This is a genomic window from Photobacterium minamisatsumaniensis (assembly GCF_050336695.1).
Classification (GTDB): domain Bacteria; phylum Pseudomonadota; class Gammaproteobacteria; order Enterobacterales; family Vibrionaceae; genus Photobacterium; species Photobacterium minamisatsumaniensis.
In genome coordinates, this window is the sequence record NZ_JAKJSI010000015.1 from 1 (window position 1) to 201,276 (window position 201,276).

A 201,276-nucleotide genomic window follows, 5' to 3' on the forward strand; every position below is an offset into this window, starting at 1 on the left:
TCTCTCGACCGGCTCAACGAATACTGATTGAACATCAATAACTAGAAGCTAGTCATGACATTCGAATTGACTGTGCCAAAATAACTTGCGCTATTTTGTATTGGTCACTCAGTTCATTGATAAATCTTTTGACTTAACTTTTTCACGAGTGCCCACACAGATTGCATGGTCAAATTGTTAAAGAACAAACTGATTGGTTAGCGGCTTAAGTTGCCGTGCTCCGTGTCAGTGAGGTCGCATTATAGGGAGGAATTAGAAAGGCACAACTCTTTTTTAATAAAAAAAAGTCAACTGCACATTTTTCACACAAAAGTCAATTGAGTGGCTATATTACAATCACATAGTAATAACTCAATCAAACTCACTGTACTTTGAGATAACCGTTTCCAGTGAAACTACCTGCGCCTGTTGCCAGCGGTCGACCCAGTTAACATCAACAGTCACCGATTTAGCGCCTGGTACTGGGTGATCAGCAATAACCGTCACATTCCTTACTCCACTAACTAAGCCAAGTGAAACAGGTTCAGTTGAGCTTGTTATATCATCGAACGATATTGCACCTATGACAGATGCTGGGCCTCGGGTTCGAAAGTACTCGATCTTTTCTTCAGCAAGGTAAAGAGCTTCTATCGAATTAAGGGCATTGGATGACTTCACTTCCAAATAAGCCTGAGTTTTAATTATACTCATCACCCCTATTGCAAGCATCATCAGCGATATCAGTACTTCTATTAAACCAAAACCAACATTGTGCTTAGAAGTCATGCCAAGACCCCTTTACCCACCTAACATCATTATTGTTGTTACTAAACTTTGTAAAGTAAGTTTCATTGTAAGTCATAGCAAATGAATCATTTAGTAGAGCATTTTGTGAAATATATTTTTTGCTAGTACTGTCATAGTGTTTTGCATCAAGTATCAAACCACCATCCAGATTCAATGCACCATGAAGATAAAAACTAGCAAGATGGACATTTTCACCAAAAACCGATGGTATATGAGTTAGCTGCTTCTGAGCCTCGCTTCCAGCCCAATCATTAAAATTATAGTTATACTCGTAGTTGTAATGAAATATCATCCCTTGATAATTCAAGTCACCATCATTACCCGCCACTTTCTCTGGATAAAGTGAAAACATCCCATCATGGATAAGTATCATTATGCCGTCGCTCTCATTAGATGCTTTTACAATATCAACATAATCATTACCTGACAGCTCACAATGCCCTTCGACCCACACGCTCTCATGCCCACTTGAAAGCGCATCCTTAATCGCCTTACCGCAATTGCTCATCCCTGAATACTCTAAAGATCCTGAAGGTGATGTCTTCTCAGTGATAACCACATCGAACTTTTTATTTTTCACATCGTCATGGTCAGCATCCGCGATATCAAAGAAATTCTCAAAAGGACTTAAGTTAGGGTCATGTACAAAATCATTTTTTAAAGCAGCTAAACCTGTGCCATTAGTCATATAGTCGGGTAAACAGTTTTTCCCTTTAGGCAAATCTGCTAAACCACTATTTACCACCGAAGCATTAGGAAAGTATTCATTTCGATACCTCAAGGCTACACATTGCCAGCCGTCTTCTGTCCACACACCTGGATCAGGGTAATAAAACCTGAGAGAAGAATGAGCGTACATATTTGAACCCGTTTGAATAGCACCACTCTTGCCACTTAAAGCCAACTCGGCCGACTTAGTAACGTTCGCCTTCGCGATAGAATCAGGCGAGGCACTAGCTTCAATAGAAAATTTATTGCTCGACATAAATGCAAAGTTGATCGATGTATCCGCAATTTCAGCGGCGCAATCGTTAGGATAAATTGGATCATTAGGCATTAATCCTGAAGCTTTCACCTCTGCAAACGCACATTCAACACCTCCTTCAGCCAACCAATGCGCCTTCCGTGCCATCACCTCATTTTGAGCACGTTTGATTTGGTAAAAAACACTCTTATAAGAGGCGAGTGAAAACAGTAAAGCGGCAATAAGCAGCATTGCTGTTACTAATAAGGTTGTGAATCCTTTCTGCTTATTCATCAGTTCCAGTTCCTTATTTTAACTTGCGTTGACTTTGCTGCAGACAAAGCACCATCTAACGTTTCAACCTGTAAATTGATCATGAGATATTGGCTCACTGCGGATGACCCGACTAACTCTATTTCACTTACTGAGAAATTCGTCACTTTCAGTTGACGTTCATCAAGTGAGGCATGCCCTCGAGTGCAAGCATGAGAAGTATCCATAATCGAAGATTTAGTCGAAAAAACTTTTAACATGTCGTCAGACAGGTAATACGTGCGAAAATGCTTGTCGCTACCATCATCATAACCGTAACTAATACAAGTCGCATTCACACCCGATATCTGGCTTAGATGGATAGTATTAGTTGCCCCACTAATCACGAAGCTAGCACCGCCCCCTTCTTTAAATCCTGCACGTTGAATATCACGCTTAAGCATTCGTAAGACATCGTTCATATCCTGCGCCAACATCAACTGCTGACCACGCACAGAAGCAAATTGCTGACCTTTTATAAAAACACTACCTATGACAACTAACGCAATTAAGCCAATGGCAGAAGCAACGGCTAGTTCAACTAAACTGAAACCCTTCTGGTAATTAGCATGCTGCATAACCATAAGCTCCACTTTCACCACAAATAAATACTCTTCCTGTCATTAGCCTGATACTGACTTTCACTTCTTGTTGACCATCAATAGAAAAAGCATAACTACCATCTTTATTTGGTCGCCCCGTAAGTGGATCAAAAAAAATATTTTCCGAGTTGAAGGTTCGGTAAATATCCACTCCCCTATACGGTTCTCCAGAAATTTGCGATAAAATGGTATTAGTTACTGTATCTGTAGCTGTGATAGTCCAAGTTAACGTTGATGTACTTCCGATCTCAGGCACACTGTTGCTGCTCATCACAACGGAGCTTCCACGCATTACCGCTTCTGATTTCGCTTGCACCATTAGCCATTCAAGCTCAGTCGCAAGCCGTCTTACTTTTTCTGATTCAATCAAAGAAGAAAATGATGGCGCAGCCGCTCCAATCAACACCATGACGACAGAAACTACAATAAGCAGCTCTAACAGTGTAAAGCCGTAGCTATCCCGGTAATAAGGAGGCTTGCAATGTAACCTCGGTTGATTTTCGCGACCCATTCCCCAATTCCTTTTACAAAGCGATTTCGAGTACAACATTGGCTTGATCCACATGTTATCACCCATACAGAATGTCATTGATTTAAGAAAGAAAGTTATCGAGGCAAAACGAATTTTTCAGAGAAGAACTGTAATGATTAAACAGAAAGGCGTGACGTTGATCGAGCTAATGATTGCTGTTGCCATTATCGGAGTGCTAGCTGCTATTGCATACCCTAGCTACCAAGATCATCTATTAAAAAGCCATCGCTCTCAAGCCATGGGGGATATGATAAAAATTCAGCTTACTTTGGAGAGTGAATATACTAAAAATAATGCTTACGACACCACTGTTGTTAGCGGTGGTAGCTGCTCGTTTTGCGAAGTAGATACAAGTCGCTACCAACTCACAATAAAGGCAACTAATCCTCCCTATACTATTGAAGCGAAGGCACTCCGTAATCTTGGGCAGGATCAAGACAGTTGCGGTGATCTGTCCTTAACCGCTGCAGGTATTGGTAGCCCTGCTGAGTGTTGGTAGCAACAAGTCTTAATCCGTACCGCTAAAAACAAAAAAGCCGACTTTCGTCGGCTTTTTTCGTCAAACGGCTTAATCAATGATTAACCCGTCAAATCATCAAAAAACTTCTTCACACCATTGAAGAAGCCTTCAGATTTAGGCTTGTGCTTACTTGCACTTTTACCGCCTAGGCTTTCTTCAAGTTCTTGAAGTAGCTCTTTCTGGCGAGCGCTTAGGCTCACAGGCGTTTCAACAACAAGCTTACAGATCAAGTCGCCAACTGCACCACCGCGTACTGATTTCACACCCTTGCTACGCATGCGGAACATACGGCCAGTTTGTGTTTCAGCAGGTACCTTTAGATTAACGCGACCATCAAGGGTTGGTACTTCAACTTCACCACCCAATGCTGCCATCGTAAAGCTAACTGGTACTTCACAGTACAAGTTGTTGCCATCACGCTCGAAAATATGGTGCTGAGCAACATGTACCTGAACATACAGATCGCCAGTCGGTGCACCAAATTCGCCCGCTTCACCTTCACCTGACAAACGAATACGGTCGCCAGTATCAACCCCTGCTGGGATCTTCACAGAAAGTGTTTTGGTCTCTTCTTTGCGTCCTTGACCATGGCAAGTGCCACAAGGCTCTTTAATGATCTTACCGCGACCGTGACAGTGTGGACACGTTTGCTGTACTGCAAAGAAACCTTGGCGCATTTGTACTTGGCCTTGGCCATGACACGTGCCACAGGTTGTCGCTGAAGTGCCTTTCTTCGCACCAGAGCCGTCACAAGTATCACAACCAACAAGTGTCGGTACGCGAATTTCTTTACTACAACCTCGAACAGCTTCTTCTAAAGTCAGTTCCATGTTGTAGCGAAGATCGGCACCACGTTGAGCACGTTGTTGACCGCCACGACGACCACCGCCACCACCGAAGATATCGCCGAATACGTCACCGAAGATATCACCGAAGTCAGCACCACCACCGTAGCCACCGCCGCCGCCCATACCGCCTTGCTCAAAGGCTGCATGGCCGTATTGATCATACGCAGCTTTCTTTTGAGGATCGGTTAGGATTTCATAAGCAGTTTTAACTTCTTTGAATTTTTCAGAAGCTTGTTCATCACCCTGATTACGATCGGGGTGGAACTTCATTGCTAGGCGCTTATAAGCCTTTTTAATATCACGTTCTGATGCATCACGACCGACACCTAGAACTTCATAAAAATCACGTTTTGACATAGTTATTTGTCACCTGCCTGAATACAGCTGCGGGCGTAAGAGTAGTCCTCCAACGCCCGCGCTAAAATAAGATTAAGTGTTAACTATCTTATTTTTTTTCTTCTTTAACTTCTTCGAACTCAGCGTCAACAACGTTATCGTCTTGTTGTGCTTGCTGCTCACCTTCACCACCAGCTTGCGCCTGTTGTGCTTGAGCTTGCTGCTGAGCGATTTCCATTAGCTTTTGAGAAGCTGCGATTAGTGCTTGAACTTTCGCATCAATCGTTTCTTTATCTTCGCCTTTGCTTGCTTCTTCTAGTTCAGAAACAGCGGCTTCGATTTTCTCTTTCTCATCAGCAGGTAGTGCTTCGCCCGCTTCTTCAACTTGCTTACGTGTACCGTGAACTAGCTGATCAGCTTGGTTACGTGCAGTTACTAATTCTTCGAACTTTTTGTCCGCTTCTTTGTTAGCTTCTGCTTCTTGTACCATCTTCTCGATGTCTTCGTCGCTTAGGCCGCCAGAAGCTTGGATAGTGATCTTCTGCTCTTTACCTGTGCTCTTATCTTTCGCAGATACGTGTAGGATACCATCCGCATCAAGGTCGAAAGTAACTTCGATTTGTGGCATACCACGAGCAGCAGCTTGAATACCTTCTAGGTTGAACTGGCCAAGAGACTTGTTGTAGTTCGCTTGCTTACGCTCACCCTGAAGTACGTGGATAGTTACCGCATTCTGGTTGTCTTCAGCTGTTGAGAATACCTGATTCGCCTTAGTAGGGATCGTGGTGTTTTTCTCGATTAGCTTAGTCATTACGCCACCCATGGTTTCAATACCAAGAGATAGTGGAGTAACGTCTAGTAGTAGAACGTCTTTAACGTCACCAGCAAGAACACCACCTTGAACAGCAGCGCCTACAGCAACAGCTTCATCAGGGTTAACGTCTTTACGTGGTTCTTTACCAAAGAATTCAGTTACTTTAGCCTGGACCATTGGCATACGTGTTTGACCACCAACTAGGATAACGTCAGTGATATCGCCAACAGATAGGTCAGCATCCGCTAGAGCAACTTTTAGTGGCTCAAGAGAACGTTGTACTAGGTCTTCAACTAGTGATTCTAGTTTCGCACGTGTCACTTTGATGTTCATGTGCTTAGGACCAGTTGCATCAGCAGTAACGTAAGGTAGGTTCACGTCAGTTTGCTGTGCAGAAGACAGTTCAATCTTCGCTTTTTCAGCAGCTTCTTTAACACGCTGCATCGCAAGAGGATCGTTCTTAAGGTTGATGCCTTGCTCTTTTTTGAACTCTTCAACTAAGTAGTTGATCATGCGGTTATCGAAATCTTCACCACCAAGGTGTGTGTCACCGTTAGTTGCTAGAACTTCGAATGTTTTCTCGCCTTCAACTTCATCGATTTCGATGATTGAAATATCGAAAGTACCACCACCAAGGTCATAAACTGCGATAGTGCGATCGCCACCTTGCTTATCAAGACCGTAAGCTAGCGCTGCTGCTGTTGGTTCGTTGATGATACGCTTAACTTCAAGACCTGCGATACGGCCAGCATCTTTTGTTGCTTGACGCTGTGCATCGTTAAAGTAAGCAGGAACAGTAACAACTGCGCCAGTTACTTCTTCACCTAGGTAATCTTCAGCTGTTTTCTTCATTTTCTTAAGAACTTCAGCAGAAACTTGAGGAGCAGCCATTTTTTGGCCTTTCGCTTCAACCCAAGCATCACCGTTGTCAGCCTTAACAATTTTGAAAGGCATGATTTCGATATCGCGCTGTACTTCTTCGTCTTCAAAGCGACGACCAATTAGTCGTTTGATAGCGTATAGCGTATTTTCAGGGTTAGTTACCGCCTGACGCTTAGCTGGTTGACCAACTAATATTTCACCATCTTGAGTGTAAGCGATAACAGATGCCGTTGTACGCTCACCTTCTGCATTTTCAACTACACGTGGTTTGTCACCATCAAGTACTGCAACACAAGAGTTAGTTGTACCCAAGTCAATACCAATGATTCTACCCATCAGGCTTTCTCCGAAATTCATTAAGCTTTACTTACCAACCCGCCAATATGCGGTGCTGGTAGCGCGGTATACCCGCAGAAATTAATTTACGATGTTGTATGACTACTAGATAAGGGCAGCCAATTTGTTTTCAAGGGTGACATCGAAAAAAAATCAAAAAAATTTTAAAGCCCACCTAAGATAAGCAGGCTTATGTTATTTAAAAGTGCTTACGCTTGGGTATCAATGTTACCAGCAGCTGCTTTTGACACCATCACCATTGCAGGGCGAACGACACGGCCATTTAGCTCATAGCCTTTTTGCATCACTAGCATAACGGTGTTTGGTGCGTACTCAGTACTTTCCTGAATTGACATTGCCTGATGGAATTCAGGATTAAAAGTTTCACCTAGCGGATTAAGCTGCTTTAGGCCAAACTTCTCAACCGTGCCCATCATTGTTTGTAATGTCAGGTCAACACCTTCAAGCATTGGTTTGATGGCTTCATCGGTTTTATCTGCCATTTCAATGGCACGTTCCATGTTGTCGATAACAGGCAATAGTTCTTCTGCAAATTTATTTAAGGCAAACTTACGTGCCTTATCAATTTCTTGCTCAGAACGACGACGAACGTTCTCGCCTTCAGCGCGAGCGCGAAGTGCCGCGTCAACCGCTTCTTTTGCTTTCGCGTCACTTGTCAGTAATGCGGCTTCTAATTCTGAGATACGAGCTGCTTGCTGTTCTTCTAAAGTCATTTCAATCACTTCTTCCTCAGCAGATTCAGTTTCAACCGCTTCAACAGTTTGTTCTTGTTGCAGCTGTTCGTCCTGTACTTTTTTATCTTCGTTGCTCATGCTTTCGCTTCTCCGCCAAGATGATGACATTCAATGGAGGGTAGAAATCTGCCTACCCTAAAATTTGCTTATGGGCATATTATGGGGATGAACTTCAATGATTCAAGCCAATATCACTCACAAAGCGCGACAAGTGTCTAATCCTAACGCTATACTGGCTCACTCATCATTTGTCGGATCAAGGACATGACGCGCGTTTTTCAGACCATAGCGATTATTGGTAAACCTCGAAACCCTGAAGCTCTACAAACCCATATCAGCTTATATGGCTGGTTAATAGAGAAAGGGTATGAGGTTCTGGTTGACCATCGATTGGCAAATGACCTTGATGTTCCCCACTCTGCTTTCTGTGATTTGCTCACAATTGGCGATAAAGCAAACCTTGCGATTGTCGTCGGTGGGGATGGCAATATGCTAGGCGCTGCACGGGTACTGTCTCGTTTCGATATTGCCGTTATCGGGGTAAACCGAGGCAGCCTTGGCTTTTTGACTGATCTTGACCCTGATCCTGAAGCATTCGATAACGAACTTGAGCAAGTGTTGAGTGGCGAATTCGTGGTTGAAAACCGTTTCCTTCTCGAGGCTGAAGTTCACCGCCATGGCCTGATAAAGAGCCGTAATGCGGCACTCAACGAAGCCGTTCTCCACCCCGATAAAATTGCCCACATGATTGAGTTTGAAGTGTATATCGACGATACCTTTGCTTTTTCTCAACGTTCAGATGGCTTAATTATTTCGACGCCTACAGGTTCTACCGCTTATTCATTGTCAGGTGGAGGGCCCATATTATCGTCAGAACTCAATGCCATTTCTCTGGTTCCAATGTTCCCTCACACGCTGTCTTGCCGTCCACTAGTGGTCGACGGTAATAGCCGCATTAAGCTCATGGTTTCACCAACCAACGGTAGCACCCTAGAGGTGAGTTGTGACGGGCAAGTATCCTTACCCGTTAGTCCTGGTGATGAAATACACATTTACCAAAGCCCTAAAACCCTAAAACTTATCCACCCTAAAAATTACAGCTACTACGGTGTACTCCGTAGCAAGCTTGGGTGGTCGAGCAAATTGTTTTAGTCGCACTAAAAATGCACAGCCTAAGCCAACCATCCGGTTGGCTTTTTTATTGCCACTTTTCATCACCTTAGTAATTAATGCCTTTTTCTATAAAATTTTTCGCCTAGCTATTTACTGTGTATAGATACAGTATATACTGTATGAAAAAACAGGTGTTGATTTAAACAGGTGAACACATGCTGGCTCATATGACGATCTCAAACTTTGCTATTGTCAAAAACCTTGAATTTGAACTAAAACCGGGAATGACCACCATTACAGGTGAAACCGGTGCTGGTAAGTCTATTGCTATTGATGCGCTAGGCTTGTGTCTTGGCGATCGTGCCGAAGCCAGTATGGTTCGACCTAATGAAGATAAAGCTGAAATTTCAGCGGCATTTTCATTACAAAATAATCAAGCAGCACGCCGTTGGCTGGAAGATAATGAACTAATTGATGGTGATGAGTGTATTTTACGCCGAGTGATCACCAAAGAAGGCCGCTCCCGTGGTTTTATTAATGGCAGCCCAGTACCTGCATCCCAACAAAAATCGCTAGGGCAGTTACTGATTAACATTCACGGCCAACATGCCCATCAACAATTAATGCGTGCCGATCACCAACAGCAAATGCTGGATCATTACGCAGGTCACCACCTGTTAATGGATAAAACCCGTGATAGTTACCAACGTTGGCGTCAAGCCAACAACGAGCTAAAACGTATTACCCAAAGCCGCGAAGAAAACGAAGCGCAAAAGCAGCTGATCCAATATCAAGTCAAAGAACTTGATGAGCTGGCTTTGGGCGAAGAAGAATACGCAGAGATAGAAGAAGAGCACAAACGCCTATCGAACAGCGGTGAACTTGCAGTTTCAAGCCAAACCGCACTTTCTATGCTTTACGATGGTGAAGACAATAATGCGCTGCATATGTTGCAAATGGCTAGCCAACAAGTCGGTCACCTTGGTGAAATTGACACGAACCTCAGTACGATCCCTCAAATGCTTGAGGAAGCCATCATTCAAGTACAGGAAGCCAGCCAAGAGCTACGTAGCTATCTTGATAACCTCGATATGGATCCTCAGCGTTTAGTGTACTTAGAAGAGCGCTTGGCCAAAATCATGTCGTTATCACGTAAGCATTACGTGATGCCTAACGAGCTATATGGCAAGCACCAAGGTTTACTCAAAGAACTTGAACAGCTTGACTGTAGTGACGAGCGCCTAGAAGAAATTGCAGCGAATGTTGAATGCTTACGCCAAGCATTCCTTGCTCGCGCAGAAAAGCTAAGCAAGAGCCGACAACGCTACGCTAAAGAGCTTGATAAGAAAATTTCAGACAGTATGCACCAGCTCAGCATGGAAAACGGGATTTTCAAAATTGATGTTCAAAGCGATCCGGAAGGTATGCTAAGCCCGCTAGGGTTCGATACCATCACTTTCTTGGTGTCAACTAACCCTGGGCAACCGCTACAGCCACTTGGTAAAGTGGCTTCAGGTGGTGAGCTTTCACGAATTTCACTAGCAGTACAAGTAATCACGGCTCAAAAGGTCGAAACCCCTAGTTTAATTTTCGATGAAGTCGATGTCGGGATCAGTGGCCCAACCGCCGCTATTGTCGGTAAAATGCTACGTACGCTGGGTGAATCGACTCAGGTTATGTGTGTTACGCACCTACCTCAAGTCGCAGGCTGTGGCCACCAGCAAATGTTTGTTGCGAAAAAATCGAGCAAAGGACAAACCGAAACCAATATGTTCCCACTTACTGAAGAAGCACGTGTTAATGAATTAGCCCGTTTACTTGGCGGTAGTGAAATAACAGATCGCACCCTTGCCAACGCCAAAGAGCTGCTGTTTGCTGCATAATTAGATTAAACTTAACAAGCGGTGCAACTATTTAGGTGTGCCGCAGTCTCATTTAGAGTTTTTTTCTTTACTGCTTTTTTACTTCTGCTTAGTGGTTGTTTATTATCGCTGCAGAACAAAGCAAATTTGCCGGGATGCTATGAGTTGGAAAAACCTTGCAGCCATTACACTTGCAGCTAGTCTGCTAGGTGGCTGTTCAGTCGTAGAGCGACTGGTATATCGAATTGATATCAACCAAGGAAACTACTTGGAGCAAAAAGATATCGATAACCTTCGATATGAAATGAATAAAGAACAGGTACAGTTTGTATTGGGATCACCCATGCTGGTTGAGCCGGAATACCCAAACACTTGGTATTACGTCTATTACCACAAGCCAGGTCATGATGAGCCACAGCAAAAAAACCTGATCCTAAAATTTAATGATCAACAACAGCTGATCAGCCTTGAAGGTGACTACCCACAAGGTGCTAAATTTATGGAAGCGCTTAACTAACACCAATAAAAAAGCTCGCCATGGCGAGCTTTTTTATTCTTCTCTATATGCCCTATTCGCGCTATTTTTTCTCTGCAAGTGCTTCTTGCTTGGCTTGTTCGGCACGCTTACGACGGATTTCTTTCGGATCTGCCAATAGTGGACGATAAATCTCAATACGATCGCCATCATGCACTGTCGCATCGAGCTTAACATTGCGACTGTAGACACCCACCTTGTTTTTCTTTAAATCGATTTCTGGGTACAGTTCAAGCACACCTGATTGCTCAATGATTTGTTTTACCTGAGTATCTGATGTGATCCCCAGCTTTATCACTCGCTGTGCATTAGGCAATGCATACACAACTTCAACATGAATCAAGGTTTCATCAGAAGTCATAAATTTCTCTTGCTCGCTGAGTAAATGCACTCACCATGTTATTGGTTAAGTCACGAAACACTTTACCAAAAGCGGCTTCTACCAAGCCATTTGTAAACTCAAAGTCTAATTTTAGCTCAATTTTACATGCCTCAGCATCCAACTCGATGAAGTGCCAACCACCCACCAAGCGTTGAAAAGGGCCATCAACTAACTGCATGTCTATCTTTGAAGCATCTGTTAATGCGTTTCGAGTGACAAACGTTTTTTTGATCCCAGCTTTTGATACATCGACAGATGCCATCATATGCTGATCTGAGCTTTCCAAAATCTTCGTACCTGAGCACCCCGGCAAAAAAGCAGGGTATGATTCAACATCATTAACAAGTTCAAACATTTGCTTCGCACTGAATGGCACCAATGCAGAGCGGCTAATCTGAGGCATAGTTTCTCCTTTACCCATAGAACTCCGATCCACAGCCTTTGCTGTACAGAACCAGCAAAACCTAGAAGAAGCGGTTTCCCAATGATACCATTAGTCGGCTAACTGCCAAAATAAGCGTGTGATAGAGCAGTCTACTGTTTTCTAAACACACATATCGACCGAACCCACTAAATGGATTCGGGAATGAAATAAAAAAGAGTATGTATGGCTAAAAAACCAAGCAAGCCGGGTAGCAATACCATTGCTAAAAACCGTTCAGCGCGACATGAATTCGCGATTAAAGACGAATACGAAGCTGGCCTATCCCTTCAAGGGTGGGAAGTAAAAGCTATTCGTGACGGTAAAATCAACATTTCAGAAAGTTATGTATTCCTACGTAACGGTGAAGCTTTCATTTCAGGTGTCACCATTACGCCATTGAATGCCGCCTCTACCCACGTGGTTGCCGACCCAACACGCGTTCGAAAATTGCTACTAAACCGTCGAGAAATCGAGAAGTTAGAGCACGCAGTACATCGTGACGGTGAAACCATCGTGGCATTAACTATGTACTGGAAGGCATCTTGGGTTAAAATTAAGATAGGCACCGCGCGTGGTAAGAAATTACACGATAAGCGTAGTGACAGTAAAGATCGTGATTGGCAGCGTGATAAAGCGCGCATCATGAAACACAGCATGAGATAGTAACAACCGGATAAGTGTTCGCTTTTTGTCCATAAGCACTTGACCATACGTTAATTTCGTTGACGCATACGGTTTTTATGCTACTATCGAACGCGTAACACCTCTGGGGCTGATTTAGGATTCGACAGGATCACGAAGGCTTTGGGAGCATGCCGTGGGGCGGTTGGCCACGTTAAAAGCCGCAAAAAAATAGTCGCAAACGACGAAAACTTCGCACTAGCAGCTTAATACCCTGCTAAGAGCGCTCCTGCCCTAGCTTCCGCTTGTAAGACGGGGATTAACAGGGGTTCAAACCCAAACGAGATAGCGAGGGAACCTTTGACTAGAGAGGTGAACCGCGAAATAGAATTCTGGTATGTATTCGCATAGCGTGTCTGTTCGCAGTGTCGGGTACGAGAATAAAGACAGACTAAGCATGTAGCGCCTCTGGTTAGACTGGTTTTGGACGCGGGTTCAAATCCCGCCAGCTCCACCAAACGTTTGGAAAGGGCGGTAATCGAAAGATTACCGCCCTTTTTGTATCTAAAATCGCAATAATTTAGCTGTTTGTACTAAAACTTGGTACTAAACATGCGCTGCCTAAAAATATCTTCCAATGGAAATTGGCACTTCAGATATCAGATTCCTCCGAAGTATCGACACTTGTTTTCTGATATTTCTGAGGTTAAGAAATCTTTCGGGGCCTGCGCTCGGCAACAAGCTGTGATTGAATCACTGAAATTGGAGCTAGGTATTCGTATCTCAATTAAAACCAGCCAACCCCTCTCAAGTTCAGAAAGCACCTTTTCAGAGTCCGCGAAGCCTGCCACACCGTCAAAAGCAGGGCAAACTAAAACACCTCCTCTTCAAACCCAATTACTTGCTTAGATAAGTACCGAGATTCAAAAACAGACTTGGTAAACGAAAAGACTCTAAAGATAGCTTACGCCAAATGCCGTATTGTTCTATCTCTACTGGAGATCTAAACTCTCCTGCTCAGAGTAAACATTAGCCCACTGCATGGGGGGATGGGCTAGGCAGCACAACGGGGATTATGAATAATACCCATCGCGTACTGGTACGAACTGAACCAAACTAAATAACGCTACTATGACGAATAAACTACTCAAAATCTTCGTCATTTCATGACAGTAGTTTAACTAAATTATTCTGGCAGCAAAGCCGCAACAGCCCGTCCTAGCTTCAGGCCTAAGATTGGCGGGACAGCATTACCTACCTGAGTATACTGAGGTACCTCGAACTTACGCATCTGGCCACCGGTAGTAATCTTAGATCTGAATACAAAATTATCCGGGAATGACTGGATCCTTGCCATCTCACGTACAGTCAATACTCGCAGTTCATGTTCATCATAATGGCAGGCATCATCAGGAATGGAGAGCGCAGCAGGCGCTGGAGAATTAGCAATCAAGGCTTTCTGGGTTTGCTTCTTCGTCGGGTGGGCAAGAAGATACAACTCAAACTCTTGCTTAGAGGTAAAGGTATAGAGCTCACCATTTTCATGTAGGTATTCGAAGCCACTTAGCGTATCCCAGATGTCGACAGGAAGCGTATCAGCTTCGCCTTTCAGGATCGAAAATACAGCACTTTTTACCTTACGGTCATCTACCTGCTGTAGCACCTGATAAAGCCTAAAACGACGTTGAACCAATGAGCTGTTGTTGCGAAGATCATGGTTTAGCCCTGCTGGGTGTTCATTAAGACGGCCAAATGTTTGATTAAGCTGCTGAATAAACGCAGAAGGCCGTGCTGGATTATGAATTTTCAGATCATCAAGCGCTTCCTGTACTGAAACCTCCTCATTGGCCTCAACAAGCGGATGCAGGAAAGTCCCTAAAAACTGCTGGAGCCCAGCTGGTTTTGTGGCATCGACATAATCAAGTAACCCAAATGGTAAATCACCACTCTGGCTGACAACCACGCGCTGAACTTGGTTATAAAAATCAATCGGCTGTTCGAACAAGGATAATGAAGCCTCGTCCAAGACACCATGAAGGCTGGTCAGGTGACCGTGTTGTACTGCAATCATTATGAAGCGCGGGCGGTTCTGCGCGACACCGGTCTGGCGGGCATTCACATGTAGGCAAAGTGGTACATAGCCAATTGAAGCAAAGACTTTGGCCACCTCATACCATGCATGGAACTGGTTACCGTCATCGTCCTTGAAAGGGCGAAGGATACCTGTCACGTTTTCCAGCAGCGCGATCTTTGGCTGGGTATGCTCGACAAATTTAGCGAACTCCCATGGCAATGTGTTTTTATCGCTATTCTTTTCCCGCTTACCGGCCAAACTGAAACTCTGACACGGGGGACCACCGGAAACAAGATCAAGACCACCATCACGGCCAAAGGCATTACGCAGTTGCCCAACAAGCAATGGGTTTGCATCCAACAAGCGATTTAGCTCAATGATACTACCGACAACCAAGTTGCCATTAAGCTCTCCCCAGTCACCAGGTAAGTCGCTATTACCTTCTGCACCATATGCAGGAAACAAAAATGGGTTCTCACGAAGGCGAGGCTTCAAGCTTCCATGTAAACTATTCAGCCAAAAAGTATGAGCAGGCATTTGCTTCTGATTAGCCAATTCTTCCAGATCTTCCCCAAAAAAATTATAGGCAAACGTTTCTGCAGCCATTGGGGATAGCTCATTAGCAAGTACCAGTTCAAAGCCAGCTTCATCCAAACCAAGCGATAACCCACCACAGCCAGCAAAAAGCTCAATATGATTCACAGAAATAACCTACTCACAAAACGAAATTGCGTGGAATTGTATGGAAAAAAAAAGCAAAAGTCCAGGGGGGGGGTTAATAAAAGGCTATTAGTCAATTTATTGACAAGTTTTATAGGCTCTAATATATTATTAATCAGGCACTGAGATATGCCATCGTCCATTCGAAAAGACCCCTTCTGGTCCCTCTCTGTAGATAACATGATGCTTGTTATATGCAGTCGTAGAGACTGAAAACAACTACCTATCAAGTCAGTGTTGTCTACCAAAAGCTAGTCATTTTGGTGGTTTGTTATATCTGCGTTAAACACTCCTCCCAAACACCTAGCTCGGGCTTAAGGGGAGCCTCAGCAGTAAACGCCACTTGCGTACCCAATATACATCAACTTTCAACGCAGATATTGGGTATAAAAATGAGTACAAATAAGACAGATCTATCTAAACAACTACCAACTCGTTCACGAGTCACACAGCGCGCCAAAAAACTAAAAAAAGAACTCAATATCACTCATAAAGAAGCTCTTAAGTCCATAAGTGCTGAATATGGTTTTGCTAATTGGCATGACTTCCAGCAAGCAATAGAAAAGAAAAATTTAGCCGACACCCCAACCCCACAACTCTCTCTGGGTTTTGTCTCTGATGATGACGTCGAAATGAGTAATGATGACTACGATGATCTTGATAAAGAGCGTGAAGATGACTTTTCTATTGAACAAAAAGAAATTGTCGCTGGCAATAAAAAACACCTTGCCAAGATAGGTGCCGAATTCTCCATTTTTGAGCCCACGATCACTGGACTTAAGAAGTCAATTCTCGATGCGACACAACCCGTCAGAACACATTTCGAACTGGAAGATTTCCATGACTATGCGAAACAAGAACAAGGTCCGAATAATAAAGTAAAAAAAGACGGTTACTTCCTAACTGATGATGAGTCAGTCAAAACAACAGCAAGCTTATACCGCCCCAAGACCAAAAAAGGCGATCCTCGGATGTGGTTCAGGAAACTTCCTTCATTTTGTGAACCAGGGGACCAAGTTGCCATCATCATCCAAGATGACAGGCCTTACCTGATTAACTTGAGTAAAACCCGCCTAGATTTATCACTGACCAAAGAAAAGTCAGCAATTAAAGACTTCTTGGCAATGTTCGCGCAGAAACACAACAGCGTAGCAGCAGAACTTTTAGCCAAATTAAAAGAGCTGGCCAAAGCACCACTACCGGCCTTACGCGAAGGTGATACCGGAATTGGCTTTACCCTAGAGACCATGCTGGGTATTGAAGCAAATTCCAGCAAAGAACCTGATTATAAAGGCATTGAGCTAAAAGCGGGTAGAGGGATAAAAACACGGACAACACTCTTTGCACAAGTCGCAGACTGGAAGAACAGCCCGTGTAAGAAAAGTGCTGAAATACTAAATAAGTATGGTTATGAACGTGAAGATGACTTCAAACTTTACTGTACTATTAGCACCCAAAGGGAAAACTCTCAAGGCTTGAGCTTCATCTATGATCAAGCAAAAGATCAACTTGAAGAGTGGCACAATAAAACAGATCTTGTTGCTATATGGCCCGGAAAGCTACTCCGTGATCGCCTGAAGGAAAAGCATGCTGAAACATTCTGGGTAGAAGCCAAAAGCGAAATTATAGATGGAAAAGAACATTTCCATTTACTAAAGGTTATGCATACCAAGTCACCGATCATCAGCCAGCTATTGCCCCTTATCCAATCAGGTGTCATCACGATGGACCACCTCATTAAGAAAAGTGGAAAAACAGGCCGAGTTTCAGAAAAAGGGCCACTGTTCAAAATGAACAAGCGGGACTTGGGCCAGTTATTCCCAGAGCCAATTACATACGCGCTTGTTTAAAGGATTGAACGATGAGAAAGCGGAATTTTACTTACACGAAAGTCACAAGAATCTCAGAAGCCGTTTATCAAGAGGCCGAGTACCGTTCTGCAAACCAGAAGATTTTTAAAAGGTCGCATCGTGAAGACGAAGCAAATGGTGTTGGTTGCTTGGGCGAGGTAATCGCTGAATATTGGATGAGGGAGAACAGTATCTCATTCAATCCCGAGCTAGAAGAAACAACGCATGACTATGTCATAGGTGACAATATTAAGGTTGATGTAAAGACCAAAGACAGAACCGTTAGACCTAAAATTGATTATGACAATAGCGCCCCATTCTATAACCATGCACACCAACAACCCGATTACTTTTTTTTCATTAGCTTAGAAAGAAAAAAAGGGGATGAGAGGAAAGATATACGCCGGTTTCATACTGCTTATATCGTTGGTGCAATTAACTATCACGAGCTAGATGAAGTAGGGATACTGTTTCTCGAAAATGATGTAGATTGGCGCAATAAAACTAAGTTCTGGACGGATTGTTTAAACGTAGAGATGTGGCAGCTCATTCCCCTGAAAGAGGCTATCGAGATATTCAAAGGAGAAAGACATAAGCCAAGCTATGAAGCTGAGCTCAATGTTCCCATTATCTTAGAACTAAAAAACAAGATTGCAGCTGGCGACTTTAAACCTCGCAATTTACCTGACTGTTAACCCCACGAAGCCGCACTGTAGCATGCATTTTGTGCTGCAGTGTACCAACCTCTATCACCATTCACTATGTACCTTCTGTACTTTGCCCACATTAATATCAACCTCAAGCATAGGCAAGGGACTCCACCCGCTTACTTCACAAGATCTCGCCTCCCCATTTAGCCAGCAGCAAACAAATTCAATCAGGTCATCTACAGAAAAGCTAGCAGACTTCTTCAAAGCACACTCCCAGATAATCAATACCCTCCACCCATCCTCTTCAAGCCATTCCTTAGCCTTACTATCACGCTCACGGTTACGCTGGAATTTCTCAATCCAAAATGCTTGGTTTGATTTTGGGGTATGGGCAACATTACATCCATCATGTGCATGCCAGAAACAACCATGGATAAAGATCACAGCTTTGTATTTTGGGAATACCAGATCAGGAGAACCTTTAAGTTTTCGGGCATGTAATCGATAACGGAACCCCTTCGAGAAAATCAACTTCCGTAAGCCAACCTCTAACTTGGTATTTTTCGATGGGAATAACGACATGTCAGGCATAGGAAATAATACTCTTTTCCATTACACAATAAGTATAATCAAAGTAATCGCTACAAATGGGCTGCTTCCCACTCAGGCCACTCAAAAGTTGGTGACTAAATCCAGCTAATTTGTCGCTGTCGTCCTAAATCGTTCATCGATTTATGCTTCTTATACAGCTGAAAGCCTTCCCTGTATTGGGTTGTGAGCTTTCCGACCTCCCCAAAGCACCATTTTCCCCGGCGTAGGTGTGTTTTCTGAACTCTCATCAAGCGATCGATGACGCTGAATACATTCTTGGAAGGGAGGTAGCGGAACGCTTACAGGAAAAGCTTGCGCCAGCTCCACCAAACGTTTGGAAAGGGCGGTAATCGAAAGATTACCGCCCTTTTTGTATTTAGCTGTTCAGGACTGTGACTTGAACATCAATCGCAGCGAAAAGAAGTAGGCCTAGCGATCTATCTTTGGAGAATAAAGCGAATAAGCGGTGATCTGCCCTGCCACAATCGCTGAAAACATGAAGATAGCTGATAAGCCGATATTAGGAATAGGTAAGATGGATTGCTCGAATACTGATTGGCTCGCGCTGATCAAAACTCGACTACCGGGAACCAGAATGATGATCCCCTGCACAATATAAATAGATCCTGTTAGGTTAAGCAGCTTGGCAATTTTAGTGCCATACAAGGTGATCAACACCGTTGTAACCCAAGTGCCCACAACCCAATCACCACCAAAGCCCAAGTACATCGGCCCCCACATCCCTAATACTGCAACCGGTAGACCAAGCAAAATATCTTGTGGGCGGGCATTGAAGATCACCCCAATCGATGTAGAAATCAACATCAAACCAAAGACATGCAGCCATAGGGGTATTTCATTGGTATACGGTATACTATCCACTACCCCCCACCAAGCTTCGCCGATGTTCAAACCAATCATCACTCCGATAAACAGTTTGAGTAGGGTCAGCATACTTTGTCCGAGTAAAGCGGTACCAGAGACCAAATCGTTGAATGCCAAACACTCCAAGGAGTTAGCAATCGATAATCCGGGTACAAACAAGACTATCGAAGCAATACACAGCGCCCAAACAGGCACATGAATACCAAGGCTAACGATAAAGGCAACAAACAAACCTGTTATCAATGCCGCGATAAATTCAGCAGCAATTGCACGGCGGCCATGGCAAACCAACTGTACTAACCAAACCATCAACCCTAGCAAGGTGGCATATCCTACCGCTTCCAATGTACTACCAACCAACATCAGATAGGCAGGGGGGATCCCCATATTGGCCAATGCCACGACCCAAGTCGGGTAGTGAAAGTCTTTTGCTGGCTTTTCTTTGCGAGGTTGATTAATGCGATCAATGGTATTAGCCAGTAAGGCCAGATCAATAGAGGCGGGTTTGTGACGCTTAAGAACTACGGTATCTCTCTTACCAAGAAACTGATAGTTAATTGAGGTTGGCATGGCCTGCACCATGACTTCCGCATCATATTTTTTAGCATAGTGCTGAGTATACTTTTCCACCTTGTAGGGTGGGCATCCACAGCGATGCAATGTATCCCCAATTTCTACAACTTTATTGATTATGTATTGTGAAGTCATAGTCAGATCAGAGTGAGTAAAAAACGCCCGTAAGGTAACAAATAAGTGCCACAGATACGAGTGAGCGTAGTCTCAGAAATAGCATTATATCTATGCTATTTCACCAGCAATAGATTTTAGCAATTTAATGCTGTTAAGCTGTTGAAACTTATATGCAATTTATTTCTCAACAATCTTATAAGCTCTTTCTTTTACTGCCTATAGTCACCGTTTAATAATCAAAAACTTAGCGCAAATATCAGTTATCACTACAAACATTGATGGATAGTTATCTTTATTCCAGAAGGGCATGATGATATTACAAGGCCTAAAGGCTTCTACACACATACCAGTATCTTCGTGAGTGTAGATTTAAGCTTATGGAATAACTGCCTCTTTGAGAAACATCAAATCCATCAATCAACTAGTGATATATTATTCAGTACACTCATAGAATGAAATTAAGATGGAATTTATAATGAAAGCGTCTCTCCTCGGCAAAATGCGTAAACTGTTAACATGTAGCGTCATCGCTCCTTTAACATTTTCATTCATGAGCTTGAGTTTGCAAGCCAATGACTTCGACGATATGGTTGAGCAGCATAATATTGAAGTTCAGAAAAAAATTGATCTTACCAATAATAAAATGGACGCGCTTTATGCCATAGAAGAGCTCAATGCTAACGAAGAAGAGCAGCTTTTCCAGTTAGAGAACTCACTTGATGAGTTGTATGAAACGCTAATGTAGCGCCTAGCCCTTAGCAGCAGACAGCGAATTATTTGATGGCCTTCGTTCCTATATAGATAAAGTAACGAGGGCCTAGAACCCCACCCAGCATTTAACGACTTCAAAACACACGCCCAACCCACTCAGAACATTCCACCAACAAGATAGAGTTATTGACTTAACATTTTAATTTTTACAGTGATAAACACCACGAAATTGGTCGAAGATCAAAGACGCACCCATTATTTGGCATATAAGATAGCCTTAATAATTGGAGGTGTTTTAATGGCAAATATCAATCAGGATCGTCTGATCCAACACTTTATTGATCTTGTAAAGATCGACAGCGAATCACGTAACGAAAAAGCAATTGCAGAAGCATTAGCAGAGCAGCTAGGCGCTATTGGTTTTGAAGTGCAAAATTTACCGGTTCCCGCTGAGATCTCAAATGGCTTCAACATCTACGCCAAACTAGAAGGCAAGCTTGAAGGTACTATTCTACTAAGCTGCCACATGGATACAGTTACTCCAGGTAACGGTATCGAACCAATTATTGAAGATGGCATCATCCGCTCAAAAGGCGATACCATTCTTGGTGGTGATGATAAATCAGGCATTGCTGCAATCATGGAAGCGGTTCGCTCTATTAAAGCAGATGGCCGTGATCACCAAACTATTGAGCTGGCTTTCACAGTGTATGAAGAAGGCGGCCTACATGGCTCTCAAAACTTCGACATGAGCAAAGTAGAGTCATTAACGGGTATTGTATTTGATTCTGGTGGCGATATTGGCACCATCATCACAACAGCACCGGGTCAGCAGAACCTGAAAGTAAACATTACAGGTAAACCTGCACACGCTGGCCTTGCGCCTGAAGAAGGCATTAATGCCCTAACAGTCGCTGCTGATGCAATCACAAACATGAAGCTATCTCGCATTGATGAAGAAACAACAGCAAACATTGGTGTTGTTAAAGGCGGTCAGGCAACGAACATCGTTATGCCAGAGCTATTCATTGAAGCTGAAGCGCGTTCATTAGATGATGACAAGCTACAAGCACAAGTTGATCATATGATCAGCACATTTGAAGCAGCGGCAAAGAAACATGGCGCTGAAATCAACATTGCTTCAACCCGTGCTTACAATGCCTACCGCATTGATAGCAACGACCCACACGTGGAAAAAATCAAAGCAGCATTCGCAGCTAACGATATTGACGCCATGACTAAGCCTACGGGTGGTGGTAGCGACGCTAACATCTTTAACAGTAAAGGCTTGAAGACCGTTAACCTGTCGACGGGTATGGCAAAAGTACATACGACTGAAGAGTTCATCAAGATTGATGACATGGTAGAAATTACAGAGTTCCTGTATACCTACCTAACTCGCTAAGCATATTACGGCGGGTATGTTTATACCTTACTCGCCGTATTTTCTATAATCCCATCAGGGAATACCCCACTTTATCCGTAACACTTCATCGCTTCTAATTTTAATCTAGCGAGGCGAATCTCACTCGGCTCCCCCCCCAAAATATGCCAATCCGTCCTCAATAGCACCAAAAATGCGCTTTTCTCCCACCACAATAACAATCGCACAAGCAACCTGTTTACTTTCAATTACTTAACGAAATAATCACACAATTCACAGTGTCGCACGCTTTTTGTGCAGAAATTAATAACACATGTAAAACGTGATCTTTATTCAAGTGAAGCATAAGCACATGACTTATTTCACTAAGTGAATTTTGTCCCTTTTTTTACCCATATTCTAATTTCAATATATTCCTTTGACGAAACCAATCGCATTTTCCATACCTGATTGCTCCCTTTAACACTGTTATCAGTAAAATCATTTATGACTTTTAAGAATGCATTTTGTGTTCAACAACTTTAAGCAGGAAGCTAGTGACTATGGAATATTTAGAACGAATTAAGCGATTAGCTAAAATACAAGGGATCAGCCAGAAGCAACTCGGTGAGTCTCTTGAATTACAACAAGGCACAATGAGCCGTAAATTATCCGGTAAATACGGTATCGAAGTTCGTGAACTTGAAAAAATTGCTGAGGCACTAAGTACATCTATTAGCTATCTACTTACTGGGCAAGTAGATACTAGCACTCAAGCAACGACAACAATCAATAATGAATCGGTATCAGGCACTACGAGCACCTATATCCCGATTATCCACCGTAAAGATTTCTTGTCTTACAACAGCGGTGCAACTGTTGACGTGGTGAGTAAGCGAGCGATCCCTCACCATTTAGATCGTGATGAATGCCTAGGCCTATTAATCGACAATGAGAATATCGCCCAATGTGCACCGGTTGGTAGCTATGCGTTAGCAACACGCGAAGCGACATACCGACCTAAGCAACCTGTGTTTGCTTCTGTTAGAGGCAGTGAACCCGACTTCTATCACATGACTCAACTGGCTGACGGTGTGGTTTTCTCAACCTCACAACCTGATTTTCCTAACCTATTTGTAAATAACGGTGAATTCCAAATCCACGGCTATATCATTCAATCGGATTGGTCATTCGACCGCTAATCCATCAGAATAAGTCATTCTGAGTAACACAAAAAACTAGCCTCCATGGCGGTGTGACAACGCGCCGCCATACAGTACAATAATCGGCAATCAAACAATGGAAGTCTGCTATGCCTACGATTATTGTCGCCTCAACCAACCCCGCTAAAATCTCTGCGGTTGAAGACGCATTTAACATGGTCTTTCCCGACCAATCCTTCTCTGTTGAAGGTATCAGTGTTGCGAGCGGTGTCCGAGAGCAACCCATGTGTGCCGATGAAACATTACAAGGCGCACGAAACCGTGTTTATAACGCTCGCCAAGTGGTCAATAATTCCGATTTTTACGTGGGACTTGAAGCGGGTATCGACGGCCATTTCACGTTTGCTTGGATGGTGATTGAAAGCGGTGACCAGCGTGGTGAGGCCCGTTCAGCCTCTTTACCTCTCCCCCCTCTCGCGCTAGAAAAATTGCATCAAGGCACTGAATTAGGTGATGTGATGGACGAGATGTTCAACCAAACAAATATCAAGCAAAAAGGCGGAGCCATTGCGATGCTAACTAACCACCGACTAAGCCGCAGCTCTGTGTATCAACAAGCGCTTATCTTGGCCTTGATCCCTTTTATCAACCCTGCTTTGTTTCATTCTGAGAACGCCTAATACTACCAGCAGCTATTGCTCATAATAAAAAACGCCCCAGACAGTGCAATCACTCTCTGGGGCGTTTTTATATCGATATCAAAGCTAATGGCTCTAACTCGTCAGCTTTGCGATATTGTTATGCTTTGACTCGTTGTTGCTCTAGCAAGCTAGCCAACCAAACTTTGGTGTCATCATCATGATGCTTCAGCTCATTAGAGCCTCGTGTAATTGTGGCAACCCCCACACCAAGTAGCTCACTGATTTTCCGCTGACTGCGTTCACCGTTTAGCAATTCATGTAGAATATTAACGCGGGAAAGTAGTACCGAACGCTCATCAGGCGTTAATAGCAACCTTAGTAAGGTATCATCTTTTTCTTCTGCTGCTGCCTGACGTAAAATATCAACAACTTGCTGCCACTCAGAAAATTCCGGCGTTTCTTGGATATTCGACATGTCATCCTCATCATGATGTACTCGTTCTCGAGTACTGATTCTATCTGTTTCCGAGTGCGTAACCTAGTACCGATTGAATAATTTCTAATACTTGGTTTTGATCTCATTCTGTTTTAATAACGGGGTATCAACCTCAGTCAAATCACCATAGTACACTTCAAACATCAAGACGTTTTGAACATAACCTCGGGTTTCGTTAAATGGGATAGCCTCAATAAACGCGTAAACATCCAATTTCTCATCGGTTCCTTTGCGCCAACGCGTCACCCGAGATGGCCCGGCATTGTAGGCGGCAAACGCAAAGATACGGTTATTATCATAACGATCTAGCATCATTTTCAAATAGCCGCTGCCTAAGCGAATGTTCACACCAGGATCAAATAAACTGCTTTGGCCGGCATAGTTACGCCCTAACTTCTTCGCCGTTTCTTTTGCGGTCGCAGGCATCAATTGCATTAAGCCTCTCGCTCCAACAGGTGAAACTGCTTCGACATTTAACGCACTTTCTTGGCGAGCCAACGCCATCATCGTGGTCACAGAAAGATCGCGTTTTTTACTAAAGAAATCAAACCACCATTTGTGCGCAATAGGAAAACGCAGTTCAAGGTGATCCCAAAGTTTGCCAGATATCGTTGCCTGTACCGCTAAATGATGCCATTTATTCGCCACAGCATAAGCAGCAAGCACGGCAATTTGATCACCACTTTTTCCTCGAAGTAAGTAATGCCACTCTCGATTGGCATCCAGTAGCTTATCTAAAACGATCAGCTCTTCAATGCGGGAAAGTGCCGTGTCATATTCTTTGGTCTTAGCCCCGTCAAGAGTGATTGTTTTCGTCGGGTATTCAATTTCTTCCTCTAAGATGGTTGCAGCGGCGACGCTATAGAAATCCCGCTGTCCCAACAGGCTACGGTAGCCTTTTTCAGCTAGCTCATCATCACCGGCGTATTCGGCTAACCTTGCTTGCCAAAATTGCCAGCGAGTCGTTTGTCTTGCACTCTCTGGTAAACGTTGAACCCACTTACTCACTTCACTCCAATCCGCCTCCCGGATCGAGACGCGGATCCGGCGTTCTAATAACCTTACGCTCTGACTTGCCGCTAAATGTTTATCCCGCCATTGAATTAAGCTTTTATCATCGGTTGAAAACAAACGCCCTGCGGCATAATCAGCAAATGCCTGACGCTTTGCTTTCTCAAAATGTTGACCATCCATTGTACGTTGATATTGCTTTACCGCTTCGCGTATATCTTCCCGCGCCAATTTCTTATAGGCAAGTTCCGTCAAACCTTGGTTAAACGGTGTGACCTTGCTGCGCTTGGCATAACTTGCCACCCCCTCGGGTTTGTCATACAGCGACAACACCGCTTTGCCTCTATTTTGCCCACTGCCATTAAGCTGCTTATTCAGGTACTTCAGCCGATTGCGGTCACCTTCTGAATACACCAATAGCATGCGATCTAAAATCAGGGCATTGGTTCTTTTGCCCGCCTTTTCCCATTGAGACAGTAGCGGATCACAGGCATCATTCGTGGATCTTCCTGTCAGCCATAATGACTGCGCGCCTTGCCAAGCGGCATCTTTATTGCCTAGCTGACTCTGTGCGTAATAATAGTGACAGCGGAGTACTTCGCTACGAGGCGGGGTTGGCTGCACATCAACAAAGTTCTGCCAGCGCTTGGTCTCTGCAAGGTGGGTTAAGTAACGGTTGTTGATCGTTGTGCTAAATGGCAGCTCTTTATATTCGTCAACGAACGCGTTGACTTCTGAAGGGGATTTCGTCGAAAGATCGCGCGAGAAACGCCGGTAATCAAGGTAAGGGGCTAATGGGTAATCATCCAGTTTACTGCGCAGTTGCTGATACGCTTTAAGCTCGTCATCTTCCAATGACACTTGTGCTTGCTCATACCATTCCCGCTGTTGTTCAATCGAGCTGGCATGTACTGGCGTTATTAGCCACCCTCCGATAGCAAACAACAGGCCTGATAGTAAATTACGGTTAAAAGTGACAATCACAACACCATCCTATTATTATCTGCATCCATGTCGAATCAGGCTTTATATGTCTATAAACCTCTGAAGTATGTCAGTTATTGCATACAAATTTTTCACTAACAAGCATAGAGCAGCAAGATTGGAAACAGGTCAAACCATCACGCTGATCATCACATATTGCGACTAACCTCCATTGCGGAGTGACCAACGCCTAGATCCTGACGAGTATTTATTCAGCTTATGCACTAATTATGAACATTGCTGTTAAACTTATGTCCAGAACAGGTAAAATACCCCTTTCCATTAAGTTTAGAGATCGCAATCGGATATGGCTGAATACGTCTATACCATGTCGCGCGTGGGCAAAATCGTCCCACCCAAGCGTCAAATCCTAAAAGATATTTCATTAAGCTTCTTCCCTGGTGCCAAAATCGGTGTACTAGGTTTGAACGGTTCTGGTAAATCAACCTTGCTGCGCATCATGGCTGGTATCGACACCGATATTGAAGGTGAAGCTCGCCCGCAAACAGGCTTGAAGGTCGGTTACTTGCCTCAGGAACCAGTACTGGATGAAGAAAAAACAGTACGCGAAATCGTAGAAGAATCCGTTGCGGATGTTAAAGATGCGCTAACTCGCCTAGATGCAGTATACGCAGCCTACGCAGAACCAGACGCTGATTTTGACGTCCTAGCAAAAGAGCAGGGTGAACTTGAAGCGCTGATCGAAACGAAAGACGGCCACAATCTGGAAATGCAGCTAGAACGTGCTGCTGACGCGCTGCGCCTACCAGAGTGGGACGATAAGATTAAGCATCTGTCTGGTGGTGAGCGCCGCCGTGTTGCTATCTGTCGTCTACTGCTAGATAAGCCTGATATGCTGTTACTTGATGAGCCAACGAACCACCTTGATGCAGAATCAGTGGCATGGCTTGAGCATTTCCTTGTCGATTACAGCGGCACTGTTGTGGCGATTACCCACGACCGTTATTTCCTTGATAACGCTGCTGGCTGGATCTTAGAGCTTGACCGTGGTGAAGGTATTCCATGGGAAGGTAACTACACATCTTGGCTAGAGCAGAAAGATGCCCGTCTACAGCAGGAATCATCCCAAGAGCAGGCTCGCCAAAAAACCATCGCGAAAGAGCTAGAATGGGTACGTCAGAACCCGAAAGGCCGTCAAGCGAAATCAAAAGCACGTATGGCGCGTTTTGAAGAGCTAAACACCAGCGATCACCAAAAACGTAATGAAACTAACGAACTGTTCATCCCGCCAGGTGAGCGCTTGGGTGACAAAGTCATCGATGTGACGAACCTAACCAAGTCATATGGTGATCGCGTTCTTATTGATGATCTGTCATTTAGCATGCCGAAAGGTGCAATTGTTGGCATCATCGGTGCCAATGGTGCGGGTAAGTCAACCCTATTCAAGATGCTGAGCGGCGCAGAGCAGCCAGATTCTGGCACCATTGATATGGGTGCGACTGTAAGCCTTGCTTCTGTTGATCAGTTCCGTGACAGCATGAACGATGACAACACCGTGTATCAGGAAATTTCTGAAGGCGCGGAAATCATCCGTATCAACAACTACGAAGTAGCAGCACGTGCCTATGTATCGCGCTTCAACTTCCGTGGTAGTGATCAGCAAAAACGCATTGGCGATTTGTCTGGTGGTGAGCGTAACCGTGTTCACTTGGCGAAGCTTCTGAAAGCAGGCGGTAACGTACTGCTACTCGATGAGCCAACCAATGACCTTGACGTTGAAACGCTGCGAGCGCTTGAAGAAGCCCTACTTGAGTTCCCTGGCTGTGCCATGGTTATCTCGCACGACCGTTGGTTCCTTGACCGTATCGCGACCCACATTCTTGACTACCGTGATGAAGGTCAGGTTAACTTCTTCGAAGGTAACTACACCGAATACACAGACTGGTTGAAGAAAACACTGGGCGCACAAGCGGCTGAGCCACACCGTATCAAATACAAGCGTATTACTAAGTAATCTCTCGGTTACTTGCATACTGATACTCAAAGGGCTGCCACTGGCAGCCCTTTTTCATTGCATCGATAATATCAACCATTTGTCACCGTACGAGTAACCTTTAGGTCGTCGTGACTACAGGGAAACCCGCTCAAACGCGGTTAACGCTTCTTGCAAATCTTCAACAGCTATGATTTCAATGCCATTAATTTTACGGCTTGCATTGGCTTTTGGCACAATCGCGCGGGTAAACCCTTGCTTAGCCGCTTCTCTAATCCGTTCAACGCCATTGGCTGCCGGACGAATATCAGCATTCAAACCAATTTCACCAAATACCAATACATCTTGTGGGATCGGGGCATTTTTAAAGCTAGAAAAAATAGATAGCAATACGGCCAAATCAGCCGAGGTTTCTTCAATCTTAATACCGCCAACACAGTTCACGAAGATATCCATGTCAGACAACATCACCCCACCATGACGCGCCAGTACGGCTATCGACATGGCCAATCGGTTTGAGTCGTAACCCACCGTTAGGCGACGTGGGTTTTCAGTCACTGAGTTATTACATAATGCTTGGATCTCGACAAGCAGCGGCCTTGTGCCTTCCCACAGCGTCGTACAGGCCGAACCTGCATGGTTCTTGTCTGATCGGCTAAGGAATAAGGCTGAAGGGTTTTTAACTTGCTTCATACCCGTTTCGGTCATCGCAAAGAAACACGACTCAGAGTCAGCACCAAAACGGTTTTTGGACGTCCGTAGTACCCTGAACTTTTCATCTGCAGTGGAAGACAATGCAAATAAGCCATCCACAATGTGGATCAGCTGCATTGGGCCTGCTACGTTCGAGTCTTTGTTTATGTGACCAACAATCATGAACGTTACCCCTTCTGTTTTTGCAAAACGGGTTAACGCGGCGGCTGATTCTTTCACTTGGCTTGGACTACCGGCTGCGGAATCATTGTGAGCAACTGTCATGGTTTGGATAGAGTCGATGATCACAAACTCGGTTTTTTGCGCTGAAATGTGGCTGATAACTTGTTCAACCGAGGTTTCGGCCACCACATTAATGTTATCGAGGTTTTGTATACCTAGGCGCTGGGCCCGCTGGGAGATCTGATTAATCGATTCTTCCCCCGAGACATACAAAGACGGCTTGGTCGCAGCCACGGCACCGATACTTTGAAGTAATAACGTCGACTTACCCGCCCCAGGATCGCCGCACAGTAACAGTACCGATCCAGGCACAATACCCCCACCGAACACGCGGTCGAGTTCAGAAATGCCAGAAGCAAAACGCGGTACGTCTTTGTTTTCAACTTCAGATAGCTTCTGAACTTTCGTTGCAGCACCAGCATAGCTGTTCGCGGCTGACGCCCCGGCGACACCAACAGCGGCACGGGTCTTAGGTACCGTAAATTCGGTTATGGTGTTCCACGCCGCACAGGCACTGCACTGCCCCTGCCAGCGAGGAAAATCTGCACCGCAGTCACTGCATACGTATGCCCGCTTAGTTTTAGCCATGTTTCACCTTGAATGTAAGCAAAATAGTTAAATTCCCAGCTGGGATATCATTTAGCGTAAAATTAATGATGCCTTAGGGTTACAGGCTCAAGTTTTTACTGCAAAATACAGATAATAAACTACGTACTCACAAATAAAAAATAACTATGTTGCTTGACGACCATAAAGGCTTAATTGAAAAGCTGATCCCGGTTTACGACAGTGCAGACTTTGATGACGTCTTTCAAATGTTTACTGAAGGTGAAAGCGGGCCCACGAAGCTTAAAATCAAAATGGAGCTTCATCGGATCATGACGCCTTGTCGACAGGTCGTCGATCTCCGAGGGCGAGTAAAAGGTGAGTGCCGCCCTTACGAACTCGACGGGCTGACTCATTGGCTTGATGATGTCGCCATCAACACTTACCACAAACGCATCAAAATCTTTGGGGGGAAATTCCGCCTTGGACTTTATGAAGCGTTAATGAATACTCGTAATAACTTTCGCGTCCTGCACCAGCAACAAAAGCAACACCCGCTAAAAGAAGCACAAGTTGAACAGCGTGATACCCAATTCGACGCCCCTATTATCCGCTTTGGTCATTACCTCACTCGCGACGAGAACCGATTACAGCTAGCCACTCAGGTAAATCTGGAGCTTCCCTTCAATCAGGTCGTCAATGGCATGACGTCGGACTTATCATATTCTGGTGCTAAATTTAAAGTGCCTGCCGCCTTTAAATATAATCTGGGGATGTCCGTTACTGCTCGCTTCCCTAAGATGGCGGATGTACTGGGTGAGCCACGCTTAAATCAAGGGGTACGTTACCGCATTCTCGGTATTGATGAAAACAAAGACAATGACAGCTTTAAGTGGCTTCGGTTAAAAATCATCAGTGAAAATGCTTTAATCAAATCCGCGATAGATCAAAGCTTAAAAGCCGTTAACTATAAACCCAAAAAGAACCATGAAGATAAAGTCATTCAGACCCGAACCAAAGGTTACGAGCATTGCTTTTTAAAACACAGTGCCTCTATGCCACTGTTTTTTTCGGGTTCAACACTGAAATACAGCTTATTAACGCAACACAATCGCCACCTTTGGGATGATTGGCATGATGAACGTAATCAACCGGTTATCAATCATTTACTGTCACAAGACAGAATGGCCAGCTTGGGGAAAGCGGGCATAAAGCAAGGCAGCACGTTGATCTATAGCTTTAGTCACGATCACGACAACAAGGCCTATTTTTACTCTGCAGCCCTGCCAGAAATGACCATTGAACAACGTAACCTATTTTGGCATATCGGCGCCCCCCGCAGCAGCTGGCGTGTCAGCAGGCTAACGATTCAGCCCATCGAACAAGATGACATTGAACGACTAAAAGATATTGCGCCGGAAATGATCGAACAAATGAGCTCGCTGACACATATTGGGCTATTGCAAGATCTGACCAACCCGCTGGCAAATCAAGATTACCGCTTAACTATTAAACCACAGCTCTCAGGCAAAGCCCTGCAGGCCTTCCGCCACCAGCGGAATCCAATCGCTTCAGCGAAAGCCATTTACTTCGATCCCAAACCTCAACGCAGTGAAGCGCGCTTTTTATTAGATACCGAGGTTGAGTGCCACCACCCACAGCATGCACCAGTGAAAGGGAAAACCCTCGATTTCTCCGCGCGAGGGCTTAACATTCGCCTTGAAACCCCTTTACCGGTATGCCGTGACGATGCTGTGTCGATTTCATTCCCACAGCTAGAGAAACTCGATAAAAAAACGGTATTAGGCCAAATTCCCTACAAGGTTATTCGCGTTAACCCAAGCAACGGAACAATCCAACTGACGATGGGGGACGGCCCCCAAGCACTGCACGGTGAACAATTTTTACGCAAACTGATTCAGCACAATGAAAATAAGCTGATAATGACGGAAGAAAAACTCCCTACGGGTGAGTTGCTCATGGCTATGCACCAAATGCTACTGAATCGCTTGAATAGTATTCCGTACTTCGGTGAAAAGGTTGATCATAAAATCAAAATAAAAGCGGTGGGCTGTAACTTCCCACTCCCCCCCATGGCACGGCTGTTTAATCAAATCGGAGGAGAGGGGCAACTGTCACTGGAACCCCTGTTTAAGAACCGCTTAAAACGCTTACTGGCTGAAACCATGCGACCTGTCGATATTCACCAGCCGCATACGCATGAACTTTATCTCTGGGTACAAAGAAAAGGCACTAACATTCGCCATATCGACAGTAAACTTATTGATGAATTCAGCTGCATTGATGACAGGATTAACTTCATCAAAAACGCGAAAAAGCTCGGTGAGTTCATGGCAATCCGGATCACAGCAGTGCCTGTATTAAGCCCTATCACCGCTTTGATCAGCAAAGATCTCGGTGAACTTGCCCGAATGACATTACATCGGGCAAGGGCACTAGAAGAAGAACTCAGCGCGCTTATCGGTTGCGGTGAACTTCACGATATTACCGATGAAGTACTGGTGAGGTTGGAAATAAAATAATCGCTAGGGCCTTGAGATTACCAGTTCAATTTTTGTGGCAACAATGAAGCCGAAAGCAGGCAAATCACCGCACCCAAGTCAGCATACCTGACGGCAACGGGTGCTTCTGCTTCCACTTTTGGTTTCGCGTGGTAGGCAATCCCTAGTCCTGCCGCTTTGATCATCGCTAAATCGTTGGCACCATCGCCTACGGCAATCGTATTGTGGTAGGCAATATCATACTGCTCAGCAAGCGCTTGTAATATGTCGGCCTTCGCATTGGCATCAACCACATCACCCAATACTTTACCCGTTAGCTTGCCATTTATAATTTCAAGGGTATTAGAGCGAGCATCAACCAAGTTGAGTTCTTGTTTCAAATAGTCCGAAAAGTAGGTGAATCCACCCGAAGCGATCGCCGCTTTCCAACCATAGTGATGTAACGTTGCCACTAACTCACGCAATTCAGGCATCATCGGCAAACTAGCCCGTACCGACTCAAGAATCGACTCATCAGCGCCTTCAAGTGTCGCGACACGCTGCCTTAAGCTCTCTTCAAAGTCGAGCTCTCCTTGCATCGCACGTTCAGTAACCTCTGCGACCTGTTCACCCACTCCCGCCAGTTTAGCTATTTCATCAATACATTCGATCTGAATCGCCGTTGAATCCATGTCCATAACGACTAAACCGGGTTCAGACAAATTTGGGATCTCACGAATATCAGCAATATCAAGCTGGTAATGCGTCACACATTGTTCAAGCTGGGATGAAAAAGGGTTCTTTACTAGCAAACAATCGTACTCACCAACCTTCCACGCGGCAGTCAGAAGTAATCGTTCGCCTAAGGCATGTTCAATGTGAGCGACCACATCAACGCTTATCGCTGCACCGTAAATAAGTGTCGCTGACTGGTTTCTCTCATGATTGGTGGCGTTGACAACCTCAGGGTAAGACTGAAGTAGTGAAGTATGTTTTCTGATTTTAAGCACTATATAGACATCCGTGTTAGAGTTATGCATTAAAACTACCCTATTGCAAAATCATAGGGCAAGCCTCAATATGCATTTTGAACCTAAAACTTAGCCTGAAATCATGAAATCATGAAATTAAAAAAAACACGCTTTCAACGACTGTGGCAATTTACGGTACTCGTAAGTTGTTTTGCCGCGATCATTGCCATGCTTGAGTACGGCTCAGATATCACCCAGCGTAACTACCGAAGTCTTAGCGAACAAACTCAACAGCTATCGCGCCTCTTGGTTCGTCAGGCCGCTAATACAGCAGCCAGCGATTTAGTCGATAAAAAACAAGATAGCCTGCAAGAGCTTGTTCAGCAGCTATCTTCAGAACCTTTGATCTTAGATGCGACCATTTACGATGTTGAAGGGGTAACATTTGCTAAAACAACTGATGCCATGCCGCTCGAGCAAGTAACGGGCATGTCGACCCCGCTGTCTGTGGCCAGCTATGGCCGTCAGCAACTGATCGAACCTATAAAATCAGAAGGGCAAGTGGTTGGCTTTCTTCGGATCACCCTTGAGCACAATAAAGTCGTCAGCAAAACGCACAGCGATATTGACTACATGACCAACGTGATACGCGGCTTGATCGTCAGTGCGCTTGGCATTGGTTTTTTACTGGCCTTAACGTTTGGTCGTCGTAAAGATATTTGGCATTTCCCGTTTTTACTGACCGCCAACTCGAAAGACTGATCTTGGGCGGATAGCCCATAAAAAAAGAGCTTGCCGAACGGCAAGCCCTTTCTAATTCTAAGCGTTCGCTTATGCTTCTTCAGCATCACCAAGCAGAACAGATTCTAATGCGATTTCCATCATTTCGTTGAACGTTAGCTGACGCTCTTCAGATGTCGTCGCTTCGCCGCGCAAGATATGGTCTGAAACAGTACAAATAGTCAGTGCTTTAGCACCAAACTCTGCTGCCAGGCCGTAGATACCCGCCGCTTCCATTTCAACACCAACAATGCCGTATTTCTTCATGGTTTTGAAGAATTCGAAATCAGGGCTGTAGAACAGATCCGCAGAGAAGATGTTACCCACTTTAACGTCAACGCCTTTTGCTTTCGCTGCATCAACGGCGTTTTGTACCATGCCGTAATCTGCCAGTGCTGCAAAATCGTGATCGTTAAAACGAATACGGTTTACTTTAGAGTCAGTAGATGCGCCCATACCGATCACAACATCACGTAGGTTTACATCATCACGTACCGCGCCACAGCTACCAACACGGATGATTTTCTTCACGCCGAAATCTTTAATTAGCTCAGTTGCATAGATTGAACATGAAGGAATACCCATACCGTGGCCCATTACAGAGATCTTACGACCTTTATAAGTACCGGTATAACCAAACATACTACGTACATTACACACTTCTTTTGCATCATCTAGGAAGGTTTCTGCAATGTATTTAGCACGTAATGGATCACCAGGCATCAGTACTACGTCTGCAAAGTCACCCATTTCAGCATTAATGTGAGGAGTCGCCATCGTTATTTCCCTTCTATCATTTGTTGGTTGTTTTGCAATACCAACTCAATGTAATCAAGTCTTGTAAATACTGCTTCGATCTAAAACAAATATAGACCGAAACACTATCAATAAAGTCGTTAAAGCAGTTAGCCATTGCCTACTTGCTTCTTGTTGTTATAGGAATGACTTTCCGTATTCCATATCAGACGTACCAAAGTACTCTGCCAAGCTCTGGCCAATATCCGCAAACGTGTCGCGACGGCCTAATGAACCCGCTTTTATTTTAGGGCCCGTGACTAACACAGGGATATGCTCACGAGTGTGATCAGTGCCTTCCCATGTTGGATCACAACCGTGGTCTGCAGCCATGATCAATACATCGTCTTCCTGCAGCAGTTCAAGGATCTCTGGTAAACGCTTATCAAAGTACTCAAGTGCCGCGGCATAGCCTGCCACATCACGACGGTGGCCATAAGCTGAATCAAAATCAACAAAGTTAGTGAACACAATGCTGTTATCACCTGCGGTTTTGATTTTCTCTAATGTCGCATCAAACAGTGCCGGGATCCCAGTTGCTTTTACTTTTTGAGTAATACCGCAGCCCGCGTAGATATCAGAGATTTTACCGATAGAGATCACTTCACCATTTTTTTCTTCAACAAGCTTCTGCAGCACTGTTATTGCTGGTGGCTCAACCGACAAGTCGCGACGGTTACCCGTTCGCTCAAATTGACCTTTACCCGCACCAATAAACGGACGCGCAATAACACGGCCAATGTTGTAGTCTTCCAACTCTTCGCGTGCAATTTGGCAAAGCTCAAGCAGGTTGTCGAGACCGAATGTTTCTTCATGGCAAGCGATCTGGAACACAGAATCGGCAGAGGTATAGAAGATTGGCATGCCCGTCTTCATGTGCTCTTCACCAAGATCATCCAGTACCTGAGTACCCGACGCATGACAGTTGCCTAGGAAACCTGAAAGGTTCGCACGCTTTAGAATGCGATCAGTCAATTCCTGAGGAAAGCTGTTGCTGTGATCGGTAAAGTAACCCCAATCAAATAACACTGGCACACCCGCCATTTCCCAGTGACCTGATGGTGTATCTTTACCTGAAGACAATTCAGCAGCGTGTGCGTATGCACCCGTAATTTCGGCGTTAGGATCAAGACCTTCAGGGAAATAGCCGGAAGACTCTTCACACGCTTTACCTAAACCTAATTTATTCAGGTTAGGTAAATGCAACAAGCCACTACGCTGACCGTTATCCGCTTCACCACGTGCACAAGCCTGTGCTATATGGCCTAGGGTATTTGAGCCTACATCACCGAATTTGACGGCATCTTCCGTAGCACCAATACCAAATGAATCAAGTACTAAGATAATAGAACGTTTCATTTTGACTCCATTAAACATCTTCAGGGCGAACACGACGGTAAACTTCAGGTGTCGGCTCAGGCTTTTCGTTAGACACAGTAATTGCAGCACGTACAGCGTTCGCAGCGTCTTCCCACTGTGATTCATTACGCGCATGGATCACTGCCAGTGGCTTGTCAGCATTGACCTCTTCGCCAAGGCGAATCATGTCGCTCAAACCTACGGCATAGTCGATAGTATCTGCTGCAACACGGCGGCCACCACCCATACCAACAACCGCCATACCTAACGCTCGGGTATCCATCGCAAAGGCATAGCCTGTGGTTTCAGCATAAACAGGCTTAACCAGTTCAGCTTGCTCTAGGTAGTTATCGTAGTTTTCCATGAAATCTGCAGGGCCACCAAGGCCAGCAACCATCTTACCGAAACTCTCGGCGGCTTTACCGTTGTCTAGTACTGCCTGAAGCTTCTCGCGTGCTTGCTCGATATCCGTCGCTAACCCACTGTTTACCAACATTTCGGCACACAATGCCATGGTCACTTCAAATAAGCGAGGGTTGCGGTATTCACCGGTTAGGAATTGCACGGCTTCACGTACTTCGAGTGCATTACCCGCAGTTGATGCCAATACCTGATTCATATCGGTAAGCAATGCGGTTGTTTTTGTGCCCGCACCGTTCGCGACTGCAACAATAGACTTAGCGAGCTCTTCAGATGCTTCGTAAGTTGGCATGAAAGCGCCAGAACCGACTTTTACATCCATAACTAACGAACCAAGGCCCGCTGCAAGTTTCTTCGATAAAATCGATGCAGTGATCAGAGAGATATTATCAACCGTTGCTGTCACATCACGGGTCGCATAGACACGCTTGTCAGCCGGTGCTAAATCGCCCGTTTGACCAATAATGGCAACACCTGCGTCTTTGGTAACTTGGCCGAACACTTCGTTGGTTGGCGTAATGTTGTAACCCGGAATTGATTCTAGCTTATCAAGCGTACCGCCCGTGTGACCGAGACCACGGCCTGAAATCATCGGCACATAACCGCCACATGCAGCCACCATTGGGCCAAGCATTAATGAGGTTACATCACCAACACCACCTGTAGAGTGCTTATCAACAATTGGGCCATCGAAGTTCATGTGGCTCCAGTCAATAACCATGCCTGAATCACGCATGGCGCATGTCAATGCAACACGCTCGTCCATGGTCATATCATTGAAGTAGATAGCCATAGCGAACGCTGCTATCTGACCTTCAGACACAGTGTCTTTGGCAATGCCTTGAATAAAGAAATTAATTTCTTCGGCGCTTAGTTCAATGTTGTCACGTTTTTTGCGGATGATTTCTTGTGGTAAATACATGGTATTCCCCAGTAAATTCTAGTGTAGAGTAATGACCGTTTACTTGATGGCGTTGCTCGATTTAAAACGATAATTCGGCAATAGATATGATTCTCGGGTACAGGGCAGCCGCCCCATATGCTGCATAAAGCAACCTAGGCAAGAACCAAACAGTAAAGAGTCACAGGTAATTAAAAATAAGGCGGCCAGTTGGCCACCTTATAGGAAAGAATTAGTAGCCGCCTTCAGCTGCTTTTTCGCCTTCACCCAATGTGTGAAGTAGGTTAGCAAGTAAGCTTGAAGCACCGAAGCGGTAGTGCATGTTGTCAGCCCATTCAGCGCCTAGAATACGGTTAGCCATGTCTAGGTATTGCTGTGCATCTTCAGCGGTACGTACGCCACCAGCAGGTTTAAAACCAACTGTTTTAGCAACGTCCATCTCTTTGATCACGTTAAGCATGATTTCTGCGAACTCAGGTGTCGCGTTTACTGGCACTTTACCCGTTGAAGTCTTGATGAAGTCTGCACCAGCTTTGATTGATAGCTCAGATGCTTTCTTGATTAGTGCTTCAGTTTTCAGCTCGCCTGTTTCGATAATCACTTTCAAAAGGATATCGCCACACGCTGCTTTACACTGCTTAACTAGCTCAAAACCAACTTCTTCGTTGCCAGCCATTAGTGCGCGGTACGGGAAAACCACGTCAACTTCATCTGCACCGTAAGCAACTGCTGCTTTAGTTTCTGCAACTGCGATTTCAATGTCGTCGTTACCGTGCGGGAAGTTAGTAACGGTTGCAATGCGAACTTCTGGTGTACCTTGCTCACGCAGTTGCTTCTTAGCAACAGGAACAAAACGTGGGTAGATACATACTGCTGCTGTGTTACCTACAGCTGTTTTTGCGTTCTTACATAACTCGATCACTTTTGCGTCAGTGTCGTCATCGTTAAGAGTTGTAAGATCCATTAGTTGAAGTGCACGAAGTGCAGCAGCTTTTAAATCGCTCATGACTATCTCCAGTCCAGTTATTTTCTACCAAGCTTTATAGAACTGTTCCATACGCTTGACGGCAGTCTTGTGCGCCACCGCCAAACGGCCCGCTACGCGAACAGTTATACCCGTGCCTGACACATGCCCGACAGGGTATTACGGACTTGATTCCTTGAAGACTCAGGTAAACAATGCGAGATCGTTAACCTGATTGATTTCCATTTCACCGCTTGGAAAGAGCAGATTGCTCTTCCCAGCCGTTATGCTCTTTCAGCCTGCCTAGCGATAGGTAACACCATGACGGTATTGGCTGAAACAGCGTTAATCAGTTTGTGATGGTGCGGGTCTATAATACCAAGCGAACATACCCACCACCATGAAAGTTACGTTTCCCAGTGTGGACAATGTGTTTACGTAACGAAAAACATCATCGGCCAATTTATGGGCTATAAATCGTTTGAGTCAGCTAAAAAAACGCTCTACGATCCATTGGTAAGCAATACCCCCACCATAAACCCCAACGATCCCCATAACGCCAGACAATACTGGTGGCGCAGGGATAGGTAACTTCAGCGCTGAAAATAACACGCCAACAATAAACCCAGCGAACAGTGCCAATATGACTTCATTCATAATCATTCTCTCAAACGGTTTTCGCACAAGAGAAAGTGTAGTCTGCCTTACGTCGCCTGTTGTTCTTAATGGTATAAACCACATGCTAACAAACCAGAATGGCAGAAATTGGAGCGCAATCGATTTTATGGCATAAATTAAAACAACAAGCGTTAACGTTTACCCTATATGTTGATACAGATAAGGGAGCTAACCGGGGGGAAGAAAGGTGATTTGCGTTATAAAGAATAAATGGAAGTTACAGACAAAAACGCCACAGCAAAGCTGTGGCGTTTTTCATCGACTTACGTCGGCTGATTACATTGCGTTAAGCGTAACGAATAGACCAGCAATTGTTGCAGACATTAGGTTAGAAAGCGTACCTGCGGCAACAGCCTTCATACCAAATTGAGCAATCTCGTGACGACGACTCGGTGCTAGGCCACCTAGACCACCCAGTAGGATAGCTACTGATGATAGGTTAGCGAAACCACATAGAGCGAACGAAATGATAGCTTCAGTCTTCGGTGAAAGTACAACTTCTGCACCTTCAGCTAGGTATGGTGCAAAGTTTAGGTAAGCAACGAATTCGTTAACTACCAGTTTCTGACCAATGAATGAACCAGCAATAGTTGCTTCAGACCAAGGCACACCGATTAGGAATGCAAGTGGTGAGAATACGTAACCAAGGATAAATTCTAGTGTTAGTTCAGGCATACCGAACCAGCCACCAATACCACCAAGGATACCATTAACTAGGGCAATCAAACCGATGAATGCTAGTAGCATTGCACCAACGTTTAGCGCAAGCTGCATACCAGATGAAGCACCTGCAGCCGCAGCATCGATAACGTTCGCTGGTTTGTCGTCAGCATCGTCAGCATCGCCAGCAAACTGTTCAACAGCTTCTTCAGTTTCAGGCTTGATGATCTTAGCAAATAGAAGACCACCCGGTGCTGCCATGAATGATGCGGCAATTAGGTACTCTAGAGGAACACCCATTGATGCGTAACCTGCAAGTACACCACCAGCAACAGACGCTAGACCACCACACATTACTGCAAACAGCTCAGACTGAGTCATTTTTGGTACGAACGGACGAATCACCAATGGTGCTTCCGTTTGACCAACGAAGATGTTAGCTGTTGCAGACATAGATTCCGCGCGAGACGTACCTAGTGCTTTCTGCAGACCACCACCAAGTACATTGATTACAACCTGCATAATGCCTAGGTAGTAAAGTACGCTGATTAGTGCAGAGAAGAAAACAATTACAGGTAGTACACGTAAGGCGAAGACGAAACCGCCACCACCAAACACTTCAAACATAGTGTCTGAAGTCAGACCACCAAATAGGAAGTTAATACCATCGTTACCGTAAGCGATAACGTTGGAAACAGCCGTTGACATACCGTATAGCACGTCACGACCAACTGGTACATAAAGAACAAATGCACCTAAACAGAATTGGATGGCAAATGCACCACCAACAGTACGTAGATTAATAGCTTTACGGTTATCAGATAGTAGTACCGCTAGACCTAGCAATACAACCATCCCAACCAGGCTCATAAACAGGCTCATGGTTTATGGCTTCCCTTTAGTTAAGTTTTTTGGCGTCTCGACAATTTGGCTCATTAAGAGTCCGGCGCATTATACCCATGCTGAGACGGATAAAGTAATGCAGGAATCACAGTTTTTAGAGAGACAGAGTAAAAGTTCAATCTCATTTGTGAGCTACCTCACAAAAAGGAAAACGTTTAACGCAACCGTTTCGCGCAATCGTTTTTATTGTGACTTAGGTTCACAACGAAATACTAAAAAGTTCAGCTGTGGTTAAGGTGATAACCCGCTCAATCTCTTGTTCACTTTCCACTCTAATCTCTGCAAGTTCACGCATAATATTAGCAAGTCGGTCTGGTCGATTAGGCTCCCCTTGAAACCCTGCTATCGGCATATCCGGCGCATCCGTTTCCAGCAAAAGTGTTGCCAAAGGCAATGTCGCTATTGTATTACGTGTTTTATTGGCTCTGCGATATGTAATCGTTCCACCAACGCCAATTTTGATACCTAGATCAATAAGCTGCCTTGCTTGCGGGTAACTACCACTAAAAGCGTGGTATACCCCACCTGCAATCGGTGGATTTTGCCTCAAAACACGCATTAACTCAGGGAAGGCTTTTCTACAATGAAGAATAATGGGTAAGTTATGTTCATTAGCCAGCACCAACTGTTGAGTTAGTAACGAAATCTGTTGATTTCGATTTGCATCCGTAATGGCAAAGTCTAGACCACATTCGCCAACAGCTACGCACCGAGAGGCATTTTTTTCTCTCAATTCTGATTCAACAGCAAGCTCCGAGGCCAACCGAGCAATGGCGTTCTCTGTATGCTCTGCGCTAAAAAAAGGGTGCAACCCCAGAGCATAATAAACATTGTCGAACACAGCACTCAACTGGCGGATCGCCTGCCAATTACGCTCACCGACAGCAGGAACCACAACAATGCCGACTCCAGCCTCTTGCGCCAAGGTTAAATACGCCTTTGGGTCATCGCAGAAAGGTGGAAAATCAAAATGGCAATGACTGTCAATCAGCATCTATTTTGTTACATGTTGAATGCGCTAACGACTTAGCACGGTTCTTCGGGTGGCGGGCATCATCATTATCATAGCGAACAGGTGCACAGCAACGACGGTTCTCTGGCACAAACCCCATTCGTTCACACCAGCGGTCATATGCCGCAACCCACTTTTTTACCGTTACCAACATACCTACTCCTGCATCGATTTAGCTACCATGACGATCATACTGCGTCCTGTCACTAGAATGGTATCATGTGGATAAACAGGCGCATCATTAGAATGATAAATATCATAAGGTGATCGTTTTGCTGTATTCACCAACAAGTGCCATTCACTACATTGTCTGCTGGGCAAGGTGAACTCAAGTGGATCCCAATAAGCATTACATATCACATACAATTCATCCTGAGTGATAGGGTGATTAACGGTCAGTGCTAACGAATGTGATTCATCAGACCAATCAGGTTGCTCGGGGATCAGTCCATGCCAACGAATACTGACCTCTTCGACCACGGAGCTCAGTGAAATATGCATATTCCAATCAATGGTGGGCTCCGAGCGGCGAAGTTGGCTTAATTGCGTCACAAAACGCAACATGTCTGGGTGCTTATCAAGTAAGCTCCAATCAAACCAGCTGATCTCATTGTCTTGGCAATAAGCATTATTGTTACCTTGCTGGGTACGTCGAACTTCATCCCCCATGTTCAACATGGGTGTGCCGAGTGACAAAAACAGTGTTGTCAGCATATTTTTACACTGCCGGTTTCGAAGCTCTTCTATTTCCTTGGTGACTGTCGGCCCCTCTACCCCATAATTGCTGGATATATTATGGTTATCGCCGTCATTATTGCCTTCGCCATTTGCAAGATTATGTTTTTCGCTATAACTCACCAGATCATTTAATGTAAAGCCATCATGAGCGGTAACAAAATTAACCGAGCGGTGCGGGGAGTGATGACGGCCACAATAAATATCAGGCGAACCAAGGATCCGCGATGCAAAGCGGCTGACTGTACCACTATCCCCTCGCCAAAAAGCACGGATATCATCACGATACTTTCCATTCCATTCATTCCAGCGATCGCCAATGAATGAACCGACCTGATACAACCCTGCCGCATCCCACGCCTCAGCAATGATCTTTGTACTACATAAGATAGGATCGGTGTCGATGGTCCACAGCAACGGGGGCTCTTTCATTGGCTGCCCAGCGCTATCTCGGGCTAATACCGAAGCCAGATCAAACCGAAAACCATCAACATGCATTTCTGTCACCCAAAAATGCAATGCATCCATAATCATACGGCGCAACACGCTATGGTTAGCATTACAGGTATTGCCACAGCCGCTGTAATTCGCATAGTGCCCGTTTTCTTTATCTGTAATGTAGTAAGCGCCATTCTGCAGCCCTTTAAAACAGAATGTTGGCCCTTGCTCATCACCTTCCGCCGTATGGTTGAACACCACATCTAAAATGACTTCAATGTCCGCACGATGAAGCTCTCTCACCAAGGTTTTAAATTCATTGATTGCAGCTAGTGGATCTTTTTCAACACTGTAGCCGGCATGAACGGCAAAAAAGTTGATTGGGCTGTATCCCCAATAGTTTTGCCGCCCTTCAGGTGCATCACTGACATCAAATTGCTGCACGGGCATCAATTCAACCGCAGTGATCCCCATCGACTTAAGGTAAGGGATTTTTTCGATGATCCCTGCAAAGGTGCCTTTTTTACTACTCTCGACACCCGATGTTGGATGCTTGGTAAATCCCCCAACGTGCATTTCATAAATCACCGTATCATTGAGCGAGTGACGAGGTGCCAGCACATCTTGCCAATCAAAATCTGAGTGATCGACCACCATGCTTTTCATGCTGGCATCCATGTTACGCCCTTTGCCTATTGCTCTGTCTCGGCTGTAATTGCGTCCAAAACAGATTGCTTGACTATAAGGGTCAATTAACACTTTATCTTTATCGAATCGTAGCCCTTTTTCCGGTATCCATGGTCCATCGACTTGAAAGCCATACACTTGCCCATGACCAATATTCGCCACAAAAATAAACCAATAATGGCCACGTTTATGGATCGATGGGTTCAATTCAAAGGAATGCTGTGGGCTGGCTGCATCAGCACCAGTAAAGAGGTGAAGGGTGACGCGTGTGGCATCTTTTGAGTACAGGCTAAAGTTTACCCCAGCCCCCTTAACGGATGCACCTAACGGAAAGGATTCTCCCGGCCATGTATAAACCTCGTTACCATATGCTAACTCCATCATCCTATCCACTCCTGCTCTTCCTTGCCTAAACCCTATACAACGGTGAATATTGCAATCACCACGCGCAATATCGATATGCATCAAACAGAATAATAGACTTAAAATGAAAGGAGTTACTGGCACCTCACAAAAGAATAAAAAAAGCCGCCACAAATGTGACGGCTTTATCAATGCTCAGGTTCAATGCTCAGAATTTCACTGAAAGTGATTAGTGCTCGCGAGTGGCACGGAAATCAACTTCAGGGAAACGTTCTTTGGCAAGGTTCAGGTTAACCATAGTAGGCGCGATGTAACTTAGGTTATCACCACCATCTAGTGCAAGGTTAGACTGGCTCTTGCGCTTAAACTCTTCCAGCTTCTTCGCATCATCGCACTCAACCCAACGCGCGGTTGCAACGTTAACACCTTCGTAAATAGCTTCAACGTTATATTCCGCTTTCAAGCGAGCAACAACCACGTCAAACTGAAGCACACCCACCGCACCAACGATAAGATCATTGTTTTGTAATGGGCGGAAGACCTGAACAGCACCCTCTTCAGATAGCTGTACTAGACCTTTAAGCAGCTGTTTTTGCTTCAGTGGATCTTTCAGGCGAATACGACGGAATAGCTCTGGCGCAAAGTTAGGGATCCCCGCAAACTTCAGGCTCTCACCTTGGGTAAACGTGTCACCAATCTGAATTTTACCGTGGTTGTGCAAGCCAATGATGTCACCAGCAAATGCTTGCTCTGCACGTGTACGGTCGCCCGCCATGAAGGTTACCGCGTCCGAAATACTGACATTTTTACCAGTACGCACGTGGTTCATTTTCATGCCTTGGGTATAAGTACCCGATACGATACGCATGAATGCGATACGGTCACGGTGCTTAGGATCCATATTTGCTTGGATCTTAAAGACGAAACCAGAGAATTTTTCTTCAGCAGCTTCTACATCACGCTCGTTTGCTTTACGTGTTTGCGGCGCTGGCGCCCATTTTGTTAGGCCATCTAGCATGTGATCAACACCAAAGTTACCCAGTGCAGTACCGAAGTATACAGGCGTTAGCTCACCAGCTAGGAAAAGATCGTGATCAAACTCAGGACAAGCACCAATCACAAGCTCTAGCTCATCACGTACGCTTGCCGCTAGATCTTCACCAACAGCAACATCAAGCTCAGGGTTATCAAGGCCTTTGATAATACGTACTTCTTGAATCTCATGGCCATGGCCAGATTCATACAAGATCGTTTCATCACGATGAATGTGGTAAACACCTTTAAACTCTTTACCACAACCAATTGGCCATGAAATTGGTGCACAAGCCATGCCTAGCTCGCTTTCAACTTCATCTAACACTTCCATTGGATCACGCACATCGCGGTCTAATTTGTTCATGAAAGTGACAATTGGCGTATCACGCAGACGGGTAACTTCCATCAACTTACGGGTACGATCTTCGACACCTTTTGCCGCATCGATAACCATCAAGCATGAATCAACCGCCGTTAGTGTACGGTAGGTATCTTCCGAAAAGTCTTCGTGCCCTGGAGTATCAAGCAGGTTTACCAAACAATCATTGTAAGGGAACTGCATTACCGAGGTTGTTACCGAAATACCACGCTCTTTTTCCATTTCCATCCAGTCAGACTTAGCATGCTGGTTTGAGCCTCGGCCTTTAACCGTACCGGCTTTTTGGATTGCGTTTCCGAATAACAAAACTTTTTCAGTAATGGTTGTTTTACCCGCATCCGGGTGAGAAATGATAGCAAACGTACGACGTTTGTTCACTTCAGATAGAAAAGACATAGCGTTGATAATCCTGTGAGAGATTTCATTGATTGAACCCGCGACAGCCATGCGCATAACACAGCGGCAGGTTCCAATTTATTTTTCAGGGTACTGAGCCCAAAGATGGCGGAATTATACGCAAACGCCAGCCAAAGAGACAGTGCTAACACCCTAGGCAGCGGCGTAAAATAGCTTAAACCGCCTGCCTACATCATCATGTAAGTCATGATCAGGGCATCTTCGCGGCCATTTGGCGCAGGGTAATAGCCTTCACGGCGGTTTATTTCATTGAAACCTAAAGCTTCATACAATTGGTAAGCACGCTGATTGCTGGCTCTCACTTCTAGCCACACGTCTTGTGCGTTTTTCAGCTCAAGCTGCGAAAGAAATCCTTCCAGTAATAACTTTCCGTATCCTTTGCCTTGAAAAGCCGGATCAATGGCGATGTTAAGCAATGTCGCTTCGCCAGCCACCAGCTGAGCAAAACAATACCCGACTAATTGGCCATCGACCTCAAACCCATAATTGGCCGCAATTTTATTGGGCGCTTTGCGGATCATCGATTCTGCCCAAGGGTACAGGTGAGCAGCCTGCTCAATACGCCAAACATCATCCAAATGATGTGGCTCGAGTAAAACAATATTATGCGTCATAAGAACAAATCTGCTGCCATAAGGCTTTTTTACTTGCGGGATGGGTATGCATCTGTTTTAACGATACGGAAGTCAATAACTGACAACCCGCAGGGTGTGGCGATTCACAGCCTGCCACCCAACACCAGGTTAAATGGTGTTCTCGAACTTGCTCAATCGCTGAAGGCGGTAAACATAATGCTTGTTCTGCTGTCAGCTTCATGCTGCTAAGAATTTTACCAAATAACCATTTATCATGGTCATCTAGCTCATCGTCACAGACAAAAAGCAGTTTACACGCCTCAGGTAAGTCAATGCTTGGTATTTCCATGTCCGGATAAAAAGCAGGCTTACGGATCTGCCAGTAAGTCAGCCCCATCTCCTGCATAAGCTGTAAGTTACGCTGTTTCATCCAGTCATATCCTATTGGGTATCGCTTCTTGAGAGGCGATACTACCAGATCTATTATTAAACGGAATTGCCCACCAATAAAAAAACACCACCGAATGGTGGTATTTTTTTCCAGTGCCTATCTGCGACGTTTAAACACCAGCAAACTCTTCACAATAAGCAATTGTTCCGGTTCGATCACCTAATGTATTCGGGATCAGCTCAAGCACCATGAATGCTTCATCGGGTACTGGATAGGTCGACGCTAAACCATGCTCGGAAGCCTTAACAAAGCCCACCTTCGGATAATATTCACTGTGGCCCAACACCACAACGACCGGGTAGCCAAAGTCGGCTAGCATCAGCTTTGCTTCTTCCATTAACGCTTGGCCAATGCCTTGACGCTGGTACTCAGCTTTTATTGCGAGCGGGGCCAGCCCTTGCCAATTATCATCAATCCCATCACGGGTTACGGGGCTAAAAAACAAATGACCAAGGATTTCCCCCTCATCACTGCAAGCCACCAACGATAAGGTCCGTTTGCCGTTTTCTCGAAGTTTCATTACGAGCCGGGCTTCTGCGTCGGTCTCGAAAACAGATTTCAGTAGTGCATCAATCGGCAATATATCCGCCGGCGCTTCGGTTCTAATGAGCATTCATAACCTCTTTTTGCTCAGCTGACGCTTGCATTCCTTTGTGAATGAAGTCTGCCGACTGCTGCAATACAAATTTGACAGGGGATGGCAGTGAATCCAAATCGATACTGTCCATCAGGTTTTTCACTTCCAAGCCAAGCTCGGTATCACCTTCAATACGAAGACGACGTTGGAAGAACAGTGTATCAGGATCTTCTTTGCGCGCTGCAATTAATACCAGATCATTGCATTCACCACTGAAACTCACATCTTCTTGTTCAATATGTTCAGAGACAACCAGCTTCTCATCTTGATAGCTAATAAACCACTTCAGATTCAAATCTCGCACTTCAACCTTTAACCAGCGATCTTCTAAAAACTCAAAGTCACCATCTTCAAGGGCTTCTTTGAATACCATTGCCAACCCTTCCAGCATGATTTTCTTTTGTACTGGAAATGGGGTCAGCTTTGCAGGTACTCGTAAAATTGACGGAGCATGCTGTACCATGTGTTTTCTAAGTTGAGCTATCACTGTGTTTTTTCCTGTATGGGTCGCATATATGAATACCAAACTGAGCAATATTCTGGCCTATCAGCGAGAATTAAAAGGTTCAGGTACAAGGCACTTGATTACTGGTGTATTCACATCCATCAAAATCAAGTAACACTGTAGCTGTACCTTTTAAACTCGCCCTTCGGGAGTATCTCTGCCGCTCGATATCTACCCCAAATTACTTTGATATAGAAAAGCTATATCTTCATCAATTTGGGTTGCTCTCAAACGGCAGAGGTGACTCTGATATGACAGACTATTACTCAGTTTGGTATTTGTAATTGTAATTGTATTGCAAGAGTAGGCAGCTGTTTTATGCCGTGAGTCAAAAAAAATGCGTCTGTCTATGCAAAGTTTGGAAATGCGATTAAAACACGGGTTATAGTAACCAACAACATACACTTGCCGCCTAATTTTCAATTAAGCAGCAAAATACGGATATACGTTACCGCCCATGCCAACAGAGCAACTCAATTATTGGTTCCCCTTACTGACGGACAACAGCCCGTTTCTTTTTGCGGTGCTGGATCCTAACCATGACTATTTGGTGGTGAATAACCGCTATTGCGAAGTCAGCGGGTTAGAGCGTAATGAGCTGGTTGGCCGTAATGATGTTGATGTACTAGGCCAAGCTTTCTACCAATCCATGCGCCCTTATTATCAACGCGCCTTCAATGGAGAGACCGTTGAAAGTGAAGTGGTGCTCAATGACAACCGCCATGACAGTAGCATGCATTTCAGCCTTGCTCCCATTCGCAATTCTGTTGGTGATATCAGCCACATCGTGCTGCACTGTGCCGATACCTCTGAACGGCAAGTACTGGTTAATTCATTGCATGAAATGGAAAACCAATTACAACAATTAAATTTAATGATCACCGACGGCAGTTGCATCGTTGAAGGAAATACTATCATTAATGCCAACCCCAAAGCCGCGGAGTTACTGGGATTTAGCTCAGCAAGCGATCTAAAAGGCGAAGAACTGGGCCGGTTACTCATTGATAGTCAGAACAAACGCCAACTTGGTAGCCAAATTAATAAACTGAGCCAAGGTGAAACGCGAAGCTGCCACACCAATACGGAAAATAATACGGGTCGAGCACTCTTACTTACCGCATCAGACATTACCCAACTAAATTCTCCAGCGAAGTTATTCTTACTGCAAGCACAGAAAGATTCACCGCAACTAAAAATGGAGCAAGAAAAGGTAGATCAACTGGTTCAAACCGATGCACTCACCGGCCTTTATAATCGGCACGGCTTCAGCCGCCACCTAGAGCAACTCATTACTGAGAAGACCTCACTCGTGATGCTTTACTTGGACATTGATAACTTCAAGAACATTAACGATTCACTCGGCCATCATATTGGGGACCGTGTGCTGCAAGAGATCTCTCAACGGCTCAAGCAGCAACTACCTGAGAACGCCATACTCGGCCACCTCAGTGGGGATGAATTTGGCGTACTGCTACCCAACCCCGAACATGCCCGTACCGGCGATCTCACAGCCCAGCAAATTATTTCCCTGATCAACCAACCTTTCGACCTGCACCACTTTAGCAAACACCTTGCCTGCTCCATTGGCATGGTTAGCTACCCTGGCGATGGCAACGATGCACGCATTTTGCTGCAAAATGCCGACACCGCCATGTATGAAGCGAAAAATCGGGGTCGAAACCGGTTAGTTAAGTTCAGTGAGGAAATGAACAAAGAAGCAAGAATGCAGCTTTGGCTTGAAATTGAACTACAAAAAGCACTGCAAAATAATGGGCTGGAAGTCTGGTACCAACCCAAAGTCAATGCACGAGATTTTGCTATCGATGGTGCAGAAGCACTGGTGCGCTGGAATCACCCTGTCGAAGGTTACATCAGCCCTGCACAATTTATCCCGGTCGCAGAGCGCTCAGGACTTATAGAACAGTTAGGCCAAGTGGTAATGCGAGAGGTTTTCACCACGGTCAAAGCTTGGAAGGATCATGGATTATTAAACGGCAAAGTTGCCATTAATTTATCGCCGCAACAATTTGGCAATCCCAACCTTATCGCCTTTGTCGATAAATTACGTAAAGCCACAGGCGTTAACCCGAACGATATTACCTTTGAACTGACTGAAAGCGCCGTAATGAGCGATGGTGAGCATACCATTCAAATGCTTAACGCGATTAAAAAACAGGGGTTCTCCCTTTCCATCGATGACTTTGGCACTGGCTATTCCTCATTATCTTATCTCGCCCGCTTTCCATTAGATGAGCTAAAAATTGACCGCGCCTTTATCAAAGACATTGAAAGTGTGCCCAAACAAGTCACCTTAATTGAAAATATTATCAATTTAGGTAAATCGCTCAACATGAGTGTGGTTGCTGAAGGCGTCGAAACTCGCCAGCAAGCAACTTTACTTTCAAATCTGAACTGCAATTCAATTCAGGGGTTTCACTTCTATAAACCCGCGCCAAAAAATGAAATTGAGGCCATTTTGCACAAGCACGCACGCCACTAAGTTGGCATATAATCCTTTGTGGTAAAAATGCAAAATAAGTTGTCCTAAATCAACAAAACCTGCCTGATATCAAAACACGGGGGCACCTCGCCCCCTACTATTTGTTCCATTACTTTACTTCCACACTGGTAGATAAAAACAATATGGAGCTACTTTGCCCCGCTGGTAACCTGCCCGCGCTGAAAACTGCCATTGATAACGGTGCTGATGCGGTATATATCGGTTTTAAAGATGATACTAACGCGCGCCATTTTGCAGGACTCAATTTTACAGGTCGCAAACTCGAAAAAGCAGTGCAATACGTACGTGATCACGACAGAAAACTGCACGTTGCATTAAATACCTTTGCCCACCCTGACGGCTTTGAACGCTGGCGTAATGCCGTTGATAATGCGGCCGCCATGGGGATTGATGCGCTAATTGTGGCTGATATTGCCGTGCTTGAGTATGCGGCAACGAAGTACCCAGAACTCGAACTACACTTATCCGTTCAAGCCTCTGCCACCAATACGGCAGCCATTGATTTCTATAAACAGAACTTCAATGTAAAGCGGGTGGTGCTACCGCGCGTACTGTCAATTCACCAAGTGAAACAGCTAGCACGTAATACCGATGTCGATCTTGAAGTATTTGCCTTTGGTAGTTTATGTATTATGGCAGAAGGTCGCTGCTACCTTTCGTCGTACATGACAGGGGAATCCCCGAATACGGTCGGTGCTTGCTCGCCAGCTAAATATGTTCGCTGGCAAGAGACCGCAACAGGGTTGGAGTCTCGCCTGAATGAAGTGTTGATCGACCGCTATGCCAACGGCGAAAATGCGGGGTACCCGACCTTATGCAAAGGCCGTTTTGACATCAATATTGATGGCGAAAATCGTCGCTACCATGCACTCGAAGAGCCAACCAGCTTGAATACCCTTGAAATTTTACCTGAGCTTTTTAAAGCTAATATCTCATCGGTAAAAATCGAGGGGCGCCAGCGTAGCCCTGCCTATGTTGAACAGGTAACACGCACATGGCGAGCTGCGATTGATCGCTATAAAGCCGATCCTGAAAACTACAGCGTTGAACCCGCGTGGAACCGTTGCTTAGGCAATGTATCAGAAGGTAAGCAAACGACACTCGGTGCTTACCACCGAAAATGGCAATAAAGGAGCCAACATGAAATATTCCCTTGGCCCTCTCTTGTATTTCTGGCCGAAAACCGACGTTGAAGAGTTTTATCAGCAAGCAAAAAACAGCAATAGCGACATCATCTACTTAGGTGAAACTGTATGCTCTAAGCGCCGCGAAATGAAACCCGCTCATTGGCTGGACATTGCCAAAGACATCTCGGCAACAGGCAAGCAAGTGGTGTTATCGACCATGGCACTGCTAGAAGCACCAAGCGAAGTCAATGTGATGAAAAAATACATTGATAACGGCGACTTCATTGTTGAAGCCAACGATGTTTCCGCGATCCAGCTTGCTCATGAATCAAAGGTTCCTTTTGTAGTGGGGCCAGCGGTAAATTGCTACAACGCACAAACCCTGAACCTCTTTTTAAAAAAGGGGATGACTCGCTGGTGTATGCCGGTCGAACTGTCACGCGAATGGTTACACAATGTTGTCAAAGAGTGTGAAGCAATCGGTATTCGCGATAAGTTTGAAACCGAGGTATTCAGCTATGGCTATTTACCACTCGCCTACTCGGCGCGCTGTTTTACTGCTCGCGCAGAAGACAAAGCGAAAGACGACTGTGAAACCTGCTGTATTAAGTACCCGACAGGGATCACGGTTAACAGCCAGGAAGAGCAAAAGATCTTCACGCTAAATGGCATTCAGACTCAGTCGGGTTACTGTTATAACCTGATCAACGACCAAAAAGGCATGGACGAGCTGGTCGATGTGGTGCGTTTAAGTCCACTTGGGATTGATACGCTGTCTTTGGTTGATGACTTCCGCTCAAACAAAAACAGTGCGATTCAGCACCCGCTTGAAGGCGGCCATCACTGTAATGGCTACTGGCATAATGTGGCGGGATTAAACATAGAGTAAAGTGACTAGCTAAAACCTCTTAGCAAAGTCTACCTATGTCAGTGTGTGTCTAGTCCTAAAAAAGCCGCGATATTTCGCGGCTTTTTTAGCATTTCGCAATCAATAATTACTCGCCTTCAATCTCATTGACTGGCGTGGTAACGAGTTGTTCTTTATTGGCTTCAATCATCAATCGGCTTAGTTCTAATGTAGCAAAACGATGCTCAACAAACTCATATACATTACCAGCTAACGTAAGTTTATATAGCATCAATGCCGCAGGGTAATCTTTGTTGTAATGGTAGATTTTACCCATATAGAAATAAGCTTCGGTTAAGCGCTCAGCCAACATATCATTGCCTTCGCTCTCGACGGCTATCTGGCGCAAAAAGTCACTTTCGGTGATATCGGCTAGATAGTAGCGCACAATTTGCCAGCCCCAATCTTGCTTATCACTGGCTTCATAGCGGAGGCGTAACTTGTCTAATGCGGTCGCTTCGTCTTGCTCTAACTCGGTAAGATAGAGCCAGATAACCCGATAAGGATCATTCACATCCTGCTGATAATGGGCATTAAGATCATCAAAGGCTAATTCATAACGCCCGCCATAATATAATGCAATGCCTCTATTTCGCTGTGCAAAGGGATGGCGAACATTCAACTCAAGGGTTGAATCAAAGGCTTCATATGCCGCATCAAAGTGGGCACTTTGGGTAAAGTAGACACCAAGAATATTAAACACATCAGGCTGATCAGGTTTAAGTGATAATGACTGATTAAAATCCAATCGGGCTAAATCACGCAGCCCTAGGCTGTCATGCAATAAACCACGCTCATAAAAGACTTGAGCCAACGTTTGGTTATCTAAATCATCGCGCTTTAGCAATTGGTCAATTCGTGCGAGCTGAATTTGCTGCTGAATTGTAGGCTGGAATGGGACAGCCATCGGTGGCTGGGTCCATTGGATATCCGGTGATGAGCAGCCTGCCAGCATAAAGACTAATGCCAGACATGCGATTTTTATCCTATTTGCAATCAATGCAGTTCTCCCTAGGGTGAATACAACTGACTCTTCTTAAGTCTATCTCTAGCATATACCATACAGGGCAATACAAGGGCATGCTAAAGCAATAGCAATAAAAAAAGGGGCTGAATAGCCCCTTTATATCATGCTTTTAGAAAAAAGACTTATGCTTCTGGCTTCGCTTCGCCTGCTGGAGCAGGGTTCAGGTCAGCTTGCGCTTCTTTCATGCTTAGACGGATACGGCCTTGGCGGTCGATTTCAAGAACCTTAACCTGTACTTCCTGACCCATTTCTAGGTGATCAGCTACTTTCTCGATACGCTCTTGAGAGATTTGAGAAATGTGTACTAGGCCTTCTTTCGCACCGATAACAGATACGAACGCACCGAAATCAACGATACGCATTACTTTACCTGTGTAGATACGACCGACTTCAACGTCAGCAGTGATCTCTTCGATACGGCGGATAGCTTCTTTCGCTGCAGTACCTTCGGTCGCTGCAATCTTGATAGTACCGTCATCTTCGATTTCAATCGTAGTACCAGTTTCTTCCGTTAGAGCACGGATAACTGCGCCACCTTTACCGATAACATCTTTGATCTTATCAGAGTTGATTTTCATCGTGTGGATGCGAGGAGCAAACTCAGAGATATCATCACGGTGAGTACCAATTGCATCGTCCATCACGCTAAGAATGTGCTTACGAGCACCTTTAGCTTGGTTTAGAGCGATCTGCATGATCTCTTTAGTGATACCTTCGATTTTGATATCCATCTGAAGTGCTGTGATACCGTCGTCAGTACCCGCTACTTTAAAGTCCATGTCACCAAGGTGGTCTTCGTCACCTAGGATGTCAGAAAGAACAACGAAATCGTCGCCTTCTTTAACAAGACCCATTGCGATACCCGCAACAGACGCTTTGATTGGCACACCAGCATCCATAAGTGCTAGAGAAGTACCACATACAGAAGCCATTGAAGATGAACCGTTAGATTCAGTGATTTCCGATACAACACGTACTGTGTATGGGAATTCTTCAACTGTTGGCATTACCGCAGCAATACCACGCTTCGCAAGCTTACCGTGACCGATTTCACGACGCTTAGGAGAACCAACGAAACCTGTTTCACCTACACAGTATGGAGGGAAGTTGTAGTGTAGAAGGAAGTGATCTTTCTTCTCACCCATTAGGCTATCGATGATTTGAGCATCACGTTGTGTACCAAGCGTCGCCGTAACAAGCGCCTGAGTTTCACCACGAGTGAACAAAGAAGAACCGTGTGTACGAGGAAGAACACCTGTACGTACGTCTAGCGCACGAACCATGTCTTTTTCACGGCCGTCGATACGTGGGTTGCCAGCAATGATGCGGCTACGTACAACGTTTTTCTCTAGCGAACTTAGCATGCCGCGAATTTCGCGCTCATCAAGTTCTTCGTTTTCACCAAGAAGCGCTTCAACAACGTCATTCTTGATTGCGCCAACTTGGTCGTAACGTGCCATCTTTTCAGTGATCTGGTACGCGTCAGATAGACGTGTTTCTGCTTTTTCAGCAACAAGAGCTTTAAGCTCAGCATTAACTACTGGCGCAGTCCAATCCCATGCAGGCGTTGCTACTTCAGCCGCAAACTCGTTGATTGCGTTGATAACAACTTGCTGTTGGTCATGACCGTAAACAACAGCTTGTAGCATTTGCTCTTCAGATAGGCGGTCAGCTTCTGACTCAACCATAAGAACAGCGTCTTTAGTACCTGAAATAACTAGGTCTAGACGGCTTTCTTCTAGCTCAGTGTTGCTTGGGTTAAGAACGAATTGATCGTTAACGTAACCAACACGTGCAGCACCGATAGGACCGTTAAACGGTAGGCCTGAAATTGCAAGTGCCGCAGACGTTGCGATCATCGTGATCATGTCTGGGTTTACGTCAGGGTTTACAGAAACCACTGTCGCAATAACCTGAACTTCGTTTTTGAATGCATCTGGGAATAGCGGACGGATTGGACGGTCAATCAGACGTGCAGTCAGTGTTTCGCCTTCAGAAGGGCGACCTTCACGCTTGAAGAAACCACCAGGGATTTTACCAGCAGCGTATGTACGCTCTTGGTAGTTTACTGTAAGTGGGAAGAAGTCTTGGCCTTCAACTGCCGCTTTCTTACCAACAACAGAAACGAATACAGAAGTATCGTCCATGCTAGCCATAACAGCTGCAGTAGCCTGACGAGCCATTACACCAGTTTCAAGGGTAACTGTGTGGTTACCGTACTGGAAAGTCTTTACGATAGGATTCACGTGAATTTCCTTAAATTAATTCCGCTTTCTATTTGCGCCGTTAAGTATATCTGACACAAGGAAAAGCGTCATGTGATGAAAGGCACTTTACGGTAATTTCACGCATCGCGACTAATGAAAACTCTCCAACTTTGGAAGAACTGTCATTAGCCGCGACCTTAAGGTCGACGAAAACGACTCGTGCAATTACTAAATAAAGTACTTAGATAAAAAGAAAGGAGCCATTCGGCTCCTTTCTGAAAGCAATCTTAGCGACGTAGGCCTAGACGCTTGATTAGGTCTTGGTAGCGATCTAGGTTTTTACCTTTAAGGTAATCTAGAAGCTTACGACGACGAGAAACCATACGTAGTAGACCGCGACGGCTGTGGTGGTCGTGTTTGTGGTTAGCAAAGTGACCTTGAAGGTGGTTGATCTGTGCTGTTAGCAAAGCAACTTGTACTTCAGGTGAACCAGTGTCGTTTTCGCACTGCGCGTAATCAGCAACGATTGCTGCTTTAGTTTCTGCATTCAGAGACATAACTCTTCCTAATACTAAATGTTTTAATTTGTGCCGCCAATCTCTGATTCAGCCGGCACCCAAGCCGCGGATTATACTTGGAGGCCAGCATGACTACAAGCGAATATTCGAGTGAAAAGAGCGAGAAACAAAAGAGCAGAATATCTTTAGCGGATATTCTGCTCTCATTAATCTACGAAATAATTAGCTGTCATGCAGTTACAAGGAAAGCGGCCAGTATTACGACTCGCTTTCTTTGTTAGCCATCACGCGTTTTGGCGCGAGTAAGCCGTCAGCATCAATCGTACCAATACCAATAAACTCACGTTTATCTGCAACCGTAATACGTACAAGTGTACCTTCAGCGGGTACACGACCTGCTTGTACTGGGTTACCATTCAGAATAAATACCGCCAATGCTGGCGTAATATTCACTTCTGGTAAGTCTTGTACCGCAGTGTCCGTTGGTAGCATTAACGGGTCAAGCAGCTCGCCAGGCTCAATACCTTGGGCTTTCGCTTGCTCAAATAGTGCTTCTAGTTGCTCAATGGTCATGATGCGATCCATTGGGAAATTAGACACCCCCGTTCGACGTAAATACGTAACGTGTGCGCCGCAACCTAGCATCTCTCCAAGGTCGTCGACGATGGTACGGATATAGGTGCCTTTTGACACATGCAATTCCATCTCAACTTCATTGTCGCTAAAACGCAACAACTCCAGCGAGTAAACCGTAATTTTGCGTGATTCACGCGGTACTTCAATCCCCTCACGGGCATATTCATACAATTTACGGCCTTGGTACTTCAGCGCCGAGTACATTGATGGGATCTGATCGGTTGTACCACGAAACTTAGCAACACAGCGTTCAAGCTGACCGCGGTCAACTTTCACATCACGTGTTTGTACCACTTCACCATCAGAGTCAGAGGTATCTGTTCGCTCACCCAGTTTAGCGACTACACGGTAGCGCTTATCTGAATCCAACAAAAATTGCGAAAACTTGGTTGCTTCACCGAAACAAATCGGCAGCATGCCCGTCGCTAAAGGATCTAACGCACCTGTATGGCCGGCTTTTTGAGCAAAAAAGATACGCTTCACTTTTTGAAGCGTATCATTTGAACTAATGCCCGTTGGCTTATCCACCAGAATTACACCGTCAATTGGACGGCCCTTACGACGACGTGCCATGCTTTATTCCTCGCCTTCAGCTTCTGGTTCGTCACCGCGGCGATCTTCATCGTCACGCACAGCTTTTGACACCAGATTAGAAATACGCATACCTTCAGTTAGCGATTGGTCGTAGATAAACGTCAGTTCTGGCGTTACACGTAGACGAATTTGCTTACCTAGCAGTGAGCGAATGTATGGTGCCATTTCACGTAGTACTTCTAGGCTACCTTCTGGTGTTTGCTCACCAATAGTCAGGAAAGTGACGTAAACTTTTGCGTAACCCATATCACGAGATACATCGACACTTGAGATAGTCGTCATACCGATACGTGGGTCTTTCAGCTCACGCTGCAGGATCACCGCTAACTCTTTTTGCAGTTGCTGAGCAACGCGCTGAGTACGGCTAAATTCTTTAGACATTCAATTCCTCTCTTAGAGAAAACTCTCTTGAAAGAATGGGGAGCCGAAGCTCCCCATAGATCATTTGTTATAAAACAGCTTGTTATCTCTGAGTATTAGTCAAGAGTACGCTGGATTTCAACAATTTCGTATACTTCGATTTGGTCACCAACGCGAACATCATTGTAGTTCTTAACGCCGATACCACATTCGTAGCCATTCTTAACTTCTTGAACATCATCTTTAAAGCGACGTAGTGATTCTAGCTCACCTTCGTAGATAACAATGTTATCACGCAGTACGCGGATAGGATTGTTACGCTTAATGACGCCTTCAGTAACCATACAGCCCGCGATAGCACCAATCTTAGGAGACTTAAATACATCACGAACTTCAGCTAGACCGATGATTTCCTGACGGAATTCAGGAGCAAGCATACCGCCCATTGCCGACTTAACTTCGTCAATCAATTGATAGATGATTGAGTAGTAACGTAGGTCAAGGTTCTCGTTTTCAATCGTACGACGCGCAGATGCATCAGCACGGACGTTGAAACCAAGAAGAATAGCGTTTGATGCTGCAGCAAGTACTGCATCAGTCTCGGTTAGACCACCAACACCAGAACCAACGATGTTAACTTTAACTTCGTCAGTTGACAGTTTAAGTAGTGAATCAGCAATCGCTTCAACAGAACCTTGTACGTCAGCTTTCAGTACAACGTTAAGCTCAGCAACTTCGCCTGCTGTCATATTAGAGAACATGTTCTCTAGTTTCGCTTTCTGCTGGCGTGCTAGTTTCACGTCACGGAATTTACCTTGACGGTAAAGCGCAACTTCACGAGCTTTACGCTCATCACGAACAACTGTCGCTTCATCACCAGATGAAGGAACACCAGATAGGCCTAAGATCTCTACTGGGATAGAAGGACCTGCAGAATCGATATCTTGACCCAGCTCATCACGCATTGCACGAACACGACCGTGTTCTAGACCACAAAGCACGATATCGCCTTTACGTAGCGTACCAGATTGAACCAGTACAGTTGCAACTGGACCACGGCCTTTATCAAGACGTGATTCAACAACAACGCCGCTAGCCATGCCTTCTTCAACTGCTGTCAGCTCAAGAATTTCAGACTGAAGCAAGATAGCTTCTAGCAGGCCGTCAATGTTAGTACCTTGTTTCGCAGAGATGTGAACAAACATGTTCTCACCGCCCCACTCTTCAGGGATAACATCGTACTGAGCTAGCTCATTCTTAACGTTGTCTGGGTTCGCATCTTCTTTATCGATCTTGTTCACTGCAACAATCAGAGGAACGCCTGCCGCTTTCGCGTGCTGGATAGCCTCAACTGTTTGTGGCATAACGCCATCATCAGCAGCAACAACAAGAACAACGATATCTGTCGCTTGAGCACCACGTGCACGCATAGCGGTAAACGCGGCGTGTCCAGGGGTATCAAGGAAAGTGATCATACCGTTGTCAGTTTCAACATGGTATGCACCGATGTGCTGGGTAATACCACCGGCTTCGCCAGAAGCAACGTGTGCTTTACGAATGTAATCCAGTGTAGATGTTTTACCGTGGTCAACGTGACCCATGATAGTAACAACAGGTGCACGAGGAACAACAGCTAGGTCAGCATCACGGTCAGATAGTACCGCTTCTTCTAGTTCGTTCTCTTTACGAAGAACAACTTTGTGACCCATTTCTTCAGCAACAAGTGCTGCAGTTTCCTGGTCAATAACCTGGTTGATGGTTGCCATTGCACCCATCTTCATCATCACTTTGATAACTTCAACGCCTTTTACAGACATCTTGTTAGCAAGTTCAGAAACAACGATAGTCTCGCCAATCACAACATCTTGCTTAGCAACGGTTGCTGATTTATCAAAGCCGTGCTGCATTGAAGTTGGCTTGGTCATCTGTGGCTTACGGCCACGTTGGTTACGACCACCGCGGTTGTCTTGTTTAGGACCCGCTTTTTTCTTCTTACGACGGCGGGTAGTACCACCACCTTCTTCTTTACGATCTTGTTCGTCTTCTGCTGCGCGTGCGTAGCTAGACGTCGTAGTATGGTAGTCTGTTTTATCCATAGTACCTTTTTCCTGATCAGGCTTTGACCAGTTCTTTTCGTTTGCTTCTGCCATCTTGCGTGCCTCTTCTAGCTGACGCTGACTTTCTTCTTCGGCTTTACGCTTGGCTTCCTCTTCCCGGCGACGTTGGAGCGCCTCGGCATCAATCTTAGCCTGTTCATCAGCGGCGGCGCGTTTCGCTTTTTCTTCAGCTAAACGCTTATTTTGAGCTTCACGTAGCTGCTGTTCCTCAGCGCTAAGTTCAGCTTTCTGTTCTGCTTGATGCTTAGCTTTTTCGTCAGCTAAGCGCGTTTCTTCAGCGGCGCGCTGTGCGGCTAGTTCAGCCTCACGCTTCGCTTGCTCTTTTGCTTCACGCTTGGCAGCTTCTTCGGCTGCACGTTGAGCTGCTTCTTCCGCTTCACGAACTGCCACATCATCGGCCTCACGCTTAGCATCTTCTGCGGCACGCTGTTCTTCTTCAAGCGCAGAACGTTTAACGTAGGTGCGCTTTTTGCGCACTTCTACCTGAACACTTTTATTCTTGCCACCTGTACCCGAAACACTCAGCGTGCTTCGAGTTTTACGTTGCAGAGTAAGGCGTGTAGGAGCCTCACCAGCGCTGCTATCACCACCATGCTCTTTCTTCAGGTGGGCTAACAACGTCTGTTTTTCCTGTTGGCTTACGCTTTCTTCAGCTTTCTTGCTGATACCAGCATCGGCAAACTGTTGAAGCACACGGTCAATTGGCGTACCAATTTCCTCGGCTAATGCTTTAACTGTAACCTCTGACATGCTGCTTCTCCCTTGCGTAATGAATTTTATGCTTCGTCACTGAACCAACAAATATTACGAGCAGCCATAATTAGCTCACCCGCTTTAGCTTCATCAAGCCCTTCGATATCAGAGATATCGTCAGTACCTTGGTCAGCCAAGTCTTCCAGTGTTGAAACACCTTTTGCGGCCAATCTAAACGCAATCTCGCGTTCTAGGCCTGCAAGACCAAGAAGATCTTCTGCTGGTTCAACGCCTTCAAAAGATTCTTCCTGAGCAAGAGCTAGCGTTGTCAGTGCTTCTTTAGCACGGCTACGCAGTTCATTTACAGTGTCTTCATCTAAGCCCTCAACGGTCATTAGTTCAGCCACTGGCACATAAGCAATTTCTTCTAGCGTGGTGAAGCCTTCTTCAACAAGAACTGTTGCAAAGTCTGCATCAACATCAAGATGCTTAGCGAATAGCTCGATAGACTCTTGCGCTTCTTCTTGGTGTTTTTTCTGTAAATCGTCTACAGTCATCACATTCAGTTCCCAGCCAGTAAGCTGAGAAGCTAAGCGAATGTTCTGACCACTACGACCGATTGCTTGAGCAAGGTTATCTTGCTCAACAGCGATATCCATCGTGTGGTTGTCTTCATCAACGATGATCGAGCTAACTTCAGCTGGAGCCATTGCATTGATAACATACTGAGCTGGGTTTTCGTCCCAAAGTACGATATCAATACGCTCACCACCAAGTTCGCCAGAAACAGCTTGAACACGTGCGCCACGCATACCAACACACGCACCCACTGGGTCAATACGCTTATCGTTAGTTTTAACAGCAATTTTTGCACGAGAACCAGGATCGCGAGCTGCGCCCATCAGTTCAATCATTTCTTCGCCAATTTCTGGCACTTCAATACGGAATAGCTCTGTCAGCATTTCAGATTTTGAACGCGTCATAAAGAGCTGGAAGCCACGTGCTTCTGGGCGAACTGCATACAGTAGGCCACGCACACGGTCACCCGGACGGAAGTTTTCACGAGGAAGCTGGTCATCACGCTGGATAACGGCTTCGGCATTGTTACCAAGATCAATGATAACAGCATCGCGGTTAACTTTCTTGACTATGCCGGTGATTAGCTCACCTTCGTTGTCAATAAATTGTTCAACGATTTGTGCACGTTCTGCTTCACGTACTTTTTGTACGATAACCTGCTTAGCCGTTTGAGTCGTAATACGGTCAAACGTTACAGATTCAATTTCATCTTCAACGAAACCGTCAAGCTCAATGGTTTCATCATCGTACTGCGCAGCTTCTAACGTCATTTCTAGCGTTGGTTGAGTCACTTCTTCAACCGCTTTCCAACGACGGTAAGTAATGAATTCGCCCGTTTTACGGTCGATTTCAACACGTACATCAATTTCTGCTTCGCTTTTTTTCTTTGTTGCTGTTGCTAGTGCAATCTCGAGTGCTTCGAAGATACGCTCACGAGGAACAGCTTTTTCGTTGGATACCGCTTCAACGACAGCCAAGATTTCTTTGTTCATTTCTAATGCCCCAATTTAGCGGTTAGAATTTTGGAACCAGGTTGGCCTTGGAAATATTGCTTAGTGCAAATGTTTCTTCATTGCCATCAACTTTTAGCGTAACTAGCTCGCCATCAACGGTAACGATGTCACCTTTCCACTTGCGACGGTTATCCATCGCCATTTTCAACACCAAGCTGACCTCATGGCCAATAAACTGTTGATAATGTGCGGCTTTAAATAGCGGCCTTTCAAGACCAGGGGAAGATACCTCCAGGTTATAAGCAACCGTGATTGGATCTTCAACATCCATCACTGCGCTAACCTGACGGCTAACTTCGGCACAAGCATCAACATTAATACCGTCTTCATGATCAATAAAAACGCGTAATGTTGAATGCTCACCGGCACGAATAAATTCCAAACCCACTAACTCAAAGCCAGTTGCCGTTACCGGCGCCTCAAGCAGTTCGGTCAATTGCATCTCTAAAGCTGTCAAAACAACCCCCCGGAAACAAAAAAAGGGCTAAAAGCCCAGTAGATACCTGAATGGTCATGTTTCAGATAATAAAAAACCCCGAATTACGGGGTTTTTTATCACTGGACCCTGATTATCACAACACTGAGCTGTGATAGAAAAAACATACATCCTTAATAGGATAGTCGTTTTTTCGGAAAGTGGTTGCGGGGGCCGGATTTGAACCGACGACCTTCGGGTTATGAGCCCGACGAGCTACCAAGCTGCTCCACCCCGCGTCCGTAATCTGAAAGCGATTATAACGCTCAGATGTTACTCTTTCAAGTAACCAGAATAATGGTGCCGAGAAGGGGACTTGAACCCCTACACCTTGCGGCACTAGCACCTCATGCTAGCGTGTCTACCAATTTCACCATCTCGGCTAAATCTTTAATTACTGAGGAATGTCGCTATTTACAGGTGCATTCTCAGTTTTTTCTACAGTTTGCTCAGTTGCTGGGGCACTTAGGTCTTCCCAACCGCTGGTCTGTGTGGCATTTTTCGTGCTCATGTTACCAAGAACAAGGCTAATAATGAAAAACACAGTTGCAAAAACTGCAGTCATTCGGGTCAGGAAGTTTCCAGAGCCGCTTGCGCCGAACAATGTTCCTGATGCGCCAGCCCCAAATGAAGCTCCCATATCTGCGCCTTTACCTTGTTGAACCAAGACTAGGCCAATAACACCAAGCGCAGCAACCAGGTAAATCACAAGTAGAATTTCGTACATGGGTTCCACCTATGGTTAAATTATTGTGCCGACTTTACTTTAGCACCGCCAGCGCACCCCTTAATTAAGGAGCGGGACAAATACTAGCGAAAGCCACCGCTACTGACAAGTAAAATTTAGACAAAAAGTCATAACAGTGAATCACTTGTCCAATAAGTAAGCAAAGCCGGCGTTAAATGTAAGATTTTATGCTATTTAGCAGTTATCTTTCACGGCTTGGGCTATGGCTAAAGCGGACGATTGTACTAACTCAGCATCTTCACCCTCTACCATAACTCGGATCAAAGGCTCAGTACCTGACTTACGTAATAACACTCGCCCTTTTTCACCTAGTTTAGCTTCAGCTGCCGCCTGTGCAGAAAGTACAGCATCAGATTCCAACGGGTTAGATTCACCAGCAAAGCGAACATTTTCTAACACCTGCGGGTACATGGTCATGCCATCGGCCAACTCTTTCAGTGTCATCTTGCTCCCAACGATCGAGGCCATAATCTGCAAACCTGCAACAATGCCATCACCCGTTGTGATTTTATCAAGCAAAATAACATGGCCTGAATTCTCAGCACCAATTAGCCAACCCTGCTTTTTCAGCTCTTCCATCACATAGCGGTCGCCAACGTTAGCGCGTACAAATGGAATACCGAGGTTTTTCAGGGCATTTTCCATTCCTAGGTTGGTCATTAGTGTGCCAACAACACCGCCTTTCAACTCTCCACGGCGTAAGGCATCACGAGCAACAATATAGGCAATTTGATCGCCATCGATTTTGTTACCTTCCTCGTCGACCATGATCACGCGATCGCCATCGCCATCCAACGCGATACCGAAGTCGGCTTTTTCTTCCAACACTTTGGCTTGCAGTGCCGCAACATCAGTCGCACCCACTTTATCGTTGATATTGGTACCATTTGGCTCACAGCCAATAGTGACGACTTCTGCCCCCAACTCTTTCAATACATTTGGCGCAATGTGGTACGTTGCACCGTGGGCACAGTCAACCACAATTTTATAGCCAGCTAAATCATACTTGCTAGGGAAGGTGCCTTTACAAAACTCTATGTAACGACCAGCTGCATCATTGATACGGTAAGCTTTACCTAGCATGGCCGATTCAACGCACGTTAACGGCTTCTCCATTTCAGCTTCAATCGCTAACTCAACTTCATCTGGTAACTTGGTACCTTCCGATGAAAAGAACTTGATGCCATTGTCATAATATGGGTTATGAGAGGCAGAAATAACGATTCCGGCTTCCGCGCGGAATGTACGAGTTAGATAGGCAACCGCTGGTGTTGGCATGGGGCCAGTGAAAGCCGCTTGTAGACCTGCAGCCGCTAAACCTGCTTCTAGCGCAGATTCCAACATGTAGCCCGAGATACGCGTATCTTTACCGATGATAACTTTTTTGGTGCCTTGCTTCGCCAATACGCGACCAGCCGCCCACCCCAGTTTCAAAACAAAATCAGGTGTAATTGGAGCCTGGCCAACTAAACCACGTATTCCATCGGTACCAAAGAACTTACGTTCAGACATTATTCGCTCCTAGCCAATTTATCATTTATTTGCTCACCTACCGGTAAGTGAATAAGCACTTACCCTTGTGACAGCGTCATCTCGCATACTTTCAGCACATCAACGGTTTCCTGAGCATCATGTACTCGGATAATTTGTGCGCCTTTCATTGCAGCGATTGCCGCACAAGCAAGACTGCCCGCCAGGCAGTCAGCAGGTTGTTTATTGAGTAATTTAAAAATCATCGATTTACGCGACATCCCAACTAGTAAGGGTAATCCAAAACGATGAAACTGATCCAACTGCGCAAGCAATTGGTAATTATGTTCTAATGTTTTGCCAAAGCCGTAGCCAGGATCAAGTAAAAGCTGGTTACGCAAAATGCCTACCTGCTCACAAGCATTAACGCGTTCAGTAAGAAAATCACCCACATCAGCGATAACATCCTGATAGTTTGGCAGGCTTTGCATTGTACGTGGTTGACCTTGCATATGCATCAAACATATAGGTACACCAGCACTGGCTGCTGCTTGCAATGCGCCCTGCTCTTGCAGTGCCCGCACATCATTGATCAAGTCTGCGCCCGCGCTCACCGCCTCAACCATCACTTGGGGCTTACTCGTATCAATTGACACCCAACAGTCAAATCGTCGGCGTATCGCCTCAATAACAGGAACAACACGGTCTAACTCTTGCGCTAGCTCTACATCAGCAGCGCCTGGCCGGGTCGATTCACCACCAATATCAATGATGCTAGTACCGGCGTCTAACATACGCTCTACATGGAACAATGCATTATCAAGGTGGTTAAACTGGCCGCCATCAGAAAAAGAGTCTGGCGTCACATTCAGAATCCCCATCGTATGAGGACGCGACAAATTGAGGGTTTTATCCTTGCTGGTCAGTATCACAACCTTGCTCCTAAACATGCCTTAACGATCACTGGCAAATTATCGCACTGGCGTATCAAATTATGGTTAATCTATTTTAATTACTCAGCGCAAATAAAAAACCCCGACCTAAGCCGGGGTTTGGTATATCAAAGCGATGATTAAGCCTGAGGCTTGGTATCGTCTTCTTTATTTTGTACTGGTTGAGCCTCAGAGGTATCTTCAGAAGCCGTTGGTGCTTCCTCCGCTTTTTCCTCTTTTGCTGACTCGTCAGTAGATTTCATGGTGTCGTCTTCGTTACCCCAGCCTTTTGGTGCTCGAATAACTGTCTTACGCTCCATGAGGTCATCAATTTGACCAGCATCAATCGTTTCGTACTTCATTAACGCATCTTTCATTGCGTGCATGATATCCATATTTTGCTCAAGGATTTCACGTGCTCGCTCATAGTTGCGGTCAATAAGCGTACGAACTTCATTATCGATAAGCTTCGCCGTATCGTCTGACATGTGCTTACTTTGAGTCACTGAACGGCCAAGGAAAACCTCACCTTCATCTTCAGCGTAAAGTAATGGACCTAGCTTGTCAGAGAAACCCCACTGAGTCACCATCTTGCGGGCAATGTCTGTGGCGCGTTCGATATCATTCGACGCACCCGTTGATACTTTATCAACGCCGTAGATAAGCTCTTCAGCCAAACGACCACCGTACAAGCTTGAAATCATCGACTCAAGGAATTCACGCGAATGGCTAACACGATCTTGCTCAGGCAAGTACATGGTTACACCAAGCGCACGACCACGAGGAATGATAGACACTTTGTAAACAGGGTCATGATCAGGTACCAAACGACCAATAATGGCGTGGCCTGCTTCATGGTAGGCTGTTGATTCTTTCTGGTCTTCAGACATAACCATTGATTTACGCTCTGCGCCCATCATGATTTTGTCTTTCGCCAATTCGAACTCAATCATTGAAACTGTACGCTTGTTACCACGAGCAGCAAATAGCGCAGCTTCGTTCACAAGGTTTGCAAGGTCTGCACCAGAGAAGCCTGGTGTACCACGTGCAATCAATTCAGGTTTCACATCACCATCAAGCGGTACTTTACGCATATGCACTTTTAGGATCTGCTCACGACCACGAACATCCGGTAGACCAACTACAACCTGACGGTCGAAACGACCAGGGCGAAGTAGTGCAGGGTCAAGAACATCTGGACGGTTAGTTGCAGCGATAACGATAATACCTTCGTTACCTTCAAAGCCATCCATCTCTACCAGCATTTGGTTCAGCGTTTGCTCACGTTCATCATGACCACCGCCAACACCAGCACCACGCTGACGACCGACTGCATCAATCTCATCGATGAAAATAATACAAGGTGCTGCTTTCTTCGCTTGTTCAAACATGTCGCGGACACGGGATGCACCCACACCAACAAACATTTCAACAAAATCAGAACCCGAAATGGTAAAGAATGGTACTTTTGCTTCACCCGCAATGGCTTTTGCAAGCAGCGTTTTACCCGTACCTGGAGGACCAACCAGCAGCACACCCGTTGGGATCTTACCACCCAACTTCTGGAAGCGGCTAGGATCACGCAGATAGTCAACCAGTTCTTTTACGTCTTCTTTAGCTTCATCACAACCTGCTACATCAGTAAACAGTGTTTTGATTTGGTCTTCACCCATCATTCGAGCTTTAGACTTACCGAACGACATGGCGCCTTTGCCACCGCCGCCCTGCATTTGGCGCATAAAGAAAATCCAAACACCGATGAGAAGTAACATTGGGAACCACGATATGAAGATTGAAGCCAGTAGGCTTGGCTCTTCAGGCGGTGTGCCCATTACTTTTACGTTAGCGTTAATAAGGTCGTCTAACAGCTTTTGATCGTTATAGACAGGTAGATAAGTGACGTATCGCGAGTTATCACGTTTGTATACGGTAATTTCACGATCATTGAATCGTACTTCCCTTATCTGATCCTGACCGATTTCACGGACAAAGGTTGTATAGTCGACTTGACGGCCAGCACTATCACCTGGACCGAAGCTCTGAAAAACAGACATCAGAACCACAGCGATGACCAACCACAAAATCAAGTTTTTTGCCATGTCACTCAAGGTGTTAACCCCGCGATAACTAATAGATGAATTTAGGGTACTACAGTTTATAACCTGTAGCCACAATATATACCTCACGAGAACGATCTCGTGAAGAATCAGGTTTACGAATTTTGACTACTTTAAACATACTGCTCACATCTGCCAGATATTGGTCAAAGCCTTCACCTTGGAAAACTTTTACCGCAAAGCTGCCATTGGGTGCCAGTACTTGCCTACACATATCTAATGCTAGTTCAACAAGATACATTGCTCTAGGCTGATCTGAAGCCACGTTGCCACTCATGTTCGGCGCCATATCCGAAAGCACGAGAGCGATAGCCTCTTTTTTGCGCCTCTAGAACATATTTATCATCAAATGCTCTTTCAGCCAACGGCCAGAACTAGCCGACTGCTTTTTTCTACTCATGATTAAGCTAATGAGTTTGGCTACTAATTAAGCATACTCAGCCACTGAATCGATGGCGTATACTAAACAAATTAGTCTTCTAGACTATATGGCGTTAGAATACCGTGTTTTCAACCCTAATATATAAATAGAGTCGACATGAATCTAAGCACCAAGCAGAAGCAACACCTAAAAGGTATTGCTCACAACCTAAAACCTGTTGTCCTTATGGGTGCAAATGGCCTAACTGAAGCAGTATTGGCTGAAATTGAACTAGCACTTAACCACCATGAACTCATCAAGGTTAAAATCGCAGCTGAAGAGCGTGAGACCAAGGTTTTGATCGTTGACGCAATTGTCCGCGAAACCAAAGCTGAGAAAGTTCAGGTTATCGGTAAGACATTAGTTCTTTACCGCCAGAGCGAAGAACGTAAAATCGAGCTTCCTCGCAAATAAAAAAGGCCGCCGCTGCGGCCTTTTTTATACCTAATCATGGCATGGAAAGCCGTGATTTATTGCTTCCAGTCATATTTACTAACAAAACTGTTAGCAATAAGCCACTTCTGAAATTTCAAATTCACGCTGACCACCCGGCGTTGTGATGACAACTTCTTCATCTTGCATTTTACCAATTAAGCCACGTGCGATCGGTGAATTCACCGAAATACGGCCCGCTTTAATATCAGCCTCGTCGTCACCAACAATTTGGTATGTCACTTCTTCTTCTGTATCAACATCAATCAGCGTCACGGTGACACCGAAAATGACCTTACCGGTATTGTTTATTTTTGTGACATCAATCACCTGAGATACCGATAGCTTATATTCGATATCGCGAATTTGCGCTTCGCAAATGCCCTGCTCTTCACGTGCAGCATGGTATTCTGCATTTTCTTTAAGGTCACCGAGTTCACGAGCTTCGCCAATTGCTTGAGAAATAATTGGGCGACGCTTCATCAATACTTCCAGTTCTTCACGTAGCAGCTTCTCGCCACGAACTGTCATTGGGATTTTATCCATAAATTTACTTACCTCAACGCCTTAATAGCAACAGCCATTAAAGACAAAAAAAAGCCAGCTCGGCACCATCACCGAACTTACAAATTGTTAATAGGGAACCTAACCATTCTAAACAAAGATACGCCGAAGATCACCTGTGATTCAAACAGGTTTCAATTTTTCCAAGTAACTCATGAAAGAAAAATACGTTGAGCATTGGCAAACGCCTTTCAACGATGAGAAAGGGTAGTCGGTGCCTTATAAGAGACGGCTTGTCGGACACCTTCTTTATTTGAGTATCAACCATGGCTGCCATGAATGAAATAAGCCTGTTCATATCGACACTAAATGTATACTCCACAGACTTCCCCCCCCCCYCCTTCTCGTGCCATCTAATCGTTAGTGCATACGCTAACAGTCACTTATCCGCTTCATCCACCCAATACAACAACGTACAAATAACCCACAAAATCAACTTTTTTAACGTGCAGAACATCACAAAAACACATCAAGCAATAAATATTTAAACCACAAAAAACCTAAAAAAAAACCTAAATACCACTAAAAAACCACATGTAAATGGAACTTTTACAATTAACTATAAGGCACTCATTTTAAAAGGAAAAGTAGCACAGCAACCCCCAGTACCACTTGAGCCATTGGAATTTTTAAGAATTTTTTACTAACTCTTGCCGTCTAGACAAAGTAAAAAGAACACCATGCATTTAGCACAGATATGTATGCATACATCAAAATAATTCCAAAAGGATTCGACAATGAACAAGAAACTGATTGCTCTAGCAGTAGCAGCAGCATCTATCTCTTCAGTAGCAACAGCTGCAGAAGTTTACTCTGACGAAACATCTAGCCTAGCTGTTGGCGGTCGTTTTGAAGCTCGTGCAGTAATGGCTGATAACGATCTTGGCGATAGCAAAGTATCTGACGCATCTCGTGTACGTCTAAACATCGCTGGTAAAACAGACATCACTGACACTGTATACGCACTTGGTTTCTACGAAGCTGAGTACACAGACGGTAACGATGTAAACCACCGTCACATCAACGCAGGTATCGGTGGTGACTTCGGTCAAGTTCGTTACGGTAAAACTGACGGTTCTCTAGGCATGATCACTGACATGACTGATATCATGTCTTACCACGGTAACGAAGCTGGTAACAAAATCGCTGCTGCTGACCGTGTTGGCAACAACCTAGCATACGTGGGTTCTTTCGACATCATGGGCGATAACCTAACGGTTAAAGCTAACTACGTATTTGATGATTCTGAGACTAAGTCTTTTGACAACAACGGCTACTCTATCGGTGGTATCTACGCTCTAGACATGGGTCTAGCGTTCGGTGCTGGTTACGGTGAGCAAGAAGGTCAAGACGGTCAAGATAAGACTGGCAAGCAAGCATTTGGTGGCCTTTCTTACACGTTTGGTGACATCTACGTTGCAGGTCTATACCAAGATTCACGCAACACAGTTGTTGGCGGCGAGCTAATTGCTGAATCAACTGGTTACGAATTTGCTGCAGCGTACACATACGGTAAAACTGTATTTGTTGCAACTTACAACTACCTAGAAGACTCAAAGGCTTCTGGTAGCGACTCTGACCTTAAAGACTCTGTTGCTATTGACGCAACTCACTACTTTAACAAGAACTTCCGTACTTACGCTTCGTACAAGTTCAACATGTTAGACAAGAAAGATGTTGGCAACGCTGCTGCATCTGACGAGTTCGTACTAGGTGCACGTTACGATTTCTAATCCCACTTTGGATTAAAAGCGTTACAAGCAAATAGAATGCAGGCCTTCGGGTCTGCATTTTTTTGTTTTATGATGATGGCTATCCCTGTCGCCTAATACCTTTATAGGTTCATCATGCTTCGTATATTTATTATCGCGCTGCTTTCGCTAACCGCTCACCAGAGCTTAGCTGAAGGTAACTCCCTTTCTTTAGATAACACGCTCTCTATACTACCAGCAGGCCATGATACCGCCTTAGTGGTCATTGATGCCGATAGTGGTCGCACGCTTTACCAGCAGCGCGAAGAACGCTACCAGCCCCCTGCCAGTATCCAGAAAACCATTACGGCACTTGCCGCTAAGCATTATCTGCCAGCAGATTTTCGATTCAGCACCCAAATAGAGCAATCTAACGACGATGTGATCATTCGTTTTAGTGGTGATCCAACCCTAATGCGCAGTGACTTATCGGGATTAATCAAACAAATCAAACGGAAAGGCATTACTACCATTCAAGGGGATATACTGCTCAATGGCAGTCAATTTTCAGGTTATGAGCGCGCAGCAGGCTGGCCTTGGGATATTCTAGGGGTTTGCTACAGTGCCCCAGCAAGTAGCCTTAGCCTTGAGCACAATTGCGTACAGGGCGCGCTATATAGCAATAAGCCTATTGGCGAAAATACCCGAGTCAATGTTCCACGCCACCAGCCTATTACGGTCACAACAGCCGCCAAAGTCACAAGTAAAGAGCAGCAAAAACAAAAGCATTGCGATTTAGAGCTTATTGCAGGCCAAAACAATAACTACCAGCTTAATGGCTGCCTGATTCAACGCGACAAGCCCCTGCCACTAAATTTCGCGGTGCAGAATACAACGCGCTATATCAGTGAGGTGGTTGAACGTGAACTAAGTAATCAGGGGATTGGACTTAAAGGCACAGTGAAGCGTGATGACCGAGCACAGGGAAAGCTCATCGCAGCTCACTACTCAAAACCACTTCCTGAGCTGCTTGATACCATGATGAAGGCATCAGATAACCTGATCGCTGACAACCTAACCAAAACACTCGGCGCTCGTTATTATCAACAACCAGGTAGCTTTACGAATGGTACGGCAGCCATCAAGGCAATTATTAAAGAACACACAGGTATTGATCTTACCGATAGCATTTTGGTTGATGGTTCGGGGTTATCACGCAACAACCGAATAACTGCGAGCACAATGGCCGAAGTGATCACTTACTTTTACCGACACGATAAGCAGTTACAGCTGCTTGATACCCTGCCAGTCAGTGGGCAAAGCGGCACGTTACGTTATCGCCAGAGCCTACGACAGGCACCGTTAAAGGGCGTAATTAATGCAAAGAGTGGGTCGCTGTATGGCACGTACAATCTGACAGGTACGTTAAAAGCAAAGTCAGGTAAAACGCTTATCTTTGTCCAGATGGTGACAAACTACCACCCACCTCAACGTGATGAGAATGCACCAAAGGTAGCCCCCCCGATTGAAGCATTTGAAAGGCAGTTGTACCGCGAATTATATGAACGCTATTAAGTTCAGTCTTACTGGTTAAAACCCAAACAAAAAAGCGAGTGGTTTATCAAGCCACTCGCTTTAATCAATGATTCTTTGTTTGGGTTTTGCCTTTGACTTACGTTTAAGCTAACCCCAAAAACAGATTTACCGTCTTGAAGTAGATGATCATACCGGTAATATCAACCACGGAGGCTAAAACCGGGCTTACCAATACTGCAGGATCGAGCTTGCATGCTCGAGCAACCATAGGGAGTACGCCACCCACAGTCGTCGACAGTACCACCTGCATTGAAATAGCGACACCAATCGCCATTGCGATATCGATTAACTGCATACCCGCGGGAAGCGAAGAGCTATCACTGAACATCATCACTCGGCTAAAAATAACCGTCGCCAGAACACCGGCGATCACTAACGCGACGCGAAATTCTTTCCACATTACTTTAACCCAATCGCGACAGCGTATTTCTTCCATCGCGAGGGCCCTAACCACCAATGTAGCCGCTTGAGAGCCTGTATTACCACCAGCAGCTGCGATTACCGGCATATAAATAGCCAGTAAGACTAGCTGACTTAGCGTGTCTTCATAGTGTGAAATGATCAAACCAGAGACAATGCCTAACAATGCTAAGCCAACAATCCAGCCAATGCGTTCACGCACATGACTAAAGACACTGTTTTGTAAGTAGTGTCCTGCAGGCTCGGCTTCAGAACAAATCAAACCAAGACCATTGGCCAAGTGACGCATACAAACTTCTTCATCCATTTCATCAAGTAGATCAAGCAACTTCTGTACATGGCGCAGAGGCACCTCATGCAGCATGGCAATTGCTTCAGACATCGGCATTTTAATGAGCAATTTTGCTTGCTCATTGATGTCATATTTCAAAAATGCATTACGAACAGCTAGAACATCGTTCTGAGCTAAATTTTCATTTACCAGTGCAGCATCAGCTGCATAGTTCATTACCGCCATGGCGAATCTCCCGATTGGCTAACAGTAACGACCACCAGAATACATCCAACATAAAGTACGTGCTACATCAAATCTCAAGGCTTGAGTAAAGCCACGAAAATCACGCACAGTTACGCTATGTTAAAAACATTCATTATTGAGAATACGGCAAGAAAATCGAGGAAAAGTTTGTCTTAAAAAGATTATCAGAAGTGATAAAGAGAACAGACTATTCCGAACCTGAGGGTGGTTCGGAAATTAGAGACCGACGACACCATTAACAGGTTTGATTTTCCACCTTCATACTCGGGGGATGGTCGGTATCGTTCATTAAAGTCTCCAAAGAATAAGTGCCGTTTATACGACGCGGCTAATTCTACGCAATTCAGTAATCAGTTCAAGCAATATTTGCATTATAAACAACACAAAATATTAATGAGTTAACACATTCACAAGACTATGACACTAGTTTGAATTTTATGTTTCCAATGTCGATTTTTTAACCGCACTCCAAACAACCCATAGATAAAAAAATGGCCTGCATAAGCAGGCCATTATCAATTTGAATCAATGCTAATTATGCATCTTTCAGGCGAGCATGAAGCTCTTGAACTGAAGTTACCTTGTTACGGTCATCTGCACTCCATGCCATGCACGTTGCAAACGCAGCATTTAGCGTTGTGGTGTAGTTCACCTTCTCTGCCAGCGCGCCACGACGAAGTACTTTAGAATCTTCAATCGCTTGACGGCCTTCAGCGGTGTTCACGATGTAGGTGTACTCATTGTTCTTGATACGGTCAAGAATATGGGGACGACCTTCGTGTACCTTGTTAACCAAACGAGGGTTAATGCCAGCTTCACCAAGTACAACAGCTGTGCCGTGTGTAGCATCAAGCTCATAACCTTGTTTAACCAGCTTAGAAGCCAGGTCAACAACACGTTGCTTGTCGTTACCACGAACAGACAGCAGTGCACGGCCTTTTGCTTGCTTCTCTTTACTACAACCAAGCTCAGCTTTAGCAAAGGCTTCAGCAAACGTATCACCAACACCCATCACTTCACCGGTAGAGCGCATCTCTGGGCCTAACAGTGGGTCAACACCTGGGAATTTGTTGAATGGCAGCACAACTTCTTTCACTGAGTAGTAAGGTGGAATAATCTCTTTGGTAAAGCCTTGCGACTCAAGAGACTGACCAGCCATTACACGCGCTGCAATTTTCGCCAGAGGTGCACCTGTTGCTTTAGAAACAAACGGGACAGTACGTGCTGCACGCGGGTTAACTTCAATGAGATAAACTTCATTGTCTTTAACCGCGAACTGAGTATTCATCAGGCCGCGAACACCCAGTTCAAAGGCCAGCTTTTCAACCTGCTGACGCATTACATCTTGGATTTCTTTACTTAACGTATAAGCTGGTAATGAACATGCTGAGTCACCAGAGTGAACACCAGCTTGCTCGATGTGCTCCATGATACCGCCGATAACCACGCGCTCACCATCACAGATAGCATCAACATCCACTTCAATCGCATCATCAAGGAAGCGGTCAAGTAGTACTGGTGATTCATTTGAAACGCTAACGGCTTCGTTGAAGTAACGGCGTAAGTCTTGCTCATCGTATACGATTTCCATCGCACGACCACCTAGAACATACGACGGACGAACAACGAGAGGGAAACCAATTTCTTTTGATTTCTCAACAGCTTGTTCCATTGCAGTTACAGTCGCATTTTCTGGCTGTAGCAAGCCTAGACGATCAACTGCCGCTTGGAAGCGCTCACGGTCTTCTGCACGGTCAATCGCATCAGGGCTAGTACCAATAATTGGCACGCCTGCCGCTTCTAGTGCACGAGCCAATTTCAATGGCGTTTGACCACCGTATTGAACGATAACGCCTTTCGGCTTTTCAACACGTGCGATAGCCAATACATCTTCCAGAGTTACTGGCTCGAAGTATAGACGGTCAGACGTATCGTAATCAGTCGATACCGTTTCTGGGTTACAGTTAACCATAATGGTTTCGTAACCATCTTCACGTAATGCTAATGATGCATGTACACAACAGTAGTCAAATTCGATACCTTGGCCGATACGGTTTGGACCGCCACCAAGTACCATGATTTTGTCGTTATCTGTTGGTTGTGCTTCACACTCTTCATCGTATGATGAGTACATGTAAGCGGTGTCAGATGAGAACTCTGCCGCACAGGTATCAACACGCTTGTAAACCGGGTGGATATCAAATTGGTCACGTAACCTACGGATTTCTGACTCTGCTACGCCAAGCAGTGCTGCAAGACGAGCATCAGCAAAGCCTTTACGCTTAAGTTTACGTAATACCGTTGCGTTCAGGCCGGCAAAACCGCCCTCTTTAACTGCTTGCTCTTCTTTAACAAGATCTTCGATTTGTACCAAGAACCAACGGTCAACATTGGTTAGGTTGAATACGCCATCGACTGACATGCCAGCACGGAATGCATCGGCGATGTACCAAATACGCTCAGAGCCCGCATCTTTTAGTTCATGGCGAATGGTTGTTAGCGCATCTGGTGCGTCTAAGTCAACCATCTCATCAAAGCCATTTGCACCAACTTCTAAGCCGCGCAGTGCTTTTTGCATTGATTCTTGTTGGTTACGGCCAATCGCCATTACCTCACCAACTGACTTCATTTGTGTAGTCAGGCGGTCATTAGCACCAACAAACTTTTCGAAGTTAAAACGAGGGATCTTCGTAACAACGTAGTCGATAGTTGGTTCGAATGAAGCCGGTGTTGCGCCACCAGTGATGTCATTCATCAGCTCATCAAGCGTAAAGCCAACCGCTAGTTTCGCTGCGATTTTGGCAATCGGGAAACCTGTTGCTTTTGATGCTAGTGCCGAAGAACGCGATACGCGTGGGTTCATCTCGATGATAACCATACGGCCATCTTTTGGGTTAATACCAAACTGAACGTTTGAACCACCCGTTTCAACACCAATCTCACGTAATACTGCTAGCGATGCATTACGCATTAGCTGGTATTCTTTGTCTGTTAGTGTTTGGGCCGGTGCAACTGTGATCGAGTCACCCGTGTGGATACCCATTGCATCGAAGTTTTCAATCGTACAAACAATGATACAGTTATCATTTTTGTCACGAACAACTTCTGTTTCGTATTCTTTCCAGCCGATCAATGATTCATCGATAAGCAGTTCGTTCGTCGGTGACAAATCAAGGCCACGACGACAAATCTCTTCGAACTCTTCTTTGTTATACGCAATACCGCCACCGGTACCACCCATAGTGAAAGAAGGACGAATGATACAAGGGAAGCCAACCATCTCTTGAACGCGGTATGCTTCTTCCATTGTTTTTGCTGTATCAGCACGAGGACACTCAAGGCCGATTGATTTCATCGCTTTATCAAAGCGAGAACGGTCTTCTGCTTTATCAATTGCGTCAGCCGTTGCGCCAATCATTTCAACGCCGAACTCAGCCAGTACACCGTGCTTTTCAAGGTCAAGCGCACAGTTCAATGCTGTTTGGCCACCCATAGTAGGCAGAACTGCATCTGGACGTTCTTTTTCAATGATTTTACGAACCACTTCCCAGTGGATCGGTTCGATGTAAGTCGCATCAGCCATGTCTGGGTCAGTCATGATTGTTGCTGGGTTCGAGTTGACAAGAATTACACGGTAGCCTTCTTCACGAAGTGCTTTACACGCTTGTGCACCCGAGTAGTCAAATTCACAAGCCTGACCGATAACAATCGGGCCAGCACCTAGAATCAGAATACTTTTAATATCATTACGTTTTGGCATCTTTTACTACTCCGGACTTAGGCGCTGTGCTTTTTTAGCAATTCGATAAAGTGATCAAACAATGGTGCGGCATCGTGTGGACCAGGACTCGCTTCTGGGTGACCTTGGAAGCTAAATGCTGGCTTATCCGTACGGTGAATACCTTGTAATGAGCCATCAAACAATGATTTATGAGTTGCTCGTAAGTGCTCTGGTAGGCTCGCTTCATCGACTGCAAAACCGTGGTTCTGTGCAGTGATCATAACGACATCACGGTCTAGGTCTTTAACAGGGTGGTTCGCACCGTGGTGACCAAATTTCATTTTTACTGTTTGAGCGCCACTTGCCAGAGCAAGAATTTGGTGGCCAAGACAGATACCAAATACTGGTAGGCCTTTCTCAAGGAATGTCTTGGTTGCTTCAATTGCGTAAGAACATGGTTCTGGGTCACCAGGGCCGTTCGATAAGAACACGCCGTCTGGATTCATTGCTAATACGTCTTCTGCAGACGTTTGAGCAGGAACAACCGTTAGGCGACAGCCTCGGTCAACCAGCATGCGTAGGATGTTACGCTTGGCACCAAAATCATACGCGACAACATGGAATGGTAGCTCACTGTCATCTTTAGCTGCAGGTAAACCGCCTTCTAGCGTCCAAGAGCCTTGTTTCCAAGTATATGCTTCAGACGTTGTGACTTCTTTTGCTAAGTCCATGCCCTTCAGACCAGGGAAATCTTTCGCTTTCGCTAATGCTAGCGCTTCGTCAAGATTGTTGCCTGCAACCACACAACCGTTTTGTGCACCTTTCTCACGAAGAATTCGTGTCAGCTTACGGGTATCAATATCTGCAATACCAACGATATTTTGTGATTTTAAGTAATCAGAAAGAGTTTGTTCACAGCGGAAGTTTGAAGCAATAAGAGGGAGATCACGAATTACCAAGCCTTGCGCATGGATTGAAGTTGATTCTTCGTCTTCGGAATTGGTTCCGGTGTTGCCAATATGGGGATAAGTAAGAGTAACAATTTGTTGAGAGTAAGAAGGGTCAGTGAGAATTTCCTGATACCCCGTCATCGAGGTATTAAAAACAACTTCACCAACGGCCGAACCATCTGCCCCAATGGACACGCCGCGGAACACTGTCCCATCTTCTAGGACTAACAGTGCTAATTTGCTCAAGACAACCTCCAAAAAATAATAAAAATGCAATCAAAACAGATAAACTTGCAATTACCCATTCCATACAACGTCAAAAACCGAGTCAAGCGCAATTTTGACAAATTGCGCGCATTCTATGTTTCAGAGTGGACCCTGTCAACTTTTCCGCCAAAATAAATCCACATTACAGAAGTTTCAAGCCGGAATTCGCTCTAAACATAAAAAATGCACAGAATTGTCTCTGTTTAAAGTCGCTTTGTGTGAGGCAAGATCCGTTTTATCGTTTGCTTTTTTTTTGCGCAACAACTCGGCACTCTTCTTGAGATAAAACCCACAAAAACACCAAGTAAACATACTATTTTAAGGCTCTGGGATGAATAAACGCTTGAGCGGCGCAAAACTATAACCTAACAAAAGGGTTAAAATACATGCGGTTTTATGTATCCAATAAAATGAATGACAAGCCCTCTTTTAGGATTTTATGCATAAAAAAGAATAGATGAAAATGAAAGTAATGAATATACCCTTTAGAATCTGGTGTCCAAAGGGTATTAAATGGCCTGCTTAGGTATTAATTTTCGAGATTACAACTCATCAAGCCCAAGTACATCATGCATAGTATAGAAGCCTGATTGCTTGCTGTTTAGCCAAACAGCAGCACGTACGGCACCATTAGCAAATGTCATTCGGTCAGTGGCTTTATGAGTGATCTCTACGCGTTCACCAATATCAGCAAACATTGCGGTGTGTTCACCAACAATATCTCCGGCGCGAATGGTTGCAAAACCAATCTCATCGCGGCTACGCTCACCCGTTATCCCTTCTCGCGCATAAACAGCAACATCACTGAGTTCATTGCCCATAGCGCCTGCAATCGCCTCACCCATACCAATTGCGGTGCCAGAAGGAGCATCGACTTTATGGCGGTGATGAGCTTCGATGACTTCGATATCGCAATAATCACCCATAACCTTGGCCGCTTTCTCGAGCAACTTGAAGACCAAGTTCACCCCAACGCTGTAGTTAGGTGCCATAACGATGGGCGTCGACTTGGCCGCTTGGTCGATGATTGTACGCTCTTCATCGGTAAAGCCCGTCGTGCCAATCACCACCTTTTTACCGTGCTGCTGACAAATTTTAATATTGGCTAACGTCGCAGCCGGCGCAGTGAAATCAATCAAGACATCGAAATCATTAATCGCTTTTGCGAGATCATCAACAATAACGACTGACACTGCGCCAACACCAGCTAATTCACCAGCATCGGCACCAACCAATGTCGACTCTGCTCGCTCAGTGGCAGTACCAATTTCTGCCGACTCCGATAAATATGCCGCCTTCAATAGCTGCCGGCCCATACGCCCTGCCGCACCAGCAATCGCGATTCTAACCATTGCGTTACATCTCCCTAGTTTTCTGTTTCGTGAACACCAATGTAGCTTGTTGAGACTGATAAAAAAAGACAAAAAAAAAGCCTCGGTGGCTACCAAGGCTTTCAATATGACCAGATCATGCTAAGTCCCGGCAGGTTACACGTTTTTAACTTGTAACTCTCGCGGCACTTCAAAGAACATATTTTCTTCGCGGCCACTAAGCTCTTCCACATCAGCACCACTCAATTCTTGAATACGTGCAATGATTTGGTTTACCAGCTCTTCAGGTGCAGATGCCCCAGCTGTTACCCCAACTTTCGCCTTACCCGTAAACCATGCACCATCGACATCTTCAGGACAATCGGTTAAATAACCTGGCGTCCCTAATTTTTCCGCAAGTTCGCGTAATCGGTTCGAGTTTGATGAGTTTTTAGAACCGACGACTATCATGACATCAACGTTTGCTGCCATTTCTCGTACTGCATCTTGGCGATTTTGCGTTGCATAGCAAATATCATCTTTACGTGGCCCTTGGATCTCAGGGAATACTTCACGCAGTTTGGTAATTACATCTGCTGTTTCATCAACTGATAGTGTGGTTTGGCTTACATAGTGGAAGTTACTTGGATCTTTAACTTGCAATAGCTCGACATCTTCTGGTTTCTCAACCAAATACATACCACCCTCATCGCTCGCATACTGCCCCATCGTTCCTTCAACTTCCGGGTGACCAGCATGGCCAATCAAGACGACCTCCATGTTACGGCGGCTTGCACGCGCCACTTCCATATGAACTTTGGTCACCAATGGGCAAGTGGCATCAAAGACGGTGAGTTGTCGGGATTTAGCTTCACTGCGTACTGCTTGTGATACACCATGAGCAGAAAAAATCACAATATTGTCATCAGGCACTTCATGAAGCTCTTCAACAAAGATCGCCCCTCGTTGCTTCAAGCCTTCGACGACAAAACGATTATGAACAACTTCATGGCGAACATAGATCGGTGGTTGGTACATTTCTAATGCACGTTCAACAATACTGATGGCGCGGTCAACACCGGCACAAAAACCACGAGGGTTTGCAAGTAAGATTTTCATTGCTAACAGCTCTTAATGTTCAATGGCAACGACTTCCACATCGAAAGTAACGCGCTGCCCTGCAAGAGGGTGATTGAAGTCAACGGTCACAGAGTCACCGGCAACGTCAGTAATAATACCAGGAATATCGCTACCATCAGGGCCAGTAAAGGCAATAATATTGCCTACTTCAGCAGGAGCATCCGCCCCAAATTTAGTGCGATCAACATGGTGGATATTATCTGGATTTGGCATTCCAAATGCGTCTTCAGGTTCAAGGACAAAGCTACTCTTTTGACCTTGCCCTAAACCCAGCAAGCATTTTTCGAAGTTATCCGTTAGGCTACCATCACCCATCCGAAATTTTGCCGGTTTGCCCATTGCTTGGGTTGAATCTGCGACGGAACCATCATCCAGCTTAATGGCAAAGTGCATGAGTACTTCACTGTTTTCCACAATTACCGACATGTTACATCCTTTGATTACTGCCTTTATTGTGCCCATTTAACAACAAAGCGCCACCCGTATCAACGGACAGCGCTTAGGGTTATCGAGTGTATCCGCTTTTAGTGCTTAACGGGTTGTTTCTTTTTATCGGACAAGAAGCCTTCTAAAATAATCAAACCAGCACCAATACAAATTGCTGTATCAGCTAGGTTGAAGGCCGGCCAGTGATAACTTCCAACATAAAAGTCTAGAAAATCAACCACAAAGCCGTGGTATACCCGATCAAACAAATTACCTAGTGCACCACCGATGATCAGCGCATAAGCCACATTAGCAATTTTATTTGTCGCTGGGGCTTTTCGCATCCAATAGGTCAGCATAGCGCACACACCCAAAGCTATCGCTGTAAATAACCAACGCTGCCAACCACCAGCATCACTCAAAAAGCTAAATGCCGCACCGTAGTTATGAACATAGAGCAAATTGAAAAATGGCAGCAGCTCAATACGGTTTGGCCAACCGTACTCCATCGTATTCATCACGATAAGCTTAGTCGCAACATCGGCAATGAATACCAGAACCGCTAGCCAAAGCCAGCGAACTCCTGATTGTTTAAGCGGTAGTCCTTTCTCAGGCGATAACTTAGTCATTAGGCAAACTTACGCTCTTCACCTTCACCACTAACGTTAGTCACACAACGACCACAGACTTCTTCGTGACCCTCGATAGTGCCAACATCAGCAACATGGTGCCAACAACGGTCACACTTCGCCGCTTCAGATGCATTGACTGTCACAAATAAACCTCCAACATCCGTTTCTTGAGCGCCTTCCGGCTTACTCTCTGCAATCGCAACAGCCGCTTTCGACGTTAATAAGACAAAACGCAGTTCATCTTCAAGCGTATTCAATTTCGTCGCTAATGCTTCATTTGCATGCAATACAACTTCTGCTTGCAAAGAACCACCAATCACTTTGTCTTTACGCGCACCTTCAAGCAGTTTGTTTACCGCACCACGGACTTGTTGGATTTCAGCCCAGAATTCGTCGTTCAATACTTCATCTTCTGCAAGACCAAATAGCCCTTCGAACCATTCGCCGGTAAAGACAAACTTGTCACGCTGGCCTGGCATCTCGTTCCAGATTTCATCAGCAGTGAATGACATAATCGGTGCCATCCAGCGAACTAATGCTTCTACGATGTAGTAAAGCGCAGTCTGGCAGCTACGCTGTGCGTGACCACCTTGCTTGGCTGTGTACTGACGGTCTTTAATGACGTCTAAGTAGAAAGAGCCCATCTCAACAGAACAGAACTGCATCAAACGTTGCGTTACACCGTGTAGGTTATATTCGTCATACGCTTTAATGATTTCTTCTTGTGCTTCCATCGCGCGACCCACAGCCCAGCGGTCTAGTGCAACCATATCTTCTGGTGCAACTAAATCGGTTTCAGGGTTGAAGCCACTCAAATTCGCTAAGAAGAAACGAGATGTGTTACGAATACGGCGGTATGCATCTGCAGAACGCTTTAGGATCTCATCAGAAACTGCAACTTCACCGGTGTAATCAGTTGACGCAACCCATAGGCGCAAGATATCAGCACCCAGCTTATTGGTTACATCCTTTGGTGCAACAACGTTACCCACTGATTTAGACATCTTACGACCTTGGCCATCAACCACGAAACCGTGCGTTAATACTTGGTTGTAAGGTGCTTTGCCTTTCATTGCGACAGATGAAATCAATGAAGACTGGAACCAACCACGGTGTTGATCTGAACCTTCTAGGTATAGATCGGCGGCATGGCCGTTATATTCTTCGCGGCTATCAACAACAGAGAAGTGCGTTACACCAGAATCGAACCATACGTCTAGTGTATCGAGTACTTTCTCGTAGTTAGCAGCATCCGCTTCGCCCATAAGCTCTGCAGGATCAAGATCCCACCATGCTTGGATACCTTGTTGCTCAACAAGCTGTGCCACTTTTTCGATCAGTGCACGCGTATCAGGGTGAAGTTCTTGGGTTTCTTTATGAACGAACAGCGCAATTGGCACACCCCAAGTACGTTGACGAGAGATACACCATTCAGGACGTCCCTCAACCATACCTTCGATACGGCTTTGACCCCATTCAGGTAACCACTGAACGCTCTTGATTTCACCTAATGCTTTTTCGCGAAGGCCTGCTTTGTCCATTGAAATGAACCACTGTGGCGTTGCACGGAAAATAATTGGTGTTTTATGGCGCCAGCAATGCGGGTAGCTGTGCTCGTAAGCATGATGGTGTAATAACGCACCGTGCTCTTTTAGTGTTTCAACAACAACATCGTTCGCTTTAAATACGTGCTGACCTGCAAACAACTCAGTATCAGGTAAGTAAACACCGTTACTACCTACTGGGTTAGCCACTTCAAGGTTGTATTTTTGACCAACCACGAAGTCTTCTTGACCATGGCCTGGTGCGGTATGTACACAACCCGTACCAGATTCAGTCGTCACGTGATCGCCTAGGATCACTGGCACATCAAAGCTGTAGAATGGGTGATTAAAGCGTACCAGCTCTAAATCAGCACCTTTACAGAAACCAAGGTTATGGAAGTGCTCAATACCAGCACGATCCATCACATCTTTTGCTAGCTCTGCTGCAACAATAAGTCGGTGTGCTGGTTGCTCATCGGTTGCGTCAACTTGAACTAATACATATTCAAGATCATCACGTACAGCAACGGCACGGTTAGCGGGAAGCGTCCATGGCGTGGTTGTCCAAATAACAACAGACACATCACCTTGGCCTTCATGGCCTTCCGCACAGTTAAATTTAGCAACGACACCTGCTTCATCAACCGCTTTAAATTTAACGTCGATAGAAGGTGATACTTTATCTTGGTATTCAACTTCAGCTTCAGCCAATGCAGAACCACAATCAGTACACCAGTGAACAGGCTTAAAGCCTTTCAGTAGGTGGTCGTTATCTGCAATTTTGCCCAGAGAGCGAATGATGTTCGCTTCTGTTGCAAAATCCATTGTACGGTAAGGCTTATCCCATTGACCTAGTACACCTAGGCGAATGAAGCTTTCTTTTTGACCTTCAACTTGGCCCGCTGCGTACTCACGACACTTTTGACGGAATTCAGCTGCGGTCAGTTTACGACCAGGCTTACCCCACTTTTTCTCTACCATTAATTCGATAGGTAGACCGTGGCAATCCCAGCCTGGAATGTAGGGAGCATCAAAGCCAGAAAGTGTCTTTGACTTAATAATAATGTCTTTAAGAATTTTATTTAGCGCGTGACCAATGTGAATATCACCGTTGGCGTATGGAGGGCCATCGTGCAATATGAAGGATTTCTTCCCCTTCTTAGCTTTACGGATTTCACCGTAAAGATCTTCATCATTCCAACGTTTTAGCATTACTGGCTCACGTTGTGCCAGGTTGCCTCGCATCGGAAACCCTGTTTCAGGTAAGTTCAGGGTATCTTTATAGTCACTCATTGATTCTCGATTCCGTTACTTGGGCGAAGTTGGACATTATTACGCTCAGACAGCCACACCCGTGCTGTTTGAGCATCACGCTCGATTTGTGCTTTTAGCGCATCGAATGATTCGAATTTTATTTCGTCGCGCAGCTTATGCTGCAATATGACATCGAGCTGAACTCCGTAAAGATCAGCTTTAAAATCAAACAGGTGCACTTCCAATTGGCGGCGAACCCCATTGACTGTTGGTCGACGACCAACATTTGCGACCCCGGATAGCGGGGTGCTAGCAATACCGTGTACTTCAACTGCATAAACGCCAGATACCGGAGAAACTCGACGCTTAAGTGGAATATTGGCGGTTGGAAAACCAATAGTCCGCCCAAGCTTCCGCCCATGCGATACGCGCCCAGAGATACTAAATGGACGCCCTAGCATAGACTCAGCAAGTACAAGTTGATCATTCGCCAAGGCTTGGCGAATAGCCGTACTACTGACACGTTGCTCTGAAACACAGAAACTCTGTGTACTAACGACGGTAAAGCCATGTTCTTTCCCGGCGGCTTCTAATAAAGCAAAATCACCGCTTCGGCCTTGGCCAAAGCGGAAATCATCACCGACAACCAAAAACTTAACACCCAATTGCTCAACCAACAAGCGACGGATAAAATCTTGCGCAGATAAGCTGGCGAAATGGCTGTTAAAATTAACACATAAAAAACGATCTAACCCGACTTGCTTGAGATGCGAGTACTTATCTCGAAAGCGGGTTAAACGGGCCGGAGCATGGTCGCCAGCAAATAGCTCTTGCGGCTGAGGCTCGAAGCTCATCACCGTTGCTGGGCAGCCGAGTGCCTGCGCCTTGGCTATCACCTTACGCAACACAGCTTGGTGGCCAAGATGAACACCGTCAAAATTACCAATCGTTAATACGCATCCACGATGCCTAGATTGGATATTATGTATACCTCGGATTAATTCCATGCGCCGTTATTATTTTCGCAGAGTGAAAAACTGACGGATTATATACTACTCTCAACCCATCATACCAATCTGAATCAGATTCTGACCACTTAGCGAATAATTTATCACCTTTTCTAAATGTTCAAACCATAAATATGCTTAAGTTTCTAGCTTGCTGCTCTCAAATGACGAGGGCGAACCCCTAGCAATAATACCGAGACTAAGTATACAAGTGCACCCACACCGATCAAGCCAACTAACCAGCCTACACGCATTAATAGCGTCCAGCCAAGCCACTGAGTCATTGCAGGTAATACCGATAACAGCATCACCACCATTGCAGTACCGGCAATCACTAATTTAACAACGAATACCAACGTTTCTTTACTGATGCGATAAATGCCACCACGGTGAAGGCCACGGTATAACAGCGCGGCATTGACCAATGCTGACAGCGCCGTTGCCATTGCCAAACCAATGTAACCATAGAAGTAAGCAAAAATGGCATTAAATACCATGTTCGTGATCATGGCTATGATTCCGTAACGCACTGGCGTTTTAGTATCTTGACGAGCGTAATAGCCAGGGGCCAATACCTTGATCATCATGAAATTGAGTAAACCAGACGCATAAGCAAGCAGCGATAGTGATGCTTGCTCAACATCAAATGCTGAAAACTCACCACGCATGAACAATACCATTAACATCGGTTTAGCCAGCACCATCAAGCCTAGCATTGCTGGCACGCCGAGTAACAGTACCATTCGTACCCCCCAGTCCATGGTCTGAGAGAACTGTTCTGGATTTTGGTCTACGTGTTTTCGAGATAATGCAGGAAGTATGACTGTCGCAATAGCAATGCCGAACAAACCTAACGGAAACTCCAAGAGTCGGTCAGCGTAATACAACCAACTGATTGAACCCGTCGTCAAGAAGCTGGCAATGAAGGTATCAAACAATAAATTGATTTGACTGACCGAGACACCAAACAGTGCCGGTATCATCAACGTGCGAATTTTAACAACCCCAGGATCACGCCAGCCCCACTGAGGCTTAACCAGCATGCCTTCTTTATAAAGAAAAGGCAGTTGAAATAGAAACTGAATAAAGCCACCAAGAAAAACACCAATGGCTAACCCAATCTCAGGTTGAGCAAGGTTAGGCGCTAAAAACCATGCGCAGCCAATAATGGCCACATTTAAAAATACTGGGGTAAATGATGAAACCGCAAACTTACCCAAGGTATTCAATATTGCCCCAGACAATGCAACAAAGGTGATAAACCATAAGTAGGGGAACGTGATTTTCAATAATAAGCTTGCCAACTCAAACTTTGGCGCTGCCGGACCACCATTTAACCAATCAATAAACCAACCAGCGCCAAACAATGCGGTGACGACACCGGATCCTAATACACCGAGAAAAGTCACGATGGTAACAATAACCCCCAGCGTACCTGATGCACGGGCAATCAGCTGGCGTGTTTTGTCGATATCACCCGAGGCATGATATTCGGTCAACACAGGGACAAATGCCTGCGAGAAAGCCCCTTCTGCAAATAACCGCCGTAGAAAGTTCGGAATCTTATTGGCAAAAAAGAAAACATCGGCCGCAGCCCCCGCCCCCATTAGGTTTGCTACCACCACATCACGTACTAAACCAAGCACTCGCGAGACCAGTGTCATCGTACTAACAATCAGTCCTGAGCGTAAAAGACGCTTGCTCACAAAAAAAACCTCATAAAAGATGGCCCCAAAAGGTGACTTCTGAGTCCAAATGCTGGTAAAATCTGCCGCCATATTAACTGTGTTAATCCGCAAGTGCCAATTCAATTGGTTCGGCGGTTATTTGCACAAATCATTTGACATTATTCGGTTTAAGAGGCATAGTCCTCGGCCTTAAATTGTCACCGTACCAAGATTTGGAGTTATACCCTTGGCAAATATCAAATCTGCTAAGAAACGTGCGCTTACTTCAGAAAAACGCCGCCAGCATAACGCTAGCCGTCGTTCTATGATGCGTACTTTCTTCAAGAAAGTTGTTGCTGCTATCGAAGCTGGTAACAAAGAAGCTGCTACTCAAGCTTTCAATGAAATGCAACCTGTTTTGGACCGCATGGCTACTAAAGGCCTGATCCACAAAAACAAAGCTGCACGTCAAAAAGCTCGTCTAGTGACTAAAATCAAAGCTCTTTAATTTGAGTTCTGATTTTTGATAAAAAAACCGGCTTGCGCCGGTTTTTTTATATCTTCATTTTACTGTTCGCACTAAGGTCGACAGTACATACTATGAAGTAATTGGATCATAGCCTTCACTTCATCGCTTTTAAGGCGATAAAACACGGTCTGAGCCTCTTTTCTCGTTTCCACTAGACCATCACGCCGAAGCCACGCTAAATGCTGGGACAACGCTGACTGGCTAAGCCCTAGCTTATCACTCATCATCCCCACTGACATTTCTTCTTCAAGCAAATAGCAAAGAATAAACAAACGCCGTTCATTCGCCATGGCTTTAAGCAGCGCTACGGCCTTAGGAGCATTCTGCTCCATTTGCTGCAGTTCCATACTGCTACCACCTTTAAATTCAGTTAATGCTAATGTACTTAATTTATTAGGGGTTTTCTAGCCACCGACAGCAAATATTCCAACTGTTCAGCAAAAAACTGAAACCTTATTTAAACATCTTGCTAAAATCTGCCTCACATATTTTCTTCACCGCAGGGTGCATGATCATTCGCTCGGCAAAAATAACATAGTATTCTTCTTTAATTTCCTTCACTCGCCTTACTTCGCGGATATTACTATCATCTTCCAGCTCGGCGGCATAAATGGAAGGCGCAACAAACATCGACTTCTGATAGCGACCAAACGCTTTCATCAGTGCCGCATCATCAAACTCACCGAGAATATTAGGCGTAATACCCATCTGATCAAACCAATGGTGTAGCTTACGCCCCATAGCGGTACGTTGACCTGGGATCAATAGTTTGAAATCTTCAATACAAGCAGGGAAATTCAGTACAGCATCAGGTTCAGTACAAAAGAAACTCATGGTCGATTCACCCAATTTCTTACTATACAAACCTGGGCTTTGACTCGAGTCAACAGGGCAATCCGATAGGATCATATCCACTTTATGTAGAGAGAGCTGCTCAAGCAACATTTCATGAGTCGACTCATAACACCGCAGATGGATACGTTCATCTTCTGGCAACCCTTCCATCAGCACTTTACTGACGAGCCGCTTAGAGAGAGCATCCGCAACGCCCACTTCCAACAAAAGGTTCTCTCGTTGGGTGTAGTTGACGATATCAAGCATCTGGTAACTCAAGTCAAACATCTTATCGGCGTACTGGAAAACTAGCTGCCCCAGCTCTGTAGGCTCGATATTACGCCCGACTCGCTTGGTCAACTTGCCTTTTAGCCGTTCTTCTAGTGCTCGAATTTGTCCTGTAACTGTCTGTGGCGCAAGAAAAAGCGCATCAGCCGCTTTAGTTACCGACCCCTGCTTACATACCATCCAGAAGTAATATAAGTGGTTATAGTTTAAGTGAGACATCGTAAGAAACCATTATCCAAAATATCAAGTAATATCTTGTACTTAATATTACCCATATAAAAATCCCAGGGCTCAGCTTACGCTCAGGACCTGGGAGCTTCAACACTAATTACCGACTATAATACCGATAATTGGCCGTAATAGTCTATTCTGCTGACGATACTGCCTTTTTATCAACCGATACCATTCTTCGTGAGCGTTCACCAACGCGCTGTTCTAGCGCACGCGAACGGAAAGTACTGACTGGCTCAATGGCTGCCACTTGCATACTTGCTTTCCCTTGATTCAAGCCCGCAAGGTAAGCTTGGCAGACCTTACTGTCGCTTTCATGTAGACAGCTGTCATAGTCAGAAGGCACAGCAGCAACAGATGCTGATGTTAGCGTTGCGATAATAATCAAAAGTCCTTTCATAATTACCCCTCGTTTTTTGGCAACGAACGACTCAGCAAGGCATAACCAAGCAACGCCGAAATCGTCGACCCCAGTAAAATACCCAAGCGAGAATATGTACTGAAGTCTTCAGGTGCGCCGACAAAGGCCAGCGACGAAATGAAGATCGACATCGTAAAGCCGATACCACATAACACTGATACTGCAAAAATCTGTTTAAGCCCAATCCCTTCAGGCATTTTTGCCATCCCCGTTTTAATCGCGAGGTAGCTGAATGTAAAAATACCCAGTGGCTTACCAATTAATAGCCCAAGCGCGATGCCTAAAGGCAGCATGGAGGTTAAACCCGACAGTGAAACGCCTTGTAGCGAGATACCGGCATTTGCAAACGCAAACAACGGTAGGATCAAGAATGCAACATAAGGGTGCAATACATGCTCTAGGTGTTTCAACGGTGAATACGTATCAGAGCGCCCGTCCTCGCCAGATAATGGGATCGCAAACCCAAGTACTACACCTGCAAGTGTTGCATGCACACCGGATTGCAACACGCTGAACCACAACACGGCACCAACAATGACGTACCAAGATAATTTAGTGACGTTCTTTGCGTTCATCACAAACAAAGCGGTTGTTGAAGCAAAAGCGACAGCCAATGCCAGCGTAGACAGGTCACTACTATAAAACAGTGCAATAATCACGATAACGCCAAGGTCATCAATAATGGCCAACGCAAGTAAGAATACTTTCAGGCTCACAGGAACACGCTTACCTAGTAGCGCCATTACGCCGAGTGCAAAAGCGATATCTGTTGCGGCTGGAATTGCCCACCCTTGTAACGCTTGTGGATCTGTATAGTTGAACGCAACGTAAACAAGTGCAGGGGCAAGCATACCGCCGACAGCGGCAATTGCTGGAAATATTGCTTTCTCTTTAGTATTAAGCGCACCTTCAATTAACTCACGCTTAACTTCCAAACCAATCAAAAGGAAAAACACTGCCATTAGGCCGTCGTTAATCCAGTGGGCTACTGATAGCCCTGCAATATAAGTATGTAGAGTCCCGTTATAAATTTCTTGTAACGGGGAGTTTGCTATTATCATCGCAACAATCGCTGCAATGATTAAGATAATCCCGCCAGCAGACTCTAACTTTAGAAATTTACGAATCGCATCGGTCATTGACCGGAACTCCTTTAAATGAAACAAATTTTACAAATAAAATGTAAATTTAGTTTAGCCGTCACAGCACGAAATTGTTAAATCGTTTGTTCAGAAGTTACACCTCGGAAAAGCCGAGTGTTACATATGTATACAAAGCAATATCCGCACTGTCTCTATTTAAAGCCAAACTTATCACTAGTAACTGTCATAAATGCAGTAATAACCAATATAGAATCGAAAAAAAACAAATAAAACAAAAAAAATGCCTTCTTCGTACAATTAGCACACCACAACAAATACACCTTAAAAATTATAGACTTAAAATCCAAGTTCAATATTCTTTACAGTAATTAATTTCTGTTCGGCTCACAAAAGAAGCACAAATTAACTTTATGACAGGCGGTGTCATATTTCTGAAATATTCGATCTCTACCATCGCCCACAGATTTCAAAAAAATGAAACCAAAACGACATATTCCTGTCATGGAGAAATGATTATGACTACCCAAGCCACTACTGCTGAACAGCCATTGAGCAGCTCTATGCGTTGGGTCCGCTGGGCTAACCTTGTATTCATGCTGTATCTACTATTAGTTGCAGTTTCACTGGTCAGCGGCGGCTTTAAATGGTCTGTTGGCGAACAAGCAAAAACATTGTTTGAATTTGCCTCTCACCCAGTTGCAGGATTAATGATCGGCCTTGTCGCCACATCACTAATCCAGTCATCAAGCACAGTAACATCTATCATCGTTGGTTTAGTTGCTGGTGGTTTGCCTGTTGAAACAGCTATCCCTATGGTAATGGGTGCCAATATTGGTACAACGTTAACCAATACGTTAGTTAGTTTAGGCCACGCTCGCTGTAAAGAAGAGTTCCGCCGTGCATTTGCTAGTGCCACCATTCATGACTTTTTCAATCTGCTTGCCGTCATCATATTCTTACCTATCGAGATGATGTTTGGCCTGCTGGATAAAATTTCAACATGGTTAGTCTCGCCAATGATGAGCGCGGGTGACATGAGTATGGACGGCTTAAACTTTATGAAAGTGCTGACTCAGCCAGCCGTTTCTGCGATTAAAGGTCCATTGGCATCATTTGGCCAAACAGGCGGTCTAATCATGATTGCCATTGGTATTGCCATCATCTTCATGGCTATTACCGTGATGGGTAAACTCATGCGTAGCTTAATGGTAGGCCGCGCTCGAGACATCCTAAAAAGCGCTATTGGTCGAGGTCCACTCCACGGTATCGCATCAGGTACAGTGGTTACTATCTTGGTTCAGTCTTCATCAACAACGACTAGCTTGATGGTGCCGTTAGTTGGTACTGGCGTCTTAAAAGTACGTGATGTATACCCATTCACTCTGGGTGCTAATATCGGTACTTGTATCACAGCATTGCTCGCAGCAACGGCAGTAACAGGTGAGTACGCTGTCTTTGCATTGCAAATTGCTTTAGTACACTTGGTATTTAACGTCTTAGCTACCCTGCTTATCTTCGGTATTCCATTCCTACGAGAATTACCATTGAAAGGCGCTTTCTTTATCGGTGAGCTTGGGACAAAAAATAAAGCGGCTGTTGCAGGCTACCTTGGTTTAGTCTTTGTTGCCATTCCAAGCGCGATTCTAGCCCTGACTGCATAACCCATTAATTAAAAACGAAAAAAGCCCCGCATTGCGGGGCTTTTTTTTATTTCAGAATCAACCAAACAAAGGCGCACTCACAAATAAAAACAAAAGTCAAATATGTCAACTTGCACCGATGGTTACCTTTTGAAATAAACTTACACAGAAAAAGGGTATTTTATAGGCTCATGATGATGGTAGCCGACAACCTCAAAATCATCCATTGTGACCCAAGTCTCTAAGTCTTCGAGTGATTTGATCTCTGGGTTAATCTTCAGCTGCGGTAACGCAAGTGGTTCACGCTGTAGTTGTACATCACGCATTAGCTCAAGCTGATCTTCATAGATGTGGGCATTAATGATCTTGTGGTAAGCCTGACCTGGCTTTTTACCCGTGATTTGAGCGATTAACGCCAGTAGGGTATAAACTTGAATTTGATTAAAGTTAAGCCCAAGCGGCACATCACAAGAGCGCTGGTAGCTGGTTAAATACAAAGTATCACCAAGCAGTGAGAAGGTATGTGTATGCATGCAAGGGCGCAAGCAGCCCATATCAAACTCACCTGGGTTATAAAACGTCAGAATTTCACCGCGATCATCAACCCCTTTCGTGAGATTATCAACAATCTTACGGAGCTGATCAATCGTAGTGCCATCAGGCTTCTGCCAGCTGCGGCCTTGCACACCATAAACACGCCCCATGTCATCTTCACCCTTACGGTGAGGGTTGTTTAGCCAAGCTTGGTTGTCGTTGGCATTCATATCCCAGGTTTTGGTACCCAGCTGACGAAAGTCTGCTGCATTATCATACCCACGGATATAACCCAGCAATTCAGCAATCGCCGATTTCCAGAAGCTTTTCCGGGTCGTGATCAGCGGAAACTGATTATTAGCGACATCGTAGTTCAAATCGGCATTTACCACGGTCAGGCAACGCTTGCCTGTACGCTGGTTTTCAATCCATACCCCTTCGTCAACGATGCGCTGACACAGCTCTAAATATTGTTTCATCTTTCCGCTGGCCTTAATTTAACCGATAAAAATTGGTGATGATTCTACACGAAAAAGGGCAGTCCCAATAGAGACTGCCCTTTACAAGAAAACTTAACTTATCGAGCTACACGCCTAAGCCGCTTTTCCTTTCGGCTGATACTTATACGCCCAAATCATCATCAAAATACCACCAAAGACCATTGGTAATGATAAGATCTGCCCCATGCTGATCCAACCAGCAAATAAGCCAAGATGGGCATCCGGCTCCCTGAAGTACTCAGCAATAAAGCGGAAACTACCATAGCCGAATAGGAACAATCCTGATGCTGCCCCCGCTGGACGTGGCTTGCGAATAAAAATATTCAGAATAATCAGCAGTAAAAAGCCTTCAAAGAAAAACTGATAAAGTTGGGACGGATGACGAGGCAGCGGCCCTCCGGTAGGAAATACCATTGCCCAAGGCACATCTGAAACTCGTCCCCAAAGCTCGCCATTAATAAAGTTACCTAAACGCCCAACCGCTAAACCAAAAGGCACAAGAGGCGCGACAAAGTCTGCGACATTAAAGAAGGTACGGTTATGCTTTCGCGCATACCAGAACATCGCGGTAATAACACCTAGTAACCCACCATGGAATGACATTCCTCCCGTCCACACTTGAAATAAGTACAGCGGGTTAGAGACAAACAGATCAAAATTATAGAAGAGGACATAGCCGACTCGCCCACCAAGCACAACCCCTAAAAAGCCAGCAAACAATAAATCGCTTACCTGATCGCGAGTCCAACCACTGCCAGGTTTATCTGCTCGTCGATTTGCCAACCACATAGCAAAAGCAAACCCTAATAGATACATCATGCCATACCAGCGTATAGCCAATGGACCAATTTCAATCAATATCGGATCGATATTTGGAAACGTTAAATAACCTTGACTCATGTAATCATCTCAATCGACAGCAAGCACAACGTGCTTACTTTTTACTTATCCCAAAAACATCTTAATGCTGATAAACAGTAAAAAGACGGCAAATATCTTTTTTAATACTAATGTAGGCAGTTTACTGACCAATGCCGCGCCAAAGCGCGTGGTATACATTGAGGTAAGAGCAATACCTATCAATGCCGGCAAATAAACATAACCAAGACTCAATGTGGGCAATGCTTCATCCCCCACTCCTGCAATAATAAACCCACTCATGCCTGCAACAGCAATTAATGCACCTGAAAATGACGCACACCCGATTGATCTTCGCATTTCAACACCATGCCAACTCAAATAGGGGACAGTAAGTGAACCACCGCCAATACCAGCAAGGCTAGAAACAACCCCGATAACCGCACCTGAACTAAACATGCCCGTACGGCCCGGTAACGGATTTCGACCACTAAATCGCATTGAAGCTAACATTTGGCATGCCAACAACAATACTATTATGGCAAAAATCCTTGGTAATAGTTCCGCAGGCACTAGCTCTGCAACCACACTTCCGCCAAAACCACCAAGGATCACCCCTGGCGCTAAGCTTTTCACAATACCAAAATCAATATTACCCAACTTATAATGATTACGAGCTGATGCACCTGATGTTAAAACAATACTGGCTAACGATGTCGCTAACGCAATATGCATAACCAATGATGGTTCAATACCGGCTTTTGGCAATAACCAAACTAAAGCGGGCACAACAAGCAAACCGCCGCCAATTCCCAGCAAACCCGCTAACGTTCCAACTAAACAACCAAGCACTAAACACAGGCTAAATAACCACAACTCTGACTCAAAGCTTATAAGTACGGGGGGAAGCCACGCTATATTTTCGAACATTACTACTACTTACCTGCGCGGATAAAGCCGCCTAAACCATGCCCATCAACAAAGGCAATCGTATTATCACGAACCTCATCGGCATACGTCGCTGTCAACGCATATTGAGCTAGTTGCTCCATATCTTCTAACGAGATATGCCGGAGAATATACTTAATTTTTGCGACATTACGAGTATTCATACTGAGTGAACGATACCCCATTCCTATCAGTAGTAACGCCCCTATCGGATCACCCGCTAACTCACCACAGACACTGACAGGTAGCTGTAACTGCCGACTGGCATCTATAACGTGCTTCAATGCATGTAATACCGCAGGATGCAATGCATCATAAACACCCGCGACACGTGAGTTGTTCCGATCGACCGCCAATAAATACTGAGTTAAATCATTGCTTCCCACGGAAATAAAGTCGACTTTCCCCTTAAGAACAGGCAATTGGTAAAGGATTGATGGCACTTCTATCATAATACCAATACGCGGCCGCGTGAGCACTTCGCCACGTTGTTGGGCTACTTTCGCAACCTCTATATACGCTCGCTCTATCAAAGCAATCGATTCATCGAGTTCTGCAATGCCCGAAATCATGGGCAACAAAATATCCATATTACTAAGACCAATGCTCGCCCTGAGCATCGCTCTCACTTGGATCATGAATATTTCAGGGTGATCTAACGTAAAACGGATCCCACGCCAACCAAGGAAAGGGTTATCTTCCTCTATCGCCAAATAAGGTAATGGTTTATCACCGCCAATATCCAAGGTTCGCATAACCACAGGCTTATCACGGTAAGTTGATAAAATAGAATGATATTGTTGGGTTTGTTCTTCTTCAGAAGGGAAGCTACGTTGCAGTAAGAAAGGCACTTCAGTTCGGTATAGCCCAACGCCATCGACGCCTTTATTCACCGCAATACTGGTGTCGGCACTCAGACCGGCATTTAAATGGATCTGAATACGATGATTATCACGTGTCGAAGCGGGTTGATCGAGCCCATCTTCGACCACTTTTGCAAGCTCATTTTCTTCTTTCAGCAGCCGCGTATATTCTGCTAATACATGCCGGTTGGGATTGACAAGAAAATCACCTCGATAACCGTCAACAATCACTTGGCAGTTATGGATTTTCTCAGGAACAAAATCAACCCCCATAATTGCCGGGATCCCTAATGCCCGCGATAAAATAGCGGCATGAGAGTTCGCTGCACCTTCTTGTGAGACAACAGCAGCAAGTTTGCCTTTAGGGATACTTGCGAGCATGGCGGCAGTTAATTCTCGTGTGAGCAATACAACGGGCTCTTCCCATTGATGCTCAGCAACATTTTCATTATGAAGGAAATATAATAAGCGTTGACCTAATTCACGAATATCATGCGCGCGCTCTTTTAGGTAATTGTCTTTCATTTGAGCAAAGCGCGTCGAGTAGTTTTCCACCACCTGCCGAATTGCCCATTCTGCTAAATCGCCACCAGACACTTTGGCAAATAAATCTTTTCGCAGCATCGGATCGTTGAGCAAATGACTGAATAAGTCGAAAATAGCCAAGGTTTCTTTGTGTAACTCACTATCAAACCGCTTTCTCAATCGGCGGAATTCAGCGCTGGCTAATTCAATCGCAATACTCAATCGCTCTTGTTCAGACTCGCGGTCAAGGCAAGATGCAGGGTAAACCAACTCCAGCCTTGGCTGGTTATCGTCCCACCAAGCCCGAGCAACAGCAACCCCCGTTGAAGCCGCAGAGCCAACTAAATGCAAGCCGTTGTGCTGATCAAGCCACATACCTTGTGCTTTCGCATGCGCCAACAAAACAGCAAGCTGCGCCGCCAACGTAACCATGAAAGACTCTTCACTTTCATCAAATTCACGTTGCTGGCGCTGCTGAATAACCAATACACCCAAAACTTGGCGTTGGTGAATAATAGGCGTACCGAAGAACGAGCAGAAAGATTCCTCCCCCGTCCCCGGAAGATGCTTGAAGTGGGGGTGGTGGCGGGCATCGGCAACGTTTATGGGTTCAGCACGCTCTCCGACTAATCCAACTAACCCTTCACCAAACGCAAGTCCAACATGGCGATGAGGTTTTTTCAGCCCTTGTGTCGCCATCAAGGTATACTGCTGACGTTTATGATCAGCAATATAAATGGAACAGCACTCTGTTTTCATTGCTCGACAAGTACTAATAACCAACTGATCCAATGCTTCGATCAAATTAGGGGCACTTGCTACTTTTTCGACAATTTCTCTCAGTTGCGTCAGCATATCTCGCCTTGTCCCACTTTATGCTGGGGTATCCCATTTTATGGCTAGGTTACCCTCGCTTACCCCGGCGCTTTTTACGTTCTTTAAACGGCATTGCCATAGCAGCAAACTCTTTTAGTGCGCGACGGTAGACATCACGCTTAAAAGACACAACCTGCCTAACCGGATACCAATAACTGACCCACCGCCAGCCATCAAATTCCGGCGTACTGCCGCGTTGCATATTAACCTTTGACTCATCACATTCTAAACTCAGCAAAAACCACTTTTGTTTTTGTCCGATACAAACAGGCTTAGAGTCCCAGCGAACCAATCGCTTGGGTAATTTATAGCGAAGCCAATGACGACTTGACGCCAAAATTCGTACATCTTTCTTGGTTAGCCCCACTTCCTCGTAGAGCTCCCGGTACATGGCTTGCTCCGGGGTTTCCCCTTCATCAATGCCACCTTGCGGAAACTGCCAGGAATGTTGTCCATATCGTCGAGCCCAGAATACTTCGCCATGGCTATTACAGATCACAATACCCACATTTGGGCGGTATCCATCGCCATCAATCACTGGACGACCTCAAGTATAAATCTTTATTAATAGTGATTTTTTCACAGACCACCCTATGGGTAAACAAACATTCTAATTTATCAGCGCTTTTTCCTACCCAAGCCTCATATTCTGGATAACTCCCCTACACAGTTTGTTTTATAAACAGTCAAATGAGACCTAGGGCACATTTATACACGTTTTCTGTGGATAGATTTGTGAAGAAGCCTTAAACACCCTGAAAAAACAATCATAACGAAATAAAAAAAACATAGGTGCAAAAATCAAAACAGCTTCAATTAAGAATTTAAAACAATCACTTAAAAAAATATCATCACTTAAAATAGCCATGAACATTGTGATTAATAAAAGCCAAAATACCGATCGGTTAAAGATCAACCAATCCTGACTTTACCCACAACAAACAATCAACACCGATGAAAAACACACCACAACAGTGCTCAATAAGCCAGCTAATACCTGTATAAATAGTCAGTAATGATAAAATGAAATAAATTTGCCACTCATCCTGTGGATATCTTTATAAAAGATCATATTTTCATCACTACGTCATACCACTTTCACTCGTTCGCTTGTATGTACCCCAAGCAAAACACACAAACAATAACCATTAAATCAATAACTTACACCTCACCTTTATGCATATAAAACCACGTTTTAACAGCAGATCGAAAATGATCGTCTATTTTTTCATCAATATGTTATTTTCTACTTAATTCCAGATTCGGCTTTTGTTTTGGCTATGGTAGGATCCCTCCCCCGTTATCGATGGTATCGAATATGCGCTCAACCCCCACAACAGAACATGAGTTACTCACAAGGGCTCAGGCACTTGCAGGCTTAACGCTTGGCGAACTCGCCCATGACGCCGGTATCGTTCCTCCCCCCGATCTAAAGCGCGATAAAGGGTGGGTAGGACAGTTGCTGGAATGGCATTTGGGCGCGACAGCAGGCAGCAAACCCGTGCCTGACTTTGTTGAACTCGGTATCGAGCTAAAGACGATTCCAATCGGTTACAATGGTCGCCCCCTTGAGACGACATTTGTCTGTGTCGCGCCACTCATTGGCCTACAGGGGCTTAGTTGGGAAAATAGCCATATTCGCCATAAGTTAGCTAGAGTTTTGTGGGTACCAGTAGAAGGAGAGCGTGATATTCCCCTGGCTGATCGCCATGTCGGCTCGCCGTTACTTTGGAGTCCATCGCTCGAAGAAGAGCTTCAGCTTAAACAGGACTGGGAAGAGTTAATGGATATGATCGTACTTGGCCGAGTTGAACAAATCACGGCACGCCATGGTGAAGTACTGCAACTCAGACCCAAAGCAGCAAATAGCAAAGCGTTAACCGAAGCGTATGGTGCGAATGGGCAACCAATCAAGATCTTACCACGAGGTTTTTACCTCAAAACACACTTTACGGCAGGGTTACTGGAACGCTACTTTATTATCTAACCCTATAGAGAAATGGTCATATCCTCGCGACACTTAGAGACTAGCCCGTCAGGTGAAAATTCATCATAGGGATCGGTTACCCGTAAAATAACGGAACGAAAACCAAGCGGACGTAAAAAGTTTTTGGCTTGCTCAATCGACTGAAATTTGATCATTTCATCGCTATCACCTTTTAACGGAACAAGCTTATTTTTAAACTCAACTTCAACCAAATAATCAGAGCATCCCGCATAACTGGTTAAAATACACATCGGCAATTGGCCATTATCAGCTTTGCTCCAATGCTTAAGTTGTGACAACTTCATACACTCTCCCTGCCGTCAATACCACCGTTTCTGTATTAACTATATACTAAAGTAGCCACTATGATATCAGCGTAGCCAATATGCTGGGCACTCAAACTGCTTTCACCCACAGAAAAGTCACGGTATATTCAAATGAGACTAACTGCCTATCATTGGTATTAGATAATCAGTCCAAGGAGGGCTCATGAAATACCACAAAATTCCTCACTCGACCCTTGAGGTGAGCAAAATCTGCCTTGGCACAATGACTTTTGGTGAGCAAAATGGTGAAAATGATGCACATAACCAGTTAGATTTCGCTTTCGAGCGTGGCGTGAATTTCATTGATACCGCAGAGATGTATCCAGTCCCACCCAAATCAGAAACCCAGGGTGCTACCGAACGCTATATTGGTAGCTGGTTAAAAAAAACCGGAAACCGAGACAAAGTCGTATTAGCGACGAAAGTTGCAGGCCCTCGTAATACTCCTTATATCCGTAACGACATGGCACTTGATCGCCGTAATATTCACGATGCCGTCGAAGATAGTCTAAACCGGCTTGAAACCGAGTATATCGATCTTTACCAATTGCACTGGCCGCAACGCGAAACCAATTGCTTTGGGCAGCTAAATTATCAATATAAAGAAGATCACTCTGGTGTGACGATCACCGATACCCTTGAAGCACTGGCTGAGTTAGTGCGTGCAGGAAAGATACGCTATATCGGTCTATCAAATGAAACACCATGGGGGGTGATGTCTTACTTAAAGCTCGCTGAAAAACATGAACTACCACGTGTGGTAACCATCCAGAACCCGTATAACCTGCTCAATCGTAGCTTTGAAGTCGGTCTTTCTGAGATCAGCCACCATGAAGGGGTCGAATTACTGGCATACTCTCCACTCGCCTTTGGGGCTCTGAGTGGTAAATACCTTCAGGGTAAACGCCCTAAAGGTGCTCGCTGTACACTGTTCGAGCGCTTTTCTCGCTACTTTAATCCGCAAGGTATCGCAGCAACAGAAGCCTATGTTGATATCGCCCACAAACACGGCCTTGATCCAGCCCAGATGGCACTGGCTTTCGTTAATCAACGCCCTTTTGTAGCATCAAACATTATTGGCGCAACCAACTTACAGCAACTAGAAAGCAATATTGAAAGTATCGAGTTAACACTCTCTGATGCCGTACTTGCCGATTTACAAGAGGTTGGGATCCAATATTCTAATCCATGCCCGTAACGAACAGCTTGATGCCGTGTTAACTCGTTCAGTGAAACAGCTACATAACAACTGACTAAAAATACACTAATAAAAAAAAGCCTCCGTATATACGGAGGCGAAAAACATTAGCTCAACCAACGTCGGTTAATACCTTTGTTGATGTCCGATAACTCTACCCCAATTCCTTCTACTTACCCTACTTCACTTTCGTCGCAAAGCGTTGGTAAGTGTTACGAACCATGTCTAGTAACATCAACAATCATTCCCCACGCTGTCTCCCCCCCCTGCTCGCAAGCAGAGGGGACGATTACGTCGCAAATTTCGATTGATACCTCCTCCTAAGATGGCGTACCTTGCGGCTAGCAGGCGTTGAAACCAAATGACTCGCAACGCGTCGATCTTTGCTGATGCCAATATCATTAAGCATATGCTCTGATAGATGAGGCAAATACACTTTCACCCGACGATGCTCACGCCGCCATGCGGCATCTTCTTGATGAAGGTCGAGTTGAACAAAAAATACTGCAAGACGTAAATAGACTGATTGGCGCATAGTGGTACTCTCCATACAATGATTAATATTGAAGGGACGAGAAACACTGCCGTTTCAGGCTGACAACTTAAGTAAAACTTAACTAGCCGCGACAGTGATCCGCGGCCCATTTACACAGCGGATTGCCGTTAATGAATTGGTTGTTTCGAGGTATCACCGGCTGAACAGGTGCATATAAGAGATATCAGTCGCATCGTATGTTCCTCCGGTAATAAGTTATGAAGAAGTGAAATATGGTTTAATTTTAAACAACACTGATTATAAAACAAGCACATAATTGCCAATACAGAAACAAAACAATTATCTTCTGTATCCAGCCTCATGGGTTGGCACGAAACTGAAATATTCATCTAACTGACTATAATATTTAGAGAAAGCTACCATGAACGCAACGGAGGTAATGTCGCTACGTCAACTCACCCCTGACGAAAATGGCGCGGCGGCGGGACTAAGTCATGCTTATTCAATAATCGATACATCGTCGCTCGAGAAACCCCTAGCTCTCTGGCTGCCGCAGAAATTTGCCCCTTATTATTTTCCAATACACTCAGCAATGCACTACGCTCAGAGTCTTCTCTGATTTTTTTAAGGCTCTGCTTATCATCAGCCAGCCGCGGTAAGTCAAAATGATCCGATAATAGCTCTTTCCCTTCCGCTAAAAGAATTGCTCGCTTAATTTGACTAATGAGCTCCCTGACATTTCCAGGCCAAGAATAGCTGGATAACAGCTTTTTACTTTCACTACTAAGCTGTTTCGCCTGACTGTTATATTGTCGAGAAAACTTCAACAATAAATACTCTGCTAATAAGATGATGTCTTCCCCGCGATCCCGCAATGATGGGACGCTTAAGCTCAATACGTTCAACCGGTAATACAGATCTTCACGTAGCGTGCCTTCTTCCAATAGTTCCTCCAACGAGTAACGCGTTGAAACAATCAAACGTACATCTGATTCGACTTGGTGCCCGTCAACAGACATAAAGTGGCCATCTTGTAGGAAACAAAGTAGCTCTTGCTGCCGCTCATCGTCTAACGACGAAATTTCATCGAGAAATAACGTGCCTTTATTCGCCACGTTAAAACAACAGTCTCCACCCAGCACATGGCTATCATCAACTAGCCAGTCAGATCTCAATGTTTCGCAATTAATACCTATAAATGCCGATTTTGCCCTTGTTGAACCTTGGTGGATAGCTTGAGCAACCAACTCTTTGCCTGTGCCGATTTCACCAAGTACAAACACTGGCATATCGGCAACAGCCATCCGCTTGACTTGATGGCGAAGCTTTTTCATGGCGGCTTGATCACCTTGTAATCCGTGCTGACCAAACTGCCCCAATTCAGGCCATACTCGCCGTTCCAGCTGCAGCATACCTAGCTGATGACCAATGGTTTTAAGTAACTGAGATTCAGGTACGGGCGCAGTAAAATAGTCGATACAGAAACTGACAATAAACTGGCAAATCGCATCATTGCTAAGCTGATCTTCTCGTGCAACAGCTAACCAACGTGCCTGTTTATTGCGATTAACTACGCCGGCGATCCCAGCTAAACTAAAGTCATCTCGAGTGAGATCCACAACACCGATACAAGGCCCAACCTCTAGCAGCAAGGCTTCCGCGGTACGCAAGTCATAGCAACGATGACATAGCCAACCAACCTTCTCTAGCGATGCTATCCAAGGAACATCACCGCCTCCAAGGACGACCAACGTCCCTAATACCGAACTATGCTTATTCGATACCCTTTTCATCAACACCTTCCTTTGCGAGCGCCAAGGACAAAGCCTTTATTCAACGATAGCACCTTATTTAAACCAAAAATATTTAGCGAATCATAATTGGCCTACAACACCAAGTGCAACAAGTTTGCTATCGTAAGTATAGCTGGCTATCAACTTTCGTATAAATTGTGGTACCAAAACGCAAAAAAGCGCCCAAAGGCGCTTTATTCCGAACACAATGTTGCGACTTAACTCACTGTCACAGCTTCTGGCTGCTCAGCTTGAGATTCAACACCGATTTCATTCTCACTTTTTGCCACAATTGTATTAACCGCAGTATCACCAACAACATTTGAACTCGTACAGAACATGTCATTAATACGGTCGACAGCGGCAACAATTGCCAAGCCTTCTGGCGGTAAACCTAGTTGGTGAAGCAATACACCGACCATGACAACACCACCACCCGGTACGCCACCAGCACCAATTGAAAGCAATAGAATAGTCAGACCCAATGTAAAGATATCGGCACTATTAATTGGCTGACCAAAGGCATTTGCGACAAAAATCGTTGCTAGTGCGATATAGATAGAAACGCCTGACATGTTCATCGTTGCACCCAATGGCACACCAAAGCCAGCCACTGATTTAGAGACACCAATCTTGTCTGTCAACGTGCGCATGGTAACTGGAATTGTCGCGTTTGAACTTGCTGTCGATAGAGAGAACAAGATCTGCTCGCGGGTATGACGAAGAAATTCCGATGGCTTGATGCCTGTTGTCAGACCAACCATCATTGGGTAGAAGACGAAAATCCAGAACACCAGCATTGCAACAACCAAGGCGACATAACCAGCTACTGACATCAAGGTATTGGCATCAAGTGTCGCACCCAATTGGATCATCAGGGCAAATACACCAAACGGTGCCAGACTCATCACAAGGCCAACTAACTTCATCATGATTTCGTTAGCCATTTTAAACGTTTTAATCGCTGGGCCACCACGGCTATCAAGCGCCTGAATTGCAAGACCTGTCAGGATCGCCATGAAGATAATTTGCAGCATATCTCCGCTGGCAAAAGCTTGTATTGGATTACTCGGTACGATGTTAACGATCAAAGAAAAGATATCAGGTGTTTCTGTAGTGGTCAGCTCAACCGCTTCAGACACCGTGCCTGCAAGGTTCGCATCAGCGCCCGGCTGGAAAATCATGCCCACCGTTAATGCTGCAGTGATCGCGATGATGGTGTTAATAATGTAAAGGGCAAAAGTTTTACCACCGAGGCGACCGAATGCCGTGATGTCTTTAAGATCAACAATACCGCATACAATCGAAACATAAACCAAAGGCACGACCAACAACTTGATCAGTGATACAAACATCCCACCAGCACCTTCAGCTAAGCCAAGGGCATAGGTATCCATTAATGTAACGCCGTTAAACAAGTACTGAATTGCCGTACCAATAATCAGACCGGCAAACAGTCCTACAAATATCTTTCCTGATAGCGATTTCTTCATCGTCCATCTCCAGTTGGTTGTGCTTGTTAATATCTTGTTTACTTCCCATTCCCACTGTAAACCGTAGGATTGGCCGACATTTTACATAGCCAAACAAAAGATGAAAGACGCTTGGTTACATTTTTTAAACAAATGAAACACAAAATCAAAGAGTATTCATTAACTTTAAAAACAGAACAATTCACTAAACACCATGAAAAACCGTCACTTATTCACATGGTAAATAGAATAAAGCATGGCAGAATGTCATTCTGTTTAGATTAGGTTGAAATAGCGAAATTGTGCATCCGATCACAGTGTAAAATCGACAAACAGGACAAAAAGTAAACTATTTCCACTATTGGAAATATAGTGATGGACTTGAAATAAGTGAGGGCTTGGAGAGAAAAGTCATAATGGCGACGAAAAAAAACCACCTCGAAAGGTGGTTTTCAAAAACAAATATCGCTTGAAATTAAGCGTTGTTTTGCGGGCGCATCGCAGGGAACAGGATCACATCACGAATGGTATGCGTGTTGGTAAACAGCATTGCTAAACGGTCAATACCAATACCTTGGCCAGCCGCTGGCGGTAAGCCGTGCTCTAGTGCGGTAATGTAATCAGCATCGTAGAACATTGCTTCGTCATCACCCGCATCTTTCGCATCAACCTGTGCTTTAAAGCGCTCATCTTGGTCTTGAGCATCGTTAAGCTCAGAGAAACCATTTGCAACTTCACGGCCACCGATGAAGAACTCAAAGCGGTCAGTAAAGAATGGGTTGTTATCGCTACGACGTGCAAGCGGTGAGATATCTGCCGGGTAACCCGTGATGAATGTTGGTTGAATTAGCTGTGGTTCAGCTGTTTCACCAAAGATTTCTTCAAGTAGCTGACCGCAAGTCCAGAAGCTTTCCACTTCAACATGAACAGATTTCGCAATCTTAACCATTAGGTCGCGATCTTGAACGCCTTCTTCTGTTAGCGCTTGGATATCTGCATGATCTGGATTGTAGTGTTTGATAGCATCAAGCATTGTCATACGTGCATATGTGCCGCCAAACTCAACCATTTCATCGCCGTAAGGCATCGCAGATGAACCAAGTACTTCTTTCGCAACCGTCGATAGCATCTCTTCCGTCAGATCCATCAGATCTTTGTAATCTGCGTACGCCATGTAGAATTCCATCATGGTGAATTCTGGATTATGACGTGGCGATAAACCTTCATTGCGGAAGTTACGGTTTACTTCGAATACTCGCTCGAAACCACCAACAACCAGGCGCTTCAGGTAAAGCTCTGGTGCAACACGCAGGTACATATCGATGTCTAGCGCGTTATGGTGCGTGATGAATGGACGTGCTGTCGCACCACCCGGGATCACGTGCATCATTGGTGTTTCTACTTCCATGAACTGCTTAGAGACCATGAAGTTACGGATAGCGGTTACCAGCTTAGAGCGGATAATAAACGCAGTACGAGAATCTTCGTTAACGATCAGATCAACATAACGCTGACGGTAACGCATCTCTTGATCCGTAAGACCGTGGAATTTCTCTGGTAAAGGACGAAGTGCTTTGGTTAACAATTCGTACTCATTCATGTTCACGTAAAGATCGCCTTTACCTGACTTATGCAGTGTACCTTTCACACCGATGATGTCACCGATATCTAGACCAGAATACTTTTCTTTTAGTTCTTTCTGTACGTCTTTCGCAGCGTATGCCTGAATACGACCAGAAACATCTTGAATAGCTAGGAATGGACCACGCTTAGCCATAACACGGCCAGCAATAGCAACAACGTTGCCTGCTTCTTCTAGCTCTTCTTTATTCAATTCGCCAAATTTAGCCTGCAGGTCTGCCGCTAGGCTATCGCGACGAAAATCATTCGGGTGGCCATTTGCTTTGCAGTTCCCGCGAATCATATCCAGTTTCGCGCGACGCTCAGCAATCAGCTTATTCTCATCTTGTAATTGATCAGTCATGGGTTAACCTTAAATGTTTTAACCGAAGTTCGGTTACAGACCTGATTTCAGGCTGGCTTCAATAAAACGGTCTAAATCGCCGTCAAGTACTGCTTGGGTATTTCGATTTTCTACCCCAGTACGTAAATCTTTAATGCGGGAATCATCCAATACGTATGAACGAATTTGGCTACCCCAACCAATGTCTGACTTAGAGTCTTCATTGGCTTGCTTCTCAGCATTTTGCTTTTGCATCTCAAACTCGAACAGTTTTGCTTTCAACTGCTTCATCGCTTGTTCTTTGTTCTTGTGCTGAGAACGGTCATTCTGACACTGCACCACAATGTTGGTTGGAACGTGCGTAATACGTACCGCTGATTCCGTGGTGTTTACGTGCTGACCACCCGCTCCTGATGCTCGGTATACATCGATACGTAAATCAGAAGGGTTAATTTCAATGTTAATGTTGTCATCAACTTCTGGGTAAACAAACGCAGAAGCAAATGATGTATGACGACGGCCACCTGAATCAAATGGGGATTTACGCACTAAACGGTGAACACCGGTTTCAGTGCGTAGCCAGCCGTAGGCATACTCACCTACAAGGCGAATAGTTGCTGATTTTAGACCTGCAACATCACCAGCAGAAACTTCGATGATCTCAGTTTTAAAACCTTTCGCATCTGCCCAACGTAAATACATACGTAGCATCATCGATGTCCAGTCCTGAGCTTCTGTACCGCCCGAGCCTGCTTGTAGGTCGATGTAACAATCTGATGCATCGTATTCACCCGAGAACATGCGGCGGAATTCAAGCTTAGCTAGCTTTGCTTCCAACTCGGCCAGTTCAGGCTCAATTTCATCAAATGTTTCTTGATCGCCTTCTTCTACCGCTAATTCAAGTAAACCCGCAACGTCTTCAACGCCTTGGTCTAGTTGATCGATAGTTTCAACCACGGCTTCTAATGCTGCGCGTGATTTACCTAGAGCTTGAGCGCGTTCAGGCTCATTCCATACTGCTGGTTGCTCTAGTTCTGCATTGACCTCTTCTAGTTGCTCTTTCTTAGCATCATAGTCAAAGGTACCCCCTAAGGATATCAGTACGTGCTGACACATCCTCAAGTCGGTTTTTAATTGGATTAATCTCGAACATTGCCACTCTTCATCGCCGAAATGATCATAACCGAAGGATTCTATCGAATTGTAGATAGAATATACAGAGGAGAAGAAAGGTTATCGGTGATTTTATTTTTCTAGCTTGGTCACAGAAACAGATAACTTACGAACTTGAAATATTCTGTTTACTCTGATTTGTCAGCAGGTAGCCGTATCACTACCTGCTAATATGACTCACACCGCCAATTTCTGGTATTTCGAACAAACCAGTACGGTGTTAATTCGCCTACAGGGCCGAGAGGTGCTCAATCATTAATTGGGCGCTGCAATTGCCACGGAACTCGTTCACATCTAAACGGTATACCAATTCAACTTGCTGTACCGACGCATCAGGCCAACGACGTACATCAATATTAAACGCGATACCATCAATAACCCCGCCTCCCTCTAATGGCTCAAGCATCACTTTCAGGTGTTTCCCGCCGACTAACTTTTGATGCAGTAAACGGAAACGGCCATCAAACATGGGTTCAGGGAATTGTTGTCCCCACGGGCCACCAGCACGAATAAGCTCAGCAGTCTGCAAGTTAAGCTCTTGCGAATTCAATGCGCCATCTGTCAGTAAAACACCTTTTAATGCATCACTATCGAGTTCTTTACGTACTGCAGCATCAAAAGCTTGGCTGAAAGCATCCAATTTATCTTCAGACACGGTTAGTCCAGCGGCCATCGCATGACCACCAAACTTGAGGATCATCCCAGGATTTTGGGTATCAATGGAGTCGAGTACATCACGCATGTGCAATCCAGGAATGGAACGGCATGAACCTTTGATTTCTCCCTTACCCGCATCGGCAAAAGCTATGACTGGTCGGTGGTAAAGTTCTTTGATCCGTGAAGCTAGAATCCCTATCACTCCCTGATGCCAATCGCGTTGAAACAGTACTAAACCGTAAGGCATATCCTGTTTATTAAACTTAAGTCGCTCACAAATCGCGAGGGCTTCTTCTTTCATTCCCTGTTCAATTTCTTTACGGGTTTGGTTTAAAGCATCTAACTCTGATGCCATTCGACGCGCTGCTTGAATGTTGTCACACAACAACAACTCAACGCCAAATGACATATCATCCAATCGCCCTGCGGCATTGATCCGCGGGCCAAGTGCAAAGCCTAAATCGCTGGCAACTAAACGCGCCGGATCACGATTGGCAACTTCAATCAGCGCTCTGATCCCCGGTCGGCATTTACCAGCACGAATACGCTGTAACCCCTGATGCACCAAAATACGGTTGTTGCCATCTAACGCCACAACATCTGCCACGGTGCCCAGCGCAACCAAATCTAATAGCTCTGCCAGGTTCGGCTCAGCAATACCTTGAGCGGCAAACCAACCTTCTTTACGCAAGTCAGCCCGTACCGCCAGCATAAGGTAAAATGCAACACCAACCCCACACAGTGCCTTTGATGGAAAGTCACACTCATGCAGGTTGGGGTTAACAATGGCATCAGCCTCGGGCAATGTATCACCGGGTAAGTGATGGTCAGTTACCACCACTTGGATCCCTTTCTCTTTTGCCGCTGCAACACCAGAAATAGACGAGACACCGTTATCAACCGTCATGATCATTTCTGCACCACGAGCCGCTGCCTGCTCAACCACATCAGGGCTTAAGCCATAACCATCTTCAAATCGATTCGGTACTAAGTAATCGACATTTCGGCTCCCGAGCATTCTAAGCGCAAGAACAGATAAGGCTGAGCTGGTTGCCCCATCGGCATCAAAATCACCCACAACAATGATCCGGCGCTGCTCAGCCAAGGCCGCTTTTAGCAAATCAACCGCAGGCTGAATACCATGCAGCTGATTAAAGCCCAGTAAGTGGCGAGCCCCTTTTTCAAGCAGGGTTTCATTGATAATCCCTCGACTCGCATAAATGCGCTGCAACAAGGGATGAGTGGCATCAGTAAACTGGCTGGTATCCGCCTCAGGACGGCGCTTTATCTCAATCATCAGGATAATCTTATTGGCAGGAAATTCAGTGATTAGAATCGGTCAAAATTCTTACTTATGTTAGGCATTATACGCAAATTGCCTCAACATGCTTACTCAGAAAGCAGTCTCGCTTGGAAAAAAACAACCCGAGCCAGCGAACTGACTCGGGTTGTCGAATAAAGCATATTGGGTGATTAGATTAGCTTTTGCTATCTAGCATCTTGCGCAGCATATCGGCTGGCTGATAACCCGGTAGCATCGTACCGTCGGCTAACACCATCGCAGGCGTACCACTCACGCCCATTGCAACACCAAGTTGATAATGCTTACGAACAAGATCCTCACGTTGTTTCACACCGCTAGGGTCAAAGCTGCCGTTTTTCGCATCATTCATCGCCTCTGCTGGGTTCTTTGCTCCCCAAATAGCGCTCATCTCACCAAAGTTACGTGAGCGTTCACCGCCACGGGGGAAGGCAAGGTATCGGATAGTAATGCCTGCATCATTATAGGCTTGCATTTCATTATGCAGTTTGCGGCAATAGCCACAGCTGGTATCGGTAAAGACGGTGACGACATACTTTTCATCTTTTGCTGGGTAGATGATCATTTCATCTTCCATGCCAGCTAGCTTACCTTTATTCTGCTCCGCCATCTTTTGTTCTGTCAGGTTTAGCGGCTGTACACCATCATTCTGATAAAGGTGTCCAGCAAGGAAATAGCCACCATCGTCAGATACATACACAATGCCACGCTCAGTAACCACTTCGTTAATACCCGGAAGTGGCGAGGAGCTGATCGACACTGGCGTAAGCCCAATACCACTCAGCTTACTTGTGATCGCGGCTTCATCAGGCTTGGCTGATGCTGTAAAGGCAGTCATAACCACCGCTGTCGCAAGTAACGTACGGCCAAAAAAGCGCATTCGACGATTTCCTTTCAAAATAAAATAAGATACAGAGTAAGACCTTAAGAGGCTAAAAAACTTTCAAAGTTCAATAAAAACTTACCCTCGAATTTATCATTATAACCAATCCTAATAACAAGCAACCAGTATAAAGACACATAAAACACTTAGGCTCTTGGGTGATGCGTACCATGTAGCTGTTTTAGTCGCTCGGAAGCAACGTGTGTGTAAATTTGTGTTGTCGACAGATCACTGTGGCCAAGTAGCATCTGGACTACACGCAAGTCAGCCCCATAGTTAAGAAGGTGCGTCGCAAAGGCGTGGCGCATCACATGGGGTGAAAGCGTTTCGGAGTCGATACCTGCAATAACCGCATAATGTTTAATTCGATACCAAAAAGTCTGACGTGTCATTTGTCTTGCTCGTCGGCTAGGGAATACAACATCAGAGCTTTTTTCCCCCAATAACTGAGGGCGACCAGAATCGATAAATTGCTCAATCCAGTCTATGGCATTTTCCCCCATAGGCACGAGGCGCTCTTTATCGCCTTTACCCGTCACCCTTACAACCCCTTGCCGCAAACTGACGTTTTCCATCGTCAAGCTCACCAGCTCAGTAACACGCAATCCCGTCGCATAAAGCAGTTCTAACATCGCTTTATCACGTAGCTCGATAGGATCATTGGGATCGGGGGCGTCAAGCAGCGCATCGACTTGCTCTTCTGTAATATCTTTGGGTAAGCGTTGAGGTAATTTCGGACTGACCAGCATCGCACTCGGATCATCATCACGTACTTTTTCACGATGCAAATACTGGAATAAACGACGAATAGCAGAAACCATGCGGGCACGTGATGTTTGCTTATAGTCAGCATCAAACAGCCACTGCTGATAACGCTGCAGATCATCGACCGAAATGTTATCTAAACTCAGCCCCTGATCATCCACCCAATTTCCCAATTTTTTGAGATCGTTACGATACGACATCAGCGTATTTTCTGATAGTCCTCGCTCCATCCACATCGCATCGAGAAACCGCTCGATGATCACATCATCATTTTCCACTCAAACCTCAATATTCCTACGACTGTGATTTGGCAAGCCATCACCAAACACATGGATAAATACACAGTGGTTATATGGTAGTCGATTTCCCAAATAAAGTAACGACTCTTTGTTATTGGGCGAGAACGGCCTTCGATTTGACTCAATATTAGTCAAGCGACCAGAAGCTAGGTAGAATCGTTATTATTATTGTTTACCCGCAACACATTGGACTCGCAGTATGAAGATTGGCTTATTCTATGGCTCTACCACTTGTTATACCGAAATGGCAGCGGAGAAGATCCGTGAGTGTATTGGTGACGAACTGGTCGAACTGCATAACATCAAAGAAGCAGATATCAGTACCATGAACCAGTTTGACATGCTGATTCTGGGTATCTCGACGTGGGACTTTGGTGAGCTGCAAGAAGACTGGGAAGCGGTGTGGGAACAACTAGACGGGTTACAACTTGATGGTAAGGCCATCGCGCTGTTTGGTTTAGGAGATCAAGAAGGCTATACCGAATGGTTTCTTGATGCGATGGGTATGCTGCATGAAAAATTACTACCGACTGGTGCTAATTTTGTGGGCTACTGGCCTAATCAAGGCTATGAGTTCGAGGCTTCTAAAGCCCTAACTGAAGATAAAGAATACTTTGTTGGCTTAGCATTAGATGAAGACACTCAATTTGAGCTCAGTGATGACCGCATTACAACATGGTGCGAACAAATTTTGACGGAATACAGCGAGACGTTATAAGCAATACATCTGTTGGCTTGGGTACATTACTGGCTAGCAAATAAAAACGGGATGCCAAGGCATCCCGTTTTAGCATTACTTAACCATTAAGCTGCTTGGCGCTCTTGCTGAGTACTCTTTTTCGCACCAACGAAATAGGTAATTACAAGGGCAGCAAAGGTCGGCATTAACCATGCCATGCCGTAGTCAAACAGAGGCAACACTCGGAAAGCAGACACATTAAAGCCAGCCACTTTTGCCGCATCAATCAAGCTAAATGACAATGCAACAATCATTACCACGCGGTAAGACAATTGAGGGTTTGGTAGCCACTTACGAATAAACGTAAGAATAACTAATGCCATGGCAATTGGGTAAAGTGCAAATAATGCAGGTAACGATAGAACAATCAATTGATTCAGCCCAACGTTTGCAACGACACAACACGCAACTGATAGTAATACAACCCACTTTTCGTAAGACCAGCTTGTTAGCGATGAGAAATACTCAGAGCACGCGCTGATCAAGCCAACTACCGTCGTTAAACATGCCAACAGTACGATTAATGACAGCATCATCTGACCCGCTGGACCAAATAACGCAGCAACGTAGATGGCTAAAATGTCACCACCGTTAGACGCACCCGCAGCAATGTTGACGCTGGTTGCACCTAAGTAGAATAGCGAGATATAGACAAACGCCAGACCAGAAGCAGCAATTAAGCCCGCAAGAATAAGGTATTTGCGTGTTGCAGCCTCATCCGTTACACCTTTACTACGTACAGCATCCACAATCACCATACCAAATAGCAGTGCAGCAACAGCATCAAGCGTGTTATAGCCCTCAACAAAGCCTTTAATAAATGGCATGTCGATATAGTCACCTTTCGCCGCTTCAATTGCATCTTGCGGGTTAATCAGTACAGAAACGGCTAACACAATCAGTGCAACAAACAGAATTGGCGTTAGGAATTTACCCACTAAATCCACCAAGTTGCCACGAGAGCGAGAAAGGAACAGCGCAATAGCAAAAAAGACAATAGAAAATAAAGTTAGGCTAAGCTGTCCAGCATCGGTAATAAACGGTTTTACGCCCATCTCGTAGGCAACAAGCCCAGCACGAGGTGCAGCAAACGCAGGGCCAATGACAATAAAAATCATCACCGCAAGGAAAGTGGCCACTTTCGACGGTAGATCTTGTGTCATGCCTTTCCAGCCGCCAGCAACAGCAACGGCAATGATTGCCACTAACGGTAGGCTAACACCCGTAGAAAGAAAACCCAGCATTGCCGGAATTAAATGATCACCAGCTTGTTGGCCCGCTTGAGGCGGAAATATGATATTACCTGCGCCAAGGAAAAATGCGAAGGTCATAAAACCCAACGCCATGATGTCTGTTACTTTGAGTGTTTTTTTCAAACTGCACCTTCCACTCGTTAATGATGATATGTCTGCATGTGTTTATAAGAATTATTAATTTTTTTGACCACAAAAAGTTAAAACTGAATGTGACCTTACTCACAGCATAATGACCAAAAAGCGGACAATAAGCAACACACCAGTCAAAAACACCACAATATAAGGAGGTGCGACTTAAAAACCAGTCATATGTTCCAATGTGAAATATCAGATCGGAACATTACACCGATAAAAAACACTTATGGGAAAGATAAAAAACAGAACTAATAACTATATAACATTAATTTAACAGCAAGTTACAATGACCACGAGACGAACAAACAGGCTATAATAATGAGTCAAAAAGTTTACCGCTACAGGGTATAAAATGACAAAAGGCTTCACATTCAAACAGTTCCACATCAATGACCATGACTGTGGTATGCCTGTCAGTACTGATGGTGTTCTACTGGGAGCATGGGCTAAATTAAACCCACACGGTATCATCGCTGATATTGGAACAGGCAGCGGCTTGCTCGCCCTCATGGCGGCACAACGTACCCAAGCATTTACCCCCTCAATTTTGGCTATCGACATCGATGATAAAGCGGTTGCAGCAGCACAACGTAATTTTGCTGATTCACCGTGGCCAACACTATTCACAGGGTTAGTAGGAAATATCGTTGATTGGCGCGCGAATCAGCCAGCTGGTTGCATCGACACCATCCTATGTAATCCCCCTTACTTTAACAGCGGTGAGCAGGCTAACTGCCAAGCCAGAGCAACGGCTCGCCATACCGATTCACTCTCACACCAAGATTTACTCGATAGCATCAATCACTTGTTATCAGACACAGGTGTAGCCAATTTAATTTTACCAGAGTACGAAGGTCGTCAACTCATTACACTGGCAAACACATTATCGTTAAACTGTTTGCGCTTATGTGAAATTCGCTCTACCGATAAAAAACCAGTCAGTCGATTACTGATCTCGCTATCGAAAGTGCAGAAAGAAACCGTGACAGAACAACTGGTGATCCATCAACAAGGCCAATACTCCGCTGACTTTATTGCCCTAACTCACGACTTCTACCTTAAGATGTAGATAGGCTTTGTGGTTATCATCAAGTTTTCCTACTTTTATCCTTGATTGTTGCCTATAATGCCGCCCCTTATAGATTTAGCCTGAGCCGGCAACCAACCGGTAGTAACGGGTATCAGCCTTATTCCCTAGGAGAAATGACTGGTGAGAGACTTTTCCGAATTAGAATTAGATAGTGAGCTGCTGCAAGCCATTGATGAAGCTGGCTACGAGCGTCCAACAGCCGTTCAAGCCGAGGCAATCCCTCATGCGCTAGATGGCCGTGACGTATTGGCTTCCGCTCCTACCGGTACCGGAAAAACCGCCGCGTTTCTTCTGCCAATGCTTCAGCACCTTCAGGACTTTCCACGTAAAAGACCTGGGCCAGCCCGTATTTTGGTACTAACACCTACACGAGAGCTAGCAATCCAAGTTGCCGATCACGCACGTGCACTATCGAAATATACCAACTTAAAAGTATTCACGATTACTGGTGGTATTTCTTACGATGAGCACGCAGAACAGCTTGGTAAAACCCAAGACATCGTTGTGGCTACACCAGGCCGTTTAATGGAATACATCGAATCTGAGCGTTTTGATTGCCGTGCGATTGAATGCTTAATTTTAGATGAAGCCGATCGCATGCTCGATATGGGTTTTGCTAAAGTGGTCGAGCGCATCAACCACGAGTGCCGCTGGCGTCGTCAGAGCCAGCTCTTCTCTGCAACACTCGAAGGTAAGGGTGTACGTGATTTCTCGCAAAAGATTTTAACCGAGCCGGTTGAAGTCAATGCAGAACCACCACGCCGTGAACGCAAGAAGATCCATCAGTATTACCACCGTTGTGATTCAATGACTCACAAGCTGGATCTACTCAAGAGCATTCTTGACGAAGCTGAGCGTACAATCATTTTCGTCAAGACACGTGATCGCTTAGGTGAGCTTCGTGATCAGCTAGCTTCAATGCAAATTGACTGCTGTTGGCTACAAGGTGAAATGGCACAAGTTTCACGTAACAATACCATTCGTCGTTTCCGCGAAGGCGAAACGAACATCATGCTAGCAACTGATGTTGCTGCTCGTGGTATCGACTTACCTGATGTAAGCCACGTTATTAACTTTGACATGCCACGCACCTCTGATGTTTACCTGCACCGTATCGGTCGTACTGCCCGTGCTGGTAAAAAGGGGATTGCGGTTTCATTGATTGAAGCACATGACCAGTCGATGATTGAGCGTGTGAGCCGTTACATGAAAGAAGAGGTGCCAGAGCGCTTCATTGAAGGCTTGCGCCCTGCACACAAAAAATCGGCGACAGTGAAAAAGAAAAAGAAAAAAGACACAAAGAAAAAAGTCGTCGCTAAGAAGAAAAAATCAAAAAAATAAGCGCTATAAATCGCGCGAAGGTTAAGACCTAAATAAAAACGGGCTGGTGATATGATCACCAGCCCGTTTTATATTCGCCGATTAGCCCGTAAGGCCAACCTCATTTAATTCAATCATTACTGCTCTTCACGCTTAAAGACCAACTCGGTCGATGTCGATTCTGCTGGTACAAAATAGTATCCCGCCGTATCGAAAGCTTGCAGCGCTTCAATTGTATTAACTTTATTATCAAGAATATAACGGGCCATCATGCCACGTGCTTTCTTGGCATAAAAACTGATGACTTTATAGGTACCATTTTTACAATCTTTAAATACTGGCGTGATGATTTGACCATTAAGCTTCTTCGGCTTCACCGACTTAAAATACTCATTCGAGGCTAAGTTAACCAGTATATCGTCACCTTGCTCTTCCAATGCCACATTCAGTTTTGCAGTTATAATGTCGCCCCAGAACTGATACAAGTTCGTACCACGCTGATTGGCAAGTTTCGTCCCCATCTCTAAGCGGTATGGCTGCATTAAATCTAATGGTTTTAATAAACCATACAAACCAGAGAGCATACGTAAATGTTGCTGAGCATAAGCAAACTCACTCTCATCCATGGTTTCTGCGGCAAGACCAGTATATACATCACCTTTAAATGCCAAGATGGCCTGACGCGCATTGTCAAACGTAAACTCTGGCGTCCATTCAGCAAAGCGAGCAGCATTCAGCCCTGCAATTTTATCGCTCACTTTCATCAAGCTGGCAATCTGAGCAGGTGTTAGCTCACGACAAACATCAATAAGTTCAGCAGAGTGATCAACAAGATCAGGCTGAGTATATGTTTGCGTAGCCAAAGGTGATTCATAGTCTAGGGTTTTCGCGGGTGAAACCACAATAAGCATAAGGATTTCCTTTTTAAACTGACACTTGAAGGTTACCACCAACGCAAAAAAAAACCACGTGATTGTCACGTGGTCTTTTCTATTACTTCCATCGACATTTTCAATGACGATGTAATCAATCTATAAGTATTCGTCTTTTTTCGACTGATCCCAGATGCCTTCTTCAAGCTGCTCATGCAGTTCTGGGTAGTCGTTACTATCAAATGTCGGTACTTTTCCTTGGGCTAACTGTTTATTGTAATCTTTGGCCAGTTTCACCGCCGTACCAGACAATAAGACTATCGCGATTAGGTTAATGAGCGCCATCATGCCCATAGATACATCTGCCATTGCCCATACCGTAGGCAGATCAGCCACCGCACCAAACATCACCATGCCGAGCACCACTAAACGGAAAAGAGTCAGCCCTATTTTATGGTTATGCTTTAAGAAAATCAGGTTAGTTTCTGCATACGAATAGTTTGCGACTAACGACGTAAATGCAAAAAAGAAAATAGCAACGGCGATAAATATGGCGCCCCAGCCACCCACCTGCGAACTCAACGCACGCTGCGTGAGTTCTATCCCTGTAATTTCACTGTGGGGCACATATTCGCCCGACATTAAAATGATCGCGACAGTCGCTGAACAAATGACAATTGTATCCATAAAAACCCCCAACATCTGTACATAACCTTGAGAGGCTGGATGTGGTGGATACGGTGTCGCAGAAGCGGCGGCATTAGGTGCTGAGCCCATACCCGCTTCATTCGAGAATAAGCCTCGCTTCAAACCGTTGATCATGCCTTGGGCAATGGTATAGCCCAAAGCCCCAGAGGCCGCCTCCTCAAGGCCGAAGGCACTACGGAAGATCAAACTCAGCACATCTGGCAGCTTCTCAATATTACTGAACATAATGAATAACGCGAGTAGCAGGTAACATAGCGCCATCGCAGGAACAAGGATTTCAGCGGTGCGGGCAATAGTACGCAGTCCACCAAAAATAATGACTCCAGCCATTATCACCAGCACGACCCCAACATAGGCTGGGTTCCACCCAAAGGCCACATTCATCGCCAACGTAATCGAGTTTGCCTGTACCGAATTAAACACCAAACCAAAGGCAATGATCAGAAAAATAGAAAAGACAACGCCCATCCAGCGCATGCCTAGCCCTTTCTCCATATAATATGCAGGCCCGCCTCGATAGTTGCCATTATCGTCTCGGGTTTTATACAGCTGGGCGAGTGCACTTTCTGCAAATGCCGTGGCCATACCCAGCATCGCAATCAACCACATCCAGAAAATAGCACCAGGACCTCCGAGCGTTAAAGCAACGGCAACCCCGGCCATATTACCGGTACCAACACGGGCAGCAAGACTAGTACAAAGTGCCTGAAAAGACGAAATTCCGGCCTTGTCAGATTTACGGCTATTTTTCATCACACTAAACATGTGACCAAAATGACGAAACTGAATAAAGCCCAAGCGATAAGTAAAAAATACGCCAACACCGATTAACAAATAAATCAGTACAGAGCCCCACAACAGATCGTTTAAAAAATTAATCTGACTTGACACGTCTACCTCTTAAAATTCAATTCAAACTAATGGCTGAACCCGTACAGGTTGAACCATTAGAAATATTAGTCATAGCAAGTGCCAGCTGATTGATACAAACAGCATAAACAGCGAGTACTACAACCTTAGTTTTATTATGTAATAAATGACAGTAACTGCGATCACGGGTATCTCCGTACTGCACTGCCGACACAGTTGTATTGTTATCGTTATGTAAATATCTGCCATCCCATCTATTTTGTAAACAGATGGCATTATTGATACAACTGCAGGTGGCAAATGATCATGCAAAGTTAAGCGATAAAAATCAAGAAGTCACCGCAATCAAAATACAAAGTTATACGTTCTTAATCATTTAATTGCTGATGAAGCATCCCGTCAATATTGATTAAAGGCCCCATACCTGTACAACATTTGCTCAGCTATTCCCCCAAATGAATGGTTTTGCGAGATCAAACACATAAAAAATTCATGATTTAGCAACAAATGCGAAACACATCAATTTTATGTTTACCCTTCTTATGATATTTATTTGATACCCAACGTGTGAGAAGAGGTGCTCTATGGATAGCTACGCATTCGATGACATTCTTGCAACAGATACACCACGCCGAAGTGCTCGCAGTAAGCCTGTAAAACGTAAATGGCGTGAAATTGAAGCCCTTAAGGACAGACAACGGCTTCGAAAAGAACTTGCAGATATTGATATGTTTAGGGCGAGCCCTAGCGATGATATTGAATTTTAAAGAGTGATACCCCTAGGTTAATCACAGTCAATTAGGGGCTTCATCTCATAATAGAGTTACAATAAAAAAGAGTCGGCTTAAACCGACTCTTTTATTTGCTCGCTGCGAATTCAGATCAAGCCTGTAATCGTTCAGCCAAATGCCGAAAACGCTCTGAGATACGTTGACCGAATAGCGGATCGCATTCGCATTCATCGTAATCACGCGATACCGCAAGCCAGTCATCTTGAGTAAAGTGCTGGCGAATAAGCGGAAAAATCTCTTTTTCCTCAAACTCTAGGTGCGATCGCTGTCGCACGACGAAGGTATTTAGCTTATCTGCAAATAGATCCAGAGGGATCACCGCGTCCATCAAGATCATATCAACAGTATCTGCAAAGTCATGGGTCAGTTTGGCAAGCTCTTCATGCTCATCCTCAAGGCTCTGCATCTTTCCGTTATCATCAGCATATTTTGATTGATAATAACGGTAAAGAATATCTTCTTTAGGGTGGTGACAGCACTCCGCATGCTTTTGTAAATACTCAACAATATCTTTAATCAAGCTGTAGTTCACTGACTGACCATTACGTATTGCAGTTAATTTAAACTGCAATACCTTCAACAGCCGGCCGATATAACCATGCTCGGTATGAATGTCATCTAACATCATTGTGTTTACCTCCCAGTAACTTTCTCCATTAGTGAAAGTTTATGCGGGGATGAATAAAATCACTTTGATCTTGATTATTAAATGTACAGATAAATTACATTTCAATCACATTTGGTTTAATTAAATGCAATCTTTTAATACCCAATTTATTGGTGACTTCTGCATTTCTTCAAGTAATAGATTAGTCTGCGAGAAGTGCTTGCATCCAAAGAAGCCTCGATAAGCCGATAGTGGTGATGGATGAGCGGAGCGCAATATATGGTGCTTTTGTGCATCAATCTTCTTACCTTTCTTTTGGGCATGCGCTCCCCAAAGTAAGAAAATCACACCTTCACATTGTTGATCGATAAGCTCGATAAGTTTATCGGTAAATGTCTCCCAGCCAATTTTTGCATGTGAATGGGCCTTACCTTGCTCTACGGTTAGCACTGTATTCAATAACAGCACCCCTTGCTCTGCCCACGGTTGCAAGTAACCATGGGAAGGGATAGAGAAGCCGGGTATATCTTCCGCTAACTCTTTATACATATTGGCCAAAGAAGGAGGCGTTTTCACACCTGGCAGCACTGAAAAGCTTAAGCCGTGCGCTTGGTTGGGACCATGGTAAGGATCTTGCCCCAAAATCACGACTTTCACCGTTTCTAACGGTGTTGCCTCTAGTGCATTGAACACATCGGCCTGAGGAGGGTAGATTGATTTGCCGGCGGCACGTTCAGCAGTAACATACTGCTCAACATGCTGGAAGTAAGGTTGTTCACGCTCAGCGAGGATCACATCCTGCCAACTCATTTTTGGGCTCATGACTAGGTCCTAATCAACAATAGACCCCACATTCTATACCAAACGCCAGCGGCCGATAATCTACTTCTCATTACGCTTATCTAACGGTTCTTTCAAAATAGGGACAACGGGCGTCCGCCAATGCCCCCGCCCTTGGTTATACCGGTATGCCTGTGGTAAGCGAGAGATAGCGAGGTTTAAAATCATCATTTCAGTATTCATAGTGCTTCCTTGCAAAAAGTATCAATTTTCGTCCTTACCAATAGAACTATGAAAGAAGAATGCCAACATGAAATAAAATATATAACTCAGAACTATCAATCACTTAAGACAAAGGCAGTCGTTGGCTTGTCCCTAATTGCACTGAAATGGTGATTATTGCCCCACAGTAGCCCTTTACTTTACAGGGATAAATGAGCGCAATGTTTCTATTTCTTGTCGCCAAATATCCGGATTAATGGTTTCCAATACCAACGGTATATTGTCAAAGCGCTGATCTTGCATAAGAAAACGGAAACAGTCCCAACCGATTTCGCCTTCGCCTAAGCTATGGTGGCGATCAAGGTGACTACCAAGCCCCCCTTTCGAATCATTGAGGTGCATCCCTCGTAAATATTGCATACCGACAATTTGATCAAACTCAGCGAAGGTAGCCTCAGTTGCCATTTCTGTTCGTAAATCATAGCCAGCGGCAAAAGCATGGCAGGTATCAATACAAACCCCGACTCGAGACTTATCTTCTACCTGCGTAATAATTTCTGCCAAGTGTTCAAAACGCCACCCTAAATTACTACCTTGCCCAGCAGTATTTTCTATCACAGCAACAACATCAGGTACTTGTTGATGCGCTAAGTTAATTGACTCAGCAATCAAAGCAATGCACTCGGTTTCGCTAATCTTCTTTAAGTGACTACCCGGGTGGAAATTTAGCAAGGTTAAACCAAGCTGGTTACAACGCACCATTTCATCAACAAAAGCCGCTCGAGACTTCTCAAGTTTCTCTGTTTCTGGGGCACCAAGGTTTATTAAATAAGAATCATGGGGAAGAATCGAATCTGGATTAAACCCATACTGTTGGCAACGTGCTTTAAATGCAGCGATCACATCCGCTTCTAATGGTTTTGCAGCCCACTGCCGTTGGTTTTTGGTAAAGAATGCAAAAGCATTCGCACCTAGTTGATGTGCATTTTCTGGTGATTTGTATACACCACCAGCAGCGGATACGTGTGCTCCAATCAATTTCATTGTCTACTTACTCTCGATAAATGTTGACGTTGCTTACAAACGTAGTTCAATACAAAACAGTCTCTCTTTACACCGCATTTTACTGTATTGGAGCGCGCTTCCAACCCTTAAAATGTTGTAATTTTACTACATATGATCACTTAAACTTTTTTTTAATTAATAAAACCATCATGTAACACCAATATAAATGCGGCTTAATTGATATAGCTCAATAAAACAACCTTATACTTTTTAATGTTTTTTGTAGTAATTTGATCTAAATCAATATCATTTTACACATTTCGAGGTATATAATACGCAGCTCGACAATAAAATCGAAAAAATTAACTACATCCTCGGAAGGAGTAAGTCATGATCACAGGTATTCAAATCACTAAAGCGGCAAATGACGATCTACTAAACTCGATCTGGCTGCTAGATAGCGAAAAGAACGAAGCGCGTTGTGTTGTAGCAATCAATGGCTTCGATGCTGACCAAGTAATCCCAGCTGCAGACCTAGGCGAATATGAGTCTCGTGAAGTTGCTATCGAAGCTCCAGCAAAAATTGAAGGTGGTCAACACCTGAACGTTAACGTATTGAAGCGTGAAACACTTTTAGATGCAGTTGAGCACCCAGAGAACTACCCACAGCTAACTATTCGTGTCTCGGGTTACGCTGTACGCTTTAACTCACTAACAACAGAACAGCAGAAAGACGTAATCGCACGTACTTTCACTAACAGCCTGTAATTACAGTTCGCTGTCAGTAGAAAAACGGTATCTTAGCGATGCCGTTTTTTATACCCGCATTTTATACCCGCAATAAATCCTCTCTCGCTTAACACTCGCTTGTATCTAAGTTTTGAACTAAATCTCTTCTTTTTGTTATATACATTACTAATTTGTGATCGAATATTAGGCATTAATGCTAAATAAAGCGTACATTGCCAGCATTGCCTACCATCAATAATTTGTATGTACGGGCAATAAACGCTACGGAGTTACATATATAACAACAATTTGGAGCCCATACATGAAGTTAATTTTCAAGCTTATCGCTGGTATTTTGTTCGGTATTCTGCTCGGATTTTATGCCCCTGACATTATTATCCGCGCTTTGCTAACCATCAAACTCCTCGGTGGCCAGCTCATTGGTTTCACTATTCCGCTTATTATTCTGTTCTATATTACTAGTGGGATTGCCAGTCTTCCGAAAAACTCTGGTTCACTGCTGAGCAAAACTGTCGCCCTTTCTTATGGCTCCACCATTATTGCTGGTAGCCTCGCCTTTATTGTTGCCAGTACTGTTATTGCAGGGATCCCTGAAACTGTAACCTCTGGCGCTGAAAGTGCTAATAAGCTAACAAGTTTCATCACTCTTGAAATCCCACCTATGTTTGGTGTGATGACAGCGCTGGCAACGGCCTTCCTGTTTGGACTGGGTATAAGCATTACTGACAGTAAGCCATTAAAAGCGATTGCTGAAGATGGGCGTGGGATCATTGATTTATTACTCGCAAAAGTCATCATCCCTTTCCTGCCATTCTATATTTCTGGGGTATTTGCTGAAATGGCGGCCGACGGCACCGTTTTTGCGACCTTAAAAACCTTTGGTGTCGTGTTAGCGCTGGCGATCTTAATGCATTGGGCATGGCTGACAATCCAGTACACCATTACAGGTCTGGCTTTAGGCCACTCTCCATTCAAGCTTCTTAAAACCATGCTTCCTGCTTACTTTACGGCAATTGGTACCATGTCATCGGCTGCCACAATCCCTGTGACGCTGCGCCAAACCAAAGAAAATGGTGTCAACGATTCCATTGCAAATTTCACCATTCCATTGTGTGCCACAATCCACCTTTCTGGCTCGACCATTACATTGGTGATCTGTTCAACCGCCGTGATGGCACTAAGCCAGCACATTGCGATTCCATCACTTATCGAAATGCTGCCATTTATCATGATGCTTGGCGTTACGATGATCGCGGCTCCTGGCGCACCTGGTGGTGCGGTTATGGCGGCTCTAGGGCTAATGTCGACAATGCTCGGGTTTGGTGAAGCAGAGCTAGCACTGATGATTGCGCTGTACATGGCACAAGACAGTTTTGGCACAGCTTGTAACATTACTGGGGACGGCGCGATTTCACTTTGGGTTAATAAGTTTGCCAAGCAGTCCCCTCAACCGGAGCAAGCTCAGCAAACACAAAACTAATAGTTAAATTAAACCAATCACTTATTAATGTCCTCTGTCAATAGCAGGTATACCGCCTGCTATTGATATGCTGCCTAGCACACAAAAAACACCCATTCATACCTATTTACATCCATCACCTTAATGCATGTCAAAGAAATAACCATTATGGGGATATTTACTGCATGCAATTTCATTTTTGCAGCTAGTACGACATAAAAAGCCCGCTTTTTTGGCATCCTCCTTCTAGAAGTGATAAAACTCCGTTCGCTTAATTATGACTAATTAATTTTCTGGATTTTTCAAACTCCTCAATAGGAACGTTGGCGATGAAACTAATTCTAAAACTCATTGCAGGTATTGTAGCTGGTATTCTTGTCGGCCTATTTGCGCCTGATGTACTCGTGCAAATCCTCATCACAATGAAAGCACTGATCAGCCAGCTGATTGGTTTTACCATCCCTTTATTAATTCTATTCTTTGTTACCAGTGGCATTGCCAATCTTCCTAAGAACTCCGGTAAATTACTGGGTAAAACCGTCGGCTTAAGCTATATGTCGACAATGTGTGCTGGTGCAATGGCCTACCTTGTTGCCAGCCAAGTACTGCCTTCGGTACTGACTAGCCCAGGTGAAGTCAGTAATGCGGTTCGTACGCTTGCCCCACTCATTGATTTAAAAATCCCACCAGTCATGGGAGTGATGACCGCATTAGCTATCGCCTTTATCTTTGGCTTGGGGATCAGCGCAACCAACAGTGAACAACTAAGAAAAGCGAGCGATGAAGGCCGTAATATCATCGAGCTTTTCCTATCGAAAGTGATGGTTCCATCTTTACCGTTCTATATTTCTGGCGTGTTTGCCGATATGACGATTCAAGGTACTGTTTTCTCAACCTTGAAAACCTTCACCTTTGTACTGATGCTGATTATTGCCCTTCACTGGCTATGGCTAAGCTTCCAGTTTATTACCACAGGTGCACTACTGGGCCGATCACCACTTAAGCTACTGAAAACAATGATACCTGCTTACGTAACAGCAATTGGTACTATGTCTTCTGCCGCAAGCCTGCCAGTTACTCTACGCCAAACCCAAGAAAATGGGGTGAAGAAGCCAATCGCTAACTTTGTGATCCCACTGTGTGCCAACATTCACATGTCAGGCTCCGCGATTAGCATCACATCGGTGTGCGTAGCCGTTATTCTTGTGACAGGCAATGCAACCGTGCCAAGCTTCCTTGAAGCACTACCATTTATTGGCATGTTGGGTATTACAATGGTTGCCGCACCGGGTGCGCCGGGCGGAGCTGTAATGGCAGCTGTTGGTCTACTGGGCTCAATGATGGGCTTTACCGAAGCAATGATTGGTTTGCAAATCGCCCTGCACCTAGCTCAAGATGGCTTTGGTACAGCATGTAATATTACCGGCGACGGTGCGCTTGCAATGTGGGTGGATAAGTTTGCAGAAGAGCCAGAAGACATGCTGTCTGATACCCTATCGACAGATACGGAAACAAGCTCGCAAACCGTATAGTGACAATATATAAACGACATAAATAGCAAAAGGGAGCCCATCGGCTCCCTTTTCTTATATACGGCAATATGGCGCCTAATTACTGGACTTGACGTAACACGGCTTTCATTTGTTCAAAATCGTTTTCACGGTCTAGAGACAGCAATGCCATCGCATTATGCTTCGCCAGAGGTGCTGGAAGTTCAATGTCTTTTTCAAGAATGTCATCAACCACTTCTTTGAACTTTGCAGGGTGAGCTGTACATAAGAATAAGCCCGTTTCCCCTTCAGCAAGCTGCTCAGTTAGCACACGGTAAGCGATTGCACCATGTGGCTCACACAAGTAACCTGCTTGGTCCATTGCTTTCAATGTTTCAGCGGTTTGCTCATCATTTACCGCACCGTAACCTAGCTCGTCTAGCCCCCAACCTTTGAGTCGGCATAGCTCTTCAATACGAGGCCAGTTGTTCGGTTGACTTACATCCATCGCATTAGATATGGTTGCGACAGTAGGCTCTGGCGCCCAAGTTCCCGTTTTCAAGTAACGAGGAACCGTATCATTCTCATTGGTTGCCGCAATGAATCGCTTCACAGGCAAACCAATTGCTTTCGCAAGCAAGCCAGCCGTTAGGTTGCCAAAGTTACCGCTCGGTACTGAGATAACAAGTTCGTTGCGTTGTGCTTTTGGTAATTGGGCAACAGCTTCAAAGTAATAACAAATTTGCGCCATTAAACGGCTGATATTAATTGAGTTAGCAGAGTTTAGGCCAATTTCTTGACGTAACTCGGCATCATCAAATGCTTGCTTGACCAAAGCCTGACAATCATCAAATGTCCCTTCAATCGCGACGGTAGTAATATTGCCACCTAGCGTACAGAACATCTTTTCCTGCAATGGACTGATTTTTCCTTTCGGATACAAGATAACAACCTTGATGTTATCCATACCATAGAACGCATGTGCAACAGCGGCACCTGTATCGCCCGACGTAGCAGTCAGTATCGTAATTCGTCCATCGGTGTCCGTTACCGCAGCCAATGATTGCGCCATGAAACGCCCACCAAAATCTTTAAACGCCAGCGTTGGACCATGGAACAATTCCAGTGCATAAACATCATCAGTTACTTTCGCAACCGGTGCTGGGAATTGGAAAGCATTGCCGACCATCTGCTCCACGGTTTCCGCAGATAATTCTTCACCAATAAAAGCCGATAAGATCTTACTGCTACGACTGTTGAAGTCCATATCGAGCAATGCATCCACATTATCGAAATAAGGCAGTTCGGTTGGGAAAAATAAGCCTTGGTTACTGCCAAGCCCTTGGCGTACAGCCTGCCCAAATGATACTTGTTCTTGATGGTTTTTTAAGTTGTATAGCTTCATGGTTACAGCTCACTTCCTGTTACTTTCGAGCCCTGCCCGTCTAAACGACAAACATGGACAAATCCTTCATCATTCTGAACATAATGATCTTGCAGCCAACGTGCAATACGTTTTGCCACTTCAAGGTCATTACAAACGCTAAACATCGTTGGGCCTGATCCAGATATTCCACTAGCCAGAGCACCGGCGCCCAGCGCGTATTGCCGCGCATCTGAGAAACCAGGCAACAAACGTTCACGATAAGGTTCAGCGACAACATCTTTGATCATTTGTGCTGCTAGTTCAGGTTGTTGAGAATGGCAGGCATGAATAAAGCCTCCAAGGTAACGACCATGTGCAATTACATCTTGGCGGCGGTATTGCGATGGTAGAATTGCACGCGCTTCTGCCGTCGGTACTTTTATACCAGGGTAAGCCATTACCCAGTACCATTCGTCAAAACAAGGCACCGATTGGCTAATAATACCCAGCTCTTCGACCATGAACTGCAACCCACCTAGATAACAAGGAGCAACATTATCATAGTGAAGGCTACCGGATATTTCTGCTTCCATCTCTCCCATGAGAGCTAATAGCTCGGTCTCATTAAGTGGTTGGTCATGAAAGCGATTTAACGCATCCAGCGCAGCAACAATCGAACAAGCACTTGAGCCCAACCCCGAGCCAATTGGCATGTTTTTTTCAAGCGTCATGACAACAGGTTTTAAGGCTTGGCCTTGCTTATCTAGCTCCCGGCCAAAAACTTGCCAGCAGCGGTAAACAATATTTTCTTCCGCTTGTTGCGGCAATTTATCAACAAAGCGTCCAACACATTCTAAAGCAAATGGCAAGTCACCAGCTGCAACCTTTACCCGATCCCCCAACAGCGTACCGTCAACGGGGGATACCGCAGCACCAAGTACATCAAACCCCACACTGACATTACCGATAGAAGCTGGTGCGTAAACAACAACACTCATGTTATACCCCCAATTTCCAGCCAAGTGTACGCATCAGATCCGCAAACACACCTGCGGCCGTCACTTCGGTACCCGCGCCGTAACCGCGCAGTACCAGAGGAATTGGCTGGTAATAGCGACTGTAGAATGCCAGTGCATTTTCACCGTCTTTGATCTTAAACATCGGATCATCTGGATTCACGGCAGCAATCTTAACGAAGCAACGCCCCTCATCGATTTCACCGACATAACGCAGTACTTTATTCTCTTTCGCTGCCTCAGCAGACAGCTGTTTGAAATACGCATCAGCTTCTGGCAAACGCGCCATAAAATCAGCGACTGAACCATTATCATCAAAACCTGGCGGCAGGGCTTGCTCAACCACAACGTCTTCTAATTCAAGCGCCAAGCCCGATTCACGAGCAAGAATAAGCAGCTTGCGCGCGACATCCATACCAGAAAGATCATCTCGCGGATCAGGTTCAGTGAACCCATTATCACGCGCGACAGTTGTCGCGGCACTAAAGCTCATGCCTTCATCTAGCTTGCCAAAGATATAAGAAAGCGAACCCGATAGAATGCCAGAAAAACGTTCTAGCTCATCACCTGCTGCCATTAGGTTTTGTAAGTTTTCGATGACCGGTAAACCTGCACCTACAGTGGTGTCATACATGAATTTACGACGAGTTGAGCGTGCCGCTTGGCGTAATTGTTGGTAATAAGCCATGCTTGCGGTGTTTGCTTTTTTGTTCGGGGTGATCACATGGAAACCAGCAGCCAAATAATCCGCATACTGCTCGGCAATACCTTCGTCTGAGGTACAATCAATAATGACAGGGTTAATAATATGGTTGCGTTGTACCAACTGGATCATTCGCGCTAAGCTCAATGGCTCGTCTACCTGCCCCATTAAATCGCGCCAGTTATCAAGCTCTAAACCATTACTATCAAGTCGCAAGCCTTTACTGTTGGCTAAACCACAGACACGGATTTCAATGCCATTTTCAGACAACTTGGTTTGTTGACGGCGGATCTGCTCAACTAACTCACCACCAACGCCCCCGACCCCAATCACGAAGACATCGAGGAAATGCTTACTGTTAAATAAGTTTTCGTGACAAGCTTTCACCGCTTCTGACACTTTCACATCGGGGATAACCGCAGAGATAGCTCGCTCTGATGAGCCCTGGGCAATGGCAACAATGTTAACGTCGACTTCAGCCAATGAGGTAAAGAAACGCGAAGCTACACCACGAGAAGTGCGCATACCGTCACCAACCAAGGTAACAATTGCCACTTTATCCATAAATTCAACAGGCTCAAGGAAGCCTTCTTTCAATTCAAGTTCAAAGTTATCTTGTAGCGCCTGTTGCGCACATTCTTTATCGATACTCTCAATGCAGAAACTAATGCTATATTCGGATGAAGATTGCGTGATCAAGACAATTGATACACCGGCAGCCGACATGGCACCAAAGACCCTCGCCGCCATACCCACCATGCCCTTCATACCAGGGCCTGAAATATTCACCATCGTCAGATCTTTTAGGGTTGTGATCCCTTTAATGTCTAACTTATCTTCACCCGTATCAAGGCCAATTAATGTGCCCGCTCCCTGAGGAGTAAAGCTGTTTTTAATCAAACAAGGAATGTGAAATTGGGCAATGGGTGCAATGGTTTTCGGATGTAAAACAGAAGCGCCGAAATAAGAAAGCTCCATCGCTTCTTGGTAACTGAGTGATTTCAATAAGCGGGCGTCTGGCACCAAACGAGGATCACAGCTGTAGACGCCATCGACATCAGTCCAAATTTCACAACACTCTGCACGTAAACACGCGGCTAATACTGCTGCGGAATAATCTGAGCCATTGCGGCCAAGCGTAACTAGCTCACCTTTTTCATTGCCCGCGGTAAAGCCTGGCATAATATTAACGTGTCCGGCTGGAAGTGGATCGCGCTTAAAGTTTTGCGTCGAGACTTCAATATCCACGTGCGCTTCTAAGTAATCGCCTTCGGCATAAAGGTAAGCAACAGGGTCAATCAAGCTCGCTGGTTGGCCTTTTGCTTCTAATAGCGCTTTCATTGTGGCAATAGAAAGGCGCTCACCCTTGCTGATAATTTTTGCATATACATTATCTGGACAAAGGCCTAGTAATTTAATCCCATGTACATATTGGTTCAGTTGGCCTAAAGAGCTAGCAAGCTTGCTATCCAATGCCGCTTTATCAAATGCAGGTTCGACTTCCTTTAGCCCAGAGAACAGCGCCTTGAATACCGACTCAAGATCAGCCAACTGTAATTCAGATTCACCATGTTGAACCGTACTGTCAATGACCGACACTAGTTTGTTTGTCACTTTGCCCGGCGCTGATAGCACCACAGACACTTCACCCTGCTGCGCATTATTCGCAATAATGTCTGCTGCTCTTGAAAAACGGTCGGCATCTGCCAACGATGATCCGCCAAACTTTAATACTCGCATTCCCTACTCCCAACTTCCTTAACCAGATCTCTGCACGTGCAGAGCAAAACAATTCCATAGTTAAAAAAAAAGCCCACACCTTGGAGGGTGCGGGCTTTTTTTTAAATTCCTCTACGCATCAGCCCGCCCCAACACACATGGTGCCGGTAATAATGGTGGTGGTAATAATTGAGCTGATTACGTTAAACATAGCTATCCTAAAAAACGGCCAATAGTTTGTATTCATTTACGTTTACCGGAATAACTTCAGTGAGTCAACTATAAATCGCTTTTCCGCTGGCGACATCAATAGCAAACCGAGCAATAAAACAACACCAAACTATGTTTAAGACGCATAAAAAGACGCAATTGATTGCAGTTCTCTCGCTCTCAATGCATAGTATTGCTGTGTTTGTTTTTTATACAATTTGCCTATTGGGCAAATCAGTGCCAAAAATACACATATGTATAGTACCGACTCTTAAGCGAGTGTAAGCATAACTGATTCGGAGGGATCCCGAATGACTGCAGCAATGGAACAATTAGTCGCACATACGATTTTACAAGGCTTTGATGCCATGTATGGTCGTTTTTTGGATGTTACCGCCGGTGCTCAAGAGCGCTTCGAGGCAAAAAACTGGTCGGCCGTTCATCAAGCATTAAAAACCCGCATAAAGTTCTATGACCACCACGTAGGCCTGGTGACCAGCCAGATTCAGATCATGCTGGGTAAGCGTTATGCCAATCACACCTTTCTAATGGGGGTGAAGCGCGCCTATGAAGATCTCCTGCTCGATTACCCTCGCTATGAAATTGCAGAAAGCTTTTTTAATTCCGTTTATTGTCGAATATTTGAACATCGAAATATTAACCGGGATAAACTGTTCGTCCATAGTTCACAAGAAAATCGTATTCCTCCCTACCCAACCTCTTTGACTCGCCTATATAACACGGGGGCAGGATTACATTCGTTACTAGACCGAATTCTTGACGACACGCCATTTACCCAAGAGTGGCAAGATAAAGCACGTGACGTACAAGTGATCAGCCAACGTTTACACCGCGAACTCGGGGTTGCGATTACGAGCCAACCCGTCATTGAGATGATCAGAGAGCCCTTTTTCCGTAATAAAGCGGCTTACCTAATTGGTCGACTCCGGATAGATGATCACAATAGTATTCCGTTGGTGCTGCCTGTTTTGAATACTGACAAAAATACCCTATACGTCGATGCCTGCATTTGTGATGTGAGTGATGTCAGCATTTTATTTGGTTTTGCCCGCTCTTATTTCATGGTTTATGCCCCCGCACCAGGTGCTTTAGTGCACTTTTTACATGAACTCATTCCTAACAAAACCAAAGCCGAGCTATACACCGCAATTGGGTGTCAGAAACATGGTAAAACAGAGCTTTACCGTGAGTTCCTCCACCATTTAGAACATTCCAACGATAAGTTTGTTGCTGCTCCAGGTATTAAAGGGATGGTGATGTCGGTATTTACATTGCCCTCATACGATTTCGTATTCAAAATCATTAAAGATAAGTTCGCCCCGCAAAAAGATATAAGCCACGCGACAGTTAAAGAAAAATATAAATTAGTCAAAGAGCATGATCGGGTTGGCCGCATGGCCGATACGCAGGAATACCGTAATTTTACCTTTGAACGTCACCGCTTCAGTGACGAGTTATTGGAAGAGTTACTTGAGGTTGCCCCGTCGATTATTACCGTGACGGATGAGCAAATCATCATTAAGCATTTATACACAGAGCGCCGGATGATCCCGTTCAATATTTATATTGAACAAGCTAACGAAGCTGAATTACGCCATGCTGTTGATGAATATGGTAAATCAATCAAACAACTGGCAGCTGCCAATATTTTCCCCGGAGATATGCTCTTTAAAAACTTTGGCGTTACCCGGCATAAACGTGTGGTGTTTTATGATTATGATGAAATTAGCTACATGACTGAAATGAATTTTCGGCAGATCCCCCCACCTCGCTACCCTGAGGATGAGATGGCTGCTGAACCTTGGTATAGCGTTGGGGTCAATGACGTTTTCCCTGAAGAATTTAGAACATTTTTACTGATAAACCCCACGGTCAGAACGTTGTTTAACGAACTCCACAGCGATCTTTTTGATCCGGCCTATTGGCAACAGTTACAGGTCAATATTGTCAATGGAGTCTACGAAGATGTGTACCCATATAGTAATAAACTCCGACTGTAGCGATAAAAAAGAGATGCATCCCAGTGCATAAATTTAACAGTGTTATTTTTATGCAACTTGTCCTACTCTTATTTGGTGAAATAAAAATAAAGGCGTTTAAAAACGTTTACAACATAATAAAAAACACAGGGAAGGTGACGCATGCAAAAAATGCTGATCACAGTTGCCCTGCTGGTAGTGGCATTACCAACAACAGCAGCAGAAAAAGGATTATTCAATATCCTTGATGATAGTGATGCATCAGGGTGGTTCATGTCTTCTCAATCAAAGGGGGCAGAACAGTTTGATCTTTGGCAAATCGATAGTGGTTACACTTATTCACTCAGTAACAATACCGAGCTCTACCTCAGTACTCGCCTGAAATCGGGTAATGATCAACACTCACCCAGCCGTGGACTGTTATCTGGGGTTAAGTACAACCTCTCACGTAAATTAAGCTTAAATAGTGCAGTCACATCAGAAACCCATGAAAAAGAAACAGTTATGGGGGTGGAGCTATCCAGCCAATATGAAGTAACTGAGCGGCTCAACCTTCATGCAACCATGGATTACGAAGCGCTTGAGCAAATCTACCAACTTGGTATTGGGTTTAAGTTCTAGGTACTTTTCTTTTTAAGTAAAAAGTACATGATTGGCCGATTTCAAATCGGCCAGCATCGCATTTATAGCGTCGATAGATCGAGAGAATGCTTACTAAAGATCACACCATTAAGATCAGCGTAAACCATATCCCCTGGATAAATCAGAGTATGGGCAACAATTAGCGTCACATTTGTCTCACCCGTCTGCCGCTTCACCGTTTTAATTGGACATACTCCCAGAGCTTTAACCCCAATATCAATCGTTGCTAACGTGGCAATATCTCTCGCTGCCCCATTGATAACGATACCTTCCCAACCATTTTTATGAGCAAGCAACGCAAGCTGATCACCCAGTAAGGCTTTTGTGCATGACCCGTGGCCATCAATAAACAGCACTTTGCCTTTTCCCGGTAGACTAACAATATCTCGCACGAGGCTGTTGTCTTCAAAGCAGCGCAGTGTCACCAGCTCACCATAAAAGACACTTCGACCACCATAATCATGCATCACCAAAGGTAACCAATGAATATCCTGTTCATACTGATCACATAAATCGGGTAAGAGATCGTTCATGCTTTTCTCCTTGTATCGCTAGAATGAAATCGCTGTAAAGCCCATCATTAAGTGTAGAAAAAGCCTCGCCAATCACCCAACCTTTGTATTTCATAACCTTGCAGTAAAACAGGAACTAAGAACAAACTATCACCCTCGACCCAGTAAATAGCATTTTGCCCCCATTGAGCGGCATAATTTTTAGCAACGTCTAACGGTAAGCCGATCATGACACCTTGTTCTTGCCATTGCCCATTGGGATCGCTACAAATTATGGGTAACAACTGCTGAGTAACGGCCCTAAGCTCAGAAATTAGTCGTTGATGTCGAAGATTATTCTGAGAATCGCTAATAACAATGCTTCTCGGGTTAAATGCTGTTAGAATTGCAAAGCAAGGGTAAACAGGGTGTTGCTTGAGATTGAAAACAATCGATTGATAGTTACACCATTGCGAGACTTGTTCACACATAATCAGTTATACCTTGAGCACGACGCATTTTTTTGTAGCTAATGTTAAACAATGTCGAGAATCGTAATTACAGTTCATGCCGTTTGATATAAATCAAGAAAGTGTCCGAAAGCAGCATCGAAACAAAATCCTATTATTGTTAGCGAGCTGTTAAGTGAATACAATCGTCGCCATCTCAGGGAAATTGTAGCCAATGCCCCTCTATTTTGGGCTTTTCCAGCAACAAAGAATCATCTTTGATAATGCTGGATAAATGGATGGCGTACCAGACAGGCAGCTTCGTTGTGAAATGAAGCATATTTTTCGTAATACTTTGCCTGTATGTGAATTTATTTTATAGAATTTAACTATTCTGTTTTTGACCAGATTCCGTTTTGAGAAATTAGGTACTGCCAATGCAAACCCCTCACATTCTTATTGTAGAAGACGAGCACGTAACACGTAACACACTAAAGAGCATCTTTGAAGCAGAGGGTTATACTGTCTTTGAAGCTAATGATGGCGCAGAAATGCACCAGATGCTTTCAGAACACCCTGTTCACCTTGTGATCATGGATATCAACCTTCCAGGTAAAAATGGTCTATTACTTGCCCGTGAACTACGAGAGCAAGGCGATATGGCGTTGATGTTCCTAACAGGTCGTGACAACGAAGTTGATAAAATCCTTGGTCTTGAAATCGGCGCTGATGACTACATCACTAAGCCATTCAACCCACGAGAGTTAACCATCCGTGCTCGTAACCTGCTAACCCGTGCGATGAACCAGGGCTTACCAACAGAAGACAAACGTCTTGTTGAGCGTTATGAATTTAACGGTTGGTCACTTGAGATCAACAGCCGCTCACTGGTTAGCCCAAGCGGCGATCAGTTTAAGCTACCACGCTCTGAGTTCCGTGCATTGCTTCACTTCTGTGAAAATCCAGGCAAAATCCAGACGCGTGCTGAATTGCTGAAGAAAATGACAGGCCGTGAGCTTAAGCCACATGACCGCACTGTTGACGTAACGATCCGTCGTATCCGCAAGCACTTCGAGTCTGTTGCTGATACGCCAGAAATCATCGCGACAATTCACGGCGAAGGCTACCGCTTTTGTGGTGATTTAGACGAAGAGTAATACCTCTTCAGTTACCAGTACAAAATGTACTGAGTAATAAATGCAAAAAGGCTCTATTGAAGAGCCTTTTTTGTTTTTTATGACCCGTCCTAAAACAGTTAACCTAAAACACCTGGTTAATCAGCACACCCTTCTCGATAAGTGTATGCTCATGGCCATCAAAACTTATCGTTACCGCAATATCGGCTTTGCTGCCTGGTAACCACTCAGGCCCACCTTGTAATGCTGCTTCCAAACTCATGTCACCCTCAGCACGAATATCTAGCTCATCCCTTGCTAACCATTGCTGCTCATCTTGAGCCACCATTACCTGTACCACTTCAATGCCCTTCGGTAAGGCTTTCATCTCTTGAGTCAGCAACTTAATAGATGCATATAGCTTGTTGGCTGGACTGGTGCCATCATCACCAATCACAGGCATGGTGTTTAACCATAATTCACTGCCCAAGTGTAATTTCACCCCTGACAATTCCAGCACCGCTGGCGACTGCCAGATATCAACATCGGCAGGTAACTGCACTGGCTGAGGATCGACCTCAGGGCTATTCGCTGGCATTTCAACACTTGGAGTTTCAGCTGCTGGCTTTGCTTCAGGCTGAGGTTCTGATTCACCGCAAGCCGTCAAAAGAACCAACGCTGTAGACATCAATACTAACGTCCTTGCTTTCATCATTTACTCTCCTGCTGGGCGAGCCACTCTTTAAGCACGATAAGATCATTGTGATAGCCCTCTTTAATTTCATCAACCCAATCATTAATATTTTCCCACCATGCGGGTAATTCGGGAGATTGGGCTTTTTGAGCGACCTGCTGAATGTGTTTCAAACCAATAGAGCCTGCAGCGCCTTTAATTTTATGTGCTTCAAACTTGATACCATCTTGGTCTTTCGCGGTCATATTCGAGTCTAAGATTTCAATATATTCCGGCATTTTTTCTTCAAACATCGAGATACTGTCATACACAGGTTTCGTCCCAACGATCTCTACATATGAGCTTAGCATCTCCAAGTCTAGCAACTGATTAACCATCTCATCACTCGGCCCGACAGGCTCATTTTGCTGCTCAACTACATCGACCTCGTCTTCGTCATCTAGCGGGCAGGTCAACACTAAACGCTGAATAACATCTGTAATGGCTTTTACACTCAGAGGTTTACTGATTGCATCGTCCATCCCTTTTTCCAGATATTCATTCTTGTCTTTAATCACATTCGCCGTCAGTGCAACCAAGGCAGGCAGATAGTCGTACTGTTCACGTAATGTTGTCGCAATATCAAACCCAGACATGTCAGGCAGCTGAATATCTAATAAGACCAAATCGTAAGCTTCAGGATCAAACATCGCCAGCGCTTCATCACCTCGCATAGCAACGGTCACCTCATGCCCCAAGGTTTCAAGGAGTGCCTTCGCAACGGTGATATTGAGTTCAATATCTTCCACCATGAAGATATTTAACCCCAACTGTTCGGCATGTGGCATCACTTCTTCTTCCTCGACCATATCAACTAATGGCGCGGTTAAAGTGACCGTAAACGTACTCCCTTCCCCCACTTCAGAAGCGACAGTGATATCCCCTCCCATCATTTGCACCAACTGGCGAGATACGGCTAGGCCAATGCCTGTGCCTACCGCATGGAGGTTATCGTTTTCATCTTTAACCTGATAATACATCGCAAATATTTTATCAAGCTCAGATTCAGGCATGCCAATACCACTGTCTTCAACCTCAAAGGTGATATGTGCCTGTTGATCGACAGTTTCGCTACTCACTGACATCACAACGCCCCCCTCTTGGGTAAACTTGGTTGCGTTGCTAATCAGGTTCCAAAGCACTTGACGTAAACGGGTCGCATCAACATTAATGTTATGGGGTAAGTCTGTCAGTCTTTCGAGATCAAAGCGTAGCCCTTTTTGATCAGCCATGAGGCTAGAAATATTATTCATCTCACTAACAAAATCGTCAAAGTCTAACGGCTTTGGCATTAACTCTAAGCGACGGCGATCAGACTTATCCATGTCGATAATGTCATTAAAGATATTGCCTAAAGTAATCGCGCTTACATGAATTGTGCGCATATAACCATGCTGCTCAGTATTTAACTTGGTTTCTAACAACATTCGGCTAAGGCCGACGATACCATTAAGCGGGGTACGTAATTCATGGCTGATAGTTGAAATAAAAGCCGTTTTATCTCGACTCGCTTTTTCCTGAGCTTCTTCATATTGCTTACGTTCTGTAATGTCACGTCCAAAGCCCATCAACCCCAAACGACGCCCTTCTCGGTTATAGAATGGGACTTTTCGTAGTTCAAATAATGCTTTACTGCCATCGGGGTAATCTAACCATTGCTCATAGGTCAATGAGACATTCTGAAGGAAAACATGCTGATCGGTTTCAACAATTTTCTTTGCAACATCTTCGCTATACACATCCCACGGGGTTAAACCAACCAACTGCTTTTCAGTGCGATTCGTTAGCTCTTCCATGGCACGGTTACACCCAGAAAACTCACCCTTTTCATTACGGTAGTAGATCAAGTCAGGGGAAGCATCCAAAAATGATTTGAGCAACACACTCTGCTCGGCCAATTCCAACTGTGCATTTTCTCGTTGGTAAACCTCGTTTTCGAGATCAGACATCGCCTCTTGCCGCGCTTCTTCCGCTTTCTCTCGCTCTTCAATTTCAAGGTTAAGTTGGCTAATGTTGTCCTGTAGCTGCTTATTGAGCTGCATGTCTCGAGAGCGCATTTCTTCGAGCTTGGTGACGAGTTTTGAAAGCCGCTGGCGTGATTCTTCAAGCTGATCAACAACCACAGAAAGAAAGTACACGGCCCAGGGGGTGATCAATAAACCAAAGAACACTGAACGTACGATATCTATATCCAGAACTTCACCTTGAAGCACCAGTGTGACCCCAATTTGCACAACCACTGCGAGTGCAACTAAGGCGAGAGCTAAGAGTAAGCTAAATCTGACCAGGCCAAGCTTGACCATGAGATCGACATAAAATTGTGCAAGTACTTTGATTTGTTTCATTCTTTTTCCCGTAAATTCCATCAGGAGAGCACTTCCATCATAAAGGGCTATGTTAGATAACCCAAGGATATGTTCCACAATTGTGCAGCACTAAAACACTAGCCCAACACTGACCCTAAAAAATAACAAAGCCCGCATCATGCAGGCTTTGATAAATCAGCGTTAAAAGTCATCACTGTCTGACATTGACATTGTTCCGTTTCGCCCCATCGCTTTGGCTTTATATAAAGAGACGTCAGCCATTTCAACAAGCTCACCATAATCTTGGTTTGGCATAGGGGTAACTGTCGCAACGCCTAAACTCACGGTTAACTTTGTATCAACCTTTGAGTACCTGTGGCTTAACCCTTTTTCGGCAAGGCGTTGATGTACCTTCCGTGCAACGGCTTCACCACCAGACAAATCGGTGTTTGGTAATAAGAAGGCAAACTCTTCGCCCCCATACCGGGCGACCGCATCCGTTTCACGACGCACAACGCTACGCAGTACATCTGCAACTTCTCGCAGCGCAATATCACCTTGTTGATGGCCATAATTGTCATTAAAGGCTTTAAAATAATCGATATCACACAAGATCAACGTTAACGGATTTTGATCACGAATATGGCCATGCCACATCTTCCGTAACTGCTCATCAAAACTTCGACGGTTAGCAACTTTCGTTAAACTATCAATAAAGCTCAGCTCCTGCAGCTCCATAATTGCATCTGCAAGCTGTTGTTCCGCCATCTTTCGCTCGGTAACATCCCTCGCCATCACCAATACCCCCATCGTGCCATCTGTTGGATCTTGATAGGGTGACTTCAGCACTTCATACCAAACCAGTGTCCCATCTTCCAGCATGACGCAATCATCCATTTTGATGCTTTCACCCGTTTTAATCACCTGTAAATCCGTTTGCTGGGATATCTCCCATTGCTCTGGTAGCAAAACATCTTTCGCTAGCTTGCCGATTAAGCTTTCCTGTGTGTACCCTAACGACCGAGCAAAAGGTTCATTGCAACCGATGTACACACCATACTCATTATATAAACCAATAGGGTCTTGACTGGCGTTCAAGATCGTATCAAGCAATATATTGCGTTGCGCCAGTGCCAGCTCGGTCACTTCGCGTTTTTCAATTTCGTTTTTCAATACTTCCTGCATTTCATGCCAATCAGTAACATCATGGCTAATGCTCAAGGTGCCAATGGCCTCACCCTTATCACCAATAAGCAGATTGCGATTGGTTTCTAGCAAACGACTCGAACCATCAGGAGCCGTCGTCCAAGAATGATTCGCCCCGCTTATCATCGGTAGCTCAATATCATGCTCAACGACGCCTTCTTCAACACGTCCTCGCCAAAATCGGTCAAAAGCTTTATTGGTGCCGATCAACGCCCCGCTTTTATTCTGATAATAAACCAACTCTGATAATGAGTTGAGTACCTGCTGAAAGAGCCGTTGATCTTGTTGTAATTTTTCATGGGGATCTTGGTGCACTTTCTCTTTATAGATGAACAGCATCCAATACGACTGCCAATTACAGCGCACTGATTGACCAGAAAAAGAAAACTTCAGGGTTTTTCCGTTCGCCAATTTAAACTCTTCGACAATATCGTTAAAGCCATGAAGCTTGGCAAGAGGGCGAATAAAATCTCGTACCATCTGCACATTGAGTTCATCCGGGTATAGATACCTGTCATGTAGCTTACGTACACCCATTAATTCTCTGCAAGGTTTATTGCCATAAAGTAAATGGCCGTCTTTCTTCCTAACGACCGCTACAGCGATTGGCATATAAGTTAATGTGGCGTGCAGCTTACGAAATGAAACAAACTCGAGATGATGAAAGAATAAAGCCAGTAAACCACAGCTTACGACAGCAACAATAATAAGCAGAGAGGTGAATAATGCAGGGTGGCTATAAACCACGTCGTTTGAAGCCCATGCAGGAACTGTAAACCATGACAACACAATCAAGATTATTGATGTCATGGTTTTCATCCCCAACAATTCTGACGCCATCGTCCTAATAGAATGGGGCGTCAAACAGCGGCGTTGGAACAAAGAAAAGTTTAAACGTATTTCCTGCCTGAAAGTGCGCATAGTTATTGATTAGGGACATATTATCCCTCGTAATCTATCATACTTCACTGCGGGATCTTAAGCCTTCTCGATGAATTTACAGCGATAACGAATAGCTAACGGTTAACCTTCGTTGGCAGATAGACAAATGGCAAGCCAATTGCGCTGCCCTGTTCACCTTGAGTATCAAGGTTACGGCCAATTTCAGTCATGGCTAACCAACGGTTTTCACACCACTCAGGTGCAAGCAAGGTCGGCTTACGAGCGCTGGCAGACACACGGTGAAAAACGACCTCGGGGGGAGTCAGTCGGATCATTTCTGATGCAATATCGGTATACTCTTCAAGCGTTAATGCATCCAGCCGACCCGCTTTCCAAGAGCGCCCCATGATACTACCTTCAACAAGGTGCAATGGATGTAATTTAATGCCATCAACACCTGCCGCAACTGTACGACGAATCGTATCAAGGTTATCTTCTTTACTATCCCCAGGTAGGCCAACAATCAAATGGGCACATACTTTTAGCCCTAATGCTCGAGCTCGCTTAGCGATTGCTTCATAACAGGCAAAGTCATGACCACGGTTGATACGTTTTAAGGTTTTATCGTTGGCGGTTTGTAAGCCGAGTTCCAACCAAATCTCATACCCTTGCTGGTGATAACCTGCAAGCAGTTCTAATACTGCATCAGGCACACAATCCGGTCGTGTTCCTACGCATAGGCCAACAATATCGGTTGCCTCTAACGCTTCTTCATACATCGCCTTTAACTTTTGCACTTCTGCATAAGTGCTGGTGTAGGCCTGAAAGTATGCAAGGTAACGTTTAGCCCGATCGACAGAGCCAGCACGCTGATGTAATTGCTCTGTTATGGATTGGTACTGAGCTTGCTCATCGGCAAATGAAGCGACATTACAAAATGTACAACCACCGCGCCCAATCGTGCCATCACGGTTCGGACAGCTAAAACCACCGTGCAGGGTCAGCTTGTGTACCTTCTCTCCATAACGGCGTTGTAAGTCTTGTCCAAATGTATTGACCAGTTCATGCAGTTGCATTTTGCCACCTAGCGTCTTGGGATTGTCGAAAAAAGCGGCACAGGTTAGCACCGAATACCTGACGAAGATTTGTGCCAAAGCAAAGAAAACCTTTTTTCGTGCCTCATCATCCCAATGAAAATAAGTAACAAGATAAGGAGGGCCTTATTACAACGTCATTTCCTATAACCATGAAATAACAAGGGAGATGAAATGAATTTTATTCAAAATGAGAACTATTCCCGAATAATATCTCAATTTTGAAAAGAAATGATTCATTGTCAGCCTGATGGATGGCAGCAATAGGTTAATTTTTGTTGGTAATTAATAATTCAAAAATGTAGGATAGTTACAGTTGTGTGCAATTTATGAACGATAAATGTGACTATATATTGCTAATCTTGAGTGATATATATCGTACCCCCTCAAAAAAGTAGTGCTTTTGCATACCAGAGCGAGAGTGCCACAGAATTTAGTTTGCTTCTGATTTTAAACGTCATCCGACAGCAAGCTCCATTATTGACCGCCGGACAGGAGTCCATTGCAGGTTGTCAGTAATGCCAAAACAAAATTAGGGATAACTCAGACGCCTGGATTGGCGCCTGTTGAAACTGGAAGGAAGTATCTATGACAGATCAAGAGCTGAATGCTCAGGGACTATATGTGCCTGAATTAGAGCACGATGCCTGTGGCATCGGCTTTGTGGCCCACTTGAAGAACCGCAAATCCCATGAAATCGTCACCCAAGCCCTTGATATGCTTGCACGGATGGAACACCGTGGCGGCCAAGGCTGTGATCCATGCAGTGGCGATGGTGCGGGTATTCTGCTGCAAAAACCCCATGAGTTTCTTCTTGAAGAAACCGTCAAACTCGGCATTCGCCTTCCTGCATTCGAGCAGTATGGTGTCGGTGTAGTACTATTCCCTAAAGACGAGTACAAACGCCAGCAATGCCGCGATATTCTAGAGCGCAATGCCAAGCGCCTTGATCTTGAAGTCATTGGCTACCGCGTTTTACCTGTCGATAACTCGATGATTGGTGAAGATCCGCTGAGTACCGAACCTCAGTTCGAACACGTCTTCATCACTGGCGGTGCCAACCTTGATCCAGCTGTACTTGAGCGAAAGTTGTATGTATTGCGTAACTATACGGTACGTGTTTGCTTAGAAAGCGTTTCTAACATTGGTGACGACTTCTACATTAACTCTTTGTCTTACAAAACATTAGTATACAAAGGTCAGTTAACGACCGAGCAGGTTCCCCAGTACTTCCTGGATTTGCAAAACCCATCAATGGTAACGGCTCTGGCGTTGGTTCACTCTCGCTTTTCAACCAACACCTTCCCAAGATGGCGTTTAGCACAGCCTTTCCGTTACATTGCCCACAATGGTGAAATCAACACTGTTCGCGGTAACCTTAACTGGATGAAGGCGCGTGAAGCGATCCTTGAGTCAGAGCTATTTAGTCAGCAAGAAATCGATATGCTGCTGCCTATTTGCCAAGAAGGCAGCTCAGATTCATCCAACTTCGATATGGCACTTGAGTTACTGGTACTTTCTGGCCGTAGCCTGCCACACGCACTAATGATGCTGATCCCTGAAGCTTGGCAAGAAAATAAGACGATGGATCCGAAGCGTCGTGCCTTCTACCAATACCATGCCAATGTAATGGAACCATGGGACGGTCCAGCATCTGTCTGTTTCACCGACGGTGTGCAAGTAGGTGCGACTCTTGACCGTAATGGTCTGCGTCCATCGCGTTATACCGTGACCAAAGATGACTTCCTCGTGATGGCCTCTGAATCAGGCGTCGTTGAGATTGAACCAGAAAACGTTCAATTCCGTGGTCGTTTACAGCCGGGACGTATCTTTGTTGCCGATCTTGAACAAGGCCGCATTATCTCTGATGAAGAAGTCAAAGATAGCATCGCTTCAGCACAACCTTATGAGCAGTGGGTAAAAGACAATCTGCTGACACTCAAAGGGTTACCAGAAGCTGATAACATGCACCACCAGCCCACGCCAGAGCGCCTGCTGAACCATCAACAAGCCTTTGGTATGAGCTCAGAAGAAGTGAACGACATTCTCGTTCCACTGGCTAAAACTGGCTATGAACCTTTAAGTGCAATGGGTGCAGATTGGCCACTGGCGGTACTATCTCACCAGTCACAACACCTATCGAACTACTTTAAGCAGCTCTTTGCCCAGGTGACCAACCCACCGATTGATCCAATCCGTGAACGTATGGTGATGTCGCTTAATACCTACTTAGGTAAAGATCAGAACCTGCTGGCGGAAACCCCAGAGCACTGCCAAAAAGTAGAGCTAGAGTCTCCCGTTCTGAGCAATGCTGAACTTGAAAAATTGCGTGCGATTGATAAAGAGCACTTGCAAGCAAAAACACTGGATATCGTATTCCGTGCCAGCGGTGAAGAAGGCAAACTAGAACGTGCCCTGAAGCGTATCTGTCAATATTCAGAAGATGCGGTTAATGACGGTTACTCAGTCATTATTCTGACTGACCGTGCCGTCAACTCTAACCACGCAGCAGTTCCAGCCATGCTGGCTGTTGGCGCGGTACACCACCACCTGATCCGCAAAGGTCTGCGTGCTAAGTGTGACATCGTTGTTGAAACTGGCGATGCGCGTGAAACGCATCACTTTGCAACACTTGTGGGCTACGGGGCAAATGCGGTTAACCCATATCTGGTAACCGAAACCATCGTTGATCTACAGCGCAAGCGTAAGCTTGATCCAGAACTACCAACGGAAGAGCTGTTCAACAACTACCGTAAAGGGGTTAATGGCGGGTTGCTTAAGATCTTCTCTAAAATGGGGATCTCAACGCTACAGTCATACCATGGCGCACAGATTTTTGAAGCTCTGGGTATCAGCAAGTCTGTGGTCGATAAGTACTTCACGGGTACGGTTTCTCGTATTCAGGGCTTGACGATTGATGATATCGCCAAAGAAGTACTGGTACGCCATCGTGTGGGTTACCCTACACGTGAAGTGCCAATCCAGATGCTCGATGTCGGTGGTGTTTATCAGTGGAAACAACGTGGTGAAAAGCACCTGTTCAACCCTGAAACTATCTCGTTGCTACAGCAGTCAACCCGAAACAAAGACTTTGACCAATTCAAAGAGTATGCGGCAGAGGTTGATGCTCAAGGCGATAACGCGGCAACACTGCGTAGCCAGCTTGAATTTATTAAGAGCCCAACAGGTTCCGTGCCACTGGATGAAGTCGAGCCAATTGATAGTATCCTGAAACGCTTTGCGACAGGCGCAATGAGCTTTGGCTCTATCTCTTACGAAGCACACTCAACGCTTGCTGTTGCAATGAACCGTATCGGCGCGAAGTCTAACTCAGGTGAAGGCGGTGAAGATCCTGATCGCTTTGAGAAGAAAGACAATGGCGACTGGGAACGTTCAGCGATTAAGCAAGTTGCTTCTGGTCGTTTTGGCGTAACCTCTTACTACCTGACTAACTCTGAAGAGATTCAGATCAAAATGGCTCAGGGCGCAAAACCAGGTGAAGGTGGTCAACTACCGGGTGATAAAGTTGATGACTGGATCGGTGCAACGCGTCACTCCACTCCTGGAGTCGGCCTAATTTCACCACCACCACACCACGATATCTATTCAATCGAAGATTTGGCACAGCTGATCTACGATCTGAAAAATGCCAATCGTGCAGGTCGAGTCAACGTTAAGTTAGTATCAGAAGCTGGGGTCGGTACGATTGCCTCTGGTGTTGCAAAAGCCAAAGCCGACGTCGTATTGATCGCGGGCTTTGATGGCGGCACAGGCGCATCACCAATGTCATCTATCCGTCACACGGGACTACCGTGGGAACTAGGGTTGGCAGAAACGCACCAAACCCTACTGAAGAACGGCTTACGTAACCGTATCGTTGTTCAAACCGATGGTCAGATGAAAACACCACGAGATCTTGCAGTTGCAACACTACTAGGTGCTGAAGAATGGGGTGTGGCCACTGCTGCCTTGGTTGTGGAAGGTTGTATCATGATGCGTAAGTGTCATAAAAACACCTGCCCAGTGGGCATCGCGACTCAAAATAAGAGCCTCCGTGAGCGCTTTGATGGTCGTGTAGAAGATGTTGTTACCTTCTTCCAATACATGGCTGAAGGCCTGCGTGAAATCATGGCAGAACTTGGTTTCCGTAGTATTGAAGAGATGGTTGGCCAATCGCACAAACTGAAAATCCGCGAAAATATCGGTCACTGGAAATACCAGAACCTCGATCTTAGCCCGGTACTGTTTGTCGAGCCTGCTCGTGAAGAAGATGGTGTTTATAACCAGCGAGAGCAAAACCATAACCTTGAAGACGTGCTTGACCGCAAGTTAATTGAAGTCGCTGCGCCAGCGCTTTACGAAGGTAAATCCGTTGAGGCTGAGTTTGGCATCATCAATACTGACCGTAGTACCGGTACTATGCTGTCGAACGAAATCTCAAAAATATACAAAGATAAAGGCTTACCACAACCAATGAACGTGAAGTTCAAAGGTTCAGCAGGGCAAAGCTTTGGTGCCTTCCTTGCGAAAAACGTGACGTTTGAAGTGGAAGGTGATGCGAATGACTACTGGGGTAAAGGCCTATCAGGCGGTACCTTAGTACTCTACCCTGATGCTAAATCTGACATCATTCCAGAAGATAACATCGTCGTCGGTAACGTGTGTTTCTATGGTGCAACGTCGGGTGAATCATTCATTCGCGGTATGGCGGGCGAGCGTTTCTGTGTGCGAAACTCAGGTGCCAAAGTCGTGGTTGAAGGTGTCGGTGATCACGGTTGTGAATACATGACAGGTGGTGCCGCGATTATCCTTGGTCAAACGGGCCGTAACTTCGCTGCCGGTATGAGTGGTGGTGTCGCATACGTTTGGGATCAATTCGAAGACTTTGATACCAAACTAAACCCTGAGCTGGTTGATCTCGACCCTATAGAGCAAGAAGACAAAGAGTTGTTATTTGACATGCTAACCAAGCATGTTGAGCTAACGGGCAGTACTGTGGCAGAAATTTTCCTATCGAACTTTGAAGAAAACCTTCAGAAGATGGTCAAAGTAATGCCAAGGGATTACAAAGCAGTACTACTGAAGCGTAAAGCTGAAGCAGAAAACAAGGAAGAGTTGGAGGCCATCAATGGGTAAGCCTACAGGATTTTTAGAATTTGGTCGTGAACTGCCAAAGAAATTAGACCCTAGCGTTCGTATTCAGGACAACAAGGAATTTGTTCTAAACGAAGAGTTCGGCGATAAGATCAATACGCAGGCCTCACGTTGCATGGATTGTGGTGTACCGTTTTGCCATAACTCGTGCCCAATCGGCAATATCATCCCTGAATTCAACGATGCAGTTTATCGTGACAGCTGGGAAGAAGCATGGAACATATTAAGTTCGACCAATAATTTCCCAGAGTTTACCGGACGTGTATGCCCAGCACCTTGTGAAAGTGGCTGTGTTTTAGGGATTAACCAAGATCCAATCACGATCTGTAATATCGAGAAAACAATTGTTGAGACGGCATACCGTGAAGGCTATGCCAAACCAAAAACACCACGTTCTCGCTCTGGAAAAACCGTGGCGATCATCGGTTCAGGCCCTGCAGGCCTTGCCGCTGCCGAGCAACTAAATAGTGCTGGCCACTGTGTGACAGTATTCGAGCGCGATGAAAAAGTGGGCGGCCTACTACGTTTCGGTATCCCAGACTTTAAATTAGGCATGGATGTTATCGATCGTAAGATCAATTTAATGGCTGATGCCGGCATTAAATTTGAGGTTAACGCGCACATCGGTGTTGATATCAACGCCCAGCAATTACGCCAAGAATTTGATGCCGTATTGCTAACAGGTGGATCAACGGTTCCTCGTAATTTGCCGATTCCTGGACGAGAGCTTAAAGGTGTTCACTATGCCATGGAATTTTTGGCACAAAACAACCGACGAGCCAATGACCTCGACCTAAAAACCGAGGAAATCCACGCCAAAGGTAAGCATGTTGTGGTCATCGGTGGCGGTGATACGGGTTCAGATTGCGTCGGAACGTCTAACCGCCATGGTGCTGCAAGCATTACGCAAGTTGAGATCATGCCGCTCCCACCGGAGCAACGTCCAGCCAACCAACCTTGGCCTTCATATCCGATGATTATGAAGACGTCGACATCGCATGAAGAAGGCTGTGACCGTCACTGGAATATCTTAACCAAAGAGTTCATTGGCGATGAGGCGGGCAACGTAAAAGCCTTGCGCATTGCTGATATTCAATGGGAAGAAGCTAAGCCGGGCGAGCGTCCAAACTTCAACGAAGTCGAGGGTTCAGAGCGAATCATTCCTTGTGATATGGCGTTCTTGGCAATGGGCTTCTTGCACCCAGAGCCTACAGGTGTCCTTGCTCAGCTTGATATCAAACTTGATGAACGTGGCAATGTGGCGACTCAAGGTTTTGCGACTAGTCAAAAAGGCATTTTTGCCGCTGGTGATATGCGTACAGGCCAGTCATTGGTTGTTCGCTGTATCAATGAAGGCCGTGAGTCGGCCCGTGAAGTCGATGCTTTCTTGATGGGTAACTCTAACCTAGAAGCAAAAGCGGATTCATTGATGTTATCAAACGCTTAACCTTGCTGTAGTTGAATACTTCAGTGTTCAACCATAAAGGCTAAAAAATAAAACCGACTCTTATGAGTCGGTTTTTTATTCTGTATAAGCCCTCCCCTTTATATTTACTCCCTTCTTTAAGCTGATACGCCGAATGAGATCTCACTCACGAGATAGAATGTGAACTACTCGCTGAAAGTTTGACCTTTTTGTAAATAGTCGTTAACTTGAAAAGTCGCTGGAAGCACATAAATACCTATAGTCGTACCCGACGAGCACAAAATAAAGTCAAAGGAAACAGTGCTGAGGTAAGTTCTCGATGATAAGGACAGTCATCAATATGCAGTAATACTGCTTGTTCAGGCAGAAGCAAGGGAGAGTTGCAATGACACTGTATGACCCAATGCTAGATAAAGACAACTGTGGTTTTGGGCTTATCGCCCATATCGAAGGAGATACCAGTCACAAACTGGTTCGCACCGCCATTTCGGCCCTAGATCGCATGACCCACCGCGGTGGTATTGCGGCCGATGGTAAAACCGGAGACGGTTGCGGTTTATTGATGAAAAAGCCTGATAGCTTCTATCGTATTGTCGCCGAAGAAAAAGGCTGGAAACTATCACGAGAATTTGCGCTGGGGATGATTTTTTTCAGCCAAGACCCGGTCTTAGCGGAACAAGCTCGTACCATCATCAATGAAGAATTAGCTAAAGAAACTCTATCTCTGGTCGGTTGGCGCGAAGTTCCGATCAACCCGCAAGTTCTTGGTCCAATCGCCAACGAAACCTTACCGAATATCGAACAGGCTTTTATCAACGCCCCTGCAGGTTGGAAGCCCCGCGATATTGATCGTCGCCTCTATGTTGCGCGCCGCCGTATTGAAAAACGCATTACCCAAGACCCTGACTTTTACATTTGCAGCCTATCAACTCAAGTTACTGTTTATAAAGGGCTATGCATGCCAGCCGACTTACCTCGATTCTACTTAGATCTTGGGGATATTCGGCTTGAATCATCTATTTGTCTGTTCCACCAGCGATTCTCCACAAATACTCAACCACGCTGGCCACTCGCTCAACCATTTCGTTACCTTGCTCATAATGGTGAAATCAATACCATCGCTGGTAACCGTCAATGGGCGCGCGCACGGGCTTATAAATTTGCTTCCCCGTTACTGCCTGATCTGCAAACAGCCGCACCGTTTGTCAATGAAACGGGCTCCGACTCATCTAGCCTCGATAATATGCTAGAGCTATTCCTGTCTGGTGGCATGGATCTGTTTCGTGCTATGCGCATGCTGGTGCCACCAGCATGGCAAAACCACCCCGATATGGATCCGGAGTTACGGGCCTTTTATGATTTTAACTCCATGCACATGGAACCATGGGATGGACCCGCTGGTATCGTCATGTCTGATGGTCGTTACGCCGCCTGCAGTCTCGATCGCAACGGCCTTCGACCTGCTCGCTATGTGATCACTAAAGATAAACTGATCACATTAGCCTCCGAGGTTGGGATCTGGGATTACACGCCAGATGAAGTCGCAGAGAAAGGCCGCGTAGGCCCCGGTGAACTGCTGGTCATTGACACAAAATTTGGCAAAACATGGCACTCAAAAGATATTGATCATGAGCTGATGAGCCGCCATACCTATAAAGATTGGATGGATAGTCACGTTAAGCGCCTCATCCCATTTGAAGATTTAGGTGATGAACAGGTCGGGAGTCGTTCCCTTGATGATCATGATCTCAATACCTATCAAAAACTCTTCGGTGTCAATCGCGAAGAGCTGGATCAAGTACTGCGTGTTATTGGCGAAAACGGCCAAGAGGCAACGGGCTCTATGGGTGATGACGCGCCGATGGCGGTTTTATCTTCCAAAGAACGTGCCATTACCGACTACTTCAGACAAATGTTTGCTCAGGTCACCAACCCACCCATTGATCCGCTACGCGAAAAACATGTCATGTCACTGGCAACCTGTATTGGCCGAGAGATGAACGTCTTCTGCGAAACCGATGGACATGCGTATCGGGTGGCGTTTGGCTCTCCGGTTTTACTTTACTCCGATCTCGTTCAATTGCTTGAGCTCGATAATCAGCACTACCGAAATAGCATTATCGATATCAATTTTGATCCGACAGAAAAAGATCTCCAGCAAGCCATTATTGATGTTTGTAACCAAGCTGAACGGCTCGTGCAAAACGGCACCGTGTTGCTGGTTCTGTCAGATCGTGGCATCAACCCTGAGAAACTACCGATCCCGGCGGCAATGGCAGTTGGAGCGGTGCAAAATCGCTTGATCGAGAAAAACCTGCGCTGTGATGCCAACATTGTGATTGAAACCGCCACCGCGCGAGATCCCCACCAGTTTGCCGTTTTACTAGGCTTTGGTGCCACCGCCGTTTATCCCTACCTCGCGTATGAATCACTCGGCAAGCTCATCGACAACGGTGCGATTTCTAAACCTTATCGCGAAATCATGGTGAACTACCGCAATGGGATCAACAAAGGACTGTTTAAAATCATGTCCAAAATGGGGATCTCAACCATTGCCTCCTATCGCTGCTCGATGCTATTTGAAGCCATTGGCTTAAATGACGAAGTGATCGAACTCTGCTTCAAAGGTGTCTCTAGCCGGATCCAAGGCGCTGATTTCTCTGATTTCCAGCAAGATTTATTCAATTTGAATCGCCGAGCTTGGCTCAAGCGCAAGCCGATTGAGCATGGTGGATTACTCAAATATGTACATGGTGGCGAGTTCCATGCCTATAACCCCGATGTAGTTAGTACCTTGCAACAAGCCGTAAAATCCGGCGATTACCAAGATTATCTAGCCTTTGCCAACCAAGTGAATGAACGCCCAATTGCTGCCATTCGGGATCTTCTTGCGCTGAAACATGCAGATAATCCGATTAACATCAAACAAGTAGAAGCCGCTACAGAATTATATAAACGCTTCGACTCTGCGGCGATGTCAATTGGTGCACTCAGTCCTGAAGCTCATGAAGCGCTCGCCATTGCAATGAACCGACTTGGCGGCTTCTCTAATTCCGGTGAGGGCGGTGAAGATCCTCGACGTTTTAACAGCGAGCGTAATTCACGGATCAAACAAGTCGCATCAGGACGGTTCGGCGTGACGCCACACTACCTCGTGAATGCCGATGTACTGCAAATTAAAGTGGCCCAAGGGGCTAAACCCGGTGAAGGCGGCCAGCTTCCAGGTCACAAAGTTACGACGGAAATCGCGAAACTACGCTATGCCGTCCCCGGTGTAACGCTCATTTCTCCCCCGCCTCACCATGACATTTATTCAATAGAAGATTTAGCCCAGCTGATCTTCGATCTTAAGCAAGTAAACCCGACAGCCATGGTGTCGGTAAAATTGGTTTCAGAACCCGGCGTGGGCACTATTGCGACAGGTGTCGCCAAAGCTTATGCCGATTTAATTACGATTTCAGGTTACGACGGCGGTACAGGCGCCAGCCCACTTACTTCGGTGAAATACGCGGGTAGCCCATGGGAGCTAGGACTTGCAGAAACCCAACAAGCACTGGTTGCTAATGGGCTACGCCATAAAATCCGTTTACAAGTCGACGGTGGCCTTAAAACCGGACTTGATGTCGTCAAAGCCGCCATTCTCGGGGCTGAAAGCTTTGGGTTTGGCACCGCGCCTATGGTGGCACTAGGCTGTAAATACTTGCGTATTTGTCACCTTAATAACTGCGCCACAGGTGTCGCGACCCAAGATGAAACCTTACGTCGCAACTTCTTTAAGGGTTTGCCAGATCAAGTCATGAATTACTTTATCGGCCTTGGTCAAGAAGTCAGGGAGTTACTCGCTCAACTCGGTGTAGAAAGACTCACTGATTTAATTGGTCGCACTGATTTTCTCGAGGTACTTGAAGGCTACACCGCCAAACAAAGTAAACTCGATTTATCGCCAGTTCTTGCAACAGCAACGCCGCTTGAAGGTAAAACACTCTATTGCAGCGAGCCCAATACGCCATTTGATGATGCCAAGCTCAATGTCGAGTTACTCGAACTAGCACTACCAGCCATTGAACAACGTGAAAGCATCGATATCTACCGTGAGATACGCAATACCGATCGCTCAGTCGGCGCCAGACTGTCAGGGGAGATTGCCCTGCGCTATGGCAACCAAGGCATGGCTACAGACCCAATCAACCTTCACCTAACTGGTACTGCAGGCCAATCATTCGGGGTATGGAATGCTGGAGGGTTGAACCTATCTCTCACTGGTGATGCCAATGACTACGTCGGTAAGGGCATGACTGGTGGCGAAATTATGATCCGCCCTCCATTAGGCTCTGCATTTAAATCCAGCGATGCCACCATTATTGGCAATACCTGCCTTTATGGCGCGACAGGGGGCAAACTGTTTGCAGCCGGTAAAGCGGGTGAACGTTTCGCCGTACGTAATTCAGGTACTGTCGCGGTCATCGAAGGGGCCGGCGATAATGCCTGTGAATATATGACTGGGGGGATCGTTGCGATACTAGGCAAAACCGGCGTTAACTTTGGCGCAGGAATGACAGGGGGGTTTGCCTATATTCTGGATGAAGATGGCGACTTTTCAGGTCGAGTTAACCCAGAGTTAGTTGAAGCTATCCCCTTAGAAGATCTAAAGATTCACCAAGAACATCTACGCGGGCTTATCGACCAACACCTTGAGAAAACGAACTCAGATCGTGCGCAAGAAATTTTAGCTGAGTTTGATTTGTGGATACCACGCTTCTATCTGGCTAAGCCAAAAGCTGCCGATGTAAATACTTTACTCGGCCACCAAAGTCGCTCGTCTGCCGAGCTACGCATTCAAGCACAATAAGGAGGAGAAACCGATGAGCCAGAACATATACCAATTTATTGATGTTGCGCGGATCGATCCACCTAAAAAGCCACTGAAAGTGCGCAAAATTGAGTTTGTCGAGATCTATGAACCGTTTACCAAACAGCAGGCCAGCGCCCAAGCTGACCGCTGCCTTGATTGCGGTAACCCTTATTGTGAATGGAAATGCCCTGTACATAACTACATCCCCCAATGGCTTCGCCTAGCCAATGAAGGTCGGATCATTGAAGCCGCTGAACTGGCACACCAAACCAATACCTTGCCAGAAGTCTGCGGCCGAGTTTGCCCCCAAGACAGACTCTGTGAAGGCGCCTGCACCCTAAATGACGACTTTGGTGCAGTAACCATTGGTAATGTCGAGAAATATATCACCGACAAAGCGTTTAAAATGGGCTGGAAACCTGACATGTCACAGGTTGAATGGACTGACAAAAAGGTCGCAATTATCGGCGCGGGGCCCGCTGGCCTCTCCTGTGCTGACATCCTTGTGCGTAACGGGGTAAAGCCTGTTGTCTTTGACCGCTACCCCGAAATTGGTGGCTTACTAACTTTTGGTATCCCTTCTTTCAAACTCGAGAAAGAAGTGATGATCAATCGTCGCCAAATCTTTACCGAGATGGGTGTCGAATTCCAGCTCAACACAGATATAGGTAAAGACATCTCGATGGCACAGCTATTGTCTGACTATGACGCCGTATTTTTAGGCGTTGGTACCTATAAGAACATGCGGGCAGGTCTCGACAACGAAGATTCCCCCGGTGTGTATGATGCCCTGCCGTTCTTGGTTTCGAACACTTACCAAGTGATGGGTTTAGAGACAACCCAAGACTTCATTGATATGAAAGGTAAGCGAGTTGTCGTGCTTGGGGGCGGCGATACCGCGATGGATTGTGTTCGAACGTCAATTCGCCAAAGTGCAAAAAGCGTCACCTGTGCCTACCGTCGTGATGAAGCCAATATGCCAGGATCGAGGCGTGAAATAAAAAATGCTAAAGAAGAAGGCGTAAAATTCATGTTCAACCTTCAGCCAACGGGACTTGAACTGAATGATAACGGCCATATCAGCGGGATAAAAGTAATTAAAACCACACTCGGCGAGCCAGATGAGGCAGGCCGGCGACGGCCGGAACCAATAGCAGGCAGCGAGCATATTCTGCCTGCCGATGCCGTGATCATGGCGTTTGGCTTTCAGCCCCACGCGATGCCATGGCTCAATGAGTTCGCTGTCGAGTTAGATCAATGGGGGCGAATTAAAGCCCCAGAACAAGCAAGCTTTGCATTCCAGACCAGCAACCAAAAAATCTTTGCTGGTGGTGATGCTGTGAGAGGCTCAGATCTCGTCGTTACCGCCATTGATGAAGGGCGAAAAGCCGCAGAAGGGATCCTTGATTTTCTTGAGGTATAGAGCATCGGCAATTTGGTAATTGCCGCCTCGCTCATGCTACAATCGGCGCATTATAAACGCTCCCGTTCAGGGAGCGTCTTTCACTGCACAAGAGAACCTATTAATGAAAATCGGCATTATTGGCGCGATGGAACAAGAAGTTGCCATCCTAAAAGATCAACTGACTAACCGTGAAACGCACAACAAGGCAGGTTGTACATTTTACACCGGTACCCTAAATGGTGCCGATGTTGTCTTACTGCAGTCTGGTATTGGTAAAGTAGCCGCTGCAGTCGGTACTGCGGTACTATTAGAGATCTTCCAACCGGATGTTGTACTAAATACCGGTTCTGCTGGTGGTTTTGATAGCAGCCTGAACCTTGGTGATGTTGTCATTTCTACCGAAGTTCGCTACCACGATGCCAACGTAACCGCATTTGGTTACGAAATGGGCCAAATGGCACAGCAGCCAGCCGCTTTCTTATCTGACAGCAAGTTGATGGATGTGGCCGAACAAGCCCTTGCGAGCATGGAAAACACCCACGCAGTACGTGGCCTGATTTGTACTGGTGACGAATTTGTTTGTTCACCAGAACGCCAGTCATTCATCCGTGAACACTTCCCAACGGTTATCGCCGTTGAAATGGAAGCGGCAGCTATCGCTCAAGCCTGTCACCAGTTCAACGTACCTTTCGTTGTTGTGCGTGCTATTTCTGATGTTGCTGATAAAGAGTCACCAATGAGCTTTGATGAGTTCCTTCCTCTGGCTGCAAAAAGCTCTTCGGTAATGATCGATAAAATGGTTGAGCTACTGAAGTAACCATGACCGAGGCCATTGCACTACTCACCAGTAGCAGCGCCCTACTTGCACTATGGGGCGCGCAGGCCTTGCAATGGCTTCTTCCTATTCCCCCCTCGCTCCACCCCATCAATATTTGGCAGCAACTTGCAGTCGCCATCGCAAACAAAGTTAATAAACCCGATGATTCGCCACGCCAACAGCAGTTTTCTGGCCTACTCGCATGGAGCATAATGTGGTTAACCATGCTTACCTTGCTTGTTTGCCTCTACCAATTGGTTTGGATAGATACCGCTTTCCACCTTGTACTGCTATGGCTCGCTCTTGAATGGCGCAATACTGCAAAATTCAGTAAGCAATTTATTCGAGCTTACAGCCAAGAAAATAAAGCGCTTTGCCGGCAGCTACTCAGCCCTAAACTCAACAGACACACTGACAGCTTATCGCTGCTAGGGCTTGGTAAAGCAGGAGCCGAAACTCAGCTACTGGCCTATGGTCGCCTCGTCGCGGGTGTTTTATTTTGGTATGCCTTAGCGGGAGGAATTGGGGCAATCATGTACCGCCTCGCCGTTAGCTTGTCACGTGAGTGGTCACCCAGCCGCCAGTTGTTCCGCTCTTTCGGTCAACCGGCCGTCAAACTGCTCGCTATTTTTGACATCGTACCCTTGCGCCTATTTGCCTTGCTGATCAGTTTCGGCCGTAATGCGAAGGTCGCCTTACAAGGTCTTGCCCGTCAAGGAGAAAATTGGCTATTACCCGGTCCAGGCTGGCTGCTCGTCGCAACAGGTCATAAGCTTTCCTTGTCACTCGGCGGGCCTGCAATTTATGGTCAAACCAAAATGGAACGTCCGCGCATTGGTGGTAAAATTGCCCCTGCGGCTTTGCACCTCGCCCAAATCGATCAATTGGCCAAAACGCGCCTCATCATTTGGCTAATCATACAAAGTACATTACTCATTCTTTTTCAAGGAGTCCGCTAAGTGCGTCTCGCTGCTTTCTGTTTATTCGCTTTCACATTGTCGCTTTCTCATAACGCAATGGCCACCGCTCAGCGAATTATTAGCTTATCACCACACACCACGGAACTGGCCTATGCCGCAGGTCTGGGCGATAAACTCATCGCCGCCAGTGACTACAGTGATTATCCGGAACAGGCTAAAGCACTAGAGCGCGTAGCCAATTACCGAGGCATAAAAATGGAACGTATTGTTGCCCTTCAGCCCGATTTGATTTTGGCGTGGCAAGGTGGCAATCCAATCCGCGAAATGGCCCGTCTGGAACAACTCGGTTTTAAGGTGTTCTACTCCAACCCGAAAACGCTAGACGATATTGCCTCGACCCTTGAAGAGCTCGGTCAATATGCCGACTCACCTAAACAGGCACAACAAACAGCCAATGAATTTCGTACTCGGCTTAATGCATTACGACAAAGCCACCAAACCCAGCGACCAGTTAGCTACTTTTACCAGTTAAGTGCCACGCCAATTATTACCGTTGCTGGTGACAGTTGGCCAAGTCAGGTTTTCACGTTATGTGGTGGTGAAAATATTTTTGCCGACAGTGCAGTCGCATACCCACAAGTCTCAGAAGAACAAGTACTGGTTAGGCAACCTGAAGTGATTTTTGGCACCCCACATGCTGATACCAAAGTTAGTATTTGGAACAAATGGCGACAACAACTTCCAGCCGTGCAAAAAGATCACCTTTTCACTCTTACTGCCGACTGGCTAAACCGCCCAACGCCTCGCACAATCCTTGCCGTCGAGCAAGTCTGTGACTACCTTGATCTGGTTAGAGAGGCCTCGTAACAGGGTGTCAACATTCACTGTGAGTCGCCTCACAAAGCCGTATTAGCGAGTTGTACCGCTGATAATTCGTCGTACAATCTCAGCGACTTTTTTACTCAGACCTTACAGGTAACCCAATGCTTATCTATATTCTCGATATGTTCGGCACGGCTGTCTTTGCCGCATCGGGTGTATTACTCGCAGGCCGTCTTCGTATGGACCCATTTGGTGTTGTCGTGTTGGCTAGCGTCACGGCAATTGGTGGTGGAACAATCCGTGATATGGCATTAGGTGCTACCCCTGTATTCTGGGTCACCGATCCTAACTATTTATGGGTGATTTTCATTACCTGCTTAATCAGCATGATTGCCATTCGTAAGCCCAAACAGATGCCTTGGTATTTTTTGCCTGTTGCAGATGCCATCGGCTTAGCGGTCTTTGTGGCTATTGGTGTAGAGAAGGCGCTTCGTTTTGGCGCAACACCCATGGTTGCAGTTCTAATGGGGGTAATGACGGGGTGTGGCGGCGGTGTTATCCGTGATGTACTCGCCCGGGAGATTCCCATGGTACTGCGTACCGAAGTGTATGCAACGGCCTGTATTGTCGGTGGTATTATCCACACAACGGCGTTATATATAAATGTCGACCCAAGTGTCGCCACTCTTGTAGGGATCATAACTACCCTGACTATCCGACTAGCCGCAATCCGCTGGCACTTATCACTACCCACTTTTGCCTTACGTAGCTAATTCAAAGCAATACAAATAAAAAAGGCGCCCTTAAGGCGCCTTTTTTACATCACAGCCAAATTACTTTAGCGTAATACGGGCAAACTTACGCTTACCAACTTGGTAAATCGCAGTGCCAGCTGCAGGCACAAGCTTGGTATCTTCAACCTTGTTGCCATCAATCTTAGCGGCACCCTGACGGATCATACGCATCGCGTCTGAGGTAGAGTTCACTAGACCAGCTTCTTTTAGAATATTACCGATTGCCAGACCAGCGTCGAATTCAAACTCAGGCATTTCTTCTGGCATTGCGCCTTTCTGGAAACGGTTGATAAATTCTTGCTCTGCCGCATCAGCATCAGCTTCAGAGTGGAAACGGGCAATAATTTCTTTCGCCAGCAGGATCTTCACATCACGAGGGTTCTTGCCGTTCGCCATGTCTGTTTTGAACTGTTCGATCTCTTCCAAAGGACGGAAAGACAGACATTCAAAGTAGTTCCACATCAGATCGTCAGAGATCGACATGATTTTACCAAACATCTCGTTCGGTACATCTGCAACACCAATGTAATTGTGCGCAGACTTAGACATCTTCTTCACACCGTCAAGGCCTACAAGCAATGGCATTGTCAGTACAACCTGTGGCTTCTGACCATTGGCTTTTTGCAGCTCACGTCCCATCAGCAAGTTAAACTTCTGATCGGTACCGCCTAGCTCTACATCCGTTTCCATTGCAACAGAGTCATAGCCCTGAAGCAGTGGGTACATGAACTCATGGATCGCAATTGGACGGCCTTCGTTATAACGCTTTTTAAAGTCGTCACGTTCCAGCATGCGTGCAACGGTTTGGTTCGCGGCAAGACGGATCATGCCTTCTGCACCTAGCTCTGATAACCACGTTGAGTTGAACTCAATTTTGGTTTTCGCCGGGTCAAGGATCTTGAATACTTGCTCTTTATACGTTTCTGCATTGGCTAAAACATCTTCACGCGTCAATGGTGGGCGAGTTGTGTTCTTGCCAGTTGGATCACCAACCATACCGGTGAAATCACCAATCAAGAAGGTCACGTCGTGGCCCAATTCTTGGAAAGTACGTAGCTTATTAAGAATGACAGTGTGGCCAAGGTGAATATCCGGCGCTGTTGGATCGGCACCCAACTTAATGCGTAGTGGACGGTTTTCTTTTAGCTTGGCAATTAGCTCTTCTTCCGGAATTAGCTCATCTACACCGCGCTTAATCTCAGCTAATGCTTGTTCAATACTGGCCATTCTTGTTCGCTCCCACAGAATTGGCAAAAAAGTAATAATCGAACATCTTACTTGAATAGCGATGTTTTTTGAAACCAGTTAGACTACCCGCTGTCTTATTTTTTCCGAATACGCAAAAAAATCGCTAATGCTAGTATCGAAACTCCGCCAGTTACCCAAGATTCACCAGACACTCATTACAGTGATCAGTGCCTTTATGGTATTGCTGCTGCTTTGGCCGAGCTCGGAAAACAATGGGCACCCAGAACGTCGATTTGAAATCGGCAAGCTTTACCCTCTTGATATTGACTCTGGGATAACCCAACTCAGACCAATGGCGAAAGATGAAATTCCCGCTATTCCTCCATTAACGTGGAAAGAGCACACCGTCAAATCGGGTGAAAGCTTAGCCGTTGTGTTCGATAAAGTTGGGCTGTCGCCTGGCACCTTATACCGACTAGTTAATGCCGATGACGGCACAAAATCCCTGACGAATTTGCGCCCAGGCGATAAATTAAAATTTGGCTTTGACGAAGATAAAAACCTCGTTCAACTCACCCAGCCTCAAAGTGCAACTGACACGTTAGTGATCACCCGTACCACTGACGGTTTTTATTCAAAGCTAAAGAGTAAAGAAGTCGACACGCAGCTCAACTTTGCTCAAGCTGTAATTACCTCAAGTTTTTGGAATGCAGCTGATAAAGCAGGTCTAACCGCAAACCAAATCATGGAGATTGCAGGAATCTTCGGTTGGGATATTGATTTCGCCCTAGACATTCGTGCTGGCGATAGCTTCTCCGTTCTATTTGAAGAAAAGTTCATCGAAGGTGAACCTATTGGCAAAGGCAATATTATTGCAGCCACCTTTTCTAATCTCGGTCAAACGTTTACGGCTATTCGTAGTGAGAGTGGTAAATACTACGATCAAGAAGGGATTGCCATGCGTAAGGCTTTTTTACGCTCCCCGATCAACTTCCGCTATGTTAGCTCGAACTTTAACCCTAACCGCCTTCATCCGGTTACCGGTCAAGTGCGCGCTCACCGCGGTACTGACTATGTCGCCCCTGTCGGCACACCTATCTGGTCAGCAGGCGATGGTGTTGTCATGCAATCGGGGTATAACCAGTTTAATGGTAACTATGTCTTTATTCGTCATAGCTCAACCTATATCACTAAATATCTACACATGACCAAACGTTCGGTTAAAACAGGCCAGCGGGTTAAGCAAGGGCAAACCGTGGGGACACTAGGCGGCACCGGCAGAGTCACGGGGCCTCATCTTCACTATGAATTCTTAGTCAATGGCGTGCACAAGAACCCACGTACAGTGAAACTGCCCCAAGCACAGTCACTAAAAGGAAAAGAGAAGACCCAGTTCAAGCGCTACGCCAACGAACGTATGGCTCAACTCAACCAGTTTAGTCAGTTTATTGCCGACAACAGCCCGCTGCTGAATAATCGAAGCTAGAACGTAACGTCTTTTCGGTATAGGACAACAGATATAAAAAAGCCGCGCCTTATCAGGTGCGGCTTTTTTGTCGTATAACGTTAATTATGTTTATACGCTGAACGATGCACCACAACCACAGGTTGTTGTTGCGTTCGGGTTATCTATAAAGAAGCGTGAGCCTTCTAGGCCTTCCGTATAGTCAACCGTGCCACCGATCAGGTATTGCAGACTCATAGGATCGACGACCAGCGTAACACCGCTTTTTTCAATCGTCGTGTCACCTTCATTTACTTTTTCGTCGAAAGTAAAGCCGTACTGAAAACCACTACAACCACCACCGGTGATATAAACACGTAGTTTCAGCTCCGGGTTTTCTTCTTCGGCGATAAGCGTCTTCACTTTATTCGCTGCAACTTCAGAAAAATTCAGCGGCAAATTAGCATCGCTCATAAAAAAACCTCTCCAATACACTCGGTCATTATCATGATTATCTAATACCTGACTATCTCGTTCAAGTATTCACCACCGATGATCGTCTCGTTAAGCACTTTTTTCTGGTCGATTGTCGGTACTGTCATAAAGAATCATCGAACAAGACGCGCATCATCATAAATCCGTTACTCAGTTCACAAGGACATATTTGAAAGGCTAATAGACCCTAGGTACAATGCCGACAGTTCAAATCAGACCTTATTTGAAAACAGGACATCATAATGAGCAAGTCAGCAGACTTATTTGCCAAAGCACAAAAGACTATTCCGGGTGGTGTTAACTCACCAGTTCGTGCCTTCGCCGGTGTTGGCGGAAGCCCATTATTTATTGAGCGTGCAGACGGCGCTTACATCTTTGATGCTGATGGTAAGGCGTACATTGATTACGTTGGCTCATGGGGACCAATGATTTTGGGTCATAACCATGTAGCCATTCGTGATGCCGTGATCAAAGCCGCTCAACAAGGCCTTAGCTTCGGTGCACCAACAGAAATGGAAATCACCATGGCCGAGCTTGTTTCTAAGTTGGTGCCATCGATGGAAATGGTACGCATGGTGAGTTCAGGCACTGAAGCAACCATGAGTGCTATTCGTTTAGCGCGAGGCTTTACGAACCGCGATAAAATCGTCAAGTTTGAAGGCTGTTACCACGGCCACGCTGATTGCCTATTAGTTAAAGCAGGATCTGGCGCATTAACACTTGGCCAGCCAAGCTCTCCAGGTGTTCCAGCAGATTTTGCTAAGCACACCCTAACTTGTACTTTCAACAACCTAGAATCGGTTCGTGAAGCTTTTGCTGAGCACCCTGAGCAAATTTCATGCATTATCGTAGAACCAGTCGCTGGCAACATGAACTGCATTCCACCAGTTCCTGGTTTCCTAGAAGGCCTACGTGAAATTTGTGACGAATTTGGCGCTTTACTGATTTTAGATGAGGTAATGACTGGCTTCCGTGTTTCGCACGGTGGTGCACAGGGTTACTACAACATCAAACCTGACCTTACCACGCTAGGTAAAGTGATCGGCGGCGGAATGCCTGTCGGTGCTTTCGGCGGCCGTCGTGAAGTCATGGAATACGTTGCGCCAACAGGTCCTGTTTATCAAGCGGGGACCCTGTCAGGTAACCCTGTTGCAATGGCGGCTGGTCACGCTTGCTTAAGCGTATTGACCAAAGAAGGCAACGAGCAGCGTTTGGCAAATACCACCAAACGCCTTGCTGATGGCTTCAAGCACCTTGCTGACAAGTACAGCATCCCACTGCAAACCAACCAAGTGGGTGCGATGTTCGGTTTCTTCTTTACCGACCAAGACAGCGTTACTTGCTACGATAACGTAGCGAAATGTGATATCGAACGCTTCAAACGCTTCTTCAATCTGATGCTACAAAAAGGTATTTACCTTGCACCGTCAGCGTATGAAGCATGCTTCACGTCACTGGCGCACGGTGATAAAGAAATCGAAGCAACACTTGAAGCGGCTGAGTTTGCTTTTGCTACAATCGCTCAAGAAGCAGTATAAGTAATAATAAACAAGCATAATTAATGCCGCTCAATGAGCGGCATTACTTTTTGCATGAAGCCTTTAGTTTGACCCTAAAGCTATTTCCAGAACAATAAAGCGAACACGGCAAGTAACACCAGAATCGCGACCGCTAAAGAAGGCCGACGCTTTTTCTTCGTTTCGCTACCACAATCACAACACCCCATATCAATCCTTCACTCGTTAATTCATGGCCTTTGCGACATCGCTCTAAATCATCAAAGTATTCATCGCTATCATACCGAATAAGATCCTGAACCAATTACCAACAGGTTATATTAATGCACAGCAAGTTATTGCCTCTTTCTCGGCGCGGTGCAATCATAGCAACAAAAGAAAACAAGACCATAACAACATCAGCCAAGCCTAATCGATGCTTTGCCAGAATAATTTGCTAATCTAATTAGATCACCATAAAGGATATAATTGTGCCAAAAGAATTTAGAGTTGAATCTCGCCATTGGTTGCTCATAGGAGCCCTCGCGTTGGCCTCTTATGCCAGTTATACCCTTATTCAACCTTATATAGGTTCAATAGTGATGGCCTTCATCATTTCGTTACTCTATTACCCTGCGCACATTAAAGTCGAAAAGAGAATGCCAAGCTCACCCAATGCTGCATCGATGATATCCTGTACCTTACTGACCTTTATGATTGTCATTCCACTACTGGTCGTTTTCAGTTCGATTATTCATCAAGGTACGACCTTCTCTAAAGACAGTTATATTTGGCTAACATCTGGTGGTGTACAAGAGGTGTTATCTCACCCCTATGTCATTAAGTTCTTTGCTCTTATAGAAAAGTACTCACCTTTTGAACCCGTTGATACACAAATCATTGTTCAAAAAGTTGCCACAGCTGCCTCTAAATTCGGAGCACAGTTACTCAATATCAGTGCAAAGATCCTTGGGGATGCCACCAGCTTTGTGATTAATTTCATGCTGATGTTATTTGTGTTGTTTTTTCTATTACGCGATCACGGCAAAATGGTGGCTGCTCTTCGTCATGTTTTACCACTATCTCGTACTCAGGAAGATGCGGTATTGAATGAAGTTGAAGAAGTGGCTAAATCTGCCGTGCTCGGTTCACTGCTCACCGCACTGGCTCAAGGTTTCGCCGGTGGTTTTGCCATGTGGATGGCAGGCTTCCCGGGGCTATTCTGGGGCTCGATGATGGCGTTTGCCTCTTTAATTCCAGTAGTCGGTACCGCTCTGATTTGGCTACCTGCCAGTATTTACTTACTATTGACCGGTAACTGGGAGTGGGCACTCTTCCTTGCTACTTGGGGAGCAGTCGTTGTTGGTTCTATCGATAACTTCCTACGACCATTGCTCATGCAAGGCAGCTCGGGCATGAGCACTTTATTAATTTTCTTCTCAATACTTGGCGGCCTTCATGTCTTTGGCTTAATCGGCCTGATCTACGGTCCCATCATTTTTGCCGTGACACTGGTGCTGTTCAAGTTGTATGAGGTCGAATTTAAAGATTTTCTCGATCAGCAAGATTTACGCTAATAATATTGAAAGGCAGTCCAAACGCTCTCAACGTTGGGTCTGCCTTTTCTTATTCTGTAATTTATGGAACAATTCGCGCCCGATATCCATGCACCCATTTTTGAGGCCGTTATGTCTTACTCTGCTGCTAGCCAAGTCGTCGCCCGCCAGCTAGAATTTTTTGAAAATCGAAAAGTACTGGTCGCCGGTGAACTGTCTGACTCATTCCCTATCGAGCTCGCGAATACCGCTGGCTCTGTGACAGTTTTTACGACTAACTATGGTTACTTCCGCAGTCTGTCTGGCCGCTCAAAGGTGCAAGCTCACTTTGGCGCAGAATTTACCGAACAAGCAGATATCGACATGATTTTGCTGTATTGGCCAAAAGCCAAAGCAGAAGCCGATTATTTACTTTCGATGTTATTAGCCAAATTTGGTCCACAAACCGAAATCTGTATCGTTGGTGAGAACCGAAGCGGTGTACGCAGTGCAGAGAAAATGTTTAGTGCCTATGGCCCATTGACCAAATACGACTCAGCGCGCCGCTGCAGTTTTTATTGGGGACGCTGTGAGCACGCTGTTCCGGCTTTCAACATGAATGACTGGTACCGCAGTTATCCACTTTCTGTCGCAAATACTGAATTAACGATCCGTTCACTGCCAGGTGTCTTTAGCCACGGTGAGTTTGATAAAGGATCAGAGTTACTGCTTGAAACTATGCCTAAGTTATCAGGAAAAGTGCTCGATTTCGGTTGTGGTGCAGGCGTCATTGGCGCTGTGATGAAAACAAAAAATCCCAATATCACGCTAGAGCTATGTGATATCAGTGCACTCGCCATTGAGTCAGCAAAAGAAACCTTCCGTGTGAATCAGCTGGAAGCGAACTTTACGGCAACAGATGTGTATGCGGCATTATCTGGCCCGTACAATTACCTGATCAGCAACCCGCCTTTCCATGCGGGTTTAAAAACATTCTATTCGGCAACCGAAGACTTTATCGCTCAAGCACCTAACTATTTGGCTCACAACGGAAAGTTGATTGTTGTTGCAAATAGCTTCTTACGTTACCCACCATTAATCGAAGCAAGTTTAGGCCACTGTGAAATCAGTGCTAAGAACAATAAATTCAATATTTACACTGCGCAAAAATAGAGACAGAAAGCCGGACTCTGTACCGGCTCTTTATTCTGCCATGACCAATTATGAGCGTAATCCGGCCCTTTACTGATGTAAATTACGTCAATTCTGTGTGTCGGCACACGCTTCCCTATACACTTCCTTGCCTCTGCGAAAAAACCAAGTATAACGATCGGTTAAGGTGATATTAGCCGATTAGCAAGACGTCAATACCGTTAAATCCCTCGGCAAAACATCACTGAAAACAATTTAACTTCCTTAGTTATCACTTAGTTAAATAAACCTTACACCATAGGTAATTTCAGGCACCGGAATGCAGAAAACGACCCGTTTCAAGCGCCTCCAGCATACACTTATGTTGGCCTTTTTAATGCTCAGTATCACTCCCCTGACACTGTCAGCTTTATTTTTTCTAAATTCTCATACAACCGATTTAGCGGAGCAAAGTACTAACCATTTAGCTTCTCTGCTGGACAATAAACAAAAACAATTAAATAGCTTTTTTGCCGCGAGAGAATCTGAAGTACAAAGCTTTGCCCGCTCTGAGCTAGCTAATGCCAGCGGCGGTCGGTTTTATGGCTTAGTCGGTGCCTATCACCAATTGGGGGACATCAACACACAAATTAATAACACGAGTCGCAGCAACTACTACACCAAAACACTCACTCGAAAACTGAATATCGATCAAAATTCAGGTGGCTATGTTGGACACGAACGCTATCGCTTAATGTATAAACGCTACAATTGGGCTTACGATGAGTATCTTAAACGCTCCAGCTTCAACGATATATTACTGGTTGATTTAAAAGGTAACGTCGTTTACGCGGCAAACAGTCCAGATTCCTTTAGTGTTGATCTTGAACAACCCCCTGAAGCATACGCGGCATTAGCCGAGACGTTCCAAGCAATAAAAGAAAAAACCCAGCAGTCCCTGAAGGAACCAGAGCAAGTACCTGTGGTATTTACCGATTTTGTCGAAGAGGCAGGAAGCACTGAATTGTCGGCATGGTTTGCAGCTCCGATCATTCAACAAGGCTACCTCCATAGCTATGTACTCTTTAAGCTCAGCAACAAATCAATTCGAGAGTTTCTCTCTGACACAGGCAATTCCAGCTACTATGTTCAGACATTACTCGTCGGTCAGGATCACCTCTCTCGCTTACCCATAGTAGACAATGCACCAACCACACTAACGAGCAGCAGCATCGATAGTGCCCTAGCAGGCAACAGCGGTGTGGGTAGTTTTACCAACTTCAACGGGATCCCTGTTCTCAGTGCCTTTGCACCGATGAATATCATGGGCACACCTTGGGCTTTAGTGGTGGAATTACCAGAAGAGGAAGCCTTCGCACGCATTCGTCAACTAGAAAAAATCTTCTTGATAGCAATGTTCACTGCAATTGTCTTAGTGATTATTGCTTCTCATTGGCTATCCAATTCAATTACCGCCCCATTGCTACGGTTAACTTGGGCTGCAGAGCGAGCTTCAGCCGGTGATTTAGAGCAAAAGATAGAAAGTACAGAAAGAAGTGATGAAATAGGACGGCTCGCGACCAGTTTTTCCCGGATGCAATCATCAATAAGAGATAAGATCAGCTTAATCCGAGAGCAAAACACCGAGTTAGAGCAAAACCTTCAAGTTATTCAGCAGCAAAACAAAGATTTGCAAACAGCTGATAAACTAAAAGATGAATTCCTTGCTACCACCTCGCACGAGCTTCGTACGCCACTCCATGGCATGGTGGGTATAGCCGAATCTCTACTCGCTGGCGCCAACGGACCCGTGCAAAATTCCCAACGTCGCCAACTTGAGATCATGATCAGTAGTGGCCAACGGCTGACTAACTTAGTGGATGATCTACTTGATTACCATAAAATGCGCTATGGCAACATGGACATCCAAAAACAAGCTGTAGACGTTGCTTCTGCAGCGCGTTTAGTTCTAGAGCTTTCAAGCCACCTGCTCGGCAGTAAACCAGTCAGGATCATCAATCAGATTCCAAATGACTTACCCCTTGTCCTCGGTGATGAACAGCGCCTGGAGCAAGTACTGTACAACCTTGTTGGTAATGCAATTAAGTACACCTCAGAAGGGAAAATTATCCTTTCCGCAACCATTTTAGAAAACCAGCTTAGAATTCAAGTTGTCGATACCGGTCAAGGGATCCCAACAGAACAACTGGAACATATCTTTGAACCGTTAACTCAGGCAAGTGGTTCAAATTATCGCCAAGGGGCTGGTCTGGGGCTATCAATCAGTCGCCAGCTAATCGAATTAATGGGTGGGCGATTGTATGTCAGCAGCCAGCCTATGATAGGAACAACCTTTAGCTTTACCATTAACCTCGCGTCAGACAATGATATTGCTAGTAGCCAACTTACAAACCGAAATAAACATTTTCAGGCACCTCTCGCCGATACCATGGTATGCGAACCTGAACATATCCCTGAAAATCCGGACGGTGAGTTACTGCTAATTGTTGATGACGAACCCGTTAATTTGCAGGTTTTAAACAACTTCTTACGCCTAGAGGGCTACCGAGTTGTCACAGCAGAAAGCGGGCCGCAAGCGTTAAAAATCATCGAAGAACAGCCACCAGCCTTGATGCTGCTTGATATCATGATGCCAGAGATGTCAGGTTATGAGGTCTGTGAATACTTACGGAAACAATATAGCTTGCTCGACTTACCTATTATCATGCTCTCGGCACTTGGCCAAGTTCAAGATAGAGTCAGAGGGTTTGAATCTGGCGCGAACGATTACTTAACAAAGCCGTTCAATAAAGAAGAACTTAATGCCCGTATCAATGCGCACTTGAAAGCGAGCCAAACAGAAAAGCAACGTAATGAAAATCAACGTTTAGCCGAGGAAATAGGCCGAAGGGTACAAGTAGAAGCAGGGCTTATCGAAACACAAAGCCGCCTGCTGGGCTTATTAGAATCGACTAACGAAGCAATCCTTTGTGTACAAAGTGGTGGGCGTATTCGCTACGCAAATGGCGCTGCAGGTAAGCTGTTTAAACGCGCACCTGAGCACATTGAACGCCACAATATCGAAGATATTTTAGCGACACATTTACCCGAAGATATCAGTAATAGCCATCACTTCCACGGTAATTTAATGTTCCGTATCGGAGACCAACTTACCCCTCTCGATACTGATGTGATAAACCTTCCGGAAGAATCTGGCCTATTAAGAATGTTTATTTTTGATAACCACGGCCCAACCGAGCAGCATCGTATTAGACTATTAGAAAATGCTGTTGAGGTCATATCAGGCTTTGCTTTCGATGGTGACAAAGGCAACTTAGATAAACTCAGAACCCTTGGCGATGAGTTTAGTCACCTCGCTGACAAACTGGATGATAAAGGGAAAGACAAGCACGATACGCTACGTGAGCTACTGGTTGAGATAATGAAAGCAACGCTGAGGCTTTGGGAGGTTTCGTCTAAGAAAACGAAGTTCGAGTTAGCCGAAGAAAGCGGCCTATGGCGCGTGTACCTTGATCGTAGCACGCTACAAACACGTACCTTAGACAAGTATTTGCACCTTGAAACCTTGCCAAAAACGCCACGCTGGCGCACAGTCTTAAGCACGATAGACTTTGTGCTAGACCGCTGCCATACCCCTTTAAATGAACGAGAGCAGCTCTGTACGATGAAGGCTCAACTCCAGCACTTAATTCATCAATAAAGACTTGTTAGCCTTACTAGCCCACCTTAATGGTGGGCTTTTTCATGCCTCAAATTATCCATAAAATATCGGTTAAAAACCGACAATAGCACTGAGAAAACCTGTGTAAAATAACCGCATAACTCGATAAATAGTGCCGGTTTATACCTCATTGAAGAAAATGTTTTAGTTTATGAGACAACTATCACAACAAATCCACGCCTAAAAATTTCCGCAGGGAATTAACCACGAAATCCCCCCGCATTACATCACAGTTTCATATTCAGACAATTAAAACACCACTAAGCAATGGCTATTACGATAGTACTTACTAACATGTAAAATGTAACGGAAGGTAGGTTTCATGACACTCCTCACAACCAAGCGAGTGTGCAGTGCGAGATCACAGTCGTTAATTAACGTTTTTTACGAGAGTGGCAAGCATTTTAACGTTTTTAACGGATTGCCAGATTGACCTAATTGTTAATCCGGAGTTTCCTTAAGGCATTGAGAGCCTACAAGGCCATTCGTTCAGATCGCTTTACTCATATCTAAACGAAGTAGGTTCCAAACTCCCTCGTAAGTTGCGAGGGCTCTTTTCAATAAGTGAAACTAAAAGCAAAGAGTAAGGAACAGCTATGCTTGCCAATATAAAGAAAACTCATTTAGCAATGGCAGTTATTGCCGCAGCAGCTTCAGCACTGACAGCACCTGTTGTCTCAGCAGCAGAGCGCAGCGAGCTAACAATTGTGCCTCAGTTCTACCCTACAATGGTGCGCAACTTTAACCCATTTTTAGACACCAGCCTACACACAACAACCGAGTTCATTTACGAGCCATTGGTTATCTTTAACCAAATGCATGGTAATGAGCCAGTAATGCGTTTAGCCAAAGACTATTACATGTCTGATGACCTAATGCAGGTTACGTTTGAATTGCGTGATGGCCTTAAGTGGTCTGATGGCGAAGCACTGACGGCAGAAGATATTGCATACACCATCGAGCTACTTCAGAAACAACCTGAGCTTGACCGTACTGGTGTAAATAAGTGGGTTAAATCAGTTAAGACTAAAGGTAACAAGGTTATCTTCACGCTAACTGAAGCGACATCAAATGCGCCATTTGAGATTACGAAAGTATCTTTTGTTCCGAAGCACATCTGGAGCAAAGTAGAAAACCCAGCATCTTTTGCTAACGAAAACCCTGTAGGTTCTGGTGCATTTACAGCCATCGACACCTTCACTCCACAGCTTTACACGCAGTGTCAAAACCCGAACTACTGGGATAAAGACAACTTAGATGTAGATTGTCTACGTATGCCTCAAATCGCAGGTAACGATCAGTTACTGGCTAAAGTGATCAACTCAGAACTTGATTGGACATCATCGTTCATTCCTGACATTGACAGCACTTACGCGGCAGCAAATCCAAACCACAAGTATTGGTATCCTGCGGCAGGTACGCAGTCATTCCTTGTGAACTACAAATCGCCAAATAATGGCAATAACGAAGCAATCAATAACGTTGATTTCCGTCGTGCCTTCTCTATGGCAATTGACCGTCAGACAATCATTGATATTGCTTTCTATGGCAACGGCTCACCAAACCATTACGCATCAGGCCTAGGTGACGCACATAAAAGCTGGTCAGATCCTAGTGTTTACAACAAGTACAAAGACTTCAACACCTACAATGTAGACAATGCTAAAGCGTTGCTGAAAAAAGCAGGCTTTAAAGACACCAATGGTGATGGTTTTGTAGAAACCCCATCAGGCGAAAAAATTGTCTTTGATATCATCTCTCCAAACGGTTGGACTGATTTCAATAACACTGTCCAGCTTGGTGTAGAACAACTTCAAGATGTTGGTATCAACGCAAGGGCTCGTACACCTGACTTCGCGGTTTACAACAAAGCGATGCAAGATGGCACTTATGATGTAGCTTATACCAACTACTTCCTTGGCGCCGATCCTCATACTTACTGGAATGATGGCTACAACTCAGCACTTCAGGAAGGTGAAGGTAAACCTCGTTTCGCGATGCACCACTTCAAGAGTGCGCAGCTAGACAAACTTCTAAACAGCTTCTACAAAACAGCTGACCGTGATGAGCAGTTAGAAATTGCCCACAACATTCAGAAGATCATCGCTGAAAATCAAATCACGATTCCTGTAACAACAGGTGCGTTCAACTTCCAGTACAACACAACTCGTTTTGACGGTTGGTGGAATGAGAACAACCCTAAAGGCCGTCCAATGGTATGGGCTGGTGTTCAGGAGCGTCTACTTCAGGTACTTGACCTAAAACCAAAAGCTTAATTTCTGTTTAACTTGCGGTGTGCGTCTTGCACACCGCGTATTCCCCCCTCCCACTGTAGTTTATGGCGCCAGTCGTCAGGGGGTTTTTTGTCCTGAATCCAGCTCCGGGAGTGTTGCTGGTATGGAAAGGTGTGAGTTATGGGTTTTTTTCTACGACGTTTATCGTTTTATTTCATAGCGTTCCTCGTGGCCGCTACGATCAACTTTATAATACCGCGGGCCATGCCTGGTGACCCAGTTACCATGATGTTTGCCAACGCAACGATTCAAGTTACGCCTGAGCGTATTGCCGCTATGACCAAGCTATTAGGCTTTGTCGACGGACCGTTATACGAGCAATACTTTACCTACCTTAAAAGTATCTTCAGCTGGAACTTAGGGATCTCTATTCAGACCTACCCACAAACAGTAAACACCATGCTAGGTAACGCTGTTGGTTGGTCACTGTTTCTAGCCGGTACTGCAGTTATCCTTTCATTCTGCATTGGCTCGGTTCTAGGTATTTTTGCAGCATGGAAACGCGGCAGTAAATACGATGCCTTTATTTCTCCTGCAATGCTGGTTATTCAAGCTGTTCCCGCTGTCGTCACCGCGATGATTGCGCTTTACACCTTTTCGGTCAGCCTTAAATGGTTCCCGAGTGGTTACGCATATACCGCTGGTAACGTTGCCGACTGGAGCAGCTGGGCGTTCTACAAAGATGTCGCTTATCATGCCGTACTGCCTTTGGTGTGTGCCACTATCATCCAAATCGGCGGCTTCCTGATCAGCATGCGTAATAACATGATCAACCTGCTAAATGAAGACTACATTACCATGGCCAAAGGTAAGGGGCTGAGTGAGAATCGCGTTGTCTTTAACTACGCCGCTCGCAACGCCATGCTACCGAGTGTCACCGCCCTTTCCATGGCTCTTGGTATGGCTATCGGTGGTCAGCTTATCATCGAAATCATCTTCAACTATCCAGGTCTTGGTACTGTGCTGCTTAATGCAATCAACGCCCGTGACTACCAAGTATTACAAGGCCAATTACTGATCATGACCTTGTTCATGCTGTTCTTTAACTTCCTTGCTGACTTACTCATTGTTGCCTTGGATCCTCGCCTACGTAAGGGAGGTAAATAATCATGAAAGCGCTATTCAAATTACTGTCGAATAATGGCAAGGCGATGGTCGGCCTTATTATTATCACCACCTTTATTCTGGGCGCCATATTTGCCCCGGTGATCACCAAACACGCACCAGATCGTAAAACGGGTAACCCACACGAATACCCTGCGTTTGTCGTAAAAGCAGCGCAAAACAACCCAGATGGTTGGGTGGCAGAAAACCTAGCAGATAACCGCCGTACTTTGCTTATGTCGAAAGACGCAGATCATGTTTTAGGCACATCTCGTATGGGCCGCGATATCTGGTCGCAGGTTGTTTATGGCACACGTACCTCGCTCGCAGTTGGTTTTGGTGCCGGTATTGTTGTGTGTTTATTAGCGACAATCATTGGTGTATCAGCCGGTTACTTCGGTGGCCGAGTCGATGATGTGCTGACAGCGGCAATGAATATCATGCTGGTTATACCGCAGTTCCCGCTCCTATTTGTGATAGCTGCCTTTATCGGGCAGGCAGGGCCTCTTACCATCGCCATTGTAATAGGGGTCACCTCCTGGGCTTGGGGGGCACGAGTCGTACGGGCGCAGACGCTATCCCTCAGAGAAAAAGAGTTCGTTAAAGCTGCTGAGGTACTGGGTGAATCATCATGGCGCATCATCTTTGTTGAAATATTGCCAAACCTCGTCTCTATCGTCGGCGCAAGCTTCATTGGTTCCGTCATGCTCGCCATCATGACTGAAGCAACACTGTCATTCCTTGGCCTTGGTGACGCTAGCACTATTAGCTGGGGCGTCATGCTTAACAATGTTCGTACATCTTCGTCCATGCTTGTTGGCGCTTGGTGGGAACTATTAGCACCATGTATTGCGTTGATTTTCATTGCAATTGGCCTTGCCTTACTTAACTTTGCCGTTGATGAAATCGCTAACCCACAGCTTCGCTCTCATAAAGGTATGCGTCGCTGGCAGAACATGGCAAAGAAAAACCAAGCAAAAGAAAAAGCTGTTGTTGACGCACAGCCAGCCCTTGAAGGGGGAGAAAAATAATGACCAATCCACAAATCTCCATTCGCAACCTATGTGTTGACTACATTACAGAATCAGGTGATGTTCGAGCCGTAAACAACGTTAGCTTTGATATCGGTAAAGGTGAAGTTTTTGGCCTAGCTGGAGAATCTGGCTGCGGAAAGTCTACCGTTGCTATGGCATTAATGCGCCTGCATAAGCCACCAGCATTTATTACTGGTGGAGAAGTCATCTTCGACGGCCACGGTGATATTTTGAAATACAGCGACTCGCAAATGACAGCCTTCCGCTGGAGTGAGATCTCGATGGTATTTCAGAGTGCAATGAATGCACTCAACCCAGTACTTACCATAGAAGAGCAGTTCTGTGACGTGATCATGCGTCATACCAACTTTAGCCGTGAACAGGCGGTTCGTCGTGCAGAAGGCCTGCTGGAAATTGTCGATATTCACCCTAATAGACTGCGTGACTATCCGCACCAGTTCTCTGGTGGTATGCGCCAACGATTAGTTATCGCTATTGCACTCGCGCTTAACCCAAAAATGATCATCATGGATGAGCCTACCACGGCACTGGATGTAGTGGTTCAGCGAGAAATTCTTCAGAAAATTTATGCACTGAAAGAAGAGTTTGGCTTCTCGATTTTATTCATTACCCATGACTTATCACTGATGGTCGAGTTCTCTGACCGTATCGGCATCATGTACTCCGGTGAACTGGTTGAAGTCGCGCCATCAAAACAAATACTAGAAACCCCGTTCCACCCTTATACCGAAGGGTTGGGTAGCTCGTTCCCACCATTAACAGGGCCAAAAACCCGCTTAACCGGGATCCCAGGCAACCCGCTGAACTTATTAGAAGTGCCAACAGGTTGTCGCTTTCAGGCTCGCTGTAGCAAGACGCATGACGCTTGTTTCACTAAAGCAACGCAGTTACGTCAACTAGAACCGAGCCGTTTAAGCAACTGCCACCTATTCAACAAGAGCAGTTAATAAAGAGAAGAATTAGGAGGCATTATGAGCAAGCCATTAGGACAACCAATTATCGAAGGGAAGAATCTGGTTAAAGACTTCCCTGTAAGCAGCAACTCCATTAAAAAGTCACTGATGCGAGCAATCAATGACGTGTCATTCAAAATGTATAAAAGCCGTGGGCTCGCGGTTGTCGGTGAGTCAGGATCGGGTAAATCAACCACCGCCAAAATGATCGCTAAAATGTATGCCCCAACCAGTGGCCACATTGAGTACTTTGGCCGCGATATTGCGTCGATTAAAAAGACGAACGATCTTATGCAATACCGCCAAGGCGTGCAGATGGTTTGGCAAGACCCGTTTGGCTCACTAAACCCAACCCATACGATCTTTCACCATATTGCGCGCCCATTACTGATCCACAATAAAGTCACTAAAGGCAACAAGAAAGAATTGGAAGAAATGGTGTATAGCCTACTTGATCAGGTTGGCTTGATCCCACCGAAAGAGACAGCGGCTAAATACCCTCATCAGCTTTCCGGAGGCCAACGTCAGCGCGTTAACCTTGCACGTAACATTGCCGTTGGTGCCGAGGTTGTACTCGCCGATGAGCCAACATCGATGCTTGATGTTTCGATCCGAGCCGGCGTTCTCAACCTCATGGAAGAGATGAAATTCGAGCGTGAAATGGCATTGCTATATATCACACACGATATTGCGACAGCACGTTACATTGCAGAAGATCTTGCCGTGATGTATGTCGGCCATATGGTTGAATGGGGCGACACGGAAGAGATCATCCATGATCCTCAACACCCATACACCCAGTTATTAGTGTCTGCCGTACCCGATCCTAGCAAATCAATCCATGAAAAACTAAAAGGCAACAAAGGGGAGATCCCTCTTTGGACGCCAGATAGCCTTGGTTGCCCATTTGCAGGCCGATGTACCCACGCTACAGACAAGTGTCGTGAACAGCTACCGGGGATAACCCAGCTGTCTGACAACCACTTTGTCCGTTGCTATTTATACGAAAACTGATCGGAGGATCCATGCAGCTGTTAACGAATCACTTGGGTTATGAGCGCCATGGCGCTAAGCAAGCTATCTTGCAAGCATCTCAACCTCAGCACTTTAATAATGCAGAGCTGGTATGCAATTCAACTAACAAGCCCATGTTACAGCTGCCTCTCAAGGCCTGTGGTCCGGTAGACCAGTGGCACACCGGATATACCTACACCATCGATTTCACCGCACTAGATACGTGTGGTGAGTTCTTTCTTCGTGTTGGGGATATCCAGTCGTCGCCATTTAAGATTGCCGAGGGGCTGTTAATGCATCGCACATTTAGCGATGTACTCCATTACTTCAAGTCACAACGCTGTGGCGGGATCTATGAAAAGGCAGATCAGTACGCGCCTGTTCTTGGCAGCGATAAAACCGTTGATGCCCGAGGTGGCTGGTACGATGCATCGGGCGATGTCAGTAAGTACTTCAGTCACCTTTCTTATAGTAACTACTTAAACCCACAGCAAACACCCATGATCGTATGGAACATGCTTAATGCCTTTGAGCTGCTAGGTAATGAGCAAGATATTGCTAACTTCACGCGCATTCGATTATTGGAAGAAGCACTACACGGCGCAGACTTCCTGCTGCGGATGAAATCACCTGATGGTTATTTTTATATGACGGTGTTTGATAAGTGGAGTAAATCAACCGAGCAACGTGAAATTTGCAGCTATGCCACCCAGTGTGGCGTTAAATCAGATCAGTATCAGGCCGCTTTCCGCCAAGGAGCAGGCGTTGCCATTGCTGCTTTAGCGAATGCAGCTCGTCTACTCGATGATCATTCGGTACAAACCCTTGGTTTTGGCGACGCAAAGCAAGCAGCAGCTTACCTAGACGCGGCCAAAGAGGGATATTGGCACCTGATTGAAATGAACTCTCGCTACCTTGATGATGGCTGCGAAAATATTCTTGATGAGTATTGTGCCCTACTCGCGGCAATAGAGCTCTATCGCGCAACGGCAGAAAGCCGTTACTTAAACGAAGCACGCCGCTGGGCGGATCAACTGGCTACACGACAAGTTAACGATGAGCAATATAGCCACTATTGGTCTGCTAATAGTGATGGGAGTCGCCCTTATTATCATGCAGCTGAAGCAGGATTACCCGCGATCAGCCTTATGCAATACCTCAACATTGAAACCGAGTCTGGACGCATTCAGGCTTTAGGGAACGTGGTTCATAATGCGCTTAAATTTGAATTAAGCATCACGAATGAGGTTAACAACCCATTTGGCTACCCTCGCCAGTATGTCAAAGCAATTGATAGCCATAAACACAGTGCTTTTTTTATTCCTCACAACAACGAAACGGGTTATTGGTGGCAAGGTGAAAATGCTCGAATTGCCTCACTAGCTGCAATGGCCTATATGGCTTTACAGTGCTCAGCCGCTTCGCCTTTACACCCTGCATTAAAAATCTATGCACAGCGTTTAACAGATTGGCTTGTTGGCCTTAATCCTTTTGATATATCGATGATAGATGGGCATGGACGAAATAATCCTGACTACCTCTCAACGTTAGGTTTTCACAATGCCAAAGGGGGGGTCTGTAATGGCATCACCGCTGGCTTTGAAAATGAACACGATATCGCTTTCAACCCCAATCCACACGATCAAGACATACTGCAAAACTGGCGCTGGGGTGAACAATGGATCCCACATGCTGGCTGGTACCTGCTCGCCATAACCTTGCAGTATAAGGAGCGTCACCATGGCTAACTCTATCGCTTACTTCGTTGGTATCGATGGTGGCGGCACATCGTGCCGGGCACGTATTACCGATATCAACGGCACATTACTGGGTGAAGCCAAAACAGGCAGCGCCAACATCTTATTAGGGGCTGATGTCGCAATGCGTTCTATTCAGGGTGCCATTGCAACAGCAGCAGAGATCGCGGGGTTAAACGAGCAACACTATACCCAAATGGCCGTTGGTCTAGCGCTTGCTGGCGCAGAGCAACAAGACGCGTGGTATGAGTTCATGTCACTGCCACATCCTTATGCGTCAGTAACATTGAATACGGATGCTTACGGAGCCTGTCTTGGTGCCTGGCGGGGACAAGATGGTGCAATCTTAATTGCCGGTACTGGTTCATGCGGCATTTTATTAAGCAACGGTGAACAACATATTGTTGGCGGACGAGAATTTCCAATTTCCGACCAAGGTGGCGGTGCTGTCATGGGGTTACGCCTGATCCAGCAAGTGCTACTCGCATCTGATGGTATTCGAACCACAACCCCACTTGCTCAATACATGCTTGAACACTTCAACCATGATATTGATGCCATTGTTAACTGGTCAAAAACCGCTAGACCTTGTGATTATGGACAATTTTCCCCCGCAATTTTTTCATATGCCAGCCAAGGCGATCAACTTGGTATTAAAATGCTCAACCAAACAGCGGCTGATATTGAAATGTGGATGCAAGCACTTATCAATAAAGGCGCAAAGCAAATCTGCCTAATGGGCAGCATTGCAGAACGTATAGTGCCATGGCTGATCCCTCCTATGCAGAAGCATGTCGCCGTCCCTCAAGGCGATGCTATGGATGGTGCACTTACCATGGCTCACGGAAACCATAACTTATACCCACTGCGAGGCTAATCATGAGCTACCGTCTAGATTTTGCCGTTATAGAACAAAAAGCCAAGCAGTCACGCTTTGCACTGACCCTTCATAATCTAACTGATAAACCGTTAGATAATTGGTCTTTGCACTTTAGCATTGGTCGCTGGATCACCCCCAATTCATTAACTCAAGGTTCATTACAGCAGCTTGGAAGTTATTGTGTTTTTCAACCCAATAGTCGCAACACGCTGGCACCCAATTGTCACTATTATACTGAATTTACAATTGGTACCGCGCCATTTAGCTTATTTGACGACGGGATCCCTGAAGCTTTTCTCTCCATTAATACCAGTGAGAGCTTCATTACCCCAATCCCGGTAGAAGTCACAACCATTGACTTGCAACAGCAAACCCAAGAGCGATTCACCACCGCTTTACCACCAGCAAACGCGATTAATATTATCCCGGCTCCAAGCTCACTGCAGATATTGGACGGTGTATTTGCCCTCAATCGGCATACTTCAATAGCAAAACCTTGTAACGAAGCAGCTGGCAGTTGTCGCTGGCTTCAGGCGCAATTAACGACTCTGCTACATGAAGATATCCCAACAAGCCAAAGTGGCAATATCATTTATCAGCAGAATGAGAACCTTAGTGACGGTGAATACTCGGTATTAGTCGAAGCCGAGCATATCTGGCTTCAAGCAAACTCCGCTGCAGGCTTCACTCATGCAACCGCAACGTTATTGCAGCTGATCCCAACAACGCTAAGCCATCAAGCGCAAGCGGCCTATCATATTCCTATGGTAGAAGTGCACGATGCGCCCCACTACCACTATCGTGGCATGATGCTGGACTGTGCTCGCCACTTCCACCCAATCAAGCGTCTCAAATTTCTTATCGATCAACTTGCGCGTTTGAAGTTCAATACCTTCCATTGGCACCTAACTGATGATGAAGCATGGCGAATTGAAATTGATGCTTACCCCGAGTTAACACGTATTGGTGCTTGGCGTGGACCAAATGAAGCTATCCAGCCTCAATTCACAACGATCAGCCAGCGTTATGGTGGCTTCTATTCCAAGCAAGATATCCGAGAGTTTATTACCTATGCTCAAGATCGCGGGATCACCGTTATTCCTGAGATAGACATGCCAGGCCACTGTCGCGCCGCGATTCGATCGTTGCCAGATTTACTTATTGATCCTGATGATAAATCGCAATATCGCAGTATTCAGAACTACCCTGATAATGTTTTATCACCCGCAATCAAAGGGACGTATACCTTTATTACCAATGTGCTCGATGAGGTCTGTGAACTATTCCCAAGCCCATACATTCATATTGGTGGTGACGAAGTACCAACAGGCGTATGGACTGATAGCCCTGCTTGCCACGCCCTTATGACAGAGCATGGCTACCAACACCCAGAAGAACTCCAAGGTCATATCTTACGCTTTGCTGAAGAGCACCTTCAGTCTAAAGGCAAACGTATGATGGGTTGGGAAGAGGCAACCCATGGTGACAAAGTCAGCAAAGATACCGTTATTTTTTCTTGGCAAAATGAAAAAGCTGGCCTCGAATGCGCCCAAGCAGGCTTTGACGTCATCATGCAGCCAGCACAATACACTTACCTCGATTTAGCTCAGGGTTACTCTGCAGAAGAGCCGGGCGTTGATTGGGCCGGAAAGCTCCCACTTGACCATATCTATACTTACCACCCACTTGCTGAACTTCCAGCTGACGATCCTGCTCACCAACATATAAAAGGCATTCAGTGCGCCCTTTGGTGCGAAATCATCAATAGCCAGAGTCGACTCGAATTCATGCTTTACCCTCGCTTGCTAGCAATATCTGAAATTTGCTGGACAGCACCAAACAACCGTAATTGGTCAGATTTCAAGGCACGCCTTAATGGCCAGTTAGCTTATTTAGATAAGGCGGGGATCAACTACCGCCACTGCGAATAAAGCGCAGGAACACGAATACATTTAAAGGATTGAACACCATGAAATACGGTTACTTTGATAACGACAACAGAGAGTATGTGATTACCCGTCCCGATGTGCCTGCACCTTGGACGAATTACCTGGGTACCGAAAAGTTTTGTACTGTGATCTCGCAAAATGCAGGCGGCTATTCCTTTTATAACTCACCTGAATACAACCGTGTGACAAAATTCCGTCCTAACGCGACATTCGACCGTCCAGGGCATTACGTTTACCTACGTGACGACCAAACAGGCGACTATTGGTCAATCTCTTGGCAACCTGTAGCCAAAAGCCTTGATGAGGCGAATTATGAGGTACGTCATGGCCTGTCATACTCTAAGTTCAAATGTGAATATAGCGATATCACAGCCACTAAGACCCTGTTTGTACCCAAAGGGGAAGATGCTGAAATTTGGGATGTTGTGATCAAAAACACAGGTGATACCCCGCGTACCATCAGTGCATTCTCTTTTGTTGAGTTCTCATTCAGTCATATTCAATCAGACAACCAAAACCATCAGATGAGCTTGTATTCAGCGGGCACGGCTTACCGCGAAGGCGTGATTGAGTACGATCTTTATTACAACACCAATGATGCTGAAGGCTTCTACTACCTTGCTTCAACATTTGCCCCAGACAGCTACGACGGTCAACGTGATAGCTTCTTAGGTTTATACCGTGATGAAGCGAACCCAATCGCGGTAGAGAAAGGGCAGTGTTCCAACAGTGCGCAAACCTGTTACAACCATTGTGGCTCTTTACACAAACAGTTCACCATACAACCCGGTGAAGAGGTTCGCTTTGCCTACATTCTGGGTATTGGTAAAGGCAACGGCGAGCGCCTACGTGAAAAATACCAAAATTTGGCAGAAGTTGATGCTGCATTTAACGGTATCAAAGCGCATTGGGATGAACGCTGTGCGAAGTTCCAAGTCAAATCACCGAATGAAGGCCTTGATACCATGATCAACACATGGACACTATATCAAGCTGAAACTTGTGTTGTCTGGTCTCGCTTTGCCTCATTCATTGAAGTAGGTGGCCGTACTGGCCTCGGTTATCGCGATACCGCTCAGGACGCGATTTCAGTGCCACACTCTAATGCTGAAATGACACGCAAACGCCTTGTCGATCTGCTCCGCGGCCAAGTTAAAGCCGGCTACGGCTTACACTTATTCGATCCTGATTGGTTCGATCCAGAAAAAGCCGATGTTGAACCTTCGAAGTCACCGACGGTTGTCCCGACGCCATCTGATGAAGATAAAATTCACGGCATTCAAGATACCTGTTCGGACGATCATCTATGGCTCGTCCCAACTATCTGTAAATACGTAATGGAAACAGGTGAAGAAAGCTTCTTTGATGAAGTGATCCCTTATGCCGACGGTGGAAATGCCTCTGTTTATGAGCACTTGAAAGCAGCACTCAACTTCTCCGCTGAATACGTGGGTCAAACAGGAATTTGTAAAGGTCTACGTGCCGACTGGAATGATTGTCTCAATCTGGGTGGTGGCGAGTCCGCAATGGTGTCTTTCCTTCACTTTTGGGCATTGCAAGAATTCATCGAACTTGCCAAATACCTTGGCAAAACAGAGGATGTCGACAAGTACACGGTAATGGCTGCCGATGTTCGCGAAGCCTGTGAAACTCATCTATGGGATGAAGAAGGCGAATGGTATATCCGTGGCTTAACGAAAAGCGGCGATAAGATTGGCACCGCACAACAAACCGAAGGTCGTGTTCACCTAGAGTCAAATACTCTCGCTGTTCTCTCTGGTCTTGCTTCGCAAGATCGTGGTGAGAAAGCGATGGATGCTGTCGATGAGAATTTGTACTCAGAGTATGGCCTCCATCTTAATGCACCGTCATTCTCAACACCGAATGACGACATTGGGTTTGTTACCCGTGTATATCAAGGCGTGAAGGAAAACGGCGCAATCTTCTCGCACCCTAATCCATGGGCTTGGGTTGCAGAGGCAAAACTCGGTCGAGGGGATCAGGCAATGAAATTCTTCGATGCCCTTAACCCATACAACCAAAACGACATGATCGAAAAACGTATTGCCGAACCATACTCGTACGTGCAGTTCGTTATGGGTCGTGATCACCAAGATCACGGTCGAGCAAATCACCCATGGCTGACAGGTACATCAGGCTGGGCATACTTTGCCGTCACCAACTTCATTTTAGGAATACAGACTGGATTCTCTGGCTTGAGCATCGAACCTTGTATTCCAACCGATTGGCCGGGATTCGAGGTTAGCCGGCAATGGCGTGGTGCGACCTACCAAATCAATGTTGAAAACCCTGACGGTATCAGTAAAGGCGTGAAATCAATCACCCTTAACGGCGAGGTAATTAACGGTGTGATCCCTCCACAAGCGGAAGGAACCACTAACATCGTCACGGTTGTAATGGGCTAATTTTTTCGGGAGCGTCCTTTGCGCTCCCACTTTTGCGATAAATGAGAGAAATAGGAGTTCCACCATGATTCAGTTTGGAACCGGTGGCTGGCGCGCACTGATCGGTGAAGAGTTCACGAAAGAAAACGTACGTATCGTGGCTCAGGCCATAGCCAATATCATGATCACAGAAAAAGTCACAGAAAACGGCTTTGTTATCGGTTATGACCGCCGCTTTTTGTCTGATAAAGCCGCGGTATGGTTTGCCGAAGTACTTGCAGGTAATGGTATCACCGTCAGCTTTATCAATAAGTATGTACCAACCCCGATAGTGATGTTCAAGTCGGCAAAAATTGGCGCGACTTACTCAGCCTGTATTACCGCTTCCCATAACCCAGCTGACTACAACGGTATCAAGGTATTTATCGAAGGTGGCCGAGATGCCGACGAAGTAATCACTCAAAAAATTGAACAGCAAGTTAATGTCATGAAGGGCTGTGATGTTAAATCGGTTGACTTTGAAAGCGCTCTTAATGACAAACTAGTTATCTCAATTAACCCGATGAATGAGTTTGTTGATTCAATCATCGACTTTATTGATATTGAGTCAATTAAACGCGCTAACCTTCGCGTACTCATCGACCCAATGTTCGGGGTAGCCAAGAATGCACTGCAAACCGTTTTAATATCAGGTCGCTGTGATGTGGATGTCATCCATGATGATCAAAACCCAGCATTTGGTGGCCTGATGCCATCACCTAATGCTGCCACCTTATACCGCTTAAAACACCTTGTCGCTCATGAAGGTTATGATATAGGTATTGGTACCGATGGCGACGCTGACCGCTTGGGTATTATCGATGAAAAAGGTAACTTCATTCACCCGAACGAAGTATTAATGCTGCTTTACTACTACCTACTGGAATACAAAGGCTGGCACGGTTCTGTCGTTCGAAATATCGCAACCACTCATTTGCTCGATAAAATTGCCGCAGGCTATGGTGAAAAGAGCTTTGAAGTCCCAGTAGGCTTTAAGCACATCAGTGCACAAATGGAAGCTGATGATTCACTGATCGGTGGTGAAAGCTCTGGTGGTTTAACTATTCGAGGCCATATTAAGGGTAAAGACGGTGTATTTGCATCGAGCTTATTGGTTGAGATGATCAGTGTTACAGGCAAAAAATTGTCCGAAATGCTCGATGAAATCTATAGCAAATATGGCTATGCCTACACCGCAGAAGGCGATTGTACTTTCAAGCCAACTGACCGACAACGCCTCTATAACAAAATTTATACCGATAAAGAACTGCCTGAATTTGAATGGGATATTGAAAAAGTTAGCTATGCCGATGGTGCAAAGGTTTATTTCAAAAATGGCGGTTGGGCGCTAGCCCGCTTCTCGGGTACTGAACCATTGCTACGCCTTTTCGCTGAAATGGAGAACCAAGAGCAAGCTGAAAAGGTTGTTCAGCAACTTAAAGCTTTTTTAGATATTTAACGATCCCCCCTTTCAATGCTGGCGGCGATCTAGCGCTGCCAGTATTGACACTGCTGTTGAGTCCTAAAGTAACACGCGTATAGCTGTTACATTTCGCAAGCCGTTTACGGTATTCGCGACAAGGGTAGCTACGCTACCCTTTTTCTTTTCAAGACAAGGCTTTTTCAGCTATCACGAACTCTCTTTGCCCGTTCGATAACCGTCTTGGCAATGCCAACATTTCCCCCTCTTCAGCCAGAGGATCAATCGTTACCGCGCTTTTCATGCCAGTCTGGTGGCATAAGTGAACCTCTCGAGCACCATAACAGCCATAAGGGTATGAAAAGTGGCTCACCGCAACCCCATTGTCATTAAGCCGCATTAATGACTGAGTCATCTCTTGTCGCGCCAATTTATCACTCAATCGAGTTAAATTGGGGTGGGTAACCGTATGTGCGCCAACGGTTACCAATGGATGCTTATCAAGCTGCCTGATCTGATCCCAACTCAGAGAGAAAGAACGATAACGTTCTGTATCAATGCCGCTACTTTCAAATACCTGCTTCATGTCTCGTAATGAATAAGCACATTTATCCAAGACTGAAACGAGGGTTTCATATGCGGCTTTTTTTTCTTCCATACCCGAACACGATTCAGAGTAGCATCGCCCTTCCACCAAAAGATTAACGTGTTTCTGTTTCAATATAAGATCATGAAGAATTCCCGCCACATGTACAATTTCGCCATCAGGGTACCCCGTAGTTATATAGACACACGAAGGTATACCTCTTTTTTCCAGGATCGGAAGGGCTATATCCAAATAATTACTGAATCCATCATCAAATGTAATGGCTACCGACGGTTTATTTAGTGATAAGTTCTTATTTGAGATTAAATTCATATCAACAAAATCTACATCCAGTGCTAATAACTGTTCTATTTCGTTAATGAAATCACTCTCATTCATTTCAAAATCAGGATAAAAACCTAACCGTTCACTCATCACTTTTTCATTATAAATATGATGATAACCTAATATTGTCACTTTCCCAGGCGTTAAACTTATTACTTTATCCATGTAATACCCACAATATTTTAAAGATAATTAAACATTTGAAATATAGCGATAGAATAATTTAATAAATAGTCATTAACTATATATTTCATATTTTCAAGTTATTTTGCGAGTCAGGTTCAATTATTAAGCTTATCAGTATGAAAACACCAAATACACCAATATGAACTCAATATCAATTAACATTAAAATAAAACAAACAGATATCACAGAGTTAAATAAAACAAAACTCAACATTTAATATAAATGTTAAGTAACCCGAGATGGATTAATTATCATCAATTTAATCAATTCAAACAATATCAATCTTATTTATGCAGATATAAAATCCACGCCGACACTTTTATTTAACAAAAAATCAAGATGTTCATCCAGTACGGGTAACAATAAATAAAACCACTACAGGACATTTTCCATTGCGTAAATACATATTATCCCTCAAGAGGTTTCCTCTCCTATCGAGAGTATTCATCTGGGTAGGTGTACCCAGTATCATATTTCTGACTACTGCCTTACTCTACTTTCGACAAAGTCTGCCACAACAGAGTGGAGTGATTACGATAGAAGGCATCACTCAGCAAGTCACTATTAGCCGAAATGCCAATGCGATACCAACAATAAAAGCGGCTACCGATCTCGACGCTTTTTTCTCTCTTGGCTTCGCCCATGCTCAAGATCGTCTTTGGCAAATGGAAACCAATAGAGCCATTGCTGCAGGTAAATTGAGTACGATAATTGGTGAAGAAGGCCTACAATCCGATATTCTAATGCGCACTATGGGGCTAAAACATAACGCTGAAACCATGGCAGCGGCAATTACAGGGTGGGAGCGGCAAGTACTTGATGCTTATGTAAAAGGCGTGAATCAAGGTATTAGCCAACTCAATACCCTTCCCACTGAATATCACCTACTTGGTATCACACCTGCAGCTTGGACCGATGTTGATTCTATGCTCTGGATGCAGCTGATGAGCTTTCGCCTCAGCGCGAGTATGTGGCGAGAAATAGCTGCAGCAACCCTAGTTCAATCATTTGGCGTAGACAAAGCTCAAGATTTACTTCCCGAGTACCCATTAGATCAAGCGACTGATACCTTAGCATTTAATAGCCAAAGCCTAGATTCCCTACTCAAAATGACACCAGGCAATATTTCAGCACCTAAGCCCCATATGGGCAGTAACAGCTGGGTGGTCAGCGGCCGTCATACTGCATCCAAAAAGCCTTTACTGGCCAATGATCCGCATTTAAATAATTCCCTGCCGTCAATTTTCTATCTAGCCAGTTTGCAGGGCGATAAGATCAACATAAAAGGAGCAACCTTCCCCGGCCTCCCTTTTATTGTCATTGGTGCCAATGAACATATCAGCTGGGGCATGACCAACATGCTCGCTGACAATGAAGACGTCTACCTTGAAAAAATCAATCCAAACAACCGCTATCAATATGAAGTCGATGGTCAGTACCGCGATATGGAAGTCTCTGTCGAAGAGATAGCAATTAAGCAAGACTTATTACGCCGTCAACCTGAGCCCTATCAGCTTGAGGTCCGCCGGACCCATCACGGCCCGATCTTAAGTGATGTTTTCATTCCACAAAATAACTATGCGTACAGCGTACGCTGGGTGGCAGATGATCAGACGGGTGGCACCTTCAAAAGCTTTCTCGCTTTAAATTATGCCAAAGATTGGAATAGTTTTAATACTGCGCTTAGTACCTATGTCGCGCCAATACATAATTTCGTCTACGCCGATAAATCTGGCAATATTGGCTACCTTGCACCCGGCGCTTTCCCCTTACGCAAAAGCAATAATGGTTCATTCCCGGTTGCTGGCTGGCTAAGTGAAAATGATTGGCAAGGTTGGATCCCAACTGCGCAATGGCCCCGAGAGTACAACCCCGAGCGCGGCTATATCATTACAGCCAATAACAATGTTCCTGGCGATGACTATCCATACTACCTTGGTAGTGATTGGGCGCCAGGGTACCGTGCCAAGCATATCCAACAACAACTTGATACGCTTATTAATGAGCAGGGAGGAAAACTGACAGCCAGTGATATGCAGTCGATACAACTGGATGTTACCTCCCCAGCGCTTGAGTTACTTCGTCCTTATATTGAGAAAATCTCAATATCGTCACCAAGTAAAGCTCAGCTTATTGCCCCCCTCCTAAACTGGGATGGCAACATGGCTATTGACAGTAGTGAAGCAACGCTTTTTTACTCTTGGATGCAACATTATAAACGTCTACTACTTGAAGATAATGCTGAAAGGATCAACAACACGCAACAGGCAGAACAATTATTACGAGAGATAATCTTAGAGGATAACCTACCGTTTATTGTCCGCACACTTAAAAATAACAGCTCAGGTTGGTGCAACTATTTACGTCGAGAAGGAACACAGGATTGCCTTGAGTTGCTATCCATTTCACTCGACCACACCATTAATGAATTAGAAAGAGAGTTAGGCAGCAACGTCAATAGCTGGCAATGGGGGAATGCCCACAAAGCACACTACCCACACTTCCCGTTCAGTGATCCTAACTTTGGCCCTGATTTACCAGACGACGTTGAGTACCCATGGGACTTTGTATTCCATCGTTCAATCTCAGCCATAGGTGGCGGCTATACCGTGAATGTGGCACCTGCTAGTTTTGCGGAAGAAAGTCGATTTGCCCAATTTTACGGTGCAACTTTCCGCCAAGTTATTGATATGTCAGAGCCCCATCAAGCAGCATTCAGCCTTTCTACAGGCCAATCAGGTAATGTACTTAGCCCTCATTATGATGACATGCTCCCGCGCCACCAGCAGGGTCGCTACACCACCATCGGTCAAGAAGAAGCACATAACCTTACGCTTCTACCTCAGCACACAACCAAATCGGAGCTGCAATAATGGGACTTAAAAAGATTTCAGATCTCTATTGGCGCACCAAACCTAATTTATTTTTTCTGTCAGTGCTGCTTGGCGTAGTAACCGGGATCTGCTATTCCCTACTGATCCCATTTATTATCTATGCGACCAATTCAGACAGGCGACCAGATCTCAGCTTAGAGGTAGAAAACTTCCATTTTTTTGCCTCGCCCACGGCAGATCTCGCTATCGTATTTCTCGCGACTTGCCTTGGGATTATTGTCATTAAATCAACCTCGTATATCTTGTCAGCGATTATCGCTCACCATGGTGCGGTGGCACACCGAATAGAGATATACAAAAAAATCAATAACTTGCCTTATGTGAAATTAGAGGAAATTGGCCAAGCTAGGCTCATTAATCTACTGAATGTCGATATCAAACACATCACGTTGGCTGCAACGAGCCTCCCTCTAGTATGGATCAGCCTAATTACAATTATTGGTACGCTGGGCTATCTGGTTTACCTTGATATTAAAGTGTTCAGCTTTGTTTTAATGTGCCTAATCGGAGCTATTTTGACCTATCAACTCCCAATCTGGTATGCCAACCGCTATCTCACACGGTCACGAGAACAATATGACCGCGTTCAGCAAGGGGTCAGAGGTCTCATTCTAGGTGCCAAAGAATTAAAACTCAGTGCGGTGAAAACGAAAACCTTTACCGATAAAGAATTGGTTGACCCAGAAGAGCAGGCACTTAACGCTGAAATTAAAGGGCTATCTATTCTTACTTTTACTCAGGTATACGGTGAAATCATTGCCTTTCTAGTCATTGGTGTTGTTGTCTTCCACCTGCCCTATCAATACCCACTTGGAAATATAGAGCTCTTTGGTATCGTTATGGCTCTGCTCTACCTCACGGGTCCAGTTGCCGCAATACTCACAAACCTCGAACACCTACAAAAAGGACGAGTTGCGCTAAGGAAGCTACAAGACTTTTACCGTGATTTAGATAGTGAGGAGTCAGCCGGCTCTGCTGCCATCTCACCCAATTGGTCAGCCTTATCACTCAATAACGTAAGCTACCGCTATCCAGGTAATAACAGCAGTTTTGCTCTCAATAACATATCCCTTATTTTCAATAAAGGAGAAATCACTTTTATTATTGGCGGTAATGGTTCTGGTAAATCAACCCTATCAAAAATCATTTCACTTCACTACCAGCCCACTCAGGGTCATTTATTCTTAAGTGAACAACTTATATCGAATAATAACTTGGCCTGTGCTCGTGAGAAAATTTCAGCAATATATACCGATTACCATTTATTCCCAGAGTTATATGGTCAATGGAATAATCAAAAAATCAACGAATACCTTCGCTATCTTGAGCTCGATAATAAAGTGAAAATTATCAATAACAGATTCAGTACCACCTTATTATCTGATGGCCAAAAGAAGCGTCTTGCTTTACTCAGCCTATTGCTTGAAGACCGTAATATTTGCTTATTTGATGAATGGGCCGCAGATCAAGATCCTAGGTTTAAAGATATTTTCTATCGAATTATTTTGCCCGATTTAAAACAGCAAGGAAAAGTCGTCATTGTTATTTCACACGACGACCGCTATTTCGACTGCGCAGATAAAGTTGTGGTTATGGATCAAGGCTCGATAAGAGAAATAACAACTCAGCTTGGTAAACAATTAGATATCACCACATAAATAAACCATTTCGGTAACGGATAAACTATGCATATCGGTATTATTAATTTGATGCCGGATCCTGAGTTATATATAAATGAAATAACCTCTTTATTAAAGGGGTATTCTTATGATTTGTCTTGGATCCACCTATCAGATAAAAAAAATGGGCACCAAAGTGCGCAAGTCCCTGACTTCCACTACCCAACCTTACAACAGGCCAAGCCTTTTGACTTAATCGTCGTTACTGGTGCGCCTGTTGAAAAGCTACGCTTCGAGGATGTTGAATATTGGCAGGAGCTTTGTGCCATTTTGCACGATGCTATTTCAAACGGTACCCGTCTTCTAGGAGTCTGCTGGGGCGCTATGGCCGTTGCCAAACTTTATGGATTAGATAAGCAGGTTAGCACCAACAAAGCCTTCGGTGTTTATGGCTTTAGCAACCCCCAGCCAAGTCTACCGCTAATGGAAGGCATGGAAGAGACATTCCACTGGCCAGTCAGTACCTATGCCACCTTCAACACGCAGCAAGCCGACGCCCTGATCTCGAGTGGTGGATGGTTAGGTATCGGTAAACACCCTGATATTGGTTACGGTCTACTGTGTTCGACTAATCAGCAAATCTTACTCAGCCTTGGCCACCCGGAATACTCTCCTCAGCGACTACTCAACGAGTACCTGCGCGATAGTGCACAAGGCCTAAACACTGCATTTCCCTCTGGGCTAACCGAAGATGATCCCGTGACCTTTCGTCACGCCAAAAACACCTGCGTATTTAGTAACTGGTTATACGGAATTTATATAAATAACAAGGATTAATAGAACATGGCTAACCAATATTACCTTCGCTCCGATGTCTATTTCGAGCCACTATTCAATAACTGGTATGTTTGGCCCTACCTGCTTGCACCTGCCACTGGTGCAATGAATATGGCAAACCACCAGCAGCGTCTACTTAAATCATTTATTGCCAACGCCAAACTCCATGCAGCTTCTGCCAAACATAAAGCCATGGTGGGCAGCTCGATGGTCGATTGTCGTGAAGAGCAAGTTGACCAAGTGAAAGCGATTTTGCAGCAAACCCAGACAACTCACGCCAACTTACTCGATTTTGCACAGGCTATTCGTGATCTCGATGATCTACTACGCGAAAAAGCGCACGGTGAATCCCTTGAGCCACTGTATGCAGAGGTGCCTGAGTGTCTAAAGGGCTATGTTGAGTTGGTTTACGACCTAAATAACCAGCCATCTTACCGTCTGATCGAAGGTTTGCTCTATCTCAGCGAGTTCTACAAACCTGAAGGGCAGAGCTTGTGCTTTGGGGTACAGCATAGTGATGAGCGTCCCTTTGTACTCAGTACCCCACGACTGGCCGATGAACACCACCTACACATCAAAGTACCGTTTGATCACCCATTTACAGAGGCTATCTTCAGAATGCGTGAAGAGCCGCAATCTCTTGAATATCTGCGAGAGTTACTCGGAGAGAGTGAATTGGCAGGCGGACTTGATTTTGAATCCTTGTTCACGACCGAAGCACCACGTCGCTCGAATGCTTATCAAGGACAAGATGTGAAAGTAAATTATCTTGGCCATGCTGGCGTTATGGTGGAGACCAATCGTACCTGTATTATGGTTGATCCGGTGATCCCCTACACCAACGATGAATATACAGACAAACTCACGTTTGAAGATCTTCCGCCATTTATTGACTACGTGATGGTTACCCACACCCATATGGATCACGTCTGTATCGAAACACTGCTTCAGCTAAAACATAAAATTGGAACCATTCTAGTACCGAAGAATAACGGTGGCAGCCTGGCCGATCCATCCATCAAACTGATGCTCCAACATCTCGGTTTTCCACGCGTACAAGAAATGGAAGACATGGAGTCATTGACAGTACCAGATGGGAAAATCACTGCCTTACCATTCTTAGGCGAGCACGCTGATGTCAACGTACGCTCTAAGGCTGCTTGGCTTGTTAACCTGAAAGGTCGCAAAATACTGCTAGCTGCCGACTCATCGAATATCGACCATCACCTCTATGAACATATCTATCAATTTAGCGGGGATGTTGATGCCCTCTACATTGGCATGGAATGTACTGGAGGCCCACTTAAGTGGCTTTATGGCTCACTACTCACCCAACCTATCAGCAAAGAAATGAATGAATCTCGTCGCTTTAACGGGTCTGACTTCAGTGCTGCTGTCGGCCTAGTTGAAAAATTTAATGTCGAAACAGTCAATGTTTACGCACTCGGCATGGAGCCTTGGTATCGCTACTTTATGGGGATTGTCTACAACGATGACGACGCCCAAATGCAAGAATCGCAACGCCTCGTTGATTACTGTAAGCAGCAAGGCCGCAGCGGAAAACGCCTGTTTGGTAAAGATGAAGTTATTTTCAGCGCTCGCTAACCCAATATGTCGGCCAGCTGTGCTGGCCGTATGATGACAAGGAAGCCAATTAATCATGAACGCACACATTGAACAACACGAAGCACCGCGCTCATTACTCGCAATTCTAGCCAAACGTGCCATTCACCAAGCCGACAAAACGGCGTTTACCTTTATTGATGACAAAAACCAACGCAGTAGTATCAGCTATAGTGAGCTGTATCGTGATGCAACTAGCTTGGCATGCCATTTAAAAACAAAGCTCGATGAAGGAGAGCGCGCTGTATTGCTCTACCCCCCAGGCCTTGATTATATACGCGCCTTTTATGCGTGCCTTTATGCGGGGATCGTCGCGGTACCACTTTATCCACCAGTACCAAACCAAAAGCTGGATCGTATCGACAAGGTAGTCAAAAGCTGCAATGCGCAATTAGCTCTCTTCAATGATCAGGTTGCCAAAGGGATCCATGCCTTCTCAGGTGAACATGGTATTTTTCAACCCCATCAATTACTACAGACCGATCAATTACTGCGCGACACAAATAATCACTTAACAGCAGTTCAGCCAGCTCTCCCCCCGATTGCTGAAGATAACTTAGCCTTTTTACAATATACATCTGGCTCAACAGGCCTTCCTAAGGGGGTCAAGATCAGTCACGGTAACATTGTGGCGAATCTAGAAGCACTCACCGCACAAACTGGCTGTAACGGTGATGATGTATTTGTTAACTGGCTACCCTTATTTCACGATCTTGGCCTCGTTAATACCATGCTACTTCCCGTCTTCCTTGGCTCACACTCCGTATTAATGAGCCCTGTCCGTTTTGTTAAACGCCCGAGTTGCTGGTTCGAGGCAATTTCTGAATTCAAAGGCACAATTTGTGGTGCTCCGAATTTTGCCTTCGACTTGTGTGTCGCCAAGATTGCCCCTGAAGACTATTTTGAACTCGACCTCAGCCAATGGCGCATTGCCTTCAACGCCGCAGAACCGATCAATCCCGATACACTCGCCCGTTTCGGCGTGCGATTTGCAGGACTGGGATTCAAAGCAAATGCTTTCTATCCTAGTTATGGAATGGCCGAAGCAACCGTCTTTCTTTCTGGTGGCCAAGCAGCAGCACCTTCCGTGATCCGCCTGTTTGATAAGCAGCAACTCAAAAACCGACAAGCCACACTCACAGACAGTAAAGAACAAGGGCAGAAGCTGGTAGGCTGTGGTGCTTTTCCACCACACCACCACTTTCACATTGTTGATCCAGATAGCCAACAAACCCTCAATGAAGGGCAAGTCGGTGAGGTTTGGGTTGCAGGCCCGAGTATAGCCAAAGGTTACTGGGAATTAGAAGAGCTAAGCCAAGCGGTGTTTGGTGCTCAATTAGCCAATGATGACACCCCTTACCTGCGTACTGGTGATCTTGGCTTTTGTACTGACGGCGAGCTCTATATCTCAGGTCGGATCAAAGATGTCATTATCGTTAGAGGCCAAAACTACTACCCACAAGATTTAGAACGTATTGGGCAAGAAAGCCACCGCGCAATCCGCCCCGGGTGCTGCGTCGCCTTTACTAGCGAACATAACGACAATGTGATCCTCGCGGTCGAAATTAACCCTCGCCAGCTCAAGCAACTACAAGATGCGCCATTAGCCGATCAAATTCGCCAAGCTGCGAAGTCAGCCATCAGCCAAGAGCTGGAACTGAGCATTGACACCGTTCTACTGCTACCACCCGGCACTCTACCCAAAACATCAAGTGGTAAGGTGCAGCGCACACTAACCAAACAACGTTTTCACGATGGTCACTTCACCGATCTTGTTGCAGAAACCGAAGCCTCAAATGGGAAACAAGCGACAAGCCAAATTATAACGGCTAACCATGTCATGGCTCAGCTCGCACCAGCATGGGCAGAAGTACTAAAGCTTAACGATCCCTCATCGCTAACACCTGAAAGCCACTTCTTCAATAGTGGTGGTGATTCACTGGCTGCCACCCAGCTAATTGCCGAGGCCGAGAAACATTTTTCACTCACCCTCGACAACGCATTGCTGTTCGAACATCAAACGCTCGGCACATTGGCAGCCTTCATTGAACAGGCTATACAACAAGCGACGTCACAACCTACCGTACAACCGGAGAAAGCAGTCCCGCGAACAGGCGCGATAGTCGCCCCCCTATCTTCAGCCCAGCAGCGACTCTGGTTGATGAACCAGCTAGGGCATGGGGAACTCTGTAATTTACCTCTCAAGTTAACACTTAGCGGCGAGCTCGATCGCCGCAGCTTGCAAGAAGCCCTACAGTATCTGGTCAATCGCCACGAAACACTTCGGACCTGTTACCCAGCGAATAATGGCATCCCCCAACAGCAAGTAGAAGGGCAAGTCGATGTCACGCTGAGCGAAATAGATCTTAGCCATCTAGATCACGTTGAACGCCAACAACAGCTTGAAGCAGTTCAAGCTAATGAAGCGAAACAGAATTTCAGCCTCGAACATGGGCCAATCTTCGCCGCTAAGCTCGTCATTCTGGGGCCGGAACAACACCAACTGCTGTTCACTGTTCACCACATTGCAGTGGACGGCTGGTCTATGCGCATACTGCTAAAAGAGCTAAAAGCTTGCTATTTAGCAGCTAAAGCGAAGACTCAAGCCGATTTACCGGCTTTGGATATCAGCTATATCGATTACAGCCAATGGCAAAATAATCAATTAGCCGAGTCCACCCCAGCACTGCTTAGTTACTGGCAGAAGCAACTTGCCGGCGCACCGGCACTGCTTGAGTTACCCTATGATTCAGTCCGACCTGCTCGCCAAAGTTTCAATGGCGGCAAGCATACCGAAGTACTTCCTTCGACACTGATTGAGCAAGTGAAGCACGTCGCCAATCAACATGGAGCAACACCATTTATGGTAATGCTCGCGGCTTACCAAATTTTGCTGCGTGCCCTTTCTGATCAAGACGATATTATTGTTGGCACCGATATTGCCAATCGTAACCATCCTCAATTGGGTAATAAGGTTGGCTTTTTCGTAAACCAGCTTGTTTTACGAAACCAAATCGATCCTAATGCTTCGATTGCAGCCTTGATCGACAACGTAAAAGCAACAACGCTTGAGGCATTTTCCCATCAGGAATTACCGTTTGATAAACTCGTTGAAGGGTTATGCGTCGACCGTAATCCACAATACTCTCCACTGTTTCAGGTTAAATTTCTATTCAACATTAATCCAAGTGATGAGCTTGCAGGGATAGGACTTGAAACGACAGTTGAAGGACAAGACAACGCAGCGGCCCAGTATGATCTGACCTTAAGTGTTGATCAGCAAGCCGATCAAAGCCTAAGTACCACTTTCCATTACAATAGCGATTTGTTCCATACCACCAGCATTAATCAGATGATGGCATGCTACCAACAAATTTTAACAGCCTTGGTAACGAACACTGAACAACCCCTATCAGAGGTAACCCCTTGGCTGGATCGAACCGCGCCAGCCAGCAATCCACCACCCACAATGAGCTTCCGCGAAGTCGGGTTGCAAGTCCATCAGCACGCCCTTGAGCATCCAGACAAAATTGCCGTTAGCACCACTAAAGTACAGCTGACTCAGGCAGAGTTGGATCGCCAATCTAATCGCCTAGCAAACTTCCTTGGGGATATAGCTCAAGAACCTGATGTACCTGTTGGGATCTACCTTGAACGATCCACCGATTTGGTTATTGCCGTACTGGCTTGTATCAAAGCTGGGATCCCTTTCTTACCATTGGATCCAGATTACCCTGACAGCCGAATCGAATTCATGCTGGAAGACAGCAATACCGAACTGCTGATCACCCACTCATCACTTGAGGGCCAATTAGTTGACTACTGCGGTGCGACGATCCAGCTTGATGAGGCAGAAGCTTTCCTTGGTGATTACCCAAATAGTCTGCCTGATATAGCAACGGCGAATGAGGCTCTAGCTTACGTGCTGTATACATCTGGCTCTACAGGCCAACCTAAAGGCGTTAAAATTGCTCAGCAATCATTGGCTAACCTATGCCAATGGTATATTGAGTTTGCCAAACTCACACCTGCAAGTAGAGTGCTTCAGCTAATCCCGTTCAGCTTCGATGCAAGTATCAAAAATATCATTGCCCCTCTAATGGCAGGTGCCCAGCTAACGCTTGCACCTTCAGGCCGTTTTGATGCCTTTGCCACCTGCGAATTGATTGCCTCTGAACAAATTACCTTCTTTAACTGCGTACCAAGCGTGCTGTACAGCTTGGTTCAAGCAAGTGAAAACCATCACTATCGTCACCTGCAGAGCCTTAAGCTTGTCGCGATGGGGGCGGAAGTGCCCGATCTTAACAAGCTGATACCTTGGTTAAGTCAAGGCGATCAGCAATGTGATCTCGCCAACATATATGGCCCAACAGAATGTACTGACATCAGCAGTGCATTTTATTTGAAACATGCCGATATCCAATCAGCCCGAATGCCACTGCCCATTGGCCAGTCATTACCGGGCTGCCAATTGCATATTATCAATCAAGAAACATTAGCTCCCACCTACCCCGGAGTATCGGGTGAGCTGTTAATCGCTGGTATTGGCGTCGGTTTGGGCTACCTCAATAATCGTCAGGAAAACAAAGCTAAATATATTACCAACCCATTTGGTGAAGGACTCGCTTATCGAACCGGGGATCTCGCCAAATTGAACAACAATGGTCAACTTGAATACCTAGGTCGAATAGATCAACAGGTGAAACTCAACGGGATCCGCATTGAACTCGGGGAGATCGAGCGCTCACTCCAAGTTCATGATGCCATCGAGGAGGCTGTTGTCATCGTCAAAGCCGCTAACCAACTCGTCGCTTTTGTGAAAAGCACCATATTAACGCCACCAAGTCCGGCTCAGTTACGCCAGTATCTCGCCAGCTCGTTACCAGAAAGTATGCTGCCGAGTGCTATCGCCTTTGTTGATGACATTCCACGACTACCAAATGGCAAGGTTAACCGACAAGTATTAGCGGATATTCCCTTGCAAAGTAACGCATCTGCTGCCGAATGTGTTGAACCACGTAATGACGTAGAGCAGCAGCTGGCAGCGATTTGGCAAGAAGCACTCGAAAGCACCAACTTTGGGGTGCGAGATAATTTCTTCGAGCTAGGCGGGGACTCCATCCTTTGCGTTCAAGTTGTCGCCAAAGCTGAGAAAATCGGTTTGCTATTTACCGTTGCAGATATGTTCGAGCACCAAACTATTGAGCAACTTGCTGACATTACTCGCCAATCAACACCAGCCAACGACATCGAAGAAGACGATGACTTTGACCTGATGTCTGATGCAGACCGAGAAAAACTATTCAGTTAACCCGACATTGGAAGGCCCTGCTGTATACGGCAGGGCCTATGAAAAGGATATCACCATGCAACAGCAGACCCTTCCACCAGTGATTGATGGCTACCCGCTTAGCCGGATGCAAGCTGGCATGCATTACCATAACCAACTCAATACCCACTCATCCCTATACCATGATGTCTTCAATTTACAGCTTCAAACCCGCTGGGATCAGGCCGCATTTACCCAAGCAATAGAACAAACCCTTAGCCAACATCCATTACTGCGCACCAGTTTTAACGCCACCAAATTCAGTGAACCGATGCAGCTGGTTCATCAGCAGGGAATTGTCAGGCTTGAAGTACGCCAGCTAACTGATAAACCAACGGCAGACGTGCAGATCGAGTCAGCGATCAATCAACTCAAAGCATCACCATTAAGCCTCACCGAGCCGAGTCAGATCCGCTTCACGGTCTTATTGAGAGAGTCAGGGCAATTCCAATTACTGATCGATGCCCACCACATGATCCTTGATGGGTGGAGTATGGCAACCTTGCTGACTGAACTTTTCCAGCGCTACCTGATAATTCAGGGGCTACTCCCAGAGATCCCCGACCAACCGCTTCAATCAAACTATAAAGCCTTCATCAAAGCTGAGCGAAAATGCCTGAAAGATGAAGTAACCCGTCAGTATTGGCAGCAACAGCTAGCCGCATTTGAGTACCATGAACTACCCAGTTTACGTCCAGATAACGAGCGGCCCGGTGGCATGGCGGAATGGCGCTCAGCATTACCAAGGCCGCTGATCAATAATTTGGCAGAGACGGCTAAAAGCCATGGCCTACGCCTAACCAGTTTGCTTCAAGCCGCTCACCTTCGAGTCATCGGCTTACTCACCAACCGTACCGATACGTGTAGCACCACGGTGGCTAACGGCCGTCTAGAAAAAATAGATGGTGAACGCGTAATCGGTTTATTTATCAATAGCCTTCCATTGGCTATTGACCTAGTTGATCACTCTTGGCTAAGCCTGGCTCAAGCTATTGAAGCTCAGCTCCAGCAACACCAACCTTATCGCCGCTACCCTTTTGCGGAACTGGTCAAGCAGCACGCAACGCCACTCAGTGACTTCGGCTTTAACTACACCCACTTTCACATCTATAAGCATGTGCAAGATATCAGAGGCTTCAATGTTATTAATGGAGAGATCCGTGAAGAAAATAGCTTCAAATTTCATACCTCATTCCATCAGGGATTAACTGGCGACATCAACCTTGCTTTGTCCTATCAGCAAGATTATATCTCTAACAAACAAGCTCAAGCAGCCGGACAGTATTACTTAACTGCACTTCAGCATATCTGTCAGACCCCGAACGCTAAGTGCCTCACCACGCCATTATTGGAAAAGCGAGAGCGGGAACGAATGCTCTACCATTGGAACCCTCCATCAACAGACACCCAGCAAAACGCCTTTCTTCATCAGCGAGTTGAGCAACAAGCAAAGCATAACCCGTCGAGCATTGCGGCCTACTGCGCGGGGCATGCACTGACCTATCAGGCATTAAACGAACGGGCAAATCAGCTGGCTCATCGRCTKCGTCAAGAAGGGATAGGGCCCGATCAATTTGTAGGCCTATACGTTGATCGCTCTCTGGAAATGCTTATCGGATTGCTAGGTATCATGAAAGCGGGCGGCGCTTACTTGCCGCTTGACCCACAGTACCCAACAGAGCGTATCGAGTATATGTTGGCTGATACCAACGCTCGCCTTGTCCTCACCCAGCATCACCTTGAAAAGCAACTACCCGCAGGGGAATATAGCTCTATCTCTCTTGACGATAAGACGGAGCTAACACACCAACCCTGTACCAATTTAAGTACAGCAGACATAGGACTCAAACCTAACCATCTTGCCTATATCATCTATACCTCTGGAAGTACTGGCAAGCCCAAAGGCGTCATGCTCGAACACCGTAATCTCAGTAATTTCCTGTCATCAATGGCGCAACAACCTGGGCTGGCTGACGATGATACACTTCTAGCCGTTACCTCAATTTCGTTTGATATTCATACACTTGAGCTTTACTTGCCTCTGCAAGAGGGCGGAACTGTGGTTATTGCAACCCGAGAGCAAACTCTCGACAGTCAGGCACTCGATAGCCTTATCCAACACCATAATGTGACGGCAATGCAAGCCACACCCGCCACTTGGACAATGTTGACTCAGCAACAATGGCGGGCCCCCTCAGGCTTTAAGGCAATGTGTGGCGGCGAAGCTTTAACCCAGCGCCTACAAGACAGCTTACTTAACTTACCGGGCTTACAACTGTGGAATATGTATGGTCCAACCGAAACCTGTGTCTGGTCAGCCGTTAGTGAAGTCACGCACACAGCGCCAGCCCGTATTGGAACCCCAATCGCTAATACGACCTTTTATATTCTTGACCCRCAAGGCCACCCAGTACCACAAGGGGTTGCAGGTGAGTTATTCATCGGGGGGGATGGATTGGCCCGAGGCTACCATAACCGTCCCGACCTCACTGCAGAGCGCTTTATCAACCACCCAGCACCAGARCTTAGCCATGAACGTATTTACCAAACTGGCGATCTCGTGCGCCGTCTAGATTCAGGGGAACTCGAGTTCATTGGCCGTACCGATTTTCAGGTAAAACTACGGGGGTTCAGGATTGAACTGGGAGAGATCGAAACCTGCTTGCTACAGCATCCATCGTTCAATCAAGCTGTTGTTCAAGTGGCAGGAAAGCCTGAAAAACTTGTCGCCTACTTAGTGACAGGGAAAGGTGTTGAGGGTCAATCCGCCATTCTGGAATTAAAAAAACACGCCCAGCAATACTTACCCGCTTACATGCAACCTTCGGTTTATCAATTGCTTGATAATCTACCACTGACGCCAAACGGTAAAATTAATCGTAAGGCATTAGCTGACATTCCGTTGCAAACCAACACCTTGTCGATCGAATGTGTCGCACCACGCAATGAGACTGAACAACAGCTGGCAATTATTTGGCAAGAAGCACTAGAAACCACCAACTTTGGGGTGCGAGATAATTTCTTCGAACTGGGGGGGGATTCTATTCTTTCCGTACAGGTTGTCGCTAAAGCGGAGCAAGCCGGCCTGCTCTTTACCGTTGCCGATATGTTCGAGCACCAAACTATTGAGCAACTTGTTGGCATTGCTTCCCAAACACCGTCAGATAACGACATCGAAGAAGACGATGACTTTGACCTAATATCTGAGGCAGATGCTGAGCTTCTAACCCGAAAATGGAAGGCCCTGCCGTATGTGGCTGGGCAATATGAAAAGAATATCGCGATACAACCTCCAGTGATTGATGGCTATCCACTTAGCCGGATGCAAGCTGGCATGCATTACCATAACCAACTCAATACCCATCATTCACTCTACCATGATGTTTTAAATATACAGCTTCAGGCTTGTTGGGATCAGCCCGCATTTACCCAAGCGATAGAACAAACCCTTAACCGTCATCCACTACTGCGCACCAGCTTCAATGCCATCGCATTCAGCGAACCGATGCAACTGGTTCATCAACAAGGGATTGTCAGGCTCGATGTACGTCAACTGGCTACTGAGCCCTCAGTAGATATAC

General features: G+C 45.4%; 154 protein-coding genes, 2 tRNA genes, 1 other RNA gene and 1 other annotated feature. Of the genes, 64 read left to right on the forward strand and 93 right to left on the reverse strand.

Features of this window, described 5'->3' with window-relative positions:
• Positions 1 to 351: 351 nt before the first annotated feature.
• From L4D78_RS07135 to L4D78_RS07150, 4 genes are read right to left on the reverse strand one after another with little or no spacing between them, the layout of a single operon-like run.
• Positions 352 to 765, reverse strand: coding sequence for a type IV pilus modification PilV family protein (locus L4D78_RS07135; RefSeq protein WP_428466271.1), 414 nt, complete (start codon positions 763 to 765; stop codon positions 352 to 354).
• Positions 755 to 2,044 carry a hypothetical protein gene (locus tag L4D78_RS07140; RefSeq protein ID WP_428466272.1) on the reverse strand — a complete coding sequence of 430 codons (1,290 nt, stop codon included), beginning with the start codon at positions 2,042 to 2,044 and terminating at the stop codon, positions 755 to 757. The genes L4D78_RS07135 and L4D78_RS07140 overlap by 11 nt, the downstream gene beginning before the upstream one ends.
• On the reverse strand, positions 2,044 to 2,640 hold the full coding sequence (locus L4D78_RS07145; RefSeq protein WP_428466273.1) for a PilW family protein: 597 nt from the start codon (positions 2,638 to 2,640) through the stop codon (positions 2,044 to 2,046). The genes L4D78_RS07140 and L4D78_RS07145 overlap by 1 nt, the downstream gene beginning before the upstream one ends.
• A complete protein-coding gene (locus L4D78_RS07150; protein ID WP_428466274.1) occupies positions 2,627 to 3,175 on the reverse strand; it encodes a pilus assembly FimT family protein in 549 nt (182 codons plus the stop codon). The genes L4D78_RS07145 and L4D78_RS07150 overlap by 14 nt, the downstream gene beginning before the upstream one ends.
• 133 nt (positions 3,176 to 3,308) lie before the next feature.
• Between L4D78_RS07150 and L4D78_RS07155 the strand changes: the two genes are divergently transcribed.
• Positions 3,309 to 3,695, forward strand: a complete 387-nt coding sequence (locus tag L4D78_RS07155) for a type IV pilin protein (protein ID WP_428466275.1) — start codon at positions 3,309 to 3,311, stop codon at positions 3,693 to 3,695.
• Positions 3,696 to 3,775: 80 nt separating this feature from the next.
• On the opposite strand, the gene dnaJ is transcribed toward L4D78_RS07155, so the two are convergent.
• From dnaJ to grpE, 3 genes are all read right to left on the reverse strand, one after another.
• A complete protein-coding gene (dnaJ, locus tag L4D78_RS07160) occupies positions 3,776 to 4,921 on the reverse strand; it encodes a molecular chaperone DnaJ (protein WP_428466276.1) in 1,146 nt (381 codons plus the stop codon).
• A gap of 88 nt (positions 4,922 to 5,009) precedes the next feature.
• On the reverse strand, positions 5,010 to 6,932 hold the full coding sequence (gene dnaK, locus L4D78_RS07165; protein WP_428466277.1) for a molecular chaperone DnaK: 1,923 nt from the start codon (positions 6,930 to 6,932) through the stop codon (positions 5,010 to 5,012).
• A 209-nt stretch (positions 6,933 to 7,141) separates the two neighbouring features.
• Positions 7,142 to 7,765: a nucleotide exchange factor GrpE gene (grpE, locus tag L4D78_RS07170; protein WP_428466278.1), complete on the reverse strand. Its 624-nt coding sequence runs from the start codon at positions 7,763 to 7,765 to the stop codon at positions 7,142 to 7,144.
• Between the two features lie 186 nt (positions 7,766 to 7,951).
• Between grpE and nadK the strand changes: the two genes are divergently transcribed.
• From nadK to bamE, 3 genes are all read left to right on the forward strand, one after another.
• On the forward strand, positions 7,952 to 8,839 hold the full coding sequence (nadK, locus tag L4D78_RS07175; protein WP_428466279.1) for an NAD(+) kinase: 888 nt from the start codon (positions 7,952 to 7,954) through the stop codon (positions 8,837 to 8,839).
• Positions 8,840 to 9,015: 176 nt separating this feature from the next.
• Entirely contained in the window at positions 9,016 to 10,683 is a 1,668-nt protein-coding gene (gene recN / locus L4D78_RS07180; protein WP_428466280.1) for a DNA repair protein RecN, read from the forward strand.
• A 139-nt stretch (positions 10,684 to 10,822) separates the two neighbouring features.
• Positions 10,823 to 11,179 (forward strand): outer membrane protein assembly factor BamE, encoded by a 357-nt coding sequence (gene bamE, locus L4D78_RS07185; RefSeq protein ID WP_428456343.1) that lies wholly within the window; start codon positions 10,823 to 10,825, stop codon positions 11,177 to 11,179.
• A 61-nt stretch (positions 11,180 to 11,240) separates the two neighbouring features.
• Here the strand turns inward: bamE and L4D78_RS07190 are convergent, their stop codons facing one another.
• Complete coding sequence (locus L4D78_RS07190; protein ID WP_428466281.1) at positions 11,241 to 11,558, reverse strand: RnfH family protein; 318 nt, start codon at positions 11,556 to 11,558, stop codon at positions 11,241 to 11,243.
• Positions 11,548 to 11,982, reverse strand: coding sequence for an SRPBCC family protein (locus L4D78_RS07195; protein ID WP_428466282.1), 435 nt, complete (start codon positions 11,980 to 11,982; stop codon positions 11,548 to 11,550). The genes L4D78_RS07190 and L4D78_RS07195 overlap by 11 nt, the downstream gene beginning before the upstream one ends.
• Positions 11,983 to 12,186: 204 nt before the next feature.
• Between L4D78_RS07195 and smpB the strand changes: the two genes are divergently transcribed.
• Both smpB and ssrA read left to right on the forward strand, forming a co-directional pair.
• Positions 12,187 to 12,666: an SsrA-binding protein SmpB gene (gene smpB / locus L4D78_RS07200; protein WP_428456346.1), complete on the forward strand. Its 480-nt coding sequence runs from the start codon at positions 12,187 to 12,189 to the stop codon at positions 12,664 to 12,666.
• A gap of 105 nt (positions 12,667 to 12,771) precedes the next feature.
• Positions 12,772 to 13,141, forward strand: a transfer-messenger RNA (tmRNA) gene (gene ssrA / locus L4D78_RS07205).
• A 669-nt stretch (positions 13,142 to 13,810) separates the two neighbouring features.
• Here the strand turns inward: ssrA and L4D78_RS07210 are convergent.
• A complete protein-coding gene (locus L4D78_RS07210; RefSeq protein WP_428466283.1) occupies positions 13,811 to 15,400 on the reverse strand; it encodes a DNA cytosine methyltransferase in 1,590 nt (529 codons plus the stop codon).
• A gap of 410 nt (positions 15,401 to 15,810) precedes the next feature.
• On the opposite strand from L4D78_RS07210, the gene L4D78_RS07215 reads away from it, so the two are divergent.
• Positions 15,811 to 17,268, forward strand: coding sequence for an MvaI/BcnI family restriction endonuclease (locus L4D78_RS07215; RefSeq protein ID WP_428466284.1), 1,458 nt, complete (start codon positions 15,811 to 15,813; stop codon positions 17,266 to 17,268).
• 11 nt (positions 17,269 to 17,279) lie between these two features.
• The gene (locus tag L4D78_RS07220) at positions 17,280 to 17,963 is read left to right on the forward strand and encodes a hypothetical protein (RefSeq protein ID WP_428466285.1); all 684 of its coding nucleotides are present in this window, start codon (positions 17,280 to 17,282) and stop codon (positions 17,961 to 17,963) included.
• Positions 17,964 to 18,017: 54 nt separating this feature from the next.
• Here the strand turns inward: L4D78_RS07220 and L4D78_RS07225 are convergent, their stop codons facing one another.
• Positions 18,018 to 18,509, reverse strand: a complete 492-nt coding sequence (locus L4D78_RS07225; protein WP_428466286.1) for a very short patch repair endonuclease — start codon at positions 18,507 to 18,509, stop codon at positions 18,018 to 18,020.
• 429 nt (positions 18,510 to 18,938) lie between these two features.
• Complete coding sequence (locus L4D78_RS07230; protein WP_428466287.1) at positions 18,939 to 20,102, reverse strand: threonine/serine exporter family protein; 1,164 nt, start codon at positions 20,100 to 20,102, stop codon at positions 18,939 to 18,941.
• A gap of 457 nt (positions 20,103 to 20,559) precedes the next feature.
• Between L4D78_RS07230 and L4D78_RS07235 the strand changes: the two genes are divergently transcribed.
• From L4D78_RS07235 to yjjX, 4 genes are all read left to right on the forward strand, one after another.
• Positions 20,560 to 20,829 (forward strand): hypothetical protein, encoded by a 270-nt coding sequence (locus tag L4D78_RS07235; protein ID WP_428466288.1) that lies wholly within the window; start codon positions 20,560 to 20,562, stop codon positions 20,827 to 20,829.
• 264 nt (positions 20,830 to 21,093) lie between these two features.
• Positions 21,094 to 22,200, forward strand: coding sequence for a M20/M25/M40 family metallo-hydrolase (locus tag L4D78_RS07240; protein ID WP_428466289.1), 1,107 nt, complete (start codon positions 21,094 to 21,096; stop codon positions 22,198 to 22,200).
• A gap of 521 nt (positions 22,201 to 22,721) precedes the next feature.
• A complete protein-coding gene (locus tag L4D78_RS07245; protein WP_428456364.1) occupies positions 22,722 to 23,360 on the forward strand; it encodes a helix-turn-helix domain-containing protein in 639 nt (212 codons plus the stop codon).
• A 110-nt stretch (positions 23,361 to 23,470) separates the two neighbouring features.
• Positions 23,471 to 24,001 carry an inosine/xanthosine triphosphatase gene (yjjX, locus tag L4D78_RS07250; protein WP_428466290.1) on the forward strand — a complete coding sequence of 177 codons (531 nt, stop codon included), beginning with the start codon at positions 23,471 to 23,473 and terminating at the stop codon, positions 23,999 to 24,001.
• Between the two features lie 118 nt (positions 24,002 to 24,119).
• On the opposite strand, the gene trpR is transcribed toward yjjX, so the two are convergent.
• Positions 24,120 to 24,437: a trp operon repressor gene (trpR, locus tag L4D78_RS07255; RefSeq protein ID WP_428466291.1), complete on the reverse strand. Its 318-nt coding sequence runs from the start codon at positions 24,435 to 24,437 to the stop codon at positions 24,120 to 24,122.
• A gap of 84 nt (positions 24,438 to 24,521) precedes the next feature.
• Complete coding sequence (gene sltY, locus L4D78_RS07260) at positions 24,522 to 26,453, reverse strand: murein transglycosylase (RefSeq protein ID WP_428466292.1); 1,932 nt, start codon at positions 26,451 to 26,453, stop codon at positions 24,522 to 24,524.
• Positions 26,454 to 26,760: 307 nt separating this feature from the next.
• On the opposite strand from sltY, the gene ettA reads away from it, so the two are divergent.
• Positions 26,761 to 28,428, forward strand: coding sequence for an energy-dependent translational throttle protein EttA (ettA, locus tag L4D78_RS07265; protein ID WP_428466293.1), 1,668 nt, complete (start codon positions 26,761 to 26,763; stop codon positions 28,426 to 28,428).
• 114 nt (positions 28,429 to 28,542) lie between these two features.
• Here ettA and radA read toward each other — a convergent pair whose 3' ends face one another.
• The gene (radA, locus tag L4D78_RS07270; RefSeq protein ID WP_428466294.1) at positions 28,543 to 29,931 is read right to left on the reverse strand and encodes a DNA repair protein RadA; all 1,389 of its coding nucleotides are present in this window, start codon (positions 29,929 to 29,931) and stop codon (positions 28,543 to 28,545) included.
• A gap of 146 nt (positions 29,932 to 30,077) precedes the next feature.
• Between radA and L4D78_RS07275 the strand changes: the two genes are divergently transcribed.
• On the forward strand, positions 30,078 to 32,432 hold the full coding sequence (locus tag L4D78_RS07275; RefSeq protein ID WP_428466295.1) for a PilZ domain-containing protein: 2,355 nt from the start codon (positions 30,078 to 30,080) through the stop codon (positions 32,430 to 32,432).
• A gap of 17 nt (positions 32,433 to 32,449) precedes the next feature.
• Here the strand turns inward: L4D78_RS07275 and serB are convergent, their stop codons facing one another.
• The gene (gene serB, locus L4D78_RS07280; RefSeq protein WP_428466296.1) at positions 32,450 to 33,430 is read right to left on the reverse strand and encodes a phosphoserine phosphatase; all 981 of its coding nucleotides are present in this window, start codon (positions 33,428 to 33,430) and stop codon (positions 32,450 to 32,452) included.
• Positions 33,431 to 33,511: 81 nt separating this feature from the next.
• Here serB and L4D78_RS07285 point away from each other — a divergent pair, with 81 nt between their 5' ends.
• Positions 33,512 to 34,123 carry a YtjB family periplasmic protein gene (locus L4D78_RS07285; protein ID WP_428466297.1) on the forward strand — a complete coding sequence of 204 codons (612 nt, stop codon included), beginning with the start codon at positions 33,512 to 33,514 and terminating at the stop codon, positions 34,121 to 34,123.
• 69 nt (positions 34,124 to 34,192) lie between these two features.
• On the opposite strand, the gene deoD is transcribed toward L4D78_RS07285, so the two are convergent.
• The 14 genes from deoD to ubiT form a co-directional block, all read right to left on the reverse strand.
• Positions 34,193 to 34,918, reverse strand: a complete 726-nt coding sequence (gene deoD / locus L4D78_RS07290) for a purine-nucleoside phosphorylase (RefSeq protein WP_428456373.1) — start codon at positions 34,916 to 34,918, stop codon at positions 34,193 to 34,195.
• A gap of 156 nt (positions 34,919 to 35,074) precedes the next feature.
• Positions 35,075 to 36,295: a phosphopentomutase gene (locus tag L4D78_RS07295; RefSeq protein WP_428466298.1), complete on the reverse strand. Its 1,221-nt coding sequence runs from the start codon at positions 36,293 to 36,295 to the stop codon at positions 35,075 to 35,077.
• 10 nt (positions 36,296 to 36,305) lie between these two features.
• Complete coding sequence (gene deoA, locus L4D78_RS07300; protein WP_428466299.1) at positions 36,306 to 37,637, reverse strand: thymidine phosphorylase; 1,332 nt, start codon at positions 37,635 to 37,637, stop codon at positions 36,306 to 36,308.
• Positions 37,638 to 37,848: 211 nt separating this feature from the next.
• The gene (deoC, locus tag L4D78_RS07305; RefSeq protein WP_428466300.1) at positions 37,849 to 38,622 is read right to left on the reverse strand and encodes a deoxyribose-phosphate aldolase; all 774 of its coding nucleotides are present in this window, start codon (positions 38,620 to 38,622) and stop codon (positions 37,849 to 37,851) included.
• A 444-nt stretch (positions 38,623 to 39,066) separates the two neighbouring features.
• Positions 39,067 to 39,237 (reverse strand): XapX domain-containing protein, encoded by a 171-nt coding sequence (locus L4D78_RS07310; RefSeq protein WP_428456377.1) that lies wholly within the window; start codon positions 39,235 to 39,237, stop codon positions 39,067 to 39,069.
• A gap of 297 nt (positions 39,238 to 39,534) precedes the next feature.
• On the reverse strand, positions 39,535 to 40,800 hold the full coding sequence (locus L4D78_RS07315) for a NupC/NupG family nucleoside CNT transporter (protein WP_428456378.1): 1,266 nt from the start codon (positions 40,798 to 40,800) through the stop codon (positions 39,535 to 39,537).
• A gap of 220 nt (positions 40,801 to 41,020) precedes the next feature.
• Positions 41,021 to 41,815 (reverse strand): TatD family hydrolase, encoded by a 795-nt coding sequence (locus L4D78_RS07320; RefSeq protein ID WP_428466301.1) that lies wholly within the window; start codon positions 41,813 to 41,815, stop codon positions 41,021 to 41,023.
• A complete protein-coding gene (locus L4D78_RS07325; protein ID WP_428456380.1) occupies positions 41,805 to 41,987 on the reverse strand; it encodes a DUF5363 family protein in 183 nt (60 codons plus the stop codon). Before L4D78_RS07325 ends, L4D78_RS07320 begins: the two co-directional genes overlap by 11 nt.
• 2 nt (positions 41,988 to 41,989) lie before the next feature.
• A complete protein-coding gene (gene glgX, locus L4D78_RS07330; RefSeq protein WP_428466302.1) occupies positions 41,990 to 44,077 on the reverse strand; it encodes a glycogen debranching protein GlgX in 2,088 nt (695 codons plus the stop codon).
• Positions 44,078 to 44,285: 208 nt separating this feature from the next.
• Positions 44,286 to 45,866, reverse strand: a complete 1,581-nt coding sequence (gene prfC, locus L4D78_RS07335; RefSeq protein WP_428466303.1) for a peptide chain release factor 3 — start codon at positions 45,864 to 45,866, stop codon at positions 44,286 to 44,288.
• 188 nt (positions 45,867 to 46,054) lie between these two features.
• Positions 46,055 to 46,501 (reverse strand): ribosomal protein S18-alanine N-acetyltransferase, encoded by a 447-nt coding sequence (gene rimI / locus L4D78_RS07340; protein WP_428466304.1) that lies wholly within the window; start codon positions 46,499 to 46,501, stop codon positions 46,055 to 46,057.
• Complete coding sequence (locus L4D78_RS07345; protein ID WP_428466305.1) at positions 46,491 to 46,892, reverse strand: DNA polymerase III subunit psi; 402 nt, start codon at positions 46,890 to 46,892, stop codon at positions 46,491 to 46,493. The genes rimI and L4D78_RS07345 overlap by 11 nt, the downstream gene beginning before the upstream one ends.
• 130 nt (positions 46,893 to 47,022) lie before the next feature.
• The gene (locus L4D78_RS07350; protein ID WP_428466306.1) at positions 47,023 to 47,526 is read right to left on the reverse strand and encodes a GNAT family N-acetyltransferase; all 504 of its coding nucleotides are present in this window, start codon (positions 47,524 to 47,526) and stop codon (positions 47,023 to 47,025) included.
• Positions 47,516 to 48,037 carry a ubiquinone anaerobic biosynthesis accessory factor UbiT gene (gene ubiT, locus L4D78_RS07355; RefSeq protein ID WP_428466307.1) on the reverse strand — a complete coding sequence of 174 codons (522 nt, stop codon included), beginning with the start codon at positions 48,035 to 48,037 and terminating at the stop codon, positions 47,516 to 47,518. Before ubiT ends, L4D78_RS07350 begins: the two co-directional genes overlap by 11 nt.
• 475 nt (positions 48,038 to 48,512) lie before the next feature.
• On the opposite strand from ubiT, the gene L4D78_RS07360 reads away from it, so the two are divergent.
• The 3 genes from L4D78_RS07360 to L4D78_RS07370 all read left to right on the forward strand — a co-directional run bounded on the left by L4D78_RS07360 (position 48,513) and on the right by L4D78_RS07370 (position 52,592).
• A complete protein-coding gene (locus L4D78_RS07360) occupies positions 48,513 to 50,555 on the forward strand; it encodes a sensor domain-containing protein (RefSeq protein WP_428466308.1) in 2,043 nt (680 codons plus the stop codon).
• A gap of 143 nt (positions 50,556 to 50,698) precedes the next feature.
• Complete coding sequence (ubiU, locus tag L4D78_RS07365) at positions 50,699 to 51,706, forward strand: ubiquinone anaerobic biosynthesis protein UbiU (protein ID WP_428466309.1); 1,008 nt, start codon at positions 50,699 to 50,701, stop codon at positions 51,704 to 51,706.
• A 10-nt stretch (positions 51,707 to 51,716) separates the two neighbouring features.
• Positions 51,717 to 52,592: a U32 family peptidase gene (locus L4D78_RS07370; RefSeq protein WP_428466310.1), complete on the forward strand. Its 876-nt coding sequence runs from the start codon at positions 51,717 to 51,719 to the stop codon at positions 52,590 to 52,592.
• 106 nt (positions 52,593 to 52,698) lie between these two features.
• On the opposite strand, the gene nlpI is transcribed toward L4D78_RS07370, so the two are convergent.
• The 15 genes from nlpI to L4D78_RS07445 all read right to left on the reverse strand — a co-directional run bounded on the left by nlpI (position 52,699) and on the right by L4D78_RS07445 (position 68,406).
• Positions 52,699 to 53,610 carry a lipoprotein NlpI gene (gene nlpI, locus L4D78_RS07375; protein ID WP_428466311.1) on the reverse strand — a complete coding sequence of 304 codons (912 nt, stop codon included), beginning with the start codon at positions 53,608 to 53,610 and terminating at the stop codon, positions 52,699 to 52,701.
• Positions 53,611 to 53,759: 149 nt separating this feature from the next.
• On the reverse strand, positions 53,760 to 55,883 hold the full coding sequence (gene pnp, locus L4D78_RS07380) for a polyribonucleotide nucleotidyltransferase (protein WP_428466312.1): 2,124 nt from the start codon (positions 55,881 to 55,883) through the stop codon (positions 53,760 to 53,762).
• 248 nt (positions 55,884 to 56,131) lie between these two features.
• Entirely contained in the window at positions 56,132 to 56,401 is a 270-nt protein-coding gene (gene rpsO / locus L4D78_RS07385) for a 30S ribosomal protein S15 (RefSeq protein WP_006646210.1), read from the reverse strand.
• 219 nt (positions 56,402 to 56,620) lie between these two features.
• Positions 56,621 to 57,571: a tRNA pseudouridine(55) synthase TruB gene (gene truB, locus L4D78_RS07390; RefSeq protein ID WP_428466313.1), complete on the reverse strand. Its 951-nt coding sequence runs from the start codon at positions 57,569 to 57,571 to the stop codon at positions 56,621 to 56,623.
• A gap of 3 nt (positions 57,572 to 57,574) precedes the next feature.
• Positions 57,575 to 57,973, reverse strand: coding sequence for a 30S ribosome-binding factor RbfA (gene rbfA, locus L4D78_RS07395; protein ID WP_428456392.1), 399 nt, complete (start codon positions 57,971 to 57,973; stop codon positions 57,575 to 57,577).
• 95 nt (positions 57,974 to 58,068) lie between these two features.
• A complete protein-coding gene (infB, locus tag L4D78_RS07400) occupies positions 58,069 to 60,819 on the reverse strand; it encodes a translation initiation factor IF-2 (RefSeq protein ID WP_428466314.1) in 2,751 nt (916 codons plus the stop codon).
• Between the two features lie 26 nt (positions 60,820 to 60,845).
• Positions 60,846 to 62,333, reverse strand: a complete 1,488-nt coding sequence (nusA, locus tag L4D78_RS07405) for a transcription termination factor NusA (protein ID WP_428466315.1) — start codon at positions 62,331 to 62,333, stop codon at positions 60,846 to 60,848.
• Positions 62,334 to 62,355: 22 nt separating this feature from the next.
• Positions 62,356 to 62,811, reverse strand: coding sequence for a ribosome maturation factor RimP (rimP, locus tag L4D78_RS07410; RefSeq protein WP_428456395.1), 456 nt, complete (start codon positions 62,809 to 62,811; stop codon positions 62,356 to 62,358).
• A 180-nt stretch (positions 62,812 to 62,991) separates the two neighbouring features.
• Positions 62,992 to 63,068 (reverse strand) — tRNA-Met (locus L4D78_RS07415).
• 59 nt (positions 63,069 to 63,127) lie between these two features.
• Positions 63,128 to 63,212 (reverse strand) — tRNA-Leu (locus L4D78_RS07420).
• Between the two features lie 11 nt (positions 63,213 to 63,223).
• A complete protein-coding gene (secG, locus tag L4D78_RS07425; protein WP_428466316.1) occupies positions 63,224 to 63,556 on the reverse strand; it encodes a preprotein translocase subunit SecG in 333 nt (110 codons plus the stop codon).
• Positions 63,557 to 63,751: 195 nt separating this feature from the next.
• Positions 63,752 to 65,089 carry a phosphoglucosamine mutase gene (gene glmM, locus L4D78_RS07430; protein ID WP_428466317.1) on the reverse strand — a complete coding sequence of 446 codons (1,338 nt, stop codon included), beginning with the start codon at positions 65,087 to 65,089 and terminating at the stop codon, positions 63,752 to 63,754.
• A 59-nt stretch (positions 65,090 to 65,148) separates the two neighbouring features.
• Complete coding sequence (folP, locus tag L4D78_RS07435; protein ID WP_428466318.1) at positions 65,149 to 65,979, reverse strand: dihydropteroate synthase; 831 nt, start codon at positions 65,977 to 65,979, stop codon at positions 65,149 to 65,151.
• Between the two features lie 140 nt (positions 65,980 to 66,119).
• Complete coding sequence (ftsH, locus tag L4D78_RS07440) at positions 66,120 to 68,087, reverse strand: ATP-dependent zinc metalloprotease FtsH (RefSeq protein ID WP_428466319.1); 1,968 nt, start codon at positions 68,085 to 68,087, stop codon at positions 66,120 to 66,122.
• 40 nt (positions 68,088 to 68,127) lie between these two features.
• The gene (locus L4D78_RS07445) at positions 68,128 to 68,406 is read right to left on the reverse strand and encodes an SAM-dependent methyltransferase (protein ID WP_428466404.1); all 279 of its coding nucleotides are present in this window, start codon (positions 68,404 to 68,406) and stop codon (positions 68,128 to 68,130) included.
• A 228-nt stretch (positions 68,407 to 68,634) separates the two neighbouring features.
• On the opposite strand from L4D78_RS07445, the gene yhbY reads away from it, so the two are divergent.
• Positions 68,635 to 68,931 carry a ribosome assembly RNA-binding protein YhbY gene (gene yhbY, locus L4D78_RS07450; RefSeq protein ID WP_428456400.1) on the forward strand — a complete coding sequence of 99 codons (297 nt, stop codon included), beginning with the start codon at positions 68,635 to 68,637 and terminating at the stop codon, positions 68,929 to 68,931.
• Positions 68,932 to 69,021: 90 nt separating this feature from the next.
• On the opposite strand, the gene greA is transcribed toward yhbY, so the two are convergent.
• Positions 69,022 to 69,495 (reverse strand): transcription elongation factor GreA, encoded by a 474-nt coding sequence (gene greA / locus L4D78_RS07455; RefSeq protein WP_428466320.1) that lies wholly within the window; start codon positions 69,493 to 69,495, stop codon positions 69,022 to 69,024.
• 755 nt (positions 69,496 to 70,250) lie between these two features.
• Here greA and L4D78_RS07460 point away from each other — a divergent pair.
• The gene (locus L4D78_RS07460) at positions 70,251 to 71,246 is read left to right on the forward strand and encodes a porin (protein WP_428466321.1); all 996 of its coding nucleotides are present in this window, start codon (positions 70,251 to 70,253) and stop codon (positions 71,244 to 71,246) included.
• A gap of 114 nt (positions 71,247 to 71,360) precedes the next feature.
• Positions 71,361 to 72,779 carry a serine-type D-Ala-D-Ala carboxypeptidase gene (dacB, locus tag L4D78_RS07465; protein ID WP_428466322.1) on the forward strand — a complete coding sequence of 473 codons (1,419 nt, stop codon included), beginning with the start codon at positions 71,361 to 71,363 and terminating at the stop codon, positions 72,777 to 72,779.
• 103 nt (positions 72,780 to 72,882) lie between these two features.
• On the opposite strand, the gene L4D78_RS07470 is transcribed toward dacB, so the two are convergent.
• The 10 genes from L4D78_RS07470 to murJ all read right to left on the reverse strand — a co-directional run bounded on the left by L4D78_RS07470 (position 72,883) and on the right by murJ (position 87,715).
• A complete protein-coding gene (locus L4D78_RS07470; protein WP_428466323.1) occupies positions 72,883 to 73,737 on the reverse strand; it encodes a magnesium transporter in 855 nt (284 codons plus the stop codon).
• Positions 73,738 to 74,293: 556 nt separating this feature from the next.
• Positions 74,294 to 77,518 carry a carbamoyl-phosphate synthase large subunit gene (gene carB / locus L4D78_RS07475; RefSeq protein ID WP_428466324.1) on the reverse strand — a complete coding sequence of 1,075 codons (3,225 nt, stop codon included), beginning with the start codon at positions 77,516 to 77,518 and terminating at the stop codon, positions 74,294 to 74,296.
• A 17-nt stretch (positions 77,519 to 77,535) separates the two neighbouring features.
• Complete coding sequence (gene carA, locus L4D78_RS07480) at positions 77,536 to 78,675, reverse strand: glutamine-hydrolyzing carbamoyl-phosphate synthase small subunit (protein ID WP_428466325.1); 1,140 nt, start codon at positions 78,673 to 78,675, stop codon at positions 77,536 to 77,538.
• Positions 78,676 to 79,238: 563 nt separating this feature from the next.
• The gene (gene dapB, locus L4D78_RS07485) at positions 79,239 to 80,048 is read right to left on the reverse strand and encodes a 4-hydroxy-tetrahydrodipicolinate reductase (RefSeq protein WP_428466326.1); all 810 of its coding nucleotides are present in this window, start codon (positions 80,046 to 80,048) and stop codon (positions 79,239 to 79,241) included.
• A 135-nt stretch (positions 80,049 to 80,183) separates the two neighbouring features.
• The gene (ispH, locus tag L4D78_RS07490; RefSeq protein ID WP_428456408.1) at positions 80,184 to 81,125 is read right to left on the reverse strand and encodes a 4-hydroxy-3-methylbut-2-enyl diphosphate reductase; all 942 of its coding nucleotides are present in this window, start codon (positions 81,123 to 81,125) and stop codon (positions 80,184 to 80,186) included.
• A 12-nt stretch (positions 81,126 to 81,137) separates the two neighbouring features.
• Complete coding sequence (fkpB, locus tag L4D78_RS07495; RefSeq protein WP_428466327.1) at positions 81,138 to 81,572, reverse strand: FKBP-type peptidyl-prolyl cis-trans isomerase; 435 nt, start codon at positions 81,570 to 81,572, stop codon at positions 81,138 to 81,140.
• Between the two features lie 98 nt (positions 81,573 to 81,670).
• Entirely contained in the window at positions 81,671 to 82,201 is a 531-nt protein-coding gene (gene lspA / locus L4D78_RS07500; protein ID WP_428466328.1) for a signal peptidase II, read from the reverse strand.
• Positions 82,201 to 85,041: an isoleucine--tRNA ligase gene (ileS, locus tag L4D78_RS07505; protein WP_428466329.1), complete on the reverse strand. Its 2,841-nt coding sequence runs from the start codon at positions 85,039 to 85,041 to the stop codon at positions 82,201 to 82,203. The genes lspA and ileS overlap by 1 nt, the downstream gene beginning before the upstream one ends.
• Positions 85,038 to 86,009 carry a bifunctional riboflavin kinase/FAD synthetase gene (ribF, locus tag L4D78_RS07510; RefSeq protein ID WP_428466330.1) on the reverse strand — a complete coding sequence of 324 codons (972 nt, stop codon included), beginning with the start codon at positions 86,007 to 86,009 and terminating at the stop codon, positions 85,038 to 85,040. The genes ileS and ribF overlap by 4 nt, the downstream gene beginning before the upstream one ends.
• Positions 86,010 to 86,155: 146 nt before the next feature.
• Positions 86,156 to 87,715, reverse strand: coding sequence for a murein biosynthesis integral membrane protein MurJ (gene murJ, locus L4D78_RS07515; RefSeq protein WP_428466331.1), 1,560 nt, complete (start codon positions 87,713 to 87,715; stop codon positions 86,156 to 86,158).
• A 208-nt stretch (positions 87,716 to 87,923) separates the two neighbouring features.
• On the opposite strand from murJ, the gene rpsT reads away from it, so the two are divergent.
• Positions 87,924 to 88,184, forward strand: a complete 261-nt coding sequence (gene rpsT / locus L4D78_RS07520; RefSeq protein ID WP_428456414.1) for a 30S ribosomal protein S20 — start codon at positions 87,924 to 87,926, stop codon at positions 88,182 to 88,184.
• Positions 88,185 to 88,255: 71 nt separating this feature from the next.
• Here the strand turns inward: rpsT and L4D78_RS07525 are convergent, their stop codons facing one another.
• The 4 genes from L4D78_RS07525 to nhaA all read right to left on the reverse strand — a co-directional run bounded on the left by L4D78_RS07525 (position 88,256) and on the right by nhaA (position 91,118).
• Positions 88,256 to 88,552, reverse strand: coding sequence for an ArsR/SmtB family transcription factor (locus L4D78_RS07525; protein WP_428466332.1), 297 nt, complete (start codon positions 88,550 to 88,552; stop codon positions 88,256 to 88,258).
• A gap of 106 nt (positions 88,553 to 88,658) precedes the next feature.
• Entirely contained in the window at positions 88,659 to 89,546 is an 888-nt protein-coding gene (gene nhaR, locus L4D78_RS07530) for a transcriptional activator NhaR (protein WP_428466333.1), read from the reverse strand.
• A 145-nt stretch (positions 89,547 to 89,691) separates the two neighbouring features.
• Positions 89,692 to 89,958, reverse strand: a complete 267-nt coding sequence (locus L4D78_RS07535; RefSeq protein WP_428466334.1) for a hypothetical protein — start codon at positions 89,956 to 89,958, stop codon at positions 89,692 to 89,694.
• 2 nt (positions 89,959 to 89,960) lie between these two features.
• Entirely contained in the window at positions 89,961 to 91,118 is a 1,158-nt protein-coding gene (gene nhaA, locus L4D78_RS07540) for a Na+/H+ antiporter NhaA (protein WP_428466335.1), read from the reverse strand.
• A 479-nt stretch (positions 91,119 to 91,597) separates the two neighbouring features.
• On the opposite strand from nhaA, the gene L4D78_RS07545 reads away from it, so the two are divergent.
• Entirely contained in the window at positions 91,598 to 92,743 is a 1,146-nt protein-coding gene (locus L4D78_RS07545; protein ID WP_428466336.1) for a Na/Pi symporter, read from the forward strand.
• A 140-nt stretch (positions 92,744 to 92,883) separates the two neighbouring features.
• On the opposite strand, the gene L4D78_RS07550 is transcribed toward L4D78_RS07545, so the two are convergent.
• The 5 genes from L4D78_RS07550 to rppH form a co-directional block, all read right to left on the reverse strand.
• Positions 92,884 to 93,735, reverse strand: coding sequence for a thymidylate synthase (locus L4D78_RS07550; protein ID WP_428466337.1), 852 nt, complete (start codon positions 93,733 to 93,735; stop codon positions 92,884 to 92,886).
• 114 nt (positions 93,736 to 93,849) lie between these two features.
• Positions 93,850 to 94,656, reverse strand: coding sequence for a prolipoprotein diacylglyceryl transferase (gene lgt / locus L4D78_RS07555; RefSeq protein WP_428466338.1), 807 nt, complete (start codon positions 94,654 to 94,656; stop codon positions 93,850 to 93,852).
• A gap of 45 nt (positions 94,657 to 94,701) precedes the next feature.
• Positions 94,702 to 95,544 (reverse strand): sulfite exporter TauE/SafE family protein, encoded by an 843-nt coding sequence (locus tag L4D78_RS07560; protein WP_428466339.1) that lies wholly within the window; start codon positions 95,542 to 95,544, stop codon positions 94,702 to 94,704.
• A gap of 5 nt (positions 95,545 to 95,549) precedes the next feature.
• Entirely contained in the window at positions 95,550 to 97,805 is a 2,256-nt protein-coding gene (ptsP, locus tag L4D78_RS07565) for a phosphoenolpyruvate--protein phosphotransferase (protein WP_428466340.1), read from the reverse strand.
• Between the two features lie 49 nt (positions 97,806 to 97,854).
• Positions 97,855 to 98,364, reverse strand: a complete 510-nt coding sequence (gene rppH / locus L4D78_RS07570; RefSeq protein WP_428456424.1) for an RNA pyrophosphohydrolase — start codon at positions 98,362 to 98,364, stop codon at positions 97,855 to 97,857.
• 780 nt (positions 98,365 to 99,144) lie between these two features.
• Here rppH and mutH point away from each other — a divergent pair.
• Complete coding sequence (gene mutH / locus L4D78_RS07575; protein ID WP_428466341.1) at positions 99,145 to 99,813, forward strand: DNA mismatch repair endonuclease MutH; 669 nt, start codon at positions 99,145 to 99,147, stop codon at positions 99,811 to 99,813.
• A 2-nt stretch (positions 99,814 to 99,815) separates the two neighbouring features.
• Here the strand turns inward: mutH and L4D78_RS07580 are convergent, their stop codons facing one another.
• Positions 99,816 to 100,118 (reverse strand): DUF6482 family protein, encoded by a 303-nt coding sequence (locus L4D78_RS07580; protein WP_428466342.1) that lies wholly within the window; start codon positions 100,116 to 100,118, stop codon positions 99,816 to 99,818.
• A 184-nt stretch (positions 100,119 to 100,302) separates the two neighbouring features.
• Between L4D78_RS07580 and L4D78_RS07585 the strand changes: the two genes are divergently transcribed.
• On the forward strand, positions 100,303 to 101,337 hold the full coding sequence (locus L4D78_RS07585) for an NADP(H)-dependent aldo-keto reductase (protein WP_428466343.1): 1,035 nt from the start codon (positions 100,303 to 100,305) through the stop codon (positions 101,335 to 101,337).
• A gap of 289 nt (positions 101,338 to 101,626) precedes the next feature.
• On the opposite strand, the gene L4D78_RS07590 is transcribed toward L4D78_RS07585, so the two are convergent.
• From L4D78_RS07590 to xerD, 8 genes are all read right to left on the reverse strand, one after another.
• A complete protein-coding gene (locus L4D78_RS07590) occupies positions 101,627 to 101,872 on the reverse strand; it encodes a hypothetical protein (protein WP_428466344.1) in 246 nt (81 codons plus the stop codon).
• Between the two features lie 416 nt (positions 101,873 to 102,288).
• Positions 102,289 to 103,626 carry a sigma-54-dependent transcriptional regulator gene (locus L4D78_RS07595; protein WP_428466345.1) on the reverse strand — a complete coding sequence of 446 codons (1,338 nt, stop codon included), beginning with the start codon at positions 103,624 to 103,626 and terminating at the stop codon, positions 102,289 to 102,291.
• A 218-nt stretch (positions 103,627 to 103,844) separates the two neighbouring features.
• Positions 103,845 to 105,119, reverse strand: coding sequence for a dicarboxylate/amino acid:cation symporter (locus L4D78_RS07600; RefSeq protein ID WP_428466346.1), 1,275 nt, complete (start codon positions 105,117 to 105,119; stop codon positions 103,845 to 103,847).
• A gap of 454 nt (positions 105,120 to 105,573) precedes the next feature.
• Positions 105,574 to 107,082 carry a lysine--tRNA ligase gene (gene lysS, locus L4D78_RS07605; protein ID WP_428466347.1) on the reverse strand — a complete coding sequence of 503 codons (1,509 nt, stop codon included), beginning with the start codon at positions 107,080 to 107,082 and terminating at the stop codon, positions 105,574 to 105,576.
• A gap of 33 nt (positions 107,083 to 107,115) precedes the next feature.
• Positions 107,116 to 108,214, reverse strand: a protein-coding gene (gene prfB, locus L4D78_RS07610; RefSeq protein ID WP_428466348.1) for a peptide chain release factor 2 whose coding sequence is annotated in 2 segments (ribosomal slippage) — positions 107,116 to 108,138 and positions 108,140 to 108,214 — 1,098 coding nt in all. Because the reading frame shifts where the segments join, the coding sequence is not laid out codon by codon here.
• Positions 108,215 to 108,463: 249 nt separating this feature from the next.
• The gene (gene recJ, locus L4D78_RS07615; protein ID WP_428466349.1) at positions 108,464 to 110,188 is read right to left on the reverse strand and encodes a single-stranded-DNA-specific exonuclease RecJ; all 1,725 of its coding nucleotides are present in this window, start codon (positions 110,186 to 110,188) and stop codon (positions 108,464 to 108,466) included.
• Between the two features lie 181 nt (positions 110,189 to 110,369).
• Positions 110,370 to 111,092, reverse strand: a complete 723-nt coding sequence (gene dsbC / locus L4D78_RS07620; RefSeq protein WP_428456434.1) for a bifunctional protein-disulfide isomerase/oxidoreductase DsbC — start codon at positions 111,090 to 111,092, stop codon at positions 110,370 to 110,372.
• A 149-nt stretch (positions 111,093 to 111,241) separates the two neighbouring features.
• Positions 111,242 to 112,138, reverse strand: a complete 897-nt coding sequence (xerD, locus tag L4D78_RS07625) for a site-specific tyrosine recombinase XerD (protein ID WP_428466350.1) — start codon at positions 112,136 to 112,138, stop codon at positions 111,242 to 111,244.
• Positions 112,139 to 112,358: 220 nt separating this feature from the next.
• Here xerD and fldB point away from each other — a divergent pair, with 220 nt between their 5' ends.
• The gene (gene fldB / locus L4D78_RS07630; RefSeq protein WP_428466351.1) at positions 112,359 to 112,877 is read left to right on the forward strand and encodes a flavodoxin FldB; all 519 of its coding nucleotides are present in this window, start codon (positions 112,359 to 112,361) and stop codon (positions 112,875 to 112,877) included.
• Between the two features lie 86 nt (positions 112,878 to 112,963).
• On the opposite strand, the gene brnQ is transcribed toward fldB, so the two are convergent.
• Complete coding sequence (gene brnQ / locus L4D78_RS07635; RefSeq protein WP_428466352.1) at positions 112,964 to 114,274, reverse strand: branched-chain amino acid transport system II carrier protein; 1,311 nt, start codon at positions 114,272 to 114,274, stop codon at positions 112,964 to 112,966.
• 367 nt (positions 114,275 to 114,641) lie between these two features.
• On the opposite strand from brnQ, the gene L4D78_RS07640 reads away from it, so the two are divergent.
• Entirely contained in the window at positions 114,642 to 115,358 is a 717-nt protein-coding gene (locus L4D78_RS07640; protein WP_428466353.1) for a tRNA1(Val) (adenine(37)-N6)-methyltransferase, read from the forward strand.
• 141 nt (positions 115,359 to 115,499) lie between these two features.
• Positions 115,500 to 116,720: an ATP-dependent RNA helicase SrmB gene (gene srmB / locus L4D78_RS07645; RefSeq protein ID WP_428466354.1), complete on the forward strand. Its 1,221-nt coding sequence runs from the start codon at positions 115,500 to 115,502 to the stop codon at positions 116,718 to 116,720.
• A gap of 116 nt (positions 116,721 to 116,836) precedes the next feature.
• On the opposite strand, the gene yaaA is transcribed toward srmB, so the two are convergent.
• On the reverse strand, positions 116,837 to 117,610 hold the full coding sequence (gene yaaA, locus L4D78_RS07650) for a peroxide stress protein YaaA (protein ID WP_428466355.1): 774 nt from the start codon (positions 117,608 to 117,610) through the stop codon (positions 116,837 to 116,839).
• Between the two features lie 120 nt (positions 117,611 to 117,730).
• Complete coding sequence (locus L4D78_RS07655; RefSeq protein WP_428466356.1) at positions 117,731 to 119,170, reverse strand: alanine/glycine:cation symporter family protein; 1,440 nt, start codon at positions 119,168 to 119,170, stop codon at positions 117,731 to 117,733.
• Between the two features lie 563 nt (positions 119,171 to 119,733).
• Here L4D78_RS07655 and L4D78_RS07660 point away from each other — a divergent pair.
• Positions 119,734 to 119,916, forward strand: a complete 183-nt coding sequence (locus tag L4D78_RS07660) for a DUF3545 family protein (RefSeq protein WP_428466357.1) — start codon at positions 119,734 to 119,736, stop codon at positions 119,914 to 119,916.
• 115 nt (positions 119,917 to 120,031) lie between these two features.
• Here L4D78_RS07660 and L4D78_RS07665 read toward each other — a convergent pair whose 3' ends face one another.
• From L4D78_RS07665 to nfo, 4 genes are all read right to left on the reverse strand, one after another.
• Positions 120,032 to 120,568 (reverse strand): hemerythrin domain-containing protein, encoded by a 537-nt coding sequence (locus L4D78_RS07665; RefSeq protein WP_428466358.1) that lies wholly within the window; start codon positions 120,566 to 120,568, stop codon positions 120,032 to 120,034.
• A gap of 120 nt (positions 120,569 to 120,688) precedes the next feature.
• Complete coding sequence (gene ung, locus L4D78_RS07670) at positions 120,689 to 121,369, reverse strand: uracil-DNA glycosylase (protein WP_428466359.1); 681 nt, start codon at positions 121,367 to 121,369, stop codon at positions 120,689 to 120,691.
• A gap of 60 nt (positions 121,370 to 121,429) precedes the next feature.
• A complete protein-coding gene (locus L4D78_RS07675) occupies positions 121,430 to 121,570 on the reverse strand; it encodes a hypothetical protein (RefSeq protein WP_428466360.1) in 141 nt (46 codons plus the stop codon).
• A 174-nt stretch (positions 121,571 to 121,744) separates the two neighbouring features.
• A complete protein-coding gene (gene nfo, locus L4D78_RS07680; RefSeq protein WP_428466361.1) occupies positions 121,745 to 122,593 on the reverse strand; it encodes a deoxyribonuclease IV in 849 nt (282 codons plus the stop codon).
• 351 nt (positions 122,594 to 122,944) lie between these two features.
• On the opposite strand from nfo, the gene grcA reads away from it, so the two are divergent.
• The 3 genes from grcA to L4D78_RS07695 all read left to right on the forward strand — a co-directional run bounded on the left by grcA (position 122,945) and on the right by L4D78_RS07695 (position 126,295).
• Positions 122,945 to 123,322, forward strand: coding sequence for an autonomous glycyl radical cofactor GrcA (gene grcA, locus L4D78_RS07685; protein ID WP_428456447.1), 378 nt, complete (start codon positions 122,945 to 122,947; stop codon positions 123,320 to 123,322).
• A gap of 283 nt (positions 123,323 to 123,605) precedes the next feature.
• Positions 123,606 to 124,784, forward strand: coding sequence for a dicarboxylate/amino acid:cation symporter (locus L4D78_RS07690; RefSeq protein ID WP_428466362.1), 1,179 nt, complete (start codon positions 123,606 to 123,608; stop codon positions 124,782 to 124,784).
• A 308-nt stretch (positions 124,785 to 125,092) separates the two neighbouring features.
• Complete coding sequence (locus tag L4D78_RS07695; protein WP_428466363.1) at positions 125,093 to 126,295, forward strand: dicarboxylate/amino acid:cation symporter; 1,203 nt, start codon at positions 125,093 to 125,095, stop codon at positions 126,293 to 126,295.
• A 79-nt stretch (positions 126,296 to 126,374) separates the two neighbouring features.
• Here L4D78_RS07695 and thrC read toward each other — a convergent pair whose 3' ends face one another.
• The 3 genes from thrC to thrA are packed head-to-tail and all read right to left on the reverse strand — an operon-like array spanning position 126,375 to position 131,078.
• On the reverse strand, positions 126,375 to 127,658 hold the full coding sequence (thrC, locus tag L4D78_RS07700) for a threonine synthase (protein WP_428466364.1): 1,284 nt from the start codon (positions 127,656 to 127,658) through the stop codon (positions 126,375 to 126,377).
• A gap of 2 nt (positions 127,659 to 127,660) precedes the next feature.
• On the reverse strand, positions 127,661 to 128,617 hold the full coding sequence (gene thrB / locus L4D78_RS07705; RefSeq protein ID WP_428466365.1) for a homoserine kinase: 957 nt from the start codon (positions 128,615 to 128,617) through the stop codon (positions 127,661 to 127,663).
• A 1-nt stretch (position 128,618) separates the two neighbouring features.
• The gene (gene thrA / locus L4D78_RS07710; protein ID WP_428466366.1) at positions 128,619 to 131,078 is read right to left on the reverse strand and encodes a bifunctional aspartate kinase/homoserine dehydrogenase I; all 2,460 of its coding nucleotides are present in this window, start codon (positions 131,076 to 131,078) and stop codon (positions 128,619 to 128,621) included.
• Between the two features lie 62 nt (positions 131,079 to 131,140).
• Positions 131,141 to 131,258, reverse strand: a sequence feature (Thr leader region).
• A gap of 320 nt (positions 131,259 to 131,578) precedes the next feature.
• Here thrA and aceK point away from each other — a divergent pair.
• Together aceK and L4D78_RS07720 are read left to right on the forward strand one after the other, a co-directional pair.
• Positions 131,579 to 133,288: a bifunctional isocitrate dehydrogenase kinase/phosphatase gene (gene aceK / locus L4D78_RS07715; protein ID WP_428466367.1), complete on the forward strand. Its 1,710-nt coding sequence runs from the start codon at positions 131,579 to 131,581 to the stop codon at positions 133,286 to 133,288.
• Positions 133,289 to 133,429: 141 nt separating this feature from the next.
• Entirely contained in the window at positions 133,430 to 133,888 is a 459-nt protein-coding gene (locus L4D78_RS07720) for a hypothetical protein (protein WP_428466368.1), read from the forward strand.
• A gap of 62 nt (positions 133,889 to 133,950) precedes the next feature.
• Here the strand turns inward: L4D78_RS07720 and L4D78_RS07725 are convergent, their stop codons facing one another.
• Together L4D78_RS07725 and L4D78_RS07730 are read right to left on the reverse strand one after the other, a co-directional pair.
• The gene (locus L4D78_RS07725) at positions 133,951 to 134,442 is read right to left on the reverse strand and encodes a putative 4-hydroxy-4-methyl-2-oxoglutarate aldolase (RefSeq protein ID WP_428466369.1); all 492 of its coding nucleotides are present in this window, start codon (positions 134,440 to 134,442) and stop codon (positions 133,951 to 133,953) included.
• A 47-nt stretch (positions 134,443 to 134,489) separates the two neighbouring features.
• Positions 134,490 to 134,891, reverse strand: coding sequence for a DUF3293 domain-containing protein (locus L4D78_RS07730; RefSeq protein WP_428466370.1), 402 nt, complete (start codon positions 134,889 to 134,891; stop codon positions 134,490 to 134,492).
• Between the two features lie 395 nt (positions 134,892 to 135,286).
• Between L4D78_RS07730 and arcA the strand changes: the two genes are divergently transcribed.
• Complete coding sequence (gene arcA, locus L4D78_RS07735; protein ID WP_036816827.1) at positions 135,287 to 136,006, forward strand: two-component system response regulator ArcA; 720 nt, start codon at positions 135,287 to 135,289, stop codon at positions 136,004 to 136,006.
• 103 nt (positions 136,007 to 136,109) lie between these two features.
• Here the strand turns inward: arcA and L4D78_RS07740 are convergent, their stop codons facing one another.
• The 4 genes from L4D78_RS07740 to mnmL form a co-directional block, all read right to left on the reverse strand.
• Positions 136,110 to 136,679: a hypothetical protein gene (locus L4D78_RS07740; RefSeq protein WP_428466371.1), complete on the reverse strand. Its 570-nt coding sequence runs from the start codon at positions 136,677 to 136,679 to the stop codon at positions 136,110 to 136,112.
• Positions 136,676 to 139,042 carry an aerobic respiration two-component sensor histidine kinase ArcB gene (gene arcB, locus L4D78_RS07745; protein ID WP_428466372.1) on the reverse strand — a complete coding sequence of 789 codons (2,367 nt, stop codon included), beginning with the start codon at positions 139,040 to 139,042 and terminating at the stop codon, positions 136,676 to 136,678. The genes L4D78_RS07740 and arcB overlap by 4 nt, the downstream gene beginning before the upstream one ends.
• A 162-nt stretch (positions 139,043 to 139,204) precedes the next feature.
• Positions 139,205 to 141,019: a sensor domain-containing diguanylate cyclase gene (locus L4D78_RS07750; protein WP_428466373.1), complete on the reverse strand. Its 1,815-nt coding sequence runs from the start codon at positions 141,017 to 141,019 to the stop codon at positions 139,205 to 139,207.
• 206 nt (positions 141,020 to 141,225) lie between these two features.
• Positions 141,226 to 142,167: a tRNA modification radical SAM protein MnmL/YtqA gene (mnmL, locus tag L4D78_RS07755; protein ID WP_428466374.1), complete on the reverse strand. Its 942-nt coding sequence runs from the start codon at positions 142,165 to 142,167 to the stop codon at positions 141,226 to 141,228.
• 606 nt (positions 142,168 to 142,773) lie between these two features.
• Between mnmL and gltB (L4D78_RS07760) the strand changes: the two genes are divergently transcribed.
• The 8 genes from gltB (L4D78_RS07760) to L4D78_RS07795 all read left to right on the forward strand — a co-directional run bounded on the left by gltB (L4D78_RS07760) (position 142,774) and on the right by L4D78_RS07795 (position 158,354).
• Positions 142,774 to 147,321: a glutamate synthase large subunit gene (gene gltB / locus L4D78_RS07760; RefSeq protein WP_428466375.1), complete on the forward strand. Its 4,548-nt coding sequence runs from the start codon at positions 142,774 to 142,776 to the stop codon at positions 147,319 to 147,321.
• Entirely contained in the window at positions 147,314 to 148,786 is a 1,473-nt protein-coding gene (locus L4D78_RS07765) for a glutamate synthase subunit beta (RefSeq protein WP_428466376.1), read from the forward strand. Before gltB (L4D78_RS07760) ends, L4D78_RS07765 begins: the two co-directional genes overlap by 8 nt.
• 364 nt (positions 148,787 to 149,150) lie before the next feature.
• Positions 149,151 to 153,614: a glutamate synthase large subunit gene (gene gltB, locus L4D78_RS07770; RefSeq protein ID WP_428466377.1), complete on the forward strand. Its 4,464-nt coding sequence runs from the start codon at positions 149,151 to 149,153 to the stop codon at positions 153,612 to 153,614.
• A 13-nt stretch (positions 153,615 to 153,627) separates the two neighbouring features.
• On the forward strand, positions 153,628 to 155,040 hold the full coding sequence (locus L4D78_RS07775) for an FAD-dependent oxidoreductase (protein WP_428466378.1): 1,413 nt from the start codon (positions 153,628 to 153,630) through the stop codon (positions 155,038 to 155,040).
• Between the two features lie 103 nt (positions 155,041 to 155,143).
• Positions 155,144 to 155,839, forward strand: coding sequence for a 5'-methylthioadenosine/S-adenosylhomocysteine nucleosidase (mtnN, locus tag L4D78_RS07780; protein WP_428466379.1), 696 nt, complete (start codon positions 155,144 to 155,146; stop codon positions 155,837 to 155,839).
• A 2-nt stretch (positions 155,840 to 155,841) separates the two neighbouring features.
• Positions 155,842 to 156,798, forward strand: coding sequence for a cobalamin biosynthesis family protein (locus tag L4D78_RS07785; RefSeq protein WP_428466380.1), 957 nt, complete (start codon positions 155,842 to 155,844; stop codon positions 156,796 to 156,798).
• A complete protein-coding gene (btuF, locus tag L4D78_RS07790) occupies positions 156,799 to 157,626 on the forward strand; it encodes a vitamin B12 ABC transporter substrate-binding protein BtuF (protein WP_428466381.1) in 828 nt (275 codons plus the stop codon).
• Positions 157,627 to 157,742: 116 nt separating this feature from the next.
• Positions 157,743 to 158,354: a TRIC cation channel family protein gene (locus tag L4D78_RS07795; RefSeq protein WP_428466382.1), complete on the forward strand. Its 612-nt coding sequence runs from the start codon at positions 157,743 to 157,745 to the stop codon at positions 158,352 to 158,354.
• 60 nt (positions 158,355 to 158,414) lie between these two features.
• On the opposite strand, the gene tyrS is transcribed toward L4D78_RS07795, so the two are convergent.
• On the reverse strand, positions 158,415 to 159,602 hold the full coding sequence (gene tyrS, locus L4D78_RS07800) for a tyrosine--tRNA ligase (RefSeq protein ID WP_428466383.1): 1,188 nt from the start codon (positions 159,600 to 159,602) through the stop codon (positions 158,415 to 158,417).
• A gap of 127 nt (positions 159,603 to 159,729) precedes the next feature.
• On the opposite strand from tyrS, the gene shyC reads away from it, so the two are divergent.
• Entirely contained in the window at positions 159,730 to 161,049 is a 1,320-nt protein-coding gene (shyC, locus tag L4D78_RS07805) for a peptidoglycan DD-endopeptidase ShyC (protein WP_428466384.1), read from the forward strand.
• 90 nt (positions 161,050 to 161,139) lie between these two features.
• On the opposite strand, the gene erpA is transcribed toward shyC, so the two are convergent.
• The gene (erpA, locus tag L4D78_RS07810; protein WP_428456470.1) at positions 161,140 to 161,481 is read right to left on the reverse strand and encodes an iron-sulfur cluster insertion protein ErpA; all 342 of its coding nucleotides are present in this window, start codon (positions 161,479 to 161,481) and stop codon (positions 161,140 to 161,142) included.
• Positions 161,482 to 161,744: 263 nt separating this feature from the next.
• Here erpA and hemL point away from each other — a divergent pair, with 263 nt between their 5' ends.
• The 14 genes from hemL to L4D78_RS07880 all read left to right on the forward strand — a co-directional run bounded on the left by hemL (position 161,745) and on the right by L4D78_RS07880 (position 184,315).
• Complete coding sequence (gene hemL, locus L4D78_RS07815; RefSeq protein WP_428466385.1) at positions 161,745 to 163,040, forward strand: glutamate-1-semialdehyde 2,1-aminomutase; 1,296 nt, start codon at positions 161,745 to 161,747, stop codon at positions 163,038 to 163,040.
• A 449-nt stretch (positions 163,041 to 163,489) separates the two neighbouring features.
• A complete protein-coding gene (locus L4D78_RS07820) occupies positions 163,490 to 164,575 on the forward strand; it encodes an AI-2E family transporter (RefSeq protein WP_428466386.1) in 1,086 nt (361 codons plus the stop codon).
• A gap of 111 nt (positions 164,576 to 164,686) precedes the next feature.
• Positions 164,687 to 165,706 carry a 16S rRNA (guanine(1207)-N(2))-methyltransferase RsmC gene (gene rsmC, locus L4D78_RS07825; RefSeq protein ID WP_428466405.1) on the forward strand — a complete coding sequence of 340 codons (1,020 nt, stop codon included), beginning with the start codon at positions 164,687 to 164,689 and terminating at the stop codon, positions 165,704 to 165,706.
• 298 nt (positions 165,707 to 166,004) lie between these two features.
• Positions 166,005 to 169,385: a response regulator gene (locus tag L4D78_RS07830; protein ID WP_428466387.1), complete on the forward strand. Its 3,381-nt coding sequence runs from the start codon at positions 166,005 to 166,007 to the stop codon at positions 169,383 to 169,385.
• Positions 169,386 to 170,002: 617 nt separating this feature from the next.
• Positions 170,003 to 171,682: an ABC transporter substrate-binding protein gene (locus L4D78_RS07835; RefSeq protein WP_428466388.1), complete on the forward strand. Its 1,680-nt coding sequence runs from the start codon at positions 170,003 to 170,005 to the stop codon at positions 171,680 to 171,682.
• 138 nt (positions 171,683 to 171,820) lie between these two features.
• Positions 171,821 to 172,807, forward strand: coding sequence for an ABC transporter permease (locus tag L4D78_RS07840; protein WP_428466389.1), 987 nt, complete (start codon positions 171,821 to 171,823; stop codon positions 172,805 to 172,807).
• Between the two features lie 2 nt (positions 172,808 to 172,809).
• Positions 172,810 to 173,835, forward strand: coding sequence for an ABC transporter permease (locus L4D78_RS07845; RefSeq protein ID WP_428466390.1), 1,026 nt, complete (start codon positions 172,810 to 172,812; stop codon positions 173,833 to 173,835).
• A complete protein-coding gene (locus tag L4D78_RS07850) occupies positions 173,835 to 174,806 on the forward strand; it encodes an ABC transporter ATP-binding protein (RefSeq protein WP_428456477.1) in 972 nt (323 codons plus the stop codon). Before L4D78_RS07845 ends, L4D78_RS07850 begins: the two co-directional genes overlap by 1 nt.
• Positions 174,807 to 174,830: 24 nt before the next feature.
• The gene (locus L4D78_RS07855) at positions 174,831 to 175,826 is read left to right on the forward strand and encodes an ABC transporter ATP-binding protein (protein ID WP_428466391.1); all 996 of its coding nucleotides are present in this window, start codon (positions 174,831 to 174,833) and stop codon (positions 175,824 to 175,826) included.
• Between the two features lie 11 nt (positions 175,827 to 175,837).
• Positions 175,838 to 177,574, forward strand: a complete 1,737-nt coding sequence (locus L4D78_RS07860; RefSeq protein WP_428466392.1) for a glycoside hydrolase family 9 protein — start codon at positions 175,838 to 175,840, stop codon at positions 177,572 to 177,574.
• A complete protein-coding gene (locus L4D78_RS07865) occupies positions 177,567 to 178,460 on the forward strand; it encodes a glucosamine kinase nucleotide-binding domain-containing protein (RefSeq protein WP_428466393.1) in 894 nt (297 codons plus the stop codon). The genes L4D78_RS07860 and L4D78_RS07865 overlap by 8 nt, the downstream gene beginning before the upstream one ends.
• A 2-nt stretch (positions 178,461 to 178,462) precedes the next feature.
• Positions 178,463 to 180,394: a beta-N-acetylhexosaminidase gene (locus tag L4D78_RS07870; RefSeq protein WP_428466394.1), complete on the forward strand. Its 1,932-nt coding sequence runs from the start codon at positions 178,463 to 178,465 to the stop codon at positions 180,392 to 180,394.
• 38 nt (positions 180,395 to 180,432) lie between these two features.
• A complete protein-coding gene (locus L4D78_RS07875; protein ID WP_428466395.1) occupies positions 180,433 to 182,838 on the forward strand; it encodes a glycoside hydrolase family 94 protein in 2,406 nt (801 codons plus the stop codon).
• 64 nt (positions 182,839 to 182,902) lie between these two features.
• Positions 182,903 to 184,315, forward strand: coding sequence for a phosphoglucomutase/phosphomannomutase family protein (locus tag L4D78_RS07880; protein WP_428466396.1), 1,413 nt, complete (start codon positions 182,903 to 182,905; stop codon positions 184,313 to 184,315).
• A gap of 148 nt (positions 184,316 to 184,463) precedes the next feature.
• Here L4D78_RS07880 and L4D78_RS07885 read toward each other — a convergent pair whose 3' ends face one another.
• Positions 184,464 to 185,372 carry a polysaccharide deacetylase family protein gene (locus L4D78_RS07885; protein WP_428466397.1) on the reverse strand — a complete coding sequence of 303 codons (909 nt, stop codon included), beginning with the start codon at positions 185,370 to 185,372 and terminating at the stop codon, positions 184,464 to 184,466.
• A 548-nt stretch (positions 185,373 to 185,920) separates the two neighbouring features.
• On the opposite strand from L4D78_RS07885, the gene L4D78_RS07890 reads away from it, so the two are divergent.
• The 6 genes from L4D78_RS07890 to L4D78_RS07915 form a co-directional block, all read left to right on the forward strand.
• Entirely contained in the window at positions 185,921 to 188,266 is a 2,346-nt protein-coding gene (locus tag L4D78_RS07890) for a penicillin acylase family protein (protein ID WP_428466398.1), read from the forward strand.
• Positions 188,266 to 189,945 carry a cyclic peptide export ABC transporter gene (locus L4D78_RS07895; protein ID WP_428466399.1) on the forward strand — a complete coding sequence of 560 codons (1,680 nt, stop codon included), beginning with the start codon at positions 188,266 to 188,268 and terminating at the stop codon, positions 189,943 to 189,945. Before L4D78_RS07890 ends, L4D78_RS07895 begins: the two co-directional genes overlap by 1 nt.
• Positions 189,946 to 189,972: 27 nt before the next feature.
• On the forward strand, positions 189,973 to 190,743 hold the full coding sequence (locus L4D78_RS07900; RefSeq protein ID WP_428466400.1) for a homoserine O-acetyltransferase/O-succinyltransferase family protein: 771 nt from the start codon (positions 189,973 to 189,975) through the stop codon (positions 190,741 to 190,743).
• 6 nt (positions 190,744 to 190,749) lie between these two features.
• Entirely contained in the window at positions 190,750 to 192,348 is a 1,599-nt protein-coding gene (locus L4D78_RS07905) for an MBL fold metallo-hydrolase (protein ID WP_428466401.1), read from the forward strand.
• A gap of 55 nt (positions 192,349 to 192,403) precedes the next feature.
• Entirely contained in the window at positions 192,404 to 197,677 is a 5,274-nt protein-coding gene (locus L4D78_RS07910) for an amino acid adenylation domain-containing protein (RefSeq protein WP_428466402.1), read from the forward strand.
• A 55-nt stretch (positions 197,678 to 197,732) separates the two neighbouring features.
• Positions 197,733 to 201,276: non-ribosomal peptide synthetase (locus tag L4D78_RS07915; RefSeq protein WP_428466403.1), on the forward strand; the 3,544-nt coding region annotated here is incomplete at its 3' end.

Coding starts and splice junctions, on each gene's coding strand:
- L4D78_RS07135 (WP_428466271.1), bottom strand. CDS start 765: ATGACTTCTAAGCACAATGTTGGTTTTGGTTTAATAGAAGTACTGATA.
- L4D78_RS07140 (WP_428466272.1), bottom strand. CDS start 2,044: ATGAATAAGCAGAAAGGATTCACAACCTTATTAGTAACAGCAATGCTG.
- L4D78_RS07145 (WP_428466273.1), bottom strand. CDS start 2,640: ATGCAGCATGCTAATTACCAGAAGGGTTTCAGTTTAGTTGAACTAGCC.
- L4D78_RS07150 (WP_428466274.1), bottom strand. CDS start 3,175: ATGGGTCGCGAAAATCAACCGAGGTTACATTGCAAGCCTCCTTATTAC.
- L4D78_RS07155 (WP_428466275.1), top strand. CDS start 3,309: ATGATTAAACAGAAAGGCGTGACGTTGATCGAGCTAATGATTGCTGTT.
- dnaJ (WP_428466276.1), bottom strand. CDS start 4,921: ATGTCAAAACGTGATTTTTATGAAGTTCTAGGTGTCGGTCGTGATGCA.
- dnaK (WP_428466277.1), bottom strand. CDS start 6,932: ATGGGTAGAATCATTGGTATTGACTTGGGTACAACTAACTCTTGTGTT.
- grpE (WP_428466278.1), bottom strand. CDS start 7,765: ATGAGCAACGAAGATAAAAAAGTACAGGACGAACAGCTGCAACAAGAA.
- nadK (WP_428466279.1), top strand. CDS start 7,952: ATGACGCGCGTTTTTCAGACCATAGCGATTATTGGTAAACCTCGAAAC.
- recN (WP_428466280.1), top strand. CDS start 9,016: ATGCTGGCTCATATGACGATCTCAAACTTTGCTATTGTCAAAAACCTT.
- bamE (WP_428456343.1), top strand. CDS start 10,823: ATGAGTTGGAAAAACCTTGCAGCCATTACACTTGCAGCTAGTCTGCTA.
- L4D78_RS07190 (WP_428466281.1), bottom strand. CDS start 11,558: ATGACTTCTGATGAAACCTTGATTCATGTTGAAGTTGTGTATGCATTG.
- L4D78_RS07195 (WP_428466282.1), bottom strand. CDS start 11,982: ATGCCTCAGATTAGCCGCTCTGCATTGGTGCCATTCAGTGCGAAGCAA.
- smpB (WP_428456346.1), top strand. CDS start 12,187: ATGGCTAAAAAACCAAGCAAGCCGGGTAGCAATACCATTGCTAAAAAC.
- L4D78_RS07215 (WP_428466284.1), top strand. CDS start 15,811: ATGAGTACAAATAAGACAGATCTATCTAAACAACTACCAACTCGTTCA.
- L4D78_RS07220 (WP_428466285.1), top strand. CDS start 17,280: ATGAGAAAGCGGAATTTTACTTACACGAAAGTCACAAGAATCTCAGAA.
- L4D78_RS07225 (WP_428466286.1), bottom strand. CDS start 18,509: ATGCCTGACATGTCGTTATTCCCATCGAAAAATACCAAGTTAGAGGTT.
- L4D78_RS07230 (WP_428466287.1), bottom strand. CDS start 20,102: ATGACTTCACAATACATAATCAATAAAGTTGTAGAAATTGGGGATACA.
- L4D78_RS07235 (WP_428466288.1), top strand. CDS start 20,560: ATGAAAGCGTCTCTCCTCGGCAAAATGCGTAAACTGTTAACATGTAGC.
- L4D78_RS07240 (WP_428466289.1), top strand. CDS start 21,094: ATGGCAAATATCAATCAGGATCGTCTGATCCAACACTTTATTGATCTT.
- L4D78_RS07245 (WP_428456364.1), top strand. CDS start 22,722: ATGGAATATTTAGAACGAATTAAGCGATTAGCTAAAATACAAGGGATC.
- yjjX (WP_428466290.1), top strand. CDS start 23,471: ATGCCTACGATTATTGTCGCCTCAACCAACCCCGCTAAAATCTCTGCG.
- trpR (WP_428466291.1), bottom strand. CDS start 24,437: ATGTCGAATATCCAAGAAACGCCGGAATTTTCTGAGTGGCAGCAAGTT.
- ettA (WP_428466293.1), top strand. CDS start 26,761: ATGGCTGAATACGTCTATACCATGTCGCGCGTGGGCAAAATCGTCCCA.
- radA (WP_428466294.1), bottom strand. CDS start 29,931: ATGGCTAAAACTAAGCGGGCATACGTATGCAGTGACTGCGGTGCAGAT.
- L4D78_RS07275 (WP_428466295.1), top strand. CDS start 30,078: ATGTTGCTTGACGACCATAAAGGCTTAATTGAAAAGCTGATCCCGGTT.
- serB (WP_428466296.1), bottom strand. CDS start 33,430: ATGCATAACTCTAACACGGATGTCTATATAGTGCTTAAAATCAGAAAA.
- L4D78_RS07285 (WP_428466297.1), top strand. CDS start 33,512: ATGAAATTAAAAAAAACACGCTTTCAACGACTGTGGCAATTTACGGTA.
- deoD (WP_428456373.1), bottom strand. CDS start 34,918: ATGGCGACTCCTCACATTAATGCTGAAATGGGTGACTTTGCAGACGTA.
- L4D78_RS07295 (WP_428466298.1), bottom strand. CDS start 36,295: ATGAAACGTTCTATTATCTTAGTACTTGATTCATTTGGTATTGGTGCT.
- deoA (WP_428466299.1), bottom strand. CDS start 37,637: ATGTATTTACCACAAGAAATCATCCGCAAAAAACGTGACAACATTGAA.
- deoC (WP_428466300.1), bottom strand. CDS start 38,622: ATGAGCGATTTAAAAGCTGCTGCACTTCGTGCACTTCAACTAATGGAT.
- L4D78_RS07310 (WP_428456377.1), bottom strand. CDS start 39,237: ATGAATGAAGTCATATTGGCACTGTTCGCTGGGTTTATTGTTGGCGTG.
- L4D78_RS07315 (WP_428456378.1), bottom strand. CDS start 40,800: ATGAGCCTGTTTATGAGCCTGGTTGGGATGGTTGTATTGCTAGGTCTA.
- L4D78_RS07320 (WP_428466301.1), bottom strand. CDS start 41,815: ATGCTGATTGACAGTCATTGCCATTTTGATTTTCCACCTTTCTGCGAT.
- L4D78_RS07325 (WP_428456380.1), bottom strand. CDS start 41,987: ATGTTGGTAACGGTAAAAAAGTGGGTTGCGGCATATGACCGCTGGTGT.
- glgX (WP_428466302.1), bottom strand. CDS start 44,077: ATGATGGAGTTAGCATATGGTAACGAGGTTTATACATGGCCGGGAGAA.
- prfC (WP_428466303.1), bottom strand. CDS start 45,866: ATGTCTTTTCTATCTGAAGTGAACAAACGTCGTACGTTTGCTATCATT.
- rimI (WP_428466304.1), bottom strand. CDS start 46,501: ATGACGCATAATATTGTTTTACTCGAGCCACATCATTTGGATGATGTT.
- L4D78_RS07345 (WP_428466305.1), bottom strand. CDS start 46,892: ATGAAACAGCGTAACTTACAGCTTATGCAGGAGATGGGGCTGACTTAC.
- L4D78_RS07350 (WP_428466306.1), bottom strand. CDS start 47,526: ATGCTCATTAGAACCGAAGCGCCGGCGGATATATTGCCGATTGATGCA.
- L4D78_RS07360 (WP_428466308.1), top strand. CDS start 48,513: ATGCCAACAGAGCAACTCAATTATTGGTTCCCCTTACTGACGGACAAC.
- ubiU (WP_428466309.1), top strand. CDS start 50,699: ATGGAGCTACTTTGCCCCGCTGGTAACCTGCCCGCGCTGAAAACTGCC.
- L4D78_RS07370 (WP_428466310.1), top strand. CDS start 51,717: ATGAAATATTCCCTTGGCCCTCTCTTGTATTTCTGGCCGAAAACCGAC.
- rpsO (WP_006646210.1), bottom strand. CDS start 56,401: ATGTCTCTGAATGCAGAAACTAAAGCAGCAATCGTTGCTGATTACGCG.
- truB (WP_428466313.1), bottom strand. CDS start 57,571: ATGGCACGTCGTCGTAAGGGCCGTCCAATTGACGGTGTAATTCTGGTG.
- rbfA (WP_428456392.1), bottom strand. CDS start 57,973: ATGTCTAAAGAATTTAGCCGTACTCAGCGCGTTGCTCAGCAACTGCAA.
- infB (WP_428466314.1), bottom strand. CDS start 60,819: ATGTCAGAGGTTACAGTTAAAGCATTAGCCGAGGAAATTGGTACGCCA.
- nusA (WP_428466315.1), bottom strand. CDS start 62,333: ATGAACAAAGAAATCTTGGCTGTCGTTGAAGCGGTATCCAACGAAAAA.
- secG (WP_428466316.1), bottom strand. CDS start 63,556: ATGTACGAAATTCTACTTGTGATTTACCTGGTTGCTGCGCTTGGTGTT.
- glmM (WP_428466317.1), bottom strand. CDS start 65,089: ATGTCTGAACGTAAGTTCTTTGGTACCGATGGAATACGTGGTTTAGTT.
- yhbY (WP_428456400.1), top strand. CDS start 68,635: ATGAATCTAAGCACCAAGCAGAAGCAACACCTAAAAGGTATTGCTCAC.
- greA (WP_428466320.1), bottom strand. CDS start 69,495: ATGGATAAAATCCCAATGACAGTTCGTGGCGAGAAGCTGCTACGTGAA.
- L4D78_RS07460 (WP_428466321.1), top strand. CDS start 70,251: ATGAACAAGAAACTGATTGCTCTAGCAGTAGCAGCAGCATCTATCTCT.
- dacB (WP_428466322.1), top strand. CDS start 71,361: ATGCTTCGTATATTTATTATCGCGCTGCTTTCGCTAACCGCTCACCAG.
- L4D78_RS07470 (WP_428466323.1), bottom strand. CDS start 73,737: ATGGCGGTAATGAACTATGCAGCTGATGCTGCACTGGTAAATGAAAAT.
- carB (WP_428466324.1), bottom strand. CDS start 77,518: ATGCCAAAACGTAATGATATTAAAAGTATTCTGATTCTAGGTGCTGGC.
- dapB (WP_428466326.1), bottom strand. CDS start 80,048: ATGGTTAGAATCGCGATTGCTGGTGCGGCAGGGCGTATGGGCCGGCAG.
- ispH (WP_428456408.1), bottom strand. CDS start 81,125: ATGAAAATCTTACTTGCAAACCCTCGTGGTTTTTGTGCCGGTGTTGAC.
- fkpB (WP_428466327.1), bottom strand. CDS start 81,572: ATGTCGGTAATTGTGGAAAACAGTGAAGTACTCATGCACTTTGCCATT.
- lspA (WP_428466328.1), bottom strand. CDS start 82,201: ATGACTAAGTTATCGCCTGAGAAAGGACTACCGCTTAAACAATCAGGA.
- ileS (WP_428466329.1), bottom strand. CDS start 85,041: ATGAGTGACTATAAAGATACCCTGAACTTACCTGAAACAGGGTTTCCG.
- ribF (WP_428466330.1), bottom strand. CDS start 86,009: ATGGAATTAATCCGAGGTATACATAATATCCAATCTAGGCATCGTGGA.
- L4D78_RS07525 (WP_428466332.1), bottom strand. CDS start 88,552: ATGGAACTGCAGCAAATGGAGCAGAATGCTCCTAAGGCCGTAGCGCTG.
- nhaR (WP_428466333.1), bottom strand. CDS start 89,546: ATGTCTCACTTAAACTATAACCACTTATATTACTTCTGGATGGTATGT.
- L4D78_RS07535 (WP_428466334.1), bottom strand. CDS start 89,958: ATGAAAGGACTTTTGATTATTATCGCAACGCTAACATCAGCATCTGTT.
- nhaA (WP_428466335.1), bottom strand. CDS start 91,118: ATGACCGATGCGATTCGTAAATTTCTAAAGTTAGAGTCTGCTGGCGGG.
- L4D78_RS07545 (WP_428466336.1), top strand. CDS start 91,598: ATGACTACCCAAGCCACTACTGCTGAACAGCCATTGAGCAGCTCTATG.
- L4D78_RS07550 (WP_428466337.1), bottom strand. CDS start 93,735: ATGAAACAATATTTAGAGCTGTGTCAGCGCATCGTTGACGAAGGGGTA.
- lgt (WP_428466338.1), bottom strand. CDS start 94,656: ATGAGTCAAGGTTATTTAACGTTTCCAAATATCGATCCGATATTGATT.
- L4D78_RS07560 (WP_428466339.1), bottom strand. CDS start 95,544: ATGTTCGAAAATATAGCGTGGCTTCCCCCCGTACTTATAAGCTTTGAG.
- ptsP (WP_428466340.1), bottom strand. CDS start 97,805: ATGCTGACGCAACTGAGAGAAATTGTCGAAAAAGTAGCAAGTGCCCCT.
- mutH (WP_428466341.1), top strand. CDS start 99,145: ATGCGCTCAACCCCCACAACAGAACATGAGTTACTCACAAGGGCTCAG.
- L4D78_RS07580 (WP_428466342.1), bottom strand. CDS start 100,118: ATGAAGTTGTCACAACTTAAGCATTGGAGCAAAGCTGATAATGGCCAA.
- L4D78_RS07585 (WP_428466343.1), top strand. CDS start 100,303: ATGAAATACCACAAAATTCCTCACTCGACCCTTGAGGTGAGCAAAATC.
- L4D78_RS07590 (WP_428466344.1), bottom strand. CDS start 101,872: ATGCGCCAATCAGTCTATTTACGTCTTGCAGTATTTTTTGTTCAACTC.
- L4D78_RS07595 (WP_428466345.1), bottom strand. CDS start 103,626: ATGAAAAGGGTATCGAATAAGCATAGTTCGGTATTAGGGACGTTGGTC.
- L4D78_RS07600 (WP_428466346.1), bottom strand. CDS start 105,119: ATGAAGAAATCGCTATCAGGAAAGATATTTGTAGGACTGTTTGCCGGT.
- lysS (WP_428466347.1), bottom strand. CDS start 107,082: ATGACTGATCAATTACAAGATGAGAATAAGCTGATTGCTGAGCGTCGC.
- recJ (WP_428466349.1), bottom strand. CDS start 110,188: ATGATTGAGATAAAGCGCCGTCCTGAGGCGGATACCAGCCAGTTTACT.
- dsbC (WP_428456434.1), bottom strand. CDS start 111,092: ATGCGCTTTTTTGGCCGTACGTTACTTGCGACAGCGGTGGTTATGACT.
- fldB (WP_428466351.1), top strand. CDS start 112,359: ATGAAGATTGGCTTATTCTATGGCTCTACCACTTGTTATACCGAAATG.
- L4D78_RS07640 (WP_428466353.1), top strand. CDS start 114,642: ATGACAAAAGGCTTCACATTCAAACAGTTCCACATCAATGACCATGAC.
- yaaA (WP_428466355.1), bottom strand. CDS start 117,610: ATGCTTATTGTGGTTTCACCCGCGAAAACCCTAGACTATGAATCACCT.
- L4D78_RS07660 (WP_428466357.1), top strand. CDS start 119,734: ATGGATAGCTACGCATTCGATGACATTCTTGCAACAGATACACCACGC.
- L4D78_RS07665 (WP_428466358.1), bottom strand. CDS start 120,568: ATGATGTTAGATGACATTCATACCGAGCATGGTTATATCGGCCGGCTG.
- ung (WP_428466359.1), bottom strand. CDS start 121,369: ATGAGCCCAAAAATGAGTTGGCAGGATGTGATCCTCGCTGAGCGTGAA.
- L4D78_RS07675 (WP_428466360.1), bottom strand. CDS start 121,570: ATGAATACTGAAATGATGATTTTAAACCTCGCTATCTCTCGCTTACCA.
- nfo (WP_428466361.1), bottom strand. CDS start 122,593: ATGAAATTGATTGGAGCACACGTATCCGCTGCTGGTGGTGTATACAAA.
- grcA (WP_428456447.1), top strand. CDS start 122,945: ATGATCACAGGTATTCAAATCACTAAAGCGGCAAATGACGATCTACTA.
- L4D78_RS07690 (WP_428466362.1), top strand. CDS start 123,606: ATGAAGTTAATTTTCAAGCTTATCGCTGGTATTTTGTTCGGTATTCTG.
- L4D78_RS07695 (WP_428466363.1), top strand. CDS start 125,093: ATGAAACTAATTCTAAAACTCATTGCAGGTATTGTAGCTGGTATTCTT.
- thrC (WP_428466364.1), bottom strand. CDS start 127,658: ATGAAGCTATACAACTTAAAAAACCATCAAGAACAAGTATCATTTGGG.
- thrB (WP_428466365.1), bottom strand. CDS start 128,617: ATGAGTGTTGTTGTTTACGCACCAGCTTCTATCGGTAATGTCAGTGTG.
- thrA (WP_428466366.1), bottom strand. CDS start 131,078: ATGCGAGTATTAAAGTTTGGCGGATCATCGTTGGCAGATGCCGACCGT.
- aceK (WP_428466367.1), top strand. CDS start 131,579: ATGACTGCAGCAATGGAACAATTAGTCGCACATACGATTTTACAAGGC.
- L4D78_RS07720 (WP_428466368.1), top strand. CDS start 133,430: ATGCAAAAAATGCTGATCACAGTTGCCCTGCTGGTAGTGGCATTACCA.
- L4D78_RS07725 (WP_428466369.1), bottom strand. CDS start 134,442: ATGAACGATCTCTTACCCGATTTATGTGATCAGTATGAACAGGATATT.
- L4D78_RS07730 (WP_428466370.1), bottom strand. CDS start 134,891: ATGTGTGAACAAGTCTCGCAATGGTGTAACTATCAATCGATTGTTTTC.
- arcA (WP_036816827.1), top strand. CDS start 135,287: ATGCAAACCCCTCACATTCTTATTGTAGAAGACGAGCACGTAACACGT.
- L4D78_RS07740 (WP_428466371.1), bottom strand. CDS start 136,679: ATGATGAAAGCAAGGACGTTAGTATTGATGTCTACAGCGTTGGTTCTT.
- arcB (WP_428466372.1), bottom strand. CDS start 139,042: ATGAAACAAATCAAAGTACTTGCACAATTTTATGTCGATCTCATGGTC.
- L4D78_RS07750 (WP_428466373.1), bottom strand. CDS start 141,019: ATGACATCAATAATCTTGATTGTGTTGTCATGGTTTACAGTTCCTGCA.
- mnmL (WP_428466374.1), bottom strand. CDS start 142,167: ATGCAACTGCATGAACTGGTCAATACATTTGGACAAGACTTACAACGC.
- gltB (WP_428466375.1), top strand. CDS start 142,774: ATGACAGATCAAGAGCTGAATGCTCAGGGACTATATGTGCCTGAATTA.
- L4D78_RS07765 (WP_428466376.1), top strand. CDS start 147,314: ATGGGTAAGCCTACAGGATTTTTAGAATTTGGTCGTGAACTGCCAAAG.
- gltB (WP_428466377.1), top strand. CDS start 149,151: ATGACACTGTATGACCCAATGCTAGATAAAGACAACTGTGGTTTTGGG.
- L4D78_RS07775 (WP_428466378.1), top strand. CDS start 153,628: ATGAGCCAGAACATATACCAATTTATTGATGTTGCGCGGATCGATCCA.
- mtnN (WP_428466379.1), top strand. CDS start 155,144: ATGAAAATCGGCATTATTGGCGCGATGGAACAAGAAGTTGCCATCCTA.
- L4D78_RS07785 (WP_428466380.1), top strand. CDS start 155,842: ATGACCGAGGCCATTGCACTACTCACCAGTAGCAGCGCCCTACTTGCA.
- L4D78_RS07795 (WP_428466382.1), top strand. CDS start 157,743: ATGCTTATCTATATTCTCGATATGTTCGGCACGGCTGTCTTTGCCGCA.
- tyrS (WP_428466383.1), bottom strand. CDS start 159,602: ATGGCCAGTATTGAACAAGCATTAGCTGAGATTAAGCGCGGTGTAGAT.
- shyC (WP_428466384.1), top strand. CDS start 159,730: ATGCTAGTATCGAAACTCCGCCAGTTACCCAAGATTCACCAGACACTC.
- erpA (WP_428456470.1), bottom strand. CDS start 161,481: ATGAGCGATGCTAATTTGCCGCTGAATTTTTCTGAAGTTGCAGCGAAT.
- hemL (WP_428466385.1), top strand. CDS start 161,745: ATGAGCAAGTCAGCAGACTTATTTGCCAAAGCACAAAAGACTATTCCG.
- rsmC (WP_428466405.1), top strand. CDS start 164,687: ATGTCTTACTCTGCTGCTAGCCAAGTCGTCGCCCGCCAGCTAGAATTT.
- L4D78_RS07830 (WP_428466387.1), top strand. CDS start 166,005: ATGCAGAAAACGACCCGTTTCAAGCGCCTCCAGCATACACTTATGTTG.
- L4D78_RS07835 (WP_428466388.1), top strand. CDS start 170,003: ATGCTTGCCAATATAAAGAAAACTCATTTAGCAATGGCAGTTATTGCC.
- L4D78_RS07840 (WP_428466389.1), top strand. CDS start 171,821: ATGGGTTTTTTTCTACGACGTTTATCGTTTTATTTCATAGCGTTCCTC.
- L4D78_RS07845 (WP_428466390.1), top strand. CDS start 172,810: ATGAAAGCGCTATTCAAATTACTGTCGAATAATGGCAAGGCGATGGTC.
- L4D78_RS07850 (WP_428456477.1), top strand. CDS start 173,835: ATGACCAATCCACAAATCTCCATTCGCAACCTATGTGTTGACTACATT.
- L4D78_RS07855 (WP_428466391.1), top strand. CDS start 174,831: ATGAGCAAGCCATTAGGACAACCAATTATCGAAGGGAAGAATCTGGTT.
- L4D78_RS07860 (WP_428466392.1), top strand. CDS start 175,838: ATGCAGCTGTTAACGAATCACTTGGGTTATGAGCGCCATGGCGCTAAG.
- L4D78_RS07865 (WP_428466393.1), top strand. CDS start 177,567: ATGGCTAACTCTATCGCTTACTTCGTTGGTATCGATGGTGGCGGCACA.
- L4D78_RS07870 (WP_428466394.1), top strand. CDS start 178,463: ATGAGCTACCGTCTAGATTTTGCCGTTATAGAACAAAAAGCCAAGCAG.
- L4D78_RS07875 (WP_428466395.1), top strand. CDS start 180,433: ATGAAATACGGTTACTTTGATAACGACAACAGAGAGTATGTGATTACC.
- L4D78_RS07880 (WP_428466396.1), top strand. CDS start 182,903: ATGATTCAGTTTGGAACCGGTGGCTGGCGCGCACTGATCGGTGAAGAG.
- L4D78_RS07885 (WP_428466397.1), bottom strand. CDS start 185,372: ATGGATAAAGTAATAAGTTTAACGCCTGGGAAAGTGACAATATTAGGT.
- L4D78_RS07895 (WP_428466399.1), top strand. CDS start 188,266: ATGGGACTTAAAAAGATTTCAGATCTCTATTGGCGCACCAAACCTAAT.
- L4D78_RS07900 (WP_428466400.1), top strand. CDS start 189,973: ATGCATATCGGTATTATTAATTTGATGCCGGATCCTGAGTTATATATA.
- L4D78_RS07905 (WP_428466401.1), top strand. CDS start 190,750: ATGGCTAACCAATATTACCTTCGCTCCGATGTCTATTTCGAGCCACTA.
- L4D78_RS07910 (WP_428466402.1), top strand. CDS start 192,404: ATGAACGCACACATTGAACAACACGAAGCACCGCGCTCATTACTCGCA.